Genomic DNA, 230,686 nt, shown 5'->3' with positions numbered 1-230,686 from the left:
AAACTTTATTCCGTTTCCGAAAAGTGATTTCTTAATGACTAGTGCTTTTGAAGAAAGGGATTTATTGCGTATAAAAGAAGCGATAGAAATGAAAATGAAGAAAGAAATGGATCGTTATCGAGTAGAAATCCCTCCGAGTGAAGGTAAGTTATTAACGCTTTTAAAGACGGAAACGTTATTAGCAAAGATGGAGTTTCTGGAAGATAAATTTGTATATGATTGTGCAGGGTATATTTTTACTCATTCATCGCTTAATGTGCAATTAAAGAGATTTTTAGTGGAAGAAGGAGAAAATAAAAATGTTTGATCGTTTGAAAAATGGAGAAAAAATTGCTCCAATCGTAAAAGAAGTAGAGAGTCAGATTACAGAAGTACATAAACGTGCGGATGAAGTAATTGAAAGTAATCAGTTTCGTGTATTAGAAAGTTTTCGTAAACATAAAATTAGTGACTCGCATTTTATCCCGACGACAGGTTATGGTTATGACGATATTGGCCGTGATACGTTAGAAAAAGTGTATGCTGATGTATTTGGGGCGGAAGCTGGACTTGTTCGTCCGCAAATTATTTCAGGTACTCACGCTATTTCTACAGCGTTATTCGGTATTTTACGTCCAGGAGATGAGTTATTGTACATCACTGGGAAACCGTATGATACGTTAGAGGAAATCGTTGGTGTGCGTGGGAAAGGTGTAGGTTCATTTAAAGAATATAATATTGGTTACAATGCAGTTCCGCTAACTGGAGCTGGGCTTGTTGATTTTGAAGCTGTTGCAGTAGCGATTCATAGTAATACGAAAATGATCGGTATTCAGCGCTCGAAAGGTTATGCTACTCGTCCATCGTTTACTATTTCTCAAATTAAAGAGATGATCGCGTTTGTTAAAGAAATTAAACCTGATGTTGTTGTGTTTGTAGATAACTGTTATGGTGAGTTTATTGAAGAGCAAGAGCCATGTCATGTTGGTGCAGATTTAATGGCGGGTTCGCTTATTAAAAACCCAGGCGGGGGAATTGTTAAAACTGGTGGTTACATTGTCGGTAAAGAACAGTATGTTGAAGCGTGTGCATTTCGTTTAACATCTCCGGGAATTGGTGCGGAAGCTGGAGCGTCTTTATACAGTCTGCAAGAAATGTATCAAGGTTTCTTCTTGGCGCCACATGTTGCGGGGCAAGCGCTAAAAGGTGCGATTTTTACAGCTGCTTTTTTAGAAAAGTTAGGAATGAACACGTCACCAGCGTGGAATGCACCAAGAACAGACTTAATTCAATCTGTTCAATTTGATGATAAAGACCGTATGGTTGCCTTCTGTCAAGCGATTCAATATGCATCTCCAATTAATTCGCATTTTACTCCGTATGCAAACTATATGCCGGGTTATGAAGATGATGTAATCATGGCGGCGGGAACGTTTATTCAAGGTGCAAGTATTGAATTGTCTGCTGATGGTCCGATTAGACCACCGTATGTTGCATATGTGCAAGGTGGATTAACGTATTCGCATGTTAAAATTGCGATTTGTTCTGCGATTGATGAATTGATTGAAAAGAATTTATTAACAATTTCTTAAAGGGGAGCTGTCGATATCGGCAGCTTTTTTCGTATAAAAGTAACGATTTATGCGATTAGAAAAAAGAATGAAAAAATTTATAAAAAATCATGTAAGAAAATCTAACATCTATTGACACTAAACATAACATGGTATAAAATGAGAAGCAGTTAAGGCGAAGGAGGAACTGAAAAATGAAAGAAGATAGACGTTCTGCCCCGCTGTTTCCAATTGGTATTGTTATGGATTTAACACAATTGTCTGCACGTCAAATTCGCTACTATGAAGAGCATAATCTTGTTTCTCCAACCCGTACAAAGGGGAATCGTAGATTATTTTCATTTAACGATGTAGATAAGTTGTTAGAGATTAAAGATTTGTTAGATCAAGGCTTGAATATGGCTGGTATTAAGCAAGTGTTACTAATGAAAGAAAATCAAACAGAAGCAGTGAAAGTAAAAGAAGAAACAAAAGAAATTTCAAAAACTGAGCTTCGCAAAATACTTCGAGATGAACTACAACATACAGGTAGATTCAATCGAACTTCATTGCGACAAGGTGACATTTCAAGATTTTTTCACTAAAGATAACTGATTCTGAAGGCGATTAGAGGGACTAAGGAGGAATTTATAATGTCTAGATACACAAAAGAAGATATTTTCCGTTTGGCGAAAGAAGAGAATGTAAAGTATATCCGTTTACAATTTACGGACCTTTTAGGGGTAATTAAAAACGTAGAGATTCCAGTGAGACAATTAACGAAAGCTCTTGATAACAAAATGATGTTTGATGGATCTTCGATTGAAGGTTTCGTACGTATTGAAGAATCTGATATGTATTTATATCCTGATTTAGACACTTGGGTAATTTTCCCTTGGACAGCTGAAAAAGGTAAAGTAGCTCGACTAATCTGTGATATTTACAATGCAGATGGCACTCCATTTGATGGAGACCCACGTAACAACTTAAAACGTGTGTTAAAAGAAATGGAAGCTTTAGGATTTTCAGACTTCAATCTTGGACCAGAGCCAGAATTCTTCCTATTTAAGGTTGATGAAAAAGGAAATCCAACATTAGAACTAAACGATAACGGTGGATACTTCGACCTTGCGCCGATGGATCTAGGGGAAAACTGTCGTCGTGATATCGTTCTTGAACTTGAAGAAATGGGATTTGAAATTGAAGCATCTCACCATGAGGTTGCTCCAGGGCAGCACGAAATTGACTTTAAATATGCAAATGCAATTCGCTCATGTGATGACATTCAAACATTCAAACTTGTTGTAAAAACGATTGCTCGTAAACATGGTTTACACGCAACATTTATGCCAAAACCACTATACGGTGTGAACGGTTCAGGTATGCACTGTAATTTATCATTATTTAAAAATGGTGAGAACGTATTCTTTGATGCAAACGGTGACTTACAATTAAGTGATGATGCTCGTCACTTCATCGCAGGTATTTTGAAACATGCACCAGCGTTTACAGCGATAGCAAACCCAACTGTAAACTCATACAAACGTCTAGTACCTGGATATGAAGCACCTTGTTACGTAGCATGGTCTGCACAAAACCGTAGCCCGTTAGTACGTATCCCTGCATCTCGTGGTATTAGTACACGCGTAGAAGTACGTAGTGTTGACCCAGCTGCAAACCCATATTTAGTAATGGCTACATTATTAGCTGCAGGTCTTGATGGAATTAAAAACAAATTAACTCCACCAGCTGCAGTAGACCGTAACATCTATGTAATGACAAAAGAAGAGCGCGAAGAAGCAGGTATCGTTGACTTACCAGCAACATTAGCGCAAGCGTTAGTTACATTACAATCTAATGAAGTAGTATGCGGTGCACTAGGAGAACACTTACTTGAGCACTTCATCGAAGCGAAAGAGATTGAGTGGGATATCTTTAGAACACAAGTTCACCAATGGGAACGCGATCAATATATGTCTCTATACTAAGAGGCTTAAACCCTTGATACAACTCGTATCAAGGGTTTTTTAATTCCCTATTATTACAATTTTATGTGGTTGCAAAATGAAAAACAGCCACATAAAAGCCAACAATTAATAACAAGTAGTGATATCACAGAAGAACATTATCAGATAAACGTAAGTTTTATATGATTTGTGAAATAAAAAGCCTTGATACTACGGTATCAGGGCTTTTTTAGTGAAGTTATTGGATATATTAACTACTAGATAATGGATTGTTTTTGGTTATTTTGAATTATGTTACTAAGAAAATCTTTTCAAAAGAATCGATCTTATCTTTTTTTAAAATCACTTGTGCTATGACTTAATAATTCTTTACTGCCTGTACAACGCGACCAATGATTTTTACATCTTCAGCTGAAAGATCGTAAGTTTTTGGTTCGTGGATAGGGTCATTACTCAATGGTATTAAAGTAATGATGCTTCCAGATTTTGAAATCTTTTTCACGGTAGCATCATAACCATTGACTTTTACAACAGCAATTTGTCCGTTTTCAACATAAGGAGTTTCCTCTACTAAAACATAAGAACCATCAGGGAATTCGAGATTCATGCTAGTGCCTTTTACAGTAAGGTAAAAATACTTTTTACGCTTGTTTAAAAATGTACTTAGCATTGGTAAATAGCCTTCGATATTTTCTTCAGCGAATATAGGTGTACCAGCTGCTACAGAACCAATGATAGGAATATGAATAATATTTGATTGATCGTTTTGGATGGTTTCATAAATAGAAACTTCTTCTTTAACAGTATTGTCCTCTTGGGTTGCGAGTTTTTCTAAATCATCAGTAGTGATTCCTAATCCCTTACAAACTTTTATTACATTATCAACAGATGCTTTACCAATCCCTCTTGATAACATGGATTGCAGTGTTGTGGGGGGGAGACCTATTTTTTCGGCGAAGGCTCTTTTGCTATAGCCAGCTTCTTTTATTAAGCGTGTTACAACCTCTGCTTTTTTCATTACTTTCACCATCTTTCGTATTAAAATGTATACGATATTGCGTATTTCTGTATATATCATAACCTAACTGAATTTGTTAGTAAATAGAAATGTATACGAAATTGAGTATTTAAATACGTTTTTTTGTTGACTAAATACGAAATTGAGTTTATATTTAAATGGAAATGAACGCAATATCGTACATAAAATAGGTGGTGAGTCGATGTATCCGAATTTGCGTGCAGAGATGGCGAGAAAAAGAATTATGATTACACAAATTTCTTCGCATCTGAAACTTCGCCACGCAACAGTGAGCGACAAAATAAATGGTAAATTTCGTTTTTATTATGATGAAGCTTTTGAAATTAAGAAAACTTTTTTTCCAGAACATAATTTGGAATATCTTTTTGAATTTGAAGAAAACGAAGCGAATTGAAATCGGAGGAGAATTGTTTAAAATGGATAACCGAATTATTGAATAATGACTTAATAAAAGGGTTCATATCATAGTATTTATATTAAATTTCGATAATTAGTTAATCTGTAAAAAGAAAGCAACGAATTATGCGTAGTGCGAAATTATCTCAATACAATAAAGATAGTTCAAAATTAGTAGTGAGGAGGAGATGAGGATGGGGCAATTAACTGACTCATCAGTACATAGTTCATTAGTATTTGAAGTTAATGGCAAAGTAGTAACGGATAGTTTGGTAATTGCAAAGATATTCAAAAAAGATCACTTCGACGTTTTGAAGGAAGTTCGAAAACAAATTGTATATGTAGATGAAGAGTTTGGAGGAGAAAATTTTCACGAGTCCACTTATGTTAATTCAAAGAACAGGCGGATCCCTAAATATGATTTAACAGAAGAAGCATTCACGTTACTTGTTATGGGATATACCACTAGAGAAGCGGTTGGAATGAAAATTAAATTTATGAAAGAGTTCAAACGAATGAAGCAGTATATACAAAATCAACAAAATGTGCCAAAGGATCCAATGGGGGTTTTAAAGTTAACATTTGCTGCGTTAGAAGGGCATACTCAGGAGATACAAGAGATTAAGTCTGAGGTGAAGGAATTGCGAGAAAATACGCCGCTTTATGCTATTGAGTGTGAAGAGATAATAAGGGCTGTAAAGAGGTTAGGTGTTATGTTATTGGGAGGTAAAAATTCAAATTCTTATCAGGATATCGGCCTTAGAAGGAAGTTATATACAGATATTTATAGTCAGTTACATCGGGAATTTGGTGTGAATAGTTATAAAGCTATTAAACGTTATCATTTGGATAGAGCGATACAAATTATTAATGAAGAATATTCAATTCCAACTGTTTTAAATGAAGAAATTACAGTTAAAAACTCAAAAATAAATATGGCAGAAATTCAGTAGGAGGAAAGAACATGCAAAGAAAGATTTTAGTCATTACTAGCAGTTTAGCAGGACTACTAACTGTCAGTGAATTTAAAACAAAAGAAGATGCAAAAGAGCAGGTTAGAAAGCTTATTCAAAAAGGAGTGAGTCAAAATGTGATTCGTATAACACAAGAAATTCCTATGAATATCGAAATTCAAGTGGATGTTGAATTTGAGGAATAAGAGAGGTTTAGGAGAAAATTGATATGGATAGCATAATTGTTTTGAATGAATGTATAAGAAAAGAATCCGTTCCAGCGGATTCTATAAGAAAAAATATCTCTAGATAAGTATACCATTGAATACCGTTTTTGAGAATTTATGAGGTGGCTAGTATGGGAATTATTCGAGTGAAAAAAGATAGTAATTATTCCGTTATAAATAATACTGGTTTAAAAGATGAAAGGTTGTCTTGGAAAGCGAAAGGAATCTTAGCCTATGCGCTTACATTACCAGACGATTGGACTTTTCATATTAGCGAATTAGCTCGACATGCTAAGGATGGAGAAGATTCGCTCCGTACAGGTTTTAAGGAATTAAAAGAATTAGGTTATGTAAAACGTTATCCTGTTCGTGATGGGAATACCAAAAAAATTACAAGGTGGGATACGGAAATTTACGAAACGCCACAAAGGAACATGCCACAAGTGGAAAACCAAGATGTGGTAAAGCCATATGAGGAAAATCAAGCACTACTAAATACTAATAGAATAACTACTAATAAACGAAATACTAATATACAAAATACTAATCATTATGATGATATTGATAAATTAGATTCTTGTGTATCCAGCAATGAGAAGGTTAAAGTAAGTTGCAACTTTATTAAGGGGACGGGCATTCCGTTAAGTGAAATTGCAATTGCAGAGTTGGGGGATTTTTGTAATTTGTTTAGTGATGAATTAATTCAGCATGCAATTAATAAAGCCGTTGATGAGAATGCACCAAGATGGAACTACATTAAGGCTATATTGAGGAATTGGAAGGAGCAAGAAGTTAAAACATTAGTTGATGTGGCCATACTAGATAGACGTTTCGAAATGAGCAAGAAAAAGAAATATAATGGGATAGGTAGGAAGTATTCAAATAGAAAAGAGATTGTACCTTATTGGTTATACAAAGATGATGAATCAACAAATCAAGAAGAGGAAAGAAAAATCGTGCAATCTACTGATGAAGAGCGTGAGAGATTACAAGAAGTGTTAAATAAATATAAGTCATAAGAAAAAACGTTAGATGATTTTGTTATTTTGAAATATATTACCTTAATAAAAAATAATACATTTATATTCTTTAAAGATTCCCGATGCATAGTGAACAGTATTATAAAGATATTAGTGAATGTTTGGATCAAGTATGAACCATTTGTAATTTCAGTTTATTTCTTAAAGTTCTATGGGAACTGTTAGAAGTTTTTTCAAAAGGATTCAGGAATTAATTACAATATCTGAATTCTAAAGATGTAAGGAACTTATCAATAGAGGGTAAAAAAATGTTAGGAAAGGGTTGTGTTTATAAAATGAAAGATAATTTACAAGTAATAAAGATTGAAAAAGTTAATAAGCATATTCATTCTATTAAATTAGTATTAAGAGACTTTGTAAAAAGAACGGAAGTGGGTGAATCGGTAAGTGTTCGAATGGCTCAAAGATTATAAGAAGTTAGAAGAAGAAATTACTTATTTAGAATACAACTTAGATAAATCAAAAGCCGAATTGAAGCGTTGGGTTAGTGGTGATTTGCAAAATGTACGATTAAACGCTGAATCGGAAGGGGCTAAGGTAGAAGGACGAATTGAAGTAATTGAATATGAATTAGCTTATAAGATGAATGAAGAGTATGATTTAAAGCTTTTAATTAATAAGTTTACAGGACTGGATCATCAAATACTTAAAATGAAATATGTTGATGGAATGACTTTAGAACAAATAGCGTTTGAATTACATTATAGTACAGGCTATATCCGCCGAAAACATGCTGAAATAAGAAAGATTGTCAAGTTTTTAGATGGGTTTTAATGTTACCTTTTTGTAGGATACATGCAGTGTACAGAAAGTATTGAAAAAGTGATTTATAGTAGTAATATAAGATTTCGACGAAAGGGCAACTATTTTTATGGTTGCTCTTTTTGTTGTGAAAGAAGGTGAGTAACATGAAGTGATTTTATAGATAAATGGGCATTTGGCTTCCGGTTATATTTAGTAAAGTAGTAGGTTTACAGGCGAAAATAATAGCAAATAAGGAGATGTTTAATGATGAATTTATTAGCTGCTTCAGTCAAAACAAAGAATTTGCCACAACAAGTGTTACGTTGGCAATCAATGGTAGAAAGTGAATGTTCCGCACAAGGAGTACCTGAGTTAGTTCCTTACGTACTTGGAATTATTATGGTGGAAAGTGGAGGGAACTCTGAAACAACCCCCGATATTATGCAGTCCAGTGAATCACAAGGTTGGCCAATGAATACAATTAAAAATCCTAAGGATTCAATTTATTACGGAGTAAAGCATTTAAAGGGAGCTTTTGATGATGCAAAGAAAAATGGTATTACAGATTTAAGTGCCATTGTTCAATCGTATAATTTTGGACGAGCTTACCTTCGCTGGTTAGCTTCTAACAATAAACAGCATTCATTACCGGTAGCAGATTTGTATTCTAAAACAGTTGTTGCTCCATCACTCGGAAATACAACTGGTGCTATGGTGAAATATAGTCACCCTATCGCTGTTGCCTACAATGGTGGTTATCGATATAAAAATGGGGGGAATTTCTTCTACTCTGAAATTGTTAAGCAATATGTTGATTTTAACGGAGGAACTGATGGTGGTGACAATAAACCGTTACAACCAAAAGGACTAGGAATCGCAACGTCTAAATACCCAGAAGGATCGGGTATCAATTTATATAGTGGCCCTGGAAAAGATGCTTGGTTCACAGGTCATGTCATTAATACAAAAATGCCATATTTAATTATAGATGCTGCTTGGTATGGTGGGAATGAAAATATGTTGTGCCTAGGTTGGGAAGCATGGGCGAAAGAAGAACACTTTGAAGTAGAGTGGTTCCATGCTTATTCAAAATATCCAGCAGGTTATGGTATTAACACATATGATGGTCCAAATGGAAATTATAAAGGAAATGTAGATGGATCTTATCCATATGGCGTTTTTGCGAGAAAAGATGGCTATATCGATATTGGACAAAATACATGGGTAAAAGAAGAACATTTTAATGTAAGGTAATAACAAAGGGTTTCTTATTCTGCGATTATAAATATTAAATTTAAATATAAAGAAAAAATGTTATGAAAGGGTGCTTTTTTAAGTGCCTTTTTATATCACTTATAAATAGGAAGGAAGATTATTATGGCAAAATTTATTTATCCAACCGATACAACGAGAGTAACAAGTGGTTTTAGGGGGAGTAGACCAGATCATCATGGGATAGATCTGGCTGAATCGGGTTATCATCCGATTTATGCAGCGGCTAGCGGACGAGTTAGTCGTTCTTATGTTTCATCTAGTTATGGTGAATGTATTATGATTGTGCACACTATTGATGGGGTTACATGGGAAACAGTATATGCTCATATGCGTAGCGGTTCTCGAACGGTGAAAGAAGGTGATTATGTTACGCAAGGACAAACTATTGGAGTTATGGGTAGCACGGGAGAAGTTACTGGTCAACATCTACATTTTGAATTGCATAAAGGGTCTTGGAACGTTAATAAGAGTAATGCTGTGAATCCATTAGATTACTTAGGAAAAGGAGACGGTGGTGGTACAACAGATCCTTCTAATAAACCACTACAACCAAAAGGGCTAGGTATCGCAACGTCTAAATACCCAGAAGGATCGGGTATCAATTTATATAGTGGCCCTGGAAAAGATGCTTGGTTCACAGGTCATGTCATTAATACAAAAATGCCATATTTAATTATAGATGCTGCTTGGTATGGTGGGAATGAAAATATGTTGTGCCTAGGTTGGGAAGCATGGGCGAAAGAAGAACACTTTGAAGTAGAGTGGTTCCATGCTTATTCAAAATATCCAGCAGGTTATGGTATTAACACATATGATGGTCCAAATGGAAATTATAAAGGAAATGTAGATGGATCTTATCCATATGGGATTTTTGCAAGAAAAGATGGTTATATCGATATTGGACAAAATACATGGGTAAAAGAAGAACATTTTAATGTGAGATAAGGATATTAGAGTAGGGTCACTCGTGTGATTCTTTTTAATTTTTGAAAAGGAGATGAGAACGATGGAAGAACAAATCTTCAATTCAATGATTCAACAAGGAGCATTCGCAGCTTTATTTGTGTGGATGCTGTTTACTACGCAAAAAAAGAATGAACAGCGCGAAGAACAATATCAAAAAGTTATTGAAAAAAATCAACAGGTCATTGAAGAACAAGCAAAAGCATTTAGTTCGTTGTCAAAGGATTTATCAGATGTTAAGCAAAAAATATTGGGAAACGGGGATGAGAAATAAAATATGATATTAAATTATTTGTCGCGTATGTAGGTTCTCAAATAGAAATTCAATTAATATATAATAATGAGAAAAAGCCCTAATACCGATAAGTATTGGGGCTTTTTCTCATTAGCTATAGTGAATAAGGTTGTGGTGGATTCTTCAAGAGGAAAGAGTGAATGAAGTCTAATATTTAATGTAAATGAAATGAAACCTTGAAGGATGCTTAGTTATAACACAGTCTTATTCAGGGATTCGTTAGTTCGCTTTCTAAATTTAGGGAATAAATATAGCTTAGTACCTTGCAATAAATAATACTAAGTGGTATATTATGGATAAAGCAGGTACCGTGTATTGAACAGTACTGAGATAGGGAAGGAGGATGGCACTTGAACGTTCAGTTTAAAAAAGGTGTGCTTGAACTTTGTGTATTAGCACTTGTAAAACGTAAAGATAGTTACGGTTATGAACTTGTTCAGCAAATCTCTAATAAATTTTTAATATCGGAAGGGTCAGTATACCCTTTGTTACGTCGTTTGACGAAAGAAGGGTATTTTCAAACGTATTTAAAGGAATCTACGGAAGGGCCACCTCGTAAATATTATCAATTAACAGAGCAAGGGGAGACGCAATTTCATTTGTTAGTAACAGAATGGCGTGATTTTGCGAAAGGGGTACAAGAAATTATTGAAGGGGTGGAATGGGATGAGTAAAGAAGGGTTTCTTAAAGAATTATCAAGTTATCTTAGAAAGTTACCAGAGGAAGAGAGGCAAGATATTTTATTGGATTATGAAGAGCACTTTCAGTTTGGACTAGAAGAGGGGAAAACTGAATCAGAAATAATACAGGGCCTTGGTTCTCCGAAAGTAATCGCAAAAGAATTACTTGCGATGTATCGCTTCGATGAAATGAAAAAAAATCCATCGACTTCAAATGTGACAAGAGCTGTTATGGCAGCGATTGGACTTAGTTTGTTTAATTTTATTATTGTGTTAGGCCCGTTAGTCGCAATTATTGCTTTTATATTTTCTTTTTGGATTGGTGGTATTGCTAGTGTAGTAACACCATTTTTCGTTATTGGAAAAGTATTTATGGGTACTTTTATATGGTTGGATCTTTTCGTTAGTATAACGTTTGTTGGAGTAGGTTTGTTGTTATGTATTATCGCTTTTTATAGTACAAAGTGGTTTAAGAGATTGTGTGTACGATACGTAATATGGAACTTCAAAATGATAAAAGGAGAGTAAATGATGAAAAAACTATTTTTAATCGCTATCGCTTGTATCATTATTGGAGTAATAGGAATTTCCCAAACATATGAAAAAGCAGTACAAACTGCTGAAAAAGGCGATAAAGAAGATGTAATTAAAAACGAAACATTAAAAAATATAGAAGTTAAGTTAGATGCCGGAGATATTGTTATCCAAAAATCTCCTGACTCTTCTTTTTATGTAAAGCAATCAGGAGATGTACGTAAACAAGAGATTCGTATTGCAGAAGATGGTGACACATTAAAAATTATTGGGGAAAGAGAAAAAGGTGCTTCATTTGATTTTTCTTTTTACGATTTTAGGTTCCAAACGTCTAAATTGACTCTCCTTGTGCCCGAACGCTCTTATCAAGATGTAAAAGTAAATTCATCTGCTGGACAAATCGAAATGAGTGATGTGAAAAGTGATAGTGTAAGTGTTAGAACACTTGCTGGAGAAGTAGAGCTGAAACAAGTAACGTCTAAGAATGTGGAGGGATCTACAAAAGCTGGTGAGGTGAACTTTAAAAAAGTAATAGGGAAAGTGACCGCAAAAACAACAAGTGGGGAAATAAATATTCAAGATCATGATTCTAAGTATAATCTAGAAGCAAGTTCAACTGCGGGAGATATAGATATTACTTTATCGGAAAAACCACAAGATGCGGTAATTACTGGGCAAAGTGCTGCCGGAGATGTAACAATTTTTAATGAAGAAAATAATAACGTAACAATTGGAAATGGTAGTAAAAAGATTAGCGGTAAAACGGCTGCTGGAGATGTCACGATTGAAACTCGTTAATAAGAAATAGAGTGCATGGAAATCTATCAAAATACAAAAAGAAGATAATTACCGTATATAAATAAGGTAATTATCTTCTTTTTGTTATTTTTAATGTAAATCACGATATACGCCAATTACTTTCCCGATAACTGACACTTGTTTTAAAATGATAGGTTCTAATGAAGAGTTTTCTGGTTGTAGACGGAAATGGTCTTTTTCTTTATAGAAACGTTTAACAGTTGCTTCGTTATCTTCTGTTAAAGCGACTACAATTTCACCATTATATGCAGACTGTTGTTGGCGAACAACAACTAAATCTCCATCGAAAATACCAGCTTCAATCATACTATCTCCAGAAATACGTAACATGAACACTTGGTCTGCTCCGGAAACAATGCTAGCTGGAAGTGGGAAATGTTCCTCTACGCTTTCGACCGCTGTAATTGGTAAACCAGCAGTAACTTTTCCGACAATTGGAACTTGAATAACAGATTGTGTTTCCGTATCCATTCGGTCTTCGCCTAAAATTTCAATGGCACGTGGTTTTGTTGGATCGCGTCGAATGTATCCTTTTTCTTCTAATCGTGATAAATGTCCGTGCACTGTAGAACTAGAAGCGAGGCCGACTGCTTGACCAATTTCACGTACGGAAGGTGGATATCCTTTTTCTTGTACTTTTAGCTTAATAAAGTCGAGAATGTCTTGCTGGCGTTTCGTTAACTTTTCCATGTTTTCTAACACCTCGTTTTCTTTCATTTTTCTTATTAATAAGTATAACATGTGAAAAAACATTCTACAAACATAAGTTCGAACAAATGGCGGATTTATGTTACACTATAGGGAAATGATAGGGAGAAAGAGGGGTTCAAAATGAATGCAATTATTTATGCACGTGTGAGTACAACGAAAGAAGCGCAAGAAACATCATTATTACGTCAAAAAGATGAATTATTGCATTTAGCTGAGCGCTATCAAATGAATGTTACGAAGGTGATTGAAGAGCAGGCTAGTGGGTATACAATTGAACGTGACGGTATATTAGAGGTGTTAGATACAATTCGGGACGAACAAATTGATGTGTTACTTATACAAGATGAAACGCGCCTTGGTAGAGGGAATGCGAAGATTGCATTAATGCATTGTTTACATAAAGAAGGCATAAAAGTATATACACATACACATAATGGTGAATTACAATTGTCGGATTCTGATTCGATGGTATTAGATATTATTGGTATTGTTGAAGAATATCAAAGGAAGATTCATAACTTGAAAATTAAACGAGGTATGCAACGTGCAGTAGAAAAAGGTTATCGTCCAGAAAATAATTTAAAAAATCGTCATTTAAGTGTAGGAAGAGAGAAAAAAGAAGTGCCAATTGAGGAAATTGTACGTTTGCGAAAAAGTGAACTCACGTTTGAAGAAATTGCAGCAACACTACGTGGATTTGGTCATAATGTTTCAAAGGCGACTGTACATCGTAGATATGTAGAGTATACGAAGCAATTGCTTGATAAAGAAGAGTAACTATTGTATGATAATAATCAGTTTTGATTAGAAGGGGGATTCGAGATGATTAATCACGAACTCGTTGAACGCATTAACTTCTTAGCGAAAAAAGCAAAAGCTGAAGGTTTAACTGAAGAAGAGCAACGTGAGCGTCAATCGCTACGTGAACAATATTTAAAAGGATTTCGTCAAAATATGTTAAACGAACTTAAAGGTATTAAAGTTGTTAACGAAGAAGGTACAGATGTTACACCGACGAAATTAAAAGCTTTAAAAAAGCAAGATAATGCAAAATTAAATTAAAAGATGGGCGAAGCCCATCTTTTTTATTTGTAAAAATCCTTATTTAATAACTTTCCAGTTGTTATTAACGGTTGCTTCTATCGTTCTATGTTCCAATATATAATTAGCGATAAGTTCAGACATATCAGTGGGTATATCTTTTACTACCGGTTTGTTTTGAAACATAAAGAAATTTCCCCCGCCACTTGCACGATAATTATTCATTACAACGTCATATTCTTCATTCATATTAAGAGGAGCACTGTTATGCTGTAAAGATTCTACTCTTTCACCAATTGGTTTTGAAATGTTTAATACATATGAAATCCCTTCCCACATATCATAATTATAATGTTGTGGCTTTGGTTCTATGTAGGTAGGGCTTACGATGATGGATCCATCTGTTTTTAATGTGAAATAAGAAGCAGAGAGTTCAAGAGCATCTTTTATATCTGCTCCAGTTATTCTAATTACTTTTAATGTGTTTGGATAAATATAATTAGAAACGATGTCACGCATTGTTACATGTTCTGGGAAGCCTGGAGATGTATTATGGAACAAACTTGTACAAGAAATTGATACATTAGCTATATCCATCTGTATTTTATTTATGAACTCGATAAAAGGATGATCATGCAAACGAGTTTGCATAGCATCTGAAATTTGCATGTCCCCCTCAATAATTCCAATAGGTTGATCAAGCCACTTTTGTGTTTTCTCTTCGTAATCGGCTACCAATGAAAGTACATCTTGGTCCGCTGCAACCCCTTGTACAGATAATAATTCAGAAGAACTCTCTTTTTTCACCCATTTATGTTTCATTTTTTCGAATGTTACTTTTACTTTTCCAACTGAGTGTCCATTGCATCCGGTCTGTAAAATTGTTACACCGTTAGCCATTGTGTGAGAAATGTCTCGGTGTTGATGACCTGTTAGTAAAAGATCTATGCCTTCAATTTCCTGGCACATTGCATATCCTTGGTTTTCACCTGTTAACACTTCAGTCGGTTCCCCGGTTTGTAAATCACTTTCAAATCCACCGTGATAGGCTACGACTAATAAATCTGGTTTCTCGTGTTCGTGAATATAAGAAACCCATTTTTTTGTAGTCTCTAATGCATCTTCAAATAGTAAATCTTTAATATGATGGGCCTGTTCCCAATTTGGGATGTAATGTGTTGTTACCCCTAAAATAGCAATTTTTATATTTGATTCAATCTGTTTGATTATATAAGGTTTTCCGAAATAGGGTTTCTTTATGTTTTTATCTAAAATGTTTGCTGATAGGTACGGGAAGTTCGCAGTAGTCACAGCATTATTTAATATGTCCATCCCGTAATTAAATTCATGATTGCCGATAACTGCAGCATCATACTGTAGGTAATTCGCTAATAAGGACATTGGGTTTTTTTTGTTTTTTTCGTATGTAACATAATGATAAGTAAATGGTGTTCCTTGAATGAAGTCACCATTATCAATTAAAAGAACGTTTGTATTTTGGGAACGTTCTTTTTTTATAAGAGTAGAAATTTTAGCTAAACCAAGTTCTGCCGGGGAGTTATCTTGGTAGTAAATGGGATAAACAGTGCCATGTATATCGCTTGTTAATAAGATGTTTAAAGTTACAGTTTGATTTTGTTCCAATATGACTCACCTTTTCTATTGTTATCTTCCAATTCATCATATCAAATATGTGAAGTGAATTTTGATGTGAATGTATAGAATGTGTAAAGATTCTGTAAATAACAAATTGTGCATCAAAATATGTGATATATTTCTTCATGTTTACGGAAGCTTATTTCATAACAAGAAAAATGGAGGCATTAATATGTTGAAAAAAGTTTTTGCAATGAGTACAACAGTTGTACTAGCGGCGGGATTATTAAGTGGCTGCGGAGCGAAAGAATCAAGTGCAAGTAAAAATGAAGATACGAAAAAAGATTATGTACCAAAGACCTTAAATGTTCAATTTGTTCCTTCTCAAAATGCGGATACGCTAGAGGCGAAGGCAAAACCATTGGAAAAGCTATTAAGCGATAAATTAAATATTCCGGTAAAAGTTAGTATTTCAACTAACTACAATACAATTGTAGAAGCGATGGCATCTAAACAAGTAGATGTAGGGTTTTTACCGCCAACAGCGTACGTGTTAGCACATGAAAAGAAGGCTGCTAATGTAATTTTGCAAGCACAACGTTTTGGAGTAGAGGATGAAACAGGAGCTCCTACAAAAGATTTAGTAGACTATTATAAATCTGAGTTTGTTGTTAAAAAAGACTCTAATATAAATAGTGTAAAAGATTTAAAAGGTAAAAAAATTGGTTATCAAGATGTAACATCATCAGCAGGATATGTATGGCCTGCAGCTGTTCTATTAAAAGAGGGAATTGATCCGCTAAAGGATGTGAAACCTGTTACATTAAAAGGCCATGATCAGTCACTTATTGCACTTTTAAATGGTGATGTAGATGCAGCTGTTGTATTCCAAGATGCTCGTAATATTGTAAAAAAAGATTATCCGAATATATTTGATCAAACGAAAATAGTGAAATTTACTGAGAAAATTCCGAACGATACAATTTCTGTACGCTCGGATTTAGATGCAGAGTGGAGTAAGAAATTACAAGATGCTTTCATTGAAATTGGAAAAAATGAGGAAGGCCGTAAAATCATTAAAGAAGTATATTCCCATGAAGGATATATTAAATCTGATGATAGTAAATTTGATATTGTTCGTGAATATGGAAAGACAGTGAAGACGCAATAATACATAGTGAAATGGCGGCTAGCTGGAAGGTGTGAGATTTCAGTTAGTTTGCCGTTTTTTAGTTATTGATAATACACTGAAAGTAGGTAAGATGTGTGATAGAGTTTCGAAATGTTTCCAAAATGTATCCGAATGGCACAAAGGGATTGAATAATATAAATTTAAAGATTCAAAAAGGTGAGTTTATTGTAATGGTCGGATTATCCGGAGCCGGAAAATCTACACTTCTCAGATCCGTAAATCGTCTTCATGAGATTACCGAAGGAGAAATCATTATTGAAGGTGAGTCTATTACTTCTGCGAAAGGAAAAGGATTAAGGCGTATGCGCCGGGATATCGGTATGATCTTCCAAAGTTTTAACCTTGTAAAGCGATCAACAGTATTAAAAAATGTATTAGCTGGTCGTGTTGGATATCATTCCACACTACGTACAACGTTAGGTTTGTTTCCGAAAGAAGATGTGGAGCTCGCATTTCAAGCATTAAAAAGAGTGAATATTTTAGAAAAAGCATATGCACGTGCTGATGAATTATCAGGAGGACAACAGCAACGTGTATCGATAGCTAGAGCATTGGCGCAAGAAGCAAAAATCATATTGGCAGATGAGCCTGTTGCATCGTTAGATCCACTTACGACAAAGCAAGTGCTAGATGATTTGAAAAAAATTAATGAAGATTTTGGAATCACGACAATTGTAAATTTACATTCTATTGATTTGGCTAGACAATATGCGACACGCATTATCGGATTACATGCAGGAGAAATTGTTTTTGACGGTTTAGTAGAAGAAGCAACGGATGAAAAATTTGCTGAAATTTATGGGGACGTTGCTCAGAAAAGCGAATTATTAGAGGTGGCAGTAAAATGAATGACGTGACGATATATTCAAATGAAATACCGAAGCCGCCGAGTAAATTGAAACATATGTTAACGTTTATTTTAGTTATTTTAATGTTGTGGAGTAGTAGTGTACAAGTAGATGCATCATTTTCAAAACTGGTAGACGGTTTTCCAAATATGGTAGATCTATTGAAAGAAATGGTGCCACCTGATTGGAGTTATTTTCAAGTTATTACAACAGCGATGTTAGATACAATACGTATGGCGATTATTGGGACGACCTTAGGAGCGATTTTAGCTATTCCACTTGCATTGTTTGCAGCAAGTAATGTGTTTACTAACACATTTTTATACAGTCCAGCTCGAATGATTTTAAATTTTATACGAACGATACCAGATTTATTATTGGCGGCTATTTTCGTAGCGATTTTTGGAATTGGGCCACTTCCAGGTATTTTGGCTCTTACTTTTTTTTCAATTGGACTTGTAGCGAAATTGTTGTATGAATCAATTGAATCAATTGACCCTGGCCCACTAGAAGCGATGACAGCTGTAGGGGCTACTAAGGTGCAATGGATTATTTATGGAGTCATTCCACAAGTAAAAGCACACTTTGTTTCCTATGTACTATATACATTTGAGGTGAATGTACGTGCAGCGACTGTCCTAGGTTTAGTAGGAGCAGGTGGTATTGGACTATATTATGATCGTACACTTGGATTTTTACAATATCAACAAACTGCTTCTATAATTATTTATACCCTTATTGTTGTTTTGTTAATTGACTACATTAGTACATTGTTGCGGGAGAAACTATAATGAATAGAACGACGATGATTGTGCCAAAACTGAAGAAACCGAGTGTATATCGCTGGGTTATTTTTATAGCAATTACATTTGTTTATGTTTGGGCCTTTTCAGGAGTACCATTAGAAGGGATAAAGGACACAGCAGGTGAAATCACGAAAGCAATTATGACAGGGGTATTGAATCCAGACTGGTCGTATGTATCTTTGCCAGATGGTGAAGATTTATTGCATGGATTAATTGATACGTTGGCAATTGCGATATTAGGTACATTTATTTCTGCATTTTTATCTGTTCCGTTTGCCTTTTGGGCGGCAACGAATATGAGTAGTGGAAAATTAACTTCAGGATCTGGAAAATTTGTACTTAGTTTTGTTCGTACGTTTCCTGAATTAGTTATGGCTCTTTTATTTATAAAAGCTGTTGGTCCAGGCTCTTTTGCAGGAGTGTTAGCCTTAGGATTACATTCTATTGGAATGTTAGGAAAACTATATTCAGAAGGAATTGAAAACATAGATAAAGGACCGACGGAAGCGTTACTAGCAACAGGAGCAAACCGTTTTCAAATACTTTGGTATGCAGTGTTACCACAAGTGTTACCAGACTTTCTATCGTATACGTTATACAGATTTGAAATTAATGTACGATCCGCTGCGATTTTAGGGGTTATCGGAGCAGGAGGGATTGGTACACCTTTAATTTTTGCGCTGAGTTCACGGAATTGGTCTCGTGTTGGGATTATTTTATTAGGTATTATTTTAATGGTAATTATAATTGATTTGATTTCAAGTTCGATTCGCAAACGGATTGTTTAACTTATTTGAAAAGCATCGAAGTTAGATGCTTTTTATATTTTTAAAAACGTATTTAAAAACGTATTTAAAAACGTAAGTATAGAAGAAATTTGTATAAATATACAGATAATTCCCTTTCTTTTTAAAATAAAAATAATGAAAAAGTATGTCATATTGAATGCCCATACATTCCCGGAAACATTGATTTTTTTATAAAAAATCAAAAAAATATCAACATATTTGTCGATACATGTTGTATAATCTTGCGTGGGAAGCTATCATATAAATGTATAAAACGTTTACTAATATAAGCGAAGGGAAGAATAGCATGTCACATTCAATCGAACAACTTTCTATCAACACGATTCGCACATTATCCATCGATGCGATTGAAAAAGCAAACTCTGGTCACCCAGGAATGCCAATGGGTGCAGCACCAATGGCTTATACATTATGGACTCAATTTATGAAACACAATCCAAATAACCCAACGTGGTTTAACCGTGATCGTTTCGTATTATCTGCAGGTCATGGTTCAATGTTATTATACAGCCTACTTCATCTATCTGGTTATGATGTAACAATGGATGACTTAAAGAACTTCCGTCAATGGGGAAGCAAAACTCCAGGACATCCTGAGTACGGTCATACAGCTGGTGTAGATGCAACGACTGGTCCACTTGGACAAGGTATTGCAACTGCTGTAGGTATGGCAATGGCTGAAAGACATTTAGCTGCTAAATATAACCGTGATGCGTATAATGTAGTAGATCATTATACATACGCTATTTGTGGTGATGGAGATTTAATGGAGGGCGTTTCTGCTGAAGCATCTTCATTAGCTGCTCATTTACAATTAGGTCGTCTTGTTGTGCTTTATGATTCAAACGATATTTCATTAGATGGCGATTTAAATCGTTCATTCTCTGAAAGTGTAGAAGATCGTTACAAAGCATACGGATGGCAAGTGATCCGTGTTGAGGATGGAAACGATATTGAAGCAATCGCGAAAGCAATTGAAGAAGCGAAAGCTGACGAAAAACGCCCAACGCTAATTGAAGTAAGAACGACAATTGGTTTCGGTTCTCCAAACAAATCAGGAAAATCAGCTTCACATGGTTCTCCACTTGGTGTAGAAGAAACAAAATTAACGAAAGAAGCATATGCTTGGACTGCTGAACAAGACTTCCACGTAGCAGAAGAGGTATACGACAACTTCCGTAAAACAGTACAAGATGTTGGTGAAACTACGCAAGCAGAGTGGAACACTATGCTAGGTGAATATGCGCAAGCATACCCAGAATTAGCAAACGAATTCCAAGCAGCAATGAACGGTCAACTTCCAGAAGGTTGGGAGCAAAACTTACCAACTTATGAATTAGGATCAAAAGCAGCAACTCGTAATTCTTCTGGTGCTGTAATTAATGCAATTGCAGAGTCTGTACCATCATTCTTCGGTGGATCTGCTGACCTTGCTGGTTCTAACAAAACATACATGAATAATGAAAAAGACTTTACAAGAGACGATTACAGCGGTAAAAACATTTGGTACGGTGTACGTGAGTTCGCAATGGGTGCAGCAATGAACGGTATTGCATTACATGGCGGTTTAAAAACTTACGGTGGTACGTTCTTCGTATTCTCTGATTACTTACGTCCAGCAATTCGCCTTGCAGCATTAATGCAATTGCCAGTAACGTATGTATTCACACATGACAGTATCGCTGTTGGTGAAGATGGTCCAACACATGAACCAGTCGAACAATTAGCAGCGCTTCGTGCAATGCCGAACGTTTCTGTTATCCGTCCAGCTGATGGTAACGAATCTGTTGCAGCTTGGAGACTGGCTTTAGAATCTACAAACAAACCAACTGCTTTAGTATTAACTCGTCAAGACCTTCCAACATTAGAAGGTGCAAAAGATGATACGTATGAAAAAGTAGCAAAAGGTGCATATGTAGTTTCTGCAAGCAAGAAAGAAACGGCTGATGTTATCTTACTTGCAACTGGGTCTGAAGTAAGCCTAGCTGTTGAAGCTCAAAAAGCATTAGCAGCGGACGGCGTTGACGCAGCTGTTGTCAGCATGCCATCTATGGATCGTTTTGAAGCTCAACCTGCAGAGTACAAAGAATCTGTATTACCAAAAGCAGTAACAAAACGTTTCGCAATCGAAATGGGTGCTACATTCGGATGGCACCGTTACGTAGGTCTTGAAGGAGATGTGTTAGGTATCGATACATTCGGTGCTTCTGCTCCTGGTGAGAAGATTATGGAAGAGTATGGATTTACTGTAGAGAACGTTGTTCGTAAAGTAAAAGAAATGCTTTAATGATTTCAGAAAAATCTCTCCGGCATGGAGAGATTTTTCTATGTAAATGAGTTTTTTCGACAGAAAAAGTTTTTTATCTCTCCGCAGTCAGACAATCATTGCAAATTTTCTTATATATAATGAAGGGAAAAGGTTGTCCAGATTGGGAGGGGAAAAATGAAAACGTATGAATTGTATTTAATTCAAGAGGATATTGCGAAATCTTATTTTGGTCGTGAATATTTGTTTTTTGATTTATTTGCTCGATTTTCAGAATCTGGGTCCCTTTCGGAGAAAAAAGTGTTATATAAACAAATGATGTATATAACGAAACCATTGCAAGTAATGAAAATTCATCATAAATTAGAACAAGCTTTGCGCGTTCTTGGTAAATATGATAGAACACATCATACACATACACTTTATACGGGAGCGGAGTACGGTGAAATAATGGTGAAACCGCACTATATTCGTATGAATACCTCTGGAAATGTCTCTATGGAAACGACTTTCTTTGAGGTGTTAAGAAAGTGTGAATTAACATTTTTAGCTATGGATTATGAAAATACAAAGTACGGATGGCTGAATCCTCTAAAACAAGTACGAACATATGTGTAAAAAATGTCGAATTGTATCTTGTCTTATTGAAAAGGTTTTAGTACACTGTAAGGTAGACAACATGAAGGAGGAAAATATATGCCAATTTGGTTAGGTATTCTAGTGGGCGTAGTAGCACTAGTAGCAGGCGTGGCGTTAGGATTTTTCATTGCCCGCAAATACATGATGAATTACTTACAAAAAAATCCACCAATTAACGAACAAATGTTAAAAATGATGATGATGCAAATGGGACAAAAACCTTCCCAAAAGAAAATCAATCAAATGATGAGCGCGATGAACAAGCAACAAATGAAATAAGCGCTAAAAGACACTCACTAAGAGTGTCTTTCTTTTTGTTAGTTACAGTTTTTAAAACTTTTAAAAATTCTGTATTTTTGGTAAACTGAAAACATCGCTCATTTTAAGGGAGGAGGAAAAAAATGAAAGTGTTTATGAATTTAGCGTGGTTTTTTAAACAAGAAAAACGAGCGTACATAACCGGAATTATTTTATTATTTGGCGTTGCACTTTTAGAGCTCGTAGCACCAAAAGTAATTGGAATCGTTGTAGATGAAATTAATGATGAAACATTGACGACCGATAAGTTACTAAAATGGGTTGTACTATTAGTAATTGTAGGTATTACGATGTACATATTGCGTTACATATGGCGTATTATGATTTTCGGGTCTTCATTAAAATTAGCTCGCCAATTACGAAAAAATTTATATGAACATTTTACAAAGATGAGTCCATCTTTCTATCAGTCAAATCGAACAGGTGATTTAATGGCACATGCGACTAATGATATTCAAGCAATCCAGCAAACTGCTGGAGCGGGTGTTTTAACGCTTGTTGATTCATTAGCTGTTGGGGGATGTGTACTCGTAGCGATGGGTTTTACAATTAGTTGGAAGTTAACATTGTTAAGTTTAATTCCGATGCCGATTGTAGCCATTTCGACAAATTATTATGGAACGTTATTACATAAAAGGTTTCATAAAGCACAGCAATCGTTTTCGGAAATTAATGATAAAGTGCAAGAGAGTATGAGTGGAATGAAAGTGATTCGATCGCTTGGACAAGAGAAAGAAGATTTGCAGGCGTTTCGAAAAAAATCAGAAGATGTTGTGCATAAAAATGTGTTAGTTGCACGTATTGATTCGTTATTTGATCCGACAATCGCTCTTATCGTTGGATTTTCTTTTTTAATTGCAGTATGTTACGGATCGGTATTAGTTGTAAGAGGTGAATTAACAGTAGGTGATCTCGTTACATTTACGACATATTTAGGTACCCTCGTTTGGCCAATGTTAGCGTTTGGATGGTTGTTCAATATTATGGAGCGTGGGCGTGCTTCATATGACCGTGTAGAAAAAATTCTTTCACAAAAATCAGATGTAGTAAATAGAGAAAATGCTGTACATACGATAGCGAGCGGTAATGTTTCATTTGCCATTGATTCATTTTCGTATAAGAAAAATGAACTGTTACATTTAAACGATATTCACTTTGATTTGAAGAAGGGCGAAACGCTAGGAGTTGTAGGACGTACAGGTGCAGGGAAAACGACTTTATTAAAATGTTTAATCCGTGAGTATGATCATTTTAATGGTGAATTAAAAGTTGGGGAGCGAGATATTCGAGATTTAACACTTCATGGTGTCCGTTCTGCCATTTCATATGTGCCGCAAGATCATTTTTTATTTTCAGCAAGTATTGGTGAGAATATTGCCTTTGGAAAGGCGGATGCTACATATAATGAAATTACCCAAGCTGCAGAGATTGCTTGTATTCATAATGATATCCTCCAATTTTCAGAAGGATATGAAACAGTAGTAGGGGAAAGAGGCGTTTCGTTATCTGGTGGTCAAAAACAGCGGATCTCTATTGCTCGTGCTTTATTAACAAATGCTGAAATTTTAATTTTGGATGATTGTTTATCAGCGGTAGATGCAAAAACAGAAGAGACAATTTTAAGTGCCTTAAAGAGGGAAAGAGCAGGGAAAACGACGATTATTACTGCACACCGATTAAGTGCAATTCAGCATGCTAATCTTATTCTTGTTGTTGATGAAGGTAGAATTGTACAAAGAGGTACACATGAGGAATTAATGAAGGAAAAAGGCTGGTATAAGGAAATGTATGAAAGCCAGCAATTAGAAGCTTTAGTCGAGAAAGGAGGCGTATGATGGTAGAGAAGAAGCGAAGTGATTTAAGTAGATTGCTTTCTTATATGAAGCCATATAAAGGGTTGCTATCTTTAGCATTTATCTTTTTAGTTGGTGCGACAGTAACGGAAATGATGGGGCCTTTTTTAATTAAACAATTCCTTGATGAACACCTAGTACCGCGGGATTTTGAACGATCAGCACTCGTTACTTTATTTGTAATTTACATAGTTGCTCATTTATTAAAAGTATTATTTACGTATTTAAATCTATTGTACTTTCAGAACATTGCTTTTAAGATTGTTCAAGATATGCGAGTTGAAGTATATGAACATGTTCAAAATCTGTCATTAAGTTTCTTTGATCGTACGCCAATTGGTACGCTCGTATCTCGTATAACGAATGATACGGAAGCGATTAAAGATTTTTATGTCAGTGTATTATCAACATTTGTGAAAAATGTAGTCTTTTTAGTAGGTATTTTAATAGCGATGTTTTTATTAGATGTAAAATTAGCGTTATTTTCTCTCATATTAATTCCGATAATGTTCGCGATTATGGTATTATATCGCCGGAAAAGTGCAGCTTTTTATTTAGAAGTACGTAATCAACTAAGCGTGTTAAATGCAAAATTGAACGAGTCCATACAAGGAATGAATATTGTTCAAGTGTTCAGACAAGAAAAACGTATGAGAAAAGAGTTTGAAGAAGTGAATAATAAACATTATAGTGCAGGGCGACGTACTTTGAAGTTAGACGCATTACTTTTACGACCAGCTACGGATTTAGTACATATTGTAGCTATTGCGTTAGTACTAGGTTTATTTGGGATTGATGCTTTAAAGAGCCCTGTTGAAGTAGGAGTTTTATATGCTTTTGTTAACTATATACATCGTTTCTTCCAACCTGTAAATGAGATGATGATGAAATTGTCCTTTTTCCAACAGGCACTTGTTTCGTCATCACGTGTATTTCATTTAATGGACGAGAAAGATTTAGCACCGGTTCAAAAAGGCAATGAGAATCCTCAAGTTGTCGATGGAGATATTGAATTTAAAAATGTTACTTTTTCATATGATGGAAAGCGTGACGTTTTAAAAAATGTATCATTTCACGTGAAACAAGGGCAAACGGTTGCTTTTGTTGGGCATACTGGTAGCGGAAAAAGTACGATTATGAATTTGTTAATGCGATTTTATAATATTAAGTCGGGAAATATTGTAATAGACCGTGTAGATTTAGAAAAATTTGAAGAACGAGAAATTAGAAAGAAAATAGGACTCGTATTGCAAGATGCATTTTTATTTGCTGGAAATGTAAAGCAAAATATTCGTATGTATAATGAAGAAATTACGGATGAAGAAGTAAAAGAAGCTGCTCGATTTGTGCAAGCGAATACGTTTATTGAAAAGTTACCAGAGCAGTATGAAACAGAAGTAGTAGAAAGAGGTGCAGCATTTTCAAGCGGTCAACGACAATTAATTGCTTTTGCTAGAACGATAGCAACGAATCCGAAAGTATTAGTATTAGATGAAGCAACAGCTAATATCGATACAGAAACAGAAGAGGCTATTCAAACAGCGTTGCAACAAATGCGAAAAGGTAGAACGACGATAGCCATTGCGCATAGGTTATCTACAATTCAAGATGCAGATCAAATTTTTGTGATGCATGATGGAGAGATAGTAGAAAGAGGAACACATCAAGAATTACTAATTGAGCAAGGTTTGTATTATAATATGTACTTGTTACAAAATAAAGGGAGTTTGCAAAAGGCCTTGTAAATACAAGGTCTTTTTTTATTTTGTATACAAAATATATTTACTCTTTGTTTCTATAGCATAAATGTCGTGTCCTCTTATGAAACTTGTACATATTGTATGTATACGAAGTAAAAAAATTGATAGGAGATTTTATATGCAAAACAGATCGAGTTCAAATGTTACGTTTATTGATGTGTCTCATTGGGAAGGGAATATTGATTGGAATGCAGTGAAGGCATCTGGAATTCCAGCAGCGTATGCAAAAGCGACAGAAGGTGTAGATTACATTGATCCTACTTTTACTAAAAATGTACAAGCAGCCCGAAGTGCGAATGTATTAATTGGTGCATACCATTTTGCACGCCCAGAACAAAATGATGCAATTTCAGAGGCGAAATATTTTGTGAGTATATTACAAAGTAACCAGACAGACTTAATGCCAGTTCTGGATTTAGAATCACCAAAAGATCCGATTAATAGTAATTTAACTGGTAGCGCTATATCGAATTGGGCAAGAAGCTTCATAAATTATGTGAAACAGGCTACTGGAAAAGATGTAATGTTATATACAGGAGTTTGGTATATTAATGAGTTCGGAATTAGCGGATTAAGTGATATTCCGCTTTGGGTTGCTAAATACTCGAGTACACCGCCTGCTGATGCTGGTGGATGGACAGCGTGGACAGCATGGCAGTACACAGATTCTGGACAAATTTCAGGTGTAGGAAATTGTGATGTATCAGCTGCAGTTTCACTAGAAGCTTTACAAGGGAATGGAGCAAGTGGTGGAGGGAATGTTTCCCCGCCTAATAATGCAACTCCAGTGTACGGGGTTGCTATAATTAATGGAGATAATGTGAATTTGAGAAGTGGACCATCTTTGCAGTCTAGTGTAATTCGCCAATTGAATCGTGGCGAAACATATGAAGTTTGGGGAGAACAAGATGGATGGCTTTGTTTAGGGACAAATCAGTGGGTATATAATGATCCGAGTTATATTCAGTATAAACATTATGTGGCGACTATTACTGGTGATAATGTAAATTTGCGTGATGCTCCATCATTAAAAGGAAATGTTATAAGACAGTTACATCATGGTGAATCGTATCGAGTATGGAGTAAGCAAGATGGATGGCTTTGCTTAGGGACAAATCAATGGATATACTACGATCCAAGTTATATTCAGTATGGTGTACAATAGAGTGAAAATAAAAGGTGCCCCGTCAGAGGTGCCTTTTATTAAAAATATACAACTTTTACAAAGTCTGTATCGAAACCATAGTATACTATAGTAGATATATTTATAAAAAATAATCGAAAATGAAATAAAGGGGTAAAAATATGAATTATGTGCTAATAGGTGCGGTTTTAATATTATTAGCTGTAGTATTTGTGCTGTTTTATAAAAATAAACAGTTAGAATCAGAGAGTCAGCAAGTAGAATTTGAAAAGAAACAAGCGATTGAAACGTATAAAAATGAAATTGCAGCTACGGTGATAGAGCATACAGAACAACAAAATAATTTGAAAAATATGGAACATAAAAAATACAATGATTTACAAGTAAGTGCAAATAGAGAAATTGAAAATATGCGTATGATGAAAAATCAATTAGCTGTGCAGCATAGTAAAGAACGTAGTGAAATACAAAATAAACATAATAATGAAATACATATGTTTCAAAAATTAATTGCAAATTTACGAGAATATACTAAAAACGGCGCTGAAATGAATACGTACGAAACATTACATTATATGAAGCGAGGATTCATAGAGCAAGGCATCATATTAGATGCTGAAATTCAAATCATGCCGAATGTTTTTATTAAAAATAATAGTGAAATAAACGATAATCGAATCCATCATCTCATCTTGTGCAAAACTGGTATTTATCTACTTGAGACGAAAGAATGGGAAGAGAAATTAGTTCATGGTTTAACGAAAGAAAATGCTGGTATATATTCATTTATGATTGATGAAATGGGTAAGTATCAACAAGAAGTTGAAAAAGAAGAGACATTTGAATATATAGTAGGTAAAGATTCGTCAACTATACAAGTGAAAAATGAAGGGAATCCAGTATATAAGGCGAAGAAACTATCTCAAATTTTATACAATTGTTTGAAAGAAATGCAGACTAATAGTATAAAAGAAAAGGTAAAACCAGTTGTATATTTTTATAATGAAAATGGAAAAGAAATAATAGATCTTTCTAGTGAGGAAACACCTAGATTAAAAGATCGGGAGCAAATTGTAACGTTCTTCAGAAATGAAATCTTAGCAGGGAAAATAGTATATACAGTGCAAGAATTAGAACAGATTCGAGAAATGATTAGCAGGATGAATTATATAGTGAGTTAAAAGGGGGGATCTTTCTGAGCGCTATGCTACGTGGCATTTTGTATGTCTATTTTTGTTTGTATATAGTAATGTACATTCTATTTATATTCGTCATCGATATGATCCATATGCCCTTAAGTGTAAGGAGCATTTTTGTAGTATTCATACCATTTGTTTTATTAGTCATGGTTCAAAGGGTTATTTTATATGCTTCTAAAAATCGTAATGAAGAAAAGAAGCAAATGTCTGGGGTTTTAATAGTAGCACTCATACCATTAATAGTATGCACTGTACAACTAAGTGTAAATGAATATACGTCAAAGTTTAATCAAAATAGATGGTTAAATCATGCAGAGAAACGGATACATATGGTAGATGATCTATTACAAAAATATAAATTAATAGGGAAATCAAATGAAGAAATTACACAATTGTTAGGAGCTTCAACGGACACGAGAAGTGGGGAAGAAGGAGTTATCACTTTGTATTATCTTGGGACTGAACGTGGCTTTATTCCAATAGATAGCGAACAGCTTGTTTTCCAATTTGATAGAGATGGAAAAGTCATGGAATATACGGTGCATAAAGATTAAAGAAATGTAGAGGGAAGCTATATGTTATAGCTTCTTTTTTATTTTTCAATATGTCACGGAAGGGGGAGAAGGTTTTTGAGTGGAATAAGGAATGAAAGCGGAGGTGATGCATATATATAGATGCATTGGGTGATTATTAGTCCGATTGGTGAGGGGTAATAATTAATAAGTACGGAAAAACCCCCCACTGATTAAAGTTTCATTTTATCATATTGTATAAATGAAAAGGAGGTAAGACGGTGAAAGCAATCCCGACTGATGTCCTGAGTAAAGAATTGATGGAAAGAGAAGGAGTTATCTCTATTACAGTAAAGGAATTTGAAAAGATAGAAGTAGCTGGAGTGGTGGTCGCTGGTCCAGCAGTTATTTTGATTAATCAAGATTAAGTACATATCATTGAAATAAAAAGCATCCGTCTAGGATGCTTTTTATTTGTATGTAAGGATAAATATGATGGATAATTGTGTTACTGGAGGGAAAGTCTGTGGCAATTATTATAACAATGTTAGTAATGGGTATTTTATTAGGATTTGTTGGAGCTGGAGGAGCTGGATTTATTATCGCGATACTCACTTTAGTATTCCAAATTCCTATTCATGTTGCTCTTGCAACATCTTTAACTGCAATGGCATTTACGACATTATCAGGTGTTGTAAGTCATTACCGTGAAGGCAATGTTGCACTTATTATAGGCGGGATTGTTGGGGGATTTGGCGCAATTGGCTCTTATATTGGTTCTAAATTTGGTTCACTTATACCAGCACATCTTCTTCATTGGTTTACAGCTGGGATGTTATTTTTATCGGCAATTTTTATGTTTATTAAATTAATTATGTTCCAAAACAAAGAAAAGTCGTCTTTATATAAACATAAAGAGTTTTCCGTGAACTACTTGTTGAAATGTGTATGCCTTGGATTAGTTACTGGAATGATGGCTGGTTCATTTGGGATTGGTTCTGCACCGTTTATTCAACTTGGATTAATGGTTCTATTGGGACTTACGATTCAACAATCTGTAGGGACAACAATGCTTGTTATATTACCGATTGCAATTGGAGGCGGGATAGGATATAGTTCGGAAGGATATTTAGATTATATATTGTTATTACAAGTATTGATTGGGACCATGTTAGGGGCATACATTGGCGCGAAGTTTACAAATTATGCACCGCGAACGCTTTTGAGGTTTTCGATGATTATGACACCGGTTTTAGCTGGTTGTATGCTATTGATGGAATAAAGTGAAATTATAATCAGTAGGGGGTTACTGCTTACAAATAGCGGGATAAAATTAATATAGCAAACTATTAATATATTTTACGAATGAATTATATAGGTAATTCATATTTCCCATATAAAAGGATTTGTTTTAATATTATGAGTGTAAAGTTCGAGTATTCGAAGTACTACTTGAATTATATCCCTATCCCTTTTCTAAAAATGCGAACAAGTTTTGCCCTATTCTATTCAATAGTTAATTGCATAGAAATATATTGTTCGATGACCATTATGGAACGTACATAATGGGAAAATCCCGATCCTTAAAGAGGATGCCCCTAATCTTCATGTGAAAATATGATCGGATATGAAAGCTGACCAATTTATGGTCAGCTTTCTTTTTGTTCGAAAATTATTTCTTCTTTAATTTCTGTTTGCAATAATACAGTTTTTCCGAAGCGACGTTTGCATTCCGCGCGCACTTTTTCAAGGGCTAGTAGCTGAGTAGTGGCGGGAACTGTGACAATAGCTTGGCGAGGTTTTCGATTTTCTTCACAAAAGACACATTCCACAACATAATTAGAAATCATATTTTCATCCTTCCAGTTTTAATTTCTAAGAAGGGATTGTCTATGAAGTTGATGTAACTTTTCGTCATTGTTTTATTATTTTCCTCTTTTTTTCAAGGGGAAAATAATAAAGAAGGCGAATTTTAGTAGGGGAGGGATGTTTATGGAGAGATGGATAGGTAGTGCAGCGGTATGTGTAAATGAAAAAAATGAAGTTTTAATGGTATTGCAGGGCAAAGAGGGAGAAGAAAAAAGGTGGTCTGTCCCAAGTGGAGGACTTGAAAAGGGAGAGACACTAGAAGAATGTTGTATCAGGGAAGTTTGGGAAGAAACAGGTTACAATGTGGAAGTTGTAAATAAAATATATGAAAAAGAGGGTATTACATACGGTGTTCCAGTGTATGTCCATTATTATTTTGTTAAACAAATAGGCGGTAATATGAAAATCCAAGATCCTGATGAGTTAATACATGAAATTGCTTGGAAAGGGATACATGAAGTTGAACAATTGTGTTTAGCTTTTCCAGAGGATTATGAATTGCTGTGCCAATATATAGATAAAGAAGCAAGTATGTAAATACTTGCTTCTTTAATGTATCCAAGACAAGAAAAGCGGAACGATAACTAAACTAGCGCCTGCTGTTAAAAGCATAGATAAACTTGCAATTGTTCCTTCCACAGGACCGATTTCGAATGCTTTTGATGTACCGGTTCCATTTGCGCTCGTTCCTAACATAATCCCTTTTGCGATTGCTGTTTTAATACGGCAAATACGTATGAGAGAAGGACCGAGCAATGCTCCTGTTAAGGCAGTTAAAACGACAAATACAGCAGTTAATTGTGACATACCACCAATCATTTCTGAAATAGCCATTGCGATTGGTGTTGTTACGATATGTGGCGCTAAACTATGTTCTAGTGATGAATCAATTTGAAAATAATTTGCTAGTAGTGCTGAAGTAATGACTGATAAAAACGAACCGACAATGACATTAAGTAAGATAGCCATTCCATGTTTCTTTAATAAATCAAAGTATTTATAGATTGGCCATGCAAAAGCAACTGTTGCGGGCTTTAATAATTCAGTTAACCAGTGACCACCAGATTCATATGTTTCATAAGGTGTATCTAATCCGAGCAATAAAGCAATTAAAATAATGGGACAGACGAGAAGAGGAGAAAGTAGACTCCAATTCCAACGTTGATACATTTTTTTTGATAGCCAATATGTGAATAGTGTTAATAGTAAACAAAGAAATCCGATCATTGCGTTGATCCTTTCCGCTTTAGTAGCAATTCTGTTAAAAGTCCTGTAACTAAGGTAACGCAAAGAGTGCTAATCATAATAATTAAAATGAGATCGATTCCATATTGTGTTAGTGTATCTCTGTAACGTATGACAGCGACTGCAGAAGGGATGAAAAATAAAATAAGTTCTTTTAATAAAAAATCTGCTCCGTCCTGTATCCATTCTTTTTTAACTAGGTTAAATTTTAATGAAATTAATAATAAAAAAATACCGATTATACTTCCTGGAACTGGGAGGTGTGCCTGTTTTGCAATCCATTCACCTGTCCAAGCGAAACAAAATAGTAATAAAATTTGTCCGCTTAACTTCCACCATTTCATACAGTAACCACCTCTTTCTTTTTTTACATAAAAATTGTAAAAAAGAATTAACAATTTCTACTATACGTTCATTCAAAATATTTGTCTAATATATAAATTATATGTTATTAATATATTAGACATATTAATCGAAAGTGAAAAGGGTGTCCAAAAATGGAATTACGGCATTTGCAATATTTTGTTGTTGTGGCAGAAGAGTTACACTTTGGACGGGCGGCTGCTCGTTTACAAATGACACAACCACCACTTAGTCAACAAATACAGCAATTAGAAAAAGAAATGGGAGTTACATTATTTTCAAGAACGAAAAGAAAGGTTGAACTAACAGAAGCAGGAGAAATGTTTTTAAAAGAAGTAAAAAAGGCGTTTGAACAAATTGAAAAAGCAGTAGAAGTTGCACAAAGTGCGCAAAGGGGAGAAGTAGGATCACTTTCAATTGGTTTTGTAGGTGCGGCGATATATGATATTTTACCATCAATTGTTAGGGAATATAGAAAGAAATTTCCGAGAGTGTCTGTTGCATTACATGAATTGTCAACACCAGATCAAGTTCATGCACTTCATGATAACCGTATCGATATTGGCTTTTTACGTCCACCAATTCCAACACAATTATTAGAATTAGAGCCAATTCAAAGGTTATCTTGCACCTTATGTTTACCAAAGGCACATCCACTTGCAGAGAAAGATGAAATACATATAGAAGATTTACGAGATGAGCCGTTTGTATTTATTACGAGACCAGTATGGCCAGCTTTGTATGATACAATTTTATCTCTTTGCAGAGAAGTTGGATTTAGTCCGCGTATTGTACAAGAAGCAACAGAGTATCAAACAGTTATGGGGCTTGTAGCAGCAGGGATTGGAATTACAGTAATACCCGTGTCGGCAAATAAGTTATATAAAACAGAAGTTGTATATAAAGAGTTATATGATTCTAATTTTGTTGCAGAAATGTCAGTGGCTTACAAAAAAATGAATAGTAATCCAGAGCTGCTAGAGTTTTTAAAAATTGCCAGAGAGAAGAAAAGAATAGAAGTAGAAGATGAGCAATAGTAGTAACAGAATATGGATTTAATTCAAATCCATAAAAGTACACCTTATTAAACAATAAAGCGGAAATGCAACTTAAGTTGCATTTCCGCTTTATTGTTCTTTTTTTAGCTCGATACTAAATAGATAAACGTGTTCATTTTCTTTTAAGAGTAGATCAATACCTGTTTCTTCATCAATGGTAGGAACGCTTACAGTTTCTTTACTGGTTTGGATTACAGCAGCTAAAGTTGTTTTTTGATTGTATTTTAAATTTTTTATAGATTGGATTGTAGTAGTTGCAGAGCTATTTACGCTTGGTGGCGCTTCTTCAGGAACAAGTGTTGAACCACCTTCAATATTCAGATACCACTGCCTTTTTTCTTGTATATCTTTATCGAATTGGAAATGTGGTGGTAAAAAAGAAAGCTTTACTTTCTTTTTTGAAAAATGTGAGGTAGCTATATTAGCAATTTCTTTTGTTTTTTTACCATTGTTATAATAATCAATTGTAGCATTTATTTCATCTTTATCATTTTTAAGCGTAATGTTATAAAACATGCTATTTCCTTCTTGAAAAGGAGTCATTTGTAAAATAGAAGCTTGCTCTTTTGTTAATTTGTATGGCTCAACAATGGCAACTTCATTGTTTTTTAGTGGGCTACAACTTGTGAGTAATAATAAAGACAAGATTGATAGTAATTTTATACGCATGCAATCTCCTCCTTTTTACAATTATATTCTAAATGTGATTTTTTTATCATTTCGTTTTCTAGGACTAAAGACTTAGAAGAAATTCCGATCGTAGTGCGATGTTTAAAATGTCATATTTTTATACACTAGTAGTATAGAATGCGTATGTAATAAGGTAGGGGAAGAATTTTATGTCTTTATGTCGGCTAGCGAGAAAAAATATTAGAACATTTGCTACCAAAAGGATGAAGCAATTTATTTGGATTGCTATGAGTACTATGATTTTGTTTTTTATGATATCGTTACAATTTAATGAAGGAGCCATTTGGAAAGTAGGGGATACATTTGTATTTCAAATGTATTTTTACACGCTGTTTATTGTACTAATTTTCATATGTATTTTTACTACATATCAAATGATGTACTCCCTTTTGCATGTGAGGAGAGAGGAGTTTACATCTTATGTAGCAGAAAATATGAAAAGAAAAGAAGTGCTATGTTTATTATTTCAGGAGCAATTATTCATTTATGGAGCAGCATTTGTTTTCGGATTAATTAATGGGATGCTATTTTTAAAATTATTTACGGTTATCTTTATGAAAATCGCAGGGATACAAGGAGTAAATAGTGCGCCAATTACAATATATGCAGTTGTAATTATTAGTATAATTATGATGGCTGTCGTTTTAATATCGATGATGCAATGTTATCGATTTGTTCGAAGTTTAAAAGATGAAAATTTGCTGTGGTTTAAAGAAAGGGCATGAGAAATCATGCTTTTTTCTATTTTACACATAAAAATAATCATGTTACAGTGAAAAGACCTGACAAAGAATGGGAAGGAAAGGTTGTATAGAATGACGAATGAACAATCAATTGTAAAAGTTGAGCGATTAACGAAGCGAATCGGCTCAAAGACACTTGTACAAAATATTAGTTTTGAAGTGAAAAAAGGCGAGGTTGTCGGTTTACTCGGACCAAACGGTGCTGGAAAAACGACTTTAATGAGAATGATGGTTGGTATGATCCGTATGACAGAAGGTGAAGTCTGGATTGATGGTCAATCTGTGAAACAGCAATTCGAAAAAACCGCTGCGAAAATTGGAGCGGTAATTGAGACACCTGAATTTTATCCTTTTTTGAGCGGCTATGAAAATTTAACATATTTCGGACGAATGAATGGTAATGTGACCGAAGAACGTATCGATGAAGTAGTTAAATTGTTAGGAATGGGACAAGTAATTAATCGCAAAGTAAAAGCATATTCACTCGGCATGAGACAACGTTTAGGAATAGCTCAGGCGCTTATTCACGATCCAGACGTGTTGATACTAGATGAACCGACAAATGGATTAGACCCTAGTGGAATACATGAAATGAGAATGTACATAAAAAAAATTGCACATGAACAAGGAAAAGCTGTACTTGTATCAAGTCACTTACTTTCAGAAGTTGAATTAATGTGTGACAGAGTTATCATTATTCAGCACGGGGAATATGTGGCTACGCAAAATATTCAGCATAGCCAAAGCGAAGAGATGGAGACGATCCGTATACGTGTAGATGATGCGAATAAAGCAGCAGAAATATTAGGGCATGATGTTTTAGTAAAAGATAATGAATTACTTATTAATGTAAAAGATGAAGAAATCCCAAATGTTATTCGTATATTGCTTGAGAAAAATATTCAAGTGTATCGTGTATATGAAGAAAGAAAAACGTTAGAAGAGCAATTTTTAGAATTAACAGGGGGAAAAGATATTGTTTAATTTAGTATATAACGAACTGTATAAAATATTTAAGCGGAAGCGAACGATTATTCCATTTGCAGTTATTGCAGTATTAATAATCGGATTAGGATGGGTTACGGTAAAGTATTTTGAACCGGAAACAAAAGGATGGAAAGTAGATTATACAGAACGTACTGTAGAAATTGAGAAAAAGCTTGGCATGAAAAAAGAAGCTATTTTAGCAGAAAAATCAGGGGATGAGCTTGTAAAAGAATACCAGCTTAAGATGAAGCATTTAGATACGGATACAGCACCGGCAAGCAGTTCCCCACTTTCTTTCATGAGAGATACAGGTTTTATCGTATTTCCAATTTTGCTCCCATTTATCCTCGTGTATGCAAGTACAATTTTTGCGAATGAATATAGCTGGGGAACATATAAGTTTTTAACAATCCGTCCGGCGAGTCGATTTAAAATTTTAACAGCAAAGTTTTTAGCAATCGTTATATTTGCAGCTTTATTGTTTATATTTAATATGATTTTCTCCGCTTTATGTGGACTTGTTATTTATAAATTCCAACAGCCTGCATGGAGTGAGTTTATTTTCCAAGATGGAAATATAATAAAACAAAATATTTTTGTAGAAGCAAGTAAATATTATGTTTTATCGTGGTTACCAACGGTTGTGTATGCATCGTTTGCATTTATGATTTCTGTGTTAACGAGATCTAGTGGAGGTGCAATTGGTATTTCACTATTCCTTGCTTTATCAGGCAATATTGCGTTATTAGCAGCCACTAGATATAACTGGGCGAAATATTTATTGCCAGCAAATACAGATTTATATAGTATTTCAAAGAATGGAAGTTTTATTGATGGAGTAACATTCCCGTTTGCATCATGTATGTTACTACTTTATTTGTTTGTATTTTTATGTATTTCATATACTGTGTTTTTAAAACGCGATTTAACTTAATTAGAAAAGCCGTTCAGAGTGCTGAGATGCACTTTGAACGGCTTTTTTTTATGAGAATTGTTTAAGTGCTCTTTCGGCTAGTAAAGCAAAGTATTCTGCACTTATAGGCAGTGCCTCTTCATTAATTGTAAAAGCAGGATGATGCCATTCATGTGTACCGCTCGTTCCCATAAAGACGAATGAACCTGGTATTTCCTGTTGGTAAAATGAAAAATCTTCTCCAGCCATTGACGGATTAGGCGAGATGATATTAAGATTCATCTTTGTGGCAACTTGAGTAGATAAGTCTGTAAGAGCTTTATCGTTGTGAACAGCAGGAGGACCTGAAAAAAAACGGAATTCCGTTTTTACACCTAATGCATCAGACACACCTTGAATAATACGCTCCATGAGTGCTGGAATCTTTTCACGTGTTTCAGCTTGGAACGTGCGAATAGTTCCTTCTAACGTAGCTTTTTCAGGAATCACGTTCCACGTATTTCCCGCATGAATATTTGTAACACTAACAACTGCATTATGAGATGAACTTATATTTCGGCTTACAATTGTTTGCAGTGCCATCACAATTTGAGAGGATGCGACAATAGGATCTACGCCAGCATCTGGTACAGCCGCGTGTGTACCAACTCCGTGAATTTCAATTTCAAATCGATCAACTCCGGCCATCAGTGGACCATCTTTAATGCCAATTGTACCTACTGATAAATCAGGTTTATTATGCATGCCGAAAATCGCTTGCACATTACGTAAATGTCCAGCATTAATAACTTTGCAAGCGCCATTACTACTTTCTTCAGCTGGTTGGAATATGAAGCGAACCGTTCCATTTAGGGAAGATTCTCTTTCTTTTAATAAGAAAGCAGTACCTAAAATAGCAGCTGTATGAAAATCGTGTCCACAAGCATGCATTTTCCCTGGTACTTTAGATGCATAGGACAAATGTGTTTCTTCTTGAATAGGAAGGGCATCAATATCAGCACGAACTGCTACAATTGGTCCGTTTTTATTACCAGACACTTCAGCGATAATTCCTGTTTCTAAATTGGAATCAATGATAGTAATGTTTTTTTCTTCTAACCAATTTTTTATTGCTTTTGTTGTTTTAAACTCTTCATATGATAGTTCTGGATACTCATGTAAATGTCGACGGATGGAAATAAGTTTTTCTTTTAGTTGATTTGAAATAGATACCATGTAGTATGCCTTCTTTCTTCAGCAAAATCTTTACTATAAGTATACAACAATAAAAGAGAGGATTTTCAAATGAAAATCCTCTCTCGTTCATGCTGCTATTTTTTTATGCGTATGATGTTTACGATAACGTCCGCGTCCACGCATTGCGTATGCAATTTGCGGGATTGCAATCCCGATTAAAATAAGTGATACACCGAACCATTGTGAAGATAGTACAGCCTCTTTTAAAACGAATACTGACATAATTGTTGTAACCGGTAGTTCCGCTGCACCAAGAATAGTCGCTAAGCCAGAACCGATTTTTGGAATCCCGATTGTAAAGGCAATAGATGGAATTACGATACTAAATGTTCCTAATCCTAAACCGTATTTCCAAAGACCTTGAGAAATGGCACCATTAAAAATAAATGTTGGTGGAAATACAATCATGACTAAAGTTAAAGCACCAGTCATTAAGAGAACACCGCGCGGTAATGAAGGTACTTCAACAGCAACTTTTCCGCTCACGAAAATGTATGTTGCGAATGTAACAGCAGATAATAAACCTAAAATGATTCCAGTCGTATCGAAAGCACCTGCTGATTGTTCTAGTAAACCACTGGATAAAAATGTCCCTACAAGTAAGAAAATAACAGAAATAACTTTTTCTCTTGAAGGTAATGTTTTTGTTGCGACTGCTTCAATGATAATTCCGACCCAAACGAATTGGAATAAAAGAATAATTGCAATAGAAGCTGGTACAGTTTTTAATGAAGCATAATAAAAAATTCCGGTAAAACTTGCAGATGTTCCTGCAACGAATAAAAGTAATGCTTGCTTTAAAGGAACGCGATGTCTAGAAAATAGAAGTGTAATAGCAAGCAAAATAATCCAACCGAACAAATATTGGCTGCCAATTACTTCTCCAAGTGAAAATCCTTCTGCATATGCAAGCTTAACAAAAATAGCTAAAATTCCATAACTACACGCTCCTAATAAAACTAAAAGAGAATAACGAAGCATGAAAAATTCCTCCCATCTATATGAAGTTGTTCCGTATCGAAAATATATAACTAGAGGGAAGTATACAAAATTAGAAATAAAGGGTCAAATGAAAGAAAAGTATGACATTTTATAGAATAATAATAAAAGTATGATATTTATGCATAATCTTGAAATTATTAATAGTAGAAGTATTATAAAATCAACTTTGCATTGTATAGAGACAGCATTTGAAAAAAAAATTTTTTAAACCAATATGTAAATAGGCGTACTAGTAGCGTGCTAATTATTTGAGAAACTATGTTACCTTTGTTATGTTAATAACAATTAAAGGAGTTTCATAATCCATTTGAGTTTTTTCTATATAATAGAAGGAAATGAAAACGTTTTATTAGAAACTGTGGGGAAGTGTGGTTTTTCTTATTGCCACGTTGTAAAAGTGATTTCACGAATTGTTCATAGTATTTTTATGTGTTTTTGTTACAATATTTAGGGAGAGGAGTGGAATGATGCAAGATATTAGTATTTTTTTAGCGTTTGGCGCCGGGTTCTTATCATTTATTTCCCCATGTTGCTTACCGCTTTATCCGGCATTTTTATCGTACATAACAGGTATGTCGGTTTCTGAATTGAAAGAAGAAAATGCAATGCTTCGCAAAAGAAGTATGATACATACAGCGTTTTTCTTACTTGGATTTTCAATTATATTTATTGCAATTGGATTTGGTACAAGTTTTATTGGAGGAATCTTTACTGACTATAAAGATTTAATCAGACAGTTAGGTGGTATCTTTATCATCGTGTTCGGCTTAATTATTGTCGGGGTGTTTAAGCCGAAATTTTTAATGCAAGACCGTAAATTTACATTTAAAAATCGTCCAAGTGGCTATTTTGGATCAGTACTAATTGGATTAGCCTTTGCAGCAGGATGGACGCCATGTACCGGACCAATTCTAGTGTCCGTAATTGGATTAGCAGCAACAAACCCAGAATCTGCAATGATTTACATGATTGCTTACATACTTGGATTTGCTATCCCGTTTTTCGTACTGTCATTCTTTATTACGAAAATGTCTTGGATTAAAAGAAATAGTATGGCCTTCATGAAAATCGGAGGATATATTATGATTGTTATGGGTGTCTTCTTATACTTTAACTGGATGACGAAAATTATCGTATATTTCTCAAGTTTATTTGGTGGTTTTACCGGTTTTTAGTATTATTCTGCGAAAATGTTGGAAATACTAACGGAAAAGCATATAATGAAAGTATATTTTGCATATAGCCACAAAAAAGGATGAGAAAATATGAACATAGTTGTTTTATCCAGTATCGTTGCTGTTTGTATGGCTGTCGGTGCGATGTTTATTCGTTTAAAAGCAGCTAAGAAACCTGCAACATTGAAAAAAATTATACTTCCACCATTTTTTATGAGTACGGGCGCATTGATGTATGTTTTTCCTGAATTTCGATTAACTCCAGCAGAAATGTTAGAAGCAATTGGTGTCGGTTTGATTTTCTCTATTTTTCTTATTAAAACATCTAAATTTGAAATTAGAGGACAAGAGATTTATTTGAAGCGTTCAAAAGCCTTTGTTTTTATATTAATTGGATTACTTGTAGTGCGGATTGTATTTAAAACATACTTAAGCCAATCTCTTGATTTAGGACAACTTAGTGGCATGTTCTTCTTACTTGCGTTTGCGATGATTGTGTCATGGAGAATTGCAATGTATCGTTCCTTTACGAAATTACAGAAGGAAATGGAAAAAGAAGATGGGTTTTATAATGAAAAAGATATGAAGCTAACTTAAAAACTGTATATGTACCAAATAAAAAGACAGCGTCAAAGGCGCTGTCTTTTTTATCGAAAATAATATGAAGTTACTTTGCGAGTAAAGATTGATAGTTAGAATAATCAATCTTTTTTTCTTGTAGTTTTTTAATTAAAAATTTATGATCACGCTTTGGTGTGGCAATGATATATCCTTTAATAATTAAGTCTTGTGTAATTTGAGAGGCATTTTCTTGTAATGCAAGTTCCCCAATTTTGCCAGCGATTTTTGATTTTGCAACATCGCGAAATAGTTCTGGAACAGGACTTACAAGCTCTTCTAACAATTGTTTTTGTTCGTCAGCCCATAAATGTCTCGTTTTATTTATGTAGTGTTCTTCCCAATCCAAAATGGACATGCCGTCTTCTTTTGGTAATCGTTTTAAAAATTTTCTGAACATAAAGTATCCACCGATAGACATAAGTCCTAATAAAATAACCGTCCATAATACAATGAACCAACTGAACCATCCTTCGAGCAAGCATATCCCCCCTTAATGATTACGGTTTTCTTTTATTCATATTATATACAGTGAGATTAATAGAAAGCAAGAACGCTTGGTCATTTTGACCAAGCGTTATAGTTTAAACGAAGTATAGTTGTTCAACACATAAATTATTATTATCGTCTTCAACATACTCAATAATAAGTGTGCCAACTTTACGATCTTTATCTTCAGTTGTGAAAATAGAGTAAGAAGTAAAACGTGTTTTTGATAGGCCGCTTATATGTGTAGGTAAAGAAATGTAGTCGTTATCGCGGAAGAATTCCATCAGTTCAATATCCTCAAATTCTTTTCGGTCAACTTGTTTGTTTGTATAGCGGCGTTGAAGTTGTTTTAAAGATTCATTCCAAGAAATTGCTTTTGTGTCGTATACCATTGTTCTATCTCCTTACTGTATGTAATTATTAAGAACATACGTTCCAATCTAGTATACTCTTTTTATTAGAAAAGGGAAAGCAAAAAATAATGTAAGCTTGGATTTCCAAGCTTACATTATTGATGCGTCCGTCATAATCTCTATTTTTCATTATAAGTTAGATAAGAATAAGAAACAAGATGATATATATAATGTTGAGAGTTTTCAAATTTCTGTATATTATAGGTGTACTAAAGTGTAAGGGAATGAGAGGCATGGCATACGTAATTTCACTGCAAGGGCCGATGGCAAGCGGAAAAACAACATTGGCTAAAAGATTAGAAGAGAGAGGATATTCGGTTATATATGAAAATCCTTATCCAATTGTAGAAAAGCGAAAGCAATTAAATTTGGATGTGAATTCAAAAGAAGGGTTTATCATAAATCAAAAAATGTTTATCGAAGTAAAAATAAAGGAGTTTCAAAATGTGAAAGATTCAGTTGTTATTTTTGATCGTGGACCTGAAGATATTGAATTTTATACACTTTTTTATCCAATGATTATAGGGAAAGAGTGGGATATAGAAACTGGATTGAAAGATGAATTATATAAATTAAGAGAATGTCGTTCAGATGCTATTTTTTATTTAGATGTGACGAAAAAGAATGTATATGATAGAAAAAATAACGATAGGACAAGAAAACGAAGTACATTTGATGAGCAATTTAAATTAGTAGAAACGGAAAAAGATTGGTATAGACAATTTCCTGTAACTTATTTGGACACGAATAGATTAACAGTGGACGAATTAGAGGCATATTTTATGAGATGGTTGAAGGAGAAAGCGTTATGAAAAAAATACTTTTATTCGTATATCCAACATTTGCGGAGTTTGAAATAACGGTAGCTACAGCATTGCTGAAAAAGAAATATGACATCATTACAGTAGGTTTAACTAAGGAATTGGTTATAAGTGAAACTGGGTTGCAAGTGCAGCCGCATATAGAAGTAAGTGAAGTACGTGTAGATGAGTATGAGGGGATACTTATTCCAGGTGGAGAAGAAGTACAGTTAAAAGATGCAAAAACTCTTTTTTCAATCATTCGTCAATTTCATGAACAAGAAAAATTAGTGGCGGCAATTTGCGCTGGACCGTATGCGCTAGCAAAAGCAGGCTTATTTAAGGGGATTTCTTATACTGCGACCATAGATTATCAAAAATTCGATTGTTTTCCAGTAAAAAATTTTGTGTATGAAGAAGTTGTGAAACATTCAAATATTATTACAGCACAGGGGCATGCATTTGTAGCATTTGGAATAGTGATTGCCTCTTATTTTGGAGTGGCAGACGAACATAATACAAATTTTTATTGTGGTAAAGGCAATGTAGTAATGGAGAAACTTTTACGAGAAAACGTGTAAAAGCTAGCAAATGCTAGCTTTTTTCTTTTTTACACCGATAAATTACTAACGTTTTTGGATCGCGCCATATACCGTTATGGAGAGATAATTCCTTGTTGATTTCTTCTGTTAGCCATTCTTTCATCTCGGCTTGAAGATACATATTATCGGGTATATTTAGCGATGGAAACATGCTAGAAATATAGTTTACTATTGGGGTAGCATGATGAAAAACGAGCGCATTATGAATAACTGTTTCTTCAACAGTTGGAAAAACGGATTGTAATATCTCTTTACCGTTTTCTAAACAAAATGGAGTGACTGATGATGTTGTTTTCGGTAAATCAAATGCGTCTAACATGCGGTTACACATTTCAATTATACGAGGTAGTGTAACGTTAGAATTTGTTGTAGCTAAAAGTGAGCCGCCGGGACGAATTACTTTATGTAATCCTTGAATTGTTGTTTCAACGTCTTTCACATGGTATAACATATGTCTTGCAATTATTAGGTCATAACAATTTGTTTCAAAAGGAAGTTTATTAGTATCCCCTCGTTTCCATTCTATTAAGTTATTCGTCTTAGCAGCTTGAGCAAGCATAGCTTCGGATTGATCCAACCCGGTTAATGGGCCTTTATGACCATTTGTTTGTAAAAGGGAAAGGAATTTTCCACTAGCGCACCCAACCTCTAATATGCTTTCTTCCCCTTGAAGTTGTAAATGTTCAATAACGATTTCATCTAAATTCACTTGTTTTTCTTCGTAATGTTTATGCGTATCGATACGTGTTTGTAAATTGTTACTGACGCTATATTGCCGTTTTACATCATTCATTTTTTCACATTCCACCTTCGTGCAAAATTGCTGAATCGCATGTGTTAATACGTCGGTTTTCTTTAAACCTTCATATTGAAGTGCAGATTCAAACCTTTCAAGTAATTTTTCTTCAATTCGAAAATGAATATCTTTTCGCTTCGTCATTGAAATATCGCCCCTTTGCATCTGTTAGTGAGACTATAGCATGTCTGAAAAATTTGTGTAAATCATTTGTGTACACAAATGGAGGAGATGAAAAAAATGTTTGAATGTGAGTTTAAACTATTGACGATTTAACCGTTTTCATATATTCTTAAATTAAGAAATATTCAAATAATTAAAAGAAATGAGAGAGTCACATGCTTCTTCAAGGAACACATCGAATTGGTCGTATGGCCATGTTGTTGGCACTTGCGGATGAGAATGAAAGCCCTGTATTATCTATTCCAAAAGGTTGGAAGTATTGTACGGGGAAAGTGGGTTCGATGAATTCGCAAAAAGTTGTAGCAGCAATGGAAACAGCGGCTAAGAGCAACCAAGTTATTGAAACAGATGTTTACAGAGAAACACATGCACTTTATCATGCAATTATGGAAGCATTGTACGGAGTGACGAGAGGTCAAATTCAGTTAGCAGACGTTCTTCGTACAGTAGGACTTCGATTTGCGATTGTGCGCGGTAGACCATACGACGGAAAAAAAGAAGGCGAATGGGTTGCTGTTGCGCTATATGGAACGATTGGTGCACCTGTAAAAGGATCTGAGCATGAGGCGATTGGTTTAGGAATTAATCACATATGATTTGCCCATAGTCTATTAGTTAGAAGGGGGCCTTACTTTTTTAGGACAGAAGTCTGTCTTAAAAAGATAAGGTCCCCTTTTGCCTTTTTAAGGAGGAAAAAAAGAATGATTACGTTAACAGGACACACATTGACAATTGAAGAAATGAAGAGATTGTTACTTGAAGGGGAAGGTGTAACAGCCTGTCCAACTAGTATGCAAAAGGTGGCGGAGTGCCGCGAAGTTGTTGAGAAAATTGTCGAGGACGGAAAAGTCGTTTATGGTATTACAACTGGATTTGGAAAGTTCAGTGATGTGCTTATTCAAAAAGATGATGTAAAGGCACTTCAACACAATTTAATTCAGTCACATGCATGCGGTATAGGCGATCCATTCCCTGAAGAAGTATCACGCGGTATGTTAATTTTACGAGCGAACACGATGCTTAAAGGAGTATCTGGTGTTAGACCGCTTGTTGTAAATATGCTTCTTGAGTTTGTAAATCGTAAAATTCACCCAGTTGTCCCGCAACAAGGTTCACTTGGTGCAAGTGGAGATTTAGCACCTTTATCTCATCTCGCTCTCGTATTATTAGGCGAAGGTGAAGTGTTCTATAAAGGGAAACGCGTTCATGCAATGGTTGCTCTTACAGAAGAAGGGCTTGAGCCAATTGAACTTGAAGCGAAAGAAGGCCTTGCGTTAATTAATGGTACGCAGGCGATGACAGCACAAGGAGTTCTTTCTTATATAGAGGCAGAAGCAACGGCGTATCAAGCTGAACTAATTGCTTCGATGACAATTGAAGGGTTACAAGGCATTATTGATGCATTTGATGAAAATGTTCATAAAGCACGTGGTTATAAAGAGCAAGTAGATGTAGCAAGTAGAATTCGTGACATTCTTCATGATAGTAAGTTAACAACAAAACAAGGAGAACTACGTGTACAGGATGCCTATTCACTTCGCTGTATCCCGCAAGTACACGGTGCTTCTTGGCAAGTTTTGAATTATGTGAAAGAAAAATTAGAAATTGAAATGAATGCAGCAACGGATAATCCGCTAATCTTTGATGGCGGAGAAAAAGTAATTTCGGGCGGGAATTTCCATGGTCAACCGATTGCGTTTGCGATGGACTTCTTAAAAGTAGGAATGGCGGAACTTGCAAATATTTCGGAGCGTCGTATTGAGCGTTTAGTAAATCCGCAATTAAATGATTTACCTCCATTTTTAAGTCCAGAACCAGGACTTCAGTCTGGTGCAATGATTATGCAGTATGCAGCAGCATCACTTGTTTCTGAGAATAAAACGTTAGCACATCCAGCGAGTGTAGATTCAATCCCGTCGTCAGCTAACCAAGAAGATCATGTAAGTATGGGAACAATTGCTTCACGCCATGCACATCAAATTATTCAAAATGCAAGACGTGTTCTTTCAATTGAGATGATTTGTGCAATGCAAGCAGCAGAATATCGTGGTATTGAAAACATGAGTACAGTGACGAAGAGCTTCTACCATCAAGGTCGTCAGCAAGTACCTTCTATTACAAATGACCGTATATTCTCAACGGATATTGAAAATATTGCGCATTGGTTAAAAACGAATTATTCGATAAAAGAAAGATTAGATGTAAACGCAGCACTATAAAATGAGAAAAGGGAGAGATTGAAATGGAAAAAGTACAACAAACAATTCGCGCGCCAAGAGGTACAGAGTTACAAACGAAAGGGTGGGTGCAAGAAGCTGCACTTCGTATGTTAATGAACAATTTAGATCCTGAAGTTGCTGAAAAACCAGAAGAATTAGTTGTATATGGCGGAATTGGCCGTGCAGCTCGTAACTGGGAAAGCTACAATGCAATTGTAGATTCATTAAAAACGTTAGAAAGCGATGAAACGTTACTTGTTCAATCAGGAAAACCAGTTGCCATTTTTAAATCACATGAAGATGCACCGCGCGTTCTGTTAGCGAACTCAAACTTAGTACCAAAATGGGCGAATTGGGATCACTTCCGAGAACTAGAGAAAAAAGGACTTATGATGTACGGACAAATGACAGCTGGTAGCTGGATTTACATTGGAACACAAGGGATTCTACAAGGAACATATGAAACATTTGGTGAGGCAGCTCGTCAACATTTCGATGGTTCATTAAAAGGTACATTAACACTTACTGCTGGTTTAGGTGGTATGGGTGGTGCACAACCTCTTGCTGTAACGATGAATGGCGGTGTTGTCATTGCTATTGATGTAGATAAGCGCAGCATCGATCGTCGTATTGAAAAGAGATATTGTGATAAGTATACAGAATCATTAGAAGAAGCATTGGCTATTGCAAACGAGTATAAAGAGAAGAAAGAGCCTATTTCAATTGGATTATTAGGTAATGCAGCAGAAATTTTACCTGAGTTAGTAAATCGTAATATTATCCCTGACTTAGTTACGGACCAAACATCTGCTCATGATCCATTAAACGGTTATATTCCAGTAGGTTATACGTTAGAAGAGGCAGCGAAACTTCGTGAAGAAGACCCAGAACGTTACGTACAATTATCAAAAGAAAGTATGACAAAGCACGTAGAAGCAATGCTTGCGATGCAAGAAAAAGGCGCAATTACATTTGATTATGGAAATAACATTCGCCAAGTTGCTTTCGATGAAGGTTTGAAAAATGCTTTCGATTTCCCAGGATTTGTTCCAGCATTTATTCGTCCATTATTCTGTGAAGGAAAAGGACCATTCCGCTGGGTAGCTCTTTCTGGTGATCCAGAAGATATTTATAAAACAGATGAAGTAATTTTACGAGAATTCGCTGACAATGAGCATTTATGTAACTGGATTCGTATGGCGCGTCAACAAGTGGAGTTCCAAGGGCTTCCATCACGTATTTGTTGGCTAGGTTACGGTGAGCGTGCGAAGTTTGGCCGCATCATTAATGAAATGGTGGCAAATGGTGAATTATCAGCACCGATCGTTATTGGTCGTGACCATTTAGATTGCGGTTCAGTAGCATCTCCAAACCGTGAAACAGAAGCGATGAAAGACGGTAGTGATGCAGTAGCAGACTGGCCAATTTTAAATGCATTAATTAATAGTGTAAACGGTGCGAGTTGGGTATCTGTTCACCACGGTGGCGGCGTTGGTATGGGTTATTCACTTCACGCTGGAATGGTTATTGTTGCAGATGGAACAGAAGCAGCAGCAAAACGTATTGAGCGCGTATTAACTTCTGACCCTGGTATGGGTGTTGTTCGTCACGTTGATGCAGGATATGACTTAGCAGTGGAAACTGCGAAAGAAAAAGGCGTTAACATTCCAATGATGAAATAAGGGGGAGAAAACATGCTGGACACTTTACTAATAAATATCGGTCAATTACTAACAATGGATCAAGAAGATGGCTTGTTAAGGCGGGAAGCGATGAACACGCTTCCTGTTATCGAAAACGGTGTGGTTGGAATTGAAAATGATGTAATCACTTTCGTTGGAACAGCGGAAGAAGCGAAAGGACTTCAGGCGAAAGAAGTTATTGATTGCGGCGGGAAAATGGTTTCTCCTGGTCTTGTTGATCCGCATACTCATCTTGTATTTGGTGGATCTCGCGAAAATGAAATCGCACTAAAATTACAAGGAGTTCCGTACTTAGAAATTTTAGAACAAGGCGGAGGTATTCTTTCAACTGTAAATGCAACGAAACAGGCGTCGAAGGAAGAACTTGTTCAAAAAGCGAAATTCCATTTAGACCGTATGCTATCTTTCGGAGTTACTACTGTAGAAGCGAAGAGCGGTTACGGATTAGATGATGAGACGGAATGGAAACAATTAGAGGCAACAGCACAATTACAAAAAGAGCATCCGATCGATTTAGTTTCCACATTTTTAGGTGCTCATGCAGTTCCGAAAGAATATAAAGGTAGATCGAAAGAATTTTTACAATGGATGTTAGACTTATTGCCAGAAATGAAAGAGAAGCAATTAGCGGAGTTCGTTGATATTTTCTGTGAAACAGGTGTGTTCTCTGTCGAAGAATCAAAAGAGTTTTTATTAAAAGCGAAAGAGCTTGGCTTTGATGTGAAAATTCATGCGGATGAAATAGACCCTCTTGGTGGTGCGGAAGCAGCGGCAGAAATTGGTGCAGCATCAGCGGACCATTTAGTTGGCGCTTCTGATAAAGGGATTGAAATGCTTGCAAACTCGAATACAGTAGCAACATTATTACCAGGAACAACTTTCTATTTAAATAAAGAAAGCTTTGCTCGTGGTCGTAAAATGATTGATGAAGGTGTTGCAGTTGCGTTAGCTACAGACTTTAACCCAGGTAGCTGTCCAACTGAAAATATTCAGCTTATTATGAGCATTGCGATGCTAAAACTGAAAATGACACCAGAAGAAGTGTGGAATGCCGTAACGGTTAACTCATCATATGCCATTAACCGTGGTGATGTAGCTGGGAAAATTAGAGTTGGTCGTAAGGCAGATTTAGTTTTATGGGATGCTTATAATTATGCTTACGTACCGTATCATTACGGCGTAAGTCATGTGAATACAGTATGGAAGAATGGTAATATTGCATATACAAGAGGTGAACAATCGTGGAGCACGGCCACTATTTAAAGAAGAATGCAAAGTTTATTGATCGTGAAGTGACAAAATGGAGTGAGATGATTAAAGATTGGGAGGAAGGCGTAGAAATATTCGGTGCTGCCTTAATTGGAGCACCCCTTTCTAAGCCATCTATTAGTCATTCAGGAGCAAGTTTTGCTCCAAAAACAATTCGTGCGATGTTAGATGCATATAGTACGTACGCAATTACAGAAGAACACGATATGAAAGAAAGTGTCTTATATGATTGCGGCGATATCACGATGCATGTGACGGATATAAAAGAAAGTCATAACCGAATTGCGAAAACAGTTGGTCATGTAACGAAAGTAAATCCGAACATGGTACCAATCGTTCTTGGTGGTGACCACTCGATTAGTTTTCCGAGTATAACAGGCTTTACAAACAGTAAAGGAAAGGTCGGGATTATTCAATTTGATGCTCATCATGATTTACGTAATTTAGATGATGGAGGCCCGTCAAATGGTACACCATTCCGTAGTTTATTAGAAAATGATGTCATTACAGGGAAACAACTTGTTCAAATTGGAATTCGTAATTTTTCTAACGCACGTGCGTACCATGAATATGCAATAGAGCATGGCGTAACAGTGTATACAATGAAAGACGTACGAGAGCGAGAAATAAAAGATATTATCACGGAAAGTATTGAAGTATTAAGAAAACAAGGTGTGACTTCTATTTATATTTCTCTTGATATGGATGTACTAGACCAAGCGTTTGCACCAGGTTGTCCAGCAATTGGGCCTGGTGGAATGGATAGTACGACTTTACTAGATGCGATTGAATTCCTTGGTAAAGAACCGCTCGTTCAAGGAATGGATATAGTAGAGATTGATCCAACTCTTGATTTTAGGGATATGACGAGCCGAGTAGCTGCGCAAGTAATTATGAGTTTTCTTTTAGCGAGGGAAACAATTAGTAAGCGGGTTAGTATATAGACGGAAAAGTAGATCTTTATCTATGCATTATCAAAAACACATTACTACTCAAAAGTAGTGATGTGTTTTTATGTTAAAAGAGAATGAATGTGTATGGAACCGTTAATAAAATTGCGGGTTGTTATAGTGTATTGTGTAAATTTAATTTCTTGCTTCTGAAGTGTTGACTTGTAAAATAATTTTATGATAAAATAAAATTTTTGCTAAAAAACTAAAAGTATGTTAAGCTTGAGAAGGTTACCATATATGGAGGTGGATTATTTGTTTCAAATTGGCGATAACATTGTTTATCCAATGCAGGGAGCAGGTATAATTAAAGCCATAGAAGAGAAGGAAATCTCAGGAGAAAAACAACAGTATTATGTTATAAAAATGTCGGCTAGTAATATGGAACTAATGATTCCAGCAGGGAGAATATCGAATTCGAATATACGACCAGTTACGGATATAACCGCATTAGTACACATAATGGATATTTTTCAACATGGGGAGTCAGATAGATTACTTACGTGGAAACAAAGGTATAAATTGAACACTGATAAAATAAAGACGGGTAAAATGCAAGAAGGTGCTGAAGTTGTGCGTGATTTAATGCGTATACAGAAAGAAAAAGCACTTAATGCAAGCGAAAAGAAGATGTTAGATAACGCATATGAATTTTTGATTAGTGAGCTGGGATTAATTGAAGGTATCACAGAAAATCAGATAAAAAGCTTTTGTTAAGGTTCATTACAAATAATGTATTATATCCCAAAAAAGATCTTGAATTTTTTGGGAACATAATTATAGAAAATTTATCATTTCAAAGACATTCAACTCTTTCACACCACTTTTAGAGCATTACCTCTATTGTTATTACTACAATCAAATCCATTTTTATTTTTTAATTTCATTTATGAATGTTCGAAGTTTAATTGAATACTTCGATAAAATAGTTACTTGATTTTTGCAATCCTGATTCACACTGGCACGGACGAGGAGCCGTAAGGATGAAAGAGAGGTAGGGCTTTCATTGTTTTAGGTATATAAGTTATTATTTTTAGAAGAATACTGAACCATATTCACTTCTATTGATAAGGTATTTTTTATATTAAAGAGATAAATGAATTGACAACCATATATGTTCAACAAAAAAGGTTTCCTTCTAAGGAAACCTTTTTAATATTATTTATAGCATTTTATTTTTTTTATATTCGAATTTTTTATTGTAAAGTCGTAAAAATTGACGTTACTATCTAAAAGTAAGTATGATGCGATTATAGTAAGATTTTTTAGGGGGAAGAAAGATGACAAGTTCAAGTAATAAAGCAGCGAGTATTTATGAAGGAACAAATGTAAACGCTGGGGGATCTTTTGAAAACGTTGAAGAAACAAAGTTGTTTGATCCAATTCAAATTGGAGCTTGGTCTCTTCGTAATCGTATAGCAATGGCACCAATGACAAGATGCTTTGCAGATAATGAGACTGGAGCAGTGGGTGCTGATGTAGTGGAATACTATAGAAAGCGTGCTGCTGACGGAGTTGGATTAATTATTACAGAAGGAATTGTCATTAGTCCAAGAGCGAAAGGGAATCCAGGAGTACCAGGAATTTATACACAAGAACAAATCGATTCTTGGAAACCTGTTACAGAGGCAGTACATAAAGAAGGCGGGACGATTATTGCTCAAATATGGCATGTTGGGCGTATGAGTCATCATGAAATAATTGGTGGCCAAATGCCGCAAGCACCATCTGCTATCGCTGCAGAGGGAAATGTTCCACGTTTTCGTAAACCGTTTGATACGCCAGAAGCAATGACGTTAGAAGAAATACAAGAAGTGATTGGTCAATACGCACAAGCTGCGAAAAATGCAATCGAAGCTGGATTTGATGGAATAGAAATTCACGGTGCACACGGATATTTAATTGATCAATTTACGTATGACTCTGCGAATAAGCGAACAGATAAATATGGCGGTAATTTAAAACAAAGGTTAACGTTTATGAAAGAAGTAACGGCTGCTGTAATAGAAGCTGTTGGAGCTAATAAAACACTTCTTCGCTTCTCTGCTTTCAAAGGTGATAATCCTACTTATATGTGGGAAAATCCTGAGCTTGCAATTGAAACGTTCGTAAATATGTTCAAAGAAGTTGGATTAACGATGATCCATCCTTCAACGATGAATTATACGCAAGAAATTGCTGACGGAAAGAATTTTCATCAACTAGTAAGAAAATATTGGGATGGTACAATTGTTGGGGTTGGTAATTTAAATCCGAAAGAGGCCGAAAAAGCGTTGCAAGAAGGAACGATTGATGTAGTGGCATTCGGCAGACCGTTAATTGCTAATCCAGACTTTGTTCATCGAATTAAACATGCTGAAAGTTTAGTTGAATATGACGCGAAAGAGCATCTTGTTACGTTAGTATGAATAAAGATAAAAGGAGAACACATCGAGTGTTCTCCTTTTATTATGGGATTTTATAGGGGGAAGCGGGATGAGTGAAACGCTACTCGTTATTATTAGTATATTACTATTTTTAATGTTGCTTTTAATCGTCTTTTTTATCATTACATTTTTTATAAAAAAACGAACACATCATTCTATTTTAAAGTTACATCCATACTTAGGAAGAATGCGCTACTTACTGGAAAAGATAGGGCCTGAATTTCGACAATATTGGTTTGATCATGATACGGATGGAAAGCCTTTCTCACGTTATGATTTTCAAAGTGTTATGTTTTTAGCGAAATATCGCTCTGAAATACTTGGTTTTGGATCAAAACGAGATTTTGAAGCTTCTGGCTATTATATTGCTAATACATTATTTCCGATATTGACTGAGGAATTAAGTGTGAATCTCACGCAAGAGCGAGAAGGTAAAAAGTACGTGATTCATAAAGAAGGGTTATTTTCAAGAAGAGAAAAATTGACAGCGGATACAACGAATCTTTGGCTGTACGAAGAAGATGATGCAATTATAGTCGGTGAGAACCGTAAATATCCGTGGAAGCTACATGGTATGTTTGGTGCATCTGCGACTTCTTACGGCGCGATTGGAGAAAATTATATTTTAGCGAGTGGTTTTGGAGCAAAAATGGCAGGCGGATCGTGGATTAATACTGGTGAAGGTGGCGTTATTCCAGAACATTTACATACAGGAGCAAATATCCTTGCGCAAATTGGTCCAGGGTTATTTGGATACCGCGATGAGGACGGTAATTTTTCAATGGGAAAATTCAGGGAGAAAGCAAAAGAAAGTAATATTAGAGCATTCGAATTGAAATTTGGGCAAGGTGCTAAAATACGTGGTGGTCATCTAGAGGGACAAAAAGTAAATGAGAAAATTGCTTCTGTTCGCAACGTCAGAAAGGGAGAGACGATTAATTCACCGAATCGATTTTCATTTTTAAAGAATGCAACGGATACACTTTGTTTTATTCAACAGTTGCAAGAAAGCGGCGGTAAACCAGTTGGAATGAAAATTGTAATTGGTCAGCAGGAGCCTTTGGAAGATTTATTTAAAACGATGAAAGAGTTAAATATCTATCCAGATTTCATTACAATTGATGGTTCAGAAGGTGGATCAGGAGCGACGTATAAATCGATGGCAGATAGTATGGGAATGCCGCTTATTCCAGCGTTACTGACATGTATTGATACAGCGAATCATTATGGTGTTCGGGACAAATTCAAAGTGTTTGCATCGGGGAAATTAATCACACCAGATAAAGTGGCGATTGCTTTAGCGATTGGAGCGGATGCTGTAAGTTCAGCCCGCGGATTTATGATGGCAAGCGGCTGTATTATGGCCCTTCAATGTAATTCTGGCCAATGTCCATCTGGTGTAGCCACGACGAATCCGCATTATCAAAAAGCGTTAGATCCGTATGAGAAGAAGTGGCGAGTCATGAATTATATTATTAGTATGAGATATAGTTTATTTTCATTAGCAGCGGCAGCGGGAGTGAAGAGCCCGCGCCATTTAACTAGAGAGCATATTGTGTTTAAAGACGAGATGGGGAGAGTAGTTCCTCTTTCGGAATTGTTTCCTATAGTAAATCAAATCTAAAAGTATATTTGATATGTAAGATTTTTCAGAGGAATAATCATATTGTTTGGAAAAATTAGGAGTATAATAGGGAAGTGTTTTTAAAAATGACTATTTTTAGGGAGAGATTCACTTGCAGCAAGGTTCGTACAGTATTACAATTTTTTTACTCGTCATAGGGCTCGTTATATTTAGACGCATGCGTTCTATGAATCGACCAATTAAAAATAAAGGAAGACGATTACTATTGCCATTATTCTTCTTATTACCAGGTTTTTCTTTATATGCTGCACCGATACAACTTGTTGGTTGGCAAATTGGTATAGCTGCTGGGATCGGTCTGTTATTGTCAATTCCACTTATTATTTTAAGTGGGTATGAAGTTAGAGAAGATGGCCAAATTTATGCGAAAAAAAGTATCGCTTTTATTGCTACATTTTTAGTTATCGTTCTTTTACGTGCTTATTTTAGAAGACATTTACAAGGTTTAGATCCAAAGTCAATTGGCATTCTTTTCTACACTCTTGCGGTTTGTTATATAGTACCCTGGCGTATTGGATGCTATATGAAATTTCGTAAAGTATATGTAGAGAAAGAGAAAATTGAGATGTCAATAAGCTAAAAGTCATACATTTGTATGGCTTTTTCTTTTAAAATTTATCGGGTAAACGAATGAAAATAAGGTGTGAAAAAAACATCGTTTAATTTTCTGAATATTTTTACTTAAATTTCTTGAAAAATCATTGTAATCCACTGGGATAAAGGCGTTTATAAAGGTTTTCACATGTAATGAAAAGTGCTCGTTCACTTGAAAGAACAAAAAATGTTTGTTAAGGTAGGGAACCATAAGCGAATACAAGAAAATAGAAAAAGTCATTTTTCGAAATTTTGAATGGCTTATGGGCTAAGGGAGAGATTTGGTGAAGATTGAAATTATGGTTTCGCTTGCTATTTATATGGCAGGTATGTTGTATATCGGATATTGGTCTTATAAGAAGACATCCGATTTATCAGATTATATGTTAGGCGGAAGAGGACTCGGTCCAGCAGTTACAGCTTTATCAGCTGGTGCTTCTGACATGAGTGGTTGGATGCTAATGGGATTACCTGGTGCGATGTATGCAACAGGATTATCAAGTGTATGGATTGCGATAGGTTTATTAATAGGTGCTTATGCAAACTATTTAATCATTGCCCCGCGTTTACGAACGTATACAGAAGTGGCAAATGATTCAATTACGATTCCAGACTTTTTAGAAAATCGGTTTAAAGATCGTACGAAAATACTTCGTTTTGTCTCCGCTATCGTCATTTTAGTATTTTTCACATTTTATGCGTCGGCTGGTTTAGTTTCAGGTGGACGTTTGTTTGAAAATTCTTTTAACCTTGATTATAAAATTGGTTTATTTGTAACAGTGGGTGTCGTTGTTGCGTATACACTATTTGGTGGTTTTCTAGCCGTAAGTTGGACGGACTTTGTGCAAGGGTGTATTATGTTTATTGCGCTTGTACTAGTGCCAATTGTTGCTTTTACGGATGTCGGTGGTGTAACAGAAACATTCAATACGATTAAGCAAGTTGATGCATCACATTTAGATATGTTTAAAGGGACTACAATACTTGGTATTATTTCATTTTTAGCATGGGGTCTTGGGTATTTTGGTCAACCACATATTATTGTCCGCTTTATGGCAATTACCTCTATTAAAGATTTAAAAACTTCTCGTAGAATCGGTATCGGTTGGATGACGATTTCAATTATAGGTGCAATGCTTACTGGTCTAATTGGTATCGCTTATTATGCTAAAAATAATGCGACATTACAAGATCCAGAAATGGTCTTTGTAACATTCTCAAATATTTTATTCCATCCATACATTACAGGATTTTTATTATCAGCTATTTTGGCTTCGATTATGAGTAGTATTTCCTCACAATTACTTGTTATTTCAAGTGCAGTAACGGAAGACTTTTATAAAACATTTTTCCGTCGTAACGCAAGTGACAGAGAACTTGTATTTATCGGTAGATTATCAGTATTAGTAGTAGCTATGATCGCAGTTGTTTTAGCGTATCATCCAAGTGATACAATTTTAACACTTGTAGGTTATGCCTGGGCTGGATTCGGTTCAGCATTCGGACCAGCTATTTTATTAAGTTTATATTGGAAAAGGACGAATAAGTGGGGCGTTCTTGCAGGTATGATTGTTGGTGCAGTAGTTGTTATAGCATGGGTACAAATTCCAAGTTTAAAAGCGACTATGTATGAAATGGTACCTGGATTCTTCTGTAGTTTATTAACTGTTATCGTTGTAAGTTTATTAACGAAAGAACCCGTTAAGGCAGTTCATCGTGAATTTAATGAGATGGAAGCAGTGCTGGAAGAGGAAACGAAATAATTAGCGAAGAGAGTAAACGAAACTGGCGTTTACTCTCTTTTTATTTAAAATGAAAATACGGAATCCGTTGACAACTAAAAGTAAGCAACTTATAATAAATTTTAGTTCAAGATAATTTATGTTACGAATACAGATTTTAAATAGAGTAAATATTTTTTGAGAATTATCTCGAATTTGAGATGATTTTGATAAAGTAGACATTCAAGTGTGATATTATAATTAATATCTCGAATTCGAGATAAGATTATAATGACGGATTTTACTTTTCAGTATGGACAAAATGAATAATGAATTTTAATGAATAAAAGTTTTTAAAATGAAATAAAAAGGGGCGGAGAAAATGACAAAGAAAACGATGGGAATTCACCACATTACAGCAATCGTAGGACATCCACAAGAAAATGTAGATTTTTATGCTGGTGTATTGGGGTTACGTTTAGTGAAACAAACAGTGAATTTTGATGATCCAGGTACGTACCATCTTTATTTTGGAAATGAAGGAGGAAAGCCTGGAACAATTATTACGTTTTTCCCATGGGCAGGTGCTCGTCAAGGTATTATTGGAGATGGTCAAGTAGGAATTACGTCTTACGTTGTACCAAAAGGTGCAATGGAGTTTTGGGAAAATAGATTAGAAAAATTCGATGTTTCGTATACAAAAATGACTCGTTTTGGAGAACAGTATTTAGAATTTGATGATCCGCATGGTTTGCATATAGAATTAGTTGAAAGAGAAGAAGGCGAATTAAATAATTGGAGTTTTGGAGAAGTTACACCAGAAGTAGCAATTAAAGGGTTTGGAGGTGCTGTTCTTTTATCTGCACAGCCTCAAAAAACAGCTGAATTGTTAGAACATATTATGGGTCTTGAGAAAATTGGAGAAGAGGGTGAATTTGTTCGATTCCGTTCTTCTGCTGACATTGGAAATATTATTGATTTGAAATTATCAACAATCGGTCGTGGCCAAATGGGCGTTGGCACAGTTCATCATATTGCTTGGAGAGCGAGTGACGATGCAGATCAGCTAGACTGGAAAGAGCATATGACTCGTTTTGGATATCACGTAACTCCTGTACAAGACCGAAATTATTTTAACGCGATTTATTTTAGAGAACATGGTGAAATCTTATTTGAAATTGCAACAGATCCTCCTGGTTTCGCTCATGATGAATCGTTAGAGACGATGGGTGAGGAATTAAAGTTACCGGAACAATATGAACAACATAGAAAACAGATTGAACAAACGCTTTTACCATTTGAAGTGAGAAATTTAGATTAAAGTGATTGAAGGGGGAAAAGGATTATGATGAAACATGTTTTTCAAAAAGGAAAAGATACGTCAAAACCAGTGTTGTTATTACTTCATGGCACAGGTGGTAATGAATTAGATTTACTATCACTTGCAGAAATAGTTGATCCGGAAGCGTCGGTATTAAGCGTTAGGGGAAATGTGTTAGAGAATGGGATGCCGCGTTTCTTCCGCCGATTAGCAGAAGGCATTTTTGATGAAGAGGATTTAATTTTCCGTACGAAGGAATTAAATGAATTTTTAGATGAAGCGGCTAAAGAATATAAATTCGATAGAAATAACATTGTAGCTATCGGTTATTCGAATGGGGCAAATATCGCAGCAAGCTTATTATTCCATTACGAAAATGCATTGAAAGGTGCTGTGCTTCATCACCCAATGGTACCAAGAAGAGGAATGCAATTAGCAAATTTAGCAGGGAAATCTGTGTTTATTGCTGCTGGGACAAATGACCCAATTTGTTCATCAGCAGAGTCCGAGGAATTGAAGGTACTATTAGAAAATGCAAACGCGAATGTAACAATACATTGGGAAAATCGAGGGCATCAATTAACGATGGGTGAAGTAGAAAAAGCAAAAGAGTGGTATGACAAAGCATTTTAAAAAAGAAGCATCTGCTAACGATTAGCAGATGCTTCTTTTTTATTTAAGACTGGATTGCAAGATGAGATGAAGAAAGTGGTAGCTCAATATCAACAATCGTACCTTTATTTAATTCGCTTGAAATGTGTAATTTACCATGATGTTCTTCAATTATTTTGTAACACATCATTAATCCTAGTCCTGTGCCTTTTTCTTTTAAACTATAAAAAGGTTCGCCTAGACGGGAGATACGATCTTCTGGAATGCCACAACCTTCATCGATAATTCGTATTAAGATGAAATTATCCTCTAATGGTTTTGTTTGAATGAAAATATTTCCGCCATTTGGCATCGCTTCTATCGCATTTTTTAATATGTTTATAAAAACTTGTTTTAATTGGTTACCGTCACATTGAATATCATATACGTAATCAAAATGATCCATGATGATATGAACGCTATGCATAATTGCAGTCGGTAAAATAAATGTAACTACCTCTTCAATTAAAGTTTGTATGTTACAAGTTTGGATAGATAATACTTGTGGCTTAGACATCGCCATAAATTGACTCGTGATGGATTCCATTTGTGAAATCTCACTTAACATAACATCGATATACCATTTTTGCTCCTCATTTATTTCAGGGAGGAGCAACGTTAGAAAACCTTTTAGAGAAGTGAGTGGATTTCGAATTTCATGGGCAATTCCAGCTGTCAGTTGTCCGACTACTGCGAGCTTCTCAGATTTTCGTAATAACTTTTCAGTTTCTTTTAGCTCAGTAACATCTCTCCCCATCACGATAAGACCTTTGCGAGAACCGTCAGGATGATAAAGCGGGACTTTTGATATACTTAAGATTAGATCGAAATCATCTCTATGTATAATAAATTCCTCGCCATGAAGAATTTGTCTTTGTTGCCATGCTAGTTCATCAATTTCTTCACAATGTAAAAAAGCTTCTCGGTATGCTTCATTATATTGAATGAGTTCGCTATCTTTTTTCCCATGGTAAGGTACATGATGGAAATTGAAGCAAGAAAGTGCGTAGTCATTTGCCTCAAGCCAGCGCCCTTCATGATCTTTAAATATAACAAAGGCAGGCATGGAGTTTACTAATGTACGTAATCTCTTCTCACTTTCTTTTAGCATATTCTCAATTCTTTCTGATTTTTCAAGGGGCTTCATAATAGCATATACGCCAGTAAGACGATTTTGAACAAAAATAGGAACTAGTTTTGTCACAACATCTAATAAGAATCCATTTTTATGATAAATAGATAAGATATACTCTTGTTGATTATCCGCTTCAGTATTCTTTATATTTTGTAATACTTGCTCAGAAATATGGGCTTCTAAAATAGAGGTAATATTTTTCTGTTCTAATTCTAAAGAAGTGTAACCTAATATTCTTTCGGCAGAAGGATTTATATGTAGAATAACTCCTTCTAAATTTAATGAAATAATACTATCAGGATTGTGTTCGAACAGAGATGCGTACATTTCTGTTAATGAACGATCTTGTATATGGTTTCGCAAACGTCTAGAAATGTTCGGATGACGTTTTTTTTGAGTTGGTGAATATTTTTTACGACTCATAATAGTTCCTCCGTACAAATAGCATCTAAAAAGATTTGTCTATTCATAACTATAATATAGATGTAATGTGTATTTCTATAAAAAATGGAAGTTATAGAATAAATTTTGTTTTTTTTATTTTTTGCAAGGTGAATGCAGGATGTTAATAAGGGGAGCTTATATTGTTTTATAAACCTTTTGTAAGTTACAGACGGCTGTTTTCCGTATAACATTAGGGTAGAGGAGGGGGAGAGAAAATGAAAAATTATATTCAAGGGATTAATCACGTGCAAGTAGCTGCACCTGTAGGGTGTGAAGAAGAGGCGCGTGATTTTTATGGGAATACGATTGGTATGGAAGAAATTCCAAAGCCAGAAAAGTTGAAAAAACGAGGTGGATGTTGGTTTAAATGCGGAAATCAAGAAATCCATATTGGTGTGGAGCGGAACTTTACACCAGCTAAAAAGGCTCATCCAGCTTTTTATGTGAATGAAATTAATGAATTTAAGCAAACACTTATAGAGCAAGGTGTTAAAGTGATTGATGATTATGCACGGCCAGATGTAATTCGATTTTACGTGTCAGATCCATTTGGAAACCGAATTGAATTTATGCAAAATAAAGACTAGGTGGATTCCCACCTAGTCTTTAACTTCTTCTGAAAAGTCCTAATACTTCTACAGTTTCTGTAATATTAACGAATGCATTCGGGTCGATTTCAGAAATTGTTAGTTTCATACTTGCTAATTCTTCACGAGAAACGACGGTCATAAGTACACGCTTTTTCTCGCTTGAATAAGCACCTTCGCCATCAAGTAACGTTATTCCACGTACAACAGTTGAAAGAAGTTGTTTTTTCATTTTTTCTGCTTCATTTGTTACAATCATAAGTGTAACTTTACGATGTTTTGTATGAACAGCATCAATTACTTTACCAGTTACATAAATTGAAAGTAAGCTTGTAAGTGCAACATCCCAGGTGAAGAAGAATCCTGCGATTATTACAACGACTGCATTTAAAATAATAAGGAATCCGCCAAGTTTAATGTCTCTCTTGCGGGATAAAAGCATACCGATAATATCAAATCCACCAGTGGATCCATTACAGTTAAAAACAAGACCAATACCAGCTCCGGCGATGACACCTCCGAAGATAGAAGATAACAATGGATCTGTTGCTACGACTTTTACTGGAACGTAGTATAATGCAACAGATAATACAACTACAGAGACAACTGTGTTAAAAATTACTTTTTTTCCAAGACCTATGTACCCTAAAATAAGGATAGGTAAGTTTAATACAAAGTTAATAATGCCTGTGTTTACAGGGGTTACAATTCCTAAAATAATAGCAATTCCGCCAATTCCACTACTTAAAATTTTGTGGGGGATAAGGAAAAGATTAAAGGCAACCGCAATAATAATAGAACCGATAATAACACCAAGGAATCTGACCATTTCTTTCCCGTCCTTCACTGAAAAATTCATATTATTTCAAGATTATATATGATATTGAAAGTTTTGGGTAAAAACAGTTTATTTCGGTAAATTAGATTAATCAAAAGAATTTGAGTATTTTATTATTTGAAAGGGGATACAGTTGTGAAGATAAAAACATATCAACAGAAAAGCCCGTTGAAGCAAGAATGTGAGGATTCTTATTTTTGTAATAAAGAAAAAAAGATTTATGGTGTATGTGACGGTGCAACACCACTTGTCCCGTTTGGTGATGAAAATGGACATAATGGAGCATACATCGCTTCGCATTTATTTGCAAGTTATTTTACTTCATTACGAGAGAATCATAGGTTACGATTTGCAGTTGCAAAAGCAAATGAAGCATTGCAAAGCAAAATGTTGGAATATAAAGTAGATACGAGAAAGAAAGATCATTTGTGGTGTACATGTATTGCGGCAGTTCAAATAGATGGTGAGAAAATTGAATATGCGCAGCTTGGGGACTGTATGATTGTCGCAACTTTTCAAAATGGAACGATGCAAGTATTAACGAAAGACACAGTTAAAGGAATTAGTAACCGAGCAAAAAGGAAGAGGGAAGAAGATCGTAAGAAAGGTTTATCTGTCCCGGAGGAACATGTTTTTCAAGATGTTCGAGAACAGTTAAAGTACAATCGTTATCTTGCAAATATGCCAAATGGTTATTCAGTTGCAAATGGAATGAAAGAAGCGATACATTATTTACAACATGGTGAATTACATATAGATGAAGTGAGTGGAATTTTTATTTGTTCAGACGGGTTATTTCACCCAGATTGGCCACTCGAACAAACAGTTGCATATATAAGAAAGAATAGTATAAACGAATATGTAGCAATCATTGAAGAGCTGGAAGGGGAAAAGAGAATAAGACCAGATGATAAAACGATTATTATGATTGATTTTTAAGAGGAGGCAGTTCAAATGGAAATTAAACGTGTCAATCTAACATTTCAAGATGAATTAGTTCCTTTAGAAAAAGTAAACAAACTGATTATTCACCATACAGCTGAAGATGGATGGGACGTGTATAAAACGCATGAATTTCATCAAACTGTAAAAGGGTGGAGCGGGATTGGTTACAACTATTTTATCGAAGAGGACGGAACTGTAGTGGAAGGACGAGGTTTACATATTGGAGCGCATGCGAAAGATCATAACCGCCATACAATTGGAATATGTATGACGGGAAATTTTGATAAATACGATCCAACTCCTGCACAAGTGAATGCATTATATTCTTTATGTAAAATATTTATGAAGCAATTTGCTATAAAGAAAGAGAATATACTCGGTCATAGGGAGTTAGAAGGAGTTACAAAAAGCTGTCCTGGTAATCGTTTTTCTATGGTAGAGTTAAGGAAGATATTATCTTAAATATAGAGGAGTAACAACGATGATGAATATAAAAATACCAAATGATAAAAAAGAAGAGCTTGTAGCACAAATTCAGCAATTTTTCATGGAAGAAGATTTAGATGAAATTGGACGTTTCCAAGCAGAGCGTTTAATAGAAGAGATGATTAAATTAGTTGGACCATTTGCATACAATCAAGCAATTGGAGATGCAAGAAAGCTTGTAAGTGAGAAATTAACGAATATTGAAGAAGATTTATACGTGTTAGAGAAGAATGAAGGAAAATAAAAAAGAGCCGATGGGCTCTTTTTTATTTTCCTTTCTTATGTTCTTTATATTCATGTACTTTTTCTTTCACATTACCAACTGTATCTTTAGCAGTGCCTTTCACCTTATCCCATTTTCCTTCAGCTTGTAATTTCTTATTGTCAGTTACTTTCCCAACAACTTCTTTTACTTCACCCTTTACCTTATCAATAGCACCTTCTACTTTTTCTTTTAAACCATGATCATGTTTAGTCATACATTTCTCCTCCTTGTAGTTTGATTAGAATTCTCTTTTCATAGTGCAAGTTGAATGATGTATCTAGTAATAGCGTAACAAATATAGTTTGAATATTCAAATGATTAATAGGGTAGAAAAGAAAGTGTCATAAAATGTATAAAATTGTAATGAGAAGAGAAAGAATGTAAATTACATGTCTTTTGCAGTCCATATTGATTTCGTATAAGCAATTTTCATATGGGCACGTTCCATATTATTTTGACTGCTGCTACCGAACTTTGCTTGTCCAACTACTAAGTTACAGTTGGATTCAATAGCCGTCTCTATTCGTTTTTGAATTAATGCAGTATGACAGCCTTTACGCTGAAATTCTGGCAAAGTAGCAGAAGCAGCTAATGATGCAATCCCATTATTTATATACAGGACACCAATACTCGCAGGAGTGTTTTGAACTTCGGCTATGAAAAAATGCCAGCCAGGTTTATTGTAGAGAATTTCGTTATTTTGATGGACGCCATCTTTTGTAAAGGATGGCATGTTAAATCCGCGTACGTATATGTCTGAAAAAATATGAAATTCATTTTCTTTTAGTTCGCGTACTGAAATGTTAGAAGGAAGAAGGAAAGGGTCTTCTCTCGGTATACTATATAAAGCGGTATGGAAGCTGGATTGGTAAAATCCTCTTTGAGATAAGTATTGAAATAATTTGGCTGTACCTTGAGCGGGTGTAATTTCAAAACGACAAGGGATTTGTAGCGATTGATAATAAGAGACGATTTCATCTATCTCATCTGTATTTGTAAATGTAATACCTTTTACCGTATTAAAAGCTGGACCAGCAATTATTTTTGATGAAAAGGCAGTGGCACTACCGAATTTTTTCATTTGCACTTGCATTGGGTTTCCGCTCATTGTTTGTAGTCTCTCTAATCTAGAAGAGAGCATATGTATTTCTGCATTTTCAATTTCTGTTGCTATATCGAGTGTTATAACAGTAGTCATAAAATTCCTCCATTAATAAATATATTTCATGGTATATATACGATTTTTGTTTTGAGATTCCTGTTGAAATGTGAGAGAATAAGAGGTTTTTTGGAAGGGAAATGGAAGTGAGCTGTCGAAGGGAGTGGAAACAGATTAAAGGTGGTGCTCTCATGAAACAAAAAGCCGTGCAGGCATGCTCTAATTGTGGTTCTCAAAACATAGGAGAAGGTGAGTTTGTCGGATATGCACAAATACGGAAAAAGGAAACGATGTTCACATCTTCACCGGTGGATGCTTATATTTGTACAGATTGCGGGAATATCCTTCTATTAAAAGTACGACATTATGAAAAGTTTAAGCAGAAGCCGTTATGATTATTGGGAAGTGGTCATATCCAACGTTGTATACGAAACGACTTATGTTAAGGAAAATGAATATGAGTGATAGTTTACATATATACGAGTATGCTACAGATAAAGAGATGACAACTTTTACTGTATGGGATGCTCATCGATCGTTATGTGACACATATAACTATGTAGAAGAAATTGTGGGTCAATATAATGAAGGGCAAGTAGCACCTCTTGGAATTGTATTAAAAGAGGAGAAAAAACTTATAGGCACGTGTGGATTTATAAAATATGATTTGGTCACACATACAGCAGAAATTGCATACGCCTTATCTCGAAAATATTGGGGAAGAGGATTAGCTACCGAGGCTGCGTTAGCTTTTTTCTACTATGGTTTTCATGATTTGTATCTTAATAGTATTGAAGCGGGATGTGATTCAGAAAATGAAGCATCTGAAAAATTAATGAAACGTTTGAATATGGAGTACGAGTGCACGATTCAAAAGGATATGTTCATTAAAGGTAAGTATCGTGACACGAAAAGATATTGTATATCTCGAGAAAGATATATGGATAAATGAAATATTTCATATTAAAAACTCCTTTAAATGAATAAGAGAGTTTTTATTTTTTTGCAACAATAATTACCTTTAATTGTTATAATTGGTTATTAAAAGGTGAAGGTTTATTAACACCATATTTTTAGAAGGAAAATAGCTAAATCGTATACAAAACCGCTATATAACACAATCGCAACCGTAAGTTGACAAAGTGCAACCGTAGGAAGATAGAGATAGTGACAATGTTTACATACAATTTAGTTAAGAAAACGAAGGGGGACACACATATGGAATTTGGTGAGAAGCTTTTTAAATTAAGAAAGGAAAAGGGTCTTTCTCAAGAAGTGTTAGCTGAGAAATTAAAAACAACAAGGCAAGCGGTTAGTAAATGGGAAAACGGTCAAGGATTTCCTGAAACTGAAAAGTTAATAATGATTGGAAATGTATTTGAAGTATCACTCGACTATTTATTAAAAGAAACTGCTGAGCAAAGTAATGAAAATGTGGAGGGCTATTACGTAAGTCAGGAAATGGCAGAAGGGTATATAGTGTATGGGCAAAAAATTTCTAAATATATTGCGCTAGGATTTAGTTTGCTCATTTTATCTACAATACCGTATTTATTATTTAAAGAAAATGCAACAATTTCGACATTCCTTGTTATTATCATTGCTGTCCTTGGAATTGGAGCAATGATGGTACCTGTAACAATAGAAGAGAGTAGATACAATGTATTAAAAAAAGAAGAACTACTATTTGATCAAAACTTTCTAAAAGAATTGACAAAAAGATATGAAGTAATTAAGAAGAAGTATGCTGCAGTAATGATCGTTGGATTTTGTTTTATAGCAGCAGGAGCGATACCATTTTTATTTGAGAAAAAGCATATCACTTCAGGAGAATTAGTACAGTATTATCCATACTGTGTTGTACTTATTGCGATTGGAATCTATCTTTTTGTTCGTGTTGTAGGAGTGTGGGAGATGTATCGGATTTTAGTAGAGAATAAAGAATATAGCAATCGTATTATTTTTAAACTAAAAAAGAAAGTGAGAGATAAAGTGGATAATTTTTAATAGGAGAAAATCTATTTTATTAAAAGCTAAGATAGGAGTGAAATGATGTCAAATATTCTGGAAATTAAAAATTTAAGTAAATCATTTGGAAGCAACGTTGTTTTAAAAGATGTTACATTCAATGTGCCATCAGGGGCAATTATTGGATTCATTGGTGACAATGGGGCAGGTAAATCAACAACATTTAAAACAGTACTAGAATTAATTTCTAAAGATAGCGGTACAGTAAAAATATTTGGTGAAGAGAATATAAATAAAGATGCCAAGAATAAGGGGAAGATTGGAGTCGTATTTGATGCTATGAATCTACCGGCTCATCTTACGATAAAGCAATTAAACAAAGTTTTTAAAAAGATGTTTGAATCTTGGGATCAAGATAATTTTTATCGATTAGTTAATACTTTTTCTTTACCTACTAATGAGAAAGTAGGTAAATTCTCGCGTGGAATGTCAATGAAACTAACTATAGCTGTTGCATTGTCGCATAATGCAAAATTATTAATTCTAGATGAAGCGACAGGAGGTCTTGATCCTTCATCTAGGGAGGAGGTGTTAGAGGAATTAAAAAGTTTTGTGAATAAAAGTAATGGTGGTATATTACTTTCTTCACATATTATGAGTGATGTAGAAAAAATAGCTAGTCACCTTATTGTGATAAAAGATGGAGAAATTTTATTGAATGAAGAAAAGGATAAGGTTTTGGACAATTATGCCATTGTAGATGTTGATGAGGAACAACTAACTTTAATCAACAAAGATATAGTTGTGGTGAAAAGGAATAATGGTTCTTATTTCAATGTACTTGTATCAGATGTTCATAAATTACCAAGTGATATTGCTCATAGAACCATCTCGATAGAAGAAATGAGTGTCTTATTAACGAGGAGTGAAAAATAAATGAAAGGTTTATTATTGACAAACTATTATCTAGTGTATCGAACTTTCTTTACGTTCATGGGAATAGCGATATTAGGAGCCGGATGCGTTTTTTATTTTGGTGATGCTTCAATGTACCGTTTAATTGCTACGTTTATTATCTTTTTTGCTGCAATTCCTGCACTTGAAGTTATTAAATATGAGAGTAAGTCGGGGTATGAAAAATATGTACTTACTTTACCGGTTACTAGAAATAATATTGTACAAAGTCACTATCTTTTCTATTTTTTAGTTGTAATTATTGGTACTTTATTATCGTATGGCATATTTTATGTACATGGTTTAGTTTCAGATACACCAATTGATGATGGTATATTTAAGAGTGTTTCTTTAGGGACGTTCATCATTCTTAATGCCGGAGCAATAGCTTATCCGCTTCTCTATGTTTTTGGAGCAGAAAAATCTGATGCTATTACAATTGGAGGCGCATGTGGGGGACTTGTTACTTATTTTGGATTACAAAGTGTAATTGGATATCTAATAGAACAATTTCCAATATCAAATTTAAATTCATCTGTATACGTTTCAATTCTATATACAACATTTGGCGTTATCATATATATCTTTTCTTATTTCATTTCGATATTTATATATCGTAAGAAGGAATTTTAATATATTTTCTCTTAGTATTTTCTGAATTATTTCCAAAGAAATAATTCAGAAAATACAGAAAAATGTCGTAATCATTTGTAGAAGTCTGTTATAATAAACGAAAAAATGAAAACGCTTTAAAGGGGGATATAACCAATATGATGATGAATGTACCGCTAACAATTAGTTCTATGATGGAAAGAGCAGAAAAACTGTTTTCAAAGAAAGAAATTGTTTCACGGACACATGATACAGTTACGACGTTAACGTATAAGCAGTTAGGTGAAAGGACGAGAAGGCTTTCTAGTGCGTTAAAAAAATTAGGAATTAAAGAAGGCGAGCGTATAGGAACGTTAGCGTGGAATCATCATCGACATGTGGAAGCTTATTTTGCTATTCCTGGTATTGCTTCTGTTTTGCACACAATTAATATTCGTTTATCACCTCAACATATTTCATACATTATTCAGCACGCAGAAGATCGCATTCTACTTATAGATGAAGATCTCGTACCACTCGTTGAAAATATTCAATCACAATTATCAACTGTACAAGCCTACATTATTATGACTGATAAACATGAACTTCCAAATACTACGCTAGAACCTGTATATCATTATGAAAAACTATTAGAAGAAGGCGATCCAAATTTCCAATTTGTAAAAGATATTGATGAAAATACACCTGCTGGTATGTGTTATACGTCAGCGACTACAGGGAATCCAAAAGGTGTTGTATATACGCATCGTAGTACTGTACTGCATTGTATGGCACTCGGTTTAGCGGATACAGCTGCTTTATCGGAAAGTGATGCGGCGATGGCAATTGTACCGATGTTCCATGTGAACGCTTGGGGACTTCCTTTTGCAGCTACTTGGTTTGGAACTAAACAAGTTCTGCCAGGACCAATGTTTACTCCAAAAATTTTATTAGAGATGATCCAAGCTGAAAAAGTAACGATAGCAGCAGGTGTGCCGACAATTTGGCTCGGTGTATTACAAGAATTAGAAAATCATAGTTACGATTTATCTAGTATAACGAGAATATTATGCGGTGGTGCTACTGCACCGAAAAGCGTTATTAAAGCATTTGAACAAAAATATAATGTTCCTTTCGTACATGCATATGGTATGACTGAAACGAGCCCACTCGTAACACTTGCACGTTTAAAAAGTTATGAAACAGAATTATCATATGAAGAGCAATTAGAAATCCGCTCAAAACAAGGATATCTTGTCCCTGGTGTAGAGATGAAAGTAGTCGGTACAAAAGGTGAAGTGAAGTGGGATGGTACTGAGATGGGAGAGTTATGTTTACGAGCACCTTGGATTGCTGAAAGCTATTATAACGATGATCGTACTGTCGAAGGATTCCGAGACGGTTGGTTATATACTGGTGATGTTGTTACAGTTGACGAGGAAGGCTGCGTGAAAATTGTTGATCGTACGAAAGATGTTATTAAAAGCGGGGGAGAATGGATTTCCTCAGTTGACCTTGAAAATGCTTTAATGGCACATGATGCTATATTTGAAGCGGCCGTTGTTGCAGTTCCACACCCGCAGTGGCAAGAGCGTCCAGTTGCCTGCGTTGTACAAAAGGCAAATAGCACTGTTACAAAAGAAGAACTATATGAATTTTTAAAACCACAGTTTGCAAAGTGGTGGTTACCAGACGATATTGTATTTATGCAGGAAATTCCGAAAACATCTGTTGGGAAGTTTTTAAAACAGGCGCTTCGGAAAGAACTTGAGCATTTGCATAAGGAGAAATAATGGGAAAAATAATTGTAAACCTATATTTAAAATAAGTTGACAAATACTAAATAGAAAGATAATATAACTCCTATAATATGTTATCTGAAAAACATTTTAAGTTTACAAATAGGAGAAGCAAATATGAATACAAAAAACTTAGTTTTCGTCGCTTTATTTAGTTCTATTATGGGAGTGTTAGGGTTAATACCTCCAATTGCTCTTGCTATTACACCAGTTCCGATTACATTACAATCACTCGGTGTTATGCTTGCTGGTGGATTGTTAGGATCACGTCTTGGTGCGTTAAGCCAGCTTATTTTCTTACTTATTGTTGGAGTTGGGGCACCATTACTTGCAGGTGGACGAGGTGGTCCAGGTATATTTGTTGGGCCAAGCGCAGGATATTTACTTGGTTATATTGTAGGAGCATTTGTTATTGGTTATTTAATTGAGCGTTTACGTGAAGTTTCTATTATAAAAGTATTATGCATTAATATAATTGGTGGTATTTTCGTAGTTTATGTATTTGGTATCATTGTACAAGCATTCGTAATGGATATTTCTATATGGCAGACGATGAAAGTGAGTGTCGTATTTTTACCAGGTGATTGCATAAAAGCGATTATAGCAGCAATTCTTGTAACGAAATTACATCGTTCATTGAAACATATTATTACGCCTGCTCTAAAGAGTGGGAAATATACAAATGCGGGATAAGAAAGAGAAGAAACACGTTCATTGCGTGTTTCTTTTTATTATTATGTAAAGAAAGGACGTCTCAAATGGGGATTACAAAAGAATATAAAAAGTATGCCTCTTTACTATCAAGTAAAATAGCAATAAAGGAAAATGCTCGAGTATTAACATATAAAGAGTGGTTTGAGTCAGTATGTAAAGTAGCAAACTGGTTGAATGAAAAAGAATCGAAGAATAAAACGATAGCAATCCTATTAGAAAATCGTATAGAGTTTTTACAACTATTTGCTGGTGCTACTATGGCCGGATGGGTTTGTGTGCCGTTAGATATAAAGTGGAAAGAGGATGAGCTCAAAGAAAGAATTGCGATCAGTAACCCAGCTATGATTGTGACAGAGCGATATAAGGTAAATGATCTACCGGATGAAGAAGGAAAAGTAATTGAAATTGATGAGTGGAGAAGAATGATAGAGAACTATCTGCCTGCATATGCCCCTGTAAAAGATGTACAACATGCTCCGTTTTATATGGGATTTACATCGGGATCGACTGGGAAGGCGAAAGCATTTTTACGTGCACAACAATCGTGGGTTCATAGTTTTGATTGCAATATACATGACTTTCATATGAAAAAAGAAGATTCTATTTTAATAGCTGGGACGCTCGTTCATTCTCTTTTTTTATACGGCGCAATAAGTGCATTATATGTAGGGCAAACGGTGCATATTATGAAAAAATTTATTCCAGATCAAGTGCTGGATAAGTTAGAAACGGAACACGTTTCGGTCATGTATACAGTTCCGACAATGCTTGAATCATTATATAAAGAAAATAGAGTAATAGAAAATAAAGTGAAAATTATTTCGTCAGGAGCGAAATGGGAAGCTGAAGCGAAAGAAAAAATAAAGAATATATTTCCTTATGCGAAAAGATATGAATTTTATGGTGCATCAGAGTTAAGTTTTGTAACAGCACTAGTCGATGCAGAAAGCGAAAGAAGGCCAAATTCAGTAGGAAAACCTTGTCACAATGTGCAAGTTCGAATATGTAACGAAGCAGGAGAAGAAGTACAGAAAGGCGAGATAGGAACTGTTTATGTGAAAAGTGATCAGTTTTTTATGGGCTACATATTGGATAAGGTTTTAGTTCCAGAGTTGACTGCGGATGGCTGGATGACAGTGCGAGATGTAGGTTATGAAGATGAAGAAGGCTTTATATATATAGTAGGTAGAGAGAAGAATATGATTTTATTTGGAGGAATTAATATTTTCCCAGAAGAAATAGAAAGTGTATTACATGAACATACAGCTGTTGATGAAATAGTTGTAGTTGGTGTGAAAGATAGTTATTGGGGTGAAAAACCTGTCGCCATCGTAAAAGGAAGTGCTACGAAGCAACAATTAAAAAGTTTTTGCTTACAACGATTATCCTCGTTTAAAATACCGAAAGAATGGCATTTTGTAGATGAAATACCGTATACAAATAGCGGGAAAATCGCTCGTATTGCAGCAAAAAATATGATTGAAAACCTGGAGAAAATATATGAATAGAGCGGTTATTGTAGAAGCAAAAAGGACACCTATTGGTAAGAAGAATGGGATGTTGAAAGATTATGAAGTTCAGCAATTAGTAACGCCGCTTCTTACGTTTTTAAGTAAAGGAATTGAGAGAGAAATAGACGATGTCATATTAGGTAATATTGTGGGGCCGGGAGGGAATGTTGCGAGATTATCTGCTTTAGAAGCAGGACTTGGCTATCATATTCCTGGTGTAACGATTGACCGGCAATGTGGTGCCGGATTGGAAGCGATTCGTACTGCATGTCATTTCATTCAAGGCGGCGCAGGTAATTGTTATATTGCAGGAGGAGTAGAGAGTACAAGTACATCACCTTTTCAAAATAGAGCGCGATTTTCACCAGAAACAATTGGTGATCCTAATATGGGAGTGGCGGCTGAATATGTTGCAGAGCGTTATAATATAACGCGAGAAATGCAAGACGAGTATGCTTGCCTTAGTTATAAACGGGCACTGCAAGCATTAGAGAATGGATATTTACAAGATGAGATACTTTCGTTTAATGGATCTTTTGACGAAGCTATAAAACGAGAAATGAATTATGAAAGAATGATTAAAAGAACAAAGCCCGCATTTTTACAAAATGGTACAGTAACGGCAGGTAATTCGTGCGGTGTAAATGATGGAGCATGTGCCGTTCTTGTAATGAAAGAGGGGCAAGCACGAAAATTAGGATACAAGCCTGTTCTTCGTTTCGTTCATAGTGCTGTAGTGGGAGTAAATCCAAATCTTCCGGGGACTGGTCCGATATTTGCGGTAAACAAATTATTAAACGAAATGAATGTAAAAGTAGAGGACATCGATTATTTTGAAATAAATGAAGCGTTCGCTTCAAAAGTTGTTGCTTGTGCAAAGACGTTACAAATTCCGTATGAAAAATTAAATGTCAATGGTGGAGCAATTGCGCTCGGTCATCCGTACGGTGCATCTGGTGCTATGCTCGTAACACGATTGTTTTATCAGGCACAAAGGGAGTATATGAAATATGGAATTGCGACGTTAGGAATTGGTGGTGGAATAGGGTTAGCGCTATTATTTGAAAAAGTAGAAGACTAGAAAAGAACTAGTTTTCTACTTTTGAGGAACATAAGCATTGCTACCAGGTTTTGCTTTTATTTCATTCCAAGCAGCGATAGCATCAGTTTTTGATTTCCCTTTGTTATTTGGATCTTCGAAAAAGTCGCGAGTAAAGCGATTGTATTCAAACTGTGCGCTGATAGTTGTTTTATAAATAGGATCTTTTTTTCGTTCGTTTTCTTCATACCAAAACGTTATCGCGTCTTCATATGTTTTTCCGACATTCTCTTTAAAAAATTTTTGGAGAGCTACTGTAAAGCGGAAGTTTGCTCCGATTTTTTCTTTGAAAAAAGCACGAACATCTTCGCTACAGCGGTGATTGTTAGTAATAATCGTTTGAAGAGAAAGTTCTTTATAAGAGAGAGAAGCTTTACTCACCTTTTGACCAGAGCTGTTTTTTAATATTTTACCAGTAGTTAAATAATGTGAGATACGCTCAGTTATTTCAATCTTAGAGCCACTAGCTGGCAAACCATGCTCACGGCAAAATGTTTGGAGTTCTGCTTTTAACCAATAATAGTTTTGGAAATCTTCAAGTGATATAGGTTTTGTTAAGGGTGGACGCATAGATGTAACAACTTCTTTCTTCCATAATTTTCTTTAATTATAAAACATACGTTCTTTTTGTGGAAGGATTAATTTGTAAATATAATGGGAAGAGGGGATTACATATGGAAAATGTAATGCAAGTTCGTGTTACGGGAATTTTAATTGAAGGTGAAAAAGTATTGCTAGTAAAGCAAAAAGTTGCTAGTCGCAATTGGTCTTTACCTGGGGGAAGGGTAGAGAATGGTGAAACGTTAGAAGAAGCGATGAGTCGAGAGATGAGAGAAGAAACAGGGTTAGAAGTTAAAATTAAGAAGCTACTCTATGTTTGTGATAAACCGGATGCTAGCCCATCTTTATTGCATATTACGTTTCTGCTTGAAAAGATTGAAGGTGAAATTACGCTACCTTCTAACGAGTTTGATCATAATCCGATTCATGATGTGCAAATGGTACCGATTAAAGATTTAAGTCAATATGGTTTTTCGGAAACTTTTATCACTCTTATAAGTGAAGGTTTTGCAAGTGCAGGGAGTTATCAAGGCTTGAAACAAAATATAGGCCTGTAAATATAGTTGAAGGACAGCAGTTAGCTATCCTTCATAAACATGTTTTACACTGCTGACTGTATAGAAGAAATAAGTTGATTTAAAAACTCGTCCCCAGTCATAAGCGCTTTCCCGCCGCCGCGCGCACTCTTTTTATTTCCGCCACCTTTTCCTTCAATTGCAGGAAGAGAATCTTTTAAAAGTGCGTTCATATCAAGTGTGACTGTTTTTCCGCAAGCGAGGATGCATTGTAGTTTGTCATCATTTTCGATAACGAAATATGTAATGGCATGCTCTTGTTGTTCTGTAATACTAGCAGAAAGCTTTGCGATTTCTTGCATAGAACGATTTGTAAATACTTTAGAAATAAGTATGCCAGCGTGTATTTTTAAAGGCTGTTGAAGTAGTTCATTTGCCTCTGCAAATAATAATTTTTCATTCATTGTTTGTATTGCTTTTTCATTTTCTTTTTGAGAAGTAAGAAGTTGTGCTACTTTTGCTGGGATATCACTCTCGCTACTGTTTAATTGTTTAGAAACATCTTTCATAATTTGTTGTTGTTTGCCCATTAAATTTAGTGTGCGCCAACCAGCGATAAATGTTAATCGTATGCCACCTTTATTGCGCTCCCACCCTAGTACTTGAATAGGACCTACTTCACCTGTACGTTTCGGATGCGTTCCGCCACAGCCGTTGTAGTCGAAGTTCTCAATTATAACAACACGTATATTTTCTGTTATAGTCGGTTCTTTACGAAGGGGGAATGTTTTCGCTTTTTCTAAGTTCATCCATTCGATATGGATTTGATGGTTTTCGAAAACAATTTTGTTGGCAATGTTTATTGCTTTTTCAACCGTTTCTGTATGAAGATTTTCTATTTCTAAATCAATTGTTACCGTTTCTTTACCAAGGTGGAATCCAATCGTAGGTATGTTAAAATGGTCCCAAAAAGCAGCAGATAAAATGTGCTGAGCCGCATGTTGCTGCATATGATCAAAACGGCGCTCCCAATTGATTTTACCTTCTACTTCTTCTGTATGTAATTTTTCTACAATGAAGTGACGAATTTCCCCATGTATCTCTTCTACATTGATTACATCGATATCATTTAATGTGCCAGTATCATGCGGTTGTCCGCCACCTGTCGGATAAAATGCGGTCTCGTTTAAAACGACGTATAAGTTACCGTCTTTATCATAATCTTGCTTTATAATTTTTGTAGTAAAGTCTTGCTTATAAGCGTCAGTGTAATATAATTTTTGCTCCAATTTTCTTTCCCCTTTCGCGTTCACTAGTTTCATTGTAAAGCAATTGAAATTAGTTTCCTAATATTTCAGAAGAAAGAAACTATTTTTAGAATTTTCTTGCTATAATAAGAAAAAGAAAATGCGGGGGTGGAATGAATATGTTATATGAAAACGGCGTAGATAAACTTCTTAGTTTAAGTAAAAATATTTCTGAATTGTATCGAGAATTAAATGAAATGACCCGGATTTTAACGGATTGTAATCGAGAAAGTGTGAAGTTTGATCGGTTATATGTAAAAGAGTTACTGTGGAAGAAAGAAGATGTAATAGAGAAATATGACCAGCTACTTGTGCAACTTTGTATAAATGAATGCTTTGATTTAAAAAGTGTCATTACAGGGGAATATAAGTATACATATGAAGAAGTAGAAAACATAGTTTTACAATTTAATGAAAAGTATAATGTCGCAATCTTAATTAAAGATGTGTGTAAAGAATTACAGTTCACATATGGAATTGATATGGACATAACGAGAACAACTCGGGTATCAACAGCTCAAGTATAGAAAAAGGAAAAGAAAGCAGATCCTTTGCTTTCTTTTTTTTGTGAAAATAGAGAGAGTAGGTTTAACGATGAAGGGGAAGTTACAGCATATTCATCCGCTTGGAATGAGTATTATTTTAGGGACATTGTTTGCTAGGTTTGCAACTTCAATGAGTATCCCTTTTTTAGCGATTTATTTAACGACTGTTAAAGGTGTATCAGCTGGAATGACAGGTGCTATTATCGGAACGAGTGCACTTGTTGGTGTTTTTGCTAGTTTTATCGGAGGGAATTTATCAGATCGATTTGGCCGGAAAACGATTATGCTCTGGTCCATGATCGTTTGGATTTTTGTGTTTATAGGTTTTTCACTTGCGGATCATGTTTTAAGTTTCTTTTTATTAAACGCTTTAAATGGATTATGTAGGTCGTTTTTTGAGCCAACATCAAGAGCATTATTATCAGATTTAACGAAACCAGAGTATCGTTTACTCGTATATAATTTGCGTTACGGTGCAATCAATGTTGGAGTGGCGATTGGCCCTCTTGTCGGATTACAGATTGGAAGCGCAAAATCTACAATTCCTTTTTTAGTAGCAGCTGGAGTGTACATTCTATATACAGCTATATTAGCATTCCAATTTAAGAAGTATCCAATTGAAAAAAAGAAAATAAATACAGAAAAACCTGTCACAATGTTAAATGCAATTCGCATTTTGCGAAAGGATGTCGTATTTTTAGTTGCTTTAGTCGGTATTATTTTGAGTAATTGTGGTTTTTCTCACTTAACGACAACAGTATCTCAATATTTTGCAAATGCACATATATTTCAGGATGGAGTGAAATTATTTTCATATATGCTAGCTTTAAATGCGATTGTTGTAGTGATTATCCAATACCCTGTTATTCAAATGTGCAAAAAGTATACACCGTTAACATCAATTATGGTGGGGACTTTATTTGTAAGCGGAGGATTATTTGGCTTTGGAATAGTAGAATCTATGCTAAGTGCTGCCGTTTGTACAATTATTTTTACAATTGGAGAAGTCTTAATGTTTTCGATGACGGATGTATTTATTGATGATATTGCTATTGCGCATCTAAAAGGAACATACTTCGGTGCGATGGGCTTTTCGGGAATTGGAGCAGTAATAGGTCCGTGGTTTGGAGGAGTACTTCTCGATTACTACGGCTACCAAAATGGGTTTGTAGTATTCTCAGCACTAGCTATATTTTCAACTGTGGCATTTCCTGTGCTTTTAGTTACAAAAGGTTTATCGAAAAAAAGATATGATGCAAATTCTAATATAGAAATGCATGCGAAATAACATAAGCCCCAGTAACCAACTGGGGCTTAGTTTATATTATATTAACTCTTAATTTGAAAAAAGAACTTTTTTTTCATGCTTATCAGCAACTTCATTTTTGGAAATATGAATGGCTAAAAATCCGTTTTCTAAGCAGGCTAGCATCTTTTTATAAATGATAGTAGTAGGTAAAGGGATTGTTCGTTGTAAGGAAATGTTTTTATGAAGTATGCATATAGCTAGGCCTGTCTCTAACTTTTTAATGAGTACATTTTGTTCAGTGACATTTTGTACATCTGTTTCCAAAATATATTCTTCTTCGGTTTCGCAAAGGTCGATGTGAATTTGATTTGGAAAGCTAAAGTTACTATAAGAATCGGAACAAAATTGATCCATCCATTCTTCGAAACCATCAACATGAAAAAGACAATTCTTCTTTTTCTTGCCCATGTAAGACACCCTCCGTAAAATATCAATTCATATCATGTTATGCATGAATGAAACAGAGGTGAAGAATAAATGATGAAATACAAACATTTTATGTTGAATGTGCACGGTATGTGAATATTTTTTATTACATATCATGATGTGCATGTTTTTTTTGGCGTGAATGGTTACGGTTTTTTACTTTATGAGATCCGCTTAATGGCTCAGGTTGTCCTTTTTTTTCTTTAGATTCACGATTGTTTTTACTCATTATATGTTACACCTCCTCTTTCTTTTTAGAATGAGAGAAGTTGACGATTTTATACAAGAATGTTTTTAGAAAAAAAGGTAAAGATAAAGGGGACTAACTATTATAGAAAGGGGATTATATAATGCCATATCATAAAGATAAGCAACAAGCCTTTCAAGCGGCACAGCAAGGAGTTACACAAGCAGAAAATGCATTTAATAATATTGTGAAGAATGACCCTAACTATGGTCATGATTTAAAAGAGTTACGCCAAGAGGTTCAGGAAGCATATGAACAAATTCAAAATGCACTAGAGGTAGCTTCAGAAACACAACGTCCACAACTTGAGCAATATGAAAATAATCTCCAAAATATAATGCGAAATGTAGATCAATTAGAAAAGTAAATAAGGTTGTTGTCTATTCGACAACCTTGCTGCTTTAGTGAACGTTATGTTAAAACAGAAAATTCTTTTAATAGTTTTTTCTTTATTATGCGCAGTACATATATTTCAAGTGGAAAAAGTGGAAGCGAAAATGTTGCTCAGAAAAGAGTTAGAACCAACTGGTTATGTAACATGGGAAGTACCTAATAATGAAAAAATTATTGCAATTACATTTGATGATGGGCCAGATCCAACATATACACCGCAAGTTTTAGATTTATTACGTCAATATAAGGCTGAAGCGACATTTTTTATGATTGGATTTCGAGTTCAGCGCAATCCATATTTAGTGAAACAAGTGTTAAAAGAGGGACATGAAATTGGAAATCATACGATGAATCATTTGTATGCGAGTAATTCGTCAGATGAAAAATTAGAAAATGATATTTTAGATGGAAAGAAATTTTTTGAAAAATGGGTGAAAGAACCTTTGCTATTCCGTCCTCCTGGTGGATATATTAACGATGCTGTATTTAAAACAGCGAAAGAAGCTGGTTATCAAACTGTTCTATGGTCATGGCATCAAGATCCACGTGATTGGGCAGATCCAGGGGTTGAATCCATTGTAAATCATGTAGTGAAAAATGCTAAAAGTGGCGATATTGTATTGTTACATGATGGAGGAAATGATCGTAGTCAAACGGTAGCAGCGCTAGCAAAAATTTTACCTGAGTTGAAAAAGCAGGGCTATCGATTTGTAACGGTTTCGGAATTACTACGTTATAAACATTAGAAAAAATCCCAAAAGGAAAATAGACCTTTTGGGATTTTTCTTTACTGGTTCTTTTTACGTTTCTTATTATTTTGTCGCTCTGCTGGAGTTAAAGGCTCGTTTGCAAATTCTTCATTGTAACCAGTTCCTTGTCCTTGTGCAGATGCAACATTCATTCCTGAAATAGTATGATTTGCTTTTCTTTTACCCATTTTATTTCACCTCTATAACATTTTTTGTATGTTGAATGATGAGCAGTTCATAGTATGTATGAACTGTAAGTAAATCGCTGATAGAGCACTTTACTTTATGATAATAGTATTCATAAGGAGCATGAAAGCTATTCAAATTTAGAAACATAAAGAAAACTTATGATAATCTATAAGTTTCTTATTATTTACTTATTTAGAAAGTTGTAATAAGATATTATCGTAAGGTATTGAAAAGTTTGTCTACATTTTATATTCAGACAACTTAGTCACGTTTAACAGGGGGGAAACATAATGGTCAAACATAATCCATTTCAATCACGTGCAACTTTTGAAGTAGATGGAAAAACGTATCATTATTATGATTTGAAAGCGCTTGAAAATGCAGGGGTTGGCAACGTATCTCAATTACCATATTCCGTGAAAGTTTTACTTGAATCAGTACTTCGTCAAGTAGACGGACGTGTAATCACAGAAGAGCATGTTACAAATTTAGCGAAATGGGGAACGAAAGATGTGCAAGATATCGATGTTCCATTTAAACCATCTCGTGTAATTTTACAAGATTTCACTGGTGTTCCAGCTGTTGTTGATTTGGCTTCGCTTCGTAAAGCAATGGCAGACATGGGTGGGGATCCTGACAAAATTAATCCTGAAATTACTGTAGACCTTGTAATTGACCACTCTGTACAGGTTGATAGAGCGGGTACGGCAGACGCGCTTGCATTCAACATGGACTTAGAGTTTAAACGTAATGAAGAACGTTATAAATTTTTAAGCTGGGCACAAAAATCATTTGATAACTACCGTGCAGTTCCACCAGCTACAGGCATTGTACACCAAGTAAACCTTGAATATTTAGCACCAGTTGTTCATGCTGTGAAAAATGCTGAAGGTGACTTAGTTGCATACCCAGATTCATTAGTTGGAACAGACTCACATACAACAATGATTAACGGTATCGGCGTTCTTGGATGGGGCGTTGGTGGTATTGAAGCAGAAGCAGGAATGCTTGGACAGCCTTCATACTTCCCAGTACCTGAAGTAATCGGTGTGAAATTAACTGGCACACTTCCAAGTGGTACTACGGCAACAGACGTTGCATTAAAAGTAACACAAGTATTACGTCAAAAAGGTGTAGTTGGTAAATTTGTTGAGTTCTTCGGTAATGGACTAAAGAGTATGCCTTTAGCTGACCGTGCAACAATTTCAAATATGGCACCAGAATACGGCGCAACTTGTGGATTCTTCCCAATCGATGATATTTCATTAGAATACTTACGTTTAACAGGTAGAGATGAAGAGCAAATTCGTATTGTTGAAGAATACTGTAAAGCGAACGGTTTATTCTATACAGCAGATAGTAAAGATCCAATCTACACTGATCTTGTTGAAATTGATTTAAATACAATCGAATCTAACCTTTCTGGACCGAAACGCCCACAAGATTTAATTCCACTTTCAGATATGAAAGATGCGTTCCACAAAGCTGTTTTAGCACCAGTTGGAACACAAGGACTTGGATTTAATGAGCAAGAGTTCGATAAAGAAGTGAAGGTTACATTAGAAGATAAAGAAGTAACGATGAAAACAGGTGCAATTGCAATCGCTGCAATTACAAGCTGTACAAATACATCAAACCCATACGTATTAATTGGAGCAGGTCTAGTTGCGAAGAAAGCAATTGAAAAAGGACTTGTAGTACCTGAGTACGTAAAAACATCATTAGCACCAGGATCTAAAGTTGTTACTGAGTACTTAGATAAATCCGGTTTAACAACATATTTAGATCAATTAGGTTTCCAAACAGTTGGTTACGGTTGTACGACTTGTATCGGTAACTCTGGTCCATTAGCGCCAGAATTAGAAGAATCAATCGCAGCAAACGACTTACTAGTAACATCTGTTTTATCTGGTAACCGTAACTTTGAAGGTCGTATTCATCCTCTTGTAAAAGCAAACTACTTAGCATCACCACCACTTGTTGTGGCATATGCACTTGCAGGTACTGTTGATATTGACCTGAAAAATGATGAAATCGGTAAAGATGCAAATGGCAATGCTGTTTACTTCAATGATATTTGGCCATCAGCTAAAGAAATTGAAGATGTAGTTCAAAGCGTTGTTACATCTGAATTGTTCAAGAAAGAATATGCACAAGTATTTAACAGCAATGAGCGTTGGAATGAAATCCAAACTTCAAACGAAGCTTTATATACTTGGGATAATGATTCAACATACATTCAAAACCCACCATTCTTTGAAGGTTTATCTAAAGAGCCAGGTGAAGTTGAAACGTTATCAGGTTTACGCATAGTTGGTAAATTTGGTGATTCTGTAACAACAGACCATATTTCACCAGCAGGTTCAATTGGTAAGCACACACCAGCTGGACGCTACTTATTAGAAAACGGCGTACAACCAGTTGACTTTAACTCTTACGGTTCTCGTCGTGGTAACCATGAAGTTATGATGCGTGGTACATTTGCAAACATCCGTATTAAAAACCAAATCGCACCAGGAACAGAAGGCGGATATACAACATATTGGCCAACTGGTGAAGTAACATCTATCTATGATGCTGCTATGAAATATAAAGAAGATGGAACAGGTCTTCTAGTTGTTGCTGGTAAAGATTACGGTATGGGAAGTTCTCGTGACTGGGCTGCGAAAGGTACTAACTTATTAGGTATTAAAGCAGTAATCGCAGAAAGCTTCGAACGTATTCACCGCAGTAACTTAGTATTAATGGGTGTATTACCACTTCAATTTAAAGAGGGCGAAAGTGCTGAAACATTAGGCCTTGTTGGTAACGAGTCATTTGAAATTCAAATCGACAAATCAGTTAGACCACGCGATCTTGTAAAAGTAGTTGCAACTGATTTAGATGGCAACGAAAAACAATTTGAAGTAGTAGCTCGTTTCGATAGTGAAGTAGAAATTGACTACTACCGTCACGGTGGTATTCTGCAAATGGTTCTTCGTGAGAAAATCGAAGAGTCAAAAGTGTCGAACTAAATAATTGAAATGAACAATAAGGAAGCTAACAATAGTTAGCTTCCTTATTTTATGGAAAGGGATGAAACCATATGGTTTCATCCCTTTCTTTTTAATATAAAAAATGGGGGAAACGTCATGAAAGAATATAAAAGAATATTGTTACCATTACGACAGGAGAAAATATTAGTTATAGCAGCCATTTGTAGTGGAATTATAGCTGCTATTTTAAACTTATCGCGCCCAATCTTCATGGGGGTAATTGTAGACAATCTTATTCAAAGGGAGTTAAGAAGTGCCTATTTATATATAGCTTTGTTTGCGGGTAGTCGCTTTTTGATATGGACGAACAATCTTCTATTTGATTATATAAGTTCAAAAGCGAGTCAACGTATATTACAAACGAAACGTATAGAATTATTGCGTCACTATTTCTCATTACCGTTTGAAGAGAGTGAGAAGATCAAGCGAGGGGAGTTAGAAACTTGGGTCGTATCTGATATTCCGAACTGGATCAGATTATATGGCTTTATATTAATAGAGTATATACACGCTATTGCCCAATTTATTGGAGCTTTCATAGCACTACAACATATAGATATACAGTTTATATTGTGGGTAACTCCGTTTTTATTTTTAAGTACAATTGTTCCAATACTGATGGGAAAAAAGGTAAGAGATATTGCAAGCGTTGCTCAAAAAAATCAATCGAGTGTTGTAGAGATGGTGTCACAGTTTGTAAAGGGTATACAAGATTTACGTAGTTTACAAAAAGAAAAATGGGCTATTCGCTTATTTAAAGGAGTAACGGCACAATCTTATAAATCGGAAGTAAAGAAGACGATGATGCAACACTGCATTGGAGTAGTTGGAACAGTGATTGAAACAGGGGCATATATCGTTGTTCTCATTATAGGCGCGCAAAAAATAATGAAGGGAGAAATGGAAGTTGGCTCAATTGTTGCCGTGTTAGCCACAATTGAAATGCTCTTTTTTCCAGTCCGTTACGTTGGCGATTTATTAATGATGACACAAGTTGCAGTCGCTTCGGCAAATAGAATTTTTTCCTTTTTAGATAAACAAGTGGCAGATAGTAAGGTAGAAAGAGCGATGGGGATGACAGTAACAAATGTTTCATTTCAGGAGAATGATGAAGAGAAATGCAGAATTCATAATATTGATTTGCAAATTAATCCAGGTGAACTCGTTATTATTGTAGGAGAAAGTGGCGCAGGAAAAACAACGCTTTTAAAATTAATGACAGGGTTGTATAAACCATCTAATGGTAACATTGTTTATTATGGTGATGAGGCTCGTATGACTACAGTGTGGCAAGAACCTCGTTTCTTTCGGACGACAGTAAAAGAGAATATGTATTTCGAGGAAAAGTGTTTAGAAAACCAGTTAGAAAAAAATATTGAGCTTGTAAATGTGAAGCCGATAATTAGAGGTTTATCGGAAGGGCTTCAAACTGTACTACATAAAAGCGGTGAAGAGTTTTCGGGGGGGGAAAGAAAACGTCTTGCATTATTACGTGCCATTGTTTCAAATCCGAATCTTATTATTTTAGATGAACCAACTGCGGGATTAGATCCGAGCAACCAAGAAACTATTTGGAATATGATAGAAGGATTAGGAAGAGAGGTCACGAGAATTGTGGCAACACATGATGTAGAGAAAGCGATACTAGCAGATCGTGTTGTCATAATGAAAGAAGGACGTATTGTTGCATGTGGAAGTCCTAAAAAATTAATAAATAGTCATTCGTTTTGCAAGTGATGTGAATAAAGATAAGAGTACTGCTCTTATCTTTATTCAGCATCATTTATTTGATACTCGATAGATTCTGAATGATTCAGATCAACGTTAAAGGTAGCGGTCGTAAGGAAAGTGGCAATTCCAAGAATTAAGAAAAGGACGAATGAGACTAGAGAGACGTAGAGACAAATACGCCCTACTTTCTTTTTTTTAAGGTCTTTACTAAAGAGTGAAATGATCCATGTAATAATACCGACTGGGTATAAAAGAAAACTAAGAATATATAATGTTGTTTTTTCGAATGAATTCATAAAAAATCCCCCTTTTGTTGTAGGTTTATAACTACGAGAGTAAAAAGGTGAATGGGTCCATAAGAAGATAAGCAACACTTCATTTATTTTTCTAATTATATGATAAAAAGGAAAAAAATTCACTTTAAATAAGAATATTCTAATTATTTCGACTGTGAATATTTCCAAGCTCGTCCGTATAAGCTAAAATAAGGTATATAGTATTTGGGTAATTAGGTTAATAAGAAGATAAATACGTTAGGGTGATATAAAATGTGGCGGAAGCTTACGATTATTGTAGTGTTACTTTGTTTAGCGGGATATGCAGCTTATGAACAATTTGGTAAAAAAGATCAGGCGGTACAAGGGGAGCAAGAAAAAAGTGAAGCTGCTATGAAAGAGATGATTGCAAGTAATGGTATCGAAATAGGGAAGAGTGCGCCAAACTTTGAATTAACGAAGTTAGATGGAACGAATGTAAAGTTATCGGATTTAAAAGGAAAGAAAGTGATTTTAAACTTTTGGGCAACGTGGTGTGGACCATGTCAGCAAGAAATGCCGGATATGGAAGCTTTCTATAAAGAACATAAAGAGAACGTAGAAATTTTAGCAATAAATTATACGCCTTCAGAAAAAGGTGGGGGAGTAGAAAAGGTAAGCAATTTTGTTAAAGAAAAAGGAATTACTTTTCCTATTTTATTGGACAAGAACATTGATGTGACAACAGCGTATAAAGTAATTACGATTCCAACTTCGTATTTTATAGATACAAAAGGTGTCATTCAAGATAAGTTTATTGGGCCGATGACGCAAAAAGAGATGGAGAAAAGAGTTGCTAAATTAAAATAATGGTGAAAAGGTAGAGGTGGAGAGTTCCCATTTCTGCCTTTTCTTTTTCAAGTAGTAATAACTTCATGATATGATGTAAGAAATATAAACGTTTAGAGATAAAGGAGTGTATGGAGTGGGGAATGTATCCTTACCGTTAGATTATGTTGTAATTGATTTTGAAACAACAGGATTTAACCCTTATAATGATAAAATTATTCAAGTTGCAGCAGTGAAATATCGTAATCATGAATTAGTAGATCAATTTGTTTCATACGTGAATCCAGAGCGGCCAATTCCGGACCGAATAACGAGTTTAACAGGTATTACTAATTATCGCGTTTCAGATGCACCGAAGATTGAAGAAGTGTTACCTTTATTTTTAGCATTTTTACATACAAATGTTATTGTGGCCCATAATGCTTCTTTTGATATGCGCTTTTTGAAAAGTAATGTAAATATGCTAGGGCTACCTGAACCTAAAAATAAAGTAATTGATACTGTATTTTTAGCGAAGAAATACATGAAGCATGCGCCTAATCATAAACTTGAAACGTTAAAGCGAATGCTTGGCATTCGTTTAAGTTCTCATAATGCATTTGACGATTGTATTACGTGTGCCGCTGTTTATCAAAAGTGTGCAGCTATTGAAGAAGAAGGGAACCGAAAAGTAAATAAGGCTGTGCTTGATGAAACTGCGGTATACGAAGCGGTGAAAGAAATGCTTGTATGTAATAAACGTAATGTAGAATGGCTACGTTGTATGAATGTAGGAAGTTATTTAGATATAAAAGCTTTTTATCCAGTTATGAGAGTAAAGGTAAAAGGGCGAAAGAAATATGTATTAACAGAAATATTAGAAGATGATGTGAAAGAAATATGTACAAGCTTAAAATGTGAACCAGCGTTAAAAAGTGAAGTTGGTAATACGAGAATTATGCTTAATAGCTTAGAGGATGTTATGAAATTAGAAAGTTATATTTTAGAACAGTATGATTTTGTGTTACAGGCGCTTCATGATTATAAAGAAATTGAAATGAATGCAGATGAAAAGTTGAAAGAGTATTTAAATATTATGGTATGAAAAACTCCGTGTGCAATATATTGTACACGGAGTTTTTTTAGGAGTACTAAAACATAAAATTTTCTTACAAATCTGATTAAAGAGTTTTTCGTTTGCTCATACTATGTAATAAGAAAGCGAAGGAGAGAGGGTGAACAACATGAGAAGAAGTCGACGTAAATCGTTTGAAGAACTTGTAAATGAAAATAAACAACAATTATTAAGCGATCGCGATGCAATTGATCGCATTGAAGAGCGCATTGAAAAACGTTATGAAATGAAACTTTTTAAGCAAGCTGAATAATTCTTAACACTAGTACGATACTAGTGTTAAGGAGGCGATAATAATGGGTAATCCGAAAAAAAATTCAAAAGACTTTGCACCAAATCATATTGGAACACAATCGAAAAAAGCTGGTGGAAATAAAGGAAAGCAAATGCAAGATCAAACAGGTAAACAACCGATTGTTGATAACGGTTAAAAAGGAGAATGTTATCATTCTTCTTTTTTGTGAGGAAATGAAAGATGAGTTTTTAGCAGTAATATGAAAAAAAGGGCTGACTTTTGTCAGCCCTTTTTCGTAATCGTGAAATTTTCAACGAGTAAACGCCAATTTTGCGAGAATGGTAAACCGATTTTCCAGTAACTAATACCACCTATACCTTGTTCTTTCATTAAATTGAATTTACTTTGAACAGACCGTGAATCTTCAAACCAAACTTCGTGTTGCACGCCGTTTTCATCAAAATAATTAAAATGAGGAGCTTGGGCTGTGAAATCATAACGAATAGGAACATTATATTTACGAGCTAGTGCAACAGCTGCGACGGAGCTAATTGCTTTTGCAGGTGGATTTCCTTGTTTAAATGGAAGCTTCCAATCAAACCCGTATAAATTTTGCCCCATCATAATTTTTTGTGGAGGCATTTGAGATTTTGCATATTGAAGTACTTCTTTCACTGGACCGATAGGAGAAATCGCCATCGGTGGTCCGCCCTGCCATCCCCAGTCATATGTCATAATGACGACGAAATCAACAATTTGCCCTTGCGCTTTATAATCATGAGCTTCGAAAAATTTGCCCTTTTGATTGGAACTTGTTTTCGGTACGAGAGTTGTGCTCAATGTGTACCCACTAGGTAAGCGTGTTTTTACATTTCGTAAAAAGCGATTATACGCCTCGCGGTCTTCAGGTGCTACACTTTCGAAATCGAAATGAATGTCTCGCATGCCATATTTTTCAGCTGTTTGCAAAATGTTAGTAATAAATTTGTTTTGAATCGTTGCGTCGCGTAAAATAACTGATGTTAGATCGGCACTGAAATTACCATTTTCAATATTTGTAATAACGAGCATAGGGATTGTTTTACCTTGCGTTGCAATATTAGCAATTTTAGCTGTTTCAGTAGGTTCTTTTAATGTGCCATCTCTTTTTGCCTCAAAACTAAAATAGGCTAAGTATGTTAAAAATGGATTGATGGCGCGTGTCGCATTAACTAAACTCTCTTTAATCGGTATAGTTGAAGGTTGTAAATAAGCGATGGATTCTACAGCTCGTTTTGTGCCTTTTGGTACATATAATTGTTGTCCGACATGGAGAATAGATTTTAAAGATAAATTATTAACTTTAGCTAAACTAGCGAGGGGGACATTATATGTTTGAGAAATTCGATATAGGCTGTCACCAGGCTGTACATAATAATTATTTCCTTTCGTATTAACGATAAGTGCCTGACCAACAACGAGCGTTTCAGCTGGATTTAGTCCATTGTCTTTTACTATTTCGTCAGGTGTTGATCCATATTTTGATGCCAAGCTATATACGCTATCACCACTACGAACAGTTACAATTTGAATCATATGCTGGCTCCTTTCAGTAAAAGATTCACTGTTTTTATTTTATTTTTGATGTTACTGTATTATGATTAAATGTATGCAAGGTAGCAGAAGTGAAAGAAGGCGAATACATATGTTTGTAGCAGAACATGAAGTTGAAATCCGTTATGCGGAAACAGATCAAATGGGTGTTGTTTACCATTCAAACTACTTAGTGTGGCTTGAGTTAGGTCGCACGAAACTTATACAAGATTTAGGTTTTTCATATGTTGAAATGGAGAAAGAAGGAATTATTTCTCCTGTGTTAGATTTACAAATTTCATATCGTAAAGCGATGCGTTATGGAGAAAAGGCAATCGTAAAAACATGGGTCGATACTGTGAGCCCGCTTCGCGTTGTATATGGATATGAAATATATAATGGTGATGGTGATCTTTGTATTACTGCAAGTACGACGAATATTTGTGCGAAAAAAGAAGGGTTCCGCCCTGTATCATTTAAAAAGTTATATCCTGAGTGGTATGCGAAATATGAGGAAATTAAGAAAAAATAAAAAAGCGTGGCAGAAGCCGCGCTTTTTTATTTTTCATAATTAAATTGTGGGAAGTCGTCACCTTCATGAAGTGTAACAGATAAATTATGTCCATCGAAGAACCATTCATCATCGCATTCAATAAAGAAGTTAATACCTTCTTCTTGAATTTGAACAGCAGGGTGTGCAGGATCATCTTTACGAATACCTAAAGAAAGTCCTTTTTGCACAGTACTGCAACCACCGTATTGTACGAAAAAGCGTAGTGTTTCATTTGATTGTAAGTTTAATTCATTTTTATACCATTGTGCTGCTTCTTTTGTTACGGAAAGATTCATGTATAGTTCCTCCAAGTTATGTTGCTTTTTCTTTAGTATAAAAAATAACGCAAAAAGACGCTATTAATATGCTTCACGTTTTCTTTTTGCGTTATGTGGGTTACGATCTTATTTTTGCTTTTTTGAAAAGTTTGCTTTTGGTTCAGTTTTATTTATAATTCGTCCGATATTTGCACGGTGTTTATAAATAACCATACCTGCTAATAAACACATCGCAATAATGAAGATTTTATCCCCGCTAACAATGGATGCAATAACAGCAACAACTGCTGTTACCATAGAAGAAAGTGATACGTATCTTGTTGTAAATAAAAGGGTGAAAAATACAACAGCCAATATTGCAAAAACAACTGGTGAATAGCATAATAGCACCCCAGCAGAAGTTGCAACTGCTTTACCACCACGGAATTTCGCGAAGATCGGGTAGACATGTCCAAGAACAGCCGCTAACCCGAACCATAGTGGGTGAATATCTAATCCGAAAATCATTGGTAGACTTGTTGCTAATGTCCCTTTTAAAATGTCAGCAATTGTAACGGTAAAACCTGCTTTTTTCCCTAATGTACGGAATGTGTTTGTTCCGCCTAGATTACCGCTCCCGTGCTCACGAATATCGATTCCGTAGCCAATTTTTCCAACAACTAGTGCAAATGGAATCGAGCCAAGCAAGTAGGCAACGATAAATAAAAGATATGTAGTAACCATAAGTTCAGTCTCCTTTATTCAAATGTGTTGATAAAGGGTAAAAAGAGTTTTTCCCGTATATTGTACCATACATTTGTAAAGAGCACATTTCTTTTTTGTAAATGAAAAATTCATTATTTCGTGAAAAAAATTTCACAGTAATGTTACATTTCTCACAGAAACAGCAAGACTATATGTAGTAATATTTTAATCAAAAGACAACAACATATTGGTGGAGGGTTATAAATGTTACAAAATAATACATGTGGAGAAGAATTAATGAAAGTGTTCGAGACGATAGTCCACGGCAATGAACAAGATTTAATGCAAGAAAATGCAAATGTAGACGGCCGCTCTCCAATGGGTGTAATGGGAACGTTCGCATCTGAGAGTGCAAAATATTATGCTGTTGAGAATTTATTGTCAGATCAAGTGAAAAAAGCGATAAATGAAAATATATTATATCCACATGATTTAGATTTTTATGCGACAGGAACGACGACTTGTTCGCAAATTCCGTTAGCGCAAATGCTTGCTAACGGTTTTCATACTGGACATGGACATATGAGACAACCACAAGACATTAAAAGTGCATTGGCTCTTTCGTCTATTATTTTTCAAGCGAATCAAAATATGCAGCATGGCGGTCAATCGTTTGCACTCTTTGATATTGATTTAGCACCTTATGTACGAAAAACAATTGAGAGACATAAAAAACGATTACAATCATATCCGCTTACGAAAGAACAAATAGAAGAATTTGCATGGAAAGAAACGGAAAATGATACGTATCAAGCGTGTGAGGCTTTCGTTCATAATTCGAATAGTATGCATAGTAGGGGCGGAGGACAAGTACCGTTTATTTCTATTAATTACGGAACAGATACATCAAAAGAAGGAAGAATGTTAATTAAACAACTATTAAAAGCAACACAAGCTGGACTTGGTAAAGGAGAGACACCAATTTTTCCGATTCAAATTTTCAAGATGAAAAAAGGTGTGAATTTTGAAGAAAGTGATCCGAATTACGATTTATTTGAATTAGCATTAGAGACAACTGCAGAGCGATTATTCCCTAACTTTTCATTTTTAGATGCTCCGTTTAATGCAGTGCATTATGATGGAAGACCAGAAAGTGAAGTATGTTACATGGGATGTCGTACCCGTGTTATGTCTAATATACATGGAGAAGAAACAGCGATTGGTAGAGGGAATTTATCATTTACGTCTATCAACTTAGTGAAATTAGCGTTAATTAGTGGTTCAAAAGAAGCATTTTTTGAAGCGCTAAACTACTATTTAGATTTAGGAATTAAGCAGTTATTAGAAAGATTTGCGTATCAATGTACGAAGCGAGCAAGAGATTTTCAGTTTTTATATTCACAAGGTGTATGGCGTGGTGGAGAAGCATTGCAGCCTGAAGACTCCGTAGCTTCGATTTTAAAACAAGGGACGTTAAGTGTTGGTTTTATCGGTCTTGCGGAATGTTTAGTAGCTTTAACAGGAAAGCATCATGGGGAAGATGAAGAATCATGGAAACTTGGGTACGAAATTATTTCCTTTATGAGAGATAGAATGGATAAAGCGACAGAAGAACATCAACTGAATTTCTCGATAATTGCAACTCCAGCAGAAGGATTATCAGGAAAGTTTGTGAAAAAAGATAGAGAAGAATTTGGCGTGATTAGCGGTATAACGAACCATAATTACTATACGAATTCATTCCATATTCCAGTTTATTATAACATTCAAGCGATAAATAAAATCCGTTTAGAAGGCCCGTTCCATGCTCTCTGTAATGGAGGACACATTACGTATATTGAACTGGACGGAGCAGCGATGCATAACAAAAAGGCATTAAAACAAATTGTACAAGCCATGGCAGAACATGGCGTTGGATACGGTTCAATTAATCATCCTGTTGACCGTTGTAAGTGCTGTAGTTATCACGGGGTTATTGGAAATGAATGTCCAAGTTGCGGGAATGAAGATGAGGCTAATATAGAAAGAATTCGCCGTATAACAGGCTATCTTGTAGGAGATATGTCGAAGTGGAATAGTGCGAAACGTAGTGAAGAGATAGATCGGGTGAAACATAAATGAAAGTGATGAATATTATTCATGATAGTGTAGTAGATGGAGAAGGATTGCGGACAGTCGTGTTTTTTGCGGGCTGTCCGCATCGTTGTGTCGGTTGCCATAATCCGAAATCGTGGAATATTTGCAACGGAACGGAAATGACAGTAGAAGAAATTGTGAAAGAGATTGCAAGTAATCCATTAACTGATGTAACATTTTCAGGTGGAGATCCATTTTTTCAAGCTGCTGAAGTGAAAAAGGTAGCAAAAATCGTGAAAGATTTGAAAAAAAACCTATGGATGTATACAGGTTATACGTTAGAAGAGATACAGAGTTCCCAAAATAATGATATGATAGAGTTGTTACATTATGGGGATGTTTTAGTCGATGGAAGGTTTGAAATTGAGAAAAAAGATTTAACACTTCCATTTCGCGGAAGCTCCAATCAACGTATTATTCGATTGAAAGAGTAAAAAGGCGGGATAGATTATATGAATAAAACAGTATTGCTTGTTGAAGACGAAAGAAGATTACGTGAAATTGTTAGTGATTATTTTCGTAATGAAGGCTTTGAAGTAATCGAAGCAGAAGATGGAAAGAAAGCGTTAGAGTTATTTGCAGAGCATGAAATTGATTTAATTATGTTAGATATTATGTTACCGGAAATAGATGGATGGTCTGTTTGTAGACGAATTAGAAAAGAATCAGCAGTACCAATTATTATGTTGACAGCACGTTCGGATGAGGATGATACATTGCTAGGTTTCGAATTAGGTGCAGACGAGTATGTAACGAAACCATTTAGTCCGAAAGTGTTAGTAGCTCGTGCAAAGACGTTATTGAAACGTGCGGATGGCGCGGTAGGAGTAGCGGAAGAAAATGCTATGTCTTTAGCTGGAATTGAAGTGAATCGTCTATCTAGAACTGTTTTAGTAGATGGAGAAGAAATTATATTGACACATAAAGAATTTGAACTTCTCGTTTATTTAATGGAGAACAAAGGAATCGTATTATCACGTCAACATTTATTAGACCAGTTATGGGGATATGACTATTACGGTGATGACCGAACGGTTGATACCCATATTAAAAAACTTCGAAATAAGTTAGGAGATAAAGCGAAGCATATCGGTACTGTTATTCGAGTTGGTTATAAATTTGAAGAATAATCTAGAACAATTTGTGTAATTTAGCCTAGGAAAATGGCAATTTTATACTCTCTTTTGAAGGTAGAATGTACAAAAAATACTTTTCTTGTCTACAATGTTAGATAGGAGTATTTTTTTAATTGGATTTCACGATGAGTTCACAAGAAGGACACAAAACGTGACTATACTGAAAATACGAATTCACCAGAGAGGGGAAATAAAACATGGGATATTACGACGGACCAAATTTAAATGAAGAGCATAGTGAAACGAGAGAAGTGAGAAAATCAGGTAGTAAAAAAGGCTATTTCTTCACAGGTTTAGTGGGAGCTGTAGTCGGAGCGGTTTCGATTAGTTTTGCAGCACCATATATGCCATGGGCTCAAAATAATGGAGCACCAGTATCATCATTTAGTTCGGATTCAAAAGTAGAAGGTACTGTAGTTCCTGTTGTAAATAAAGCGAAAAATGAAACTGATTTACCTGGTATGATTGAAGGAGCGAAAGATGTTGTTGTAGGCGTTATTAATATGCAACAAAGCGTTGATCCATTTGCAATGCAACCGACAGGTCAAGAACAACAAGCTGGTTCAGGATCAGGTGTTATTTATAAAAAAGCAGGAAATAAAGCATATATTGTAACAAACAACCACGTAGTAGATGGAGCGAATAAACTTGCTGTAAAGCTAAGTGATGGTAAAAAGGTAGATGCAAAGTTAGTAGGGAAAGATCCTTGGTTAGACTTAGCTGTTGTTGAAATTGATGGGGCTAATGTAAATAAAGTTGCAACTTTAGGTGACTCAAGTAAACTTCGTGCGGGTGAAAAAGCGATTGCAATCGGTAACCCACTTGGATTTGACGGAAGTGTAACGGAAGGTATAATCAGTAGTAAAGAACGCGAAATCCCAGTTGATATTGATGGGGATAAACGCCCAGATTGGCAAGCACAAGTTATTCAAACAGATGCAGCGATTAATCCTGGTAACAGTGGTGGTGCATTATTTAACCAAAACGGTGAAATAATTGGGATTAATTCAAGTAAAATTGCACAACAAGAGGTTGAAGGAATTGGATTTGCTATTCCAATTAATATCGCAAAGCCAGTTATTGAATCACTTGAAAAAGACGGAGTAGTAAAACGTCCAGCTCTTGGAGTAGGTGTCGTTTCGTTAGAAGATGTGCAAGCTTATGCAGTCAATCAATTGAAAGTACCGAAAGAAGTAACTAATGGTGTTGTATTAGGTAAAATTTACCCAATATCACCGGCAGAAAAAGCTGGTTTAGAGCAATATGATATTGTCGTAGCATTAGATGATCAAAAAGTAGAAAATTCACTTCAATTCCGTAAATATTTATATGAAAAGAAAAAAGTAGGCGAGAAAGTAGACGTCACATTCTACCGTAACGGTCAAAAAATGACGAAAACAGCTACTTTAGCAGATAATTCAGCTACAAAGAATCAATAATCGAAATAAAAGAAAGTCTCTTTCATATTGAAAGAGACTTTCTTTATCGGCTATACTAAAGGAATAGGAGGGATTAATTATGACAATTGAAAACCCAACTCGTACGGAAATTGGTGAAGTGTTAAAGAAAAGCAAAACAATTGCGGTTGTTGGATTATCAGATAAGCCAGAACGTACATCGTATATGGTTTCAAAAGCAATGCAAGATGCTGGATACCGCATTATTCCAGTTAATCCAACAGTAAATGAGGTGCTTGGAGAAAAGGCAGTTTCTTCACTAAAGGATATTAAGGAACACGTTGACATTGTAAATGTATTTCGTCGCTCAGAGTTTTTAATGGATGTTGCAAAAGAATTTGTCGAGATTGATGCAGATGTTTTTTGGGCACAATTAGGAGTACAAGATGAAGATACATATAAACTTTTAAAAGAAAAAGACTATACTGTAATAATGGATCGTTGTATTAAAGTAGAACATGCGATGACAAAATAGTATAGACTTAAAGTTAGAAAGATTGATTCAGCCCTCATTATAGATAAGTAGGGCCGATGAACGAGGTGTTCATCATGAGATTTTTTAAAGGCTGTTTTTGGGGATTGTTATTTGTAATCCCATTTTGGATTTTGATCATTTGGATCATAATAAAGGTTTGGAATGTGTAATCTTGGAATACATATCCATTTCTCGTTGACAAACGATTATTTTTCTGAAATAGTAGCCTAGAGGAATCCTTGTGAGAAAACAAGGATTTTTCTATTGAAAATGGTATATAAAAGAGATAAGATAACTTGCCAAAACTATAGTCGAGGCGTTATTCTATAATAGAAACATATGTTCTGATTTTGGATTAGGAAAGGGGCAAGGAGTTTGGCGAAGCATCAGTTCCAATATAATGAAGATGCGATTCAAGTGTTAGAAGGACTTGAAGCCGTTCGAAAACGCCCGGGTATGTATATCGGGAGTACGGATAGCCGTGGATTGCATCATTTAGTATATGAAATAGTAGATAACTCCGTTGACGAGGCGTTAGCGGGATTTGGCGACGAAATTTCTGTCGTAATACATAAAGATAATAGTATTAGCGTTATAGATAAAGGGCGAGGAATGCCTACGGGAATGCATAAACTTGGGAAACCTACACCTGAAGTTATTTTAACTGTACTTCATGCAGGTGGTAAGTTTGGTCAAGGTGGCTATAAAACGAGTGGTGGTTTACACGGTGTTGGGGCATCAGTTGTAAACGCCTTGTCAGAATGGTTAGTAGTAACAATTAAACGTGATGGTAACATTTATGAACAACGCTTTGAAAATGGTGGCGTTCCTGCAACAACGTTAGAGAAAATCGGGAAAACAAAAGAGTCTGGTACAACAATGCATTTCAAACCAGATACAACGATTTTTAGTACGACAAATTACAATTATGAAACATTATGTGAGAGATTACGTGAATCTGCATTCTTATTAAAAGGAATGAAAATCTCAATAAAAGACGAACGTAATGATTTAGAAGATATATTTCATTATGAAACAGGAATTGAAGCTTTCGTTTCATATTTAAACGAAGAAAAAGATTCAATTCACCCGGTTGTATATTTCACTGGTGAACAAAATGGGATTGAAGCAGAACTAGCATTCCAGTTTAATGATGGTTACTCAGAAAATATTCTTTCGTTTGTAAATAACGTACGTACAAAAGATGGTGGAACACACGAAGCTGGATTTAAAACAGCAATGACGCGTGTGTTCAATGAGTATGCTCGTAAAGTTTCATTATTAAAAGAAAAAGATAAAAATTTAGAAGGTACAGATATTCGTGAAGGTGTAGCGGCTATCGTTTCTGTACGTGTACCAGAAGAAGTACTGCAGTTTGAAGGACAAACGAAAGGGAAACTTGGTACAAGTGAAGCTCGTTCTTCTATTGATGCCATTGTATCAGAGCATCTAGCTTACTTTTTAGAGGAAAACCCGGATGTAGCTACACTTCTTGTGAGAAAGGCAGTTAAAGCAGCGCAAGCACGTGAGGCTGCTCGTAAAGCGAGAGAAGAAGCACGTAGTGGTAAGAAAAAGAAAAAATCAGAAGGTACTTTAAGCGGGAAGTTAACACCTGCACAATCACGTAACCCTCAGAAAAACGAATTGTATTTAGTAGAGGGTGACTCGGCTGGCGGTTCAGCAAAGCAAGGGCGAGATCGTCGTTTTCAGGCGGTACTACCATTGCGTGGTAAAGTAATTAATACGGAGAAAGCAAAGCTTGCTGATATTTTTAAGAATGAAGAGATTAATACAATTATTTATGCAATTGGCGGCGGTGTAGGAAATGAATTCGCTGTTGAAGATATTAACTACGATAAAGTTGTTATTATGACCGATGCAGATACGGATGGAGCTCATATTCAAGTATTGTTATTAACGTTCTTCTACAGATATATGAAGCCACTTATCGAAGCCGGTAAAGTGTTTATCGCACTTCCTCCTTTATACAAGGTAAGTAAAGGGAAAGGTAAGAGTGAGGTAATTGAATACGCTTGGTCAGATGAGGAATTAGACGGTGTAACGAAAAAAGTTGGCAAAGGCTATATGTTACAACGTTATAAAGGACTTGGTGAAATGAATGCGGATCAATTATGGGAAACAACAATGAATCCTGAAACGCGTACATTAATTCGCGTGAAAATTGATGATGCAGCAAGAGCAGAGCGTCGCGTTACAACATTAATGGGCGATAAAGTAGAACCGCGCCGTAAATGGATTGAACGTAATGTACAGTTTGGTATGCAAGAAGAAGGAAATATTTTAGAAAATGAAATGATTATGGAGACGGAGGTGGAATAACATGCAAGCAGAGAAGTTTCATGACCTCCCGCTTGAAGACGTGTTAGGTGACCGCTTTGCACGTTATAGTAAATATATTATTCAAGATCGTGCACTTCCAGATGCACGTGATGGCTTAAAGCCAGTACAAAGACGTATTTTATATTCTATGTATGTAGAAGGTAATGTACATGATAAAGCGTTTCGTAAATCAGCTAAAACAGTAGGTAATGTTATTGGTAATTATCATCCACATGGAGATTCCTCTGTATATGAAGCAATGGTTCGCTTAAGCCAAACTTGGAAAGTACGTAATGTTTTAGTTGAAATGCATGGTAATAACGGTAGTGTTGATGGGGACCCAGCGGCAGCGATGCGTTATACGGAAGCTCGTTTATCACCAATCGCATCTGAATTATTACGTGATCTTGATAAAGAAACAGTTGAATTCGTGTCAAACTTTGATGATACGAGTGAAGAACCGGTTGTATTACCAGCAGCGTTCCCGAATTTATTAGTAAACGGATCTACAGGAATTTCCGCTGGTTATGCAACAGAAATTCCTCCGCATCATCTTGGAGAAGTTATTGACGCTACAATGATGCGTATTGATAAGCCAAATAGTACTGTTGATGATTTATTAACAGTTATGAAAGGACCAGATTTCCCAACAGGCGGTATTATTCAAGGGATTGATGGTATTAAAAAGGCGTATGAAACAGGAAAAGGTAAAATTATTATTCGCGGAAAAGCAGAAATTGAAACAGTGCGCGGTGGGAAACAACAAATTGTAATCACTGAAATTCCTTACGAAGTGAATAAGGCAAACCTTGTAAAGAAAATGGATGAATTACGTCTAGATAAAAAGTTAGATGGCATTGCTGAAGTACGTGATGAGACGGATCGTACTGGTTTACGAATCGTTGTTGAATTAAAGAAAGAAGTAAACGCCGAAGGTATTTTAAATTATTTATATAAAAATACAGATTTACAAATTCCATATAACTTTAATATGGTAGCGATCAATAATCGCCGTCCAACACTTATGACATTACCGAAAATTTTGGATGCTTATATTGGACATCAAAAAGAGGTTATTACGAGACGTTCACAATATGAATTAAGAAAAGCAGAAAATCGTCAACATATTGTAGAAGGTTTAAAGAAGGCATTATCGATTTTAGACCAAGTAATCGAGACAATTCGAGCTTCAAAAGATAAACGTAATGCGAAAGATAATTTAAGTGCAAAATTTGGCTTTACAGAAGCACAAGCAGAAGCAATTGTATCCTTGCAATTATATCGCTTAACGAATACAGACATTACGGCGTTACAAGAAGAAGCAGATGAGCTTAATAAGAAAATTCTAGAGCTACAGTCAATTTTACAAAGTGAAAAAAGATTACTTCAAGTCATTAAAACTGATTTGAAGAGAGTTAAGAAAACATATAGTGATGATCGCCGTGCTATTATTGAAGAACAAATTGAAGAAATTAAAATAGACGTAGAAGTGATGATTCCACAAGAAGATGTCATCGTTACTGTAACGAAAGAAGGATATGTGAAACGTACTGGATGGCGCTCACATAATGCATCAAACGGCAAAGACTTCGGTATGAAAGAGGGTGACATCTTACTTGAACGATTCGATACGAATACGACTGAAACAGTTCTTTTATTCACAAGTAAAGGGAACTATATATATCTTCCAGTATACGAAATGCCAGATATTCGTTGGAAAGATTTAGGTCAGCACGTTGCAAATATCGTTTCACTCGACCGAGATGAAACGATCATTTGGGTAACGGTTGTACCGAACTTTGAGGAAGAAAAACGATTTATCGTATTTGTAACACGAAATGGTATGATAAAGAAAACAGAATTAAATCAATATAAAGTTCAGCGTTATTCAAGGGCATTCGTTGCTGTAAACTTGAAAAAAGGTGATGAAGTTGTCGATATATTTGCGACAGATGGAACGAGTGATATCGTTCTTGCTACACATGGTGCATATGCACTTATTTTCCATGAAGATGAAGTAAGTCCAGTCGGTGTAAGAGCTGCTGGTGTGAAAGCAATTAATTTAAAAGAAGATGACTATGTCGCTTCTGGTAAACCGTTAAATGGTGACAAAGATCAACTTATTCTCGTAACGCAGCGCGGTGCTGTAAAACGTCTAAAAGCATCAGAAATTGAGAAATCAACGAGGGCGAAACGAGGTCTTGTTATTTTCAAAGAGTTAAAACGTAATCCATACCGCATTGTCGGTATTGAAATTGTTCGGGACGATGAATTAGTTTATATGAAGACAGAAAAAAATATTGTAGAAGAGATTGATCCGAAAGCGTATCGAAATAAAGACCGGTATAGTAATGGTAGCCTAGTGCTAGATGTTAATGATACTGGTGAAGTAGTAGAAACGTGGACGAAAAAACGACCGGAGTAAAGTGAAACTATAATCAGTGGGGATTTTGTTCATCCCCACTGATTATTAGTTGAACCAATCGGACTTTAACGGGCAGTTGGTCTCCCATCTAACTCCTTCGCGGTCGGGAGCCTTACTGCCCGTTAAAGCGGGTTAAAAAAAGCATCTTGCTATGAATAGTAGCAAGATGCTTTTTTCTAGGCAATTTATTATGTAAATAATAATAATCTTGTTATAATAACTGAATGAAATCGTTCTCATAAAGTGAAACTTTAATCAATGGGGATTTTCTTTATCCCCACTGATTATTAGTTGAACCAATCGGGCTTTAACGAGCAGTTGACTCCTCACCTAATTTCTTAGCTTTCGCTGGATTTTGAGTTAGGAATCTTACTGCCCGTTAAAGCGGGACAAATGGAGGGGCAACATGAAAAAAATAGGTGTAGGGATTGTAGGATTTGGTTTTTCTAGTACGACATTTCATATCCCACTATTACAAACAATAGAAGAATATGATATTCGTGCTGTATTATCCTCAAAAGAAGAGGTAGTAAAAGAAACATTACCAAACGCTAATGTTGTTAGTACAATTGATGAATTGGTGAAGCGAGCTGATGTTGACTTAGTTGTTATTACATCACCTAATACAACTCATTTTCCGTATGTAAAAGAAGCAATTTTAAACGGTAAGCATGTTGTTGTAGAAAAACCATTTGTTGTTTCAATTGAAGAAGGGGAAGAGCTTATTTCATTAGCAGAGCAGCATAATGTAATGTTAAGCGTATATCATAATCGTCGTTTTGATAATGATTTCTTAACAATTAAGAAATTGTTAGGAGAAAACAGAGTAGGGAATGTATACGCATATGAATCAAATTTTGATCGTTTCCGTCCACATGTGCGTGATCGATGGAGAGAAAAAAATCTACCAGGTTCCGGTATATTATACGATTTAGGATCGCATTTAATTGACCAAGCGTTATCAATATTTGGGAAACCAGATGCGATAAGTGCAGATGTAATAAAACAACGACCAGGTGCAGAGGTGGATGATTATTTCCACATAGTACTGCATTACGGAGCTAAACGTGTCATTTTACGTAGTAGCAGTTATGTGAAAAAAGCTGGACCGCATTTTATAGTGCATGGAGAGAAAGGTTCTATCGTGAAGTACGGTATGGATTCGCAGGAAGAGCAATTAAAAAATGGAATGAAGCCAGGTGATAATGGTTATGGAGTAGACGATGAAGAGAATTTTGCTACTTTAGAAACAGAAGAAAGCTTAGAGCGCATTCCAACAGAAGTCGGTTGTTATGATAATTATTATAAAGGTGTACGAGATAGTATATTAAATGGTGAGAAACTACCTGTAACAGCAAAAGAAGGCTTAGATGTTATTAAACTGATTCAATTAGCGATTGAAAGCAGTGAAAAGGGTAGAGTCATTTCTATAAAATAAAAAAGACACGAAATTCGTGTCTTTTTTATTAGGAATATGTGAATATGATTAATTATTTAGTTTAGTCGTTTATCATACATTAATTGGATTTGTATGCCATAAGGATCTTCAATAATACCATATGCTTCACTAAATATATTTTTTTCTAGGGGAGAGATTATTTTCACATGTTTATCGGAAATTAAATTATTATAAAACCTTTGTATTTCTTCTAAATTAGCGCTTTGAATGCAAAGTGACATGTTATTTCCAACGTTATAACGTTCATTAGGCTTCATTGTATCTTCTGCTATCATTAGCTTTGTATTCCCAATTTGTAAAACAGAGTGAGCAATATGATCTTTATTTTCACTTTTAATTTTAAAAGAACTATCTCTTTTCGCCAGTTCTTCATACGTAACAACCATTAACTTTTTGGCTTCTAAATGACGTGTATAAAAGTTAATCGCCTCCTTTGCTTGCCCATTCATTGAAAGAAAAATAGCTATTTCTAATGTCATAAATATATAACTCCTTTATTAGTTGATAATTATAATATAGATTAAAAGGGTTTCAATACATGACACCTTTTTGGGAGGGAAATATGAAAAAAACGGAACGAATAAATGATATGCTTATTTTCTTAAATAATAAAAGATATTTTAATTTAAAAGATTTAATGGTTAGATATGATATTTCTAAAAGTACCGCTTTGCGAGATATTCAATCATTGGAAGAAATAGGTGTACCCATATATTCTGAATTGGGTAGAAATGGAAGTTATAAAATTATAGAAAATAGTGTTTTATCGCCAATTTATTTTAGTGTGGATGAAATGTATGCCTTATATTTTTCAATTCTTACGCTAAATGGATACAAGACAAAACCATTTAATGTAGAAAGTATTGCGCTTGAAAATAAATTTAAACATGTATTACCTGATAATGTGAGTAAAAATATTTCAATTATGGAACGAACGCTTTCCTTTGAAGTAACAAATCATAGTAATTTTAGTCCGTTCTTAAAAGAAATTTTACAGGGGATTTTTGCTGAGCGAGTTTATCATTTAACATATTTAAAAAAAGGTGAGGAGAAAGCATTGGTTGCCCAATTTATTCGAATAGAATCTAAATTTGGCCAGTGGTATGCTAAAATCTTTAATTTTGAGACGAATAATGTTCAAATAATTAGATGTGATAAAATTCTTTCTATTGTGGAAACGAGCAATATTAATCCAAAAAATCTTGAAGAATTATTAAGTTATCTTACTACTTTTCACAGAAAGCCGGATGCAATTAATTTTAGCGTCATTGTTAATCAAAAAGGAAAAGACATTTTTGATAAAGAGAATTACCCTTCCATGAGGATGCAAAAGGAAAATGAAAATTACATTATAACAGGCTATTTTAACAAGCAAGAATTTGATTTTATTTCAAATTATTTTCTGAATTTCGGTGAAACGATTATTTCAATTCAGCCTGTTATGCTAAAAGAGTTAATCTATAATAAGGTGTTATCTATAAAGAAGCATTTAACTTCTTTAAGATAAAGTTAGTTTTAGACATTTTTTGATATGAAAAAGCCCTTGCGATTTAAATATCCAAAGGGCTTTTTGGTAATTCTATTTGTTCTTTAGAAAAATTATTTTTCTGGGACGGAGAGTCCATAAAAGAACATCGTAACGATATCTTGTATATGTTTTTCACGATCTCCTTCAAGAAGTTGTGTTCCAAATTCATCACCTAATTTTGTAAACATTTGAATGTAAAGTAACATCATTTCTTTAGTAAGGTGAGGATTAATTTCGTTTTTGCGCTGCGCTCGTTCTAATATTTCTAAATACCAGGGCAGGATTTTTTCATTTTGATAACTATAAATAAACTTCCGGAGTTCTTCGTCCCTTTGCATCATTTGTAGTAACATATCAGGTTGAAATAGCCCGCCAGTATTCATTTTTCTTACAATCATTTTTTGCATCATATCATGAAAAGGTAATTTTTCTTCTGCAAGCTCTTTATAATATTGAAATTCAGATATGATAAATTCTTGTATAAGCTCCCTAAATAACGCATCTTTACTTCCGAAATGATTATAAATTGTAACTTGAGAAACGTTCGCTTCTTTTGCAATATGTTCTATTTTCACTTCATTAAATCCACGTTCTGAAAATAATACGAATGCTGCTTCTTTAATGGCACGTTTTTTCTTTTCTTTTACTCTTTCAAATCCGTTCAATGCAATCACCTCACTTAAAATATACAAGAAAAAATAATGGAAAACAATAATTTTGAAATATGGACTAATAAATATTTCAAAAAGTTGTTGCGAATATGAAAGATGAGGAGTACAATGATTTTGAAATATCACATATTAAATATTTCAAAAAATGAGGTGGAATTATGATTTCAGTTCAGGATGTCACAAAACAGTTTTCGAATGGAAAAGGTTTGTTTCATATTACATTTGATGTAAAAGAGGGAGAAGTATTTGGTTATTTAGGACCGAATGGTGCCGGGAAATCAACGACGATTCGTAATTTAATGGGATTTATAAAACCGACAGCTGGTAAAGCGACAATTTTTGGATTAGATTGTTGGAATGAAGCAGCGAAAATTCAAAGGGAAGTTGGTTATCTACCGGGTGAAATTTCTTTTATTGAAGGAATGAACGGATTAGAGTTTTTAAAATTAATGCAAGGAATGCGTGGATTAAAGGATACGAAAAGACGAGATGAACTGATAGATCGTCTGCAATTTGATGTGAAAACACCGATTCGCAAAATGTCTAAAGGAATGAAGCAAAAAGTGGGGATAGTTGCTGCATTTATGCACGATCCAGAGGTGTTAATTTTAGATGAACCAACATCTGGACTTGATCCACTTATGCAGCAAGTATTTATAGAATTAATATTAGAGGAAAAGCAAAGAGGAAAAACAATCCTAATGTCATCACATATTTTCACTGAAATTGAGCGTACGTGTGATCGAGTAGCGATTATTAAAGATGGTCGACTCGTAACGGTTGAAAATATTCACGATTTACAAAGTATGAGACGACAGGTAATAGATGTAACCGTATCATCGCAAGAAGAGATTGAATCTCTTACAAAGTGTAATTTGCAATTTGAAGTGGTAAAAGGTAGAGAGGCATCTATCATTGTACAAGGAAACTATCAAACTGTTTTACAAACAATTTCAAACTATAATGTAACGGCACTTCAAACGAGAGCGATGGATTTAGAACATTTATTTATGCATTATTACGATAAGAAAGAAGGGGTAACGCATGAATAAGCAATTATTTTTAGCTAGTTTGAAAGAAACACAAAAAAATATTTTGAGTTATGCGTTTGGTGCGGCTTTATATTTGTGGTTATTAATTTGGATATTCCCGTCAATGGTATCAGCGAAAGGGCTAAATGAACTAATAGCTGCCATGCCTGATAGTGTGAAAAAAATCGTTGGTATGGAAAGTCCGATTCAAAACGTAATGGATTTTTTAGCTGGTGAATACTATAGTCTATTGTTTATTATCATTTTAACAATTTTTTGTGTAACAGTTGCAACACATTTAATTGCTCGTCATGTAGATAAAGGAGCAATGGCATACTTGTTAGCAACACCTGTATCTAGAGTGGAAATTGCTATTACACAAGCTGCTGTTCTCATATTGGGACTTCTGATTATTGTATCTGTTACGTATGTAGCTGGGTTAGTAGGTGCAGAATGGTTTTTACAAGATAATAACTTAAATAAAGAATTATTTTTGAAGATAAATGTAGTCGGAGGGCTCATATTTTTAGTCGTTAGTGCGTATTCATTTTTCTTTTCTTGTATATGTAATGACGAAAGAAAGGCACTAAGTTATTCAGCGAGTTTAACTATCTTATTTTTCGTATTGGATATGGTAGGTAAATTAAGTGATAAGTTAGAGTGGATGAGAAGTCTATCATTATTCACGCTGTTTCATCCGAAAGAAATTGCTGAAGGAACGTATAATATATGGCCGGTAAGTATAGGTTTAACTGCTGGAGCACTTTGTATTTTCATAGTAGCAATTGTAGTTTTTAAGAAGAGGGATTTACCGTTGTAAAGTAGAAAGTCCACTGAGAAAGTGGGCTTTTTTTATTTGTAAATTAAATCTAGTATGTTTATTACATAACACTTATAAAGGATATTTGTCTTTTTATTTACAAAAATATTCAAAAAAATGAACCTTTTCCTAGGTTCCTACGTCTAATACATGTAAAGTTAAATTTGAAGTGAGGATGAAACAGGAGGAGCAATTGTGAAAGTAATCCCTTTATATAAAATGATTATAAAAGAAGAAACCGATGTTTCTTTAGCGAAAAAAGGCGATCATGAAGCCTTTATAACGCTTATACATACAGAAAAAGTGAAGATGTATCGAATAGCAAAGGCGATGTTACGTGATGAGACAAATATAGAGGACGCGATACAGACAACAATTTTAAAAGCTTATGAAAATATAAAAAAACTAAAAAAAGAAGAGTTTTTTCAAACTTGGTTAATTCGAATTTTAATGAATGAGTGTAACAATATTATTAGAGCGTATAAAAATGTAATTGTGACAGAAGAGAATGATTACAATATGAGTGCGTGTGATCAGTATGAAGATATAGATTTGTATAATGCGATTCAATCGTTACATGAAGAATTAAGAGCTGTTACGGTGCTTTATTACTATGAAGATATGAATCAAGATAGTATTGCGAAGCTGTTAGAAATACCGAAAGGAACAGTGAAATCAAGATTATCGCGTGCGAGGGAACAACTACAAAAACGATTAAAGATGGAATAGGGGGTGTAAAGGGTGGATAGTGAAAAATTATTTGATGAGAAATTAAAAAAGAGAATAAAAAATGAAAATGTTATAGTACCTCCAGAGTTAAATGAGAAGATTAATGGTACACTACATAATCTTCAGGTAAAAAAGAAGAGTTACAAAATCCATATGATGATAATTAGTGCAGCGGTTTGTATACTTTCAGTGGTATCTATGTCTGAGTTTTCTATACAAAGTTTCGCGCAAAACGGTGGAGTGTTTGAATATGTAAAGAAAAAAGCGTTTTCTGATTATGAAAATGAAGAAGAAATAAAATCAAATGTACATTATCCAGATAAAGAAAAGATTCATCAAAAGATGCTAGATTCTATTGATTATTTTAAAAATAGTTCAGGACAATTTGAGGAATATTCTAGCTCATCAAGAATTGCTACAACATATAAGTATGCAATTGATACGGAAAAACAAAGAGGTATCTCTTCGAAAGAAGATAAACTAGCGAAAAAACGAACAATTATATATAACGAGGGCAAGAAAAAAGAGTTTGATGATGAGAAGTATACCTATAAAGAGACAAAATGGAACCCGAAAGAAAGAAACAATGAATTATTAAAGTTAAATCCTACGGAAAGGTTATTGAGAAAATCAGGTGAAAAAAAGCGATATGATGATGAATATGTAGGACTAGCGAAATATAGTATTCAATCAGAATTCGCAGATTTGTTAATTCGATATAAAGATTGGAATTATAAAGAAACGAAATATCTTGGATTAGATTGTTACAAAATTGAAGGAGTCATCAATATAGAGATGCCTGTTAGCACCTCTGAAGATTTAAGAGGGAAATTCGAAATGGTTGTGGAGAAAAATACAGGGATTATGTTGAAATTTCTTAGTTTTCAAGAAGGCTTGATTCAATATTCACTTACGACAGAATGGATACAAATAGATAAGGGATTGAAAGAAAGTATGTTTCAAAAGGATAGCGCTAAATATGAAAAACATATTGGATGAATAGAAACAGGAGGAGAGTAAATGGGGAATCATTCATCTTTAAGAGAAGAGAAAAATAAGCAAAAATATAAAAAGAAAACGATAATAAGTTTACTACTAGCGGTATTGCTATTTGGTGGAATTGGCTATGGAGCCTATGTATATATGAAAACTTCTAGTCTCGTACAAAAATCTAATTTGAATTTAGCACGAGGTGAAAAATCCAATTTACGTGAGAAATCTGTAAAGCCAATTGCAAATCATGTTTCACTTTTAATTATGGGAATTGATGAAAATCAAGAACGACAAAAGGAGTATAATGGTGCATTTCATACAGATGCATTATTGTTAGCGACTTTTAATAAAGACGATAAAACAGTGAAATTAACGAGCATACCGCGTGATACATATACATACGTTCCAGTTGAAAAGAAAAAAGATAAAATAACCCATGCATATGGAAGTGGTTTCGTTAAAAATGGTAAAGATGGAGGACCGCAAGCTTCTGTGGAAGCGGTAGAAAAATTGTTACAGGTGCCCGTTGATTATTTTGTGAAATTTAATTTTGGTTCCTTTACTAAAATTGTTGATGGGTTAGATGGTATTGAAGTAGATGTCCCAGTTGAATTTACGGAGCAAAATAGTAAAGATGAACCTGATGCGATTCATTTGAAAAAAGGATTGCAAAAATTAAATGGGGAAGAAGCACTTGCACTAGCAAGAACGCGCCATATTGATAGTGATGCGATGAGAGGGCAGAGGCAACAACTTGTTATTGAATCGATTTTAAGTAAATTAAAAAGTGTAGGATCGATTACGAAGCTAGAAAAAATAGTTGAGGCAGTTGACGACGATTTTAAAACAAACTTAGTAATGGATGATATTTTATCTTTTTATAAATACGGTTTAAACGGTTCAGTTGAAAAAATACAACTAGCTGGTGATGATTTATATTTACCTAATGGTCCAAATGGGCAACGTGTATATTATTATAATCCTAATAAAAAAGATTTGCAGAGTTTGAGTAATACTCTTAGAACACATCTAGGGTTAAGTGAAAAGCAAATTGAGGAGAATTAAAGCAGACGTAATGTCTGCTTTTTATTGTGTATAATAGTATGTCATTTATTTTTAAATGTTATATACTATTTTCAAATTAAAGATAATAGTGTAACATAAAATTGTGGTTTAAGTTAAATAGCAAGGGGGCTATCACATAGAATAAATGTTATTGCTTAAAATAGTTTGGGAGAAATGAAAATACAGGGGAGTAGCAAAAATGAGAATTGCAAAGAATTTAACATTCCAAGTTATTGTGGCCATTATTTGTGGTATTGCAGTAGGGGCAATTTGGCCGAGTGTTGGACAACAAATGAAGCCAATTGGTGAAACATTCATCAATATGATTAAAATGGTTATTGCACCGATTATCTTTTTAACAATTGTGCTCGGTATTGCAAGTATGGGAAGTATGAAAAAGGTAGGCCGTGTTGGTGGGAAGGCACTATTATATTTTGAAATTGTTACAACAGCGGCTTTAATTATTGGTATCATCGTAGCGAATGTTGTGCGTCCCGGAGACGGATTAGATCCCTCAAAACTAAAGGGCGGAGATGTTTCGCAATATGTACAAAGCGGACAAGAAATGAAATGGATGGATTTCTTTTTACATATCGTGCCGTCTAACATGTTTGAAGCATTCGCCAAAGGTGATATTTTACAAGTTCTGTTCTTCTCCATTTTATTCGGCGCAGGGTTAACGATGTTAGGGAAAAATGGACAACCGGTTATTGACTTTTTTGAAAGATTATCGAAAGTATTTTTTAACATTTTATCAATTGTAATGAAATTAGCACCGGTTGGAGCATTCGGTGGGATGGCATTTACAATTGGGAAGTATGGTTTAAGCACGCTCATACCACTTGGCAAATTAATGATTTGTGTATATGCGACAATGGCATTATTTGTTTTTATTGTTTTAAATTTTATTTGTAAACTGTACAAATTTAGTTTGTGGAAATATTTAGCTCACATTAAAGAAGAATTACTCATTGTTCTCGGGACATCGTCATCAGAATCAGTACTGCCGCGAATGATGACAAAGATGGAAGACTTGGGGTGTTCGAAGCCAGTAGTAGGTTTAGTCATTCCGACAGGATACTCATTTAATTTAGATGGAACGACAATTTATTTATCGATGGCTACTATATTTTTAGCTCAAGTCTTTCATGTCGATCTTTCACTAGGTCAACAATTAACTATAATAGCTATTTTATTAGTTACATCTAAAGGTGCAGCAGCAGTAACTGGTGGAGGTTTTATTGTGCTAGCATCTACTTTATCTGCAATGAATGTTATCCCATTAGAAGGTTTAGCGCTATTACTTGGTGTAGATCGTTTCATGTCAGAAGCACGTGCTATCGTTAATTTAATTGGTAACGGTATTGCAACTGTAGTTGTTGCAAAAAGTGAAAATGAATTTGATGATGAGAAGTATACGAAAGTAATAGAGGAAATGAAAAGAGAAAAAATAGCCGGGTAAAAAGTCAGTTTTGCTGACTTTTTTTATTTTTGTAGGAAAGGAGTTTCTAAAAATATACATTATTTATTAACAAGAGCTCATAGATATTTAATGTGTAAATATGATAAATACCATTAAAGTGGTACATTTATATGAAAGAGAAATAGAATTTGAAGATCATATGGAATTTTTATGAATATTACTGTAAGAAAATAATTTTTTAAAAATTTTCAATAATAATACTTTACAAATTTTAAAAAATTAGTAGAATAAGAAGTAGTAAGAATCGTCTGATAAATATATAGAGAAAAACAGAATTATCAGAAAATTGTTGAATAGCTATCGTTTAGAATTAGGGAGGGTACAGAAAATGAAAAAGAAACAAATGAAAAAACTAACAGCAGTTGTAGCACCGGTTTTAGCAATGAGCATGGCGTTAACAGCATGTTCTACATCAGGTGGAGATAAGAAGACAAGCACAAATTCTAGCTCTGGTGGAGATAGTAAGTCAGGGGAAAAATTAGCAACGAAACAAGTGCTGAATCGAACAGTAACACAAGAAATTCCAACTATGGATTCTTCTAAATCAACTGATACAGTATCTTCACAAATGCTTGGTAATACGATGGAGGGTTTATATCGTCTTGATAAAGACAATAAGCCGATTCCAGCAGCGGCAGAATCTAGTACGAAAAGTGAAGATGGTAAAAAATATACGTTCAAACTACGTAAAGATGCAAAATGGTCAAATGGAGATCCAGTAACTGCAAAGGATTTCGTATATGCTTGGCAACGTCTGTTAGATCCAAAAACGGCTGCTGAGTATGCATTTATTGCATTCCCGATTAAAAATGCAGAAGTAGTAAATAAAGGAGAAAAACCTGTAACTGAATTAGGTGTGAAGGCGGTAGATGATCTTACACTTGAAGTTGAGTTAGAGCAAGCGGTACCGTACTTCTTAAATTTAGTAGCATTCCCATCATATTATCCATTAAACGAAAAGTTCGTTAAAGAAAAGGGCGAGAAGTTCGGTTTAGAGGCTGATACAACTGTCTATAACGGACCGTTCGTTCTTAAAGATTGGAAGCATGAACAAGGATGGCAATTAAAGAAAAATGATCAATATTGGGATAAAAAGACTGTAAAACTTGAAGAAGTTAACTTTAGTGTTGTTAAAGAGGCTGCAACTTTAGTCAATCTATATGATAGCGGTCAAGTTGACTTTGCTTTATTAAATGGAGAGTTCGTTGATAAATATAGAAGCAAGAAAGATGAATTTGGCACATATTCACAAGTGAGTACGTATTTCATTCGTATGAACCAAAAACGTGATGGACAAGACACGCCATTAAAGAGCAAAAAATTACGTGAAGCAATTGCGCTATCAATTGATAAAAAGAATTTAGCAAATGTAATTTTAAATGATGGATCAAAAGAAGCTGACTTCTTAGTACCAAAAGGATTAGCAACGGGACCAGACGGTAAAGATTTCCAAGAAACATTTAAAAACGGTTTGAAACCAAATCCTAAAAAAGCTGCTGCAGCTTGGGAAGAAGCGAAAAAAGAACTTGGAAAAGATCAAGTTACAATCGAATTCTTAAACTACGATACTGGTAATGCGAAAAAAGTTGGCGAATATATTAAAGATCAGATTGAGAAAAACTTAAAAGGTGTAACAGTTAATATTAAACTTCAACCATTTAAGCAAAAACTAAAATTAGAAACTGAACAACAATATGATATTTCGTATGGCGGATGGAATCCGGATTATGCAGATCCAATGACGTTCTTAGATATGTTTGAGACTGGACATTCACATAACCAAATGAGCTTCTCTGACCCTAAATATGACGGCATGGTGAAAAAAGCTGGGACGGAATTAATGAGTGATGCGAAAAAACGTTGGGAAGAGTTAGGAAAAGCTGAAAAAACATTACTTGAAGAAGATGTAGCGATTGTACCTTTATACCAACGTGGAGATTCTTATGTTTTACAACCAAATGTAAAAGGTGTAGTAAAACACAATATCAGTCCAGAATTCAGCTTTAAGTGGGCATATGTAACTGAAAAATAATAGAGTTGAAAAAGCATTTAAAAGTGGCTTAGCTACTTTTAAATGCTTTTTTTGTGAGCTTAAAATACTAATTTTTAGTATGGTTAAATAGAGGAGAATAAGGTGTATAGTATGTACATATAGTAGATGGGAGATAAATCCTACTAAAAAAAAATCAGAATATTCAAAATGAAAATATTTGCAATTAGGGAAAAAAGAGTAGAATGACATTAGTTGTAATCTTCTAAAAAAAGTCTTTAGTAAGGGGTCTCTCAAGGGTTGGTAATGTACATATAATTAGGGAGGGTACAAAAATGAAGAGAAAAAATGAAAAAGTTAACGGCAGTTGTAATACCAGTTTTAGCGATGAGTGTTGCATTGACAGCATGTTCTGGATCAGGAGGGGAAAAGAAAACGACTACTACATCAAATAGTGGGGAAGAAAAAAATCTGATATTAAATATGCAGCGAAACAAGTATTAAATCGTACGGAAAACCAAGAAATTCCGACGATGGATACTTCTAAATCTACTGATACATTAGGTGCGCAAATTTTAGGGAACACGATGGAAGGCCTATATCGCCTTGATAAAGATAATAAGCCAATTCCAGCAGCGGCAGAGTCTAGTACGAAAAGCGAGGATGGCAAAAAATATACATTTAAACTACGTAAAGATGCAAAATGGTCAAACGGTGATCCTGTAACAGCGAAAGATTTCGTATATGGATAGCAACGCTTACTTGATAAAAATACAGCGGCAGAATATGCGTTTATCGCTTTCTATATTAAAAATGCAGAAGCAATTAATAAAGGTGAAAAACCTCTAACAGATTTAGGAGCAAAAGCGGTAGATGATTATACACTAGAAGTAGAATTAGAAAAGCCAGTACCGTATTTCTTGAATTTAATGGCATTCCTATCGTACTATCCTTTAAATGAAAAGTTCGTAAAAGAAAAAGGAGATAAGTTCGGTTTAGAAGCAGATACAACGTTGTATAACGGACCGTTCGTTATGTCTTCATGGAAACATGAACAAGGTTGGCAGCTAAAGAAAAATGATAAGTACTGGGATAAAAAGACTGTGAAATTAGAAGAAATTAACTATAGTGTAGTAAAAGAGGTTGCAACGAAAGTAAACTTATATGATACAGGATCAATTGATTTTACATTACTATCAGGAGAGTTTGTAGATAAATATAAATCGAACAAAGAAGAATATGGTGAGTATGCGGAATCAAGTACATTCTTCTTACGTTTAAATCAAAAACGTAACGGAAAAGATACGCCTTTAAAGAGCAAAAAACTTCGTGAAGCAATTGCATTATCAGTTGATAAAAAAGGCTTAGCGAACGTTATTTTAAATAACGGTTCAAAAGCAACAGATCAATTAGTACCAAAAGGGCTTGCGACAGGGCCTTATGGTGAAAATTACCAAGATGCATTTAAAAATGGTCTAAAATATGATCCGAAAAAAGGTGCAGCAGCTTGGGAAGCAGCGAAAAAAGAACTTGGAAAAGATCAAGTTACAATTGAATTGCTAAGCTATGATGATGGAACTGCGAAAAAGATTGCTGACTATGTAAAAGATCAAATTGAGAAAAATTTAAAAGGTGCAACAATTAATACGAAAATTCAGCCGTTCAAACAAAAATTAAAATTAGAAACTGCGCAAGATTATGAAATTTCTTATGCAGGTTGGAGTCCAGACTATGCGGATCCAATGACATTTATTGATATGTTTGAATCGAAGAGCCCGTACAACCAAATGAGTTATTCAAATCCAAAATACGATGAAATGGTAGGAAAAGCAGGTAATGAATTAATGAGTGATGCGAAAAAACGCTGGGAAACGTTAGGGAAAGCTGAGAAATTATTCCTTGAAGAAGATGCAGGGTTAGTTCCTTTATATCAAACAGGAAGATCGTACGTAATGAAACCGAATGTAAAAGGAATTGTGAAACATAACATCAGTTCAGAATATAGCTTTAAGTGGGCGTATGTAACTGAGGATGGCGGAAAAAATAAAGTGAAATGCTTTTTAGTATGTATAAGGGAATAAATCTCGTTAGCCTATTGAGAATCGGATAGGTAATAAAGAAGGTTCTATCCGAGGAAATTAGAGAGGTCAGTAAGTAGTAAGAAAGATGAATGATAGTAAGAGACCTCATGCTAATAAGAAAAATATAGAACGTAGTAATAGAGTGGAATAAGGGAATGGATGTTTACATATAGTAGACGGGGGATAATTCATATAGTAGTTAAAACAACAAGTTACTATCATAAAAAAATAAATTTTTAGAAAATTTACAAAAATACTTTACAAAACTAGAAAAAACAGTAGAATATTAATTAATAAGAATTTTCTGATAACGAAAGTTAGTAGGGAATCTCTAAATGTTAATAGCGTACATATAATTGGGGAGGGTACAAAAATGAAGAGAAAAAAGATGAAAAAATTAACAGCGGTAGTAGCACCAGTTCTAGTAATGAGTATGGCATTAACAGCTTGCTCTGGATCTGGGGAAAAAGATAAAGCAAGCACAACACCAAAAAGCGGTGAAAAAGAAGGCGGAAAGCTAGCGGCGAAGCAAGTGCTTAATTTAACAGAGTCTCAAGAGATTCCATCTATGGACTCTGCTAAAGCGACAGACCAAGTATCGTTTCTCGCTTTAAACAACGTAATGGAAGGTTTGTATAGACTTGATAAAGATAATAAAGCAACACCAGGGGTTGCTGAATCATATAAAAAGAGTGATGACGGTAAAAAATATACATTTACATTAAATAAAAATGCAAAATGGTCAAATGGAGAGTCTGTAACAGCAAAAGATTTCGTGTTTGCTTGGAAACGTGCGATAGATAAAAATACAGCAGCAGAATATGCATACATTATGTTTGATTTAAAAAATGCACAAGCGATTAATGAAGGAAAAGCTGAACTAGATACGTTAGGAGTAAAAGCTGTAGATGACTATACGTTAGAAGTAGAATTAGAAAATCCAGTTCCTTACTTTGTAGAATTAACTTCATTTGGAACATTTTATCCATTAAACGAGAAGTTTGTAAAAGAAAAAGGAGAAAAGTACGGTTTAGAAGCAGATACAACGTTATACAACGGACCATTTACATTAACAGACTGGAAACATGAAGAAGGTTGGAAGTTAAAGAAAAATGCACAATACTGGGATAATAAAACAGTTAAGTTGGAAGAAATTAACTTTAATGTGGTAAAAGATAGCGGTACACGTGTCAATTTATATGAAAGTGGACAAATTGATCGCTCAGGACTTACATCTGAATTTGTTGACAAATATAAATCAAGCCCCGATTTCTTTACACAAAAAACACCGTCAACGTACTTCTTACGCTTAAACCAAAAACGTGGTGGGCAAGATACAGTGCTAAAGAGCAAAGATTTACGTTTAGCGATTGCAAAAGCGTATGATAAAAAAGGCTTAACGAATGTAATTTTAAATGATGGTTCTACACCTGCAGATTACTTAGTACCAAAAGAATTTGCTAAGAGCCCAGATGGAAAAGACTTCCGTAAAGAAAATGGAGATATTTTAAAAACAGATGTGAAAAAGGCAAAAGAGCATTGGGAAAAAGCGAAAAAAGAACTTGGAAAAGATGCAATTACAGTAGAACTATTAAACTATGATGGTGATGGTGCGAAAAAAGTAGGAGAATTCTTAAAAGGAGAACTTGAGAAAAACTTACCAGGCTTAACAGTGAATTTGAAAAACCAGCCATTTAAACAAAAGTTAAAATTAGAATCAGATCTAGATTATGATTTATCTTACGCTGGTTGGGGCCCTGACTACTTAGATCCAATGACATTCATTGATATGTTCGTTACAAATGGTCCTCATAACCAAACAGGATATTCAAATCCTAAATATGATGAAATTGTGCAAAAAGGTAAAGGCGAGCTATTAACGAAAACGAAAGATCGTTGGGATAGCTTACTGAAAGCGGAGAAAATGTTACTGGAAGATGCAGCAATTGCACCATTATATCAACGTGGTGATGCTATCGTTCAAAGACCTAAAGTAAAAGGTATCGTTCATCATCCAGTTGGTGGAGACTATAGCTATAAATGGGCATATATTACAGAGGATAAGTAAGATGAGGGGCGTACAATACGCCCCTTTTTCTATGCACTTTTCTTCCGTCCTCGAATATATAAAATAAAAAAGGGAGAATCCCATGAAACGAAACACATACATCGATTTCCTAGCTTATTACGGAATAGGAAGTGCTCATCCTGGCGGGTTTACGTTAACAAAACAATTGCTAGCACAACTGCCTTTTAGACATGGATCGAATGTTCTTGAGATAGGTTGTGGAACAGGGAAAACAGCGGCGTATATGACAAGGGAACTTGGTTATAAAGTAACAACGGTTGAAAAGAATAAAATTATGATTCAAAAGGCAAAAGATAGATGGTTGTTTGAAGGATTAGATATACAATTAATTGAAGGAAATGTAGAGCAATTACCTTGTTTGAATAACTCATTTGATTTCGTACTTGGAGAATCAATCATCGCTTTTACAGAGAAAGAAAGAGCTATCTCGGAGTGTTACCGTGTATTACAGCAGGACGGTAAGCTTGTTGTTATTGAAATGATTATTGATAGGCACATTGATAAGGGTGAGGAAGAAAAAATAGCTCAATTATATGGCATGAAAGAACTATTAACTGAGAATGAATGGGTACAATTATTTCAGAAAGCAAATTTTAAAAGAATTACAATTGCTGGCGGTGGTACAATTGCAGAAACGATCTCAAGCTATGTAGAAGAGCCGGAATGGAATGTATCCTCACATATTCCAAATGAGTTATATGAGGCATGGGTACAGCATGAAAATGTACGGCTTATGTACCAACATATTTTAGGGCATCGTATTTTTATATGTGAAAAATAAAGAAAAAGAGTTGGCTAAAGGTAGTCAACTCTTTACTATGTTAAATGAAAAATAATGCAGCTAATGCAATTCCGAAGATGAAACCAAATCCGAGTTCAACACCCCAGCCACAACCGCCGCCACCCCAGCCGCCGCAACCACAACTACTACAACCACGCCCACCACAGCCGCAGCTGCTGAATCCACCACCGCCACCGCATCCAAATCCGCAACTATCACATCTGCTAAGGCCGCCGCAAAGGTCACAACCACCGTTTGCATAAGCGTCGTAGTATCCGAATCCTGAATCAAAAGATGAGCGCTGTTGCACCGGTTCGATCCATACAGAGCTTTGTGTCACATCGATTATTTTACCTAAATGTATACGGCCATCACGGTCTTCAATCCGAACAACTTTTCCGAAGTAACGTCGGCATGTATCATAACATTTTTGTCTATGCATGTTCTTTCCTCCTTCCGCATTACAGTAATACGATATGTAAGGGGGACAAGTGCGGCTTGTACGAATGCCCTATCTATCATAATTGTTATAGGAAAGGGGAAATATAAGAAGAGGATATATAAGGAGGAAAAGGCATGAAATCTACAGATCAGTTTCAGACATACGAAGTACCGTGGGAAGAATTTATTGAAGCGTTGCGAGAGGAAATGAAGAAGCAAGTAGGAGCAGATATTATTGATACAGTAGTTTGCAATTTAGAAGATGGTTTTGAAGTGTATACATATGTGCAGGGGGATTTAGATTTTGAATATAAGGAAGCGCTTGAGAGAAAATACGGAAGTGATGCGAAGACACCTAATGTGTTAACGATAATGTTACTAGCTAGTATTTATAATGCAAGTGAAGAGAATATACGCTTGCATGCGGATAATAAAGAGAATCCGATTGTTGAAGTGTATGTAAAGCAATGAAACACGCTGTGAAAGGCGTGTTTTTTATTTGTATGATAAAATGTTAGAAAATTGAGAAAGAAGGTGGAGGATTGGGAATTAAACATCTCAATTTAACAGTTACAGATGTAACAGCATCTAGAGAGTTTTTAGAGAGGTATTTTGGTTTAATTTGTAGTGGAACAAGGGGGAATGCCTTTGCAGTTATGCGTGATAATGATGGATTTATACTAACTTTAATGAAGGGAAAAGAAGTTCAGTATCCAAAAACATTTCATGTAGGATTTCCACAAGGAAGTGAAGAACATGTAGATAAGATAAATCAAAGATTGAAGAAAGATGGATTTTTGGTGGAGCCTCCTAAGCATGCCCATGCATATACATTTTACGTTGAAGCACCTGGTGGATTTACAATAGAAGTGATGTGTTAAATCAAAAATCAAACTTTTTATTATGTGTTTTTAAAATAAAAAGTAGGAAAAGTCTGTTTTAAGTGTGGAGCTTAAACAGGCTTTTTTACTTATATAATTGGATAGAGAATGCTAGAAGGGATATTACCAAGTGTATGATCTGTTTACATAATAAAGTTATGGTGGGTTAGTTGTCCTAAAATACAAGTCATATATCTTGTTTCCTCTCATAAATTTAAACATAGGAATTTGTCTACAAAGGTGGCGAAGCCTCATCATGAAAATCCGAATTTGTGCCACGTTCATGTTATTTCTATTTATATGTTTACCTTTATCAGCTTTTGCAAAAGGAGAGGAGGCAAAGGAAAGGGTCGTTTCACTTGTATATGATGATTCGGGCAGCATGAGAAATAACGATCGCTGGAAATATGCCAATTATGCTTTGCAAAGTTTAGTTGCGCTATTAGATGAAAAAGATAAATTTTCTTACGTTCCAATGAGTAAGCCAAATGATCCATTAAATATTTCGTTAACGAAGGATAAAAGGCAAACAGAAATTGAGGGAATTGGAGCGTGGAAAACGTATTTAAATACTCCATTTAGCGCGGTAGAAACGGCGATGCAATCTATAAAAAAGGAAGCAGATATAGATGGAAAACGTGAATTTTGGCTTATTGTATTAACTGACGGGGCATTTAATGATTTAGAGAAAGATAAGATTGGCGGAAAAGAACAAATTACACAGAAATTAGCCCAGTTTAAGAAAGAAATGGATGCAAAAAAGATATCGTTACATCCAGTCTTAATTACGATGGAAGAAGATTTAGGACAACAAGAAAAAGAACAACTAAATACGTTCAAGGAAATATGGAAGAAAGAGATAAATGGTGTTACGATGCCGTCAAGCGGAGAAGATGGCATTGTAAAAAGTGTAAATCAAGTGGCAGCATTAGTTGCAAATCGTGATCCATTCTCCTCTGTTGAATCGATTGTAAAAACGAAAGTAGTGGGGAAAAAAGTAGAGATTACAACACCGTTTCCGTTAAAGCGTATGACGCTTGTACGACAATCGCCTTCTCTGCCCGATTATCAGGTCGCACAAATTTCTAAACCATTACAATTACAATCTTCTTTTTCCATACATGCACCAGGAGAAGCAAAATTGTTCGGAAATATAGTTCATATAAGTACGGAAAATCAGGAAGTTATTAAACCAGGAACTTATACGATAGAAGTCGACCAGGACATTGAGAAAGAAGGACTACAAGTACTAGTTGAACCGGCGCTTAATTATACGGTTTCTACTTATGACAAAGATGATAGTAGTCAAAAAAATGTAGAGAAAATGTACGAAGGTGTTACTGCTGTTATTGAAGCAAAGCCTACGGAGTTGCCAGTTCAGTCTTCTTACTTTCAAGCAGAAGTAGAAATAGACGGAAAACAATATCCGATGAAGTGGGACGATAAGAGGCATGTGTTTTATTACGAAACTAAGCTTGGTAAAGGGTTAGTACGCGGGAAAGTTCATATGAATATAAAGGGGTTTTATAGACAGACGAAAGAATTTAAAATTGAAACAGCTGAGAAACCGAAATTATCACTTCAAACTGTTACAAAAGATTATAAAGAAAAAGTAACAAATTTAGAGAAGAGTAAACCATTTGTTTTACAACCACAGTTAGATGGTAAGCCGATGACAGAAGAAGCTGTAAAAAAACTATTAAAATCTACTGGTGTCACATCTAAACAATCAATCAATTATGAAATAAAGCAACATGGAAATCAGATCTATGTTTATCCTCGTCCCTATTACTCCGACACATTTAATTTTACAGATACCGGCACCGTAGAAGCTACCATCGTAATGCAGGATTCAAAGTTACAAGAAGTAAAGAAAAACATAACATTCCATATTCAAGATGCTCCGTTTTATGAAAAATATGCGCTCATTTTTAAGTTTGTCATTCCTATCACTTTATTACTGCTAGTAGTAGGAATCATTGTTTTAGGATGGATTGTTCGGCCGAGATTTCACCGGAAGGCACTACTGTATTATGAATGGGATCAAGAGGTAGCGAAAGATTGGCTATATCAATCTGAACCAGAATTACTTCGAAATAAATGGTGGAACCATTATTTTGGTATCCCATTTAGAGCAGAAAGAAAAACGGTGCAATCTGTTACATTTATAGCGAAGAAAGGTTCGAAATCTGTCTTTGTAGCGAAAGAATCACAAGTAGTTGGAATGATTATTGATGGAATGTTTATAACAGAGGATGAAGTAGGAATGGAACATAAGACACTATATCCAAATGAACTTTTACTAATTGATAGAGGATATGGTAAGGAGATTTACAAATACGAATGTGAATAGTAGATAGGGAAAAGAAGGGGATGGAGTATTGATTCTCTTTCCCTTTTTTCAAACAAGCAAGAATAGGAAGGTGGTTCACATGACATTACAAGTTCCAACAATATTAATTGGTTTAGGTGGAATCGGTAGTACTGTGACGCATCAAATATATGAAAAACTGCCTGAAGAGCGCCGAAAAAAGGTAGCAATGCACGTATTTGATACAGATGTGAATACTTTGAGTAAATTTGATCATATTCGAAAGTTTAAGACACAAACAAGTTCTAGTAAAACGCCTAGGGAGTATATTGCGGGAGATCCAACGATTCCAGAGTGGTTTCCGATGGATCCGACTATACTTGATAAACCATTAACAGAAGGAGCAGGACAGTTACGCGTCATTTCACGTTTAGCATTACGTGCTGCGATGAAAGAAGATAAATTGACCTCTTTTTGGCAAGAAATCGAGAAAATTTTTCCAGTTACAAGTGATCAAACAGAATATGGTGTGCGTGTCATTATAGTAACATCACTAGCAGGCGGAACAGGTTCGGGGATGTTTCTACAAATTGCATTATATTTACGTGAAATGCTTCGGAAAAAATTGCAGCATCATAACATTTTAATACGCGGTGCGTTTTTAATGCCTGATGTTTTAGTAAAGACGAGAACAGTTAGTGCGAAAGAGTTTGAGACGGTGCAAGCAAACGGATATGCATCGTTAAAAGAATTACATGCTATTACGCTCGGTTCTACTGGAGAATTATCAAAACGCGGCGGGGTAACAATTGAATTAGAGTATCGCCCTGATCAAGTAGATGAAGACGGAAGAACGAATCATACAATTAAACAACATCATTTACCGTACAATTATTGTTTCTTATACGACTACGAAAACCTACATGGACACCATTTGCACAATTTATCAGATTATATGGAGCAAATGGCAAATACAATTTATTTACAGTTATTTAGCCCGATGTCTACAAGTCATTTTGCACAGGAAGACAATCAAATTCAGCAATTAGCAGAATCAAGTGGAAAAGGACGATATTGCGGGGCAGGAACGGCAAAACTCATTTATCCATATGAGCATGTGTTAAAATATTGTGCTTTAAAATGGGCGGTGCAAGGTTTAGATGAATCGTGGCTGCATTTAGATCAACTGTTTCAAGAGAAGAAGCAAAGATACGACCAAGATGTAAAACGTGGGATGCAGCGTGAAAAGCCGGAGAGAGGTAAAAGTTATTTAGAGGACTTGGAGCATCTTGCTACCCGTCCAGAGCAAGCTCATATTTTCTATAGACAAATGTATAATGAAACACGTGAAGGAGCAGAAGGTGGTAAGCTCGGAGTTGCGAAATCAAAACTGTTTTTAGAAGCTGTAGAAAGTTATGTACAACGAACGGTGCAAAAAGATGAGGAATTAAATCGTCTGCAACATGAGTGTAAAATTTCAGCTGCGAAACTGAAAATGATGGAACAAATGAAAGGTGAAGTGGCAAGAGTGGATCATGCGGTTCGCTTATATGCATATGCGATTCCGAGCCGTGTACATGAACATGTAACGACACTTTTATATGACATGATTGAATCAGACCGCTTTTCACCAAGTGGTTCTGAAGGGCAGTCCTATCAATTAAATACATGGTTTTTAAAGAAAACAGATCCAGTTCACCCAGTAGCAGCACGTTTTATGTTATATGAAATTCGAAAACAGTTAGTAGAAAAAATGAATCGATTACATGAAAATAATGAACAAAAGCGTAATGTAATTCAAAACTACGATAAAAAATTTAATGTAGGTAATATCGATGGCACGGTAACGGCTGTACGCCGAGTAGAAATTGCTCAACAACAAGGCTGGTTCGGAAAAATGATTAATAATCAGCAACGTTTATTCAAAAGAGAATTTGAAGACATCGTAACGCAATATGTACACAAATTAAATGAATATCGAAAAGAAATGCTATTAGAACTTGTGTATCAATCGCTATATCAGGCAGTTAATAAAATGATTCAATATTGGGAAAGATTTTTTGATAATTTACATGAAACACGTGAAAATTTATTGTTTGAAATCCAAAAGCGCAGTAAGGAATTTGAAGGGAAAACAAACCCGACGAATGTATATGTATTAGCAGAGGAACAGCTGCAAGAAAAGATATGGCAAGATATGCAGCAACATTTAAATTTAGGTGTACTACCGAAAGATATATCAGCGGAAATTTATATGAGTTTGTATGGGGAATATTGTCGTGATGCGAAAACAGAAGAGATTCAGTCGAAAAAGGTAGAGGATTTCTATCGCGAACATATACTGAGCTATTGTTATGACGAACTGCAAGTACGCTATCGTGATAAATTAGAATTGAATATTATTGAAGCATTGCGAAAAGAAGCAGATTATAAGAAACGTGATCGCAATGAATACGTGCGTGAAAAAATTGAAGACCTGTTCCATTTAGCAAGTCCGTTCATTCCGAAAGTTGCTCATCATAGGGAATTACAATATTGGGGTATACATCCTTCTTTAAAGAAAGAGCTACAAGAGGAATTGATTCAAGAAATGTTTAAAGAAAAAGATACAGTACACGAAGCCTTTTCGCCATTTGAAGTGATCTGTTATCGAGCACATTATGGCTTATCGCTGCAAGATTTTCCTAAATTATCATCAGGACATATTTCAAACGGATTTATGAATGATAAAGGGGACTATTTCCAATCGTATTATCGCCGTGTAAACAAATTAAATAGTAAAAAATCTAGTTTAACGCCGCATTTAGATAAGTATTGGCACTTACCAGCCTTTATGCCAGATTTGAATGCGACTCAAACAAAATTAGATTATGATAAATGTAATCGTGCATTACTATACGCATATATGTATCGCTGGATTAGTTTAGTTGCTGTTGATGGACAGTTTGTGTATCAATATAACGGTGTGGGACGTAGCTTTTTAATTCAGTCGATGGGGAAAAATATTTCAAGCGAAAGTTATAAATTACACAGAGCATTGCTTCATAATCCGTTTATTTATGAAAACATCTTGTCACGATTTGAAGAAGAGCAAGAAAAGGCGATGATACAAGGTGGACATTTATATACACATCCGTTCGTATTAGGAGCCCAAGATGTAAGATGGCTTAGAAAAGAACATGTCCACAATCTTTTAGACATGATTTTAATGTATGACCGTGAAGCGAAGTATGATCCGACGTTAGAAGAAACATCAGATGAATTATTAAGACTATTCCTTGATGAAATCGAGTTGTATTTCCAGAACTATTACGGTACAGGTGCTGATATGGTTGCAAAGAAAGAGAAAGAAATGTTTATTAAACAATTGTGGGATCGCTCGCATGCGAAAGGATATGTAGATCCAAATAGCGCTCCGTATAAAAAATGGCAAAATTTATTAAGTATTCAAGATGAAGAAGAAACGCCAAAAACGAATGTATAGTGAATGAAAAGGGAATCCTTAAAAGTGGCAATACAACTTTAGAAAAGAGGGATTCTGATGCCGTTTTTAGGAAGTGTATATCAAATATTTGGGTTATATCCGGAACTTTATTATGGGATGATTTCAGCAGAGTTGCAAGAGGAAGCTCAGAAGGAGCATCTTGAAAATAGTAGTGCAGAAGCTGAAGTGGAAGAATAAAAAAAGTGCAGATGAAAATCTGCACTTTTTTGTTAGTATTAAAATGGTGAAATAACCTCAAATTAATTATTATTTTTGAATAATAATTAATTTGAGGTTATTATGATTTTCATTACATTGTATGTAATGAAGGTTGTATGAAAATCAATGTAATAAAATGAATATGAATATTAAGGTGGGAAACAACAATGTTTTTGAGAAAATGATTATGTATAAAAATAACATTTGATACATAATCAACCGATTATTTTTGAGTGATTTATTATTGACAATATAATTAATTGTATGATAAATTCAATCAGCATTCTTAATGGTTTTTTGGTATGATTAATATTTTGAAAATTCAATACGATATAAAGAGATTGATTTTTCTGTTTTTATTGAGACGGGTTACTAAGTCTATAGGGGAAGTGAACTATGTATATTTTTATTTTTAAAATAGAACAGTAATAAAGAATGTAACAAGTAAGAGATAAACTTGAAAAAGAGGTTTCAAAGAATGAGTCTTTTCATAAAGAAAGCAATGGATGAAGAAAAGAAAAAAGTATTGAATCAAACTTTAGGAGCGATTGATTTAACTCTTTTGGGTATTGGAGCAATTATTGGTACAGGTATTTTCGTATTAACTGGTATTGTAGCAGCGAAACATGCTGGTCCGGCGATTGTATTATCTTTTGTATTAGCGGCAATTATATGTGCATGTGTAGCTTTCTGTTATGCTGAATTTGCATCTACAGTTCCAGTTTCGGGAAGTGTATATTCATATACATATATGACACTAGGTGAGATTTTTGCATTTATAGTTGGCTGGTGTGTTATGCTGGAGTATTTATTAGCGACTTCTGCGGTTGCAGCAGGCTGGTCAGCATATTTTCAGTCACTGCTACTAGGTTTTAATATTCACATTCCTACGGTTTTTGCTTCGGCACCAGGAATGGAGAAGGGTGGAATCATTGATTTACCAGCAGTTCTTATTATTTTAGTTGTTACATTTTTATTAAGCCGTGGTGCAAAAGAAAGTGCACGAATTAATAATATAATGGTTATTATTAAACTGGCTGTTATTGTAGGATTTATTGTTGTAGGGACACAATATGTAAGACCAGAGAATTGGCAACCATTTCTACCGTTTGGTTTTCACGGTGTGGTAGGGGGCGCTGCTACTGTATTTTTTGCTTTTTTAGGATTTGATGCAGTTGCAACAGCCGCAGAGGAAGTGAAGCGTCCACAACGTAACGTGCCAATTGGGCTACTTGTTTCCTTGTTCATTTGTACCGTTCTATATGTAGGTGTTTCATTCGTGCTAACTGGAATGGTTCCGTTTACGGAATTAAATGTTGCTGATCCGGTTGCATATGCGTTGCGCACTGTAGGAGAAGATAGAATTGCTGGGTTGTTATCGGTGGGAGCGATAGCAGGGCTAACAACAGTTCTGTTAGTAGCTATGTTTGCATTTGTTCGTGTATCTTATTCGATGAGTCGAGATGGACTGTTACCAAAAAGACTTTCAAGTGTCCATAAACGTTTACAAACTCCATTTTTTAATACGTGGGTTACAGGTATACTAGCAGCTTTATTAGCGGGATTAGTGGATTTGAATTTATTAGCTAATTTAGTGAATATGGGAACGATAACAGCATTTGTGTTTGTATCTATAGCTGTCATTGTATTAAGAAAGACACATCCTGATATGAAGAGGCCATTCCGTGCCCCTCTAGTACCTTTTTTACCTATTGTTTCAATAGTAAGTTGTATATATTTGGCTTTGAACCTTTCTAAGCTTACTTTAATTAGTTTTGTGGCATGGATTATAATAGGCGTTTTCATATATTTTGTATATGCTAAAAAACATAGTAATGTTAGAAATGGAAATAGAGTATAGTCCATTGAAATAATACTTGTAATGGAAATGAAAACACGCTACTTATTCATATAAGAACAAGTAGTGTGTTTTTTCTATTTAATAATCCCATTTTCTAAAATTTTAATAGTTGATGCCACTTTCACATTAGCTTTTGAAAAGGCACTTGGCCAATCATCTTCAACTTGTTTCCATTCTTTATATTGAAACGCTCTCGCATAATCACCAAATCCGAATGGATCAAGTTGCTGTTTTTGAATTTTGTGGATTAAATCGTTTAAATCATTGTTTAGTTGTTTTGTAATAAGAGAAGTTAATTTTTTTCTATCATTTTCTATATCCATGTTGAATGTAAGTTCAGATACGGCAATTTTTAAATCCATTTTAATATTAAATTTGAAGCGGTTATCGCTATAGTCTGTACCGATATCATGATTCATACTAAGAATATTTATTGTTATAAAATCGTCGCCTTTTGTATCTTTTAGATGGCTATTACTTTCAACTAAATTAGAGGGGATTTTCATTGTAAGTGAAACGGGTATATTAGCTTTCTTTTGCACCATAAGAAGAAGGGCACTTTCGTAGCGATTTAAAGACATCTTATAAGTTCCACGAGAGGTTAATAGTGCCGAACCGGTAACAATAACATCTTTCTTCCCTTTTTTTATTTCTGAAATAGCAGGAGTTACGCCTTTATTAAAAGTTTGTCTATGAAATTCATGGAATGTCGTAAACACGGTCCGATTGTATAGTTTGTTCGTATTAATTAAATCTGTTAAATATTCAGGAAGAGCAGGCTTATCTTTGAAATTATTATATATAACAGAAGAAATGGAGCCATCTACTGCAACCATGCGCATATTCCCTGTATTTTTAGGGTCGCGATACCAAACATCCAGATAAGGCATAGCTCCTTCTTGTTTTAAAAAATTCGTGCTAAACAATATAAGCTGTAACTTTTCTGTGGACACTAAACCGCTGCTTGAACTGTTAAACGTATCTTTTGCTTCTCGGGGTGTATGTACTTTCGCTTCATGAATTTCGTACTTTTTCTCTACATCTTCATTGAAAATAGGGTTTACGTGATACACAATTAATTTTCCTTTTGCTTTTGCGTCAAAACCGTAAATTAATGAGATGGATTGTTTTTCTAAATCAAGCCGATCTTCACAACCTGCTAAAAAAATTATGAGAAAACAAAATATAATAAAATGAATAAAGCGTCTCATTTAAACTTTTCTCCTTTTCCAATGCTGATAAAGTGTCATGTATAAGAGAAATACAACTGGGAATAGAAAAACGATAAAATAACTAGCAGTTCCCCAAAATTCCCGCAACGAACTTATCTGATAAGAAGAAGGGATATAAAAGAATAAGATGAAAATACACCCGAATAATAAAAAATAAATAGGTAATGAACTGCCTTTTTTGTTAAGTAATTGATTAATACCATCTGAAGCAGTAAAAATATAAGGAATACAGGAATCAAAAATAATAAAGAGATAAAATGACAAAAAGATAATTTCAAACCGCTCAAGAAATGAGAAGTGAAACGGTGTAACAAGAGAAAGAGTTGGCCATAAAAACTTTGTTATACCATCTGGACTAAAATAAATAAAAGAAACGAACGTGATTTGAAGATAAATAAATAGCGTAATCAAATTTGCAATAACAATTCCTTTTTTTGCAGATGCTTTGTTAGTTAAATAAGGATAAAGGACAAACGCAAACTCGAATCCGAGAAACGCAATGATAGTTGATTTTACGGTGTTTATAATTGGTAGCCATCCTTCCTTGATAAGAGGAAGAAGATATATAAAATGCCCATCTTTAAGAGGAATAAATAATAATAATGGCATCCAAAGTGTAAAGATGACAGTGAAAACAGCAAAACGACTAATAATAAGTGCTCCTTTACATGCAAGCATAAGCATTGGAATAGATAGCAAAATCATAATTAAAGACATAGGAGATCTAGGTAAAATCCAAATATGAATAACGTATAAGAGGGAAAAAATTAAGGAAACAGCTGCGAGTACAGCATATAAAATCCAAAAAATCATTACTACTCTTCCTAGCCATTTTCCAAGATAGCGTATCAGCACATCAAGTAAAGTATATCCTGGATGTTTTTCCATGATTTTTACAATACATAGACTGACTAAAGTAGTAATGACACATCCGATAATAATAGACATCCAGCCATCTGTATTCGCTCCTTGTGCAACTTCACGCGGGAGTGTAAGTACGCCGAATCCGACTTGAACACCACTAATAGTTAAAATGTATTGAAATAAAGTGATTTCCCTCTTTGCACGTTTTGTCACTTATTCTCCTCCTTTTCCTCAACATCTCTTTGCCGGTTATCTTGTTTTAATTGTAGAGATAGTGGCCGTTTCTTCATAATCTTCCAGGGGAAACGTACAAGGGTATCTTTTAAATCCGAAGCATATGACGGAGAAAAAGGACTACCATATGGCACACCAAGTGATTCCATAGAAAGAATATGGATGATAATGATTGCCATTCCAACCATAATTCCAATGACGCCAAATAAAGAGGCAGCTATCATCATTGGGAATCGAAGAAGCCGAATTCCTGCTGACATTTCTAAGTTAGGAATAATGAAAGAGGCAACCGCAGTAATTGATACGACGATAACCATAACGTTACTAACAATCCCAGCTTGAACCGCAGCTTGTCCAATTACAATTCCTCCTACGACGCCGATTGTTTGTCCAACAGGCCCAGGAAGCCGAATCGCTGCTTCTCGGAGCATTTCGAGAACTAATTCCATTAATAAAGCTTCTAATATGGGGGGAAAAGGAATTTTGGCTCGAGATTCTCCAATCGTTAACAACAATTTGAGTGGAATCACTTCATAATGGAAGGAAATCATAGCAATATAAAGAGCAGGAGCAAATATTGCAATAAATAACCCAGTGAAACGAAGGAGTCGTATAAAAGATGGAATCATAGGTCTGAAGCTGTAATCATCTATCGTCTGAAAAAAGGATGAAAAGGTCATCGGTCCTATTAATACGCCTGGTGAGCGATCTACAACAACAGCAATTCGCCCATTCAAAATATGATGTGCCGTTGTGTCAGGACGTTCAGTGATAGACAATTGTGGGAAGAGAGTATAGGAATTATCTTCAACAAATCCTTCTAATTCACCGGTAGTAAGAATAGCATCTACTTTGATTGATTCAATGCGGCATGCCATATCTTGTACAACATCTTCGTTTGCAACATCTGCAAGATAAAGTAAAAAAACTTTAGAGGTTGCTCGTTCGCCAACAGTGAATTCCTTCACTTTTAATTCGCGATTTGGAATATAGCGACGAATAAGTGCGATACTATCACTTGCCACTTCATTAAATCCTTCGTGTGAGCTTTTTATGGAAGTCTCTGTTGTAGGTTCTTCAATACTCCTTTTTGGCGCCGCTTGTGTATCTAGTTCTAAAGCTGATAATTGCCCGTTTATAAATAAAATACTTTTGCCATGTAAGAGAGATTGCTCAATGTCTATCCACTTCTGAACTTTTTTAATATTCCCTATAGAAACAGAAGATTCCCAAAAATCATCTTCATTCCATTCTTTAAATAAGAGAGGACGAAGAATATCTACATTAATAACAGTTTTATCTACAAGTCCTTCCATATATATAAGAGCAGCTTCTTTTCCGTTTTTTAACGGGAAAGTGCGTGTAATTAATTCTGGAATACCACTAAATAATTTGGATAAGTGTTTAAGATTAAGCGGCATGGAGGAAGAAATTTCTTTATTTAATACAGTTTCAGATTGCTCATGTGTAGAGAAAGATTTTTCGCCCCTTATCCATTTTCGAAAAGATCCCATATATTCACCTTATTCCTCGTTGAACTTTATATGGGTTATTATGGATAGTTACATACAGACATATGCGCAGTTTAAAATTTATATTGTATATTTGTACATTTAACGCTATAATTATAGTGTTAAAGATGGAATCGTGATATGACCTGTTATGAATCTATCGTTTTATTTATGAATAAATGGATTGGTATTTTAGCAAGATGTGCTAATAAACTACTCCACCATGATGATAGCGTGCCCAAAATGTGGTGCGTATATTTTCGTGGTGGAGTTTTTTTTATTCTCAAAAAGGGGGAAAGACCATGAATGACAACATGGTTCATATTACAATTGACGGAAAAAAGTATACAGCGGAGCCTGGTTCAACGATATTGGGTGTTATTAATGAGAACGGGATTGAACATCCGCAAATTTGTTACGTGCCGGAAGTAGATCCTATTCAAACATGTGACACTTGTATTGTAGAAGTTGACGGAAAGTTAATGCGTTCTTGTTCGACGATAGCAACGGAAGGTATGAACGTTGAGCGTGCTTCTGTTCGCGCAAAAGAAGCACAAACAGAGGCGATGGATCGGTTACTAGAAAATCATTTATTATACTGTACAGTATGTGACAACAACAATGGGAACTGTAAACTGCATAATACAGCAGAATTAATGGAAATTGAACATCAAAAATATCCTTATGAACCGAAAGTAGATGTAAGTGAAGTTGATATGACGCATCCGTTTTATCGCTATGACCCTAATCAATGTATTGCATGCGGTCAATGCGTTGAGGTGTGTCAAAACTTACAAGTAAATGAAACGTTATCGATAGACTGGGAAGCGGAACGCCCACGAGTTATTTGGGATGAAGGAGTAAATATTAATGATTCTTCATGCGTTAGCTGTGGTCAATGTGTAACGATTTGCCCTTGTAACGCTTTAATGGAGAAAACGATGCTCGGTGAAGCTGGATTTATGACGGGATTAAAACCAGATATTCTTGAACCGATGGTAGATTTAATTAAAGAAGTTGAGCCTGGATATAGCGGTATTTTTGCGGTATCAGAAGTGGAAGCGGCCATGCGTGATACTCGTACGAAGAAAACGAAAACAGTATGTACATTTTGTGGTGTAGGTTGTTCGTTTGAAGTGTGGACGAAGGGGCGTAAAATCCTTAAAGTACAGCCATCTTCAGATGCACCAGTTAACGCAATTTCCACTTGTGTAAAAGGGAAATTTGGTTGGGATTTCGTAAATTCTAAAGAACGAATTACAAAACCTTTAATTCGTAAAAATGGAACGTTTGTTGAATCTACATGGGAAGAAGCACTGAATGTAGTTGCAAATAAATTAGGTACTATTAAAGAAGAGTACGGTAAAGGTTCTATCGGATTTATTTCTTCCTCTAAAATTACAAATGAAGATAATTATGTAATTCAAAAATTAGCTCGACAAGTATTTGGAACGAATAATATTGATAACTGCTCACGTTATTGCCAATCACCAGCAACGGATGGTTTGTTCCGTACAATTGGTATGGGCGGTGATGCAGGAACGATTAAAGATATTGCGCAATCTGGTCTTGTTATTATTGTAGGATGTAATCCGACAGAAGGTCATCCTGTTTTAGCTACACGTATTAAACGTGCACATAAATTACACGGACAAAAGTTAATTGTAGCTGATCTTCGTAAAACAGAAATGGCAGAGCGATCAGATGTCTTTATTAGTCCAAAACAAGGAACAGATCAAGTTTGGTTAATGGCTGTTACAAAATATATGATTGATCGAGGTTGGCATGATCAGGAATTTATTAATGAGAATGTAAACTTCTTTGAAGATTTCAAAGAAAGTCTAGAAGAATATACACTTGCATATGCAGAAGAAGTAACAGGTATTTCAAAAGAAACACTTATTCAAATGGCTGAAATGATTCGTGATGCAGATGGTACATGTATCCTTTGGGGTATGGGGGTAACGCAAAATACAGGTGGTTCTGATACTTCCGCTGCAATTTCAAACTTACTTCTTGCAACAGGGAACTATCGTCGTCCAGGAGCAGGTGCGTACCCACTTCGAGGTCACAATAACGTACAAGGTGCTTGTGATATGGGTACTTTACCAGGATGGCTTCCAGGATATCAGCACGTTACTAACGAAATGGAACGTGCGAAATTTGAAACTGCTTACGGAGTGAAAATTGATAGTGAACCAGGTCTTAATAATATTGAAATGCTTCACGCAATTGACGAAGGAAAAATGAAAGCAATGTATCTTGTCGGAGAAGATATGGCTCTTGTAGATTCTAATGCAAATCATGTACATGAAGTGTTGTCGAGCCTTGATTTCTTCGTTGTGCAAGATGTTTTCCTTTCTAAAACTGCTCAATATGCAGATGTTGTATTACCAGCAGCGCCATCTCTTGAGAAAGAAGGTACTTTCACAAATACAGAGCGCCGTGTCCAAAGATTATATCAAGTTCTTCCTACGTTAGGAGATGCGAAACCAGACTGGTGGATCGTCCAGGAGGTTGCGAATAAACTAGGGGCAAACTGGAATTATAGCCACCCAAGTGAAATCTTTGCTGAAATGGCAAGTTTATCACCATTATTCTCGCAAGCGAACTATGAAGTGCTTGAAGGATGGAACAGTTTCCATTGGGGAAGTTTTGATGGAACAAATACACCACTTCTGTTCCAAGATGGATTTAACTTCCCAGATAAAAAAGCTCGTTTTGCGATTGCTGAATGGGTACGTCCAGCTGAATTTCCAGCGGAGTTCGACCTTCACATTAACAACGGTCGTATGCTTGAGCATTTCCATGAAGGGAATATGACAAATAAATCAACAGGTATTCAAACGAAAGTACCTGGTGTTTTCGTTGAAATCTCTCCAGACCTTGCAAAAGAACGTGGCGTAAAAACGGGTTCGTTAGTTCGTCTTGTCTCTCCTTTTGGAGCATTAAAATTACGTGCACTCGTTACAGATCGTGTAAAAGCGAATGAGTTATATTTACCGATGAACTCTACAGATAACGAAACGGCAATTAATTTCTTAACAGGTCCTGCTGTGGATGTACGTACGAATACACCTGCGTATAAACAAACGAAAGTACGTATGGAAGTGTTAGAAGTTGATGGCGAAAATCCGATGCCAAAAGCGAACCCACGCAATAAAAAACGTCACCCTCAAGCTGGAATTGAGGTACATCGTAAGTGGGCACGTACAGGGTATGTGCATTTAACGGATAAGTAGGAGGAGAAAACTATGGCTGCACCTATAAAAATGATTCAAAAACAAGAATTAACTGAGGAAGAAATAAAACAGCAAAAGTTAGATGATTTAAAAGAGCTTCTAACTAATAATGAAGAAGCTCTAAATCAGATGTTTAATATAGTAGGGGAATTAAATGACATTGGAATGCTAGAAGCTGCAAATTCTATGCTAAAAGCGAAAGAACCAATTGCGAAGATTGTTCTAGGTCAAGTAACTCGTGAGCCTGTTACAAATTTAATTAATAATATGATGGGCGCTGCAGGTGCGTTAACTGAACTTGACCCAGAACTTACGAAAAAGCTTATAGGTAGTTTATTAGTCGGGCTAGAAGAAGGTAATGAACATCTAGAAAGTAAAAAAAAAGTAGGGGTATTCGATCTTATGAAAGTATTGAAAGACCCAGATATTAACCGTGCGATCGGGTTTGGGCTTCATTTCTTAAAAGGAATGGGGAAAGGGTTAAAAGACGAATAAACTTCATGAAGTGAACCTTTTCGCCCAAATATTTGTACGAAATAGTTTGGGCGGAAGGCTCATTTTGGTAAAATATATAATAAAGTAAAATGAGGCTTTTGGGAGGTATAATTGTATGTCAAAAAAAGTACATGAATTTAATGATATGATCCGAAAACTTCGAAAGGAACTTTTCGGAAAAGGACCGGAACGAATTCATACTGTTTTTGCAGAAAATATGGCTATAGCGACTCTTTATGGAAACTTAACACCTACTGAAAAATTTATTTCAAGTACGATGGACGGTGCGGAAATGGTTCATCTGGCTAGAACAAAAATGATTCAAGAAGTGTATGCTGCGAATTCCCGTGAACATTTGGAGGAACTTGTTGGCGCGAAATTAGTGAATTTGTTTTCAGATATGAAAGTAGAAGAAGATATTGCAGTTTCGGTATTTGTTTTTGATAAAAATATAACGTGAGAGAAGGATACTGATCGTGAAACCGATACAGGTAGAAAGAGAAATCTTTCGTTATGAACAAGAGGTATTTAAGCATATAGAGGACAGCATTGTAACAGAGTTTCCTGTCACCATTAAAATGAACGGACAGGAGTTTGTTACAATGGTTAGTACTCCAGAATATATAGAAGATATGGTAATAGGCTTCTTAGCATCTGAAGGAATCATTCGAAAGTATGAAGATATTGATAGTGTATGGGTGCAGGAGAAAGAAGGATTTGTACATGTAACAACGACAAAAGTAAATCCGTATTATGAACAAATGCAAAATAAACGATATATTACGTCTTGTTGTGGTATGAGTAGGCAAGGATTTGTTTTTGCAAATGATGCACTAAGTGCAAAAAAGATGAAGGGTGTCCATGTACAGGTTGCTGCCGATGATTGTTTTCGGTTAATGAAAGAAATGCAGCAATCTGCGGATACGTTTCATCATACTGGCGGGGTTCATAATGCAGCTTTATGTGATGTGAATGGTATTATTTTAAGCCGAATGGATATTGGTAGGCATAATGCACTAGACAAAATTTACGGTTATTGTTTAAAAAACTATATTTCTATAAAAGATAAAATCATTGTTTTTAGTGGTCGTATTTCTTCGGAAATATTATTGAAAGTTGCAAAAATCGGTTGTGAAATTATACTATCAAAATCAGCTCCAACTGAGTTAGCTTTGCAACTAGCGGAAGATTTAGGTATTACGACAATAGGATTTATTCGTAATCAATCCTTAAATGTGTATACCCATCCAGAGCGTGTTTTAAATATAAAATAAAAGTGAGGCAATGAAGATGAAATCAGTTACATTAGACAAGTTGCAACGTCCGTTAAAGGATTTACGTATTTCAGTTACTGATCGCTGTAATTTTCGCTGTCGATATTGTATGCCAGAAGAAATATTTGGTCCTGATTACTCGTTTTTGTCTAATGACAAAATTTTATCTTTTGATGAAATTGAAAGGATAACACGTATTTTCGTTTCTTTAGGTGTGAGAAAATTACGGATTACAGGCGGAGAACCGTTACTTAGAAGAGGGCTTCCAAAGCTTATTGAGCGGCTTCATAAAATAGATGGTGTAGAAGATATCGGTTTAACAACCAATGGATCGTTACTTAAAAAATTTGCTCCTGATTTATATAAGGCGGGACTATCACGTGTAACAGTTAGCTTAGATTCCTTAGAAGAAGAGCGGTTTTTCTATTTAAATGGTAATAGGAGCAAAGTGCAAAGGGTTCTGGAAGGAATACAGGCTGCAGCTGAAGTTGGAATGAAAATTAAAATAAACATGGTCGTTCAAAAGGGAAAAAACGAACAGGACATTTTGCAGATGGCGCAATACTTTAAGGAAAACAAGCATATTCTTCGTTTTATTGAGTATATGGACGTTGGAAATTATAATGGTTGGGATTTAAAAGAGGTCGTCTCTAAACAAGAAATAGTAGATACGATTCATCAAGTTATGCCGTTAGAACGGATAGAAGCAAATTATTCTGGTGAAGTGGCTACTAGGTATCGTTATATAGGAAGCGACGAGGAAATAGGTATTATTTCATCGGTAACAGATTCTTTTTGCTCATCATGTACGAGAGCTCGTATTTCTGCAGAAGGAAAATTATATACTTGCTTATTTGCTTCTAAAGGAAATGATTTAAGAGAATTGCTTCGTTCTGAACATACAGATGAGGACATTACAGATGTAGTACGCGATATATGGAATAATAGGGAAGATCGTTATTCAGATGAACGCTTAAATCATAAAAATAAGAATACAATACCTAAAATTGAAATGTCACATATCGGTGGTTAATATATAAAGCTAGCGTCATAGTGAAAAATGGGGAATTTACAAGAGTTGTGGATTTTCTATTTTATAGTAAAAGTGATGATTGATATCTCTGTAAAAGATGTGCAGAGAAATTAAGCAGCATTCAAAAACCTTTATTTTGAGGAGGTTTTTTGAAGCTGCTTTTTTATTTGGAGAAAATGGAGGAATGGGTAATGGCATTTCATAAGCCGGAACAAATTGCTGAGCTTGTCATTGAGGCCGGTGTTCAAAAAGTAAGACAGACATTGCCAGCGATGCTTATTCTCGGTTTTTTAGGAGGAGCGTTTATTGCGATAGGTTTTTTACTTAACATTCGAGTTTTAGGGAATTTACCTGAGCGCTGGGGGAGTCTAGTGAATGTTTTAGGAGGAGCGGTATTTCCTGTTGGACTTATGCTCGTAGTATTAGCAGGAGGAGAATTAATTACGGGAAATATGATGTCACTGTCTATGGCGCTTTATGCAAAGAAAATTACATTGATAAGTGTACTGAATAACTGGGTTTGGATTACTCTCATGAATTTTATTGGGGCAATTTTCGTTGCGTATTGCTTTGGACATCTTGGCGGATTAACAGAGGGAGAGTATTTAAATAAAACAGTAGCGATAGCGGAAGGGAAGTTACATGAATCATTTGGAAGAACTTTAATTTTAGCAATTGGTTGTAATTGGCTCGTTTGTCTTGCTCTTTGGCTCGCTTACGGGACGAGTGATTTTGTCGGAAAAATCATCGGAATTTGGATTCCAATTATGGCATTTGTAGTGATTGGATTTCAGCAAGTAGTAGCAAATATGTTTGTCATTTCCGCTGTTATTTTTGCTGGTCATCTAACGTGGATGGATTTGGCTAAAAATTTTGTTCCTGTTTTTATCGGAAATGTAATTGGAGGAGCTGGGTTTGTTGGTTTTGCTTACTTTGCTTGTTATCAGAAACAACATTCTAATATGAAATAGAGTTCTTGAGAGGAAGGGTATGTAATGGCTGATCGGTATTCACGACAACAGTTGTTCAAACCAATTGGGAGTAAAGGACAAGAAAAAATTCGAAATAAACATGTGTTAATTGTAGGGGCAGGCGCATTAGGAAGTGCAAGTGCCGAAAGTTTCGTACGTGCAGGTGTTGGCAAGTTGACGATTATTGATCGTGACTACGTTGAATGGAGTAATTTACAAAGGCAACAATTGTACTCTGAACAAGATGCGAGAGAGAAAATGCCGAAAGCAATTGCTGCAAAAAATCGGTTAGAACAAATTAATTCGGAAGTACAAATACATGCTTTCGTAATGGATGCAACTTCAGAAAATATGGAAGGTCTATTAAAAAATGTAGATGTAATCATTGATGCAACAGATAATTTTGATATTCGATTTGTAATAAATGATTTATCACAAAAACATAATATTCCTTGGGTATATGGTTCTTGCGTTGGATCGTATGGTATGAGTTATACAATTATTCCGCAAGAGACACCGTGTTTACATTGTATGCTGAAAAATATTCCTGTTACAGGTGTGACATGTGATACCGCTGGAATTATTAGCCCGACTGTTCAAATCGTCGCAGCATATCAATTGGCAGAAGCACTCAAAATTTTAGTGGAAGATTTCTCAGCAATTAGAAAAACATTTTTCATGTTTGATATATGGAGTAATCAAAATCATTTTATAAAATTAGGGAAAATAAAAACAGACGCTTGTCTCTCATGCGGTTTGAATCGAACTTATCCTTATTTATCATACGAAAATCAAACGAAAGCAGCTGTTTTATGCGGAAGAAATACAGTTCAAATTAGAACAGTAGACAATAGGAAATACAATTTTGATGATATAGAAAAAGTATTACAAAAACTGGGGAAAGTAGATCGGAATCCGTATTTACTATCTTGCCAATTCGATGATTACCGCGTGGTTGTTTTTCGAGATGGTCGTGTTTTTATTCATGGTACAAATGATATTTCGAAAGCGAAACAACTATATTATCGCGTATTCGGTTAATAGAGAGGGTGTCAACAATGGAAAGAAGAGTGCCAATTACGGTTGAAGAAGCTGTTCGTAAAGTGATGGGATTTGCTGATAAAGGCTTAAAGGAGCTATTACCAATTGAATTAGCTTATGGACGTATATTAGCAGAGGATTTAATAGCTGACCATGATGTACCGTCATTTAATCGTTCGCCGTATGACGGATTTGCTATTCGAGCAGAAGATACTAATTTAGCAAGTTATGAAACGCCAATTGTATTTGAAGTAGTGGGTGAAATTGGTGCAGGATCGCTATTCCATGAGAAAGTAGGTCCGTTTCAAGCAGTTCGAATTATGACGGGAGCACAAATTCCGAATGGGTGTGATGCGGTTGTTATGTTAGAGCTGACTCGTCAATATGAGAAGAATGGCAACAATTATATGGAAGTGAAGCGATCATTCAAAAAGGGCGACAATATTTCTTTTCAAGGTGAAGATGCTCGTAAAGGAACGGTTCTTGCAAAGAAAGGATCGTACATTAATCCAGGTATTTCAGCTCTTCTTGCTACATTCGGTTATAGTGAAGTGCCAGTTGCGAGAAAGCCTGTAATTGGACTGTTAGCGACTGGGAGTGAATTGCTTGATGTCGATGATTCATTACAGCCAGGGAAAATCCGAAATAGTAATACGTATATGATATTGTCTCAAATTCGAAGAGCAGGCGGCAGAGTAAAATATTTTGGGAAGTTTAGTGATGATTTTAATACATGTTTTACAGCTGTGAAAGAAGCGCTTGGCCAAGTGGATATGTTAATTACAACGGGCGGTGTATCAGTAGGAGATTACGATTATTTACCAGCTATTTACGAAAAGTTAGGTGCCTCTGTTCTTTTCAATAAAGTTGCAATGCGGCCAGGGAGTGTTACGACTGTAGCACAATTAAATGGCAAGTTATTATTTGGTTTATCAGGAAATCCATCAGCTTGTTATGTAGGGTTTGAATTATTCGTAAGACCGTGTATTCGGGCGTATATGTTTAGTGAAAAAGTACATTTAAAAAGAGAAAAAGCGTTATTAGGAGAAGATTTTCTAAAACCGAATCCATTTACAAGATTTGTACGAGCGAAATTGCAATATGATGAGGGGAAATTAATAGCTTATCCATCAGGTTTTGATAAATCTAGCTCAGTTTCCTCATTGGCAGAATCAAACGTGTTTATCGTATTGCCGGGCGGGACAAGAGGATATAAAAAAGATATGTTTGTCGATGTTCTTTTATTAGAAGATAACGAAGGTAGTGAATGGCCTTGGACATTTCATAAAGTGAGAGGTGGTTCTAATGGGACAAGTGTTATTTGAGATTGTAGATAATCCGATTTTAGTTGAAGAAGTAACGAATAAAGTCGCAAGAAGGGAAGCGGGTGCGATTACAACATTTATTGGTACCGTGAGAGAACTTACAAAAGGAAAACGAACGCTACATTTAGAGTATGAAGCATATAAACCGATGGCAGTAAAACAACTTATGAGAATTGGTGAAGAAATTAGTGAAAGATGGCCGGATGCAAAAGTAGCAATTACGCACCGTGTAGGGCGGCTAGAAATCATGGATATTGCGGTAGTCATTGCAGTTTCATCACCGCATCGTAAAGTAGCTTATGAAGCGAATGAGTACGCGATTGAACGTATAAAACGAATCGTTCCAATTTGGAAAAAAGAATTTCGGGAAGATGGAACGATGTGGGTTGGAGATCAACTTGAAAACACACCATATCCAGAAGGAAAACCAAAGAAGGAAGAATGAGAAAATGATTACAATTTTATTGTTTGCAAATTTGCGTGAGGAAGTCGGATTGGATCAATTAATAATTTCAGAAAAACAAGAAATGACTGTTGGGCAATTAAAAGAATGGTTGAAAGATAGTTATCATTTGCAATCCTTGGATACAGTAATGGTTGCAATTAATGAAGAGTTTGTAACGAATGAAGAGATGATAAAAGTAGGAGATATAGTCGCATTAATCCCGCCCGTTAGCGGAGGGTAATAAGCTTTTTCAACAGATGAAGCGCCGAGAAGATGTTGTATATAAATTAGAATAAGAGAAGGGATGAGTTCTATGCTTACTCAAGAACAAATAATAAATGCATTAAAACATGTAGAGGATCCAGAGTTACACAAAAGTGTTGTAGAATTAAATATGGTTAGAAATATACAAATGAACGGAACAGAGGTTAAACTTGAAGTAGTACTAACAATACAAGGTTGTCCGTTAAAAGCAAAAATTCAACAAGATATTGAAGAATCACTTCACGCAATTGGTGCCTCTAAAGTGGATGTAACATTTGGTTCTATGACACAAGAAGAACGTGCAGCTTTAACAGAGAAGTTAAAGAAAAATAGTAGAACAGAAACTGGTATGCCGAGCATGCTTCGCCTTGATTCAGGAGTACGGTTTATTACTGTAACGAGTGGAAAAGGTGGAGTTGGAAAATCAACGGTGACAATTAATCTTGCAACTGCACTAGCTCGTATGGGCAAAAAAGTGGGGATATTAGATGCAGACATATATGGTTTTAGTATTCCAGCTATGATGGAAACGAATAAGAAACCAACGATGATTGATCAAACAGCAATTCCGGTCGTTAGTCACGGTGTTAAAATTATGTCGATGGGATTTTTTACGGAAGGAAATAACCCGGTTATGTGGCGCGGACCGATGTTAAATAAATGGATTCAAAATTTCCTTGCGAATACGCACTGGGGAGAATTAGATTATTTACTTCTTGATTTACCACCTGGTACAGGAGATGTTGCTATTGATGTTGCAGCAATGATCCCGCAGGCGCAAGAAATTATCGTTACAACACCACACAATGTAGCTTCGTTCGTAGCATCTAGAGTAGGAGTTATGGCAAAGCATACGAAACACGAGATTTTAGGGATTGTAGAAAATATGGCTTATTATGAAGAGCAAGATGGATCGAAAAACTATCTCTTCGGAAAAGGTGGCGGCGAAATGCTTGCAGAACAATTGCAAACAGAAGTGATCGCGCAAATACCTTTTGCAAAACGAGAAGAAAATAACGGTTCATCTGTATATGATGAAGACTCTCTTGTAGGAGAAGTGTTTACATCGTTAGCTGAGGATATTATTTATAGAGGATAGAGGGGGAAGTTTAATATGGCATGTAACATTGATCATTCTATTGAAGATGTGATGAATAAGCTTGAAAGTCAAAAGAGTTTTTTACCTGAAGGGATCTTTAAAGAGTTAAAGAGTTTTTTGCAAGGTATTCATTCACAGAAATTATTAAATGATGTTTTTCACCTCCTAAAAAAGTATGATTTAGTCAGTGAGGAAGAACGAGAGACGAGAAACGCACAATTATTGTACATTTTGAATTAAGTACTCTTTGGCTTTAGAATTTTTTCAGAAGGGGTGAATGTAATGAATATGAAAAAGATGATTGAAATGGTAGAAGCAACTAAAGTGACTGACGAAGAATTATCGATTTCTACTTTACATCAAAAGCTTGTGAAGTTGTATAGTCAAAAAGATTGTGCAGAGTATACGGAGTTATTAAAATATATTTTATCATTATCCGTGCAGCTGAAGCTGAATCTCGTATTGAAATATTTTGGTGTGCGTCCGGTTGTTGCTGCAGACGAGCGTATGCAATTTCAAGAGATATTTAAATGCTTAGCTAAGAAAGATGAGAATGGGGAATGGTTTCTAAATTTTGTTTCTTTATATGTAGGGCTAATTGTAGTTCTTCATTTTGATGAGAAAGTGATTGAGAGCAATTTTTTTGATGATATGGTAGTGGGTGAATGTAATGAAATATAAGATTCTGCTCATAACGTTTTTCTATTTAAATGCTTTAATTGCGATTTTAGTTGGTTATATAAATATGAAGGCAATTAATTAAGAAAAAGGAATGAAACTAGTTGGATAAAAAGAGTTCTTCAGTTGTTTCCGTCGTTTTTTCGTGTTACTATTAATCGAATTTTTCATAAGGAGAGAAAGCGATGAAATGGATTTATTTTCTTATTATTAACGTTATAGCTTTTAGCCTTATGGGGCTTGATAAACGAAAAGCAAAGAAGAAACAGTGGAGAACGCCAGAAAGTACGTTGTTTTTATCGGCGGCAGCTGGAGGAGCAGTTGGAGCTTGGATCGGCATGTATATGTTTCATCATAAAACTCATAAAAAGAAATTTGTTTTCGGCATACCGTTACTTGTTGTAATAACGGTATGTTTATTATTCGTTGTATGAGAAATGTCGAAAGAAATGCAGATTGATTATTGGTAAAGTGAGCATGTGAGACCGTATAATGGAGAAAAAATGAGAAGAGGAGAAAAAGGAAGATGGGGAGTCAATCAGCAGAGCAAAAAAAAGGGATACTATATGCGGCTGGTGCTTACACGATGTGGGGAATTCTACCGATTTATTGGAAATGGGTTGAGGAAGTTCCAGCAGATGAAATATTAGCGCACCGCATCGTTTGGGCATTTGTTTTTATGTTACTTGTATTAGGTGTTACGAAGAGGTTTCGCCAGTTTATTGGGGAATTTGTGAATCTTTTTAAACGACCTAAATTATTAATGTCATTAACAATAGCTTCAGTCTTGATTAGCGGAAACTGGTTTGTTTACATATGGGCCGTTAATCATAATCATGTTATTGAAGCGAGTCTTGGCTATTATATTAATCCGCTTATTAGTATTTTACTTGGTACAGTCGTTTTAAAGGAAAAGTTAAACTTTTGGCAATATGTTGCAGTTGGTTTAGCAGGAGTAGGGGTTGTCATTTTAACAGTACGTTTCGGATCTATTCCGTGGGTTTCTCTTTCACTTGCCTTTTCATTTGGATTATACGGATTAACGAAAAAACTATTAAACTATGATGCTACAATTGGACTTACGATGGAAACCATGTTAGTGACGCCGTTTGCGATCATTTATCTTGTTATGACAGGAGCACATGGTTTCGGCTCATTTGGATCTATTTCAATGTTATCAACGTTACTTTTAATAGGAGCAGGTATTGTAACAGCATTACCACTATTTTATTTTGCAAAAGGAGCACAACTTATTCCGCTTTATATGGTGGGATTTTTACAATATATTGCGCCAACAATTAGCTTAATTTTAGGTGTATTTGTATTTGGTGAACATTTCACATCTACACATATGATTGCATTTTTCTGTATATGGGTTGCTTTATTTGTATTCTCGGTAGCGAAAACAAAGTTTTTAGTGCAGAAACAACCGAAATTTATAAAAAATAAATCAGCAAAAGTATCATAATGCGTAGTATTTTCTACGCATTTTTCTTTATACTTATATTATATAGAATTTCCATTATAGTCAGTAAGGAGCTGAGAACATGGAAACAATTTTACATAATGATCCGCTTATGGCAGCTGTAATTTCATGGTTTTTAGCACAATTAACGAAAGTAGTCTTTAAATTAGTTAAAACGGGTGAATTTGATTTTGCAAAGTTTTTTGCTTCAGGTGGGATGCCAAGTTCTCATGCTTCAACAGTTACAGCGCTTGCTACAGGAGTTGGAGTTGTGGAAGGTGTGGAAAGCTCGATGTTTGCGGTTGCTGCTATTTTTGCCATTATTGTTATGTATGATGCTTCAGGAGTAAGGCTTGCAGTAAGTAAACAAGCAAAAATATTGAATGACTTTTTTCACGGTAGAGAAACAGAATATAAGAAGTTAAATGAACTTGTTGGGCATACACCGTATGAAGTAGTAGTCGGTGCTTTATTAGGGATTATTGTCGGAGTAGGATATTGTTTATGAGCAGAACATTTTATATGTTCTGCTTTTCTTTGTTTTCATACATATTCAGCTACCTTTTTGAATATCGTTATACGGATTTCGAAAGGGTGGGTGAGTAACTTGTTATTATATGAAAAAGTGCATGAAGAAATAGCGAGAAGAACAACTGCACTTCAAATGATGCAACGGCAAGATGGTACGTGGCGGTTTTGTTTTGAAGGAGCGCCACTAACAGATTGTCATATGATTTTTTTATTAAAATTATTAGGTAGAGATAAAGAGATAGAACCGTTTGTAAAAAGATTAGCATCACTCCAAACAAATGAAGGAACATGGAAATTGTATGAAGATGAAGTGGGTGGTAATTTATCTGCTACAATTCAATCTTATGCTGCCTTACTTGCATCGGAAAAATATACAAAAGAAGATGCGAATATGAAGCGAGCGGAAATGTTTATAAATGAGCGCGGGGGGGTGGCGCGTGCTCATTTTATGACGAAGTTTTTATTAGCGATTCATGGAGAATATGAATATCCTTCTCTCTTTCATTTGCCAACACCAATAATGTTTCTGCAGAACGATTCCCCCCTCAGTATATTTGAATTGAGTAGCTCAGCACGTATCCATTTAATTCCGATGATGTTGTGTTTAAATAAAAGATTTCGAGTAGGGAAAAAGTTATTGCCAAATTTAAATCACATTGCAGGCGGGGGCGGAGAATGGTTTCGGGAGGATCGGTCTCCAGTTTTTCAAACGTTATTAAGTGAGGTGAAGAAAATTATAACGTATCCACTTTCTTTGCATCATAAAGGATATGAGGAAGTAGAACGTTTTATGAAAGAGCGTATTGATGAAAATGGAACATTATATAGTTACGCAACTGCCTCGTTTTATATGATTTATGCTTTACTTGCATTAGGGCATTCTATTCAATCGCCAATTATTCAGAAGGCTATAACGGGAATCGCATCTTATATATGGAAGATGGAGAGAGGGAGCCATTTGCAAAACTCTCCGTCAACTGTATGGGATACAGCTTTACTCAGTTATGCTTTGCAAGAAGCTCAAGTTCCGAAAGCAAGTAAAGTGATTCAAAATGCATCAGCGTATTTACTAAGAAAACAGCAAACGAAGAAAGTAGATTGGAGTGTACATGCACCGAATCTATTCCCAGGTGGTTGGGGCTTTTCGGATGTGAATACGATGATTCCAGATATTGATGATACAACTGCTGTGTTAAGAGCACTGGCGCGAAGTAGAGGGGACGAAAATGTAGATAATGCTTGGAAGAGAGCGGTTAATTGGGTTAAAGGATTGCAAAATAATGATGGTGGTTGGGGAGCTTTTGAAAAAGGGGTAACGAGCCGTATATTAGCAAATTTACCAATCGAAAATGCAAGTGATATGATTACAGATCCTTCTACACCAGATATTACAGGAAGAGTGCTAGAGTTTTTTGGGACATATGCGCAAAATGAATTGCCCGAGAAACAAAAACAAAGTGCGATAAATTGGTTAATGAATGTACAAGAGGAAAATGGATCATGGTATGGGAAATGGGGAATTTGTTATATATATGGTACATGGGCAGTGTTGACTGGTTTACGGTCACTAGGAATACCATCTAGCGATCCATCATTAAAACGAGCAGCTTTATGGCTTGAACATATACAGCATGAAGATGGTGGCTGGGGAGAATCTTGCCAAAGTAGTGTGGAAAAAAGATTTGTTACTTTGCCGTTTAGTACACCATCACAAACGGCATGGGCGTTAGATGCTCTCATTTCTTACTATGAAAAAGAAACACCAATCATTCGAAAAGGTATTTCATATTTGCTCTCCAACCCTTATGTAAATGAAAAATATCCTACTGGAACAGGTTTACCAGGTGGGTTTTATATTCGTTATCATAGTTATGCTCATATATATCCGTTGCTTACTTTGGCTCATTATACAAAAAAATATAGAAAATAAACCGAGAGATGTCTCTCGGTTTATTTTGTTGGGTAGTAGGTCCCTTTTGAAAAGAATAAGGTTGTGATGTACCTTATTTTTCGGTTGACTGGCGTTTTTGACGTGCATCAGCGGCATTTGCACGTGCGTTTGCTTCTAAGTCATTGTGGTCAGCGAGTTCGCGAGAGAACTCAACATCAATGCCATCAGTTGCTTTGCTTTGTTTGAAATTCTTTTTGTTCATTCGACACAATCTCCTTGCGTTTATGCGACGTTGCAAAGTTAGTTTGACACAAATAGACTTTTTTATACAAAGAGGAATTGGAAAGCAAAAAGCCGAAATATACAGTATAAGTAATAGAAATGGGGGATAGGAATGGAGTTTTTAAATGGGAAAACAGCTGTTGTAACAGGAGCTGCACAGGGAATTGGAAAAGAGATTGCAAGGGTTTATGCAAAACTAGGGGCGAAAGTATTAATTAGCGATGTAAATGAAGAGAATCTACAAAAGACGACACGTGAGTTATCAGATGAAGGATATGAAGTGTGCTCATATCAATGTGATGTGAGTAATCAAAATGAAGCAAAGTCGTTAATTGAATATGCGGTTCAAAAATTTGGTACATTACATATTTTGGTGAATAATGCTGGAATTACAAGAGACGCAATGTTACATAAAATGGAGAAGTCTGCTTGGGAACAAGTATTACAAGTGAACTTAACTGGAGTTTTTTATTGTATGCAACCAGCGCTTCTTTACATGAGACAACAAGGGTATGGACGCATTATTAACATATCTTCAATTAGTAGAGAAGGAAACATAGGTCAAGCAAATTATGCGGCTACAAAGGCAGGAGTTGTAGGATTAACAAAAACAGCAGCGAAAGAAGTTGGAAGTTTCGGTATTACTTGTAATGCGATTTGTCCGGGGTTTATGAATACAGATATGACAAAAACGATACCAGATAAAGTGAAAGAAAAGATGGTGGGCGCTATTCCAGTTGGTAGAATTGGAACGCCAGAAGATATTGCGAACGCAGCAGCCTTTTTAGCATCAGAATACGCATCTTATATTACAGGTGAAGTATTAAATGTGAGCGGAGGACTGCAAGTTTAAAGGAATACATAATGAAAAGAACCTGACCAGGTAAGTCAGGTTCTTTCTCATTAATTTAAGTTAAGCCAAACGCTCTTCACTTCTGTATAGTTATTTAATGCGTAAGATCCCATTTCACGGCCGAGACCAGATTGTTTAAATCCTCCAAATGGAGATGCTGCATCAAAGACGTTATAACAGTTTACCCATACTGTACCTGCACGTACTTTACTTGCAACATAGTGTGCAGTTTTAACATTTTCTGTCCATACACCAGCAGCTAAGCCAAATTGAGATTTATTCGCACGTTCAATTACTTCATCAATATCGTTAAACGGTATTGCAGAAATAACTGGACCGAAAATTTCTTCTTTTGCGATCGTCATTTCGTCATTTACGTCAGCGAATACTGTAGGAGAAACGAAGTAGCCTTGATCGAATGGATTATTTCCTCCGCAAAGTACTTCAGCGCCTTCTTCAATCCCTTTTTCAATGAAGCCCATTACACGTTTTTGTTGTTCTTCGGAAACGAGAGGACCGATTGTAGTTTCTGGACTTAGACCAGCGCCTTGATTTAATTTTTTAGAATAAAGGACGAGATCAGCCATGACATTATCATACATTTTCTTCGGAACAAATAAGCGTGATCCAGCAGAGCATACTTGTCCTTGGTTAAACATAACACCAGAAAGTGCACCAGGAATCGCGCGAGATAAATCAGCATCTGGCAAGATGATATTTGGTGATTTACCGCCTAACTCAAGTGTAACGCGTTTTAATGATTCGGATGCTTGTCGCATAATTTGTTTACCGACAGGAGTAGAACCGGTAAATGCGATTTTATCAACGAGTGGATGATTAACGAGAGCTTGTCCAGCTGATTCACCGAATCCAGGTACGATATTAATAACACCTTTCGGGAATCCAGCTTCTTCAATTAATTCAGCTAAGTATAGAGCAGATAGTGGAGTTTGTTCTGCAGGTTTTAAAACGATTGTACATCCTGTAGCAAGCGCTGCTCCCATTTTCCACATTGCCATAAGAAGCGGGAAGTTCCAAGGAATAATTTGACCAACGACACCAACAGCTTCATGGCGTGTATAGTTAAAGTAATCACCGGAAACAGGAATTGTTTGACCAACGATTTTCGTAGCCCAGCCAGCGTAATAGCGCATATGCTCAATTGCAAGTGGTATGTCTGCTGCCATTGTTTCACGGATTGGCTTTCCGTTATCTAATGTTTCGAGCTGTGCAAGCTCTTCTTTATGTTCTTCCATTAAATCAGCTAACTTGTACATGAGACGGCTTCGCTCAGCAGTGCTCATACGAGACCAAGGACCTTCGTCAAAAGCCATACGAGCTGCGACTACAGCTTTATGAATATCTTCACGACCAGCTTCAGAAACGACGGCAAGTGTTTCACCAGTTGCTGGGTTAGGTGTTTTAAATGTTTTGCCGGAAGCGCTTTCAATGAAAGATCCATTCACATATAACTTTTTTGTACCTTGAAGAAAATTTTCTACCTTTTCATGAAGATTTACAGCTAGTTGACTCATTGTATAACCCCCTTGAAAATATAATGTAAACGCAGTACGAGACGGCGCTTATTCCGAAATCAAGGATGTGGAAACTAGATGGAAAGCCTCTAATTAAAATCATAATTAATAAATACTGAAAATTCAAATTTCATTTGTGTTACAATTGTAAAAAATATGTAATGTAACAGAACCTTCTATATGATTGTAAAAAATCCTGCTTGTTTTTGCTTTCTAGTAGGAAAAACTAGAAGAACAATGGTACAATAATACATCGTGAGAGGAGGGGGAAAAATGAAAGATTATCATGATGATCCACGCTTTCGAATAGCCCATAGAGAAGCGTTAATTGGTCTTGGACTTGCTATTATTAATTTTATAATATGGTACGGATTCGCTTATGGGCTTGGTAGTAAAAATCCGAGTGAATATACATATGTATTAGGTTTTCCCGCATGGTTTTTTTATAGCTGTATCGTTGGATTTATCGTTATGGTTATTTTACTTAGTTTAGTTGTTCGTTTTGTATTTCAAGATATTTCACTCGATGAGGAAGAAAAAAGTGAGGAATAATAGATGAATTGGTATGTAATCATTCCAATGATAATTTCGTTTATCGTTGTATTTTTAATTGGTGTATATGCTTCAAGACGCGTGCAAGCAACTGCTCATAATAAATTTTTACAAGAATATTTTCTAGGTGGGCGTGAGCTAGGCGGTTTATTATTAGCGATGACAATGATTGCTACGTACGGTAGTGCAAGTAGCTTTATTGGTGGCCCTGGTATTGCTTACAATATGGGGCTTGGATGGGTACTGTTATCTGCGATTCAAGTTGTAACAGGGTATATCGTTTTAACGGTTATGGGTAAAAAGTTTGCAATTATCGCTAGGAAGATGGAAGCAATTACTCTTATCGATTATTTAAAAGGGAGATACAATAATAAAGCAGTTGTTATACTCTCTGCGTTATGTATTATTATCTTTTTATTTTCGGCGACAGTAGCCCAGTGGGTCGGCGGTGGACGATTAATTGAGTCACTAACGGGTCTATCGTATACAACAGCACTATTTTTATTTACTTTTTCTGTACTTGTGTACGTATTAATTGGTGGATTTCGTGCAGTCGCGCTATCAGATACATTATTAGGAATCATTATGTTAGTTGGAACGACAATCATTTTAATTGCTACTGTCATTGCTGGTGGTGGAATTGAAAAGATTATGCAGGAACTTGTTCAAATTAATCCAAATTTAATTACACCATTCGGAGCAGATGGCAGTTTAACGAAATCATATGTTACATCATTTTGGATTTTAATTGGAATTGGCGTTGTAGGTTTACCGCAAATTAGCGTGCGTACCATGTCTTATAAAAATTCAAAAGCTATGCACCAAGCTTTAATAATTGGAACAGTTGTCGTTGGTACAATTATGATCGGTATGCATTTAACAGGTGTATTTGCAAGAGTAGTACTTCCAGGTATAACGGTACCAGATAAAGTAATGCCGCTACTTGCGATGGAAGTGTTGCCACCGTGGTTAGCTGGAGTTTTCTTAGCCGCACCAATGGCAGCGATTATGTCTACAGTAAACTCTTTATTATTACTTGTAAGCTCGTCAATTATTAAAGATATATACGTAAATTACATAAAGAAAGATGCAGCAGACAGTACGATAAAAAAAGGAAGTTTGTGGATTACTGGTATTGTAGGACTACTCGTTTATGCAGCGGCGATTAAACCACCAGATTTTTTAATATGGCTAAATTTATTTTCTTTCGGTGGATTAGAAGCAGCATTCATTTGGCCAATCGTATTAGGGTTATATTGGAGGAAAGGAAATGCTACAGGAGCGCTTGCTTCCATTTTCGTTGGAGTAGGTTCATATATGTGTATTCATCTTTTCTATCCAAATCCGTTCGGTATACATACAGTTGTCTTCCCAATTTGTTTTGCGTTTATCGCTTATGTTATTGGAAGTATGAGTGCTGTAAAAAAAACAGTATAGGTTAGCTGAAGAACGTAGTCCTTATAGGACTGCGTTTTTTCGTATGAAATTGTTCTTTTTTATTCTGTATACCAATTGTTATTCATAAATTAATAACAATTGAGGGGATGGAGTTGAGGTCGATGAAAAAAGTATTATTTTTAGGAGACCCAGGAATTGATGACTCTTTAGCAATTATGTATGGATTGTTGCATCCTGATATTGATATTGTTGGTGTAGTAACGGGATATGGAAATGTAACACAAGAAAAGGCGACAAGTAATGCCGCATATTTGCTGCAAATGGCAGGACGGGAAGATATACCTGTTATTAATGGTGCGAAAATTCCTTTATCCGGAGATGTTACAACGTATTATCCAGAAATTCATGGGGCAGACGGTTTAGGGCCAATTAAACCTCCAAAAACTTTTTCACCAAATATAAAGTCTTTTTGTACATTTTTTGATCTTCTTGAAAAATATAAAGGAGAATTAATAATAGTCGATGCTGGTAGATCAACAACGTTAGCGACAGCATTTATTTTAGAAAAGCCGATGATGAAGTATGTGAAAGAATATTATATAATGGGCGGTGCTTTTTTAATGCCTGGCAATGTAACACCAGTCGCAGAGGCGAATTTTCATGGTGATCCCATTGCGTCACAATTAGTCATGCAAAATGCCAAAAATGTGACATTAGTACCACTTAACGTTACATCGGAAGCAATTATTACACCGGAAATGGTAAAATATATTACGAAACACTCTAAAACGAGTTTTAATAAGTTAATCGAGCCGATATTTACGTATTATTATAAAGCTTATAGAAAGTTAAATCCGAAAATAACAGGAAGTCCAGTGCATGACGTCGTTACAATGATGGTTGCGGCAAATCCATCCCTTTTAGATTATGTATATCGTCGTGTCGATGTAGATACAGCTGGAATTGCAAAAGGAGAAAGTATTGCAGATTTCCGTCCTCAACCTGATGCAAAAGCCTTGAAAAATTGGGTGCGAATTGGTTGGTCATTACATTATAAAAAATTTCTTGAGGATTTTGTGAAAATCATGACGTAGACATAATAGGAGTATACAAGTTAAAATAATGGAGATGGTTATTCAAATGACCATCTCCATTATTTTGTTTTTTAATGATAAATAGAGAAGAGTTATACAATAGGAGAGGAATTTTACTTGAAAAAAACTATGGTATGCGCAGTAATTGTGGGTATTTTCGTTTTGCTAATATCGGGTAACTTTTTAGTGAAAAAAGTATGGAGTTCAAATAATGATGATGCACAGTATATTGCATCTTTTATTGAAGAACATAAAGATGAAAAAAATAGTGCACTTCTAGTAAAGAGAAATGATAAAGTTGTTTATTCTGTAAATCCCAATGTTGTATTGCCAGTCGCTAGTACGATGAAATTAATTGTGGCGCTTGAATATACGAAACAAGTTACTGAAGGGAAAATTGATTCGTCTAGTTTCGTTTCGATTAATGATGTGAATCGTTATTATGTTCCGAATACAGATGGAGGTGCACAAGATAGATGGCAAAAGTATTTGGAGAAGACAGGCAAGATAACTGAAGGAGCGGTTTCTTTAGAAGAAGTGGCAAAAGGAATGGTTAAGTTTAGTTCGAATGCGAATGCTGAATACTTAATGGAATTGTTAGGATTAGATAACATTAATCGGAATTTACAAAGTTTATCACTTCCTGCACATCAACCACTATTTCCAATCGTTTCATCTTTATATATCCCGGGATATTTGCATAAAGAATTGCATGTTCCAAAATATAAAATAGAAAAAAAGTTAAAAGAAATGTCTCAAGAGCAATATCGTGAATATGCGATGAATATTCATGAACGCTTAAAGAAGAAGGGACCATTATTACAGAAGGAAATTCCGCTTTATTTAGAGGAACGTTACGACAAAATTTGGTCAGATAGATTACCAGCAGCTTCCGCAAATGATTATATGGTATTACTTCAAAAAGCAAACCATAAAGGCGGCTTGACAGAGGCTGAAGAAAAAGTATGGGCAAATATCGTTGAAACAGACATGAGTGCCAAGAAATACCGTAAAACATTTAGACATGCTGGGCAAAAGAATGGTTACACACCATGGACGGTGACAAAAGCAGTTTACGCTATGGATAAACGTGGAAACTGTACAGAAATTGTGTTTTTAGCGAATAATTTAAATGAAGACGATAGTGCAGAAATACGGAAACATTTAGCAAACTTACATTTCCAAGTGTTGCAAAGTGATAAGTATGATGCGACTTTTATTAAATAAACTCGGTGCAGAGAGCACCGAGTTTATTTTTATGTACAAGCACTTTTTTTCTATCTCTGGGTATGATGGGTAGTAATACTTAGGTGAGAGGGGAAAAGGTGATGAAACAGAGTAAGGAAGAGTTTATAAAGAGTGAAGGCGCTGATTTCCCTGGAAAAACATATGTGGATTGTGTATTACAACATGTATTTGATTTTCAACGAAATTACTTATTGAAAGATATGTTTCAAGTGCATAAAGCACATATTACGATGTTGACTGAAGAAAGTTTAATGAAAATAGAAGAAGCTAAAGTTATATTAAACGCACTTAGAAAAGTAGAGCGAATACCAAAAGATAAATTGGTATATACAGAGCAGCATGAAGACCTCTTTTTTTTAGTCGAACATTTAATTTCTCAAGAAGCGAAATGCGATTTTGTAAGTAATATGCATATTGGTAGGAGTAGAAATGATATGGGTGTAACGATGTATCGCATGAGTTTAAGGCGATATGTACTACGGTTAATGGAGCATCATTTGTTATTGCAAGAAAGTATATTACAACTTGCCGATAATCACAAGGAAACGATTATGCCAGCTTATACACATACACAACCAGCGCAGCCAACAACATTTGGTCATTATACTTTAGCAATTTATGATACGATGCAAAGAGATTTAGAACGAATGAAAAAAACGTACCAACTTTTAAATCAGTCTCCAATGGGGGCGGCTGCACTCTCTACAACAAGTTTCCCGATTAAACGAGAACGAGTTGCTCATCTACTTGGATTTACAAATGTAATTGAGAACTCATATGATGCTGTTGCCGGGGCGGATTATTTATTGGAAGTTAGCTCGCTACTTATGGTAATGATGACGAACACGAGTAGGTGGATTCATGACTTTTTGTTGTTAGCAACGAAAGAATATGACGGTATTACTGTTGCAAACCCATATGTACAAATCAGTAGTATAATGCCGCAAAAACGAAATCCAGTTTCAATTGAACACGCTCGTGCAATTACGAGTGGTGCTTTAGGAGAAGCATTTACAGTATTTCAAATGATCCATAATACGCCATTTGGTGATATTGTCGATACGGAAGATGACTTGCAGCCGTATTTATATAAAGGAATTGAAAAGACCATTCGTGTTTTTTGTATGATGAATGCAGTTGTTCGAACGATGAAAGTAGAAGAAGAAACGTTGAAAAGTCGTTCCTATAAACATGCAATTACGATAACTGATTTCGCAGATGTTTTAACAAAAAATTATGACATTCCATTTCGGCAGGCGCATCATGCAGCAAGTGTTATTGCGAAAATGTCATTGGAGCAACAAAAGGAGCTGCATGAATTACATTTAAAAGATGTAAATATATACTTACAAGAAAAGTTTAAAATACATTTATTAGAAAAAGAGTGGGAAGAAATTGTATCGCCAGAAGCTTTTATTCAAAAAAGAAATGTATACGGTGGACCGAGTAAAAAAGAAATGGAGCGCATGATTAAAAATCGAAAAGAGTCATTTCAAAATGAAGAAGAGGTATTTGAAAGGGAAAAACAAAGAATTTTACAAGCTGAAACGAATTTGAATTCATTAACTTTGAATATTGTTGAATCGTAAAAGAGGAATTTAGTGAATTAATCGCCAATACTTTATGAAACTATAAATAGAGAGAAGAGATTGTCGATGATTCAATTACATGTATATGAAGAGATTTTTCATTTTAAAGAAGATGTTACAACATTTCTAGAAAAGAATGAGCAGGAAAACAATCTCATATTAGGTGTATTACAAATGGTCCAAGAACCGATATTTATGGGGATAGCGAAACAAGGAGAAGAAATTGCCGTTGTATTTCTGCAAACAGAAGAGAAGAAACAAATCATTGTTGCAACTTCTGAAATTGCAGGAGTAGCTATTGAGGAACTTGCAAAAGAGTTAACGAAAGTATACCCGGATATTCCTGGATTGATCGGTAATAAGAAAATTGTACAGAAATTAGCGGAAGAGATTGCGGTATTAGAAAATAAGAAAACGAATGTTGCAATGGAGCAAGGTGTGTATGAGCTGAACAGAGTAAAGAAGAGGTGTAATGCGAACGGACTTTTCCGGGCAGTAAATAATGATGAATTACCATTAATAGAACAGTGGATATATCAATTTTGTGAAGATGTAAAGCTTCCTACTACGAAAGAAGAAGCAAAACAAACTGCGCATACATTAATAACTACAAATCGACTGTTTGGTTTGGAAGTGGATAGGAAACTCGTTTCTGTAGCTGCAAAAACGAGACCAACTAAAAATAATATAACAGTTAATTTTGTATATACGCCGAAAGAAGCAAGGAAAAAGGGATACGCATCTAATTGTGTAGCGGCACTTAGTCAACGTATGTTAGATGAAGGGTACAAGACGACTACGTTATATACTGATCTAGCGAATTCGACATCTAATAAAATTTATCAAGAAATCGGTTATGAGCAAATTGCGGAGTCTGTGCTTATATTTTTAGAGAAGTAGAACAAAAAGGTGTGCTAAAATAGCACGCCTTTTTATTATTCATCAATCCTAATAACCTCGCCTTGAGGGAAGTCCTCAGTTTCTAGTAAGTTACGAATAGCTTTCGCAACATATTCAGGTGATAATAGTTTTCCTTCTTCTTTTAATGCAATGAAGCGGTCCAAATTTATAAAATCTTCTTTATTTGTTTCACGAATTTGTGATTGCATATTTGTATCAACAACACCAGGTGCAAAAGCGACGATTTTTACTGGATATTCTTTTTCTACTTCTTCAGTTGCTACGCACTGTGTAAACATATTTACACCAGCTTTCGTTGTGCAATAAGCGCCCCAGCCAAAGTAAGGATTTTTTCCTGCACCAGATGAAATGTTAATAACGCGTTTATCTACTTTCCAGCCTTTCGTATGCTTCATAAACGTAGATGTAAGAATCATAGGTGCAAGTAAATTAATGTGAACGTTCGTAATGAATTGTTCGCTTTCAGCTTTTTCGATTGGCTTCATAGGTGCAACTGTACCCGCATTATTAATTAAATGAATAGAGGATACATTTTCTTTTCTAATAGATGAAATGATCTCTTTAAAGTTAGTTTCTAAGTTATGTACATCTTGAAGATCTAGGGAATGAAAAATGCAATTGCTGTTATATTGTTCTGCAAGTTTAGTAAGCTCTTTATTTTCTCTTCTAGAAATAGAGATGACAGTTGTATTTTTTTCTAATAATTGCGTGGCAATAGCTTCCCCTAAACCTTGTGAAGTTCCTGTTATAATAACATAGCGCATAGTTTTATAAACTCCTCTCATATGTGCGGAATTTTGTTGGACAACGTACATCCCATAGGTTGTCTACATTTTATAGTATAGAGCACTTTTTACTATAAATGAAATGAGATGATTGTGTGCCTTTTATAAATCGTTTTACGACAACAGTACCTGGTGCCGTCACGTTCACTGGGAATACACTGGGACTTAGTCCTACATCACCTGCACCAGGTAATATTTTTGGTACACTTGCTGTGTTTACGACAGTAAATACAGCATTGCAAGTACCAGGATTCCCAGCAGGGACAACAGATGAATGGGAATTGAATTCTTCAAGTGCAATTTTAAATCTTCCAGCGGGAAGCAGTGTGTTATATGCAGAATTAGTTTGGGCTGGTACGTTCCGGACTGATACGGAAGATGTGTTACCATTTTTAAATGATAACATTACATTTACAACGCCAGCAGGGACGTTTTCTGTTACGCCAGATCCTGTTACCGCGCAGCAAGGTTCAGTAGGAAACCAGTTTTATTATGCTCGCTCTGCCAATGTAACGAATCTTGTTAGTGCAGGTGGAGCAGGAACATATACAACGGGTGCTGTGCCAGCTGCAAGAACTTCAGCCGACCCAACAATCAGTCGTTCAGCTGGATGGACGCTTGAGGTTGTGTATCAAAATGCCAATTTACCACTTCGAAATTTGTCAGTATATGCAGGTCAAGAAATTATTGATGCTTCATCACCACCAGTTGATGCCACTATTTCAGGATTTGCTACTCCAGCTACAGGAGCTGTAACAGGACGAGTGCTCGTAACTGCTCAAGAAGGTGATTCTAACATTGTTGGAGATCAACTTCGCTTTGGACCGAATGCAAATGCTACAGTTGCATTATTCGGACCGAGAAATCCTGCGAATAATTTTTTTCAGTCACAAATTTGTAATGACAGTGGAAATTTAGATACGAGTGGCACGTTTGGAGATTTGAATCAGCCGTTAGGGATAGCTTTGGCCGTCCGAAGACAGGGGTGGGATATTACAAATGTAGATGCCTCCTCATCTTTAGTAAACAATCAAACATCAGCAACGGTTCGATTCGTTACTAATGGAGATGGATACGCTGCAGCTGGTTTTGGGGTTCAAATTGATGCAACGGGGCCAATTATTAATCCTGTTAAATCGGTCAATAGAACAGTTGCAGGAGTTGGAGATATTCTTACCTACACAATTACAGTTCCTAATACAGGTACAGGAAGTGCAGAAAATGTTATATTACAAGACAGTATTCCGAACGGAACGACGTTTGTTACAGGTAGTGTAACAGTAGGTGGAGTAACACAGCCGAATGCGAACCCTGCTAATGGAATTAATTTAGGCACAATCCCAAATAACACGCAAAGAATTGTTACATTTCAAGTACGAATAACATCGTTTCCGAACCCAAATCCTATTCCAAATCGTGCAATGGTGTCATATCAATTCCGTCCTTTCGTTAGTAGTCCTCCTATTACAAGTACGTCTTCTTCAAACACAGTACAAACGACAGTGAATCAAGCGACTATAAGTATGCAAAAATCTGTAGATTTACAGACGGCAACGCTTAATGATGTATTAACGTACACAGTTAATGTCACAAATAATGGGAACGTTACTGCAAACAATGTTATTTTTGTTGATAGTATACCTGCTGGAACAACATTTGTTCCAAATAGCGTTACAGTGAATGGAGTAGCACGCCCAGGAGCGAATCCAGCAAGTAGTATAAATCTTGGAAGTATTAATGCTTCGCAAACGACTATAGTGCGCTTTCAAGTTCGAGTAACATCTAATCCTCTTGTCAATCCAATTCCCAATCGTGCAAGTGCTACATTTACCTTTACTCCAGTGCCTGGTCAACAACCAGTTTCAGGGCAAGCGACAAGTAACACTGTAGTTACGACCGTTAACATAGCTGATATAAGAACGAGAAAAACAGTGGATAGAGCTTTTGCGACGGTAAATGATGTTCTTACGTACACTGTTACAATTGAAAATACAGGAAATGTACTTGCGACGAACGTTATTTTTCAAGATCCGATCCCAATTGGAACGACATTTATCGCAAATAGTGTGACTGTGGACGGGGTTTCACAACCTGGGGCAAATCCAGCAACTGGGTTTACAGTAGCTAATATATCTCCTGGCGGAAGTAGGACTGTTACATTTCGAGTACGAGTTACATCTACACCATCGGGAGGTACGATTGCGAATCGCGGAAATGTGTCTGCTAATTTCGTCGTTATTCCGAATCAGCCACCGATAACAATTAATAGACAAACGAATACAGTTGTGACACAAGTTAATACAGGCGGTTTAAATGTAATAAAAGAAGTGAATACAACGCAAGCGGCGGTAGGGGATACTTTAACATACACAATTGCCGTCCAAAATACAGGAAACGTTCCGTTAACAAATGTATTTTTCCAAGACCCTATTTCTTCTGCTGTTTCATTTGTTGCAAATTCTGTAACAATTAATGGAGTATCGCAAAGTGGATTGAATCCGAATACAGGATTTTCTCTTCCGAATATTCCTGCGGCTCAAACAGTTGTAGTCACATTTGACGTATTAATTGTACAGGATCCAGAAAATGAAGATATTTTAAATCAAGCAAATGTAACAGCAAGTTTTCAAGTGAATCCGAGTGAACCACCAGTAACCATCAATGTTCCGAGTAATGTTGTGAATACGACAGTACAAACAGGGAACTTTGAAGTTGTGAAATCAGTGAATACGGCTGTTGCAACTGTAGGGGATATTTTAGTATATACAATCGAAGTTATAAATGCAGGTAGTGTACCAGCTACAAATGTATTTTTCCAAGATTCAATTCCACAAGGGACATTATTTATTGAAAATAGTGTAGTTGTGAATGGTGTTTTACAAGAAGGGGCAGATCCAGAACTTGGATTCCCATTAAATGATTTGCCTACTGGCGCGAGTGTTATTGTTACGTTTGAAGTATTAATTGATGAAATTCCCCAAGGGAATAATGTCGTAAATAATGCGAATGTAACTGGAGATTTCCTTGTAAATCCAACAGAGCCACCGATTACTGTAACAGTACCAAGTAATACTGTTATGACGATTGTGAATTCTTCAGGGTTAAATGTAATGAAAAGTGTAAGTGCTACTGAAGCCGGTGTAGGAGATACGTTAACGTATACAGTTCGTATACAAAATAGTGGAACGGTGACAGCGACAAATGTATCATTCCTTGATCCGATTCCAGTTGGAACCACTTTTGTAGCGAATAGTGTAACAATAAACGGGACACCTCAACCAGGTTTAAACCCGACAATTGGATTTCCACTTGCTAATATTCCAGTAGGAGGTATGGTGACGGTCACTTTTCAAGTGGCAATCACGAGTGTACCACCAAATAGAGTTCTTCCGAATAATGCGAATGTAACTGCTGATTTCCAGGTAAGTCCTCTCCAGCCACCAATTACAATTGTAACGATTAGTAATATTGTTGTGACGCGAGTGAATGTAGGATCACTTAATGTAATGAAGAGTGTAAATACACCACAAGCTGGTGTAGGAGATACGTTAACGTATACGATTCTTATTCAAAATACAGGAACTGTTCCTGCAACAAATATTGTTTTTCAAGATCCAATTCCGTCTGGTACTGCGTTTGTAACAAATAGTGTGACGATAAATGGAGTTGTTCAGCAAGGTGCGGATCCTATGCTAGGTTTCCCGGTACCAAATATTCCGGTCGGGCAAACGGCTACGATTACGTTTCAAGTTACAGTGACGAGTGTTCCGAGCGGTGGAAATATAAGAAACCAATCGAACGTTACTGCAAGTTTTCTTATAAATCCAGCAAACCCTCCAATAACGACTGTTACAAATAGTAATTTTGTAGTGACGCAAGTAAACACAGCACAGTTAAATATACAAAAATCTTCATCTGTACAACAAGCAGCACTTGGAGAAACTTACACGTATTCTGTTGTCATTCGGAATAACGGTACAGTAACAGCAACGAACGTCTCTTTCCTTGATCCAATTGCTTTAGAAACAACATTTGTAGCAAACAGTGTAACGATAAATGGAACGCTACAACCTGGATTTGACCCAAATGTTGGTTTCCCGCTTCCTAATATTGCTGCTGGAACATCATTGACAGTAACGTTCCAAGTTACGGTAGTTGCACCGTCTACACGTGGAGCAGTATTAAATACAGCATCTGCTACAGCCACTTTCTTATTAAATCCTTTACAACCACCTGTAACAACCACGAATTCAAGTAATACAACGGTAGTTACAATACCGTTACCTCCTCCTGGTGAAGTAACAGCAACAAAAACAGTTGATGTTGCAACTGGGGCCGTTGGGGATGTATTAACGTATACTGTGCTCATTTCAAACGTAGGAATTATCCCTGTTACAGATGTGTTCTTCCAAGATGTCATACCAGAAGGAACGACGTTTGTTGACAATAGTGTAACGATAGGTGGAGTGCAGCAACTTGGTTTAAATCCAGAAATAGGATTTACAGTTACTCCATTATTAATCGCTGGTGGAAGTATTGAGGTCACATTCCAAGTGACGATTACAGAAATTCCAGATAATGAAGTCATATTAAATGATGCAGATGTTACATTTACTTCACAACCAAATCCGCAGGAACCACCGATTACGGAAACGATATTAACAAATTTAGTCGTTACGACAATTAATATAGCGTTTATTTTTCCATTGAAACTAGTAGATAAAGAAGTAGCGACGGTAGGAGAAATATTAACGTATGATGTATTGATTTTTAATTTCGGAACAGTGCCAGCGACGAATGTTCAATTTATCGATACTACTTCCGCGGGTGTAGCATTTGTACCAGGAAGTGTGAGCATAAACGGGGTACCAGCACCAGGATTAGATCCTTTCATTGGTTTTACAGTTCCAGATATACCTGTCGATGATTTTGTACTTGTCACATATCAGGAAGTGGTTACAAGCATACCAGAAGGTGGAACGATTGTTAATTTTGTAGACGTTACAGCTACATTTGCTGTAAGTGAAACAGAACCGCCTATTACGGAAACAACGACAAGTAATACGACATTAACAGAAATCAATGAGCCTGGTTTGAATGTTTTAAAATCAGTGAGTCAGCCGGTTGTTGCAGTAGGCGATACAATCACATATACAACAGTAGTTCAAAATACAGGAACAGTGCCAGCAACGAATGTTCAATATAGTGATGTATTACCTTCCTCTATAGCATTCGTACCGAACAGTGTAACGATAGATGGTGTGTTACAACCTGGATTCAATCCGAATAACGGATTCCCGCTTCCAGATATAAATCCAGGTGAAAGTGTAGAAGTGACCTTCCAAGTAACCGTTGTTAGTGCGCCATCAAACGGAACAATTGCCAATACGGCAAATGTAACTGGAAGTTTTGTATTAGTACCAGGAGAACCACCAGTTATAGTAACAGAGCCGAGCAATACAACACTTACAACTGTAAATAGAGGGCAATTTAATGTTATTAAACAAGTAAATAGGGTTGCTACTCTCGTTGGAGATATATTAACGTATACGGTTCAAATAACGAATACAGGAACAGTAACAGCTAATGCTGTTCAGTTTGTTGATACCATTTCAGCAGGGGCGTCATTTGTACCAAATAGTGTAACGATAAATGGAGCCTCGCAACCAAACTTAAATCCAATTACTGGATTTGGAGTTGGAGATATACCGGTAGGTGAAACAGTTATAGTGACGTTTCAAGCGACAGTTACAAACATCCCGTCATCAGGAACAATTACGAACGTTGCAAATATAACAGGAAGCTTTACTTTAGTGCCAGGAGAACTACCAGTTGTAGTAACAGAGCCGAGTAATACGACGATAACTAGAGTGAATAGAGGACGATTCAGCGTTATAAAATCTATAAATAAAGAAGCGACACGATTAGGAGATACGTTAACGTATAGTGTGCAAGTTACAAATACAGGAACGGTAACAGCAACGAATGTTCAGTTTATCGATGTTCCATCACCTAGTTTAGAATTCGTTCCTGGAAGTGTACAAATAAATGGGGTTCCGCAAGTAGGTTTAGATCCATTTGTAGGCTTTGCATTGCCTGATCTTGCAGTAGGGGATAGTGTATTAATTACATTTGAAGTAAATGTAATCGCAGTTCCGCCTTCTAGTAGCGTTATGAATACAGCAAGAGTAACGGGAGATTTCGAATTGATTCCAGGAGAACCTCCGTCTACAATTACAAATTCAAGTAATACGACGGTTACGCCGGTAAATAGAGGCAGCTTAGATATGCTAAAAGAAGTAGACCATTCAGTTGTTGGTGTAGGAGAAACGGTAACGTATACTGTTCGTATATTAAATACTGGTACTGCTGATGCAATGAATGTTCAATTTATCGATGTGCTATCTCAGGAAGCTGATTTCATTCCAAATAGTGTAACGATAAATGGGGTTCCGCAACCGGGGTTAAATCCGCAGATTGGATTTACGATACCTGATATACCAGTTGGTGAGACGGCACTTGTAACATATGAAGCTACGATTACAAGTTTTCCGGATGGTGGAACAGTAGTAAACGTTGCTGGAGCGTTAGCAGAATATATTTTAGTACCAGGAGAGCCGCCAGTTACAGTGATGGACACGAGCAATACAGTTATTGTAACGGTAAATACTGCAATCTTATTTGTTGCAAAAGGAGCAAACTTTGAAGTAGCAATGATAGGGGATGTTGTCACTTACGGAATCGCTGTTATAAATGATAGTACAGTTCCTGTGACCAATATTGTGTTAACAGATATCATTGATCCGAATACGCTATTTATAAATGGTACGGTAACGGTAAATGATGTACCTCTTCCATTTGCTAATCCGAATACTGGTATTCCGTTAGGTGATTTTCAGCCAAATGATGCAGCAATTATTAATTTCCAAGTTGTAATAACAGGAGGGCAAGTAAATAATTTAGTTACAAATACCGCTACAGCGAATGGGCTCGCAACTGTAAATCCGAATGAGCCGCCAGTAGTAGTTGAAGGTGATAGTAATACAGTTGTTATCCCGTTTATTCCTCAAAATGTCTCAACGACAGTCGTAAAAACGGCAGATTTACAGGCAGCAACAATTGGAGATGTCATTACGTTTACGACAGTCATCACAAATACGGGTGATACTGTAATGCAAAATATTCGTTTTCAAGATATGTTAGATAGTAGTGTTCGATTTGTTCCTGGAAGTGTAACGGTTGATAATAGGCCAGTGCCGAATGTAAGCCCGGCAGTAGGGTTTCTTATCGGAATTTTAAATCCTGGTGAAGCAAGGACAGTTTCGTTCCAAGTAGCAGTACAGAGCGCGCCAAATGGCTCAGGAAATTATATAAATCAAGCGAGTATTCGTTTTGAACATCAAGTAGGCACAGTATTGCCACCTGTTACACAAATAGTAGAAAGTAACATAGTTGTCATTCCATTTGTTCCAACGATTGAACAAATTTGTGAAACAAACTTTAATTGCTTAGATAAAATTCCATTTCAATGTTCTCCGTGTAATCATTTGCATGGACATAAAAAATAAAAACAGAAAGAGCATCCTGAAAAATAATTGGATGCTCTTTCTGTTTTAATCATATAGATTCATTTTCGGGTGAGGTGAAAAATTCGTCGGTTTTGTCGGAGAGTAGTAATGGAATGGCTCCTTTTATAACAGAAATGTCCCAGTCCCACCATGCGAGATTCTCTAGTTTGTCAATCGTTTCTTGTGGGAAACGATATCGAACAAATTTTGCAGGATTACCAGCTACAATTGCATACGGGGGTACGTCTTTTGTAACAACGCTTCTGGCGCCGATAATGGCCCCGTTACCAATTGTAACACCAGATAAAATGCAGGATTGATAACCAATCCATACATCATTGCCGACTACGATATCACCTTTTGAAGAAGGGTGACCAGTAATATGTGCTCCTTCATCAAAAAGTGCATTAAATGGATAAGTTGTTATCCAGTCTGCGCGATGTTCACCGCCGAGTATGAAAACGACTTCTTCTGCTAATGAACAAAACTTACCTATTTTTAATTTTGTTTCATCGTTCCAAGAAAAAATGGTTGGCCCTACTTTACTATAAGTATAATCACCAATATCATATTTATTATATTCAGGTTTTTGATTTAAATATAACATGCTTCTTCAGCCTCCTTTCTCAATTAAGCGATACGTATGGAATATTATATGCAAGATGTAGTAATGTGAACTGTATTAATAGGTGAAATGAAAAAAAGGGAGTGGGATGTATGCGATACGAAATGGGTTTATATAATAAACCGTTTCAGTCAATTCAATCAGGAAAAAAAGTATATGAAGTACGCCTATACGATAAAAAACGTCAACTAATAAACAAAGGCGATGAAATCGTATTTACGAATCTTACGACGACAGAAATGATGACGGTAAAAGTAACGGAAATAAAGCGATACGAGAGCTTTAAATCTATGTATGAACAAATTGATAAAAAATTATTGGATTGTGAGAATGATAGTTTAGAGGAAATGTTAGAAAGTACATACAAAATATATACGAAAGAACAAGAAAAAGAGTGGGGAACAGTCGCGATTCGTATTGAGGAAATAAAATGATAAGAAATCGCGGGGCGGCTATCATTGTACAGGAAGGGAAAATTGCTCTTATAAAACGTATTCGAGAAGAGGAAACATATTATGTTTTTCCTGGCGGAGGGGTTGAGGAAGGTGAAACGCCTGAAGAGGCAACGAAAAGAGAGGTATATGAAGAATTAGGGCTACATATAAAAGTGGAGCACCTTATTGCAAAGGTAAAATATAAAGGAAATGAATATTATTATGGTGCCTATATTACAGGCGGAGTGTTCGGAAGTGGAACAGCTGAGGAATTTCAGCGGGAAGGTAGAGGAAGTTATATTCCGTTATGGCTACCGATAAACGAGTTGGAAAAAGTGAATATAAAACCTTATGAAGTGGTCGGAAATATATTTAATCATTATAAAATATAACGTCTGACAACATACAAAAAAAACCATTGACATAGGCTTCTGATTTAAGTATTGTATTCGAGTATGTTTATAATCAGGAGGTTTATATGAGCAATCAAACTACTACACATCATGTGAAAATGACAACAGCGGATCCATCTGGAATTGGTCTATTTGGATTAGCAATGGTAACACTTGTAGCATCATCTCAAAAGTTAGGCTTAACAGATGGCGTTTCACTTGTATTACCATGGGCAATCTTTTTAGGAGGATTTGCACAAATCTTTGCTTGCATTCACGATGCAAAGCATAACAATACATTCGGTACGACAGCATTTGGTGCGTACGGCCTATTTTGGTTAGGTGTTGGAATGACTTGGTTAATTCAACTTGGAGTATTTGGCGAAAAATTAGCACAAGCTGCAGATTCAAAACAGCTTGGTGTAGCCTTTATCGGATATTTGATTTTCACAATCTTTATGACGATTGGTGCAATGGAAACACATAAAGTATTATTTATGATCTTTGTCCTTATTGATTTCTTATTTATTGGTCTTTCATTAAGTACTTTAGGTGCTATGCCGCACGCAATGCATAATTTAGCAGCATATTCTGAACTTCTTATTTCATTATTATCTTTCTACGGTTCAGCAGCAGCAGTGTTAAATACACACTTTGGAAAAGTTGTTTTACCAGTAGGAAAGCCTTTTGGTATTTTTAAAAAGTAATAAAAAAGCACAGATGATTGTATAGTCATCTGTGCTTTTTTATTTATCCCGCTATTTGCCGGGCAGTAAGACCCCCCACCTCAAAATTCAGTGGAAGCAAAGAAGTTAGGTGAGGGCCCTGCAGCCCGTAAAAGTCCGATTGGTTCAACTAATAATGAGTGGGGGATGAACAAAACTCCCACTCATTAAAGTTTCACTTTATTTGAAATAAGTAATGTAAATAAAAGTAGAAAAAATCAATTGAAATTGATTCTCATTATTAATATAATGAGAATGAGAATCATTTATTGTTAGAGGGGGATGCCAAAGTGGCAAAAATTTTAATAGCTTATGCAAGTATGTCAGGAAATACAGAGAGTATTGCTGATTTAATTAAAGTTAGTTTAGATGCTTTTGATCATGAAGTAGTATTGCAAGAAATGGAAGGCATGGATGCTGAAGAATTATTAGCTTATGATGGAATCATTTTAGGATCTTATACGTGGGGCGATGGTGAATTACCATTTGAAGCGGAAGATTTTCATGAGGACTTAGAAAATATAGATTTAGCTGGGAAAAAGGTAGCGGTATTCGGATCAGGTGATACGGCGTATGAACTATTTTGTGAAGCGGTAACGATATTTGAAGAACGTCTTGTAGAACGCGGTGCAGAGCTTGTACAAGAAGGGCTGAAAATTGAATTAGCTCCAGAAGATGAAGAGGATGTTGAAAAATGCAGTAATTTTGCAATTGCATTTGCTGAGAAGTTCTAAGAATGGGAGTGTCAACGTGGAGACAATGTTAAGTGCAACTGCTATTGCAAAGTTAAGAGATGGAAAACTGTTGTTAGCTACTACATATAATGGCTTATTTATTGAACAAGACGGAGAATGGAAACGAATTTTAAATGGTTTTCAAAAACGAATTAGGGATTTACATAGCGAAGATAATGTAGTTTATGGTGTAGGTGACGAAGGGATTTTTATTCGTAGTATGAATGGTGGAGAGAACTGGACAATTCAGCGTTTTCCAACAAAAGCAACGAGTTGGAATGTATGTAGCAATGTACAAGGAACTGTCATTGCTCATGGAGAAAAAACGCTGTATCTTTCTAATAATTTCGGTTCGACATGGGAGACTATTCATCCGTTTCTTGAGTATGGCAGTGCGGCACCGTCTATTCGATCGTTATTTTTATATAAGCATTACTTATTTATTGGTACGAAAATACATGCTAAATATGGTGGTGTTTGGCTCTTTGATTTGAAGACACGTAAATTAAAGAGGATTAAAATTGCGATGAATCAAATGATCTCCGCGTTGACTTTACACAATTCTTATTTAGTAGCGGCAAGTGGATCGTGCAAGGGAGTTAGCGGGAATATTTCTTATTGTAAAATAGATGAAAGTATTGCGAGTGAAAAAATATATTGGCATACATGTCAAAGTGAGCAGAAAGCAAGTAGTTATTTAGACTTAAGTGTAGATCAACATGTTTTATATACAACTTCAACACAAAATAAGGCGGGTATTAGTAGTGTGTGCCGTGTGCTTCTTGACGAAGGTATTGTTACAGTATGTGATTCAGTTAAAGGGCACGGATGGCGCATTGTTAATCAAAAAGATGGTTATGTAGTAGCCGGATCAGGCGAATTAAAAGCAATGCAGTGGGAACAAAAAATAATTTAAGAAAAAACTTTACTTTTATTATATTGATATGATATAGTGTATTTAAACCATTTTACTTTTAATAATATAGAGATTTAAATGAGCTGTAACTTCCGAGGAGGATAGCAATGTTAAATCTCCTCAGGGGTTGCAGTTTTTTAATATCTGGCTTATTATTGTAAGGTGGTTGAAAATGAATATGTACATATAGGTACATTGTAGGAGGATTTTTTTCATGCAAAACGGTAAAGTAAAATGGTTTAACTCAGAAAAAGGTTTCGGTTTCATCGAAGTTGAAGGCGGAGAAGACGTATTCGTTCATTTCTCAGCTATCCAAGGCGAAGGCTTCAAAACTTTAGAAGAAGGTCAAGAAGTTACTTTCGAAGTAGAACAAGGTAACCGTGGACCTCAAGCTACTAACGTAAACAAGAAGTAATTTTTGAAAAAAGAAGGGCTCGCCCTTCTTTTTTTTGCATTTTTATAGATGTCCTCCTACTTACATATCATAACGAGACTGAATTTTCATTTATTTATTCGGAGTATTTTTGTATAAAGTACATGAATAAATAAATACTGAAAATAGAGTGTTTGTGTGAAAAGGAATTTAGAAAGAGGTAAATAAATTGAAAAACGCTACACATTTCATTGTGTTTGATATTGAGAGGAATTTCAGACCGTATAAATCAGAAGATCCGTCAGAAATAGTTGATATCGGAGCTGTAAAAATAAAAATAGGTACAATGAAGATAATTGAAGAGTTTTCGGAGTTAGTAAAACCAAGTGCACGATTAACTCGTCATACGACAAAATTGACTGGAATTACAAAGGAAGATTTAATTGGTGTAGAAAAATTCCCTCAAATTGTAGAGAAATTTATTCAGTTCATCGGCGAAGATTGTATATTTGTTTCATGGGGAAAAGAAGATTATCGCTTTCTATCTCATGATTGTGCATTACATGGTGTTGAATGCCCAAGTATAGAAAAAGAAAATAGAATTGATTTGCAAAAATTTGTTTTCCAAGCGTATGAAGAATTATTTGAACATACGCCAAGTTTACAATTTGCAGTAGAACAGCTCGGTTTAACATGGGAAGGGAAACAGCACCGAGCTCTAGCAGATGCTGAGAATACAGCAAATATACTTCTTAAAGTATATAGCGAGAGAGATATTCATAAACGGTACAAAAGACATGGCGAACTGGAACTTGTAAAGGACGGGAAACTAACGGAAAAAGCGAAAAAAAAGATGCGAAAATGGGTGTTTAAAGAACTAAAGAAAAATACAGAACGCTCTTTTGAATGGAGTACATTTGAAAGTAGTGACACGTGGGAAAGTATTACGGAAAGATATTATATAAGTGAAAATACAGTAGAACTGCTGAAAAAACATTTTCGTACGGCAGTGCGAAAAGCAGAACGGCAGATTAGGTATTTGGCTGAGATGGAGGAGAATGTAGAGGTTAAATGACATTCTCCTTTATTTCTAGCTACATAAATTTAACATCATTATATTGATGGATGAATAAAGTATTCATATTAAATAGGAATTGATTTGTTGTGATTGGGCCATTATAATTGCTTTGAAAATTAAGGGGCGGTAAGAATTTTTAAATACATTCATAAAATTAGAGCCCATAGAAATGAAAGAGGATACAGTTAAATGGAAGCAATCTTTAACATTGTAACAGTTGTAGTTTTGGGGATAATATTTACCACGCTATCAGCAGTAATTATACTTCCTTTCATAGCAAAGAAGAAGAATTGGAAAAAGCTTAATATATCTTTAAAGCGTGGTGTATTAAAGATTAAAATCGAAGAGTAAAATATGAGTTTTATACAAGGGAGGTGTGATAGTGATAGACTTGGATATTAAAGACGTCACCGTACAGATGGAATTAAACGGTGTCTTTTGGAATGAGGATGGGGTTGCTGAAATGACGGTGACTACAAAAGCTGAGCATTCTCTTCTTCTTCGTTTAGTAGTTGACTTAAAAAGTAAAACTATTAGGGCGACAAGTGCCGACATAGTAAATGGATTCTGCCCTCTGTGCAAACAGAAAAAGGACAAATGTAGTGAACTTAATGACTTGCAAAACAAAATGGAAATTTTAGAAGAAGCCTACGATTGGGTGAGAGAGCATCCGGAATATCGTTTTCAATTATCTTTTTACGAGTATAATAAATTTGAGGTAGTGAAGTGAAGTTTTCATTTTACCAACATACATAGTGACTACTCTAATGGAAATACGCTTGCACAACAAGGAAGGAATTTACTTGATTCTGCGACAATTGATATCTTGAATCAATAATAATTTTTAAAAATAAGCATATTTTTGTTATAAATCAGGAAAAACGATTCTATTAAGAATCGTTTTTTAATATAAACATCAACTAAGCTCAAAATAAAAGAGCGCTTATTAAAAGCGCCCAATAAAAACAGATATATGGAAGGATTTATTCAATCCCGTTCGGATCATACGAATACTGTTGCTTATTCTCAATCCGCTCAATCACATCTTGCAGCTCATCTGGCTTCAGAAACTCAATAGGAGAGAAGCCCTTTTCAAATGTAAGTGTGTCTGCTTCAATCATAAGTACATATCGGTCATTTACCTTCGCAATATGTATTTGATCCCCGAAATCAGCAAGTAACGCCTTCACAGAAATATGGTCTGCTTTTAGCTTTAATTCCACTTCAGGAGCATGCTCAACGATTTGAGCGGTAGCTTCCATTACTTCTTCGGTTGAAAATTGTTCCATAATTTCGCGTTTCGGACTGGCAGCCCATACTTCCATCGCTTGGTCGAATTGTTCGCGTTCTTCTGTACCTTCTTCAAATACATCTTCAATTTGGTCGTATACCATGTCCATTACTTGTGTTTTCATAATTTCAGGCATAGAGCGTTCATATTCGACGAATTTTAAGAAGTCTTCAAAGTAGCGGGCGTGTGATGCTTGGTGAATTTTTAATTCGCCCACTTCGACCATACCTTCTTCAGGCATGTACGGATATTGGATAGATTTCATATTCTTTGTTGTGATGGCCATTTCAACGTTACGAATCAGTGTTGATTCATCAGAAATAGAAGCCACCTTTGGTTCGAAGTCGCATTTCATTACAAATACGAATGGATCATCAAAGTATTTGCGTAGTTTTGCCTGAGCAATTAAAAATACACCACCGCGTACAGCGCTTGTGTCAAGATATGTATAAACGAGAGGTTCGCTCATATCTTTAAAGTTTTCCTTTGTTTCTGCAAAGCGAATACGATTAAAAAGGTTGTAATGAGGGTTTGAATCAAGTTCGTGCCCTTCTTCTACAATAAAGCGACCAATTTTTGTTGGGGCTTGTTCGGTTTTTGCATGACGTTCTACTTTTCGCTTCGATATTTTTAATAACTCACCATTCAAAAATTCTTTTAAGGAGCTATCTTCATACTCTTCAGCGTCTAAAGTTTGAAAATGTTTGTAGCGTTTATCAACTGCTTCACCTTTTCCTTCTACTTGTACAACATAAAAGGAAAGATAATTTATTTCAAAATCCATATTTATCACCTTGTTTCATTTCATTAACTCTTATCAGTATAGAGATGGAAAAAACTTTCGTCAATTTATATAAAGGAAGGGGGAGCCCCTTCCTTTATATAATTTTTATCCCGCTATTTGTCGGGCGGGCTGCCCGTAAAAGCCCGATTGGTGAAGGTTGATTAAAGTTTCACTTTATTTTCTCGATTAAAATCCGTCTTCTAATGCTGCGAATGGAATGTTTAGTCTGTTTTCTACTGTGCGTAAACGTTGGTTTAAGCGGTTTAGTCTACGTGTATGGCGCTCAACTGTATTTTCTAGTTGACGTACTCTTTGTTCAAGCTCATTTACGCGTCTTTCTAATTGACGATTTCCAGTGCCAGGAAAAGAGATTGGAAGTTGGAATTGTCTATTTTGGTCATATGGATTCGTTTGCTCTGCTTGATCTGCTTGATCTATATAAGATTGGTATTGTGCTTGTAAGTCATACTGTGGTTGTTGGTACGCATATTGATTATATGGATCATATGGATTGTAGGGATACATAATAACATCCTCCATTTCTTTAAAATAGGTTGAATTCACCATAATGTATGTGCAAAAGCGGAGCGGTGGCACGGCAAATACCTATTTATGTTGAGGGATTTTTCTTTATAAAAAATAGCTTGAGGGTTTTTGATTTGTATTTCTTTTGCTTAATGGTATATACTGGATAAAAGGGAGAGTTTACATAAAAGTTACAATTCTATCAAACTCAAACTTTTATGTAAATATGTATAGACATTTGTAAAAGAAAAGAGTAATTTATATAGAGTGAAAAATAACTTGTAACATTTTATAAACATATTGTAAAATGATTGTAACAAAACATACATAAAAATGAAATAAATACATAATAGTGATGTTGGGGAAAGGGAGAGAGTATATTGTTCCGTAAAGTAAAGGGTATATTAGTTGGGGTGTTATGTGTAGCTGTAGTGAGTGGCTGTGGTACAAAAGTAAGTGATGTTGCATTGGTAAGTGATATTGGTGGGCACACTGTAGAGGCTAAAGCAGAAGTGCAGGATACTATTAGTTTAGTTGATGGTCGAACTGGTACTGAAGTGAAAAAATTAGATTTATCTGGTTTAGGCTATTTTGAAGATGAAGCGAAATTTAAAAAGTCTGTAACAAAGGTTGTTGGTGAGGTTGGAAAAAGCGTCGACAAAAAAATGGTTCCTTCACGTATAGCACCTGATGGAAGTTGGCAAGAAGGAAAACCTTCTTATGAATTAATGGAAAAAGAATTAGTAGATAAATTGTTAAATGTGGGTATGTGGGATGCTACGTATCAGTTGCCGATCGTGGAGAAAAAACCAGTCGCAACATTAAGTGATGCGCAAGGAAATGGTACGGTAATTGGTAGATATGAAACGAACTTAGGCGGTTCAACAGGTGGCCGTATTGAGAATATTCGTTTGTCAGCAGCGAGCATAAATGGAGTTGTGTTAGCAAAAGGAGACCGTTTCTCTTTTAATTCATTAATCGGTGATACAACACCAGACAAAGGATATCAATTAGGGAAAGAAATAGTTGATGGTAAATTAGTAGATGGATACGGTGGTGGTGTTTGCCAAACATCTTCAACTTTATACAATGCAGCAGATCAAGCTGGCCTGAAAATGGTGGAGAGAACTACACATTCTAAAACGGTAGGTTATGTTCCTCAAGGAAGAGATGCTACAATTGCATATCCATATTTAGATTTAGTATTTGAAAATACGAATGATGCACCTGTGAAGCTTTATATGGGCATTCAGGGTGGAAAGCTAGTTGCTGAAGTACATAAAATGAGATAAGCGTTAAAAAGCCCCCTTTTCTGAAAGTTAGAAAAGGAGGCTTTTTTTATTATGAAAATAAAAATGTATGTAAATTCTGACTTTTCTTATTTACATAGGATGATTTTAGTTGTATCCTTCATAGTAACGGTTATATGTAATGGTAAAATATAGGGATAAGGAGATGAAGTTATTCATGGTACGAATTCATCCGAAAACACGTATTGGTCATGTTGAATTTAAAGTGAAAGATTTAGAGCGTCAAATTGCTTTTTATAAGAATGTTGTAGGATTAGAGGTGATTAAGCAAGAGGGGAATAAAGCATATTTAGCAGGAAAAGGTAGTAAGAATACATTACTTGTTCTTGAAAAGATAGAGGACGGGGTACTGCAAGAACCGCGTACGACTGGTATATATCATGTAGCCTTTTTAGTTCCGACTCGTGAAGCTTTTGCTTCTGCGCTATTTGGGGTCCTTCGTAATAAGAATGTAATTGACAGCCCAGCTGAACAAGAAGGGCGTTATACATATTCAAATGAAATTTTACCAATCTCAAGGTTTAACAGTGCAAGTGATCATACATATAGCGAAGCGTTTTATTTGCAAGATCTAGAGGGGAATGGTATTGAAATTTATGCAGACCGTCCGCGTGATCAATGGGGAGAAGGACCAGGAGGAAGTACGCCACTAGATTTAAAAGAGCTGGCAACACTCGTTGATTATGAGGCTGATGGATTACCTGCTAATACTGTCGTTGGGCACGTACATTTACGAATAGCTGATGTAGAAAAATCACACGAGTTTTATGTAGAGACAGTAGGGTTTGAAGTGCAACAACGTGAAGATGACTGCTTATTCATTTCTGCAGGAGGATATCATCACCATATCGGTGCAAATACGTGGAACGGAGTAAATAATCCACACCCACCAGTACATGCAACTGGACTAAAGGTATATACAATTGTACTACCGCATAAAGAAGCGTTAGATGCAGTGAAAGAAAGATTAATAGAAAAACAACATGAAATAAATGAAACTACAAATGGGTTTACGGTAGTAGATCCAAGTGGTATTACAGTGCAGTTTGAAATAGAAGCAGTGTAAAATAAGCGAGAAAGTGTATAATCACTTTCTCGCTTATTTGTGATCATTCATAGCTCAATCCAATATCTTCTTACTACATTCCCATCTTCCTCAGTGAAATCATCATCACGAAGCCCGCCGTTATGTAAAATCGTTTTTTCAGAAGCGGTATTCACTGCGTCGCAAACGACAAGTACTTTCGTGATGTCTAATTCCTTCGTTTTTTCTAATGATAATGCTAGTAATTTCGTAGCATAACCTTTTCTTCTTTCAGAAGGGCAAATGCCATAACCGATATGACCGCCAGCGTTAAATAGATGTTCAGTTAAACTATGACGTATATTAACAGCTCCGACAATTCTATTATTATGTGTAACGAGCCAATATGTAGAATCTGGTACCCAAGTTTCAGGGATATTTATTCCGTTATGCGCATCGAGAAGTTCTTGAACCATAGCTGGGAAGTTAGCAGGATTTTTTGAGATAACCCACGGGATCATTGTTTCACCGCTATCTTTCCATTCGTTATAGAAATCTAAGTATTCTTCTTGTAAATCAGTAGTAGGTGTAAGTAACGAGACGTTCATTGTTAGTAAGCTCCTTTGTTTATGTAGTATTTATAAAAAAATTATGACACAAAATGAAAGCGTTTTCTTAAGTTTCTCAACCTAATTTCATGTAATTCACCTTTGATTTTTTAGAAAATTAGTGAAGATTTAAAATTAGAAGTTATTTATTTTATGTTAATGTTTTAAATATTAACATAAAATGGTCGGAGTATTAAGTGTATTTTAGTGGTATTCCTTCATGTTGATAAATGGATGTTTGTGATAATTTTTGTTTTATCTATCTATAATGAATGAAAGGGGGAAGTGCCCGTGAGTGTAGATTTTGATTTTATTATACGAATCGGTGTTGCTGGCTTGTTAGGAGCAATGATTGGTATTGAAAGAGAAATTCGATCGAAAGAAGCTGGATTAAAGACTCATTTCCTCGTAGCGGTAGGAAGTGCGTTAATAATGGTTGTTTCGAAATATGCCTTTTCAGATATTGTGTATGAAGAGCATACGTCTCTAGACCCAAGTCGGATTGCAGCACAAGTCGTTAGTGGAGTTGGTTTTTTAGGTGCAGGCACAATTATTATTCAAAAGCAGGCGGTGAAAGGATTAACGACCGCGGCTGGTTTATGGGCTACTGCCGGCATAGGATTAGCAATTGGAGCGGGAATGTATGTAGTAGGGATTGGAGCGACGATTCTCGTTTTAATTGGTTTAGAAATTGTGAGTCGTATTTTTAAGGTGCAATTTTTATTTCCACAAAATATAACGGTGCAAATGTGTATAAATAAACATGAAGCGGTACAACAAATAGTAGAAACGCTACAAGTGAAAGGCATTCCAATAGTTTCATATGAGGTGGAGGCTTCACAGCAAGGTACAGAAACTGTTTATAAGGTAGGGATGCAACTGAAAAATATATCGTCAGAAGAAAAGAATGAGTTTATTCAGTATATGCAAACATTACCGGAAGTTACGTTTATAAAGTTAAAATCATAGTGTTGAAAACGAGGATAGATGTAGCAGGAATTTTGCTATTATCTATCTTTTTTTGATATAAAACGCACATAAAGTCAAGTGCTAATTTTGCGCAGCAAGGATACATATGTGAACGTTCCCTTATTTTTTCTCAATACAGGACAAAAAGTAAAAATAGTAAAATAATGGAGAGGGACACTAAAAATGTAAGGTAGGGGAGAGTATGAAAGGCTATTCAAAAAAAATGTTAGTAGGGGTAAGTTTTGCTAGTTTAATGTTAGGGAGTTTTCAAGGGGTAAGTTTGGCAGAAGATACTAAGGGAGAGCAAGTTTCTTATCGAAATGTACTCAAAATGGAGCCAGTCGGTGTACAACTACCAGTACAAGAATTAGCTCATTCATCGAAATTGCTCGAAAGCAAGTCTTTTGAGCAAAGGATACAATTTGCTGATTTATCACAAAGACCGCCTGAGGTAAAAAAGGAAAGTAAGCAATTAGCTGTAGCGAAAACTTATACAATTGCTGAATTAAATCAATTAAGCAATCAGCAGTTAGTAGATTTACTTATAACCATTGATTGGGAGCAAATTACGGGGCTATTTCAGTTTAATACAGACAGTCTAGCATTCTATCAAAATGATAGTAGAATGCAGGCGATTATTGATAAATTGAAGCAGCAAGGACAAGCCTATACGAAGGATGATTCAAAAGGGATTGAGACATTAGTAGAGGTATTACGTTCAGGATTTTATTTAGGATTTTATAATTCGGAACTTAGTAAATTAAATGAACGGAGTTATCATGATAAATGCTTACCTGCATTAAAAGCGATAGCTAACAATTCAAATTTCAAGCTGGGTACATTAGAGCAAAATAGAGTGGTATCATCATACGGAAAGTTAATAGGAAACGCTTCGAGTGATGTGGAAACGATAACATCGGCTGCAAAGATTTTTAAACAATATAATGATAATTTCTCTACATTAGTAGATAATCTTTCAGCTGGAAATGCTATTTACGATATTATGCAAGGTGTTGATTACGACATTCAATCGTATTTGTACGATACGAGGAAAGCACCGAAAGATACAGTATGGTATCAGAAAATAGATAGTTATATTAATGAACTAAGTCGTTTTGCATTAATGGGAACGATTACCGCAAAAAACGGTTGGCTTATTAATAATGGCATTTATTATACAGGTAGGCTCGGTTCGTTCCATAGTACAGGAACGAAAGGATTACAAGTTGTAACAGATGCGATGAAAATTTATCCGTATTTAGGGGAGCAATATTTCGTAGCTGCTGAGCAAATCGCGACGAATTATGGCGGAAAAGATGCAAATGGTAAAGTGGTGAATTTAGATCAAATAAGAGAAGATGGAAAGAAAAAATATTTGCCAAAAACGTATATGTTTGATGATGGGGCAATTGTTTTAAAAGCTGGAGATAAAGTGACAGAAGAAAAAGTAAAACGTTTATATTGGGCGGCAAAAGAAGTGAAGGCACAATTCCATCGTACGGTTGAAAGTGATCAACCTTTAGAAAAAGGAAATCCTGATGATGTATTAACGATGGTTATTTATAATAGCCCAGCAGAATATCAGTTTAATCGTCAATTGTACGGATATGAAACGAATAACGGTGGTCTTTATATAGAAGGAACAGGTACGTTCTTTACTTATGAGCGTACGCCAGAAGAAAGTATTTATAGTTTAGAAGAATTATTCCGACACGAGTTCACGCATTATTTACAAGGTAGATATGAAGTACCAGGGTTATGGGGTCAAGGGAAAATATATGAAAATGAAAGATTATCTTGGTTTGAAGAAGGGAATGCTGAATTTTTTGCAGGGGCAACGAGAACGGATAATGTTGTACCGAGAAAGAGTATTATAGGAGGATTATCTTCAAACCCAGCAGAGCGTTATACGGCAGAGCGAACGTTAAATGCAAAGTATGGAACATGGGATTTCTATAATTATTCCTTTGCTTTACAATCGTATATGTACAATAAGAGATATGATATGTTTGATAAAATACATGATCTTATTAGGAAAAATGATGTAACAGCATATGATGCATATCGCTCTACATTAAGTAAAGATGCGAATTTAAATAAAGAATATCAAGATTATATGCAAATGCTATTTGATAATCGTGAGAAATATAACGTACCATTAGTATCAGACGATTATTTAGCAAATCATGCACCGAAACCAGTTTCAGATATTGCGGCAGAAATAACGGCGGAAGCAAAATTGAAAAATGTATCAGTGAAGAAAAATAAATCAAAGTTCTTTAATACATTCATACTACAAGGAACATATACAGGAACTGCAGCAAAAGGAGAATATGAAGATTGGAAAATAATTACACAAAACGTTAATGATACGTTAAAACGTTTAAGCGCAAAAGAATGGACAGGCTATAAAACGGTAACAGCATACTTCGTAAATTATCGCGTGAATGCATCAGGACAATTTGAATATGATGTTGTGTTCCACGGTATTAATACAGAAGAAGGTGCAGAGAATAAAGCGCCAGTTGCGGTTATAAACGGTCCGTATAGTGGAAATGTGAATGAAGCAATTTCATTTAAAAGCGACGCATCAAAAGATGAAGACGGGAAAATTACTTCATATAAATGGGAGTTTGGAGACGGTACTGTAAGTAATGAGCAAAATCCAACTCACGTATATACAAAAGAAGGAGCGTATACAGCGAAATTAACAGTAACAGACGATAAAGGAGCATCTAATACTGCTACAGCGACTGTAACTGTTCAAAAGAAAGAAGATAACAGTTTAGAAAAAGAACCGAATAACTCATTCCAAACAGCAAACAAACTGCAGTTAAATCAAGTTTTACGTGCTAGTTTAGGAAATGGAGATACAAGTGATTTCTTTGAAATTAATGTGGAGACTGCTAAAAATCTTCAAATTAACGTAACGAATGAAAATAATATCGGAATGAACTGGGTACTTTATTCTGAAGCAGATTTAAATAATTATGTTACGTATGCTCAGCAACAAGGGAATAAACTAGTAGGTAGTTACTACACGTATCCAGGGAAGTATTATTTACATGTGTATCAGTATGGTGGTGGAACAGGGAATTATACGGTGGAAGTGAAGTAGTAAAAGGGGAGTTGTCTTTTTCAATGAACGGCATAAGGTCTGTACTTTAATGAAAAAACAACTGTAGGAAATGTCCCTAACGATAATAACAAATTAAGTGTCGAGAGATGCTATATTTACATTAAACAAATCTAATTAGTAAAAGAGATAAACTATTATTTCATCCAGATGTAAGAAAAGTTATAAATATTAAGTGCGTTTACTGTAATTAAACTAAAGGATCAGAGTGTATCTGTAACAATAGATAAGCTCTGACCCTTATTATTTTATAAATTTAAGATAATTAATAAGTAAGCTAGCTAGCGGGATTCTTAAAATTCATTTATATAATTAACTAAACAGAAAATTTTTATCACATTAGCAAGGGATACTAATAGAAAAGCGTGTCCCTTTACCTAATTCACTCTCTATCTCTATATCTCCGTTTAATTCTCTAATAATACTATAAGCAATCATAGTACCAAGCCCAGTTCCTTTTTCTGTTGTTGAATAGAATGGCAAAGCAATTCGTTTTATTTGTTGAGATGACATCCCAATTCCTGAATCAATAATATCAATTATGATATTTCCTTTTACTTTTTGTATATTTATTTGTAATAATCCACCATTTTTCATAGCCTCAATTCCGTTTTGGATGATGTTGTTTAGACAGAGTTTGAATTTTTCGGGGTCCCCATTTATATAAAAGGAATCTGTACTATTTTGTTTGATTTCAACTTTGTATGATAGAGCGAGTGGTGAAATAGTATCTTTCACCTGATTTAAAATGTGATTAATATCTATTTTCTCTTTTAGGGTGTTCTGTGGTTTGGTTAAAGATAAATAGTTATTAATAGTAGATTGTATTTGCTGCATTTCAATTAACATGATTTCTAAGTATTGATCCTGAGATAGCTTAGAGGCATGTTTTTCATTTAATAATTGAGTGAATCCATGTACCGTGGTTAGTGGATTGTGGATTTCGTGTGCAATTGACGCCGCTAGTTCGCTAGCTATATAAAATTTTTCAGCCCGTTGCAGTTTTTCTTCCATTTTATATTTCTCAATCATTCCCTCTATTAAATAAACTGATAATAATACTGTGAAAATATTAATGACTATATAATTTAATAAAAATTCTATGAGAGTAGAGTCTATTTTCCCTCCTGTATTTATTTGAGTTACAATACCGCAAATAGAAAGTGAAGTTGTACATACTAAAATAAGGAGTAAGCTTAATAATACTTTTTTTTCTTTAATATACATAGGTAATAGGTAACGAAAGAGCATTGTTATACCAAAAATAATAGTGAAGATAATAAATGATGGAAGAACGCCATTTCCGCCTAAGTAAAACCGATAAGAAAGATATAAAATTCCTATAAAAATAATGTTTTTTGTATTTCCATATAGAAAAACTAATATAATAGGAATAAAACGTAAATCATAAATAAATCCCACATGTAAATGAAAAGGAAAAGTCATACAAAAAATAATAGCAATGGAGGAAAGGATAGAAAATAACATATTATTACATGTTGTTTTTTCTTTAAACTCTAGCCAAAATACGTGATAGCTAAGGATACAAATTATTATAATAAAGGTATTTAATAAAAGAGTAGAAATTCCCATAGTTTTGCATCTCCGATAGTTTGTAAGTAGAATTATGTATGAGTTGGACATAGATGTTTAGTATTAGTAGACTTTTTATCTAAAAAAGGAAGGGTACTTGAAAAACATGCTGTTATATTACTCGTATTAAAATTGATAAGGAAAATAGAAAAAATCTATTTAAATTTATGTACATATGAAATTATCAACTAACTTTTGTATGGGTAAAATCGGGATTTAGTTACTGATAAAATAAGGTTTTTAAAGTATGAATATTCTGTGAAAATGATATGCGTGGCGACTTCTGTTTTGTAGCCTCCGTTATATTAACATGGAATATATCAAATTACAAAGTGAAATTTTAGAAAAATTTTATTAGTACATTTTATCTGAAATAGAAATGCTATTTATGTGAGTATTTTGGTACTTACTCGTATAAAACTTTGTTAGAAAAAGACTTTAAAATTTACATGTTTTTTATGAAGCGTAATATTGTAGCTTTATCTATGTGGGGTTCTCAATAAATGTTAATACAAAAAGTTAAGATATATAGTTTTATAGATATGAATTATTACATAAAAACGCACTTGGAAAAGGATGTATGATGGTAATAGAATACAAACATCAAGGGGGAACTTAAAATGAAGTTAAATAAACTAGTGCTTAGTTGTGGAGTAGTTTCAGCATTAACACTTGGTGTGTTAGGGAATAATACTTATGCTGAAGAAGTACACAAAACGAATGATCCAATTCATGTAGTTGAACATGTTTCTGCAGACTTATTATTAACCCAAACAATGGATTATAGTGGCGAGGCTGAAACTTCTTTCGTATATGATGGGAGTACTGACTTAAGCTTCTCTATGAAAAATAATGGTCAAAATACAATGGGATATAGTGTAAAAGGTCCAAATACAGAGCTAATTGTTGGTGGTTATATAAAACCTGGAGAACAACAAATTAATGTTACAAATGTACGGAATGCTTTATCTCCATTACCGAATGGAACATATAAAATTTACGTTTCAAATGATGATGGTTCTAAGGGGCAATTCCAAGTTTCAGTAAGATCTATGAATTAAATTTAAAACGCTTTGTTTTTAAGTTAATTTAATCTTTACTTATTGGAAAGAAGCTAAATTGAATTGAGAATTACCGATAAAAATGAAAACGAGCACCTTATCTAATTGTGAGAGGGTGTTCTTTTTTGCTATTAAACAGAAAACAATTACTTCCAACCACCTATAAATATATTTTGATATTTTCATTGCTAATCTACTAGTTTGTGTCAACGAGAGAATGTCTACTATAAAAGATATTAAAATAAAGATGATGTAATATTCAGCTAAATTATATGGGGAAATAGAAAAACCACTCTTATATGAGTGGTTTTTAGTAATTATTTTTAGGTTATACATTTAAAATTAGGCTAAGTTATAGAAATAATAAACATTTAATCCCGCATTAACTGGCAGTAAGACTCCCACCTCAAAATTCAGCGGAAGCAAAGAAGTTAGGTGGGGGTCGGGCTGCCAGTAAACGCCCGATTGGTTCAACTAATAATCAGTGGGGGATGAACAAAACCCCCACTGATTAAAGTTTCACTTTATTCGTTGTGATTATTTTGGTTCTGGATAATGATTGTAGTAAGAGATTCTAATAAATTCTTGGTAGACATTTGTTAATTTGGCATCTCTAAGAGCATCGTTGAATTTTTGCATACGTACACTACCTTGAGCGTAGCCTCCACCTGGGGCATAAGGGTTTCTAGCTTCAAAGTCATCCAAAAATACTTTTAATTTTTTATAGTCTTGAGATTGATAGAAAGCCACGGCCTCTTCAGGAGTGACATCAAAGTAAGAGGATGATGTTGAGTTATAAGAAGCTGCTTGAGCAGTAGGTGCCTCTAGCATAGTTGCAGCTCCACCGAACATAGTAAGCGCCATAGAAGATACAATAATTTTTTTAAACATAATAAAACCTCCATGTAGAATATTGGACTAATAGCAATCCTGTAATCATTATAGTTACATTGAAAATGATTATCAAATGCAATGTTGCATAATGTATCCTGCTATTTGTGGGCAGTAAGGCTCAAAGCAGAGAAGTTAGATGGGGATCGGGCTGAATAAAGTTTTACTTTATTCTTTGAATGAAGAGTCACCCTTATATCTCAATGAAGGAGCGTAATAGAGAATTAATAGATTAAAAGAGGTGTATAAATTACTCGGATTAACAAGAAAATGAAAAGGCTATTTTTAATAAGGGGAAGGTTAATAGAAGATTAATAACTGGAGCAAAGGAATTGCTATTTATATATTTAACATACATATTTGTCTTTTAAATTGTAGGCGTGTTTTAGAATTTGTATATAGTAAATTCGTTAAAAAACTTGATAAATAATAAAATGTGTAAATTTTTTGACTATTTCATTAAAATTATTTAATATTTGTAATTTATTGTTTTATAATGATAATCGGGTCGATCGTGAATGTTTTAGATATTGCGATATATACTCGGATTAATTTATTCTAGGGAGGTTACAAAATTGGGTAAGAGAGTCATTATAAGAGTTTTTACATTATTATCAGTACTGGCATTATTCCTTAATGTATTTTTACCTAGGGCTAGTGCAGAGGTTATGACGCACGAGAAATATTCAATGAACTGGAGTTATAGTAATAGTTTAGGAAAGCACATTCGAACTGAAATGATTAAAAATTCAAGTGGTCAAATTGCTTATTGCTTAACTCTTGGACTAAAATCACCAAATGGTGAAGATCTTCCTGAAATGGGGAAAACAGATAATGTAGTATATAGGGTCCTATTAAACGGTTTCCCGCAAAAAAGTGTTCAGCAGTTGGGAGTAGCTAATCAGAATGAGGCACACTACGCAACTCAGCTTGCAGTTTGGAATGCATTAGGTCAACTTGATGTAAATGAATTAAAACATGAGAATAAAAATGTTGAAAAAGCAGCTAAGGCTATTATTAGTAATGCTAATAATAGTGAGGAGACTCAAGATGTTTTTATGAATGTGATTCCTGCTGAAAAGCAAAAAGCAGAATTAAAGGGTGAATTCTTCGAAACAAATCTATATTCAGTACAAACAAATGCTAAGGGTGGTTCTTATAAAGTAGTAGCAAAAAATGCACCTAATGGAGTAAAAATTGTTAGTGAAAATGGTGAAGTGAAAGATCAACTTTCAGTTGGAGAGAAATTCCGTATCCAAATTCCTAAAAATACTAAAACAGGTGAATTTAATCTAAGTGTTGCTGCAAACTTAACAAAAGTTCAAGCAATTGCTTACCGTGGTACGGATACTGTTCAGAATGCTACAGTACTATTAGAAAGAAATGAAGAAAAGCTTAGTAGTGATCTTGCAGTAAATTGGGAAGCAGCTGGTTCTTTAAAAATTAAAAAGGTTGGAGAAAATGGAGAAGTTTTAGCTGATGCAGTATTTGAGGTCTTTAATGCAAATAATGAATCAGTTGGAAAAATCACGACTGGTGCTGATGGTATAGCAGAATTAAACAACTTACCAATTGGTACTTACACATTAAAAGAAATTAAAGCACCAACAGGCTATGTTTCAGATGATAAACCACAAACTATTGAAGTTAAGACAGGAGAAACAGGAGCTGTCCAAATAGTAAATAACAAAGTAAAAGGTAACATCGAAATTAAAAAGCTTAGTGATTCAGGAAAGGTTTTACCAAATGTTGAATTCACAGTCTTCACTGAAGATGGTAAAGAAGTGAAAAAAGTAGTAACAAAAGAAAATGGAATTGCAAACGTTGAAGGTCTTACGTATGGTAAATATTATTTCTTAGAGACACAAACACTTAATGGATATATTGGAAATAAAACAAAGTATCCTTTTGAAATTAAAGAGCACAATAAAACACTTACTTTTACAGTGGAAAATACAGAAGTAAAAGGTAGTGTAAAATTACTTAAAGTGGATAATGAAGATGTTAGTAAAAAATTAGAAGGTGCAGAATTCGAGCTAAAAGATGCAAGTGGAAAAGTAATTGGTGAATATAAAACAGATAAAAATGGTGAGATTAACGTCAAAGATTTAGCGTATGGTAAATATTCATTTGTAGAAAAGGCTTCTCCAAATGGTTATGTTCTTGTTAAAGAACCAATTATGTTCGAAATAAAGGAACATGGAAAGATTATTGAGTTATTGGCAGTTAATCATCTTATCAAAGGTGATCTAGAAATTACAAAGGTAGATGTAGCTGATGGAAATAACAAGCTTCCAAATGCAGAATTTACGATTTATAACGAAGCAGGAAAAGAAGTAGTAAAAGGAAAAACAGACGATAAAGGAATCGCTAAATTTGAAAAGTTACCATTTGGAAAATACACATATAAAGAAACTGTTGCACCAAAAGGTTATGTATTAAATGAAGAAACGTTCTCTTTTGAAATTAAAGAGAATGGTCAAATCATTAAACACATTGTCAAAGATGAAAAGATTCCTTCAATAAAAACAACAGCTACTGATAAAACAGATGGTACAAAAGAAATGCACACGTCTAAGTCTGTAACAATCCAAGATAAAGTGGAATACAAAGATCTACAAGTAGGTAAAGAGTACACTGTAAAAGGTAAATTAATGAATAAAGAGACTAATAAACCATTAGTTGTAAATGGTAAAGAAGTAACTGCTGAAACGAAGTTTACACCAACAGAAGCAAATGGTTTTATTACACTAGATTTTACTTTTGATGCAACTGGTTTAGAAGAAAAAGAAGTAGTAGTATTCGAAGAGTTACTGAAAGACGGAAAAGTTGTTACGACACATGCTGATATCAATGATAAAGGTCAAACAGTTAAGTTCGTTAAGCCATCAGTAAAAACGACAGCTACAAACAAAGCTGATGGTGGAAAAGAGATTCATTCAAAGGATTCTATCACTATTCAAGACAAAGTGGAGTATACTAACTTAGTTGTAGGTAAAGAGTACACTGTAAAAGGTAAACTTATGAACAAAGCTATTAACAAACCATTATTAATTGATGGAAAAGAAGTAACAGCTGAAACGAAGTTTACTGCAAAAGAAAAGAACGGTTTTGTAACATTAGACTTTACTTTTGTTGGTGCTGAACAGCAAGGAAGAGAAGTAGTCGTGTTTGAAGACTTATTACATGAAGGTCAAGTAATTGCAACTCATGCTGACATTAATGATGTAGGTCAAACAGTTCGGTTTGTAGAACCTTCTATTAAAACGACAGCTACAAATAAAGCTGATGGTTCTAAAGAGTTAGACGCTTCTAAATCTGTAACAATCCAAGATAAAGTGGAATACAAAGACTTAATCGTGGGTAAAGAGTACGTTGTAAAAGGTAAACTAATGGATAAAGCAACAAACAAGCCATTATTAGTTGATGGTAAAGAGGTAACAGTAGAATCTAAGTTTACTGCTAAAGAGAAGAATGGTTCTATCATACTAGATTTCACATGTAATGCTTCTGCATTACAAGGTAAAGAAGTAGTAGTATTTGAAGAACTGTATCAAGATAATATATTAATAGCTATTCACGCTGAAATTGAAGATAAGGGACAAACAGTGAAATTTAAAGAGGTAAAGCCGGAACAACCTAAACCAGAACAGCCGAATTCGGATGAAAATACTCCAACACCAGAGCAACCTAACGAGCAAGTAAAAGAACAACCACAACCTAAGAAAGAAATCCAATCTAAAATTGGATGGTTACCACAAACAGGTACTAATCTTACAAGTTGGATCTCTATGGCTGCAGGAGCATTACTGTTAATTGTTGGTGGAGTGATTTTCTTAAAACGTAAAAATGCATAGAAATTAAAAATAAGCACATCTGTTTTTATAACAAGATGTGCTTATTTTTATCATTTTAGCCAAGAAAACTCCTATATTTAAGTCTGAATGGCATTTAAAATAGCAACTTTATTTGTAGTAAATAATATATAATTTTGTTTTACTGTTTTAATTAAAATACGGTCTGTTGTCCCATAAGCTGCTCCAATACGTATTACATCTACGTCTTCAACACCAGCATAGGTAGCATCTTCGGTAACCTCAATCACATCACGTAATGGAATTGTAATCTCCGCCAATTGCCATGAAATAATTAACTCTTCATTTGTTTTTTTACATTAATGCCTAGCATTATACCAAGACCCTTCAACAATAATATGCTACACTTCTAATCTCGTTATATAAATTTTTAGATTTTTTATCTATATGTAGCCATAGAATTTATTTATATTTGTGAGCATCTTAATGATGTCAAACAAATAGAAGGATATACAGTCTTTCTATTAAGAAATATGTTAAGAACAAAAGTTCACTTCAAATTAATATGAATTTGATATGGTTGAGATATTATGAACGAGAAACAGTAAGAGTTGCAGGAAGGAAATGAATAATGAGACTTAAATTAGTAGGGATTTTCAGTTGTGTAATTATGATGTTAGGTATTTTTATAATTTACACCAATCAATCTATTGGTAAAGAACCAGATAAGACGAACTATGAATCTCGTGAAAACTCCATAAATAAAGAGAAAGATAGTAGAGGAAAAGGGCAATCAAAATACAATGAAAGTTCTTTTGCTAGTATACAGGCTGTAGTTAATAAGGAATATGGATTACCCGAAGATTATAAACCAGAGGATTTAGTTGTACCAAATGTACCATTCTCATTTAGTGGAACGGTAGAAAAGAGCCACCTCCGTAAAGAGGCGGCAGAAGCACTGGAAAAGTTATTTGATTTAGCAAAGCAGGAGGGGATTCAGTTAAATGCTGTTTCGGGATTTCGTTCCTATGACTATCAACAACGACTGTATGCGAACAATGTGAAAAGAAAAGGACAAGAGCATACGGATCGCTTCTCGGCAAAACCAGGACATAGCGAACATCAAACAGGGTTAACAATGGATGTTTCTTCTAAAAGTGCGAACAATGAATTAGAGCTATCTTTTGCTAATACGAAGGAAGGAAAATGGCTGAAAGAAAACGCGCATCGTGCAGGGTTTATCATTCGTTATCCTAAGGGGAAGGAAAGTATTACAGGTTATGCATATGAACCTTGGCATATTCGCTATGTAGGAGATATTGCTGAAAATATATATGAACAAAAGCAGACTTTAGAAGAATACATGAATCTATGAAAATAGAATTGAAGAATTAAACGGGCTATCAATAGACGTGAGATTGTAAAAGGCAGGGGATATAAATTAAGGTGTTTTTTAATTTTTTTAGTGAAGAGGGAAGGTATCCCTCTTCTTTTTTCATTCCTTGTAAAATTTGAGGATGTCTTAGGGGAGTGAAAAGATGGATTGTGTAGGTGTATTAATAAAGGCTACTTTCGATGGCTTCTGGAGATGTTTTTTGAGGGAATATATTCATTGCAGCAATTGACTATATTATAGGAGCATTCACGTTGGGATATAACAGAGAATTATAGAGTAAAGTAGGATTCAAAAGCATTGTTAACAATGTGGGTGTTATAAGTTATTTTCCTATCAAAACAATTAGTTTTTGTTCAAAATTTAAGAGTGTTATTTTATTATATCTAGTAACTATTTATATTATTTAATAATTACTTGATTTACTATTAAGGTGATTATCTTACAAAATTGTAAGGTTATTTTAATTGACACTCGTATGTATAAGTAACTATACTAGTTACACAATGTTGGTGAGTATATTTAATAATCTTTATCTATAAGTGTATGTCCGAGGATTATTTTTGGAGCAATAATTCGATTTTAAATTTATTATCTGATATATATTAATATAAACAACTTAATCTATTCTTTATTCAAGGTCGTATTATTTAAAGATTAATTATAAATGATATATTTACCAAATTGTAATAATTTGATAGAGGTGTTACATTTTGAAATACAAATTAATTGCTACAGGAATTCTTGCTGGAAGTCTATTAACCTACTCATCTAATACATTTGCAAATACTCATAAGTTCCCAGATGTTCCTGCATGGGCGGACAAATCCGTTAATTATTTAGTTGATAAACAGGTATTGAATGGCTATCCAGACGGAACGTTCGGTTCAAATGACTCATTAGACAGAGCTTCGGCTACAAAAATTATGACAAAAGTTTTAGGTATACAAATTGACTCTAATGCAAAACCATCATTTACAGATTCACAAAACCACTGGGCTACTCCGTATATTGCTGCTGCTGAAAAAGCTGGTATTGTTAAAGGTGAGGGAAATGGAATCTTCAATCCATCCGGAAAAGTAACTCGTGCTGCTATGGCTACGATGCTAGTAAATGCATATAAACTACAAAGCGCAGCAAATCATAATGAGCAGGTTAAATTTGAAGATTTAAAAGGGCATTGGGGAGAAAAATATGCCAATATTTTAATCGGTTTGAAAATTTCCAATGGTACTGAGAACGGTTGGCAACCAAATAGATTTATAACACGTGCTGAAGCTGCTCAACTTACTGCAAAAACAGATATGATGCAACATCGTCCCCAAAACCCATTAGAAAGCAAAACAATCATTATTGATCCTGGACATGGTGGCGAAGATCCTGGGAAATCCACAAAGGGATTACCTGAAAGTAAGATTGTACTAGACACTTCTTTACGTCTACAACAATTACTTGAAAAGCATACACCATTTACAGTTTTATTAACTCGTCAATCTGATAATAGACCGGGGCATGATCAAAAAAGTTCTTTACAGGAACGTGTTAAATTTGCTAAGAAAAATCAGGGTGATATCTTTATAAGCGTACATGCAAATGCTTTTAATGGTAATGCAAAAGGGACAGAAACATATTACTATAAATCTTCTAAATCCGAAAAAACAAATCCTCATGTGGAAGAAAGTCGTGTTTTAGCAGAAAAAATTCAAACACGTTTAGTAGAGGCACTTCAAACACGAGACAGAGGAGTTAAACATGGAGACCTTCATGTAATAAGGGAAAATGACATGCCAGCTGTGTTGACGGAACTGGCGTTTATAGATAATGGTATTGATTACAGTAAATTATCTACGGAAGATGGCAGACAAATTGCAGCAGAAGCCATTTATGAAGGAATTTTAGATTATTATGAATGGAAAGGAAATAATGTATCTGAATATAGGCTGTAATAAGTAATTGAAAATATAGTAATTCTCGAAATGAAGAATTCTATAATTTTTTTGTATTTTTTTAAACAATAATTTTAAATTTGTATTTAAAATTATTGTTTAAATTTTTATTTTATGTTTTAATATTATTGATAATAGTTATCAATAATAGTGAGAGGAAGATTAGTGAAACATGTGTTTTTAGTTAGTGTCATAAAAGTTAATGAATTTCTATATTGTATGGCTATGAATCTATCTCTATTTTTGCGAACTAGAAATAATATATTTATATCTTTTAAATGTTTAAGAAGGAGTGGCTGTCTGTATGAAAAAAGCAAAAGAAATAGCTAAATGTGTTGCGGTAGCGTCCGTTATTATGTCTGGATCATTTAGTTTACAAGCAACATCTGCATTTGCAGATTCTAAAGGAACTGTAGAAAATCTTCAAAATGGTGGGAAGGTCTATAATAGTTTTAAAACTACTTATGACATGAAGCAGAATATCAAAAATTCGATAAAGGTTTCTTTTATTGAGGATCCTTACGCAGATAAAAAGATTGCAATTGTGACCACTGATGGTAGTAATATTGATGCTAAATATACAGTTAATAGTGGATACTATAACGCAGGCTTAAAATGGCCATCAGCTTATCATACTGAAGCAGAAATAACAAGTGGTGATAGTGCTCAGTTCCATAAAGCTGCCCCAGTTAATACAATGACTTCAGCAAAGGTCACTTCTGAGGTAGGGTATACACTTGGTGGAAGTGTTAAAGTAGGAGTAAATGATAAAGGGCCAAATGCCGATGCAAGTATCACAGGTAGCTTTGCTTGGAAAGAAAGTGTATCTTATGATCAAGTAGATTATAAAACGGTATTAGAGACTCACACAGATAAGAAATTAAATTGGAAAGTAGGATTCCAATCATTTAATTTCCCAGAGTGGGGAATTTATAATCGTGATTCATTCAATACTTTCTATGGTAATCAACTATTTATGAAATCACGTAGTTATAATGAAGGGACGAATAATTTTGTTTCAAAAGATACAGTACCAGCTTTAACAGGATATGGTTTTTCTCCAAACGTAGTAGCGGTTATTACTGCTGATAAAACAGAAACTACATCAGATTTAAAAATAACAAATCGTAGAATTTCAGATCAGTACAATATTGAGTGGGTAAGTTCAAAATGGTGGGGAACAAATAATAAAGATACATATAATGAATTCTTTACGAACCACTATAAATTAGACTGGAAAAACCATCAAGTTACTCTTGATAACCAAAAATTCCTTGAAGAACAAATGAATAGTATCAACAGCGTGAATGATAAACTTAACAAAGGAAAAGGGAAGTTATCTCTTTCAATGAATGGAAATCAACTCAAAGCTACGTCTAGCAATGCTGGTTATGGTATCAGTTATGAAGATAAGAATTGGGGTATCTTTGTAAATGGTGAAAAGGTCTATACTTTTAATGAAAAATCAACTGTAGGCAATATATCTAATGATATTAACAAATTAAACATTAAAGGACCTTATATCGAGATTAAACAGATCTAGTCAGAAAATGATGGACGATTGATGGATAATTCTCTCATCAAGCTACGAGTATACTAGTTTATCCCGCTATTTGTGGGCAGTAAGACCCCTCACCTCAAAATTCAGCGGAAGCAAAGAAGTTAGGTGGGGGCCCTGCTGCACCTAAAAGCCTGATTGGTGAGGGCTGATTAAAGTTTCATTTTATTTTAAATCTGTATAATGTAACGAAAGGACCAAAGTTTATCTATAAAATGGATAAACTTTGGTCCTTATTATGTTTTTATTCGCACACGAAATTAAGATAAAATTAGATGTTTTTTGTCTATTCTTTTACTCAATTAGAAAAGAGCGTAAAGTATTTGAAAACTATTGATGCTACGCAAGGGGATATTGTTTAAAGTAATCAGAACTTCATCGGTTGTTAAGTTACCACTTTAAATATATAATTAAATTTCATTAAAAAGATACTCTATTCAAAGTCCTTATTGGGTTTTTGAAGTGAAATATATACTATTTGAGGTGTGTGAAATGGGGAAATCTCGAGAGCAGACGATGGAAAATATCTTAAAGGCTGCTAAGAAAAAATTTGGAGAGCGTGGCTACGAAGGTACGAGCATACAAGAAATCGCAAAAGAAGCGAAAGTGAATGTTGCTATGGCCTCTTACTATTTTAATGGGAAAGAAAACCTATATTATGAGGTGTTTAAGAAATATGGTCTTGCTAATGAGCTACCCAATTTTCTTGAGAAGAATCAATTTAAACCTATCGATGCCCTTAGAGAATATTTAACGGTTTTTACTAAACATATAAAAGAGAACCCTGAAATTGGATCATTGGCATATGAGGAGATTATTAAGGAAAGTGCACGATTAGAAAAGATTAAACCGTATTTCATAGGTAATTTTGAACAGTTAAAAGAAATATTACAGGAGGGTGAAAAGCAAGGAGTTTTTCATTTCTTCTCCATAAATCATACGATACATTGGATCACTTCTATTGTTTTATTTCCAAAGTTTAAAAAGTTTATTGATTCTTTAGGGCCAAATGAAACGAACGATACAAATCATGAATGGATGCCAGAAGACTTAGTGGACAGGATTGTTACTGCATTAACAGATAAACCTAACGTGTAAATTATTCAGTATTTATGAATTCTGTTATTACTATTTAAAGCCTAATTTCTCAATGTATTGTAGAGAAATTAGGCTTTTTTCAACACGTCATTAAGGTTTTTATAGTTCAAGGACTCAAGTTAATGATTATATTTTCAAGTATTCGTTTTGAGCTACATAGATATAGTTTTTGTTGCAACTGTTTGTTGAAATGCTTTATCATGCTCAACAATAACCATTGTGGGATTAAATTGTTGAATAAGTTCTTCAATCTGCATACGGGAATAGATATCTATAAAATTTAGTGGTTCGTCCCATATATATATATGGGCTTTTTCACATAAACTTTTAGCGATAAGCAGTTTTTTCTTTTGTCCACCAGAATAATGAGATATATCTTTCTCGAATTGAATTCGATCAAAGTCCATCTTACTTAGGATGGATTTAAATAAGGTTTCATCAATCTTGTGCTCTTCAATGAAGTCTGATAGCGACCCCTTCAAATGAGAAGTATCTTGTTGGACATAGGAAATGATGAGTCCTGTACCTAAAGTAACTAAGCCTGTATGCTGTATCGGATGTCCTAGAAGTAGTTTTAGGATACTACTTTTTCCGCTCCCATTCGTTCCATCAAGTACAATTCGGTCACCTTGTTCAACTATGAAGCTAATCGGCTCATTCACAATTTGGTCATTGTACTTAACGGACACGTCAACCAAAGTAACCAATTCATTTGATTTAAATTGCAATTGTTCCAATTTTAATGACTCAGTTTTTTCCACATTTTTTAGTAATTTTGACTTTTCCTCAATAGCTTTTTGTTGCCTTGATTCAAGGTTTTTTGCTCTTTTCATCATCTTGGCTGCTTTATGTCCTACAAACCCCTTATCCAACTTAGAGCCTGAATTCCTCGTTCCATTTTTTGAAGCTTCCACGTCATGAGACCAACTTGCTGATCGTTTGGAAGACTGTTTTAATCTCCCTATGTCTTTTTGTAGACGCTCATTTGTAGCCTTCTCGTGCTCTTGCTGTCTATCAAAATTTAACTTCCAAGAAGAATAGTTACCACTTTGAATTTCAATATTTGCTCTATTAATAGATAGGATATGGTCAACGCACCCATCTAAAAAGATTCTGTCATGTGAAATTAAAATAAATCCTTTTTTCTTTCTTAGATAATTAGAGACTATCTTTCGTGCATCTGTATCTAAGTGATTTGTTGGTTCATCAATTAATAGGAATTGACCCGCATTTAAAAACAGTGCAGCAAGCAACACCTTTGTTTGTTCCCCATTTGATAATGTTTTAAATGGTCTGTACATGACCTCAGCATCAACATTTAAATAGGATATCTCACGTAGAAATTCCCAATCTGCGGCTTGGGGACAAATTTCTTCAAGGATTTCATGAGTGAATTTGTTCCTATCTGAAACAGAGTAGGGGAAGTAATTGAATTCTACCGAAGCAAGGATTTTCCCGCTATACTCATAATTCCCTAACAATAAATTAAAGAATGTCGTTTTACCTCGTCCGTTTCTACCAATAAATCCTAGCTTCCAATCCGTATCTATTTGGAAGTTTACACTTTCAAAAATATTATCAAAGCTACCTGGGTATGAAAAAGTTAAGTCTTGGACCTTTATCATTGACATAATAATTCCTCCTTTATATATCGAAACGTTTCATATAAAGTCGGAACATCCATCCATTTTTTAATTCCTCTATATAAGTTTGATGGATATTAACGACTTATATAGAGCATTACATGTGTAACAATAGTGTCTGAAGTACTCATTTTTCTCGCTCCTTTATTTGTGAAGTACATTTAACAATTAGTAAGTTTCAACTAAGCTAAACGGGAATAAAAAAATCCCCCAATTTGTAATCGGAAGGATTAGTCTTTCGTCTATACTTAATAAGTACTTATTAATCATTTGAATCATGACAAATAAAGTATGAACTGAATTTTAAAAATGGATAGACTAACCCTATATTTTGTAGTTTGAAGTTATAAAATTCAACTTAAAATATAAATTAGTTAATCATTATTCATCCATCATTCCTTTCATAATTCTATTTTTAGAGTAACATTCTTTTTAGGGAGATGCAATATTAGCTTCAATTTCATCTAATCCTAGATCATTTATAATTCTTTGAGTAAGGAGATAAAATTTTACCTCTCTTTTTATAAACATCAAATTTTTGTTCAATAGGTCATGTCTTTTGTCCGTTAAAAAGGGAGGATATGAAATTGACATCAACCTTTGTTGTAACTATAATAGTTACAGTATGTTCCGTAAACTAATTCGAATTGCTATGTTAATGATAGTATATTTTCATTCCTTTTTAAGTGTGACAGGTAGCAACTAACTATAATCCAATAGAGGATTAGATTCTATCTCATATTTAAAGGGTAGATAAGTTGTACCCGCCAAATTTACGATGCGCAAATACTTAAAAAACTACATTTTTCAGCTTATCCTTTTTGGAATCCTCAGTATTGATAATTGTAAACATCTACAAAAAGTTAGCAAGACTGTTGTATGTAGAAAGAAATCTTTTAAAAAGATCATAATATGGATAATAGGTAACACACATTTAAATTTAGTAGGAGTTGTGCCACTATCAAGAAATTTTTTTAATAAAAGTATAGAAAAAACTCAAGAAGGTGAGTCCATTGCGTAAACATGCATATGTGCAATTTTATGTATTGATATTGGCTTTAATAGCTTATATAAGCTTTTGCTTTATATTTATATTTGTTTTTCCAAGTCTTTATTTCGTATCAGATTTTAATATCCGACTATCATCTTTAGTTGTTGAAACTACTGTATTTATCTCACTACTGTATTCTATATTATCCAGAAAAATTAAGTTAGGAGTATTCTGGGTGTGCATTATTATTGCGATAGGTTGTTTCTTGATAGGGAATTTTATATCTGCTTTTCAAGTACTTAATGTAGAATTACCAATAAAAAATTTTAATATCTCTGATGTATTCTTGTTGCTTTTCTTATTCTTCTTTCTCTTTGCGTTCTTTTATAAAATCATGATGGAATGTAATAAATGGGAGAAAGCATATTTGCTTTGTGATTTATGCATTGTTGTTACTGCTATTTTTACATTAGAGTGGTATTTATTTAATAAACCTTCTGCAAATATCTTATTCTTATCAATTGGAGATGTTTTTCTCTCATTTATTTTTCCGATTATAGATTTATTACTTCTATTACTTGGAGTTACACTAATCTTTCGACCTGCTATTTTCAATGCAAAAAGCAAATTGTATATTTTTATCCTAGTATTAACTGGATTAGCTATTACGGACTATTTGTATTTTTACTTACAAGGTGATTTGTCAGAGCGTTCAGTTATATTTTTAAGGTGTTTGTATAGAGTTTTCCTATTATTTATTGCTATTGCTGCTACAATTCCAAAGGATGCTTCTTCTAAAAGAAATTATTTTATTATTAATCCGACATTTGGAGAGAAACTTCTTGGCATATTCCCTTATCTTGCAGTTGCAGTCTTAATTGGCTTTACTTTGAAAGAGCAAACGTCTTCAGCTACATTGATTACGGGAAATTGTATTGCTTTTGTATTTGTACTGATTCGTCATACAATCGTACGAATGCAAAACAAAGATTTAACTGAAACATTAAAAGTGTTTAATAATCAATTAGAACAAACAGTATCTCAAAGAACAAGGGATTTAATAAACAAATCTAATGATTTGGTAAAAAATCAAGAAAGATTTAAGTCATTATATGAGTATCATCCGGATCCTATTTTAACGATTGATTCAACTGGTATCGTATTAAATATAAACCAGGCTGGAAGTATGTTATTAGGAAAAGACAGTGCTGTATTAATAGGGAAAGAGTGCTTCTCTATTTTTTTAGATGAAGATAAATCTGAATTGGAAGCGGCTATAAAGAAAGGGAGACGATGTAGTTCATCTTCACTACAGTTGCGTGTGAAAAATAACAATGAGAAGGACATGCTGTTTTGGTATGTCACTATAGTTCCTATTATGATAGAAGGTCAAACTTTTGGGAGTTATGTAATGGTAAAAGACATAACGAGGATGAAACAACAACAGGATGAGATAAACTACCTTGCATTCCATGATACGGTGACGGAGATTGGAAATCGTATATTCTTCCAACAAGAATTAGATAGATCCATTAAGCGTGTGCAAAAAACACAGGATAAATTTGGGCTCCTGTATATTGATTTAAACCGCTTTAAGACTATTAATGATACACTGGGCCATTCCATTGGTGACAGGGTTTTAAAAGAAGTTGCCAAACGTTTTAGGACATGTCTTTCACCGACAATTCCTCTAGCAAGAATAGGTGGTGATGAGTTTGCAATCATTGTCCATAACCAAACAGAGCAACAGCTATTGAATTTGTGTAAAACTCTATTTCTTATAACTGAAGAACCATTCGTAGTAAATCAGCATAGTTTTTACTTATCTCTTAGTATAGGAATAGCAGTGTATCCATTTGGAGGAATAAATACTACTACACTTTTACAACACGCTGATATCGCTATGTATAGCGCAAAGGAAAAAGGTAACAATGCTGTTTGTATGTATGACGAGAAATTATCTCAAAAAGTAACCCGTCGATTACGATTAGAACAGGATTTACCAAATGCAATTGAAAATAATGAGTTGTTTTTATTGTATCAACCACAAATTGACAGTAAGGAAGGTAAGGTTATTGGTGCAGAGGCTTTAATACGTTGGCAACATCCAGAACTTGGGCTGATTTCTCCGTTTGAGTTTATACCTATCGCAGAAGAAACGGCGCAGATTATTTCAATTGGAAAGTGGACGTTACAGAAAGCGTGTCGACAACTGAAAGAATGGCATTCTGCGGGCTTTTCAAATCTAAAGATGGGGATAAATTTATCAGCTATAGAGTTTGAACAGAAAGATTTTGTTCAAACCATTATATATACCATAGAAGAGATAGGAGTACCTGCTAATTCGATTAATTTGGAATTAACAGAGCGAATCGCCATGGTAGATGAAAAAGAAACTTTATCAAAGTTAAAAGCATTAAAATCATTTGGTGTACATTTATCAATTGATGATTTTGGTACAGGTTATTCTTCATTAGCGTATTTACCTCTTTATCCAATTGATACTTTGAAAATTCCAAGAGAATTTGTTAATAGGATTGGAACTTCTACTGATGGAGGTGAAATTATACAGACCATTATTTCACTTGCTCATACTTTAAACATGAAAGTCATAGCAGAAGGGGTAGAAACGAAAGAACAATTAACAGTGTTACAACGTAATGCATGTTATCTAATTCAGGGCTATTACTACAGTAAACCTGTAAATGATGATGAATTTATTGTTTTTTTAAGTACAATACAAAATGAATAAATGAAAAATCAGTATATGTATGAAATAAAGTGAAAAGAGGTTCTATCCATATGGATTTGAACCTCTTTTCACTTTATTTTCAGGAGTTATGCAGCAAGGTTTCAGCCTTTGAAAGTAAAATAAGTATCTATATTCCTTGTATTTTGGGTTAATGGGATATGAGGTGAAAGTTGCTTCTTGTGAAAAAGAATTAGAGCCAGCTTGTATATTCTTAAAGCAATTTGAAAAAGGATTAGCAGTTTGTATGGAATTAGGAAATGAAGAGTATGTATATCATTTCAATATTTTACGTTCTCTTAATGAAGATGAAGCAATTAAACTCTTAGAAGAAGTGAAAAAAGTATTTCTTACTTCGAAAAGCAAGGTTTATGGGATTTCGTAGAAGAATATGCAGATCTAAAAAAGGAAGAAATTATACAATAATCACATGCTATCATTTTTAATAGCTAATTAACAAAGGGACTCCAATTATGGAGTCCCTTTGTTAATGGGGTAATGCTTTGGTTTATCTAATTATAGCAATATTTGTAAAAAGTGTAAAGGGGTCCTAGTTTGGAGGGGGAATTATTTAATCTTTTTTATTTAATAAAAGGGATAATATTTAGTTATCTGCGCTTCTTAATTATGTTTTCTATCACAATTTGAAGTGAATTTCAGTTAATCTTATTTATTTTATGGGAATTATAAGGTATACTAAAAGTAGGTGCAAAATGTACCATTTGAAAAAGAGTGAATTGCAAAAAGGAATCCGTAAAGGATTCCTTTTTTGTTTCTTTGAAAATGAAGCAATGTTCTAATTATCTCATTCATTTTTATGAATACGCTGCGATCTTATAAACTAAAAAGGCTTTTATGGAAATTTGCCATATTCCTGTAACAAAACAAAGGTATGTTATGTGTGTTAAATATAAAGAGAAAGAAGGAAAAGTTGTGAAAAAAATTTTGCCAATTGTTGCGTTATTAGGCATGATGAGTTTTGGAGTACAGGAAATGAATGTAAGAGCTGATACATACCACAAGGGCGATTCGAAAATTAGTTTTTGGGATTCGAAAAGAAAGGGTACTAATTTCATGAATAGTACGTCATTACCTGAAAACTATAAAAGTGCAAAAGAAGCTAATATTGAATATGTACGTTTAGCACCTGATAAATGGGCAAAAGATAAAGATTTTCTATTTGAGGATAAACCAGATACTTCTGGAAAGGATTTTCTGATAGGTAATGCAGATAACTATCAGGGATTAGTAAAGGAGGATTTAGAAAAATTAAAGGCGGATTTAGATGCCGCACAATCACAAGGAATGAAAGTTGTTCTTACAATGTTATCTTTACCTGGTGATCGATGGCGCCAATTTAATAATAACAAGAATGACGACAGAATATGGGAAGAAGAGAGGTATCAAGAACAAGCAAGTCAATTTTGGAAGGACCTTGCTCTGGAATTAAAAGATTATCCTGCGGTGGTGGGTTATAATATTATAAATGAACCACATCCAGAAACAGCTAAAAATAATAGATATAATGATTTTTGGACAGAAGATTACGAGAAATGGTATGCAAAAGTGAAGGGAACGACAGCGGATTTAAACAGATTGTATCAAAAAGTAATCAATTCCATTCGTGAAGTAGACCAAGAAACACCAATTATTTTAGATTCAGGTTTATATGCTACTCCATGGGCTTTTAAATATTTAAAACCAGTAAAGGATAAAAAAACGCTTTACGCATTTCATATGTATGAACCATATGAATTAACGAGTCAAGGTGAAAAGAAAAATAAAGAATATCAATATCCAGGATTAGTAAAAGTAGGAGACTTAGAGAAACCTGTAATGTGGAATAAGCAGGGATTAGAGAAATTTTTGAAGCCAATCCAACAATGGTCTAAGAAAAATCATGTATCATCTAATCGAATTATTGCAGAGGAGTTTGGAATTAACCGTACTGTTCCGGGAGCTACCCAATACATGCAAGATCTTATTTCTATCTTCAACCAAAAAGGTTGGCATAAATCATTCTATGCATTCCGTGAAGACACATGGACAGGGATGAATTATGAATTGGGAACAGGAAAAATAAAATGGGATGAAGAGGGTAAACCGGTGCCTCAAGATAATTCACTCTGGGAAGTAATAAAAAAAGATTTACAACCACATAAATAGTTTAGAATATTTGTCCTAAGGACTAAATGTAAGCATCTAATTCAAGTAGAATTAGATGCTTTTTTTCAAAAAAGGTGGAAGTTTAAACAAATATAGTTGCAATTGAATTGACCTTTAAACTGAAAAATTTTTATGAATTTTTTGTGAGATTCCAACCCTTAAATGTTGAAAATTATTTACTGATTTCTCCAATTGGATATATTTCTCCAATCGGATGGAAGTTTAGAATACAGAATCAAAACATAATAAGCTGTTATCGATGAGTTTATCGTAAAGTTGTTATTTAATGTGTCATCAAATAACATTTATATACAATAATAAATAAAGAAAAGGAGATGTTTATGAAAAAATATAGAGTAATAGATACAACTTAAATAGTATGAATAGTTTAGATTGTAAAAACATGAAGAAGAAAACAAAAAATCCTTAAGAGTACTAAGGAAAAATGAAGGAGATAATATGGGGAATAATTCAAAATATAAAACTAGAAAAATACTTGCAGCTACTGCTACAGTAACTATGCTTGCGACTGGAATGATTTCTTCATCAGATGTCTTTGCGGAGCAAAAGGAGCAGCAAAAAAATTTATCGACATCACTGCAAAGTGAAAAATCAGTTAAATCAGAAAATAGAACATTTACAGTCCCAGGAAAAGGGGATGTTGAGCTAATAAAACAACAGGAAAGAAAAAGTATGGCATTTAGTCCATATGAACCAACTGGTTTATATGCAAAACCAAATGAACAAATAACGATTAATGTAGAAGGTAATCAAGATATTCAGGTATATATTGGAACGTATTCATATGATGCTTCTTGGAGAGAAGATTCTAAGATAAAATCATTTACATTAAAACCAGGTATAAACACAATCCAATCTCCAAATGGGGGGATGATTTATTTTTATAATAAACAACAAGGTGGTACCATTCGAACAACAATTACAACAGGCGGAACGACTACGCCTTTCTTTGAACTAGGAAAGCATACGAAACAAGATTTAATTAACATGCTGGACCAATATCCAAATGCACATGCAGTGGAGTTAAAAGGAGAACGTGTATTAATTACGGCCAGTCCTGCACGTATTAAGAAATATTTGTTGGGTTCTAATACAGATCCTGTACAACTCTTAAAAAAGATGGATGAAGCTACTCGAATTCAAGACAAAGTAGCTGGATTATCTGAAGAACAAGTAGATAAACATTATGTTCATTACGTAGAAGAAAATCATTCTCCCGATTATTATATGTATGCGACTTCTTATCGAACTGCATATGTAGGAGATGCAATTCAATATGTATTAGATATTAATAAATTTATAAAAGATGGTTGGGGTCCATGGCATGAGGCAGGGCATTTGAGACAGCAATCACCTTGGAAATTTTATAATATGACAGAAGTACAAAATAATATATACAGCCTTTCTGTAGAAAAAGCATTTACATCTAATCAACCTTTTAGATTGCAACAAGAGGGTGCTTATACTAAGGCATTTCAATACTTAGAACAACCTAATAAAAATTATGACGAAGTTAGTGATGTTTTTGTTAAGCTTGTTATGCTTTGGCAACTACAGCTAGCATATGGAGAGGATTTCTATCCTAAATTGCATCAATTGTATAGAGACATGCCTTCAAGTGAACTTCCACAAACTGATGAAAATAAAAAACAATTATTTATGATTTCAGCATCAAAAGTAGCCAAACAAAATTTGATTCCTTTCTTTGAGAAGTGGGGATTACGTCCAAATAACGATACTATTCAAAAAGTAGCTGCATTAGGATATCCAATTTTAACAGCAGAGATTTGGAAGAGTACGGATTCTAATCCAATTAAACCAGATATGCCTAATGAAAATAATATTTTAGAAGGAAACCAGTTTGCATGGTCACTAAAAGGAATTAGTGATTTCGAGTTTGCAAAAGTCAATTTTAATAAGTCGACAGAAGAGATGCAAATTGATTTAAAAGCAGGCGTACCACATCATTATTTTAATGAAACATATGCGAGTATTAAAGTACAAAATGCATCAGGAAAAGTAGTATACAATAAAGATATTTATGGGAACAAACAACAAAATGCTGAATCGCAAAAAGTTCCAGTTAAAGTAGGGGATTATGTTGAGCTGACACATCTAGAAGGTGTGCATAGAGCTACTTTAATAAATGTAGGTAATAGTAAACAAGAAAGTTTTGGAAAAAAAGGCATGTACGAAGTTACAAAAGAAGGCTTGAAGAAAGTAGAAAAAATGCCAGAAACAACGGTTTTAGATGGAAATCATTTTGGGTGGTCTTTAAAAGGATATAGTGATAGAGAAATCGCAAAAGTAGATTATAATAGGACAACAGAGAAAATGCAGGTGAATTTAGAAGCAGGCGTACCACATTCTTACTTTAATAATACGTATGCAAGTATTACAGTAAAGAATTCAAATGGTGGTGTTGTGTACAATAAGGAAATAGTAGGGAATAGACAACAAACTGCTGAAAGCCAAACCGTGCCCGTAAAAGTGGGAGATTACATTGAGTTTACCCATATAGAAGGGGAAGCAGTAAAGGAAAAAACACGCGCTACACTTATTAATCTTGAGAATAATAAACAAGAATATATGGGCAAAAAAAGAACCTATCAAGTTACTTCAACGGGATTAAACAAAATAGATTAACATGAAAAACATTCTAAGTATTAGTTGGATGCAAATAGTCGTTCATTATGAACGGCTATTTGGCTTTTATTTAAAGAAAGGTGAAATGAAAATACTCTCTCTTTTGTATATACTTTCGTTTCCAAAAATTTCTACGTTTTTTTATCAGGGGGAAAATAATTTAAAAAATGTGCTTGAGAATTGATACATGTTTAATTGCTATAGATTTGAGAAAAAAGAAACAGAATAGTAAGGTATTTGTTGATAAATCCTCTCAAGTGTTACAATATTTTACATATTTGGTATGATATATATGAGTTCTATGTATATTAAGGGAGGAATGGGAATGAAAAGGTTCATAACACGTGCAAGTGGTAATACAATCTCAAAAAGGTTAGTTTTAATGGTGTTGTCGATGGTTTTAATGATAGTGATGATTACACCATCGAATGATGTATCGGCAGCCAATCTATCAAAAGCAGGTTCACTAAAAGGCGTGAATTTATTTAATGGAAGTTGGACAGTTGCTATACAGGCAGCAAATTTACAATATGTTTCGGCTGAGCCTTCGGGAAATATAATAGCAAATCGTAATGCAGTTAATGAATGGGAGAAATTTGAATTAATTTCGACTGGGGAATTATATACGTACGCTTTAAAAGCTAAAAGTAATGGGAAGTATGTTTCGTTTGAGCCAAATGGTAGAGTAGTAGCAGATCGTACATCAATTGGTGCATGGGAAAAGTTTATCTTATATAATGGTGGAGACAATAGGATATATGTATTACAAGCACTAAGTAATGGTAGATATATATCAGCAAATGGTGGTAGAGAATTAACAGCTACTAGTTATGTAGCTGGAAGCTGGGAAAGATTTGTTATTGTATACTTCTAAACTTTGAAGTGTTATATATCTAAATGATAATAGCATGTTTAGTTTGTATAAATACCTAATACAATAAATTGTTAAGTATGTAATACAAGTGTATATTAACGTGTAAAAGGGCTGCAAATAATTAGCGGTCCTTTTTGCATGTTAAATAAGCACTTACTGAGGTTATAATGAAAAGAAAAAGAACCCTATAGGGTTCTTTTTCAAGGCATATTAACAGTAAGGAGAATCATGAAATGCTACTTCAAATCTTTATTAGGGGAAAGATTTTGAATAAGCTTAACATACATCTATTTTTACATAAATGTAATATATAGTAAATTGATAATGTTTATACTTACTATTACTAATATTCAATTAAGATAGTTAGCACTATTTGTATAGTGTTAATGAAGTGCATATTTAGAAAACTAATAATGGCCACAAGTTGGTTATATATGTCTAATATTATATTTTATTTACTAAAAGAGCTTATAGATATATTATTTTAAAAATTAATTAACATTTAAACAATTTTAACTGAAATTGGGTGTGTATTAACTAAAAGTAAATAAAATAAACAAAGACCCTGTAATGAATACAGGGTCAAATACAGGGTTAAGGGAACGCATAGTTTCTCAAAATCATAATAGCATATATTCTTTGTATAGCTACATGAGGATTTTGACAGAATTAAGAAAAAGACAGAAATCTGTAAGAAAGCAAATATATTGCTGGAAATTTGATTTGAAATTAAACTATAAGGCATATTGAAATAGATGGAAACTCTTGAGTACCGTGATTAAATATGAGGTTTAGATTAGAGGGATAATTGGATCTTACTGAAAAGGCAAAATGTTTTTTAGATTAAAAGAAGAAAAGGCACTTTTGGGTGCCTTTTCTTTAGGTAAACAGTTTACATATTGCTGAATTATACACGAAACCATAATTCGACTATGAAGTAAATCTTAATATAATTCTAAATAGAAAAATATGTAATATTATATTTGAGTTTTTAATTATTTTATCGAATATAGAGTAGCAATGTAAATAAAAGGGCATGCATTCGTATCTGCAGCCCTTTTTAGGAGGAATTCAAGATACCAATAGGACACGTATTGGTAAACAGGTTCAAAAATAGTATATGTGAAAAGAAAAAGTCCTATACCAAAAGTAGACAGGACCTTATTTTTTACAATTTCAAAAATGACATTCTGTCCTTTTTGAAATTAGTACAACACACACTTGGTTTGTAATAAAGTTAGAAAAAGTATACATGAAAATGGCAGACAACTATTTTGTTGCCTGCCGGTGCTAGTGGGTTGAATGAGTTAGTCAATTCAATAAATTGCTACCCCATTACCAGAAGAGTGAAGCCGCTAGTTCAAACGGCTTATACATAGTTTTCCTAATAAAGAAAAAATTATGAGTAAAGATTTTGTTTGCTCTATATGAAAAGATAAATAGATATTCATCAGACAAGGATAATTTAGCATACCTTGAATAGGGTGAAGGAACGAATTAAATAAAAGGATTTTTGTTTAGGAAGGGACTGACTCAGGAATGGGACTTTCGGACAGGGTTTGGGGGGCGATGATTGCCTTTGGCATTGCGACTAATATCGTTGCTTGTATGATGGCAGTATACATTCAAAAATATGAGCTAATGATAAATCATCTTACAAATATTTTATTTTTAATAATTATCTCTTTAACGTTTATTAAGATGAAAATTAACAGATGGGTGGCTTTAGGATTTACATTTGTTGTAATAGAGAAAGGTATTAAGGCGGGATATGACTTCTACACACATGATTATTATGGTGTCAGTTGGAGTTTAGCTATCATTGTCTATTGCATATACGAGATGAAAAAGTATCATATTGAAATAAATGAATAGTCTCAACAATAAGATGTTAGTAGGTGTAATTTTTTAAATAATAAAAAAAAGACACTACAAGAGTGTCTTTTTTTTGAAAATACTCTATAATTAACTTTGGGGAAGGTAATGTTAGAGTATTCGTTTAGCATTATCTTTATATTTGATAAACCATGAAATCGAAGGATTTTGTGGTTTATTTTTTGAACAATAGATATTACAGTATTGGCAGTGAGCTAGTGATCATTTTAAGCATTAGGAGAGAATGGATTAAAAGTCTAACATCGAATAACGGTTCCGGAATATAGTGTTGCGAAATGATCTCCCATATCCCAAACGGTACTTGCCTGTATATAGCCCTTAAAGCCTTCTGAAGAATAATAAATCTCTTTTGGTATACTTTCTTTAGTTTGGAAATGTGCTTTAGAGTACTTTACATAATGGTTTTTAACAACTTTTGCATCTGGAACAATAGTGTTTTTTTGTTCCAATGTTGGCCTAGCACTAGAAGGTGATATAAATTTTACAGTGTCTTGGTAATTAGGATCTAAGGTGTCAGCTTGTACACTGTGTGACGAAACAATTGTGCTTAAACTACTTCCCGCGATTAAAGTTGCAAATACTAACTTTGAGAATTTTGTTAATCTACTCATTCTATAATCTCCTTTTTATTATTTTGTAAGGTATCTCCTTACACCTCACAGTCTATATCCACTACAAAAGGGTGTACATACATATTGATAGACAAAATCCTACAAAATACCTCATGTTTTTGGGGACGTGTATAATAATCCAATGTTTAATAATTTATCAGAAGTAAAAAAGTAAGTCTTATATAAAAGAAAAAGAATAATTTATGCAGGTAATGTATATAAAATTATTGTTTGAATATTCTAAAATGAGTTGATAAAGATGTGGGATTGTTTTTTAGAAAATAAATGATTCCAAAGATTAAATTTAGAAGTTTAATTCTCTTTGTAAGTTTATTTTTATAATACTATTCACAGGTGTAGATTACTAAGATTTAAATATAAAATGTCTAAAGATTTTTGTACAACCAAACAGTTAAAATATAAAAAAGTGAGAAAAATGATAAACATTCTTCTCACTTTCATCAATTAGGGTGGCATATACATAAATATGCGTTTGGGTAGATTTTTGAATGAAAAATCCACATGCATAGTATAACAAAAAAAATAGGGCTTTTCACATGTAATATTGCATATGAAATATAGTAAAGTTTTAAATTTTAATATTACAAACTTGTATATACGTGTTACAATGTAATTCTCTAATTTATTTTATTCAGCTATTTAGAATTTATGTTTTAGTTAATTTATTATGGTAAGGATTTCATCTGATTGGATTAGCGCTAAACTAGATTTTTATCCAAACAAATCCAATAATTATTTTTAAAATGAAGTATATGTTGTATCCAATTTATTTGGAATAATTCGTAGTCTAATAATTGCTGAATCTAGAAAAAAACATATTCGAAAGGAGGACAGATAAAACTCTGCCTGTGAAATTTAAATCGCTAAATGGTAAAGTGCGGATGATAGGATGTAATTGTGATTTCATTTCGAATGGTACCATAAATGAATATGGAAAAATATAGGATAAAAATTTAAATAAACTATATAAGTAGTAAAAATGAAAAGGAGAAGTATCTAGTGTTTAATATAAAAGAAAGATTGGGACAAATAAAGCTTAAAACGAAGTTGTCTATGGCATTTATAGCAATATTAATTATACCAAGCCTTATCGTAGGAGTATCATCTTATAATAAAGCAAAAACAGATCTTAATGAAACAATTCTACAATCAGCAAAAGATAATATAAGTATTTTAGACAAGATTGTTGATGATGAATTAGAAAATAAGCATACAGATGTCACTCATTTTGCAAAGGTACTCACACAAGGGGATTATAATCCTGAACAATCGCAAAATGTACAGAGTAAATTTGATCAATATATACAGTTACATCCAGAGATAGAAACGATTTATACGGCATCCAGTAACAATCAATTTATTCATGCACCTGTTGGCAAAATACCAGAAGGGTTTAATCCGTTAGAAAGTAGTTGGTATAAGGATGCAGTAAAAGCAAATGGAGAGATTATTGTTTCATCTCCCTATAAATCAAAGTCTACAGGAAATATGGTAATTGCAATTGCAAAGCAAAATGCAGATAAAAGTGGTGTCATTGGCGTAGATTTGAATATTACAGATATCGTAAAAACATCCAAAATGATAAAAATTGGAAAGCAAGGATTTGTATCTATAGTTAGTCAAGATAAAACTATAGTTGTTCATCCATCACTAAAGCCTGGAGAGAAATTAGAGAAAACTTTAGCGGATGAATTGTACAAGACAGAAGATGGAGTAATTACTTATAGCCTCAATGGCGAAGATCGAAACATAAGCTTTAAGACAAATAAAAAAACAGGTTGGAAAATAGCTGGCGTAATGCCTACGAAAGAAATTGAAGAAGCTACTAATCCTATTTTTTATAAAACGTTCACTATAATAGGGGCTTCATTATTGTTAGGTGGAATTGTAATTCTATTCATACTCAGATCTATAATTACTCCACTAAGACAATTAGTCATTTCAGCTCAAAGAATTAGTCAAGGAGATTTAACCGAGAAAATAGATATTCGTTCAAAGGATGAACTTGGTCAATTAGGTGGTAGTTTCAATACAATGGCAGAGTCGTTACGTAATATTATTTCTCAAATTAACACATCTGCAGGACATGTAGCTGCGTCTTCTGAGGAACTAACTGCTAGTGTAGAGCAAGCAAGTGTTGCGACAGAACAAATTACAAAAGAGATGGAAGAAATCTCGAACAGTGCAGAAGTTCAAAATAATGAAGTTGAGTCTGGAGCCGAATTAATTGGTGAGGTAACACGAAATATTCAATATGTAGCTGAGAATGCATCTGAAGTATCGGCTTCATCCATATACACAAAACAAAAAGCCAATGAAGGTGAACAATTAGTAGAACAAACTGTAGCACAAATGCAGTCTATCCATCACTCTGTTTCTCAATCCGATAATGTAATAAAATTATTAGATAAGAAATCGCAACAAATTGGAAGTATATTAGAAGCGATTCAAAATATTGCGGAACAAACAAATTTATTAGCATTGAATGCAGCAATTGAAGCAGCTAGAGCAGGAGAACAGGGTCGAGGGTTTGCAATTGTTGCGGATGAAGTTAGGAAGCTAGCAGAGCAATCATCCGAATCTTCGATGGAAATTGGAAGCTTAATTAAGGAAATACAAGCAGACGTACATGAGACTGTAAAAGCTATGAATGAAGTGGGAGTAGAGGTACAGTCGGGAATTAAAGTTGCGAACGATACAAAGCAAAGTTTTTATGAGATTTCAAAATCTGCAAATGATATTGTGTCAAAAGTGCATGGTATGGTGGAACTATCTAATACAATGACTACTGATGCAATGAAAGTCGATACATCGATTGATCAAATAGCTATGGCTGTAAAAGAGAATTCTTCAAGTATGCAAACGATTGCTGGTTCATCTGAGGAACAACATGCTTCTATGGAAGAGATAAATTCTTCAGCAATACAATTAGCACAGATGGCAGAAGAACTTCAAGAGTTAATTGGTGGATTTAAGATTTAAGTTGAGATTCTAGGAGAGAATGCTAGAATCTTGTTACAGAGTGGAAATGCATAGTAAATAAGTATAATATATACTCTCTATGCGCGTATTGAACAGGCAGAAAACCCATTTAAAAACCCTCCATTTGGAGGGTTTTTAAATACATTTACATTAAATTTGTGGTGGTGCACCACCATAATCGCCAACACTATATGAAGGAGCAGGATAATGCCCATGAGTAGCAAGCTGATCTGTTTTAGAAAACTGAAAAATTCCCACCGTTAATACCCCAATAAAAGCAATGCCTGATAATAATAAGCTAATTTTTTTCATTATTTTAACACTCCTTTTGCAATTGATTTTTGTCTTGCTTGATAACAAATATGGAAATAGTCACTTACTTTTTGGTGGTTCTCTAATTGTCTACATTTTGTGGCAAATAATTCAGCGTATTCGACAACATATTCCCATAATTCTTCTTCCTTAAAGTATAAGATTCCTTCTTGAATGATTTTTTCTAATTCTTCCAATGGAATATTTTCGTTTAATCTTTTTAAAATAGAGAAGTGGTGTGTGTATTCTTCGTTATGAATTTTTCTGCAAATCTGTAATCCCTTATCAATGAGTTGGCTGGCCGTTGATTGTTCTCCTAATTTATAATGTTCCTTAGCTTGTAGGAAGATGGCCTTGAAGTGTGTAGGGATTTTCTCTGTTACTTCTGAAAGGTGACGAATAGCTAAAGTAGACATACTTTGATCAGAATACAGCCACCCCATAGTATTTTTTACATATAACAAGGAATCTTCTTCCCTATTTTTTTGTAGTAAATCAATTGCACAATGTAGATATTCTTCTGCTTGTTCGTACTGTTTTAAATAGATGCAGCAACCACCTAGCAAACTATTACAAAAGGCTGTTTTTACTTCATAACCTTCATACTTTGAAAAGATTGCTCTCGATTTATTTGCGTATTCGATAGAAGCGAGATTGTTATAGGTATGGTGATAGAAAGTAGCAATTCTATAGTAAAATTCAGCATGTTCAATTTCATCTGGTATAGCTACCAATATTTTTTCTGCTAGTTTATAATGTTCTTCTGCCTCAGTATAATTTGATATAAAAGTGGAATGAATGGATTTGAAAAAGTGATAATAGAATCGTAGAAATTGATCTGTAGGCATATCATAATCGCTAATAGTATCAAAACTATTTTGTTGAATACCAAGGCTATCTGTTAAGACCTTGTAACGAAATTCGAGTAGTGAATAGTATAGTAACAAATTTTGATCCTGATGTTCTTGATCCGGTTCAATGCTTAACTTATTAATTTTTTCATCAATTTTCTTTTTTAGATTAGTAGCTTTTATAACTTGTTGAGATAGCATTGCTCGATACCAGTCGTTCAATAGAGAGGTTAATTGCTCATTTCCCTTTACTGAAACACTCATAATATACGCCCCCATTTTCTAAAAAAATCCTAATCCAATTTAATTATAAACATCATAACAAAATAGAAGAAAAAATGGAGTGATATTACAATGTTTTTCAAGAAAATTCAGAAAAAATAATCAATTTATGTCGAATATACTCATAATAAAACATCCGAAAATTATCAAAAGATAATATGAGTCTTTATACGTTCTATCAGGTGAACTTAGAAACTGTGATTGAAGATTTATGAAATTTTCTTTTCTTAAAACGGATCAATTACGTATTAATTTTTAAATTATTTTATCGGATACATATAGTATGTATCACCACCAAATGTATAAATCTTGCGTATGTAAATAAGAAAAGAATAAAGAAAACAAAAGAAGAACTTGTAAGAATTTCTACAAGTTCTTTTTTGGATAATGTAAAAAGGTGAAACAGACTATCTCATTATTTGTAATAGTGAAATTATCTTACTTATGGTTTTGTTTTATAGAAGATGTACTATTATATTTGAAGATTTGTTCTAAATGTTGATTAAAGGAAAATTAAAGACTGGTAGGGGAGAAGTGCATAAAAGAGAAAGCCTTCTTTACTTATTCTGAAAAGATAATTCAAAAAGCAATTTGTGTATAGAATAAGCAATGCATGAATTCATCGACATTGGTGATAATAAATAAGAGAATCATAAGCATGAACTTTAGTGGAATAGCTACAAGAAGGGGATAATTATAAAATTGTTAAAGCTCAGTATAATTCTATAATAGTAGATATAATTATTGGAATTTTCAACTTAGTTACTTTTCGGGTAGGGTAAGTAGAAGAAAATAGGAAGTTTTTCTTTGAAGAAAGCTCTTTTGACAGGAATAGATTTTTTCATAACTAGAACAAATAAATTAATAATCGCATATACTGTATTGTCGTTAAAGCAAGACAGTATTTTCTCATAACAAGGGAATCACTAGAAAAATATGTGATTCCTTTATTCTTCAGTATAATGTCAATAGTTGATTTGAAATAATCGAAGAAATAAAATCTTTGTTAATGGACAATCACATCATTTTAGGTATAGTAGGTTTATAATTTAGACTATAAAATTAATGTGTCTTTTATTATTTTAACCAAGAAGACTCCCTCCATAAGGAACTCACAGCAAGTATGAGTAAGTGGGAGTAGTTCAAAGCATGCAATATTGTTTGATTTGGCTAATACATAGATTTATCATCTCAGAACTGGTGTAAGAATTATAATGTTTATACCATTCTATTGTATTTTCTAAAGTCTGTTGTAGGGACCATTTTGGTTGCCAATCAAGATTGAATTTTGCTTTGCTAATGTCAAGATTTAGTAAATTTGCTTCATGAAAATTTATTGCGCCTATATTTTCTGCAGTCCAATCCCCACAGCCCCAAATATCTAGTAAACTTGTCACTAATTTTTCTACTGGAACAATATTGCTGCTTAAGGATGGCCCGAAGTTCCATGCTCCTGAATAAAGGATACCATTATTTATAATTTTTTCTGTAAGGAGTAAATACCCGCTTAAGGGTTCTAGTACATGTTGCCAGGGTCTAATAGCAGTAGGGTTTCTAATAATAATCTTTTTGTTTGATTCTAATGCTCGTATACAATCAGGAATAATTCTATCTATTGACCAATCACCACCACCAATTACATTACCAGCTCGAACGCTTGCAATTATTTTCTTGTGGTGAGAAAAGTTTTCTTCTGAAAAGTAAGAATTTCGATAGGAAGAAATTAAAAGTTCGCAGCATCCTTTGCTTGAGCTATATATGTCATGGCCACCCATAGGATCAATTTCACGATAACCCCAAGGCCATTCTTTATTTTCATAGCACTTGTCACTTGTCACCATAATTCCTATTTTAGCTGATTCATGTAATCGAATTGCCTCTAGTACATTCATAGTTCCTACAACGTTTACCTCGTATGTTTCTCTAGGATATTCATATGAATACTTAACTAGAGGTTGGGCAGCTAAATGGAATACAATTTCAGGTTTATAATCTGTAAAAACCTTATTTAATTTATTAAAATCCCTAATGTCTCCACGAATATCAATTATATTGTTTTGAAGGTTAGTAATGTTAAAGTTATCATTTTTATTTTTAGGATCCAATGAATATCCGATTACAGTAGCACCTAATTCATTCAACCATAGGGATAACCAAGAACCTTTAAAACCAGTATGTCCAGTAATTAAAATTGTCTTTCCGTAAAAAGCATTATTAAAGTTTTGATTTAACAATTAGTCCACCTCCTTTAGTACCCTATTTTTAGGGGATTAGGTATAAATGTTTATTATTTTTATACCAATTAACAGTTTTTATAATTCCTTCTTCAATATTAATTCTAGGTTCCCAGGAAAGAGAGTTTTTTATTTTTTGCACATCTGCTTCAGGAACCCATCTTTCATTCGTTCTAGATGGAATTGCACCGTAATTTGGTCTGGAATTGGTTTTCAAATGTTTGAATAATAATTCTACATAATGTTTCAAGGGGTAAATAGTGCCACTCCCAATATTAAAGATTTCATTTTGTACAGTAGTATTCTCTACTGCTAGGATACAGGCATCTATTATATTTTCTATATAACAATAATCTCTTAATTGATTACAGAAAGTTAAATTTACATCTTTGTTTTGTAATACTTGCAAGATTATATAGCTAAAAATTTTATGTGGCTCCTCGCTTTCTCCGAATATGCCAAAAGGTCTTAATGTTATAAGATTAATGCTGTTTTCGCTAGCAATTTGATGGGCGAGTATAGTAGCAGCAGCTTTGGTACTTCCGTAGATATCCACAGGAGTTAGTAACATATTTTCATGAATAGGTTCCATCTTGTTACCGTATTCAGAACTACTCCCAAAATTGATAATTTTTTTACAATTCACCAATTTTGCTGCTTGAATAATGTTACATGTCCCTATAATATTTGTTTCTATAGCATGCATGTAATCTGTATGGGCAGAATTTACACCATAGGCTGCCAGGTGAAAGATATAATCCGGATTAACTTTCTTTATTGCATCCTGTACTTGTTTTCTATCTCGTATATCTATTTCATAGGTTTCAATATTTTTTATAATATCCTTTAGTCTCCAAAAATTTGATGGTGTTCTTATGAAAAGAACAATTCGTGCTTGTAAATTTAAAAGTCTTCGTGCCAAGTGAGAACCAATAAAACCGTATCCACCAGTAATAAGGAAAGTTTTATTTTTAAATGAAGTAATCATAGTGAAAATCTATCCTTTATTAAGATTTATTTTTAAATAAGGAGAGTATCAGTCTTAATTGTAATGAGGGGAGGAGTATTTAAAATAATTTTTTATTGTCGTTGTATCAATTTGGTCAGCAAATAAAGAGGAGGGGGATTTTTGAAAAGTATTATGAAGGGTATGACATGTCTTGTTCAATTGTTCAATATAAGGAATGTATATATAATCTAAAACTTCTGGAGGTAATTCTAAAGTTTCTTGTTTCCATAAATCGAACTCATTTGGATTAATAATTTGCATACTTCCAAAATGAAAAGCTATTAATTCATCTTGATCAATAAAAACTTTTTTATCTGTTTTTGATATAGAACTGCTATTTAAAATGACATTCCAAGGTGCTGCATCAATACCTTTATGAGTCATGATTTTTATATTAGAAAAGATGTTAGGAATGTGATTTAAATATTTTTGGTCACCCCATCTATTCATTTCAACATCATAATGATTATTGCAATATTCTAGGCATTTATCTTTCCACCATGTTAAAATTTCTTTGCTATTTTGATCGTTTTTGAAGCCTACTAAACCAGCTTGATATATACCGTGTATGTTTTCAATTTCAGTAGAGCTTCTTTGAGGGCAAAGGAATACAGAGTATTTCCACCATTCATCAAGAATGATATTAGGTGCTGTAAAGAAATACATATCAGCATCACAATATATAATGTGATCAACTTCCGGATAAAGACTAAGGACATGTAGACATAGGGGCGCTTTTAATGTCCAACAATATTCTTGTAAACTTCTATCATTTTTTATACTGAGGAGTTCATGATTTTCAATATCTTTTACCGGAATTAGTATGGCGTGCTTTAATTTTAATGTCTCTAATATTTGATAAGTTAAATCATCCATACAACAGATCCATACAGTAAATTTAGCGTTGAAATTTTCTAAGGAATAATAAGAGGTCAATCCTTGAATTAATCGTTCTTTACTTATAATCATGGAAAAGTTCATAAAATGATTGGATTGATTCATTTTTCTTCTTAATTGTGAATCTTTATATAAGGTTTGAGCTTTATTTATATCTTTTTTACTTAAAAATTGTTTAGTATCTTTATTGAATTTATTTTTTAATTGATTTAAAACAAATTGAATTCTCTCTAAATACGGAGTGTAAATATGGTTTAATATATTATTGGGTATTGAAATTGCTCCTAAAGACCAAAGATCAAAATCATTTTCATTAAAGATAGTAATACATGCAAAATGGTAAACAACTAGTTTGTCGTTTTCAATAAATACATCGTTTTTAGTCTTGTCAATTTTATAATCGTTATTATATATACAGTTCCAAGGCGCAGCATTTATACCTAAGTTATTTGAAATTTTTACTTTTGGAAAATATATAGGGATATAATCTAAATACTTTTGGTCTCCAAATTTCCCCTCCTCAGCCTCGGCACTGCACCAATCTAGACATTTATTTTTCCACCATCTTACACTTTTTAGTCCATAGAGATCATTCTTAAATCCAATTAGCCCAGCCTGATATTTTCCATACATTTTTTCTACCCAATCACGATCTCTTTGGGGGGTAAGGAAAATAGAGTATTCACCCCATTCCTCAAAAATAATATTAGGATCAGAGAAAAAGCATAAATCACCATCACAATATAGAATAGATGGTAAATCATAATTGACCAATAAATATTCTATCAAGACAGATTTTAAAGTCCAACAATATTCATTTACTTTTCTTTTTCTTTTAATTGCTTTTAGTTCACTATCTTCTAATTCTTCAACTTGTAACAGGTTTACATTAATTAAATTCATTTCTTTTAATAGTGAATATGCAAAAGGGTCTATACAACAAATCCACAACGTGAATTTTTCTGAGTACTGCATTAATGATTGCTGTAAAGCAATGATTTTCAAGACATATTCATTACCTACAATGACACAGAAATGATTATTTAGATCATGTTGTTGATTATAGAATTGGGGATTCATTCTTTTTTGAGTATTTTTTTTGGAGAGATTTGAAGCTTTAATTCCTGTTGAAAGCGGGTTAACTATTTTCTCATTAGAGGGGATATACAATCGAGGTAAACTTATTTTTTTATCATTAGAGTTCAATGTTTATTCAGTCCTCTCCACTAAAATTTATTAGGATTCCAACTTTCATCTACAGTTTTTAAATCTTTAGGTGTATCGACACTAGCCCAAAAGTCATTGTGTTCATAGACTGCGAGTTCATTGTCTTTTATTAAATTGCGAAGAGGATCTTCTTCTAGAACACAATCATCACTATCACCTAAATAATCGAATATTTCTTTGTTAAATACAAAAAAACCGCCATTAATTACTTCATCAAGTAATGGTTTTTCTTTAAAATCAATAGCAATTCCATTTTCGACCGTCAATAGGCCATATTGACTATTTTTTTTAATTCCAGTTAATGTAGCAATTTTTCCTTTTTCTTTATGGAATGCTATTAGTTGATCAATATCTATATTTGCTAATCCATCGCCATAAGTTAATAAAAAGGTTTCATCCTGTACAAAGGGTTCAAGTTTTTTTAGCCTTGCCCCGGTCATTGTATCAATTCCTGTATTTATAAAGTGTATATTCCAATTTTCTAATTCCTGAAGTAGCGTATATTGATCGGTTTTAAAATTCAAACTAAAGTCATTCTCTTTCCAGCTAAAGTCCATAAAATATTCTTTAATTTTCTCACCTTTATATCCTAGGGGCAAAATGAAATCAGAATGTCCATATTTTCTATACCAATTCATTATATGCAAGAGGAGAGGCTTTCCTTGAACTCGAACTAATGGTTTGGGAATGTCCTCTAAAATTCCTTGCATCCGAAGCCCTTTTCCGCCACACAAAATTATGACTTTCATAAATTTCTTTCCTTCCTCTCTATATATTTTACTAATTTAAACTATGTAGTTTGTTTGATAAATGTATACACGGTTGTACCATAATGACAATCAACTAAAAAATATATGTTAGATTTATAATTCAAATGCTGATTAAACGTGAAGAATACGCACTGTAGTTTATTCTCAATCTTATGTAAATTAGGTTATTCTAAAATCAATGCTTTATTTAATACTAATGAAAGAAATTACTTGTTTGTAAGATAAAAGAAGGGGAGGGAGATCAAGGGAATTAAAGAAGCTTATAATGAAAAATCTAAGAAGGAAATTAACTATTTAAAGGAAGAGTGAACAAATATTACATTGTAGATTTTACAAATTTAAAAAAGAGCACCGTATAAAGGTGCTCTAGTGATGGAATCAATTTTGTAAAGAACCATTTATTCAATAAAGAAGGACTTATGAGTTATTATATGAACGGTTTATTAATTAAGTGTGTATCAATTAGATGGGAATTTTATTTCTCTACACCTATTTTAATTTACTAGAAAAATCATGTTAAAAGTAAGAAGAAAAGTATTAAGTTAATGTTATTTTATTTAAAATATAATCCCAATCGGAATCATCACCTTCCCATCTATCCTGATAACGTGGGAGTTCAATTGAACAAACCCTCGATATTCCCCAATTTTGTTCAACGATATTAGATATATCCTCCTTAAAATTGACAATAAGAATATTAAAATCTTTATTTGTAATTTCGGATAATACGTTTTTTAATTCAACCGCTTCATCTCGATTTCCCCAAATCCTAATGAATAAAATTGATTCACTACTATTTATTTTTTCAAGGAATCGATTAATTCTAGTGTCTAATTTAACTTTAAAAGAAGGATAGGTTGATTTCCAATCCTTTTCTGAGTCAATAGGAAAGTCATGCATTGAAAAACAATTATAATAAGTGTCCTTTATACAATAGGTAATTCGTTCTGCCCATTTAGTTTGATTATCAAATTCTGATTCAATAAGACCGTAACTTTCTGAACCTTCTATGACCATATTTTCCAACTTCATAAATTTTTCAAATCGATTTTGAAGTAATCCGTTTACATCTGAAAGTGATGGATAATAAAACCAATCTAAAGGTCCAGAAAATGTTCTTAAATGGTGCCTTTTGATTTGGTTAGTGACTTGACACAAGCCTCCTAAACTTACAATTACGCCATAGGATTTTTGTATATCATCTAGGTTCATCCTCATCATCCTTTTTAAAAGTAATTTAAATTATCTATTCAGTATATGATGCAATAACATATTGATGTGGACATATATATCAAAGTACATAGAGCTAAGACATTGGTATAAATTTGAAAAGTCAAAATCCCTAAGTTAAGGGATTATATCTTTAATGTTATATCATTGAGTTGCTATTGGGATGAAAGCTGGTAGGGATTATACTCTCCAGTAACTTAAATTAGAAACCAGTTCTTGATTACTACAGTAAAATTGTTGTGCCTTTAAAAGAATCCTTAGATAAAAAAGAAAAATCTATTGGTTAGCATTTAACCAGTAGATTTTTCTTTGAGTTATTATCTTTTACATAATAATTATAGAAGATGGAAAATTCCACTTAGAAATAATTTTAAGCAGAAGAATAGACTAGTCTAATTTCTAATGGTTCCAGTATCTTTTATTTTGACGTGTGTCTTTACATTTATTTTAGCCTCTGCTAACGCTTGCAACCAATTTCCTTTTACTTTTTTCCACTCTTTATATTGAAATGCTCTAGCATATTGGGATAATCCGATTGGATCAATTTTATTTTGCTGTATTTCATATAACATATTTTGTAAATTATTATTAATTTCTTTTTGAATAGCACTTTTTAAATTATTTATATTTTTTTTATTATCATAGTGCCCTTTAATTGAATTCGGATTGGTTTTTTCTATTAAAGCTACATTAGCGTAAATATCGAGATTAAATACAAACTTTCCGTTTTGAAAATTAACAACTACCTTCCTTGTCGCGTTCTGTACGAATATAGAAGTGTTTGTTTTTTTGTTGGACTTTTTAGGAGGAAGCGCAAGGTGTAGTATCATTCGCCCGCTACTTTTTTGCTTATTTATAAGATTGAAAAATTTAACATCTTTTTTAGGGATATGAGTTAAATATTTCCCTTTTCGATTTAAAAATGCAATTCCTACTGTATCGATTTCATTCTTTGTTTTTTTGATAATTGGAACAGTTTGCGTCATTCCTTCTTCATTTTGTTCTCTCATTAATTGTTGAATTGTAGAAGAGACGGATTGGTTATTTTGAATTGACGATTCGATTACACCATTTATATAAGATGAAAGTGATGGTTTACTAGGCTTATGAATTGTAAAAATTTGTTCTGCAGGTCCATCTACAAGTACTACTTTAGCATTAATGGTAGCGTAAGGGTCACGGTAAGAAGAATCAAGCTCCTGCAACCAATTTGCTTCTTGCGCTAATTTTTTTCCAATTAAAATGATTTCAGCTTTGGAAGCTGTCATAAAGCCCGTTAACTTCGTATCTATCTTACTGAATCCAGTATATACAGTTGATGCTTGTGTCCAATGTTCTATAGTACTTTTTTGCTGTTTATGATGAAAGAGTGGTATGCTTGTTCCAACTTTTATGTCTCCATTAGGGGTTCTATCCAAGCCAATTAACAGGATTAATGAAACCTTCTCAAGAGGAATTCTCTGACTACAACCAATTATATATACACAACAAATTACAATCCATATCCATTTTCGAATCAAAGTTGTTTCCTCCTAGTAATCCAAGTAAAAAGAATACTGTAAGCGAAAAATAAGATTGGTAATAGAATAAAGAAAACGACATTTAAGATATCCATAAGAGAATATATAAACAAATATTGATCCACATCGGGATTTAGGAAAATAAATAGGCCAACTATAAATAACATAAAAGCAAGCAGCGCCCAATTGCGGGCGTTTTTTTGAAGTGAAATGGCCACAGATTCAAAACTGAAAAATAAATACGGATATATCGTAGTGGAAAATACAATTAAATAGTAAGCGATATATATAATTTCTAATCGTTCCATGAAAGAAAAACGAACCCCTTTTAACAGATGAAATACTGGCCAGATTACGTCTTTTATCCCCTCTGGACTAAAATATATATAAGAAAGAATAGTAACATATAGATAGAAAAACATGGTTCCAGTATTCGCTATTAGTAGTCCTTTTATGGCTTTTTGTTTTTTTTGTAAGAATGGATATATATAATATGCAATTTCTAGGCCAGCATAAGGAGTAATGGTTTCTTTTGTTGCCTTTACAATAGGGTATAATCCTTCTTTAAATATAGGTAGTAGGTGTAAAGGATTGTAGTTAGTCTTTAGTGAAAAAAGAAGAAATAGTGGCATCCAAGTAGTGAAGAAGAAAACAAGCATAGAATAACTAGTAAGAGCCCTTAACCCACTCAGGGTTAAAATAATAAAAGGTAATAGTAATAATATGGTGATTTGATAAGCAGGAGTGGAAGGGAATATCCACACTTTTACAATATCGGTTGCCTTTAATAAAGTATTAAATCCAGCAAAAAATAGATAAAAGGCATATGCAAGAAAAAGAATTGTCCCTATCCATTTACCAAAGTATGTTTTTAAGATTTGTGAGAAATTTTTGTTAGGATTTTTTTGTAACATTAATATAATAAATACCCCGATTATAGAAGTAACTATCCATCCGAGAATGATCGAAATCCAGCCATCTGTGCCAGCATTAGTAGCAAGGGGGCTTGGCATAATTAACATACCAGATGCAAGTTGAAGCGAATGAATGAAAATAATAAATTCGAATAAAGTTACTTTTTGGAACTTAAGATTTCCCATGTTAACCACCTTCTTTTTTCTTTCTTTGTTTCGGCTGTCCTGTACTCGAGCGGGTGGTAATCATCGAAATAGGAAATCTTACAAAAGAATCTTTTAACTCTTGGAGACGAAATGGTGCGATTGGCATTCCATATGGTGAACCATAGGAAGTTAGTGAAACAAAATGAGCAAATAAAAGCATTAATCCACTAACAATACCTACAATCCCATAAAAGTAAGCCAATAACATCATTGGAAAACGGATAAGGCGTATAGAACTTGATAAATCATAATTAGAAACAATAAATGAAGCAATGGCTGTAATAGATACGATAATAACCATAACGTTACTAACAAGACCAGCTTGAACAGCCGCCTGTCCAATTACAATCCCTCCAACGATTCCAATAGTTTGTCCAATTGGTTGTGGTAAGCGAATGCCAGCTTCACGTAGCATTTCTAGTGTAATTTCCATTATAAAAGCTTCCAATAAGGGGGAGAAAGGGACTTTGACTCTTGATGTTGCAATAGAAGTGTATAAGTCTATAGGAATAATTTCAAAGTGAAAAGAGACTATAGCAATATAAAATGCGGGTAAAAAAATAGCTATAATAAATCCTGCAAATCGTAATAAGCGAAAAAATGATGCGATGAGCCAATGAATATTATAGTCATCTGGGGTTTGAAAAAATCCAATCAAATTCATAGGAACAACCATTGCACCAGGTGATCTATCCATTAACACTGCTACTTTCCCATCAAGTATATGATTTGAAATGGCGTCTGGGCGTTCGCTTAAATAAGCCTGTGGAAAAGGAGTCCAATTTTGATCTTTTGTATAATTAGATAGCTCTCCAATACTTAATACCGCATCTGTTTTGATTTTACAGATTCTAGTTTCTATTTCTTGGACTACATCTGCGTTTGCTACATCACCTAAGTAAATTAAATAGACTATAGAAGTGGCTCGTTCTCCAATCGTCAGCTTTTTGATCTTTAACTCTGTAGAAGGAATATATCGACGAATAAGACCTATATTTTTTGTGGCATTTTCAATAAATCCATCATGGGATCCTTTAATAGTAACTTCTGAAATTGGCTCTTGAATCGCCCTTTCTGCCCAGCCTTTTGTGTTTATTAGAAGTGACCGCTTTTCTCCCTCCATAAACAGTACACATTGCCCCTCAAGTAACCCTTCTTTAATTTCATTCCATGTATATACTATTTTGGTATGAGTAGCAATAATATTAGAATTAAATATTTGACTGTCTTCATTTACTTCTTGTAATAATGGTGTAACAACATTGGTTTTTAATGCAACACCATCTGTAAGGCCTTCAAAATAATATAGTAAAATATTCGTGTTTGTTTTTAATTGCAAAGGATGTTCAATTAAATCTGCACTAATATCAAAGATATTATCTAGTGTATTTTTAAGTTGTTTTAAGTTACTTGTTTGGATCTTTTCAATGGTTTTATCTGTCGTAGTTTCTAAGGTCTCTTCATTTAAGGACAAAATTGACACCTCTTTAATATATAACGATTAGTTGTATTTATTATTTTTATATGATTGAATTTTATTCACTAATTTAAACTAATTGGAGATAAGAATTAATAAATTTGATGTGCTATATTATTAATTCAATAATTGAGAGCAAAAAGCAGATGTAATTTGTGTGGAAATTTAAGTATTAAGATAGAATTGAAATTTGAATGATTATAATAAAAAGAACCCTTGATAGGTTCTTTTTTAGTTGGTAAATATGTTGTCAACAATAGATGGCGATAAAGGTAGTAATTTAGATGTCTTTATGTTAATCAGCTAAATTTTGTAGGAAGAATTCATTTTTCATTTATTTGGGTGTTCTAGTGTATTTGAATTTTGCGCACTAACAAATTTTGTTTAGGGACAAAATGCATTTTCTTAATTATCAGAAAAAATAGCGCAACAAAATTCCTATTAATTATTTTGGTAGGTATCAAATATTTCTTTGGCCTTATTTTCTTGATATTACCGTACGTTTATATGTTTCTAAGGGAAAGAAATACTTTCATGTTACCATCTATTGTTTGATTAAGATGGTAACATGAAAGTGAAACGTTTACAACCAGAAAATAAAGAAAAAATATTAAAATGCGACTTTTTTCGACAATTATTCTATGTTTATATTTAATTTTATTATAGGAAAAGGCGGAGGGAAGCGGACCTTTTCCTATAAACTGTTTTGTTGGAATTAGAAATAACTAAAAAAGTAATAATAGCTTAAAATTAAAATGAAATTCAATGATAAAGTTATTATTGAATTTTTGAACCTCAGGTGTCTTGAAAGTATGGTCAAATTTTAATCCACTTTGCATTTCTTCCTTTTGTAACTAGCTTAATATGGCCAAACAGTTGCAAGGAATTTAAAGCCTTACTGATTGTACTCTCTGCAATGTCTGGATAAGTGTTACGAATACTTTCTTTAGTAAAGGGTTGTTTTTGTTTAAGTATAAAATCCTGAATTCTCTCAACTTTAGTATGTTTACATATAGAATCTAGAACTGTGTTATGAAGATCTTTGTAAGCCTCTAATATAATGGTTAAAAACGTTTTTAACCAAAAGCTATTATTATGTTCCTCGCAGTACCAATTCACCGAAGATTTATAAATCGAATTGTAATAATCAGATTCATGTTTCTTAATATATTTATCCAAACATACATATTTTACAAATGTATGTCCACTCTTAATTAACAGCAATTGCATTAACATAAATGCCAACCTGTTATTACCTTGATTGAAAGGGACTATGCAATAAAAATTTAATATAAAACGAGCTATTAATAAAAGTGAATGAAGCCCCTTACTAGTATTTAATGAGTTGTATTGATCACATAATTGCTCCATAAACTGTGGAATAAGTTCATGTGGAAGAATGCGGTAACTATTCAAGTGCATTCCATGTTCTGGAATTCCTGGAATAATAAAAGGTTTTTCACGCCATTTGGCACTGTCAGAGGTAATGTAATGTATTAGTTGAAAATGTAATTCCTGTATAGTTGCTGGATTGATTAATAAAGTACAGGAGTTTTTATGTACAAAAGAAAGTGTTTGATAATAGCAAAAAATAGCATCTTCCGAAATATTTTGAGGTACGATATCATCTAAAATAAGTTCTTTTAATCTTTTATTAGGAACTTTTATATCCTCGTAAATAGTTGTGAAATTTTTTATGTAATGTAGTGGTATAGTTTTTTCTAAGCTATTAAATATGTCCTTGTTTTGTTCCTGATAAGCAGCTAATTTTCCTTTGAATTCGCTAATTTCACTTATTAAATTTATTAACCTCCTTTTCAATTCAATATTTTTATACTTATCATCAAAAAAGTCTCTCATTTTTGTTCCCCCTGTAACCCCTTAACACGTTGTTGCATATATCTTTCCATTCTAAAGGTATTCCACGACATCATTGTAAAATAACGACATTTTCGTTCTGATTTTAAATATATATCAGAATCTATATTTTTATTTAACAATTAAAACATGGAGATTATAAAGAAGAATCGTTAGGATTCAATTTTAATAGGCATAATCCTAACATCAAATGTACAAATGTACAATAAAAAAATAAAAAATATAAAACTATCGACTCTTTTGAAAGATTATTTAAAAGGGTTTTAAGAAATTGTAGGTATAGAGTGCTTTAGTTTAGCAGTAAATATTGAAGTGGTAATAAAGTTTTCATAGGTAATCATAAAGTAGATAAACTATTAATTTGTGACAATTATGTGTCTAATCTATTATATACTTTTATGAGAATTCTAAAATTAAATCCTAAAGAGCTGAATTTTCTATATTTATCATAAAGATCAGAAGAGGTGTGTTGATGAAATGTATCATTTTATATAAAAATATGTAACGTTTAATACTCGTATTGTAAAATATTTTGACATACGTTAATTTAAATATTAGGTACAGGAACATTTAATAAAAACTCAGTACTAAAATACCCTTTAAACGTTTCACCCTAAAATCGTTCTCAAGCACACTGAAGTTCATCCTTTGTTTCTGTGCCTTATTAGCTAAAAATAACATAATAAATTGTTAAAATGTGATAATTAAAAATGGGATTTTAAATCTTTTCTCTTTTCTTAAACGTTAACAATCTCTTGATAATCTGTTTAAAGTAAGGAAATACAGGATAGAAAATAGCTATTAATAAAGAAAATACAGTTAAGCTAGATACCTTAAGCTATTTTATGAGTAATTAAGCGTTAGTTTGAATTAGTAGGGGTATTATATGTGTTTTAACCTCAAGTGTATATGTTTAAGGTTAAAGGATTTGTGAGTGGTATAAAAGCAAAAAAGTCTGGAAGAAACGGATATAATCGGTTTCTTCCAGACTTTTTTGCTTTTTGTAATATAAAAAATTTATTTTTCCTATATGAGGAATTTTTTTGTTTTAATATTTGAATTTTTTGTGAAATTAAACGGAGTTTTTATTCTTCTTTTAATACATAATGTTACAAAATTGCGTAATTGTATTTACTTTATTTTTATAGGAGATTAAAAATAATAATAAATGTACCAATTTATGAGAGATATTAATATATTAATTGATGATTTGTTCGTTTATCCTTATATTGCTATTATATTAGCGAAAGCAATATATTGGGGGGACAAAAATGAAATTGAAATTAACATCTAAATTGGAAAGATTAAGAACAAGTAAAAAGGGGATTGGTGCTTGTGTTTTGGCTGCAGGCATGACGGCAATCACAATGGCTCCTCAAAGTGCGTATGCACATGGGTTTGTTGAAAAGCCGAGTAGTCGTGCTGCTTTATGTAGTCAGAATTATGGGGTATTAAATTTAAATTGTGGAAATGTAATGTACGAACCTCAAAGTCTAGAAGCACCTAAAGGATTTCCAGATAGTGGACCGATTGATGGGAAAATCGCTTCGGCAGGAGGGTTGTTTGGAGGTATTCTTGACCAACAAACATCAAATCGTTGGTTCAAAAACACAATTAAAGGTGGAGTAAATACATTTACATGGAAATATACAGCAGCACATTCTACAAGTAAATGGCATTATTACATTACAAAAAAGGGATGGGATCCTAACAAACCATTAACACGTGCTGAATTAGAACCAATTGGAACTGTGAAACATGACGGTTCGGCTGCATCAAATAATTTAACACATACAATTAATGTACCAACTGATCGTAATGGTTATCATGTTATTTTAGCTGTATGGGATGTAGCAGATACGTCAAATGCTTTTTATAATGTAGTTGATGTAAATTTAGTAAATAATGAAACTCCTGATACAGTAGCTCCAAGTCAACCAACTGAATTAAATGCCTCTAAAGTTTCTGCCAATAGTGTTGAAATAACATGGAAGGCTTCCACTGATAATATAGGTGTAAAAGAATATCAAGTGTTACGTAATGGAGAAGTAATTGATACGGTACCAGGTACAACTTTTATTGATAAAAAATTAAAAGCAGATACGGAATATACTTATACAATAAAGGCATTAGACTCTGCTGGAAACATATCAAAAGAAAGTGAAAAACTGAAGGTTAAGACAACACATACAATCCCCGATATGGAGGCTCCAACTCAACCAAAAGGATTACATAGTATGGGTACAACATCGACAACTGTTGATTTAATGTGGAGTCCGTCAGAAGATAATGTAGGTGTTGACCATTATATTGTATATAGAGAAAGCGCTGGGGTTATGAATAAAATTGGAACAGCGGCTAATACATCCTTTATGGATAAAGATTTGAAGGCTAATACATCGTATAATTATGTAGTGACGGCGGTTGATTTAGCTGGAAATGAATCTAGTAGAAGTGATGTTTTGAATGTAACAACAAAGTCAGAGAATTCCGCATATGAAAAATGGGATGCAAGAAAAGCATATACTAAAGGTGATAGAGTAGTACATGAGGGGAAAGTGTACGAAGCGGTTCAAAATCATCAAGGAAATGGCGACTCAAATTGGATTTTTGCTTTATCGCTTTGGAAGCCAGTTTTGAATAAATGATAAGCTGAAAAAGATAGTTTACAATTTTGGATTGCTCTTTAAAAATTAAGGGCTGTTCCAAATATAATTATCTAATGGATTAAATGATATGTTAATAAAGTGAAACTGTAATCAGTGGAGGTTTTGTTCATCCCCCACTGATTATCAGCCCTCACCAATCGGGCTTTTACGGGCGCCCGTTAACGCGGGATAAAATTTAATCGCTATCCTAATGTTTACGAAATGAAATTAAAAAAAGAATCCCAATGGAATTCCATTGGGATTCTTTTTTTCTAATTTGTAATAGCGTAAATTTTCACTGTGAATTTGCTAGTGGCACCAATTGGACTTGCAATATAATATTTAGTATTTGTGCAAGCTTCAGTCGTAGATTCATGTGAAATATTTTTCCAACGAGTGGAATCTATTCCCAGGGAAACATCAATCATTACATTGAAAGAAATAGTAGAAGGATAATCTTTTTCTGAAGGCTCAATAACCCATTTTAATTCTTTTGTACCTACAGGTAAACTATCAATTTTAAAGTTTTGGCTGGATCGATTTTGTTGCCCTGATAAAGGACTAGATTCAGATGCTATTTGCGAAATTAATATTTCTTTTTCATTTGAATGTATACCATTTAATTTAATGATACTATCAATTAAACCTGGACCAGGAAAATCAGCTGCGATGATACCAGAATGTTTAATTGCGCCTTGTTGTAAGAGTTCGGTCCCAAGTATATTCATCCCCCCATAGTATACTTGTCCGTTTCTATCGCGAGGGAAATCACTCCACGCATTAGTGGAATTCGTTTGAATCAATTTAGGACTACTGTCAGTATTTCTGCCTTCTTTTCCGCTTGCAACAAACCAAGGATATACATTATTTAAAAATGCGGCTGCGCCCCCCGTACCACTAAAATGGTTGAGGTAAATTTTTCCATTATTAAAGTTAGTATTTGTATTTTGTAGATGGTTTTTTATCGCAATCCATTTTGTGTATATTTCGTTTGGTCCGCTTCCAATTTCAAATTTATCTTGTATATTCAAACCTTCGTAATCAATTCCGTACAATTGAGTGGATGTAAAGTTTTGTAAGATTACAATTTTCCCGCGGGTATCTCCTAAAGTAGGATTATTTCTATCTGAAGTTTGTACGGAATTAGGATCCCAAAAATATGAAGCATTAACGTTTTTGTATTTTAAAAATATCTCCTCAAATGATAGAGATCCATTTTCAGGAGTAGTTTCTTCTTTTAAGCGCATTAATATTGTTTCTGTTGGATGAGCTTTTAAAAATTGAATGGTCTCTTTCAATACATCTTCAAACACAGCTTTTTGATTTACAACACCATGATACATTGCAAAAGAATCTTTTACACGTTTAACACGCATATCTACATATCGAATTCCGGAATTTAATTGTTGGGATAAACTCATAGTTTGATTTCTTGTCAAATTTTCATCAATAAAACTTGCTCCATGTAAAGCCATTGTACCGTGAGTCCCTGGAATAGATATTTCACTTATTTTTGTTGAATCTTCTATTTTCGCCATCCACGATGGATTTTGATACCCTATATTGGATTCATAGGAGTAACCTGGATGACTATTAGCTAAAATAGTAGATGGTGTACTTAAACTTGCTAGTGTAATACAAGTAAGGATACTAATTTTAAAGAAATTTCTCATTTTTATTTTGTTCATTTTTTCTCTCCTGACCTTTAAACAATTGTTAGATGATTTTTTACTATATTTATTGTTTTTCATTCTTAAGATAATAAATTTTTGTATTTGAAAATAATTAACAATAGGGGGAGTAAGTTATTTGAGACTTTAATAATTTGTTATTATAAATTGTCTCTAATAGCCAAATGGATTATTGAAAAATCGAAGTATAGCCTCCCAAAAAAACAACTGTTTATTGCATTGAATACAAACAAAACAGAAGTCCTAAAAAAGACTTCCATTTTGTGACATATAATGAATAATAAGGTGGTAAACAAATCAAGATAATGTGATTGAGTGGTAAAAATTTATTAATAGCTGTTTTAGAATCTCTTATAACAAGGCTGATTACAAAAAGCGGATCTCTACACTGCTAATAAAAATTGAAAAATTCTACTCATTAAAACTTAGACTAACTACAGTTGCAATTGATTGGGCTGCATGTTCCCAGCTTCCATCTATAACTTTACCAATTTGCTGACCAAGTGTATTTAAATCATTTGGATTAACTGGAATTCCATTATACGCAGCAAGAATTGATAAAAGTGGAGCGGCAAATGGTGTCCAACCACCTCTATCAATATTAAATACAGGTTTATCTAGTACCTTTCCATCTTGTACTGTAAACTCATAATAAAATTGATCATCTGGACGAAAACTTAAATGATGAGAAATTTGCCCCTTAACATATTTTTTTCCTGCACCTAGGTTTACTACTTCTATTTCTTTTACATTAAATTCATGTTCAAATACTTTAATTTTTTTGACTTCTGGACCATTTAAGGCAGCTTGAACGGCTGTTTCCAAATTATTTTGTGCCAAAGGTTGAATACTCGATTGTGCCTCTTTGTGTTGAATAGGAGCCTCTTTTTCTGCAGCAAACACCGAGGTAGTAGGTAGTGCACCTGTAGCTAACGTAGCGGCAAGTGCTGTTGTCATAATGATTTTTCTTTTCATCTTCATAGTTTTTCTTCCTCTCTTAAAGTTATGATATATAATCTTTTAAAGACTGACACGGTGCAATTTTTTTCATAATGCACGTAAAAAATTAGTTTAAGAATTATGTGAAATCTTGTCAGAAAATTAAAGTTAATTATATATGTATTTAAGATGATATCTATCTACACATATTTTTTCAATTTTTAGATAAATGAAATAGTAATGACTTCTTAAGAATTAATTTAGCACCTTGTTTATCTAGAAAAGTCCTATAAACACATTTAATTCATAGTAAAAGTAATATATTTGATATTAAATGTCTTGCATAATGCGATAAAAGTTCACAATTTTTTTATCATTATATACAGAAAAAGGTAACGAAACTTAAGCGATATGTAATACTTGTCATAGTTGTGAATTATGTAAATCTATTTAGTGTAACAGCTAAGATGTTAGATCTTGTTTTTCTTAAAAACATTACTTATTCGGATTCATGAAAAGGATTTTAATGGATTAGTTTGATTTGATATAAAAAGAGGACGCATTTTTATTTGCGTCCTCTTTTTATGATAATTTATTTTACAAGTTAAGAAGAATCTTTGATCATCTAAATAAATTCTATCACCCTATTAGGAGATGCTAGTAGAACAATATGGACTTTTATTTAGTTCATTTTCTAACAGTTCGTTTAATTCAATACTATAGGCAAGCATAGTACTTAGTTCAGAACCTTCTTCTATTGTTTTATTGATAATACTCTTTCTTGGTACTATTCTAAGTATTTTTCAGCTAGGTAAGAGGGGTATGATGAAATAGGAGGGCCCATCTTAAAGTAGGATAAATTGGTCTTTGAAATCGGTATACAGTTCTTTAATAAATATAGTTTTTGCAATATATCTTTATCTATGGGATGAAGCATATAATCTGTCATGATGAAATAATTGTGATGGTAGATAAATACTTTTCCTTCTGGTAAAACCGCGTGACGAGATAAATTTGGATAAATAGGTGGTCCATCTGAAAATTGATTTAAACTACGTTGTGAAACTTTAATAATTTCTTGAACTGAAAATTTAAATTTGCGAAATGCAATGGTGTCAATAAATGGACGTTTTTGATTATTTTCTATATAAAATAACTCTCCTTTTTCACTTTGCACAACCCGTAGATTTGGAATTGACTCTGTAAGGGTTATGGGGGGCCCTTCTGTATATTTGTAGATAAATGGATCGGGAATTAAGACAATTTCATTTTGATTATATTTGAAGTAAGAAAGCATATCTTTCGAAATAAGCCTGCGTTTAAAGTTATCAATTAAAAATACTTTACCTTGTGAATTACTAAATAAAATACCATTTAAATCTTTTGAAGGGAGGTTAGCATATAGGTTTTGGAAAGAGAATGGTGTTTTAAAAGTAATATCGAGCACTTTGTTAATGGGATAAAAAGGTTGAAATGTATTTAGGCGTTTCCAAAACATTGCATCTCCAGCAAACCAATATAAAGGATTTGTATCCCAATATCCACAGTACTTTTCATAGACTTTTAATAATATTCTTCTAGTATGCATAATTGAACAATGATCTACAACATTAGCAGCTGTATATAAAATTTCCGAAGCTTCTCTCACAAATTCATTTGTAGGTTGTAGGTTATAATCAACATATTTTACGTATTGGGAAGAGTAGACTACATCAATTTCAGGATGTTTTTCTAAGAAAGACAACATTTCAGCTAATCTGTTTGGAAGGTATATAGTATCATCTGTTAAATAGCAAATATAATCCCCACAAGTTAATGGTAGTGCCTCATTGATAAGTGTTGCATATCTTGTAGTTTTATATCGTTCATCATCTTGTATAAAACTATTCGTATAAGTAATTCGAGGATCCTCTAGATAATTTTTTATGACATTTATAGTTTCTGGACAGGAGTTATCATCCATAATAAAAAGTTCCCATTCTTTATAAGTTTGCATTAGAACACTTTCAATAACTTGATTAATTAATGATGGCTTATTATAACTAGTAAGGATAATTGATATTTGGGGTTGCAAAGTCTTCACCTCTATTGAGAATATTGAATGTGTTTTTCTAGTGAAATCTAATAATTAAAGCTTTATCGACACTTTCTTTTTTATACTTAAATAATTTATGACTTTTTCATAGATATGGTATGGACTATAGTGGAGAAAAAAGAGACATGGGTGAATATAAATACTGCTATTAATTTTTTATAGATAAAGAAACCTTTTTTAAAATTATCGGAACGGTTTGTCCTTTCTATTTATATAATAACGTAACTGTTTTTGTATTTATTGATAAGGAGGAGAGAGAGATTTGCCTAAAATTTCAGTTATAATGACAAGTTACAATAAGCCTGCGTTTGTTGAAAAATCTATATTAAGTGTATTAAACCAAACCTTTCAAGATTTCGAGCTTTTTATAATGGATGATGATTCAGATGAAATGACCCAGAAGGTGATTCAACCATTCATAAATAATGAAAATGTACATTTT

Annotated in this window: 212 protein-coding genes and 2 pseudogenes (2 of these 214 running past the window's edge); 157 read left to right on the top strand and 57 right to left on the bottom strand. The window is 34.4% G+C overall.

The features are described from left to right. The 4 genes from hflX to glnA all read left to right on the top strand — a co-directional run. Positions 1–307, top strand: the end of a protein-coding gene (gene hflX, locus ACYFX0_RS03085; RefSeq protein ID WP_016098831.1) for a GTPase HflX. The gene continues 968 nt to the left of window position 1, outside the view; the window shows 307 of its 1,275 coding nt (coding positions 969–1,275); its start codon lies beyond the left edge, outside the window; its stop codon occupies positions 305–307. Then, positions 300–1,571: a methionine gamma-lyase family protein gene (locus ACYFX0_RS03080; protein ID WP_460269846.1), complete on the top strand. Its 1,272-nt coding sequence runs from the start codon at positions 300–302 to the stop codon at positions 1,569–1,571. The genes hflX and ACYFX0_RS03080 overlap by 8 nt, the downstream gene beginning before the upstream one ends. Positions 1,572–1,744: 173 nt before the next feature. After that, complete coding sequence (gene glnR, locus ACYFX0_RS03075; protein ID WP_000656783.1) at positions 1,745–2,134, top strand: transcriptional repressor GlnR; 390 nt, start codon at positions 1,745–1,747, stop codon at positions 2,132–2,134. A gap of 48 nt (positions 2,135–2,182) precedes the next feature. Further along, positions 2,183–3,517: a type I glutamate--ammonia ligase gene (gene glnA / locus ACYFX0_RS03070; RefSeq protein WP_000092763.1), complete on the top strand. Its 1,335-nt coding sequence runs from the start codon at positions 2,183–2,185 to the stop codon at positions 3,515–3,517. 337 nt (positions 3,518–3,854) lie between these two features. Here the strand turns inward: glnA and ACYFX0_RS03065 are convergent, their stop codons facing one another. Next, positions 3,855–4,514, bottom strand: coding sequence for a LexA family protein (locus ACYFX0_RS03065; RefSeq protein ID WP_000708856.1), 660 nt, complete (start codon positions 4,512–4,514; stop codon positions 3,855–3,857). Between the two features lie 202 nt (positions 4,515–4,716). Here ACYFX0_RS03065 and ACYFX0_RS03060 point away from each other — a divergent pair, with 202 nt between their 5' ends. The 12 genes from ACYFX0_RS03060 to ACYFX0_RS03005 all read left to right on the top strand — a co-directional run bounded on the left by ACYFX0_RS03060 (position 4,717) and on the right by ACYFX0_RS03005 (position 12,441). Continuing rightward, complete coding sequence (locus tag ACYFX0_RS03060; protein WP_000283430.1) at positions 4,717–4,929, top strand: hypothetical protein; 213 nt, start codon at positions 4,717–4,719, stop codon at positions 4,927–4,929. Between the two features lie 196 nt (positions 4,930–5,125). Beyond that, positions 5,126–5,884, top strand: coding sequence for an ORF6C domain-containing protein (locus ACYFX0_RS03055; RefSeq protein ID WP_106081791.1), 759 nt, complete (start codon positions 5,126–5,128; stop codon positions 5,882–5,884). Positions 5,885–5,895: 11 nt separating this feature from the next. Further along, positions 5,896–6,090: a hypothetical protein gene (locus ACYFX0_RS03050; RefSeq protein ID WP_106081790.1), complete on the top strand. Its 195-nt coding sequence runs from the start codon at positions 5,896–5,898 to the stop codon at positions 6,088–6,090. Positions 6,091–6,242: 152 nt separating this feature from the next. After that, positions 6,243–7,130 (top strand): DnaD domain protein, encoded by an 888-nt coding sequence (locus tag ACYFX0_RS03045; RefSeq protein WP_106081789.1) that lies wholly within the window; start codon positions 6,243–6,245, stop codon positions 7,128–7,130. Between the two features lie 269 nt (positions 7,131–7,399). After that, positions 7,400–7,564 carry a hypothetical protein gene (locus ACYFX0_RS03040; RefSeq protein ID WP_000900737.1) on the top strand — a complete coding sequence of 55 codons (165 nt, stop codon included), beginning with the start codon at positions 7,400–7,402 and terminating at the stop codon, positions 7,562–7,564. Then, positions 7,539–7,925 (top strand): hypothetical protein, encoded by a 387-nt coding sequence (locus tag ACYFX0_RS03035; protein ID WP_106081788.1) that lies wholly within the window; start codon positions 7,539–7,541, stop codon positions 7,923–7,925. Before ACYFX0_RS03040 ends, ACYFX0_RS03035 begins: the two co-directional genes overlap by 26 nt. A gap of 237 nt (positions 7,926–8,162) precedes the next feature. After that, a complete protein-coding gene (locus ACYFX0_RS03030; RefSeq protein ID WP_033668930.1) occupies positions 8,163–9,149 on the top strand; it encodes a lysozyme family protein in 987 nt (328 codons plus the stop codon). A gap of 123 nt (positions 9,150–9,272) precedes the next feature. Further along, entirely contained in the window at positions 9,273–10,115 is an 843-nt protein-coding gene (locus ACYFX0_RS03025) for a M23 family metallopeptidase (protein ID WP_001051376.1), read from the top strand. Between the two features lie 61 nt (positions 10,116–10,176). After that, positions 10,177–10,407: a BhlA/UviB family holin-like peptide gene (locus tag ACYFX0_RS03020; protein ID WP_000392443.1), complete on the top strand. Its 231-nt coding sequence runs from the start codon at positions 10,177–10,179 to the stop codon at positions 10,405–10,407. 371 nt (positions 10,408–10,778) lie between these two features. Then, entirely contained in the window at positions 10,779–11,102 is a 324-nt protein-coding gene (locus ACYFX0_RS03015; protein ID WP_001102628.1) for a PadR family transcriptional regulator, read from the top strand. Then, positions 11,095–11,637, top strand: coding sequence for a DUF1700 domain-containing protein (locus ACYFX0_RS03010; protein ID WP_000031383.1), 543 nt, complete (start codon positions 11,095–11,097; stop codon positions 11,635–11,637). Before ACYFX0_RS03015 ends, ACYFX0_RS03010 begins: the two co-directional genes overlap by 8 nt. Then, positions 11,638–12,441, top strand: a complete 804-nt coding sequence (locus ACYFX0_RS03005) for a DUF4097 family beta strand repeat-containing protein (protein WP_003279471.1) — start codon at positions 11,638–11,640, stop codon at positions 12,439–12,441. 90 nt (positions 12,442–12,531) lie between these two features. On the opposite strand, the gene lexA is transcribed toward ACYFX0_RS03005, so the two are convergent. Further along, positions 12,532–13,152: a transcriptional repressor LexA gene (lexA, locus tag ACYFX0_RS03000; RefSeq protein WP_000413739.1), complete on the bottom strand. Its 621-nt coding sequence runs from the start codon at positions 13,150–13,152 to the stop codon at positions 12,532–12,534. A gap of 141 nt (positions 13,153–13,293) precedes the next feature. Between lexA and ACYFX0_RS02995 the strand changes: the two genes are divergently transcribed. Together ACYFX0_RS02995 and ACYFX0_RS02990 are read left to right on the top strand one after the other, a co-directional pair. After that, on the top strand, positions 13,294–13,950 hold the full coding sequence (locus tag ACYFX0_RS02995; RefSeq protein ID WP_000991471.1) for a YneB family resolvase-like protein: 657 nt from the start codon (positions 13,294–13,296) through the stop codon (positions 13,948–13,950). Between the two features lie 45 nt (positions 13,951–13,995). Next, complete coding sequence (locus ACYFX0_RS02990; RefSeq protein WP_000607015.1) at positions 13,996–14,235, top strand: DUF896 domain-containing protein; 240 nt, start codon at positions 13,996–13,998, stop codon at positions 14,233–14,235. A gap of 39 nt (positions 14,236–14,274) precedes the next feature. Here ACYFX0_RS02990 and ACYFX0_RS02985 read toward each other — a convergent pair whose 3' ends face one another. Next, entirely contained in the window at positions 14,275–15,858 is a 1,584-nt protein-coding gene (locus ACYFX0_RS02985; RefSeq protein WP_460269837.1) for a bifunctional metallophosphatase/5'-nucleotidase, read from the bottom strand. 184 nt (positions 15,859–16,042) lie between these two features. On the opposite strand from ACYFX0_RS02985, the gene ACYFX0_RS02980 reads away from it, so the two are divergent. The 14 genes from ACYFX0_RS02980 to ACYFX0_RS02915 all read left to right on the top strand — a co-directional run bounded on the left by ACYFX0_RS02980 (position 16,043) and on the right by ACYFX0_RS02915 (position 30,438). After that, positions 16,043–16,981: a phosphate/phosphite/phosphonate ABC transporter substrate-binding protein gene (locus ACYFX0_RS02980; RefSeq protein ID WP_106081786.1), complete on the top strand. Its 939-nt coding sequence runs from the start codon at positions 16,043–16,045 to the stop codon at positions 16,979–16,981. A gap of 95 nt (positions 16,982–17,076) precedes the next feature. Then, positions 17,077–17,850 (top strand): phosphonate ABC transporter ATP-binding protein, encoded by a 774-nt coding sequence (gene phnC, locus ACYFX0_RS02975; RefSeq protein WP_000569232.1) that lies wholly within the window; start codon positions 17,077–17,079, stop codon positions 17,848–17,850. After that, on the top strand, positions 17,847–18,641 hold the full coding sequence (gene phnE / locus ACYFX0_RS02970) for a phosphonate ABC transporter, permease protein PhnE (protein WP_106081785.1): 795 nt from the start codon (positions 17,847–17,849) through the stop codon (positions 18,639–18,641). The genes phnC and phnE (ACYFX0_RS02970) overlap by 4 nt, the downstream gene beginning before the upstream one ends. Continuing rightward, on the top strand, positions 18,641–19,444 hold the full coding sequence (gene phnE, locus ACYFX0_RS02965; RefSeq protein ID WP_460269834.1) for a phosphonate ABC transporter, permease protein PhnE: 804 nt from the start codon (positions 18,641–18,643) through the stop codon (positions 19,442–19,444). Before phnE (ACYFX0_RS02970) ends, phnE (ACYFX0_RS02965) begins: the two co-directional genes overlap by 1 nt. 307 nt (positions 19,445–19,751) lie before the next feature. Next, a complete protein-coding gene (gene tkt / locus ACYFX0_RS02960; RefSeq protein ID WP_000019774.1) occupies positions 19,752–21,752 on the top strand; it encodes a transketolase in 2,001 nt (666 codons plus the stop codon). Positions 21,753–21,908: 156 nt separating this feature from the next. Beyond that, a complete protein-coding gene (gene sirA / locus ACYFX0_RS02955) occupies positions 21,909–22,349 on the top strand; it encodes a sporulation inhibitor of replication protein SirA (RefSeq protein WP_000860652.1) in 441 nt (146 codons plus the stop codon). A gap of 78 nt (positions 22,350–22,427) precedes the next feature. Beyond that, the gene (locus ACYFX0_RS02950) at positions 22,428–22,649 is read left to right on the top strand and encodes a YneF family protein (RefSeq protein WP_001123317.1); all 222 of its coding nucleotides are present in this window, start codon (positions 22,428–22,430) and stop codon (positions 22,647–22,649) included. Positions 22,650–22,771: 122 nt separating this feature from the next. Next, entirely contained in the window at positions 22,772–24,523 is a 1,752-nt protein-coding gene (locus ACYFX0_RS02945; RefSeq protein WP_106081783.1) for an ABC transporter ATP-binding protein, read from the top strand. Next, entirely contained in the window at positions 24,523–26,286 is a 1,764-nt protein-coding gene (locus ACYFX0_RS02940; RefSeq protein WP_106081782.1) for an ABC transporter ATP-binding protein, read from the top strand. Before ACYFX0_RS02945 ends, ACYFX0_RS02940 begins: the two co-directional genes overlap by 1 nt. Positions 26,287–26,419: 133 nt before the next feature. Next, positions 26,420–27,466 carry a GH25 family lysozyme gene (locus tag ACYFX0_RS02935; RefSeq protein WP_106103180.1) on the top strand — a complete coding sequence of 349 codons (1,047 nt, stop codon included), beginning with the start codon at positions 26,420–26,422 and terminating at the stop codon, positions 27,464–27,466. 140 nt (positions 27,467–27,606) lie between these two features. Then, a complete protein-coding gene (locus tag ACYFX0_RS02930) occupies positions 27,607–28,626 on the top strand; it encodes an NERD domain-containing protein (RefSeq protein WP_460269829.1) in 1,020 nt (339 codons plus the stop codon). 23 nt (positions 28,627–28,649) lie between these two features. Next, positions 28,650–29,198 carry a hypothetical protein gene (locus ACYFX0_RS02925; protein WP_000943748.1) on the top strand — a complete coding sequence of 183 codons (549 nt, stop codon included), beginning with the start codon at positions 28,650–28,652 and terminating at the stop codon, positions 29,196–29,198. Positions 29,199–29,437: 239 nt separating this feature from the next. Beyond that, entirely contained in the window at positions 29,438–29,584 is a 147-nt protein-coding gene (locus tag ACYFX0_RS02920) for a BC1881 family protein (protein ID WP_000644411.1), read from the top strand. 98 nt (positions 29,585–29,682) lie between these two features. Further along, positions 29,683–30,438: a sulfite exporter TauE/SafE family protein gene (locus ACYFX0_RS02915; protein WP_000974667.1), complete on the top strand. Its 756-nt coding sequence runs from the start codon at positions 29,683–29,685 to the stop codon at positions 30,436–30,438. Between the two features lie 367 nt (positions 30,439–30,805). Here ACYFX0_RS02915 and ACYFX0_RS02910 read toward each other — a convergent pair whose 3' ends face one another. After that, complete coding sequence (locus ACYFX0_RS02910) at positions 30,806–31,006, bottom strand: DUF3903 domain-containing protein (protein WP_000625226.1); 201 nt, start codon at positions 31,004–31,006, stop codon at positions 30,806–30,808. 142 nt (positions 31,007–31,148) lie between these two features. On the opposite strand from ACYFX0_RS02910, the gene ACYFX0_RS02905 reads away from it, so the two are divergent. Beyond that, positions 31,149–31,562 carry an NUDIX hydrolase gene (locus ACYFX0_RS02905; RefSeq protein ID WP_000442975.1) on the top strand — a complete coding sequence of 138 codons (414 nt, stop codon included), beginning with the start codon at positions 31,149–31,151 and terminating at the stop codon, positions 31,560–31,562. Positions 31,563–31,574: 12 nt separating this feature from the next. Here the strand turns inward: ACYFX0_RS02905 and ACYFX0_RS02900 are convergent, their stop codons facing one another. Both ACYFX0_RS02900 and ACYFX0_RS02895 read right to left on the bottom strand, forming a co-directional pair. Then, positions 31,575–32,252, bottom strand: coding sequence for an LrgB family protein (locus tag ACYFX0_RS02900; RefSeq protein WP_000578965.1), 678 nt, complete (start codon positions 32,250–32,252; stop codon positions 31,575–31,577). Beyond that, complete coding sequence (locus ACYFX0_RS02895) at positions 32,249–32,614, bottom strand: CidA/LrgA family holin-like protein (protein ID WP_000872365.1); 366 nt, start codon at positions 32,612–32,614, stop codon at positions 32,249–32,251. The genes ACYFX0_RS02900 and ACYFX0_RS02895 overlap by 4 nt, the downstream gene beginning before the upstream one ends. Positions 32,615–32,767: 153 nt before the next feature. Here ACYFX0_RS02895 and alsR point away from each other — a divergent pair, with 153 nt between their 5' ends. After that, positions 32,768–33,670, top strand: coding sequence for an acetoin biosynthesis transcriptional regulator AlsR (gene alsR, locus ACYFX0_RS02890; protein ID WP_000423235.1), 903 nt, complete (start codon positions 32,768–32,770; stop codon positions 33,668–33,670). Positions 33,671–33,760: 90 nt separating this feature from the next. On the opposite strand, the gene ACYFX0_RS02885 is transcribed toward alsR, so the two are convergent. Further along, positions 33,761–34,360 (bottom strand): histidine kinase, encoded by a 600-nt coding sequence (locus ACYFX0_RS02885; protein WP_106081781.1) that lies wholly within the window; start codon positions 34,358–34,360, stop codon positions 33,761–33,763. A 170-nt stretch (positions 34,361–34,530) separates the two neighbouring features. Between ACYFX0_RS02885 and ACYFX0_RS02880 the strand changes: the two genes are divergently transcribed. The 3 genes from ACYFX0_RS02880 to ACYFX0_RS02870 all read left to right on the top strand — a co-directional run bounded on the left by ACYFX0_RS02880 (position 34,531) and on the right by ACYFX0_RS02870 (position 37,045). Continuing rightward, positions 34,531–35,106 (top strand): FtsX-like permease family protein, encoded by a 576-nt coding sequence (locus ACYFX0_RS02880; protein WP_106081780.1) that lies wholly within the window; start codon positions 34,531–34,533, stop codon positions 35,104–35,106. Between the two features lie 90 nt (positions 35,107–35,196). Then, positions 35,197–36,108, top strand: a complete 912-nt coding sequence (locus ACYFX0_RS02875; protein ID WP_142398758.1) for an ABC transporter ATP-binding protein — start codon at positions 35,197–35,199, stop codon at positions 36,106–36,108. Beyond that, positions 36,101–37,045 carry an ABC transporter permease gene (locus ACYFX0_RS02870; RefSeq protein ID WP_000482759.1) on the top strand — a complete coding sequence of 315 codons (945 nt, stop codon included), beginning with the start codon at positions 36,101–36,103 and terminating at the stop codon, positions 37,043–37,045. Before ACYFX0_RS02875 ends, ACYFX0_RS02870 begins: the two co-directional genes overlap by 8 nt. 48 nt (positions 37,046–37,093) lie before the next feature. Here the strand turns inward: ACYFX0_RS02870 and ACYFX0_RS02865 are convergent, their stop codons facing one another. Together ACYFX0_RS02865 and ACYFX0_RS02860 are read right to left on the bottom strand one after the other, a co-directional pair. Next, positions 37,094–38,239 carry a M20 peptidase aminoacylase family protein gene (locus tag ACYFX0_RS02865; RefSeq protein ID WP_106081778.1) on the bottom strand — a complete coding sequence of 382 codons (1,146 nt, stop codon included), beginning with the start codon at positions 38,237–38,239 and terminating at the stop codon, positions 37,094–37,096. A gap of 87 nt (positions 38,240–38,326) precedes the next feature. Then, positions 38,327–39,241, bottom strand: a complete 915-nt coding sequence (locus tag ACYFX0_RS02860) for an EamA family transporter (protein ID WP_000947042.1) — start codon at positions 39,239–39,241, stop codon at positions 38,327–38,329. Between the two features lie 322 nt (positions 39,242–39,563). Between ACYFX0_RS02860 and ACYFX0_RS02855 the strand changes: the two genes are divergently transcribed. The 3 genes from ACYFX0_RS02855 (at position 39,564) to ACYFX0_RS02845 (ending at position 41,034) form a co-directional block, all read left to right on the top strand. Further along, positions 39,564–39,713, top strand: a complete 150-nt coding sequence (locus ACYFX0_RS02855; RefSeq protein ID WP_074790237.1) for a peptidase T — start codon at positions 39,564–39,566, stop codon at positions 39,711–39,713. A gap of 16 nt (positions 39,714–39,729) precedes the next feature. Continuing rightward, positions 39,730–40,437, top strand: coding sequence for a cytochrome c-type biogenesis protein CcdA (gene ccdA, locus ACYFX0_RS02850; protein WP_001152674.1), 708 nt, complete (start codon positions 39,730–39,732; stop codon positions 40,435–40,437). A 90-nt stretch (positions 40,438–40,527) separates the two neighbouring features. Further along, complete coding sequence (locus ACYFX0_RS02845; RefSeq protein ID WP_001028640.1) at positions 40,528–41,034, top strand: CcdC family protein; 507 nt, start codon at positions 40,528–40,530, stop codon at positions 41,032–41,034. A gap of 70 nt (positions 41,035–41,104) precedes the next feature. Here the strand turns inward: ACYFX0_RS02845 and ACYFX0_RS02840 are convergent, their stop codons facing one another. Further along, the gene (locus tag ACYFX0_RS02840; RefSeq protein ID WP_000889371.1) at positions 41,105–41,536 is read right to left on the bottom strand and encodes a DUF2621 domain-containing protein; all 432 of its coding nucleotides are present in this window, start codon (positions 41,534–41,536) and stop codon (positions 41,105–41,107) included. Positions 41,537–41,639: 103 nt separating this feature from the next. Next, entirely contained in the window at positions 41,640–41,936 is a 297-nt protein-coding gene (locus tag ACYFX0_RS02835) for a hypothetical protein (RefSeq protein ID WP_000262400.1), read from the bottom strand. Between the two features lie 254 nt (positions 41,937–42,190). Between ACYFX0_RS02835 and ACYFX0_RS02830 the strand changes: the two genes are divergently transcribed. Together ACYFX0_RS02830 and ACYFX0_RS02825 are read left to right on the top strand one after the other, a co-directional pair. Next, positions 42,191–42,769 (top strand): AAA family ATPase, encoded by a 579-nt coding sequence (locus tag ACYFX0_RS02830; protein ID WP_000332115.1) that lies wholly within the window; start codon positions 42,191–42,193, stop codon positions 42,767–42,769. Further along, the gene (locus tag ACYFX0_RS02825; protein WP_000722190.1) at positions 42,766–43,338 is read left to right on the top strand and encodes a DJ-1/PfpI family protein; all 573 of its coding nucleotides are present in this window, start codon (positions 42,766–42,768) and stop codon (positions 43,336–43,338) included. The genes ACYFX0_RS02830 and ACYFX0_RS02825 overlap by 4 nt, the downstream gene beginning before the upstream one ends. A 13-nt stretch (positions 43,339–43,351) precedes the next feature. Here the strand turns inward: ACYFX0_RS02825 and ACYFX0_RS02820 are convergent, their stop codons facing one another. Then, the gene (locus ACYFX0_RS02820; protein WP_142398757.1) at positions 43,352–44,299 is read right to left on the bottom strand and encodes a class I SAM-dependent methyltransferase; all 948 of its coding nucleotides are present in this window, start codon (positions 44,297–44,299) and stop codon (positions 43,352–43,354) included. Positions 44,300–44,493: 194 nt separating this feature from the next. Here ACYFX0_RS02820 and hutP point away from each other — a divergent pair, with 194 nt between their 5' ends. From hutP to ACYFX0_RS02760, 12 genes are all read left to right on the top strand, one after another. Continuing rightward, entirely contained in the window at positions 44,494–44,934 is a 441-nt protein-coding gene (gene hutP / locus ACYFX0_RS02815) for a hut operon transcriptional regulator HutP (protein ID WP_000926515.1), read from the top strand. 105 nt (positions 44,935–45,039) lie between these two features. Then, positions 45,040–46,557, top strand: coding sequence for a histidine ammonia-lyase (gene hutH, locus ACYFX0_RS02810; RefSeq protein ID WP_000631844.1), 1,518 nt, complete (start codon positions 45,040–45,042; stop codon positions 46,555–46,557). A 23-nt stretch (positions 46,558–46,580) separates the two neighbouring features. Further along, entirely contained in the window at positions 46,581–48,239 is a 1,659-nt protein-coding gene (hutU, locus tag ACYFX0_RS02805; protein WP_000416938.1) for a urocanate hydratase, read from the top strand. A 12-nt stretch (positions 48,240–48,251) separates the two neighbouring features. Beyond that, positions 48,252–49,523 (top strand): imidazolonepropionase, encoded by a 1,272-nt coding sequence (hutI, locus tag ACYFX0_RS02800; protein ID WP_000887549.1) that lies wholly within the window; start codon positions 48,252–48,254, stop codon positions 49,521–49,523. After that, the gene (hutG, locus tag ACYFX0_RS02795; RefSeq protein ID WP_000399844.1) at positions 49,502–50,473 is read left to right on the top strand and encodes a formimidoylglutamase; all 972 of its coding nucleotides are present in this window, start codon (positions 49,502–49,504) and stop codon (positions 50,471–50,473) included. The genes hutI and hutG overlap by 22 nt, the downstream gene beginning before the upstream one ends. A gap of 261 nt (positions 50,474–50,734) precedes the next feature. Beyond that, a complete protein-coding gene (locus tag ACYFX0_RS02790) occupies positions 50,735–51,196 on the top strand; it encodes a CarD family transcriptional regulator (RefSeq protein ID WP_170264802.1) in 462 nt (153 codons plus the stop codon). A gap of 563 nt (positions 51,197–51,759) precedes the next feature. Continuing rightward, positions 51,760–52,887 (top strand): alkene reductase, encoded by a 1,128-nt coding sequence (locus ACYFX0_RS02785; protein WP_086397738.1) that lies wholly within the window; start codon positions 51,760–51,762, stop codon positions 52,885–52,887. A 67-nt stretch (positions 52,888–52,954) separates the two neighbouring features. After that, positions 52,955–54,529, top strand: a complete 1,575-nt coding sequence (locus ACYFX0_RS02780; RefSeq protein ID WP_000005159.1) for an FMN-binding glutamate synthase family protein — start codon at positions 52,955–52,957, stop codon at positions 54,527–54,529. Between the two features lie 112 nt (positions 54,530–54,641). Next, positions 54,642–55,130, top strand: coding sequence for a cytochrome c biogenesis protein CcdC (locus ACYFX0_RS02775; RefSeq protein WP_001183916.1), 489 nt, complete (start codon positions 54,642–54,644; stop codon positions 55,128–55,130). Between the two features lie 298 nt (positions 55,131–55,428). Next, a complete protein-coding gene (putP, locus tag ACYFX0_RS02770; RefSeq protein ID WP_000687593.1) occupies positions 55,429–56,907 on the top strand; it encodes a sodium/proline symporter PutP in 1,479 nt (492 codons plus the stop codon). 340 nt (positions 56,908–57,247) lie between these two features. Then, a complete protein-coding gene (locus tag ACYFX0_RS02765) occupies positions 57,248–58,186 on the top strand; it encodes a ring-cleaving dioxygenase (protein ID WP_000163260.1) in 939 nt (312 codons plus the stop codon). 24 nt (positions 58,187–58,210) lie between these two features. Beyond that, on the top strand, positions 58,211–58,819 hold the full coding sequence (locus ACYFX0_RS02760; RefSeq protein ID WP_000975496.1) for an alpha/beta hydrolase: 609 nt from the start codon (positions 58,211–58,213) through the stop codon (positions 58,817–58,819). A gap of 43 nt (positions 58,820–58,862) precedes the next feature. Here ACYFX0_RS02760 and ACYFX0_RS02755 read toward each other — a convergent pair whose 3' ends face one another. After that, complete coding sequence (locus tag ACYFX0_RS02755; protein WP_000087650.1) at positions 58,863–60,395, bottom strand: BA3702 family sensor histidine kinase; 1,533 nt, start codon at positions 60,393–60,395, stop codon at positions 58,863–58,865. A 236-nt stretch (positions 60,396–60,631) separates the two neighbouring features. On the opposite strand from ACYFX0_RS02755, the gene ACYFX0_RS02750 reads away from it, so the two are divergent. Beyond that, positions 60,632–61,003, top strand: coding sequence for a VOC family protein (locus ACYFX0_RS02750; RefSeq protein ID WP_000800779.1), 372 nt, complete (start codon positions 60,632–60,634; stop codon positions 61,001–61,003). Positions 61,004–61,022: 19 nt separating this feature from the next. Here ACYFX0_RS02750 and ACYFX0_RS02745 read toward each other — a convergent pair whose 3' ends face one another. Beyond that, positions 61,023–61,832, bottom strand: coding sequence for a YitT family protein (locus ACYFX0_RS02745; protein ID WP_000251344.1), 810 nt, complete (start codon positions 61,830–61,832; stop codon positions 61,023–61,025). 126 nt (positions 61,833–61,958) lie between these two features. On the opposite strand from ACYFX0_RS02745, the gene ACYFX0_RS02740 reads away from it, so the two are divergent. The 3 genes from ACYFX0_RS02740 to ACYFX0_RS02730 are packed head-to-tail and all read left to right on the top strand — an operon-like array spanning position 61,959 to position 63,516. Continuing rightward, on the top strand, positions 61,959–62,780 hold the full coding sequence (locus tag ACYFX0_RS02740; protein WP_002162635.1) for a protein phosphatase 2C domain-containing protein: 822 nt from the start codon (positions 61,959–61,961) through the stop codon (positions 62,778–62,780). 15 nt (positions 62,781–62,795) lie between these two features. Further along, positions 62,796–63,248 carry a peptidoglycan recognition protein family protein gene (locus ACYFX0_RS02735; RefSeq protein ID WP_000403998.1) on the top strand — a complete coding sequence of 151 codons (453 nt, stop codon included), beginning with the start codon at positions 62,796–62,798 and terminating at the stop codon, positions 63,246–63,248. 19 nt (positions 63,249–63,267) lie between these two features. Further along, positions 63,268–63,516, top strand: coding sequence for a DUF2164 domain-containing protein (locus tag ACYFX0_RS02730; RefSeq protein ID WP_000981064.1), 249 nt, complete (start codon positions 63,268–63,270; stop codon positions 63,514–63,516). A 22-nt stretch (positions 63,517–63,538) separates the two neighbouring features. Here the strand turns inward: ACYFX0_RS02730 and ACYFX0_RS02725 are convergent, their stop codons facing one another. Then, complete coding sequence (locus ACYFX0_RS02725) at positions 63,539–63,751, bottom strand: CsbD family protein (RefSeq protein ID WP_074790231.1); 213 nt, start codon at positions 63,749–63,751, stop codon at positions 63,539–63,541. 171 nt (positions 63,752–63,922) lie between these two features. Beyond that, positions 63,923–64,735: a GNAT family N-acetyltransferase gene (locus ACYFX0_RS02720; protein ID WP_086397740.1), complete on the bottom strand. Its 813-nt coding sequence runs from the start codon at positions 64,733–64,735 to the stop codon at positions 63,923–63,925. A 101-nt stretch (positions 64,736–64,836) separates the two neighbouring features. On the opposite strand from ACYFX0_RS02720, the gene ACYFX0_RS02715 reads away from it, so the two are divergent. The 9 genes from ACYFX0_RS02715 (at position 64,837) to ACYFX0_RS02675 (ending at position 73,314) form a co-directional block, all read left to right on the top strand. Continuing rightward, positions 64,837–65,091: a hypothetical protein gene (locus ACYFX0_RS02715; protein ID WP_003260719.1), complete on the top strand. Its 255-nt coding sequence runs from the start codon at positions 64,837–64,839 to the stop codon at positions 65,089–65,091. Further along, positions 65,088–65,648 carry a GNAT family N-acetyltransferase gene (locus ACYFX0_RS02710; protein WP_142287858.1) on the top strand — a complete coding sequence of 187 codons (561 nt, stop codon included), beginning with the start codon at positions 65,088–65,090 and terminating at the stop codon, positions 65,646–65,648. Before ACYFX0_RS02715 ends, ACYFX0_RS02710 begins: the two co-directional genes overlap by 4 nt. A gap of 266 nt (positions 65,649–65,914) precedes the next feature. Continuing rightward, positions 65,915–66,703: a helix-turn-helix domain-containing protein gene (locus ACYFX0_RS02705; RefSeq protein ID WP_086397741.1), complete on the top strand. Its 789-nt coding sequence runs from the start codon at positions 65,915–65,917 to the stop codon at positions 66,701–66,703. A 45-nt stretch (positions 66,704–66,748) separates the two neighbouring features. Next, positions 66,749–67,600 carry an ABC transporter ATP-binding protein gene (locus tag ACYFX0_RS02700; RefSeq protein ID WP_086390006.1) on the top strand — a complete coding sequence of 284 codons (852 nt, stop codon included), beginning with the start codon at positions 66,749–66,751 and terminating at the stop codon, positions 67,598–67,600. Continuing rightward, entirely contained in the window at positions 67,601–68,251 is a 651-nt protein-coding gene (locus ACYFX0_RS02695; RefSeq protein WP_086390007.1) for an ABC-2 transporter permease, read from the top strand. Positions 68,252–68,388: 137 nt separating this feature from the next. Beyond that, positions 68,389–70,002 (top strand): long-chain fatty acid--CoA ligase, encoded by a 1,614-nt coding sequence (locus tag ACYFX0_RS02690; RefSeq protein WP_460269812.1) that lies wholly within the window; start codon positions 68,389–68,391, stop codon positions 70,000–70,002. Between the two features lie 123 nt (positions 70,003–70,125). Next, the gene (locus tag ACYFX0_RS02685; protein ID WP_001093320.1) at positions 70,126–70,701 is read left to right on the top strand and encodes a biotin transporter BioY; all 576 of its coding nucleotides are present in this window, start codon (positions 70,126–70,128) and stop codon (positions 70,699–70,701) included. 65 nt (positions 70,702–70,766) lie between these two features. After that, a complete protein-coding gene (locus ACYFX0_RS02680) occupies positions 70,767–72,230 on the top strand; it encodes an acyl-CoA synthetase (protein WP_106081775.1) in 1,464 nt (487 codons plus the stop codon). Then, complete coding sequence (locus ACYFX0_RS02675) at positions 72,223–73,314, top strand: acetyl-CoA C-acyltransferase (protein ID WP_064476989.1); 1,092 nt, start codon at positions 72,223–72,225, stop codon at positions 73,312–73,314. Before ACYFX0_RS02680 ends, ACYFX0_RS02675 begins: the two co-directional genes overlap by 8 nt. Before the next feature lie 15 nt (positions 73,315–73,329). Here ACYFX0_RS02675 and ACYFX0_RS02670 read toward each other — a convergent pair whose 3' ends face one another. Then, positions 73,330–73,902 carry a DUF6434 domain-containing protein gene (locus ACYFX0_RS02670; RefSeq protein WP_103655068.1) on the bottom strand — a complete coding sequence of 191 codons (573 nt, stop codon included), beginning with the start codon at positions 73,900–73,902 and terminating at the stop codon, positions 73,330–73,332. Between the two features lie 104 nt (positions 73,903–74,006). Between ACYFX0_RS02670 and ACYFX0_RS02665 the strand changes: the two genes are divergently transcribed. Then, the gene (locus ACYFX0_RS02665; RefSeq protein WP_000432585.1) at positions 74,007–74,450 is read left to right on the top strand and encodes an NUDIX hydrolase; all 444 of its coding nucleotides are present in this window, start codon (positions 74,007–74,009) and stop codon (positions 74,448–74,450) included. A 44-nt stretch (positions 74,451–74,494) separates the two neighbouring features. On the opposite strand, the gene ACYFX0_RS02660 is transcribed toward ACYFX0_RS02665, so the two are convergent. Further along, complete coding sequence (locus ACYFX0_RS02660) at positions 74,495–75,697, bottom strand: alanyl-tRNA editing protein (RefSeq protein WP_148666413.1); 1,203 nt, start codon at positions 75,695–75,697, stop codon at positions 74,495–74,497. A gap of 137 nt (positions 75,698–75,834) precedes the next feature. On the opposite strand from ACYFX0_RS02660, the gene ACYFX0_RS02655 reads away from it, so the two are divergent. Both ACYFX0_RS02655 and ACYFX0_RS02650 read left to right on the top strand, forming a co-directional pair. Then, positions 75,835–76,242, top strand: a complete 408-nt coding sequence (locus tag ACYFX0_RS02655; protein WP_000965134.1) for a hypothetical protein — start codon at positions 75,835–75,837, stop codon at positions 76,240–76,242. A 67-nt stretch (positions 76,243–76,309) separates the two neighbouring features. Next, positions 76,310–77,548 (top strand): MDR family MFS transporter, encoded by a 1,239-nt coding sequence (locus ACYFX0_RS02650; RefSeq protein WP_106081773.1) that lies wholly within the window; start codon positions 76,310–76,312, stop codon positions 77,546–77,548. A 48-nt stretch (positions 77,549–77,596) separates the two neighbouring features. Here ACYFX0_RS02650 and ACYFX0_RS02645 read toward each other — a convergent pair whose 3' ends face one another. Then, entirely contained in the window at positions 77,597–77,977 is a 381-nt protein-coding gene (locus tag ACYFX0_RS02645; RefSeq protein WP_000516758.1) for an Hsp20/alpha crystallin family protein, read from the bottom strand. A gap of 124 nt (positions 77,978–78,101) precedes the next feature. After that, positions 78,102–78,224, bottom strand: a complete 123-nt coding sequence (locus ACYFX0_RS02640; protein WP_000042142.1) for a small acid-soluble spore protein P — start codon at positions 78,222–78,224, stop codon at positions 78,102–78,104. Between the two features lie 121 nt (positions 78,225–78,345). Here ACYFX0_RS02640 and ACYFX0_RS02635 point away from each other — a divergent pair, with 121 nt between their 5' ends. Then, positions 78,346–78,609 (top strand): hypothetical protein, encoded by a 264-nt coding sequence (locus tag ACYFX0_RS02635; RefSeq protein ID WP_001146295.1) that lies wholly within the window; start codon positions 78,346–78,348, stop codon positions 78,607–78,609. Positions 78,610–78,655: 46 nt separating this feature from the next. Beyond that, positions 78,656–79,381: a polysaccharide deacetylase family sporulation protein PdaB gene (gene pdaB / locus ACYFX0_RS02630; RefSeq protein WP_000917688.1), complete on the top strand. Its 726-nt coding sequence runs from the start codon at positions 78,656–78,658 to the stop codon at positions 79,379–79,381. 41 nt (positions 79,382–79,422) lie between these two features. Here pdaB and sspO read toward each other — a convergent pair whose 3' ends face one another. Beyond that, positions 79,423–79,572, bottom strand: coding sequence for a small acid-soluble spore protein O (gene sspO / locus ACYFX0_RS02625; RefSeq protein ID WP_000518060.1), 150 nt, complete (start codon positions 79,570–79,572; stop codon positions 79,423–79,425). A gap of 291 nt (positions 79,573–79,863) precedes the next feature. Between sspO and acnA the strand changes: the two genes are divergently transcribed. Further along, positions 79,864–82,587, top strand: coding sequence for an aconitate hydratase AcnA (gene acnA / locus ACYFX0_RS02620; RefSeq protein WP_000238553.1), 2,724 nt, complete (start codon positions 79,864–79,866; stop codon positions 82,585–82,587). 117 nt (positions 82,588–82,704) lie between these two features. Continuing rightward, a complete protein-coding gene (locus ACYFX0_RS02615; RefSeq protein ID WP_223266657.1) occupies positions 82,705–84,345 on the top strand; it encodes an ABC transporter ATP-binding protein in 1,641 nt (546 codons plus the stop codon). Positions 84,346–84,377: 32 nt separating this feature from the next. Here ACYFX0_RS02615 and ACYFX0_RS02610 read toward each other — a convergent pair whose 3' ends face one another. Continuing rightward, positions 84,378–84,635, bottom strand: a complete 258-nt coding sequence (locus tag ACYFX0_RS02610; protein ID WP_001083890.1) for a hypothetical protein — start codon at positions 84,633–84,635, stop codon at positions 84,378–84,380. A gap of 252 nt (positions 84,636–84,887) precedes the next feature. Between ACYFX0_RS02610 and ACYFX0_RS02605 the strand changes: the two genes are divergently transcribed. The 4 genes from ACYFX0_RS02605 to sspN all read left to right on the top strand — a co-directional run bounded on the left by ACYFX0_RS02605 (position 84,888) and on the right by sspN (position 86,987). Continuing rightward, on the top strand, positions 84,888–85,463 hold the full coding sequence (locus ACYFX0_RS02605) for a redoxin domain-containing protein (RefSeq protein WP_000269061.1): 576 nt from the start codon (positions 84,888–84,890) through the stop codon (positions 85,461–85,463). Between the two features lie 115 nt (positions 85,464–85,578). Further along, a complete protein-coding gene (locus tag ACYFX0_RS02600) occupies positions 85,579–86,526 on the top strand; it encodes a 3'-5' exonuclease (RefSeq protein WP_106081769.1) in 948 nt (315 codons plus the stop codon). A 139-nt stretch (positions 86,527–86,665) separates the two neighbouring features. Next, positions 86,666–86,809, top strand: a complete 144-nt coding sequence (locus tag ACYFX0_RS02595; protein WP_001254699.1) for an FbpB family small basic protein — start codon at positions 86,666–86,668, stop codon at positions 86,807–86,809. A gap of 43 nt (positions 86,810–86,852) precedes the next feature. After that, a complete protein-coding gene (gene sspN / locus ACYFX0_RS02590) occupies positions 86,853–86,987 on the top strand; it encodes an acid-soluble spore protein SspN (RefSeq protein WP_000527987.1) in 135 nt (44 codons plus the stop codon). A gap of 86 nt (positions 86,988–87,073) precedes the next feature. On the opposite strand, the gene ACYFX0_RS02585 is transcribed toward sspN, so the two are convergent. Further along, complete coding sequence (locus ACYFX0_RS02585) at positions 87,074–88,366, bottom strand: glycosyl hydrolase family 18 protein (RefSeq protein ID WP_460269804.1); 1,293 nt, start codon at positions 88,364–88,366, stop codon at positions 87,074–87,076. 109 nt (positions 88,367–88,475) lie between these two features. Between ACYFX0_RS02585 and ACYFX0_RS02580 the strand changes: the two genes are divergently transcribed. Continuing rightward, complete coding sequence (locus ACYFX0_RS02580; RefSeq protein WP_000495808.1) at positions 88,476–88,895, top strand: acyl-CoA thioesterase; 420 nt, start codon at positions 88,476–88,478, stop codon at positions 88,893–88,895. A gap of 26 nt (positions 88,896–88,921) precedes the next feature. Here ACYFX0_RS02580 and ACYFX0_RS02575 read toward each other — a convergent pair whose 3' ends face one another. Then, positions 88,922–89,212 carry a HesB/YadR/YfhF family protein gene (locus tag ACYFX0_RS02575; protein WP_460269801.1) on the bottom strand — a complete coding sequence of 97 codons (291 nt, stop codon included), beginning with the start codon at positions 89,210–89,212 and terminating at the stop codon, positions 88,922–88,924. A gap of 108 nt (positions 89,213–89,320) precedes the next feature. Beyond that, on the bottom strand, positions 89,321–89,917 hold the full coding sequence (gene plsY, locus ACYFX0_RS02570; RefSeq protein WP_000258974.1) for a glycerol-3-phosphate 1-O-acyltransferase PlsY: 597 nt from the start codon (positions 89,915–89,917) through the stop codon (positions 89,321–89,323). A gap of 225 nt (positions 89,918–90,142) precedes the next feature. Here plsY and ACYFX0_RS02565 point away from each other — a divergent pair, with 225 nt between their 5' ends. The 8 genes from ACYFX0_RS02565 to ACYFX0_RS02530 all read left to right on the top strand — a co-directional run bounded on the left by ACYFX0_RS02565 (position 90,143) and on the right by ACYFX0_RS02530 (position 101,285). Beyond that, positions 90,143–91,999, top strand: a complete 1,857-nt coding sequence (locus ACYFX0_RS02565) for an anaerobic ribonucleoside triphosphate reductase (protein WP_106081768.1) — start codon at positions 90,143–90,145, stop codon at positions 91,997–91,999. After that, positions 91,996–92,448, top strand: coding sequence for an anaerobic ribonucleoside-triphosphate reductase activating protein (nrdG, locus tag ACYFX0_RS02560; protein WP_000867078.1), 453 nt, complete (start codon positions 91,996–91,998; stop codon positions 92,446–92,448). Before ACYFX0_RS02565 ends, nrdG begins: the two co-directional genes overlap by 4 nt. 18 nt (positions 92,449–92,466) lie before the next feature. Then, positions 92,467–93,144 (top strand): response regulator transcription factor, encoded by a 678-nt coding sequence (locus ACYFX0_RS02555; RefSeq protein ID WP_001044679.1) that lies wholly within the window; start codon positions 92,467–92,469, stop codon positions 93,142–93,144. Positions 93,145–93,347: 203 nt separating this feature from the next. Further along, a complete protein-coding gene (locus ACYFX0_RS02550; protein WP_106081767.1) occupies positions 93,348–94,589 on the top strand; it encodes a S1C family serine protease in 1,242 nt (413 codons plus the stop codon). A gap of 79 nt (positions 94,590–94,668) precedes the next feature. Further along, positions 94,669–95,082 carry a CoA-binding protein gene (locus ACYFX0_RS02545; RefSeq protein WP_000151394.1) on the top strand — a complete coding sequence of 138 codons (414 nt, stop codon included), beginning with the start codon at positions 94,669–94,671 and terminating at the stop codon, positions 95,080–95,082. 375 nt (positions 95,083–95,457) lie between these two features. Then, a complete protein-coding gene (parE, locus tag ACYFX0_RS02540; RefSeq protein WP_001062195.1) occupies positions 95,458–97,422 on the top strand; it encodes a DNA topoisomerase IV subunit B in 1,965 nt (654 codons plus the stop codon). Between the two features lies 1 nt (position 97,423). After that, positions 97,424–99,847 (top strand): DNA topoisomerase IV subunit A, encoded by a 2,424-nt coding sequence (gene parC / locus ACYFX0_RS02535; RefSeq protein ID WP_001147460.1) that lies wholly within the window; start codon positions 97,424–97,426, stop codon positions 99,845–99,847. Positions 99,848–100,253: 406 nt separating this feature from the next. Next, positions 100,254–101,285, top strand: a complete 1,032-nt coding sequence (locus ACYFX0_RS02530) for an oxidoreductase (protein ID WP_000719768.1) — start codon at positions 100,254–100,256, stop codon at positions 101,283–101,285. A 56-nt stretch (positions 101,286–101,341) separates the two neighbouring features. Here ACYFX0_RS02530 and ACYFX0_RS02525 read toward each other — a convergent pair whose 3' ends face one another. Next, positions 101,342–101,785, bottom strand: a complete 444-nt coding sequence (locus ACYFX0_RS02525; RefSeq protein WP_000171340.1) for a VOC family protein — start codon at positions 101,783–101,785, stop codon at positions 101,342–101,344. 59 nt (positions 101,786–101,844) lie between these two features. Here ACYFX0_RS02525 and ACYFX0_RS02520 point away from each other — a divergent pair, with 59 nt between their 5' ends. Next, complete coding sequence (locus ACYFX0_RS02520; RefSeq protein ID WP_000187494.1) at positions 101,845–102,813, top strand: helix-turn-helix transcriptional regulator; 969 nt, start codon at positions 101,845–101,847, stop codon at positions 102,811–102,813. A 92-nt stretch (positions 102,814–102,905) separates the two neighbouring features. Here ACYFX0_RS02520 and ACYFX0_RS02515 read toward each other — a convergent pair whose 3' ends face one another. Next, positions 102,906–103,508 carry a TetR/AcrR family transcriptional regulator gene (locus tag ACYFX0_RS02515; RefSeq protein ID WP_460269795.1) on the bottom strand — a complete coding sequence of 201 codons (603 nt, stop codon included), beginning with the start codon at positions 103,506–103,508 and terminating at the stop codon, positions 102,906–102,908. Positions 103,509–103,663: 155 nt separating this feature from the next. On the opposite strand from ACYFX0_RS02515, the gene ACYFX0_RS02510 reads away from it, so the two are divergent. From ACYFX0_RS02510 to ACYFX0_RS02465, 10 genes and pseudogenes are all read left to right on the top strand, one after another. Next, complete coding sequence (locus tag ACYFX0_RS02510) at positions 103,664–104,557, top strand: ABC transporter ATP-binding protein (protein ID WP_000626561.1); 894 nt, start codon at positions 103,664–103,666, stop codon at positions 104,555–104,557. Then, positions 104,550–105,356, top strand: coding sequence for an ABC transporter permease subunit (locus ACYFX0_RS02505; protein ID WP_001041417.1), 807 nt, complete (start codon positions 104,550–104,552; stop codon positions 105,354–105,356). The genes ACYFX0_RS02510 and ACYFX0_RS02505 overlap by 8 nt, the downstream gene beginning before the upstream one ends. A 195-nt stretch (positions 105,357–105,551) precedes the next feature. After that, the gene (locus ACYFX0_RS02500) at positions 105,552–106,085 is read left to right on the top strand and encodes an RNA polymerase sigma factor (protein WP_000864724.1); all 534 of its coding nucleotides are present in this window, start codon (positions 105,552–105,554) and stop codon (positions 106,083–106,085) included. Positions 106,086–106,097: 12 nt separating this feature from the next. Then, positions 106,098–107,084 (top strand): hypothetical protein, encoded by a 987-nt coding sequence (locus ACYFX0_RS02495; RefSeq protein ID WP_000376636.1) that lies wholly within the window; start codon positions 106,098–106,100, stop codon positions 107,082–107,084. Positions 107,085–107,105: 21 nt separating this feature from the next. Beyond that, complete coding sequence (locus tag ACYFX0_RS02490; protein WP_000526731.1) at positions 107,106–108,143, top strand: LCP family protein; 1,038 nt, start codon at positions 107,106–107,108, stop codon at positions 108,141–108,143. 199 nt (positions 108,144–108,342) lie between these two features. Beyond that, positions 108,343–109,605 (top strand): dicarboxylate/amino acid:cation symporter, encoded by a 1,263-nt coding sequence (locus tag ACYFX0_RS02485; protein WP_001216974.1) that lies wholly within the window; start codon positions 108,343–108,345, stop codon positions 109,603–109,605. A gap of 349 nt (positions 109,606–109,954) precedes the next feature. After that, the gene (locus ACYFX0_RS02480) at positions 109,955–111,658 is read left to right on the top strand and encodes a peptide ABC transporter substrate-binding protein (protein ID WP_016077387.1); all 1,704 of its coding nucleotides are present in this window, start codon (positions 109,955–109,957) and stop codon (positions 111,656–111,658) included. A 306-nt stretch (positions 111,659–111,964) separates the two neighbouring features. Then, positions 111,965–113,697 (top strand): annotated as a pseudogene (locus ACYFX0_RS02475) (peptide ABC transporter substrate-binding protein). A gap of 373 nt (positions 113,698–114,070) precedes the next feature. Continuing rightward, the gene (locus ACYFX0_RS02470; RefSeq protein WP_000823457.1) at positions 114,071–115,765 is read left to right on the top strand and encodes a peptide ABC transporter substrate-binding protein; all 1,695 of its coding nucleotides are present in this window, start codon (positions 114,071–114,073) and stop codon (positions 115,763–115,765) included. Between the two features lie 82 nt (positions 115,766–115,847). Next, positions 115,848–116,567 (top strand): class I SAM-dependent methyltransferase, encoded by a 720-nt coding sequence (locus ACYFX0_RS02465; protein WP_000828269.1) that lies wholly within the window; start codon positions 115,848–115,850, stop codon positions 116,565–116,567. A gap of 40 nt (positions 116,568–116,607) precedes the next feature. On the opposite strand, the gene ACYFX0_RS02460 is transcribed toward ACYFX0_RS02465, so the two are convergent. Then, positions 116,608–117,009, bottom strand: coding sequence for a hypothetical protein (locus tag ACYFX0_RS02460; RefSeq protein WP_106081765.1), 402 nt, complete (start codon positions 117,007–117,009; stop codon positions 116,608–116,610). 134 nt (positions 117,010–117,143) lie between these two features. On the opposite strand from ACYFX0_RS02460, the gene ACYFX0_RS02455 reads away from it, so the two are divergent. The 6 genes from ACYFX0_RS02455 (at position 117,144) to ACYFX0_RS02430 (ending at position 125,764) form a co-directional block, all read left to right on the top strand. Continuing rightward, a complete protein-coding gene (locus ACYFX0_RS02455; RefSeq protein ID WP_000842899.1) occupies positions 117,144–117,479 on the top strand; it encodes a hypothetical protein in 336 nt (111 codons plus the stop codon). A 71-nt stretch (positions 117,480–117,550) separates the two neighbouring features. Next, complete coding sequence (locus tag ACYFX0_RS02450) at positions 117,551–117,889, top strand: VOC family protein (protein WP_000511530.1); 339 nt, start codon at positions 117,551–117,553, stop codon at positions 117,887–117,889. 256 nt (positions 117,890–118,145) lie between these two features. Then, positions 118,146–120,242: a vWA domain-containing protein gene (locus tag ACYFX0_RS02445; RefSeq protein WP_106081764.1), complete on the top strand. Its 2,097-nt coding sequence runs from the start codon at positions 118,146–118,148 to the stop codon at positions 120,240–120,242. 79 nt (positions 120,243–120,321) lie between these two features. After that, positions 120,322–123,684 carry a tubulin-like doman-containing protein gene (locus tag ACYFX0_RS02440; protein ID WP_016098801.1) on the top strand — a complete coding sequence of 1,121 codons (3,363 nt, stop codon included), beginning with the start codon at positions 120,322–120,324 and terminating at the stop codon, positions 123,682–123,684. A 57-nt stretch (positions 123,685–123,741) separates the two neighbouring features. Beyond that, positions 123,742–123,882: a hypothetical protein gene (locus ACYFX0_RS02435; protein ID WP_001116193.1), complete on the top strand. Its 141-nt coding sequence runs from the start codon at positions 123,742–123,744 to the stop codon at positions 123,880–123,882. Positions 123,883–124,381: 499 nt separating this feature from the next. Then, positions 124,382–125,764, top strand: a complete 1,383-nt coding sequence (locus ACYFX0_RS02430) for an APC family permease (protein WP_000051659.1) — start codon at positions 124,382–124,384, stop codon at positions 125,762–125,764. Positions 125,765–125,838: 74 nt separating this feature from the next. Here ACYFX0_RS02430 and ACYFX0_RS02425 read toward each other — a convergent pair whose 3' ends face one another. Genes ACYFX0_RS02425 through ACYFX0_RS02415 form a run of 3 tightly spaced genes read right to left on the bottom strand, consistent with a single transcriptional unit; the run spans position 125,839 to position 129,608 of the window. After that, the gene (locus tag ACYFX0_RS02425; RefSeq protein ID WP_001252186.1) at positions 125,839–126,975 is read right to left on the bottom strand and encodes a Ger(x)C family spore germination protein; all 1,137 of its coding nucleotides are present in this window, start codon (positions 126,973–126,975) and stop codon (positions 125,839–125,841) included. Beyond that, on the bottom strand, positions 126,976–128,073 hold the full coding sequence (locus ACYFX0_RS02420) for an endospore germination permease (RefSeq protein ID WP_000166524.1): 1,098 nt from the start codon (positions 128,071–128,073) through the stop codon (positions 126,976–126,978). Next, positions 128,070–129,608 (bottom strand): spore germination protein, encoded by a 1,539-nt coding sequence (locus tag ACYFX0_RS02415; RefSeq protein WP_000534547.1) that lies wholly within the window; start codon positions 129,606–129,608, stop codon positions 128,070–128,072. The genes ACYFX0_RS02420 and ACYFX0_RS02415 overlap by 4 nt, the downstream gene beginning before the upstream one ends. 299 nt (positions 129,609–129,907) lie before the next feature. Here ACYFX0_RS02415 and fdhF point away from each other — a divergent pair, with 299 nt between their 5' ends. The 17 genes from fdhF to ACYFX0_RS02330 all read left to right on the top strand — a co-directional run bounded on the left by fdhF (position 129,908) and on the right by ACYFX0_RS02330 (position 145,398). Continuing rightward, complete coding sequence (gene fdhF, locus ACYFX0_RS02410; protein ID WP_460269789.1) at positions 129,908–132,847, top strand: formate dehydrogenase subunit alpha; 2,940 nt, start codon at positions 129,908–129,910, stop codon at positions 132,845–132,847. Positions 132,848–132,859: 12 nt separating this feature from the next. Then, entirely contained in the window at positions 132,860–133,342 is a 483-nt protein-coding gene (locus ACYFX0_RS02405; RefSeq protein WP_098382185.1) for a helical membrane plugin domain-containing protein, read from the top strand. Positions 133,343–133,457: 115 nt separating this feature from the next. Beyond that, entirely contained in the window at positions 133,458–133,802 is a 345-nt protein-coding gene (locus ACYFX0_RS02400; RefSeq protein ID WP_000039580.1) for a Na-translocating system protein MpsC family protein, read from the top strand. Between the two features lie 16 nt (positions 133,803–133,818). Beyond that, positions 133,819–134,616, top strand: a complete 798-nt coding sequence (gene fdhD / locus ACYFX0_RS02395) for a formate dehydrogenase accessory sulfurtransferase FdhD (RefSeq protein ID WP_106081763.1) — start codon at positions 133,819–133,821, stop codon at positions 134,614–134,616. Positions 134,617–134,632: 16 nt separating this feature from the next. Beyond that, positions 134,633–135,649 carry a GTP 3',8-cyclase MoaA gene (gene moaA / locus ACYFX0_RS02390; RefSeq protein WP_000844115.1) on the top strand — a complete coding sequence of 339 codons (1,017 nt, stop codon included), beginning with the start codon at positions 134,633–134,635 and terminating at the stop codon, positions 135,647–135,649. Between the two features lie 191 nt (positions 135,650–135,840). Continuing rightward, on the top strand, positions 135,841–136,620 hold the full coding sequence (locus ACYFX0_RS02385) for a formate/nitrite transporter family protein (RefSeq protein WP_000863998.1): 780 nt from the start codon (positions 135,841–135,843) through the stop codon (positions 136,618–136,620). 24 nt (positions 136,621–136,644) lie between these two features. Next, positions 136,645–137,661, top strand: a complete 1,017-nt coding sequence (locus ACYFX0_RS02380) for a molybdopterin-synthase adenylyltransferase MoeB (RefSeq protein ID WP_000785263.1) — start codon at positions 136,645–136,647, stop codon at positions 137,659–137,661. A gap of 17 nt (positions 137,662–137,678) precedes the next feature. After that, positions 137,679–138,986: a molybdopterin molybdotransferase MoeA gene (locus ACYFX0_RS02375; RefSeq protein ID WP_000442187.1), complete on the top strand. Its 1,308-nt coding sequence runs from the start codon at positions 137,679–137,681 to the stop codon at positions 138,984–138,986. Beyond that, positions 138,967–139,431, top strand: coding sequence for a molybdopterin synthase catalytic subunit MoaE (moaE, locus tag ACYFX0_RS02370; protein ID WP_000531883.1), 465 nt, complete (start codon positions 138,967–138,969; stop codon positions 139,429–139,431). Before ACYFX0_RS02375 ends, moaE begins: the two co-directional genes overlap by 20 nt. 4 nt (positions 139,432–139,435) lie before the next feature. Next, on the top strand, positions 139,436–139,672 hold the full coding sequence (gene moaD / locus ACYFX0_RS02365) for a molybdopterin converting factor subunit 1 (RefSeq protein ID WP_000628473.1): 237 nt from the start codon (positions 139,436–139,438) through the stop codon (positions 139,670–139,672). A gap of 72 nt (positions 139,673–139,744) precedes the next feature. After that, the gene (locus ACYFX0_RS02360; RefSeq protein WP_000957496.1) at positions 139,745–140,794 is read left to right on the top strand and encodes a P-loop NTPase; all 1,050 of its coding nucleotides are present in this window, start codon (positions 139,745–139,747) and stop codon (positions 140,792–140,794) included. A 15-nt stretch (positions 140,795–140,809) separates the two neighbouring features. Beyond that, entirely contained in the window at positions 140,810–141,034 is a 225-nt protein-coding gene (locus ACYFX0_RS02355; RefSeq protein ID WP_000752380.1) for a hypothetical protein, read from the top strand. A gap of 42 nt (positions 141,035–141,076) precedes the next feature. Next, positions 141,077–141,475 (top strand): hypothetical protein, encoded by a 399-nt coding sequence (locus tag ACYFX0_RS02350; RefSeq protein WP_001056281.1) that lies wholly within the window; start codon positions 141,077–141,079, stop codon positions 141,473–141,475. Positions 141,476–141,657: 182 nt separating this feature from the next. Next, complete coding sequence (locus ACYFX0_RS02345) at positions 141,658–141,906, top strand: DUF1294 domain-containing protein (RefSeq protein WP_000871349.1); 249 nt, start codon at positions 141,658–141,660, stop codon at positions 141,904–141,906. A gap of 92 nt (positions 141,907–141,998) precedes the next feature. Then, positions 141,999–142,940 (top strand): EamA family transporter RarD, encoded by a 942-nt coding sequence (rarD, locus tag ACYFX0_RS02340; RefSeq protein ID WP_000535541.1) that lies wholly within the window; start codon positions 141,999–142,001, stop codon positions 142,938–142,940. A gap of 79 nt (positions 142,941–143,019) precedes the next feature. Next, positions 143,020–143,445, top strand: coding sequence for a divergent PAP2 family protein (locus tag ACYFX0_RS02335; RefSeq protein ID WP_000447819.1), 426 nt, complete (start codon positions 143,020–143,022; stop codon positions 143,443–143,445). 99 nt (positions 143,446–143,544) lie between these two features. Continuing rightward, complete coding sequence (locus ACYFX0_RS02330; RefSeq protein WP_460269782.1) at positions 143,545–145,398, top strand: terpene cyclase/mutase family protein; 1,854 nt, start codon at positions 143,545–143,547, stop codon at positions 145,396–145,398. A gap of 73 nt (positions 145,399–145,471) precedes the next feature. Here the strand turns inward: ACYFX0_RS02330 and ACYFX0_RS02325 are convergent, their stop codons facing one another. Continuing rightward, positions 145,472–145,621: a YfhD family protein gene (locus ACYFX0_RS02325; RefSeq protein WP_001035815.1), complete on the bottom strand. Its 150-nt coding sequence runs from the start codon at positions 145,619–145,621 to the stop codon at positions 145,472–145,474. A gap of 132 nt (positions 145,622–145,753) precedes the next feature. Between ACYFX0_RS02325 and fabG the strand changes: the two genes are divergently transcribed. Further along, complete coding sequence (gene fabG, locus ACYFX0_RS02320) at positions 145,754–146,494, top strand: 3-oxoacyl-ACP reductase FabG (RefSeq protein WP_106081761.1); 741 nt, start codon at positions 145,754–145,756, stop codon at positions 146,492–146,494. 50 nt (positions 146,495–146,544) lie between these two features. Here the strand turns inward: fabG and dhaS are convergent, their stop codons facing one another. Next, complete coding sequence (gene dhaS, locus ACYFX0_RS02315) at positions 146,545–148,029, bottom strand: aldehyde dehydrogenase DhaS (RefSeq protein ID WP_000080306.1); 1,485 nt, start codon at positions 148,027–148,029, stop codon at positions 146,545–146,547. 273 nt (positions 148,030–148,302) lie between these two features. Here dhaS and ACYFX0_RS02310 point away from each other — a divergent pair, with 273 nt between their 5' ends. The 6 genes from ACYFX0_RS02310 to ACYFX0_RS02285 all read left to right on the top strand — a co-directional run bounded on the left by ACYFX0_RS02310 (position 148,303) and on the right by ACYFX0_RS02285 (position 154,810). Next, on the top strand, positions 148,303–148,581 hold the full coding sequence (locus ACYFX0_RS02310) for a YhdT family protein (RefSeq protein ID WP_000656244.1): 279 nt from the start codon (positions 148,303–148,305) through the stop codon (positions 148,579–148,581). A gap of 3 nt (positions 148,582–148,584) precedes the next feature. Next, positions 148,585–150,018: a sodium/pantothenate symporter gene (gene panF / locus ACYFX0_RS02305; RefSeq protein WP_106081760.1), complete on the top strand. Its 1,434-nt coding sequence runs from the start codon at positions 148,585–148,587 to the stop codon at positions 150,016–150,018. A 122-nt stretch (positions 150,019–150,140) separates the two neighbouring features. Then, positions 150,141–151,073, top strand: coding sequence for a nucleoside hydrolase (locus ACYFX0_RS02300; protein ID WP_142398755.1), 933 nt, complete (start codon positions 150,141–150,143; stop codon positions 151,071–151,073). 117 nt (positions 151,074–151,190) lie between these two features. Beyond that, positions 151,191–152,300 carry a serine hydrolase gene (locus ACYFX0_RS02295; RefSeq protein WP_000753478.1) on the top strand — a complete coding sequence of 370 codons (1,110 nt, stop codon included), beginning with the start codon at positions 151,191–151,193 and terminating at the stop codon, positions 152,298–152,300. A 101-nt stretch (positions 152,301–152,401) separates the two neighbouring features. Further along, positions 152,402–153,910, top strand: a complete 1,509-nt coding sequence (argH, locus tag ACYFX0_RS02290; protein ID WP_247727477.1) for an argininosuccinate lyase — start codon at positions 152,402–152,404, stop codon at positions 153,908–153,910. 66 nt (positions 153,911–153,976) lie between these two features. After that, entirely contained in the window at positions 153,977–154,810 is an 834-nt protein-coding gene (locus tag ACYFX0_RS02285) for a GNAT family N-acetyltransferase (protein ID WP_106081757.1), read from the top strand. A 35-nt stretch (positions 154,811–154,845) separates the two neighbouring features. Here the strand turns inward: ACYFX0_RS02285 and ACYFX0_RS02280 are convergent, their stop codons facing one another. Continuing rightward, positions 154,846–155,595 (bottom strand): (S)-benzoin forming benzil reductase, encoded by a 750-nt coding sequence (locus tag ACYFX0_RS02280; protein WP_001271058.1) that lies wholly within the window; start codon positions 155,593–155,595, stop codon positions 154,846–154,848. Positions 155,596–155,711: 116 nt separating this feature from the next. Here ACYFX0_RS02280 and ACYFX0_RS02275 point away from each other — a divergent pair, with 116 nt between their 5' ends. Then, positions 155,712–163,184, top strand: coding sequence for a DUF7507 domain-containing protein (locus ACYFX0_RS02275; RefSeq protein ID WP_001115905.1), 7,473 nt, complete (start codon positions 155,712–155,714; stop codon positions 163,182–163,184). Between the two features lie 49 nt (positions 163,185–163,233). On the opposite strand, the gene ACYFX0_RS02270 is transcribed toward ACYFX0_RS02275, so the two are convergent. Beyond that, complete coding sequence (locus ACYFX0_RS02270) at positions 163,234–163,791, bottom strand: CatB-related O-acetyltransferase (protein ID WP_000966310.1); 558 nt, start codon at positions 163,789–163,791, stop codon at positions 163,234–163,236. 110 nt (positions 163,792–163,901) lie between these two features. Here ACYFX0_RS02270 and ACYFX0_RS02265 point away from each other — a divergent pair, with 110 nt between their 5' ends. The 9 genes from ACYFX0_RS02265 (at position 163,902) to ACYFX0_RS02225 (ending at position 169,191) form a co-directional block, all read left to right on the top strand. After that, the gene (locus tag ACYFX0_RS02265; protein WP_001268365.1) at positions 163,902–164,243 is read left to right on the top strand and encodes an ASCH domain-containing protein; all 342 of its coding nucleotides are present in this window, start codon (positions 163,902–163,904) and stop codon (positions 164,241–164,243) included. Beyond that, the gene (locus ACYFX0_RS02260; RefSeq protein WP_000620834.1) at positions 164,240–164,635 is read left to right on the top strand and encodes an NUDIX hydrolase; all 396 of its coding nucleotides are present in this window, start codon (positions 164,240–164,242) and stop codon (positions 164,633–164,635) included. The genes ACYFX0_RS02265 and ACYFX0_RS02260 overlap by 4 nt, the downstream gene beginning before the upstream one ends. A gap of 86 nt (positions 164,636–164,721) precedes the next feature. Further along, complete coding sequence (locus tag ACYFX0_RS02255) at positions 164,722–165,342, top strand: acetate uptake transporter (protein WP_460269779.1); 621 nt, start codon at positions 164,722–164,724, stop codon at positions 165,340–165,342. Positions 165,343–165,650: 308 nt separating this feature from the next. Then, on the top strand, positions 165,651–166,094 hold the full coding sequence (locus ACYFX0_RS02250) for a flavodoxin (protein WP_001062758.1): 444 nt from the start codon (positions 165,651–165,653) through the stop codon (positions 166,092–166,094). 16 nt (positions 166,095–166,110) lie between these two features. After that, positions 166,111–167,010: a WD40/YVTN/BNR-like repeat-containing protein gene (locus tag ACYFX0_RS02245; RefSeq protein WP_000449483.1), complete on the top strand. Its 900-nt coding sequence runs from the start codon at positions 166,111–166,113 to the stop codon at positions 167,008–167,010. A 214-nt stretch (positions 167,011–167,224) separates the two neighbouring features. Beyond that, the gene (gene cspB, locus ACYFX0_RS02240; RefSeq protein ID WP_001179150.1) at positions 167,225–167,425 is read left to right on the top strand and encodes a cold shock-like protein CspB; all 201 of its coding nucleotides are present in this window, start codon (positions 167,225–167,227) and stop codon (positions 167,423–167,425) included. Between the two features lie 187 nt (positions 167,426–167,612). Continuing rightward, a complete protein-coding gene (locus ACYFX0_RS02235) occupies positions 167,613–168,458 on the top strand; it encodes an exonuclease (RefSeq protein WP_000786425.1) in 846 nt (281 codons plus the stop codon). Positions 168,459–168,650: 192 nt separating this feature from the next. Beyond that, complete coding sequence (locus ACYFX0_RS02230; protein WP_000387294.1) at positions 168,651–168,812, top strand: hypothetical protein; 162 nt, start codon at positions 168,651–168,653, stop codon at positions 168,810–168,812. 31 nt (positions 168,813–168,843) lie between these two features. Continuing rightward, complete coding sequence (locus tag ACYFX0_RS02225) at positions 168,844–169,191, top strand: hypothetical protein (protein WP_000566111.1); 348 nt, start codon at positions 168,844–168,846, stop codon at positions 169,189–169,191. A gap of 253 nt (positions 169,192–169,444) precedes the next feature. On the opposite strand, the gene ACYFX0_RS02220 is transcribed toward ACYFX0_RS02225, so the two are convergent. Then, on the bottom strand, positions 169,445–170,536 hold the full coding sequence (locus tag ACYFX0_RS02220) for a DUF3900 domain-containing protein (RefSeq protein ID WP_000345047.1): 1,092 nt from the start codon (positions 170,534–170,536) through the stop codon (positions 169,445–169,447). Between the two features lie 186 nt (positions 170,537–170,722). Next, positions 170,723–171,061 (bottom strand): hypothetical protein, encoded by a 339-nt coding sequence (locus tag ACYFX0_RS02215; protein ID WP_000283709.1) that lies wholly within the window; start codon positions 171,059–171,061, stop codon positions 170,723–170,725. Positions 171,062–171,441: 380 nt separating this feature from the next. Between ACYFX0_RS02215 and ACYFX0_RS02210 the strand changes: the two genes are divergently transcribed. After that, positions 171,442–172,353: a VanW family protein gene (locus ACYFX0_RS02210; protein ID WP_000488994.1), complete on the top strand. Its 912-nt coding sequence runs from the start codon at positions 171,442–171,444 to the stop codon at positions 172,351–172,353. 175 nt (positions 172,354–172,528) lie between these two features. Then, positions 172,529–173,437, top strand: a complete 909-nt coding sequence (locus tag ACYFX0_RS02205; RefSeq protein WP_000251643.1) for a VOC family protein — start codon at positions 172,529–172,531, stop codon at positions 173,435–173,437. A gap of 47 nt (positions 173,438–173,484) precedes the next feature. On the opposite strand, the gene ACYFX0_RS02200 is transcribed toward ACYFX0_RS02205, so the two are convergent. Next, positions 173,485–174,003: a GNAT family N-acetyltransferase gene (locus ACYFX0_RS02200; protein ID WP_106103135.1), complete on the bottom strand. Its 519-nt coding sequence runs from the start codon at positions 174,001–174,003 to the stop codon at positions 173,485–173,487. 291 nt (positions 174,004–174,294) lie between these two features. Here ACYFX0_RS02200 and ACYFX0_RS02195 point away from each other — a divergent pair, with 291 nt between their 5' ends. Continuing rightward, entirely contained in the window at positions 174,295–174,972 is a 678-nt protein-coding gene (locus ACYFX0_RS02195) for an MgtC/SapB family protein (protein WP_000109726.1), read from the top strand. Positions 174,973–175,174: 202 nt separating this feature from the next. Beyond that, complete coding sequence (gene colA, locus ACYFX0_RS02190; RefSeq protein ID WP_460269775.1) at positions 175,175–178,090, top strand: collagenase ColA; 2,916 nt, start codon at positions 175,175–175,177, stop codon at positions 178,088–178,090. 357 nt (positions 178,091–178,447) lie between these two features. On the opposite strand, the gene ACYFX0_RS02185 is transcribed toward colA, so the two are convergent. After that, positions 178,448–179,701, bottom strand: a complete 1,254-nt coding sequence (locus ACYFX0_RS02185) for a sensor histidine kinase (protein ID WP_016098790.1) — start codon at positions 179,699–179,701, stop codon at positions 178,448–178,450. A 620-nt stretch (positions 179,702–180,321) separates the two neighbouring features. Here ACYFX0_RS02185 and ACYFX0_RS02180 point away from each other — a divergent pair. Further along, on the top strand, positions 180,322–180,762 hold the full coding sequence (locus ACYFX0_RS02180; RefSeq protein ID WP_000773517.1) for a hypothetical protein: 441 nt from the start codon (positions 180,322–180,324) through the stop codon (positions 180,760–180,762). 537 nt (positions 180,763–181,299) lie between these two features. Here the strand turns inward: ACYFX0_RS02180 and ACYFX0_RS02175 are convergent. Continuing rightward, the gene (locus ACYFX0_RS02175) at positions 181,300–181,653 is read right to left on the bottom strand and encodes a hypothetical protein (RefSeq protein WP_000473481.1); all 354 of its coding nucleotides are present in this window, start codon (positions 181,651–181,653) and stop codon (positions 181,300–181,302) included. Between the two features lie 575 nt (positions 181,654–182,228). On the opposite strand from ACYFX0_RS02175, the gene ACYFX0_RS02170 reads away from it, so the two are divergent. Then, complete coding sequence (locus ACYFX0_RS02170; RefSeq protein WP_106081754.1) at positions 182,229–185,510, top strand: VaFE repeat-containing surface-anchored protein; 3,282 nt, start codon at positions 182,229–182,231, stop codon at positions 185,508–185,510. Between the two features lie 77 nt (positions 185,511–185,587). On the opposite strand, the pseudogene ACYFX0_RS02165 reads toward ACYFX0_RS02170, so the two are convergent. After that, a pseudogene (locus ACYFX0_RS02165) lies at positions 185,588–185,841 on the bottom strand (SunI/YnzG family protein). Positions 185,842–186,099: 258 nt separating this feature from the next. Here ACYFX0_RS02165 and ACYFX0_RS02160 point away from each other — a divergent pair. The 4 genes from ACYFX0_RS02160 (at position 186,100) to hlyIIR (ending at position 191,463) form a co-directional block, all read left to right on the top strand. Beyond that, positions 186,100–186,843 carry a M15 family metallopeptidase gene (locus ACYFX0_RS02160; RefSeq protein WP_001237444.1) on the top strand — a complete coding sequence of 248 codons (744 nt, stop codon included), beginning with the start codon at positions 186,100–186,102 and terminating at the stop codon, positions 186,841–186,843. A gap of 731 nt (positions 186,844–187,574) precedes the next feature. After that, entirely contained in the window at positions 187,575–188,807 is a 1,233-nt protein-coding gene (locus ACYFX0_RS02155) for an N-acetylmuramoyl-L-alanine amidase (RefSeq protein ID WP_000875666.1), read from the top strand. Between the two features lie 304 nt (positions 188,808–189,111). Further along, positions 189,112–190,350, top strand: coding sequence for a hemolysin II HlyII (hlyII, locus tag ACYFX0_RS02150; protein WP_000709372.1), 1,239 nt, complete (start codon positions 189,112–189,114; stop codon positions 190,348–190,350). A gap of 507 nt (positions 190,351–190,857) precedes the next feature. Beyond that, positions 190,858–191,463 carry a hemolysin II regulator HlyIIR gene (gene hlyIIR, locus ACYFX0_RS02145; protein WP_000520485.1) on the top strand — a complete coding sequence of 202 codons (606 nt, stop codon included), beginning with the start codon at positions 190,858–190,860 and terminating at the stop codon, positions 191,461–191,463. Between the two features lie 152 nt (positions 191,464–191,615). Here the strand turns inward: hlyIIR and ACYFX0_RS02140 are convergent, their stop codons facing one another. Beyond that, positions 191,616–193,094 carry an Lsa family ABC-F type ribosomal protection protein gene (locus tag ACYFX0_RS02140; RefSeq protein WP_000061802.1) on the bottom strand — a complete coding sequence of 493 codons (1,479 nt, stop codon included), beginning with the start codon at positions 193,092–193,094 and terminating at the stop codon, positions 191,616–191,618. Positions 193,095–194,119: 1,025 nt separating this feature from the next. Between ACYFX0_RS02140 and ACYFX0_RS02135 the strand changes: the two genes are divergently transcribed. The 6 genes from ACYFX0_RS02135 to ACYFX0_RS02110 all read left to right on the top strand — a co-directional run bounded on the left by ACYFX0_RS02135 (position 194,120) and on the right by ACYFX0_RS02110 (position 204,428). Then, positions 194,120–196,849, top strand: a complete 2,730-nt coding sequence (locus ACYFX0_RS02135) for a sensor domain-containing protein (RefSeq protein ID WP_025989074.1) — start codon at positions 194,120–194,122, stop codon at positions 196,847–196,849. A 151-nt stretch (positions 196,850–197,000) separates the two neighbouring features. Continuing rightward, the gene (locus tag ACYFX0_RS02130; protein ID WP_002162674.1) at positions 197,001–197,231 is read left to right on the top strand and encodes a hypothetical protein; all 231 of its coding nucleotides are present in this window, start codon (positions 197,001–197,003) and stop codon (positions 197,229–197,231) included. A 512-nt stretch (positions 197,232–197,743) separates the two neighbouring features. Further along, complete coding sequence (locus tag ACYFX0_RS02125) at positions 197,744–199,012, top strand: glycoside hydrolase family 5 protein (protein WP_025989072.1); 1,269 nt, start codon at positions 197,744–197,746, stop codon at positions 199,010–199,012. 459 nt (positions 199,013–199,471) lie between these two features. Continuing rightward, positions 199,472–201,679 (top strand): M60 family metallopeptidase, encoded by a 2,208-nt coding sequence (locus tag ACYFX0_RS02120; protein WP_016098785.1) that lies wholly within the window; start codon positions 199,472–199,474, stop codon positions 201,677–201,679. A 325-nt stretch (positions 201,680–202,004) separates the two neighbouring features. Further along, positions 202,005–202,553 (top strand): fascin domain-containing protein, encoded by a 549-nt coding sequence (locus tag ACYFX0_RS02115; protein ID WP_000819434.1) that lies wholly within the window; start codon positions 202,005–202,007, stop codon positions 202,551–202,553. Positions 202,554–204,092: 1,539 nt separating this feature from the next. Beyond that, positions 204,093–204,428 carry a hypothetical protein gene (locus tag ACYFX0_RS02110; protein WP_000524430.1) on the top strand — a complete coding sequence of 112 codons (336 nt, stop codon included), beginning with the start codon at positions 204,093–204,095 and terminating at the stop codon, positions 204,426–204,428. 257 nt (positions 204,429–204,685) lie between these two features. Here ACYFX0_RS02110 and ACYFX0_RS02105 read toward each other — a convergent pair whose 3' ends face one another. Beyond that, a complete protein-coding gene (locus tag ACYFX0_RS02105; RefSeq protein WP_000088964.1) occupies positions 204,686–205,060 on the bottom strand; it encodes a hypothetical protein in 375 nt (124 codons plus the stop codon). Positions 205,061–206,080: 1,020 nt separating this feature from the next. Between ACYFX0_RS02105 and ACYFX0_RS02100 the strand changes: the two genes are divergently transcribed. Then, complete coding sequence (locus ACYFX0_RS02100) at positions 206,081–208,063, top strand: methyl-accepting chemotaxis protein (protein WP_000481863.1); 1,983 nt, start codon at positions 206,081–206,083, stop codon at positions 208,061–208,063. A 150-nt stretch (positions 208,064–208,213) separates the two neighbouring features. Here ACYFX0_RS02100 and ACYFX0_RS02095 read toward each other — a convergent pair whose 3' ends face one another. The 11 genes from ACYFX0_RS02095 to ACYFX0_RS02045 all read right to left on the bottom strand — a co-directional run bounded on the left by ACYFX0_RS02095 (position 208,214) and on the right by ACYFX0_RS02045 (position 222,853). Continuing rightward, positions 208,214–208,375 carry a hypothetical protein gene (locus tag ACYFX0_RS02095; RefSeq protein WP_000724107.1) on the bottom strand — a complete coding sequence of 54 codons (162 nt, stop codon included), beginning with the start codon at positions 208,373–208,375 and terminating at the stop codon, positions 208,214–208,216. Then, the gene (locus ACYFX0_RS02090; RefSeq protein ID WP_000116956.1) at positions 208,375–209,490 is read right to left on the bottom strand and encodes a Rap family tetratricopeptide repeat protein; all 1,116 of its coding nucleotides are present in this window, start codon (positions 209,488–209,490) and stop codon (positions 208,375–208,377) included. The genes ACYFX0_RS02095 and ACYFX0_RS02090 overlap by 1 nt, the downstream gene beginning before the upstream one ends. 1,160 nt (positions 209,491–210,650) lie before the next feature. Further along, positions 210,651–211,742: a CDP-glucose 4,6-dehydratase gene (gene rfbG, locus ACYFX0_RS02085; protein ID WP_016098783.1), complete on the bottom strand. Its 1,092-nt coding sequence runs from the start codon at positions 211,740–211,742 to the stop codon at positions 210,651–210,653. Positions 211,743–211,770: 28 nt separating this feature from the next. Further along, the gene (locus ACYFX0_RS02080; RefSeq protein WP_000633065.1) at positions 211,771–212,730 is read right to left on the bottom strand and encodes an NAD-dependent epimerase/dehydratase family protein; all 960 of its coding nucleotides are present in this window, start codon (positions 212,728–212,730) and stop codon (positions 211,771–211,773) included. A 54-nt stretch (positions 212,731–212,784) separates the two neighbouring features. Then, positions 212,785–214,854 (bottom strand): hypothetical protein, encoded by a 2,070-nt coding sequence (locus ACYFX0_RS02075; protein ID WP_001087536.1) that lies wholly within the window; start codon positions 214,852–214,854, stop codon positions 212,785–212,787. Between the two features lie 20 nt (positions 214,855–214,874). Continuing rightward, positions 214,875–215,624, bottom strand: coding sequence for a sugar phosphate nucleotidyltransferase (locus ACYFX0_RS02070; protein WP_199669938.1), 750 nt, complete (start codon positions 215,622–215,624; stop codon positions 214,875–214,877). Positions 215,625–216,182: 558 nt separating this feature from the next. Next, positions 216,183–216,857 (bottom strand): papain-like cysteine peptidase, encoded by a 675-nt coding sequence (locus ACYFX0_RS02065; RefSeq protein ID WP_199669937.1) that lies wholly within the window; start codon positions 216,855–216,857, stop codon positions 216,183–216,185. A 410-nt stretch (positions 216,858–217,267) separates the two neighbouring features. Continuing rightward, positions 217,268–218,395: a Ger(x)C family spore germination protein gene (locus ACYFX0_RS02060; protein ID WP_000619984.1), complete on the bottom strand. Its 1,128-nt coding sequence runs from the start codon at positions 218,393–218,395 to the stop codon at positions 217,268–217,270. Next, on the bottom strand, positions 218,392–219,495 hold the full coding sequence (locus ACYFX0_RS02055; protein ID WP_000527367.1) for a GerAB/ArcD/ProY family transporter: 1,104 nt from the start codon (positions 219,493–219,495) through the stop codon (positions 218,392–218,394). Before ACYFX0_RS02055 ends, ACYFX0_RS02060 begins: the two co-directional genes overlap by 4 nt. A gap of 1 nt (position 219,496) precedes the next feature. Next, positions 219,497–220,990: a spore germination protein gene (locus ACYFX0_RS02050; RefSeq protein WP_016077405.1), complete on the bottom strand. Its 1,494-nt coding sequence runs from the start codon at positions 220,988–220,990 to the stop codon at positions 219,497–219,499. Positions 220,991–221,809: 819 nt separating this feature from the next. Beyond that, entirely contained in the window at positions 221,810–222,853 is a 1,044-nt protein-coding gene (locus ACYFX0_RS02045) for a Fic family protein (RefSeq protein ID WP_001204206.1), read from the bottom strand. 1,289 nt (positions 222,854–224,142) lie between these two features. Here ACYFX0_RS02045 and ACYFX0_RS02040 point away from each other — a divergent pair. Continuing rightward, positions 224,143–225,519 (top strand): lytic polysaccharide monooxygenase, encoded by a 1,377-nt coding sequence (locus ACYFX0_RS02040; RefSeq protein WP_000769024.1) that lies wholly within the window; start codon positions 224,143–224,145, stop codon positions 225,517–225,519. Between the two features lie 272 nt (positions 225,520–225,791). Here the strand turns inward: ACYFX0_RS02040 and ACYFX0_RS02035 are convergent, their stop codons facing one another. From ACYFX0_RS02035 to ACYFX0_RS02025, 3 genes are all read right to left on the bottom strand, one after another. Continuing rightward, positions 225,792–227,207 (bottom strand): phosphatidylinositol-specific phospholipase C, encoded by a 1,416-nt coding sequence (locus ACYFX0_RS02035; RefSeq protein WP_106081746.1) that lies wholly within the window; start codon positions 227,205–227,207, stop codon positions 225,792–225,794. A gap of 414 nt (positions 227,208–227,621) precedes the next feature. After that, positions 227,622–228,191: a hypothetical protein gene (locus ACYFX0_RS02030; protein WP_000782791.1), complete on the bottom strand. Its 570-nt coding sequence runs from the start codon at positions 228,189–228,191 to the stop codon at positions 227,622–227,624. Positions 228,192–228,936: 745 nt separating this feature from the next. Beyond that, on the bottom strand, positions 228,937–230,223 hold the full coding sequence (locus tag ACYFX0_RS02025; protein ID WP_086397764.1) for a glycosyltransferase family 2 protein: 1,287 nt from the start codon (positions 230,221–230,223) through the stop codon (positions 228,937–228,939). A gap of 283 nt (positions 230,224–230,506) precedes the next feature. On the opposite strand from ACYFX0_RS02025, the gene ACYFX0_RS02020 reads away from it, so the two are divergent. Beyond that, a protein-coding gene (locus ACYFX0_RS02020; protein ID WP_106081745.1) for a glycosyltransferase family 2 protein crosses the window boundary here: on the top strand, positions 230,507–230,686 show its start. The gene runs 588 nt beyond the window's last position; the window shows 180 of its 768 coding nt (coding positions 1–180); the start codon lies at positions 230,507–230,509; its stop codon lies beyond the right edge, outside the window.

It is taken from the genome of Bacillus sp. NEAU-Y102 (assembly GCF_054788175.1).
The sequence above is the reverse complement of the archived record's forward strand: the minus strand, read 5'-3'. Positions and strand labels throughout refer to the sequence as shown.

Coding starts and splice junctions, on each gene's coding strand:
- ACYFX0_RS03080 (WP_460269846.1), top strand. CDS start 300: ATGTTTGATCGTTTGAAAAATGGAGAAAAAATTGCTCCAATCGTAAAA.
- glnR (WP_000656783.1), top strand. CDS start 1,745: ATGAAAGAAGATAGACGTTCTGCCCCGCTGTTTCCAATTGGTATTGTT.
- glnA (WP_000092763.1), top strand. CDS start 2,183: ATGTCTAGATACACAAAAGAAGATATTTTCCGTTTGGCGAAAGAAGAG.
- ACYFX0_RS03065 (WP_000708856.1), bottom strand. CDS start 4,514: ATGAAAAAAGCAGAGGTTGTAACACGCTTAATAAAAGAAGCTGGCTAT.
- ACYFX0_RS03060 (WP_000283430.1), top strand. CDS start 4,717: ATGTATCCGAATTTGCGTGCAGAGATGGCGAGAAAAAGAATTATGATT.
- ACYFX0_RS03055 (WP_106081791.1), top strand. CDS start 5,126: ATGGGGCAATTAACTGACTCATCAGTACATAGTTCATTAGTATTTGAA.
- ACYFX0_RS03050 (WP_106081790.1), top strand. CDS start 5,896: ATGCAAAGAAAGATTTTAGTCATTACTAGCAGTTTAGCAGGACTACTA.
- ACYFX0_RS03045 (WP_106081789.1), top strand. CDS start 6,243: ATGGGAATTATTCGAGTGAAAAAAGATAGTAATTATTCCGTTATAAAT.
- ACYFX0_RS03040 (WP_000900737.1), top strand. CDS start 7,400: ATGTTAGGAAAGGGTTGTGTTTATAAAATGAAAGATAATTTACAAGTA.
- ACYFX0_RS03030 (WP_033668930.1), top strand. CDS start 8,163: ATGAATTTATTAGCTGCTTCAGTCAAAACAAAGAATTTGCCACAACAA.
- ACYFX0_RS03025 (WP_001051376.1), top strand. CDS start 9,273: ATGGCAAAATTTATTTATCCAACCGATACAACGAGAGTAACAAGTGGT.
- ACYFX0_RS03020 (WP_000392443.1), top strand. CDS start 10,177: ATGGAAGAACAAATCTTCAATTCAATGATTCAACAAGGAGCATTCGCA.
- ACYFX0_RS03010 (WP_000031383.1), top strand. CDS start 11,095: ATGAGTAAAGAAGGGTTTCTTAAAGAATTATCAAGTTATCTTAGAAAG.
- ACYFX0_RS03005 (WP_003279471.1), top strand. CDS start 11,638: ATGATGAAAAAACTATTTTTAATCGCTATCGCTTGTATCATTATTGGA.
- lexA (WP_000413739.1), bottom strand. CDS start 13,152: ATGGAAAAGTTAACGAAACGCCAGCAAGACATTCTCGACTTTATTAAG.
- ACYFX0_RS02995 (WP_000991471.1), top strand. CDS start 13,294: ATGAATGCAATTATTTATGCACGTGTGAGTACAACGAAAGAAGCGCAA.
- ACYFX0_RS02990 (WP_000607015.1), top strand. CDS start 13,996: ATGATTAATCACGAACTCGTTGAACGCATTAACTTCTTAGCGAAAAAA.
- ACYFX0_RS02980 (WP_106081786.1), top strand. CDS start 16,043: ATGTTGAAAAAAGTTTTTGCAATGAGTACAACAGTTGTACTAGCGGCG.
- phnE (WP_106081785.1), top strand. CDS start 17,847: ATGAATGACGTGACGATATATTCAAATGAAATACCGAAGCCGCCGAGT.
- phnE (WP_460269834.1), top strand. CDS start 18,641: ATGAATAGAACGACGATGATTGTGCCAAAACTGAAGAAACCGAGTGTA.
- tkt (WP_000019774.1), top strand. CDS start 19,752: ATGTCACATTCAATCGAACAACTTTCTATCAACACGATTCGCACATTA.
- sirA (WP_000860652.1), top strand. CDS start 21,909: ATGAAAACGTATGAATTGTATTTAATTCAAGAGGATATTGCGAAATCT.
- ACYFX0_RS02950 (WP_001123317.1), top strand. CDS start 22,428: ATGCCAATTTGGTTAGGTATTCTAGTGGGCGTAGTAGCACTAGTAGCA.
- ACYFX0_RS02945 (WP_106081783.1), top strand. CDS start 22,772: ATGAAAGTGTTTATGAATTTAGCGTGGTTTTTTAAACAAGAAAAACGA.
- ACYFX0_RS02940 (WP_106081782.1), top strand. CDS start 24,523: ATGGTAGAGAAGAAGCGAAGTGATTTAAGTAGATTGCTTTCTTATATG.
- ACYFX0_RS02935 (WP_106103180.1), top strand. CDS start 26,420: ATGCAAAACAGATCGAGTTCAAATGTTACGTTTATTGATGTGTCTCAT.
- ACYFX0_RS02930 (WP_460269829.1), top strand. CDS start 27,607: ATGAATTATGTGCTAATAGGTGCGGTTTTAATATTATTAGCTGTAGTA.
- ACYFX0_RS02925 (WP_000943748.1), top strand. CDS start 28,650: ATGCTACGTGGCATTTTGTATGTCTATTTTTGTTTGTATATAGTAATG.
- ACYFX0_RS02910 (WP_000625226.1), bottom strand. CDS start 31,006: ATGATTTCTAATTATGTTGTGGAATGTGTCTTTTGTGAAGAAAATCGA.
- ACYFX0_RS02905 (WP_000442975.1), top strand. CDS start 31,149: ATGGAGAGATGGATAGGTAGTGCAGCGGTATGTGTAAATGAAAAAAAT.
- ACYFX0_RS02900 (WP_000578965.1), bottom strand. CDS start 32,252: ATGATCGGATTTCTTTGTTTACTATTAACACTATTCACATATTGGCTA.
- ACYFX0_RS02895 (WP_000872365.1), bottom strand. CDS start 32,614: ATGAAATGGTGGAAGTTAAGCGGACAAATTTTATTACTATTTTGTTTC.
- alsR (WP_000423235.1), top strand. CDS start 32,768: ATGGAATTACGGCATTTGCAATATTTTGTTGTTGTGGCAGAAGAGTTA.
- ACYFX0_RS02885 (WP_106081781.1), bottom strand. CDS start 34,360: ATGCGTATAAAATTACTATCAATCTTGTCTTTATTATTACTCACAAGT.
- ACYFX0_RS02880 (WP_106081780.1), top strand. CDS start 34,531: ATGTCTTTATGTCGGCTAGCGAGAAAAAATATTAGAACATTTGCTACC.
- ACYFX0_RS02875 (WP_142398758.1), top strand. CDS start 35,197: ATGACGAATGAACAATCAATTGTAAAAGTTGAGCGATTAACGAAGCGA.
- ACYFX0_RS02865 (WP_106081778.1), bottom strand. CDS start 38,239: ATGGTATCTATTTCAAATCAACTAAAAGAAAAACTTATTTCCATCCGT.
- ACYFX0_RS02860 (WP_000947042.1), bottom strand. CDS start 39,241: ATGCTTCGTTATTCTCTTTTAGTTTTATTAGGAGCGTGTAGTTATGGA.
- ccdA (WP_001152674.1), top strand. CDS start 39,730: ATGCAAGATATTAGTATTTTTTTAGCGTTTGGCGCCGGGTTCTTATCA.
- ACYFX0_RS02845 (WP_001028640.1), top strand. CDS start 40,528: ATGAACATAGTTGTTTTATCCAGTATCGTTGCTGTTTGTATGGCTGTC.
- ACYFX0_RS02835 (WP_000262400.1), bottom strand. CDS start 41,936: ATGGTATACGACACAAAAGCAATTTCTTGGAATGAATCTTTAAAACAA.
- ACYFX0_RS02830 (WP_000332115.1), top strand. CDS start 42,191: ATGGCATACGTAATTTCACTGCAAGGGCCGATGGCAAGCGGAAAAACA.
- ACYFX0_RS02825 (WP_000722190.1), top strand. CDS start 42,766: ATGAAAAAAATACTTTTATTCGTATATCCAACATTTGCGGAGTTTGAA.
- ACYFX0_RS02820 (WP_142398757.1), bottom strand. CDS start 44,299: ATGACGAAGCGAAAAGATATTCATTTTCGAATTGAAGAAAAATTACTT.
- hutP (WP_000926515.1), top strand. CDS start 44,494: ATGCTTCTTCAAGGAACACATCGAATTGGTCGTATGGCCATGTTGTTG.
- hutH (WP_000631844.1), top strand. CDS start 45,040: ATGATTACGTTAACAGGACACACATTGACAATTGAAGAAATGAAGAGA.
- hutU (WP_000416938.1), top strand. CDS start 46,581: ATGGAAAAAGTACAACAAACAATTCGCGCGCCAAGAGGTACAGAGTTA.
- hutI (WP_000887549.1), top strand. CDS start 48,252: ATGCTGGACACTTTACTAATAAATATCGGTCAATTACTAACAATGGAT.
- ACYFX0_RS02785 (WP_086397738.1), top strand. CDS start 51,760: ATGACAAGTTCAAGTAATAAAGCAGCGAGTATTTATGAAGGAACAAAT.
- ACYFX0_RS02780 (WP_000005159.1), top strand. CDS start 52,955: ATGAGTGAAACGCTACTCGTTATTATTAGTATATTACTATTTTTAATG.
- ACYFX0_RS02765 (WP_000163260.1), top strand. CDS start 57,248: ATGACAAAGAAAACGATGGGAATTCACCACATTACAGCAATCGTAGGA.
- ACYFX0_RS02760 (WP_000975496.1), top strand. CDS start 58,211: ATGATGAAACATGTTTTTCAAAAAGGAAAAGATACGTCAAAACCAGTG.
- ACYFX0_RS02755 (WP_000087650.1), bottom strand. CDS start 60,395: ATGAGTCGTAAAAAATATTCACCAACTCAAAAAAAACGTCATCCGAAC.
- ACYFX0_RS02750 (WP_000800779.1), top strand. CDS start 60,632: ATGAAAAATTATATTCAAGGGATTAATCACGTGCAAGTAGCTGCACCT.
- ACYFX0_RS02745 (WP_000251344.1), bottom strand. CDS start 61,832: ATGGTCAGATTCCTTGGTGTTATTATCGGTTCTATTATTATTGCGGTT.
- ACYFX0_RS02735 (WP_000403998.1), top strand. CDS start 62,796: ATGGAAATTAAACGTGTCAATCTAACATTTCAAGATGAATTAGTTCCT.
- ACYFX0_RS02730 (WP_000981064.1), top strand. CDS start 63,268: ATGATGAATATAAAAATACCAAATGATAAAAAAGAAGAGCTTGTAGCA.
- ACYFX0_RS02725 (WP_074790231.1), bottom strand. CDS start 63,751: ATGACTAAACATGATCATGGTTTAAAAGAAAAAGTAGAAGGTGCTATT.
- ACYFX0_RS02720 (WP_086397740.1), bottom strand. CDS start 64,735: ATGACTACTGTTATAACACTCGATATAGCAACAGAAATTGAAAATGCA.
- ACYFX0_RS02715 (WP_003260719.1), top strand. CDS start 64,837: ATGGAAGTGAGCTGTCGAAGGGAGTGGAAACAGATTAAAGGTGGTGCT.
- ACYFX0_RS02710 (WP_142287858.1), top strand. CDS start 65,088: ATGATTATTGGGAAGTGGTCATATCCAACGTTGTATACGAAACGACTT.
- ACYFX0_RS02705 (WP_086397741.1), top strand. CDS start 65,915: ATGGAATTTGGTGAGAAGCTTTTTAAATTAAGAAAGGAAAAGGGTCTT.
- ACYFX0_RS02700 (WP_086390006.1), top strand. CDS start 66,749: ATGTCAAATATTCTGGAAATTAAAAATTTAAGTAAATCATTTGGAAGC.
- ACYFX0_RS02695 (WP_086390007.1), top strand. CDS start 67,601: ATGAAAGGTTTATTATTGACAAACTATTATCTAGTGTATCGAACTTTC.
- ACYFX0_RS02690 (WP_460269812.1), top strand. CDS start 68,389: ATGATGATGAATGTACCGCTAACAATTAGTTCTATGATGGAAAGAGCA.
- ACYFX0_RS02685 (WP_001093320.1), top strand. CDS start 70,126: ATGAATACAAAAAACTTAGTTTTCGTCGCTTTATTTAGTTCTATTATG.
- ACYFX0_RS02680 (WP_106081775.1), top strand. CDS start 70,767: ATGGGGATTACAAAAGAATATAAAAAGTATGCCTCTTTACTATCAAGT.
- ACYFX0_RS02675 (WP_064476989.1), top strand. CDS start 72,223: ATGAATAGAGCGGTTATTGTAGAAGCAAAAAGGACACCTATTGGTAAG.
- ACYFX0_RS02670 (WP_103655068.1), bottom strand. CDS start 73,902: ATGCGTCCACCCTTAACAAAACCTATATCACTTGAAGATTTCCAAAAC.
- ACYFX0_RS02665 (WP_000432585.1), top strand. CDS start 74,007: ATGGAAAATGTAATGCAAGTTCGTGTTACGGGAATTTTAATTGAAGGT.
- ACYFX0_RS02655 (WP_000965134.1), top strand. CDS start 75,835: ATGTTATATGAAAACGGCGTAGATAAACTTCTTAGTTTAAGTAAAAAT.
- ACYFX0_RS02650 (WP_106081773.1), top strand. CDS start 76,310: ATGAAGGGGAAGTTACAGCATATTCATCCGCTTGGAATGAGTATTATT.
- ACYFX0_RS02645 (WP_000516758.1), bottom strand. CDS start 77,977: ATGGGCAAGAAAAAGAAGAATTGTCTTTTTCATGTTGATGGTTTCGAA.
- ACYFX0_RS02640 (WP_000042142.1), bottom strand. CDS start 78,224: ATGAGTAAAAACAATCGTGAATCTAAAGAAAAAAAAGGACAACCTGAG.
- ACYFX0_RS02635 (WP_001146295.1), top strand. CDS start 78,346: ATGCCATATCATAAAGATAAGCAACAAGCCTTTCAAGCGGCACAGCAA.
- pdaB (WP_000917688.1), top strand. CDS start 78,656: ATGTTAAAACAGAAAATTCTTTTAATAGTTTTTTCTTTATTATGCGCA.
- sspO (WP_000518060.1), bottom strand. CDS start 79,572: ATGGGTAAAAGAAAAGCAAATCATACTATTTCAGGAATGAATGTTGCA.
- acnA (WP_000238553.1), top strand. CDS start 79,864: ATGGTCAAACATAATCCATTTCAATCACGTGCAACTTTTGAAGTAGAT.
- ACYFX0_RS02615 (WP_223266657.1), top strand. CDS start 82,705: ATGAAAGAATATAAAAGAATATTGTTACCATTACGACAGGAGAAAATA.
- ACYFX0_RS02610 (WP_001083890.1), bottom strand. CDS start 84,635: ATGAATTCATTCGAAAAAACAACATTATATATTCTTAGTTTTCTTTTA.
- ACYFX0_RS02605 (WP_000269061.1), top strand. CDS start 84,888: ATGTGGCGGAAGCTTACGATTATTGTAGTGTTACTTTGTTTAGCGGGA.
- ACYFX0_RS02595 (WP_001254699.1), top strand. CDS start 86,666: ATGAGAAGAAGTCGACGTAAATCGTTTGAAGAACTTGTAAATGAAAAT.
- sspN (WP_000527987.1), top strand. CDS start 86,853: ATGGGTAATCCGAAAAAAAATTCAAAAGACTTTGCACCAAATCATATT.
- ACYFX0_RS02585 (WP_460269804.1), bottom strand. CDS start 88,366: ATGATTCAAATTGTAACTGTTCGTAGTGGTGATAGCGTATATAGCTTG.
- ACYFX0_RS02580 (WP_000495808.1), top strand. CDS start 88,476: ATGTTTGTAGCAGAACATGAAGTTGAAATCCGTTATGCGGAAACAGAT.
- ACYFX0_RS02575 (WP_460269801.1), bottom strand. CDS start 89,212: ATGAATCTTTCCGTAACAAAAGAAGCAGCACAATGGTATAAAAATGAA.
- plsY (WP_000258974.1), bottom strand. CDS start 89,917: ATGGTTACTACATATCTTTTATTTATCGTTGCCTACTTGCTTGGCTCG.
- ACYFX0_RS02565 (WP_106081768.1), top strand. CDS start 90,143: ATGTTACAAAATAATACATGTGGAGAAGAATTAATGAAAGTGTTCGAG.
- nrdG (WP_000867078.1), top strand. CDS start 91,996: ATGAAAGTGATGAATATTATTCATGATAGTGTAGTAGATGGAGAAGGA.
- ACYFX0_RS02555 (WP_001044679.1), top strand. CDS start 92,467: ATGAATAAAACAGTATTGCTTGTTGAAGACGAAAGAAGATTACGTGAA.
- ACYFX0_RS02550 (WP_106081767.1), top strand. CDS start 93,348: ATGGGATATTACGACGGACCAAATTTAAATGAAGAGCATAGTGAAACG.
- ACYFX0_RS02545 (WP_000151394.1), top strand. CDS start 94,669: ATGACAATTGAAAACCCAACTCGTACGGAAATTGGTGAAGTGTTAAAG.
- parC (WP_001147460.1), top strand. CDS start 97,424: ATGCAAGCAGAGAAGTTTCATGACCTCCCGCTTGAAGACGTGTTAGGT.
- ACYFX0_RS02530 (WP_000719768.1), top strand. CDS start 100,254: ATGAAAAAAATAGGTGTAGGGATTGTAGGATTTGGTTTTTCTAGTACG.
- ACYFX0_RS02525 (WP_000171340.1), bottom strand. CDS start 101,785: ATGACATTAGAAATAGCTATTTTTCTTTCAATGAATGGGCAAGCAAAG.
- ACYFX0_RS02520 (WP_000187494.1), top strand. CDS start 101,845: ATGACACCTTTTTGGGAGGGAAATATGAAAAAAACGGAACGAATAAAT.
- ACYFX0_RS02510 (WP_000626561.1), top strand. CDS start 103,664: ATGATTTCAGTTCAGGATGTCACAAAACAGTTTTCGAATGGAAAAGGT.
- ACYFX0_RS02505 (WP_001041417.1), top strand. CDS start 104,550: ATGAATAAGCAATTATTTTTAGCTAGTTTGAAAGAAACACAAAAAAAT.
- ACYFX0_RS02490 (WP_000526731.1), top strand. CDS start 107,106: ATGGGGAATCATTCATCTTTAAGAGAAGAGAAAAATAAGCAAAAATAT.
- ACYFX0_RS02485 (WP_001216974.1), top strand. CDS start 108,343: ATGAGAATTGCAAAGAATTTAACATTCCAAGTTATTGTGGCCATTATT.
- ACYFX0_RS02480 (WP_016077387.1), top strand. CDS start 109,955: ATGAAAAAGAAACAAATGAAAAAACTAACAGCAGTTGTAGCACCGGTT.
- ACYFX0_RS02470 (WP_000823457.1), top strand. CDS start 114,071: ATGAAGAGAAAAAAGATGAAAAAATTAACAGCGGTAGTAGCACCAGTT.
- ACYFX0_RS02465 (WP_000828269.1), top strand. CDS start 115,848: ATGAAACGAAACACATACATCGATTTCCTAGCTTATTACGGAATAGGA.
- ACYFX0_RS02460 (WP_106081765.1), bottom strand. CDS start 117,009: ATGCATAGACAAAAATGTTATGATACATGCCGACGTTACTTCGGAAAA.
- ACYFX0_RS02455 (WP_000842899.1), top strand. CDS start 117,144: ATGAAATCTACAGATCAGTTTCAGACATACGAAGTACCGTGGGAAGAA.
- ACYFX0_RS02445 (WP_106081764.1), top strand. CDS start 118,146: ATGAAAATCCGAATTTGTGCCACGTTCATGTTATTTCTATTTATATGT.
- ACYFX0_RS02440 (WP_016098801.1), top strand. CDS start 120,322: ATGACATTACAAGTTCCAACAATATTAATTGGTTTAGGTGGAATCGGT.
- ACYFX0_RS02435 (WP_001116193.1), top strand. CDS start 123,742: ATGCCGTTTTTAGGAAGTGTATATCAAATATTTGGGTTATATCCGGAA.
- ACYFX0_RS02430 (WP_000051659.1), top strand. CDS start 124,382: ATGAGTCTTTTCATAAAGAAAGCAATGGATGAAGAAAAGAAAAAAGTA.
- ACYFX0_RS02425 (WP_001252186.1), bottom strand. CDS start 126,975: ATGAGACGCTTTATTCATTTTATTATATTTTGTTTTCTCATAATTTTT.
- ACYFX0_RS02415 (WP_000534547.1), bottom strand. CDS start 129,608: ATGGGATCTTTTCGAAAATGGATAAGGGGCGAAAAATCTTTCTCTACA.
- fdhF (WP_460269789.1), top strand. CDS start 129,908: ATGAATGACAACATGGTTCATATTACAATTGACGGAAAAAAGTATACA.
- ACYFX0_RS02405 (WP_098382185.1), top strand. CDS start 132,860: ATGGCTGCACCTATAAAAATGATTCAAAAACAAGAATTAACTGAGGAA.
- ACYFX0_RS02400 (WP_000039580.1), top strand. CDS start 133,458: ATGTCAAAAAAAGTACATGAATTTAATGATATGATCCGAAAACTTCGA.
- moaA (WP_000844115.1), top strand. CDS start 134,633: ATGAAATCAGTTACATTAGACAAGTTGCAACGTCCGTTAAAGGATTTA.
- ACYFX0_RS02385 (WP_000863998.1), top strand. CDS start 135,841: ATGGCATTTCATAAGCCGGAACAAATTGCTGAGCTTGTCATTGAGGCC.
- ACYFX0_RS02380 (WP_000785263.1), top strand. CDS start 136,645: ATGGCTGATCGGTATTCACGACAACAGTTGTTCAAACCAATTGGGAGT.
- ACYFX0_RS02375 (WP_000442187.1), top strand. CDS start 137,679: ATGGAAAGAAGAGTGCCAATTACGGTTGAAGAAGCTGTTCGTAAAGTG.
- moaE (WP_000531883.1), top strand. CDS start 138,967: ATGGGACAAGTGTTATTTGAGATTGTAGATAATCCGATTTTAGTTGAA.
- moaD (WP_000628473.1), top strand. CDS start 139,436: ATGATTACAATTTTATTGTTTGCAAATTTGCGTGAGGAAGTCGGATTG.
- ACYFX0_RS02360 (WP_000957496.1), top strand. CDS start 139,745: ATGCTTACTCAAGAACAAATAATAAATGCATTAAAACATGTAGAGGAT.
- ACYFX0_RS02355 (WP_000752380.1), top strand. CDS start 140,810: ATGGCATGTAACATTGATCATTCTATTGAAGATGTGATGAATAAGCTT.
- ACYFX0_RS02350 (WP_001056281.1), top strand. CDS start 141,077: ATGAATATGAAAAAGATGATTGAAATGGTAGAAGCAACTAAAGTGACT.
- ACYFX0_RS02345 (WP_000871349.1), top strand. CDS start 141,658: ATGAAATGGATTTATTTTCTTATTATTAACGTTATAGCTTTTAGCCTT.
- rarD (WP_000535541.1), top strand. CDS start 141,999: ATGGGGAGTCAATCAGCAGAGCAAAAAAAAGGGATACTATATGCGGCT.
- ACYFX0_RS02335 (WP_000447819.1), top strand. CDS start 143,020: ATGGAAACAATTTTACATAATGATCCGCTTATGGCAGCTGTAATTTCA.
- ACYFX0_RS02325 (WP_001035815.1), bottom strand. CDS start 145,621: ATGAACAAAAAGAATTTCAAACAAAGCAAAGCAACTGATGGCATTGAT.
- fabG (WP_106081761.1), top strand. CDS start 145,754: ATGGAGTTTTTAAATGGGAAAACAGCTGTTGTAACAGGAGCTGCACAG.
- dhaS (WP_000080306.1), bottom strand. CDS start 148,029: ATGAGTCAACTAGCTGTAAATCTTCATGAAAAGGTAGAAAATTTTCTT.
- ACYFX0_RS02310 (WP_000656244.1), top strand. CDS start 148,303: ATGAAAGATTATCATGATGATCCACGCTTTCGAATAGCCCATAGAGAA.
- panF (WP_106081760.1), top strand. CDS start 148,585: ATGAATTGGTATGTAATCATTCCAATGATAATTTCGTTTATCGTTGTA.
- ACYFX0_RS02300 (WP_142398755.1), top strand. CDS start 150,141: ATGAAAAAAGTATTATTTTTAGGAGACCCAGGAATTGATGACTCTTTA.
- argH (WP_247727477.1), top strand. CDS start 152,402: ATGAAACAGAGTAAGGAAGAGTTTATAAAGAGTGAAGGCGCTGATTTC.
- ACYFX0_RS02285 (WP_106081757.1), top strand. CDS start 153,977: ATGATTCAATTACATGTATATGAAGAGATTTTTCATTTTAAAGAAGAT.
- ACYFX0_RS02280 (WP_001271058.1), bottom strand. CDS start 155,595: ATGCGCTATGTTATTATAACAGGAACTTCACAAGGTTTAGGGGAAGCT.
- ACYFX0_RS02270 (WP_000966310.1), bottom strand. CDS start 163,791: ATGTTATATTTAAATCAAAAACCTGAATATAATAAATATGATATTGGT.
- ACYFX0_RS02265 (WP_001268365.1), top strand. CDS start 163,902: ATGCGATACGAAATGGGTTTATATAATAAACCGTTTCAGTCAATTCAA.
- ACYFX0_RS02260 (WP_000620834.1), top strand. CDS start 164,240: ATGATAAGAAATCGCGGGGCGGCTATCATTGTACAGGAAGGGAAAATT.
- ACYFX0_RS02255 (WP_460269779.1), top strand. CDS start 164,722: ATGAGCAATCAAACTACTACACATCATGTGAAAATGACAACAGCGGAT.
- cspB (WP_001179150.1), top strand. CDS start 167,225: ATGCAAAACGGTAAAGTAAAATGGTTTAACTCAGAAAAAGGTTTCGGT.
- ACYFX0_RS02230 (WP_000387294.1), top strand. CDS start 168,651: ATGGAAGCAATCTTTAACATTGTAACAGTTGTAGTTTTGGGGATAATA.
- ACYFX0_RS02220 (WP_000345047.1), bottom strand. CDS start 170,536: ATGGATTTTGAAATAAATTATCTTTCCTTTTATGTTGTACAAGTAGAA.
- ACYFX0_RS02215 (WP_000283709.1), bottom strand. CDS start 171,061: ATGTATCCCTACAATCCATATGATCCATATAATCAATATGCGTACCAA.
- ACYFX0_RS02205 (WP_000251643.1), top strand. CDS start 172,529: ATGGTACGAATTCATCCGAAAACACGTATTGGTCATGTTGAATTTAAA.
- ACYFX0_RS02200 (WP_106103135.1), bottom strand. CDS start 174,003: ATGAACGTCTCGTTACTTACACCTACTACTGATTTACAAGAAGAATAC.
- colA (WP_460269775.1), top strand. CDS start 175,175: ATGAAAGGCTATTCAAAAAAAATGTTAGTAGGGGTAAGTTTTGCTAGT.
- ACYFX0_RS02185 (WP_016098790.1), bottom strand. CDS start 179,701: ATGGGAATTTCTACTCTTTTATTAAATACCTTTATTATAATAATTTGT.
- ACYFX0_RS02180 (WP_000773517.1), top strand. CDS start 180,322: ATGAAGTTAAATAAACTAGTGCTTAGTTGTGGAGTAGTTTCAGCATTA.
- ACYFX0_RS02175 (WP_000473481.1), bottom strand. CDS start 181,653: ATGTTTAAAAAAATTATTGTATCTTCTATGGCGCTTACTATGTTCGGT.
- ACYFX0_RS02160 (WP_001237444.1), top strand. CDS start 186,100: ATGAGACTTAAATTAGTAGGGATTTTCAGTTGTGTAATTATGATGTTA.
- hlyII (WP_000709372.1), top strand. CDS start 189,112: ATGAAAAAAGCAAAAGAAATAGCTAAATGTGTTGCGGTAGCGTCCGTT.
- hlyIIR (WP_000520485.1), top strand. CDS start 190,858: ATGGGGAAATCTCGAGAGCAGACGATGGAAAATATCTTAAAGGCTGCT.
- ACYFX0_RS02140 (WP_000061802.1), bottom strand. CDS start 193,094: ATGTCAATGATAAAGGTCCAAGACTTAACTTTTTCATACCCAGGTAGC.
- ACYFX0_RS02130 (WP_002162674.1), top strand. CDS start 197,001: ATGGGATATGAGGTGAAAGTTGCTTCTTGTGAAAAAGAATTAGAGCCA.
- ACYFX0_RS02125 (WP_025989072.1), top strand. CDS start 197,744: ATGTGTGTTAAATATAAAGAGAAAGAAGGAAAAGTTGTGAAAAAAATT.
- ACYFX0_RS02120 (WP_016098785.1), top strand. CDS start 199,472: ATGGGGAATAATTCAAAATATAAAACTAGAAAAATACTTGCAGCTACT.
- ACYFX0_RS02115 (WP_000819434.1), top strand. CDS start 202,005: ATGAAAAGGTTCATAACACGTGCAAGTGGTAATACAATCTCAAAAAGG.
- ACYFX0_RS02110 (WP_000524430.1), top strand. CDS start 204,093: ATGGGACTTTCGGACAGGGTTTGGGGGGCGATGATTGCCTTTGGCATT.
- ACYFX0_RS02105 (WP_000088964.1), bottom strand. CDS start 205,060: ATGAGTAGATTAACAAAATTCTCAAAGTTAGTATTTGCAACTTTAATC.
- ACYFX0_RS02095 (WP_000724107.1), bottom strand. CDS start 208,375: ATGAAAAAAATTAGCTTATTATTATCAGGCATTGCTTTTATTGGGGTA.
- ACYFX0_RS02090 (WP_000116956.1), bottom strand. CDS start 209,490: ATGAGTGTTTCAGTAAAGGGAAATGAGCAATTAACCTCTCTATTGAAC.
- ACYFX0_RS02080 (WP_000633065.1), bottom strand. CDS start 212,730: ATGATTACTTCATTTAAAAATAAAACTTTCCTTATTACTGGTGGATAC.
- ACYFX0_RS02070 (WP_199669938.1), bottom strand. CDS start 215,624: ATGAAAGTCATAATTTTGTGTGGCGGAAAAGGGCTTCGGATGCAAGGA.
- ACYFX0_RS02065 (WP_199669937.1), bottom strand. CDS start 216,857: ATGAACCTAGATGATATACAAAAATCCTATGGCGTAATTGTAAGTTTA.
- ACYFX0_RS02055 (WP_000527367.1), bottom strand. CDS start 219,495: ATGGGAAATCTTAAGTTCCAAAAAGTAACTTTATTCGAATTTATTATT.
- ACYFX0_RS02045 (WP_001204206.1), bottom strand. CDS start 222,853: ATGAGAGACTTTTTTGATGATAAGTATAAAAATATTGAATTGAAAAGG.
- ACYFX0_RS02040 (WP_000769024.1), top strand. CDS start 224,143: ATGAAATTGAAATTAACATCTAAATTGGAAAGATTAAGAACAAGTAAA.
- ACYFX0_RS02035 (WP_106081746.1), bottom strand. CDS start 227,207: ATGAACAAAATAAAAATGAGAAATTTCTTTAAAATTAGTATCCTTACT.
- ACYFX0_RS02030 (WP_000782791.1), bottom strand. CDS start 228,191: ATGAAGATGAAAAGAAAAATCATTATGACAACAGCACTTGCCGCTACG.